The sequence below is a fragment of the Prosthecodimorpha hirschii genome (assembly GCF_001305515.1).
Lineage (GTDB): Bacteria > Pseudomonadota > Alphaproteobacteria > Rhizobiales > Ancalomicrobiaceae > Prosthecodimorpha > Prosthecodimorpha hirschii.
Genome location: NZ_LJYW01000001.1, coordinates 1401663 through 1628922, shown reverse-complemented (window position 1 = coordinate 1628922; position 227260 = coordinate 1401663). Strand labels below are relative to the sequence as shown.

Below are 227260 nucleotides of genomic sequence, written 5' to 3'. Positions count from 1 at the left end.
CCGCCTCAGGAGGTCACTGATGGACCTGTCGCTCAGCGCCGCCGAACTCGCCTGGAAGGAGAAGGCGCGCGCCTTCGCCGAGACCTGGCTGTTCCCGAACGAACTGGAGCTCGAACTGACCGGCAGCCTGCCGCGCGCCACCAAGGACCGGCTGCGCGCGGCCGTGGTCGAAAGCGGCCTCAACGGCATCAACCACACGCGCGCGGTCGGCGGCCAGGGCTGCACCCAGATGGAGCAGACCCTGATCAACGAGGAACTGGGTCGGGCGACCGGCGCGCTCTGGGCGGTCGTCTGGCATCCGGCCCTGCCGCTGCGCGACGGCTCGCCCGACCAGATCCGCGACTTCCTGACGCCGAGCTGCCTCGGCCGCCGGCGCGCCTGCGTCGCCATCACCGAGCCCGATGCCGGCTCCGATACCGGCCGCATCGTCACCCGCGCCGAGCGGCACGGCGACCGCTTCCGGCTTTACGGCGAGAAATGGTTCGTCACCACCGGCGACGAGGCCGATTACGTCATCGTGCATGCCCTGGTCGACGGCGATCCGGACAAGCCGACCCTGTTCCTAGTCGACAAGGACACGCCCGGCCTGACCATCCAGCGCGAGCCGAAATTCACCCACACCTATGTGTTCGGCCATCCGGAATTCCGCTTCGAGGGCGTCGAGGTCGGCGCGGAGCGCATCCTCGGCGGCATCGGGCAGGGGCTCGACCTGACCAAGGAATGGTTCGTCGAGGCCCGCCTGCAGATCGCCGCCAACTGCATCGGCGCGGCGACCCGGGCCTTCGAGGAGGCCAGCCGCTGGGCCAACCGGCGCGTCGCCTTCGGCAAGCCGATCCGCCAGCATCAGGCGATCGACTTCATGCTCGCCGACATGGCGGTGGAGATCATGGCCACCAAGAGCCTCGTCTACCGCGTCGCCTGGGGCATCGACCACGGCATCGACCGCAAGATCACCCACGCCCATGCCAGCGCCATCAAGCTGCAGGCCTCCGAGATGGCCGGCCGCGTCACCGACAAGGCCGTCCAGATCCTCGGCGGCCGCGGCTACATGCGCGAGAACCCGGTCGAACGCCTGAACCGCGACGTCCGCGTCGACCGCATCTGGGAGGGCACCTCCGAAATCCAGCGCCTGATCATCGGCGGCCAGATCGCCAAGCGCGGCCCGGCCATCTTCACCGGCTGGCCGGGCGACAATTCGGGGGCGTGATCGGCAAGCCTGGGACGGAGGGGCGAGCGGCTGGCCGCGGATATCGCCATGGTCAGTTGCAGGACCAATCGCCTTGCTCGTCCTGCCACGTCTGCTTTACAAGAGGTGTGTCGGGATTTTCATCTATTCGATTGGTTGAAGGTATGGAAAAGCAATCGCCGTTGGAAAAGTTCGGTCCTCAGCATCCGGGCGACAATTCGCGCGACGATCCGCTCGCCGCCCACATGGGACTGCACTAATCCTGGTGGCGTGCCTTTCGCCTTGGTGTCGGGTGGAGAAAAACGGAAGCACTCAAACCAGCGGGCCCAGATCCTTTCGAGCATTCGACGATGGGGCACCGGTGTAAAGCGAACCGACGTTCGTTCAGACCAAGTGAGGTCCGCTATGAAACGCCTTGCTGCAATCGCGATTGTCATCGGGCTTGGGACATTGGGGGCGCTTTCAATCATCGTCTACGATGGCTTGATCCCGGATCGATGGTCTCATGTCATGTCCCTGGTGCGCATGAGAGATCGCGAAAATCAACCATGCGTCATGCAGAGAGCAGAGGTTCATAAATTACTTGGAGTTCCGGATGAACCGAATCCGCCTAAAGATTATGATCTTTGGATAGACAAGAGAATTATAAGAAGATCAATGGATGTAGTATACCATATGAATATAGATCGGGAAGAGAATTCATGTGTTACTTATATTTATATGAGCGCATATTTTTGGTTTGCAAAAGGTACTCGTGGTCGAATTACTATATATACGGACATATACGAAGTTAAATAAAGATAATAATTTCAGTATTATCATTGCAATTTCCGTTGACATGCTATTTCATTCATTGAATGCGTGACGTGTAGTGTCTCCGCGCCATTCGTTGCTGGCACAATCAGTGTCACGGACACGGACTATACGGCATCTATTGGGCAAAATCCGGGAGTCTGAGAGCCTGACGCAAAAGCGTGCTGACGGAGGAGCGGGCCTGAACCGGGCGTGGCCAGCGGGATGAGCGGCTCCCGTCGCGCCGACCGAGCATCCATCGCCTGGCTGGGAAAGCGTCGGCCGTCCCACCGATCGGCCGCCTGTTGCCCTGCTGCCCATATCCCCACTTTCTGAGCCTTTTTCTTCGAAGCTGGTAAGACCTTCGAACCCACGGAGCACAACGATTTTCGGGATCGCGCCCAAGGCCCTCAAGGCTGAGCGGCGATCTCCTGGGCGAGGCGGGACAGGTAGGCGTATTCGGTCGAGGCCTCGCCGTCCCACCAGATGGCGCAGAGATGGTGGGCGGGGATCGGCGGGTCGGCCTCCAGCACGCGCAGCGACAGGTCCGGGCCGGAGAGTTCGATCATCTCGCGCGGGAGAAGCGCGGCGCCGGTGCCGGCGCTGGCGAGGCGCGCGATCACGGTCAGCGGGTTGCAGGTGTTCAGCCGCTGCGGCCTGAGGCCATGGGCGGCGAACCACAGGTGGATGGTGGTGAACAGGCCGGAGGGCGGCCCGTTGGTGAAGATCGGCAGGCCGACCAGGCTTTCCGGGGTCGCGGTCTCGCCGTCGAACTTCATGCGCTCGCCGATCACCCAGACGAGGTCGATCGGCCAGAGCGGCGCGATCGTGATGCGCTCGTGCACGCGCGGCTGCGACAGGAAGGCGATGTCGATCGCCCGGTCGAGCAGCAATTGCTCCAGCCGCGTGCTGAAGTCGACGGTCACGTCGACCTGGAGCTCCGGATGGCGTAGCGCCAGCGCGGCGAGGAGGTCGGGCAGGATGCGGGCCGCGAAACTGTCGGCGGCGCCGATCCTGAGGGGCCCCAGATCCGGCAGCGCGCCCTTGGAGCGGCGCTGGACATGCTCGGCGTGGATCAGAAGCCGCTCCACATCGGTATAGATCGCCGCACCGAGCGCGGTCCGGACCGGCCGATAGCCGGACCGGTCGAACAGGTCGCCGCCCAGGGTCCGCTCAAGTTCCTTCACGCGCAGGCTGACGGTCGGTTGCGACAGATTGAGATGCTGGGCCGCGGCGCGGAAGCCGCCGAGCCTGGCGACCCAATAGAAGGCCTCTGCCTGTCCGAACGAGTAGCGCATGGGAGCATGATAGAGATTGGCTATCATGTTTCAATGAGAACTCATTTTCACGGGGGTCCGGCCGGTGTTAGCGTTTTGGTCATGAGGCCGGGCGAGGCATGCCGAACGGATGCCACGACGCGACGGAGGGAGCCGACCATGACGGAATTCACCTTGGATCGCCGCAAGTTCCTCGCCGGCGGGGCCGCCGGCGGTCTCGCCGCCCTGCTGCCGATCGATCTGCTGCACGCCCAGCCGAACAACGGCAAGACGCTGACCGTCGTGCTGCCGAGCAATCCGATCACGGTCGATCCGATCAACCAACTTAATCATGATGCCATGGTGCTCGGACAGACCGTGTTCGAGAACCTGGTCGAGTATGACCTCGATGGCGTCCTCAAGCCGCAACTGGCCAAGGCGCTGCCGACCATCTCGGCCGACAAGAAGACCTACGTCTTCGAACTGCGCGACGACGTCACGTTCCAGAACGGCAAGAAGATGACCGCCGAGGACGTGAAATACAGCTTCGACTACCTGCTCGACGCCAACAACAAGGCGGCGCGGCGGTCGCTGTTCACGCGCATCACCAAGGTCACGGTGCTCGAACCCTACAAGGTCCAGTTCGACCTCTCCGAGCCCTACGGGCCGTGGCTCTACTTCCTGACCAAGTATATGGGCATCTTCCCGGTCGGCTCGCGGCAGGAGCACGGCGACGCCTATTTCAAGTCGAGCCCGAAGGGCGTCGGCACCGGCTTCGGCATCTTCGAGGATTGGAAGCCGAACGATTCCATCACCTTCGTCAAGAATCCCAACTACTGGCGCAAGGGCCTGCCGCATTGGGACCGGCTGGTCGTCAAGATGATCCCGGAGGATGCGACCCGCGTCGCCTATCTGCTGACCGGGCAGGTCGACGTCATTTCGGCGCCGCCGCCGCGCGAGTTCAACAAGCTCAAGACCCTGCCGGGCGTCACCGGCGCCTCGCGGCCGACGCTCGGCGGCGCGCTTCTGATGTACACCAACACCCTGAAGCCGCCGCTCGACGACGTGAACTTCCGCAAGGCGATCGCCTGCGCGATCGACCGCAAGACGATCGGCGACAAGGTCTATTACGGCCTGCTCGACCCGTCCTCGGTGCCGGCGCCGCCGCGCGGCTGGTGGTTCAACGCCGCGGCCGACAAGGAGCTCGGTTACGATCTGGAACGCGCCAAGGCCTATCTGGCCAAGTCGAAATATCCGACCGGCGCGGAGATCGACCTGTCCATCCAGGCCGAGCCCTACCTGCTCGACACCAAGGACGCGGCCATCTTCGTGCAGGCGCAGCTCGCCAAGATCGGCATCAAGGTCAATCTGAAGGTCTACGAATTCTCCGTGCTGATCCAGCAGGCGATCCGCGGCGAGCACCAGATGGCCCTGCAGGTGTTCATGTCGCCCGGCGAGCCGAGCTACATCCTGCAGGTCTGCCTGACCCCCGACCAGGTCCTCAGCAAGAGCACCGGCTACAACAATCCGGAGCTCAACGGGCTGCTCGCCAAGGCCTTCGCCGAGACCGACCAGGACAAGCTCAAGGACATCTACGGCGCCATCCAGACGATCGTCGCCCGCGACGCGCCGATCGGGGTGCTCGGCTATGTTCATGCCGCCAATCTGTGGCGGCCCACGGTCGAGAACTTCAAGGTCAACCAGGGCCTGACCATTTCGGTCGGCGAGGTGAAGGTCTGACGGGCGCGATGGTTCTCGTTCGTGCCGTCGCCGGCCGCGTCCTGGCCTCGCTCGGGACGCTCCTGATCGTCGGCCTCGCCCTCTTCGTGCTGACCCGGTCCGGCCCCAGTTCGCCGGCCCGGATCGTGCTCGGGGTCGATGCGACGGTCGAGCAGATCCGCGATTTCGAGCGGGTCAACGGTCTCGACCGGTCGCTCCTCGCCCAGTACGGCGACTGGCTCGCCCAGGTGGCGCGCGGCGAGTTCGGCCGGTCCTTCGTGACCGGTCGCGACGTCGCCGCCGAGATCGTCAACGCGCTGCCGGTGACGCTGTCGATCGTGCTGACCGCCTTCGCGATCGCGGTCGTGTTCGGGGGCGCGCTCGGCACCGCGGCAGCGTTGCGGCCGGGCGGGGTGGTCGACCGGCTGAGCCGGTTCGGCACCGTGATCGGCTTGTCGATCCCGGCCTTCTGGCTCTCGATCCTGATGATCCGGGTCTTCGCCGTGGATTTGCGCTGGCTGCCGCCGGGCGGCTACGCGCCGCTCTCGGCCGGGCTCGTCACCCATCTGCAGTTCGTCGCCATGCCGGCCCTGTCGCTCGCGGTCTACTACGTCGCGGTGCTCGCCCGCATGACCCAGGCGAGCCTGCAGGAGACGCTGCGCAGCGACCATGTCCGCACCGCCCGGGCCATGGGCCTGCCGCGCCGCAAGGTCGTCGTCTACGCGCTCGTCAACGCGCTGCCGCCGGTCGTCAATCTCGCCGCCCTGTCGTTCGGCTACATGTTCGGCTGGGCGCTGATCATCGAACAGGTCTTCAACGTGCCCGGTCTCTCCCGCGCCCTCCTCAATGCCATCTCGCAGCGCGACTTCCTGCTGCTGCAGGGCATCGTGTTCCTGTTCACCGCCGTCTTCATCCTCGCCAACCTGAGCGCCGACCTCGTCAACCGTCTGCTCGATCCCCGCCAGAGGACCGCCGCATGACGAAGCTCCGTCAGGCCCTCGCGATCGTCGACTGGTCCGGCTGGCTCGGCGCCGCCATCGTCGTCGCCATGGTCGGCGCCGCCGTCCTGGCGCCCTGGATCGCGCCCTTCGACCCGGTCGCGGTCAATATCGAGGATCGCCTGACCGCCCCGGACGCGGTCCACTGGCTCGGCACCGACCAGGCCGGCCGGGATGTCTTCAGCCGCATCCTGTTCGGCGCGCGCGCCTCGCTCGCGGTCGGCATCGGGGCGGTGCTGATCGGCGGCCTGATCGGGGTCTCGGCCGGCATCTTCGCCGCCTACAAGGGCGGCCTCGCCGAACTCGCCGTGATGCGGGTCGTCGATGCCGTGGCGTCGATCCCGCTCCTCGTTTGGGCGATCGCGATCGTCGGCGTGCTCGGCGTCGGGCCGGTCCAGGTCGGCCCGCTCTCGCTGCCCAACGAGGTCAAGATCGTCGTGCTGGTCGGCTGCCTGTTCTCGCCGGTCTTCGCCCGCGTCACCCATGCGGTCGCCAGGCGCGTGGTGTCGGCCGATTTCGTCAAGGCGCGCTGGCTGCAGGGCGCCGGCCACTGGGCGATCGTCACCGGCGACGTGCTGCCGAACTGCCTGTCGCCGATCATCGTGCAGGCGACGCTGCTGGTCGCGATCGGCATCGTCGTCGAAGCCTCGGTCAGCTTCGTCGGGCTCGGCGTGCAGCCGCCGGCGGCGAGCTGGGGCACCATGCTGTCGGATGCGCGCAACGCGATCTATTCGGGCGAATGGTGGCTGCCGGTGTTCCCGGGCCTGGCCATCTCGATCACGGTGGTCGGCTTCAATCTCCTCGGCGATGCGGTGCGCGATCTGTTCGATCCGCGCAGCGAGGCAAGGACCCTGGTGGCATGACCGCGCCCCTCATCGACATCCAGGATCTGCGGGTCGGCTTTCGGGCCGGCGGGCGGCGCATGGTCGAGGCCGTGCGCGGCATCAGCCTCGCGGTTCGGCCCGGCGAGGCGGTCGGCATCGTCGGCGAGAGCGGCTCGGGCAAGAGCCTCGGCATGCTGGCGGTGATGCGCCTCCTGGCCGGCGGCGCCCGCATCACCGGCGGCCGCATCCTGTTCGACGGCGAGGATCTCGCCGCCGCGCCGGAACGCCGGATGGCGGCGCTGCGCGGTCGCGACATCGCCATGGTGTTCCAGGACCCGCAGAGTTCGCTCAATCCGGCGCTCAGCATCGGCCGCCAGATCGTCGACGTGGTCGTCGCCCACCAGGCCGTGTCGCGCGGCCGGGCGGCCGAGATCGCCGTCGATGCGCTCGAACGCGTCGGCATCCGCGACGCCTCCGCCCGGCTCGGCGCCTATCCGCACGAATTCTCCGGCGGCATGCGCCAGCGCGTGCTGATCGCCATGGCGATCGCCTGCCGGCCGCGCCTTTTGATCGCCGACGAGCCGACCACCGCGCTCGACGTGACCGTGCAGGCCCAGATCGTCGACCTGATCGCCGAGCTCCGGCGCGATCTCGGCCTCGCGGTCCTGTTCATCTCGCACAATCTCCAACTGGTCGCCGAGATCGTCGACCGGGTCGTGGTCCTCTATGGCGGCAAGCTGGTCGAGGATGCCGATGTCTTCGCGATCGAAGACAGCCCGCGCCATCCCTACACCCGGCTCCTCAAGGCCTGCGTGCCGAGCCTGACGGCCCCGCCCGGGCCGCTCTTCGCCATCGACGGCGCGCCGCCGCGGCTCGGCGCCATGCCGCCCGGCTGCCCCTTCGCCCCGCGCTGCCCGCGCGCCTTGCCCCGTTGCGCCGCCGAGATGCCACCGCTGACGGTGGAGGACGGGCGCCGTCTCGCCTGCTGGAACCCGCAATGAGCGCGCCGATCCTCAGCCTTTCCGGCGTGACCAAGAGCTATCCGCGCGGCGGCATGCTCGGCTCCGTGTTCGGCGCGCGCGCGCCGGTTCTGGCGCTCGACGACGTGTCGCTGGACGTGATGGCCGGCGACGTGGTCGGCATCGTCGGCGAAAGCGGCTCGGGCAAGTCGACGCTGGCGCAACTCGCCGTCGGGCTGACCCGGCCGACCGCCGGCACGATCCGGCTCGGCGGGGAGGATCTCGGTCTCCTGATGCGCGACCATGCCGGCCCCTGGCGGCGTCGCATCCAGATGGCGTTCCAGGATTCCTCCAGCGCCCTCAATCCGCGCAAGTCGATCGGCCGCTGCCTGGAGGAGACGCTCGTGCTCGCCGGCGTCGACAAGGCGGCGCGGCCGGCCGAGGCGGCGGCGCTGCTCGGCCGCGTCGGTCTCGGTGCCGAGATGCTGCCGCGCCTGCCGCACGAACTTTCCGGCGGCCAGCGCCAGCGCGTCGGCCTCGCCCGCGCCCTGGCCATGAAGCCGGACGTGCTGATCGCCGACGAGCCGGTCTCCGCGCTCGACGTGTCGCTGCAGGCCCAGGTGATCAACCTGCTCGGCCGGCTGACCGGCGAACTCGGCCTGACGCTGCTCTTCATCAGCCACGACCTCGCCCTCGTCCGCGCCCTCTGCCGCCGCGTGATCGTCATGCGCAAGGGCCGGATCGTCGAGGAGGGGCCGTGCCTGCAGGTGCTGGAATCCCCCCGTGACGACTATACGCGGCTGCTCCTGTCCGCGGTGCCGAAGGGCATCGAGGGACGGCGCCGGCCGCCGGCCCGAACCTCGAACCCCGAGTTCCCCCGCCCATGAGCCAGTCTCCTCCCGACGATCACCGCTATCGGATCGGCATCGATATCGGCGGCACCTTCACGGATGTGGTGGTCGCCCGCGACGACGGCCTGATCGAGACCCGCAAGGTCCCGTCCACGCCCGACGACTACAGCCGCGGCATCGCCGAGGCGCTGGCGCGGCTGATCGACGATCTCGCCACCACGCCCGACCGGATCGCCGGCATCGTCCATGCGACCACGGTCGCCACCAACGCCATCCTGGAATTCAAGGGCGCGCGGACGGGGCTTCTGACCACGGCCGGATTCCGCGACGTGCTGGAAATGCGCCGCCTGCGCATTCCGGTGCTCTACGACCTGCAATACGACAAGCCGAAGCCGCTCGTGCCCCGCCATCTGCGGCTCGAAGTGCCGGAACGCATGGCGGCGGACGGCAGCGTCCGCGTGGCCCTCGACCGCGCCGCGGTGGCGGCGGCCGGCGAGCGGTTCCGCGCCGAAGGCGTCGAGGCGGTCGCGGTCAGCTTCCTGCACGCCCACACCAACCCGGCCCACGAGATCGAGGCGGAGGCGATCCTGCGCGAGGTGCTCGGCGCCGGGGTCTATCTCTGCCGCGGCTCCGAGATCCTCCCCGAAATCCGCGAATACGAACGCACCAGCACCGTGGTGGTGAATGCCTATATCGGGCCGGTCGTGCACAACTACGCCGCCGCGCTGACGGCACGGCTGGCCTCGATCGGCATCCATTGCCCGATCGAGATGATGCATTCCGGCGGCGGCATCATGCGGCTGGAATCGGCGGTCCGGCGGGCGGCCTCGCTGGTCGAGTCCGGGCCGGCGGCCGGCGTCGTCGCCTGCGCACGGCTCGGCACGCGCAATGCGGAAAGCCTGATCAGCTTCGACATGGGCGGCACCACCGCCAAGGCGGCCCTGATCGAGGACGGCGAGCCGGCGCGCACGACCGAATACGAGGTCGGTGCCGGCATCAACCTCTCGTCCAAGCTGGTCAAGGGCGGCGGCTATCCGATCAAGATGCCGTTCATCGACGTGTCGGAGATCGGCGCCGGCGGCGGCAGCCTGGTCAGGCTCGACCGGATGAACCAGGTGACCGTCGGCCCGCAGAGCGCGGGCGCCTATCCCGGACCGGTCTGCTACGGGCTCGGCGGCCGCGAGGCGACGCTGACCGATGCCTTCGTCACGCTCGGCTACATCAACGACGTGGCGCTGGCCGGCGGCAGTTTCCCGATCCACGCAGAGGCCGGCCGCGCCGCGCTCGCCGACCAGATCGCCCGGCCGCTCGGCCTCGATCTCGTCCGCACCGCGCGCGGCGTCCTGACCCTGGCGGTGACCACCATGACGCGGGCCGTCAAGGCGGTCTCGACCTATCGCGGCCGCGATCCGCGCCAGGCGACGCTGGTCGCCTTCGGCGGCAACGGGCCGGTGGTCGCCACCGAGGTGGCGCGCGCGCTCGGCATCCGCCGGGTGATCGTGCCGCGCGGGGCCGGCGTGTTCAGCGCGCTTGGCCTGCTGCGCTCCGATGTCGAGCAGGAATTCGTCCGCCCGTCGGGGCGCCGGCCGGGCGAGATGGATGCCGCCGGGCTTGCCGATCTCTTCGCGACGCTCGCCGCCGATGCCGAGCGGCAACTCCGTGCGGAGGGCTACGATCTCGCCGGGGCCGTCATCCGCCGCTTCGCCGATCTGCGCTATGTCGGGCAGGCCTACGAGCTGACCGTGCCGGCCGAGAGCCTCGACCTCGCCGACCTCGCCGAACTGTTCCACCAGGAGCATGAGCGGACCTACGGCCACCGATCGATGAAGGACCAGGTCCATCTGGTCAATGCGCGCCTGATGGTCCGGCTGCCGCTACGCGCCGCTCCCGGCTGGTTCGCCGCCCCCGGCGCGGTCGCGCGGGCCGACCGGCGCATCGCCTTCGCCGACCCCGGCGGCGGGGCAGGGGCGTCGGATCCGGCAACCGTTGCGGTGATCGGCCGCTCCGATCTCGACGAGGCGCCGCGCGCCGGCCCCTTCGTCGTCGAGGACTATGACTGCACCTGCGTCGTGGCGCCCGGCCAGTCCGCCCGGCTCGATGCCGTCGGCAATATCGAGATCGCCCTGGAGGCCGCATGAGTGCCGCATCGATCGACCCGATCACCCTGGAGGTGATCCGCAACGCGCTCGCCTCGACCGCCGACGAAATGGCGCTGATCGTGATGCGCAGCGCCTATTCGCCCGTCGTGCGCGACATCATGGACTACTCGACGGCGCTGTGCGACGCGCAAGGCCGCGTCATCGCGCAAGGGTTGACCCTGCCGATCCAGCTCTGCTCCTTCCCGCGCATCATGCGTTACGTGCAGGAGCGCTTCGGCGCGGACCTCAATCCAGGCGACATCCTGATCGCCAACGATCCCTACGGCTCCGGCGGCCAGCATCTGCCCGACATCTACATCCTGAAGCCGATCTTCGTCGACGCAGCGCTCGCCGGCTTCGCCGCGACCGTCGCCCACCACACCGATATCGGCGGCATCGTGCCGGGCTCGGTGGCGATCTACTCGACCGAGATCCAGCAGGAAGGCCTGCGCCTGCCCCTGGTGAAGCTCTACGAGAAGGGGCAGCCGGTCGATGCGGTGATGCGCATCATCGAGGCGAATACCCGCTCGCCCGTGGAGGTGCTCGGCGACATCCGCGCCCAGATCGCCGCCTGCCACGTCGCCGAGGAGGGGCTGACGGCGCTCGTCCGCCGCTACGGCGCCGGCCTGCTCGCCGGCTATATCGAGGCGCTGCACGACCATGCCGAAGCGCTGATGCGCGAGACCATCCGGGCGCTGCCGGATGGGGTCTATCGCGCGGTCGACTATATCGACGGCTTCGGCGAGACGCCGGTGCCGCTGCCGATCGCCGTCACCGTGACGGTGGCGGGCGACCGTCTCGACATCGACTTCACCGGCACCGCCGACCAGGTCGCCGCGGCGATCAACTGCCCGATCTCGCTGCCGGAATCGGCGAGCTTCTGCGCGGTGCGCTGCCTGTCGCGCCAGGACATTCCGAACTGCGAAGGCTATCTGCGCCCGATCACGGTCAGCGCGCCGGAGGGCTGCCTGGTCAATCCGCGCTATCCGGCCGCCTGCGGGGCGCGCGGCGTGGTCGGCTACCGGGTCTTCGATGCGATCATGCAGGCGCTGGCGCAGGTGGTGCCCGAGCGGGCGATCGGCGGATCGGAAGGCGGTCCCTATCTGCTCGCCGCCGGCGGCGTCCATCACGGCCGGCCCTATGTGCTGAACGAGATGGTGGTCGGCACCTGGGGGGCGCGCGCCGGCAAGGACGGCATCGAGGGCATCTCGAACCCGGCGGCGAACATTTCCAATCAGCCGGTCGAGATGATCGAGACCGACATGCCGGTCGAGGTGCTCGCCTACGGGTTGGTTGCGGATTCCGGCGGACCGGGCGAGTTCCGCGGCGGCCTCGCCTTCGTGCGCGAGTTCCGATTCCTGGCCGATACCCGCTTCACGCTGCGCGGCGACCGGCGCGACCATCCGCCCTACGGTCTGGAAGGCGGCGCGCCCGGGGCACCGTCGGCCCATATCCTGGTCCGGCCCGACGGTGCCGCACGCAGCCTGCCGACCATGCCGATGGAGAGCTTCCCGGCGCGCGCCGGCGATGTCTTCCGCCTGGTCGGGGCCGGCGGCGGCGGCTATGGCGATCCCCTGAACCGGGCGCCCGAGCGCGTCGCCGACGATCTGCGCGAGGGCAAGGTCTCGCGCGCCGGGGCCGAACGGGACTACGGTGTCGTCTTCTGCGCCGACGGCGTGACGGTCGATCCGGCTGCCACGTCGGCCCGGCGCGACCAACTCGCCAGGAGCCGCGCGTGACCCCATCGGCATCCGAAACCATGATCGGCGCGGCCGCGCTCAACCGCGACCTCGTCGATGTCGCCGGCGGCCGGGCCCGGCTGGAGACGCCGGCGGCCGTGCTCGATCTCGACCTGTTCGAGGCCAACATGGCGCGCATGAGCGCGGCCTGCGCGGCGGCGGGCGTGGCGCTCCGGCCGCATGCGAAGTCGCACAAATGCGCCGAAATCGCCCGGCGCCAGATCGCCGCCGGCGCGCTCGGCGTGTGCTGCGCCAAGCCCGGCGAACTGCTCGCCCTGCATGCCGCCGGCATCGACGACCTGTTCCTGTCCGCTCCGGTGGCCAGTGCCCGCAAGATCGACGCGCTCGCCCGCGCGGCGGCGGCGGGCGCCCGGATCGACCTCGTCGTGGAGCGGCCGGACCTCGCCCGCGCCTATGCGGCCGCCGCCCGCCGGCACGGCACCCGCTTCGGCGCGCTGGTCGATCTCGATACCGGTCTGAAACGCAGCGGCGTCGCCGATCCGGCGGCGGCGGTAGCGATCGCGACTGCGATCGCCGCGGAGGACACGCTCGTCTATCGCGGCGTGCAGGCCTATCACGGCCGGATGCAGCATATCGACGGCTTCGCCGAACGGCGCGCGGTCGGCGCGGACGTGAACGGCGTGCTGGCGGGGCTGATCGGGGCGCTGACCGCGGCCGGCTTCGCGCCGAACATCGTCAGCGGCGGCGGAACGGGAAGTTTCGCCATCGACGGCGCGGCCGGCATCCTGACCGAGATCCAGGCCGGGTCCTATGTCTTCATGGACGAGGGCTATGCCTCGGTCGACAGCACCGGCGCGGGCCACGCGGATTTCGGGCCGGCCCTGCGCGTCGCCGTGACGGTGATCGGCCATTCCTCGGCCGGCTTCGCCATCACGGACGGCGGCAGCAAGAGTTTCGCGCTCGACGGCCCGGCGCCGCGCGTCTTCCTCGCTGGCCGCGAGATCGGACGGATCGAATGGTGCGGCGACGAATTCGGCCGCATCCTGCCGGCCGACGGCGGCGCACCGCTTGCCGTGGGCACGGTGGTCGAATGCACCGTTCCGCATTGCGACCCGACCATCAACCTGCACGACTGGCTGCATGTCTGCCGGGGTGATCGCCTGGTCGCGCAATGGCCGGTCGAGGCGCGCGGGCGCGCGGACTGAGCGCGGCGCGCGTCGTCCGCCGAACCCGTCAGGCCAGGACCGGCAGGGCGCGCAGGCGCAGCACGGCGAAATCGACGAAGGCGCGCACCTTGGCGGCGACGAGCCGCGCCTCCGGATAGATCAGGTGGACCGGGAGGGGCGGCGGCTCGAAGCCCTCCAGCAGCAGGGTCAGGCGGCCTTCCCGAAGGGCGTCGGCGATCTGATAGGAAAGCACGGCGGTCACGCCATGGCCGTCGATGGCCGACTCGATGGCGGCTTCCGCACCGTTCACCGTCAGCCGGGGCTGGACCGGAACCGTGATCGGGCCGGCCGGCGTCGCGAAGCTCCAGCCCCGGCCGTCGTGGATCTGGCCGAAATGGATCACTGGGAGCGCGGCCAGATCCTCGGGATGGCGGATCGGCGGATGCGCGGCCAGAAAGGCCGGGCTGGCGCAGAGCACGCGGCGGATATGCCCGATGCGCGTGGCGATCAGGCTCGAATCCGGCAATTGGCCGATCCGGATCGCGGCGTCGATGCCCTCGTCGATCAGGTTGACGACCCGGTCGAGCAGCAGCAACCGACCCTGCACGGTCGGGTGCAGGTCCAGGAAGGCGTCCAGGACCGGCCGCACGTGGCGCCGACCGAACACCAGCGGGCCGGTCACGGTCAGCACGCCGCGCGGAACCGACCGCTCGCCGGCGGCCAGAGCCGTGGCTTCGTCGAAATCGGCCAGGATCCGCCGGCAGCTGTCGAGGAAACGTTCGCCGGCCTCGGTCGGGCCCGAACTGCGCGTGGTCCGCCGCAGCAGACGGGCGCCGACCTCCTCCTCCAGAAAGGCGATGGCGCGGGTCACCGCTGCCGGAGATCGGCCGAGGCGGCGCGCCGCGGCGGCCAATCCGCCGTCGTCGACGGTTCGCACAAAGGCCCGCATGGCGTCGATCCGGTCCATCGGTCTCTCCATTGTTGCGTCATTCGAACCAATCTCTTCCACATTATGCGCATTCTGCGCAATGCTCGGACAACCTATCTCTGGGCCACGGGCGTCCCGCCGGACCCCGATATCCCTGGAGACCTGCCATGAACGCCATCACCGCTCTCGATCCCCAGTCCGCCGACGGCAAGGCCGCCGATCTGCTGGGCGCCGTCGCCAAGAGCCTCGGTTCGGTGCCGAACCTGTTCCGGGTCGCCGCACAGTCGCCCGCATCGCTCGAAGGCCTGCTCGCGCTGTCGTCGGCCCTGCGCACCGGCCGGCTGTCCGGCCGCACCCGCGAGGCGCTTGCCCTGACGGTCGCGGAATTGAACGGCTGCGACTACTGCCTGTCCGCACACACGCTGCTCGGCAAGGGCGCCGGCCTGTCCGATGCGGACATCGAGGCCGCCCGCCAGGGCCGGTCCCCGGATGCCGAACGGCAGGCCGCGCTCGATCTCGCCGCCGCGGTGGTGCGGATGCGCGGCCGCGTCGCCGAAGCCGACCTGGCGCGTGCCCGGCAGGCCGGGCTCGATGACGGCCAGATCGTCGAGATCGTCGCCCAGGTCGCGCTCAATACCTTCACCAACTATCTGAACCTGGTCGCCCGCACCGAGATCGACTTCCCGGTCGTGAAGACGCTGCCCCGGCAGGCGGCCTGATCCCCCGGGTCCGCCGCCGGTACCGGCTGGGCCGGTCCGGCGGCGGCTCGCAACAACGGAGGAAAGTCCATGATCCCGTCGACCTGCGATGTGGCCTTCACCCTCTCGGTCAAGGCCGAACAGGCGCGCCGCGGCTCGCGCCGGCACTATGCGGACTATGAGGCGCGCGGCGGTTTCGAGGCCGATCTGTCGAACTTTCCGCGCGCCTTCCTGGAGCGGATCGACACCGCCTTCCTCGGCACCGTCAATGCCGACGGCCAGCCCTATATCCAGCATCGCGGCGGGCCGCGCGGCTTCATCCGCATTCTCGACGACGCGACGCTCGCCTTCGCCGAACGGCGCGGCAATCGGCAATATGTCTCGACCGGCAATCTCGCCGACAATCCGAAAGCCTTCCTGTTCCTGATCGACTACGAGACGCGCTCGCGCATCAAGATCTGGGGGCGGGCCCGCTTCTCCGCCGACATCGCGGCCCATGCGCCGGCGCTCGGGATCGATCCGGACGACATGGATGTCGAGCGCGTCCTGATCTTCGAGGTGGTCGCGTGGGAGGCGAATTGCCCGAAGCATATTCCCCGCAAGGTGGATGCGGGGGCGGTGATGACCGCCGTCGAGGCGCTGCGGGCGCGGATCGGCACGCTGGAGGCGGAGAACCGGCGCCTGGCCAGCCTGCTGGCGCTGCAATCATGATCCGGGCGCCTGGCGGTCTGCGCGCTCAACTGTCGGCCTTCGCTTGGGCGGTCGGGTCCGCGTCCTCGGACCCGTCGCGGGTCGGGCCGAGATAGCGGCCGAAGATCCAGCCTTGGCGGGTGCTGCCGGCCTCCTGCACAAAAGCCCAGGCACCGCGCCGGCGCAGCACCAGCACCGCCGCCCCGCGGTCGAAGCGCAGCAGAACCTGACCGCGCAGGCTCGGCGCGGCGCGCAGCGCGACCCGGTCGGCGGTCACGGCGTGGGCGCCTTGACGGCCGCCGCCGCCGCCCTCGTCCTCGGCCGCCGCGGAGCCGCGCTCGGACGACGCTGCGACGACCGGCCGGTGGGTCCGGCGCCAGGGACCCGGGACATAGTCCGGGTCCACTTCGACGGCGCTCCAGTCGAAGCCGGACAGATCGGTTTCCGCAACGCGCAGGACCGGCGGCTCGGCCGTCTGCAGGGCGGATGTCAGTCCGGCGACCAGTCCGATCGCGCACAACGCGCGCAACCATCCCCAATCCATGACGACCGCCTCCTCGCAACGCCGGCCCGGACGCCTGAGCCGACCGGCCGTCGAGCCTCCGGTCCGCCCCTCCAGGCGGACGCCGATTCTGTGGTCGGCATGGTGGCATGGCGACCGTCAGGAATCAGTCATGAACTTCCCGACGGGCGGCCGCGGGGCGCATCGCGGCTTCCCGAACGCCCCCCGTGCGAAAGTCGCCGGAAAGCGAAAATACGGGATTTCCCTCGCGTGAGACTGGCGCTAGCATGCCGGCAAGATGCAGCGATACTCAATATATTCACTGGTACGCAACGCGCTGACCCACCATGAAGGGTGGCAGCGCGCCTGGCGCAGCCCGCCGCTGAAACGGCGCTACCAGGTCGTCATCGTCGGCGCCGGCGGCCACGGGCTGTCGACCGCCTATCATCTGGCCAAGGAACACGGGCTGACCGATGTCGCGGTGCTGGAGAAGGGCTGGCTCGGCGGCGGCAATACGGCGCGCAACACCCATACGATCCGCTCGAACTACATCCGCGACGTCAGCATCCGCTTCCACGATGTCTCGGTGAAGCTCTACGAGCAGATGTCGCGCGAGCTGAACTTCAATATTTTATTCAGCCAGCGCAGCATGATCGATCTGATCCAGAGCTTCGGCAAGCTGCGCGACCTGCGCCGCCGCTCGCTCGCCATGGCGCTGCACGGGCCGCAATATCAGCTGATCTCGGTCGACGAGCTGCAGCGGCGGATTCCCGCCATGGGATCGCTCGACCAGGTGCGCCTGCCGCCGCTCGCCGGCATGGTGCATCCGGAAGCCGCCATGGCCCGGCATGACGCGGTCGCCTGGTCCTATGCGCGCGCCGCCGATGCGCGCGGCGTCGAGATCCACCAGCATACCGAGGTGACCGGCTTCGTCCGCGGCCCCGACGGCGCCGTGACCGGCGTCGAGACCAATCGCGGCACGGTCAGCGCCGATATCGTCGCGCTGGCCACCGCCGGCAGCACCAGCGACGTGGCGCGGCGCGCCGGGCTCTCGTTGCCGCTGGTCACCCGCAACCTGCAGGCCTTCGTGTCCGAGCCGGTCAAGCCGCTGATCGACGTGATCGTCAACTGCCCGGATGTCGGGCTCTACCTGATGCAGTCCGACAAGGGCGAGATCGTCATCGGCGGCGGCACCGATCCCTATCCGTCCTATCGGCAGGGCAGCCATTTCGCGACCTTCGAGGACACGGTGGCCTCGCTGGTCGAGCTGTTCCCGCGTTTCAAGGCCTTGAAGATGCTGCGTCAATGGGGCGGGGCGATCGAGTTCGCCTATGACGCCAGCCCGATCATCTCGAAGACCGACCTGCCCGGGCTCCTGGTCAGCACCGGCTGGTATGGCGGCTTCAAGTCGATCCCGGTCGGCGGCCTGACCTTCGCGCATTTGATCGCCACCGGCACCCCCCATCCGCTGGCCGAAGCCTTCGGGCTCGACCGCTTCACCGGCCTGAAGTTCCTGCTCGAGGCGGGAACGGTGGCACAACGCTGATCCGGAGGCCGGCCGATGCTGCTCATCCCCTGTCCCTGGTGCGGCCCGCGGCCCGAGGGCGAATTCGTCAATCTCGGCGAGGCCGTGCCGCCGCGCCCGGCCGATCCCGCGGCGCTCGCCGACGACGTTTGGGTCGAGACGCTGATCATGCGCGCCAATGTCCGCGGACCGCATGTCGAGCGCTGGTGGCACCAGCGCAGCTGCGGGCGCATCTTCGCGATCGAGCGCGACACGCTGACCCACGCCATCCGCCCGCTCGATCCGGAGGCCCGCCCGTGACGGCGACGCGCCTTCCCGCCGGCGGGCTGATCGACCGGTCGCGCCCGATCGCCTTCCGCTTCGACGGCCTGGCGCTCACAGGCTTCGCGGGCGATACGCTGGCCGCCGCGCTTCTTGCCAACGATGTCGCCGTGGTCGGCCGGAGCTTCAAGCTGCACCGGCCGCGCGGCGTCTTCGGCGCCGGCATCGACGATCCCAACACCACCGTCACCCGGCTTGCCCCGCGGCCCGCGACCAATCTGCGCGCGACCACCACGCCGATCGAGGCGGGGGCGGAGTATCGCAGCGTCGGCACCTGGCCGAACGCGCGCCACGATCTCGGCGCGGTTGCCGGCGCCTTCGGCCGCCTGCTGCCGGCCGGCTTCTACTACAAGACCTTCATGGCGCCGAACTGGCACCTGTTCGAGCCCTTCATCCGGGCTGCGGCCGGGCTCGGCCGGGTGCCGGAGGCAGCCTGGCAGCCGGTCTCGGAAAGCCGCTTCGGCGATTGCGACCTGCTCGTGGTCGGCGCCGGTCCGGCCGGCCTCGCGGCGGCGCTCGCCGGTGCCCGCGCCGGGCTCCGCACCATCCTGGCTGATGACGGCGAGCGGCCGGGCGGCCGGCTCCTCGACGAGGGACCGGCGGCGCGCGCCTGGATCGACGCGACCGTCGCCGAACTCGACGGCCTGCACACGCTGCGCCGCATGCCGCGATCGACCGTCTGGGGCCATCACGAGCAGGGCTTCGTCTCGCTCCTGGAGCGCGCGCCGCCCGACGCACCCGATCTCGACTTCCGCCACTGGAAGCTCCGCGCCGGTGCGATCGTGGTCGCCGCCGGGGCCTTCGAACGGTCGATCGCCTTCGCCGACAACGATCGCCCGGGCGTGATGCTGGCCTCGGCCGCCGGCCACTATCTTGACCGATACGGAGTGCGGCCGGGCGCCGACGTGCTGGCCTTCGCCACCAACGATTCCGGCTACGGCCCGGCTTTCGCGCTGGCTGCGGCGGGGGCCGCGGTGCGCATCGCCGATGCGCGCGATACGGTCGATCCGGCGCTCGCCCGCGCGGCCGCCGCGGCCGGGATCGACCTCAGACCCGGCACCGTCGTCGAGCGCGCGCTCGGACGGTCGCGCGTCGCCGGCGCCGTCCTGACAGGGCCGGGCGGTCGGACCGAACGGGTGGCGTGCGACCTGATCGCCGTCGCCGGCGGCTGGAATCCGGCCTTCCATCTCGCCTCGCACTCCCGGCGCGTGCGATCGGTCTGGAACGAGGCGCTGGCGACCTTCACGGCCGGGGACTGTCCGCCCGATCTCGTCGTCGTCGGCGCGGCGCGCGGCAGCTTCGCGACCGAGGACTGCGTGCGCGAAGGCTGGCAGGCGGCGGCCGCCATCGCCGCCGGTCTCGGCCGGACGGGTGGACCCGTCGCCCCGCCGGAGGGTCCGGAGGCACCGGTCACCCGCGCGGTCGCGCCGCTGTTCCTGGTGCCGCCGGCGAAGCCGGGCGCGAAGCTGTTCGTCGATCTCGCCAACGACGTGACCACGGCGGATCTCGGCCTGGCGCTGCGCGAGGGCTACCGGTCGATCGAACTGGTCAAGCGCTACACCACCGCCGGCATGGGCATCGACCAGGGCAAGACCGGCAATGTCTCGGTCATCGCCGTGGTCGGCGCCCTGACCGGGGCGGCGCCCGGCGATGTCGGCACCACCACCTTCCGGCCGCCCTATGCGCCGGTCGAATTCGGCGCCATCGCGGGCGCGCGCGCCGAGGCGCGGCTCTATCCCTGGCGCCAGACGCCGCTTGCCGACTGGCATCTGGCCGCCGGCGGGGTGATCTACGAGGCCGGTCTGCGCTGGCAGCGGCCGGGCTACTATCCGCGCGCCGGGGAGGACTACCGCACCGCCGCCGCGCGCGAGGCGCGGGCCGTGCGCGAGGCGGTCGGCGTCTATGACGGCACGCCGCTCGGACGGTTCCGCCTGAAGGGCCCGGACGTGCCGGCCCTGCTCGATCTCGTCTATGTCAACGATTTCGCCAGCCTCGCGCCCGGCCGCGGCCGCTACGGCATCATGCTCACCGACGACGGGCTGATCCTCGACGACGGCGTCACCTTCCGGCTCGACGAGACGCATTGGCTGCTGCACTCCTCGACCGGCGCGGCCGACCGGGTGCATCTGCATCTCGAACAGATCCTGCAGGTCCACCGGCCGGACTGGCGCGTGTCGCTGATCCCGGTCACCTCGCAATGGGCCAATGCCACGCTGTGCGGCCCCCGCGCCCGCGACGTGCTGGCCGCTCTCAATCCGGATTTCGACATCGCGCCCGCGGCCCTGCCGTTCATGGCGACCGTGGAGGGCCATGTCGGCGGACTGCCGGTCCGGGTCTGCCGGGTCAGTTGGACCGGCGAACTGAGTTTCGAGCTGAACACGCCGGCTCGCCACGCGGTCGAACTGTGGCAGCGGATCATGGCCGCCGGGGCGCCCTTCGGCATCACGCCGGTCGGCTCGGAGGCGAACCACATCCTGCGCGTCGAGGCCGGCTACATCTCGACCGGCCACGAGGTCGACGGCACCGCCGACGTGATCGATCTCGGCCTCGGCGGCATGGTCTCGAGGCGCAAGGCGGACTTCATCGGCAAGCGCTCGATGGAATTGCGGCGCCGGCTCGATCCGGAGCGCTTCGAACTGGTCGGGCTGCTGCCGGCCGATCCGAACCGGCTGGTGCCGGAGGGCGCACCGCTGACGCCCGGCGGGGCGGCGACCGACCAGGAGGGCTTCGTCTCGGCCTGCGTCGCCAGCGTCGCGCTCGGCCGCGTCGTCGGGCTCGGTCTCCTGAAGCGCGGGCGGGCGCGGCTCGGCGAGACGGTCCATGCCCGCGTCCGCGACGAGATCGTGCCGCTGACGGTCGTGCCGCCCGTGTTCCACGATGCCGATCGGACGAGGGTCAAGTCATGAACGGCCTGCGCTATCCGGTCACGATCGAACGCCTGCCGCCGATGACGGTCTTCGAGGCGCGCGGCCCGGAAGCCGAACTGGCCGACGCGGTCGCGGCGGCCGGCCTGCCCTGGCCGGCGGCATTCAACGACTATGCGCTCGGTGCGGACGAGGCCGATCTCGTCCGGCTCGGCCCGACCCGGCTCCTGATCCTCGTCTCGTCGGCTGCGGCGCCGGCCATCGCGGCGCGCGTCGCCGCCGCCTTCGATCGCCAGCCGACCGCGGATGCGGTCGACGTCTCCGACATGCTGACCGGCTTCGTGGTGTCCGGATCGGGCGCCGAGGACGTGTTGCGCCAGGGCGCGCCGCTCGATCTCGACGCGACCCGGTTCCCGGCGGGTCGGATGACCGGCACCGAACTCTGGGGCGTGACCGTCATCCTCGGCCGCATGCCGCTGCCGGCCGGCGGCTTCCGCATCCTGGTCGACATCGCCTACGCGGCCTTTGTCGAGGAATGGCTCGCCGTCGCCTCCGGCGCGCCGTCGGTCCACCGGCCCGGCACGATGGTGCGACCGCCGGCCCGCATCCGGCCCACTCCCTGAGGGTCCATAACCCCTGAGGGTTCTAGCCCCTAAGCGGGTCCAGTCCCCGAACGCCCAAGGAACCCCGCATGCGCGCGATCGACATGCATTCCCACTATTACGGCGGCCTGGTCGACGACCTCCTGAAGCGCGACCGCCGGCCGTTCGTGTCGCGCAACGCGGCCGGCCGGCTGGTGCTCAACGCGATGACGGCCTCGACCGAGATGTCGGACGGCTATACCGACATCCCGGCGCGCCTCGCCTGGATGGATCGGAACCGCATCGCCACGCAGCTGATGACCTTTCCGGGCGCGCTCGGCGTCGATGTCATGCCGGCGGCCGAGATTGCGCCGGCGATCCTGTCCTACAACGACCATCTGGCCGGGCTCTGCGCCGGCTCCGGCGGCCGCTTCGCCGGCCTCGCCGGCCTGCCGCTCGACGACATGTCGCAGGCCGCCGCCGAAATGCGCCGCATCCGGCACGACCTCCGCCTGCCCGGGGTGATCCTGCCAGGGAACTATTTCCTGTCGATCGAGGCCGTCCGCCGGCTCGCGCCGGTCTTCGACGCGGCCGCCGAGACCGGCGCGCTGGTCATGATCCATCCGGGCCTGATGCCCGGCGAGGCACCGCCGGAGCCCTATCCGGATACCAGCGTCTACCGCGCCTCGGTGCTGAACCTGCAGGCGAGCCTCGCCCAGATGGGCATGACGGTGCTGGCCGGCAAGCTCGCCGAGGCCTGGCCGTCGATCACCTTCCACTTGGTCAATCTCGGCGGCACGCTGCCCTTCGTGCTGGAACGGCTGGAGGCCGTCGCCTTGTCGCGCCCGCCGCACGAGCCCTTCCCGCGCGAAAGCCTGCGCGGCATGGTCTACGACTGCGCCTCGCTCGGCCCGCGCGCCCTGGAACTCGCCGTCCGCACTTTCGGCGCCGACCGCATCATGCTCGGCACCGACTACCCGATCTTCACCCCCGATCAGGTCGCCGACACCGTGGAGGTGGCCGAACTGACCGATGCCGAGAAGGACATGATCCTCGCCGGCACGGCGTCCCGCATCCTCGACCGTTTGCGCTGATCGTCGAAGCGCCGGCGTGTCGGCCGCCGTCCGCGATCCGGAGGACCGCGGTCGGCCCGTCAGGCCCCGGAAACGGCCGGGCGAACCCTTCTGTCGGGGCGGATGTCCGGCATCGGCCGGGGACGGGCCTTTCGCGGGATCGCGGGCCTGTGCCTATGGGCGCTTTCGAAATGAACCGGAAACGAAATTCTGGCTTTCGAAAAAAGTTGAGTCAGGTGTCAGATTCCCCTTGCATTGCTGCGGCGCACCATTAAATTAGCGCTTGTCAGGGCCTTGCCCTGGCAGCCCTCCTTGGGCGTTTCCTCCCTAGACTTGGGCCGCTGACAGCCGTCAGCGGCCTTTTTTCTTGTGCAGTGCATGGTTTCGTATTCGGCGCTGCAACCGGTCCGCCGCGAAGGTCGGTCTCGTCCAGAGCCTCAGGTGGCCGGGTCGCCCGATCCTGCCGGTGCCGTCACCGATTGGCGGTGCGCAGCGGCGTCGTCTTGATCAGGATCGTGGTCCGGCTCTCGGGATCGTGGCGGGCGATGGTCACGGACGGCGCCTTGGGGGCCGCGATGCGCTTCAGGCACTCGGCCGGGATATAGGGCCAGGTCGAGCGGCCGCAACGGTCGTCGAGGCGGGCCTGCTTGATGCCGCGGGTCGGCGCCTCGATCGGCATCGGCTCGGCGGCCGGGGCGGGGCTCGCAGCCGGTGCCGGGGCGGCCGATGCCGGATCGGCCGCCGTGCGGGTGATGGCCATGCCGACGGCGGCACCGGCGAGAAGCGAGACGAGGGCAATGGCGGCAAAGCGGGCGGCGGACATCGGCGAGGCTCCTGGACTTCGTCGCGAGGCGGTCCGGCTCTGGACCGCGGGAGCCTGGCTCGTGCCCCCGTCGCGACGTGATCCTTATGCCCGACCGGCATTTCCGGCCGACCACGCGGCACGCGAATCGTGTTTCGTTTCGTTTTCGCCGTGCGCCTGGAACGAAACACAAGGCGGGCTCCATTTCAGAAGGCCGCGTCCTCGAAATCCATCATGGTGCGACCGCCGGCCATGATCTGCGCCGCCAGCGCGCCGGTGCGCGGCAGGATGCGCTCCATGTAGAAGCGCGCGGTCGCCACCTTGGCACGATAGAAGCCGTCCGGATCGGCCGCGCCGAGATGCGGCAGGCTGACCTCGGCCATGCGCGCCCACAGATAGGCGAGGGCGGTCAGCCCGAACAGGTGCAGATATTCGCTCGCCGCCGCGCCGGCCTCCTCCGGCCGGGACAGGCCGCGCCGGGCGATGGTCGCGGTCGCCTGCTGCAGCCGGCCGAAGGCCTTGGCGAGCGGCCCGACGAAGGCGGCGAGCTCCGGATCGGCGGACTTCGCCTCGATATAGCCGGCGACCGGGTGGAAGAAGCGGCGCAGGTAGCGCCCGGCATGGGCCGGCATCTTGCGCCCGACCAGATCGAGCGCCTGGATGCCGTTGGTGCCCTCGTAGATCTGCGCGATCCGGGCATCGCGGACATGCTGCTCCTGGCCGTGCTCGCGGATATAGCCGTGGCCGCCGAAGACCTGGACGCCGAGATTGGTCGTCTCGAAGCCGAGATCGGTCAGCAGCGCCTTGACCACCGGCGTGACCAGCTGGACGAAATCGTCCGCCGCCTGGCGCTCCGCCGGATCGGGATGATGCAGGGCATCATCGAGCACGCGCGCGGCCCAGAGCGCCAGGGCGCGGCAGCCCTCGACATGGGCGCGCGCCGTCAACAGCATGCGCCGCACGTCGGGATGCACCAGGATCGGATCCGCCGGCCGGTCGGGCGCCTTGGTGCCGGCAAGCGAACGGCCCTGCAGCCGGTCGCGCGCATAGGCGACGGCATTCTGATAGGAGACCTCGCCGAGGCCGAGGCCCTGCACGCCGACCGCCAGCCGTTCGGCATTCATCATGGCGAACATGGCGCGCATGCCCTTGTGCGGCTCGCCGACCAGCCAGCCGGTCGCCCCGTCGAAATTCATCAGGCAGGTCGCCGAGGCCCGGATGCCCATCTTGTGTTCGAGCGACCCGCAGGCGACCGCGTTGCGCAGGCCCGGCCGCCCGTCCTCGGCCGGCAGAACTTTCGGCACCACGAACAGGCTGATCCCGGCCGTGCCCTTCGGTGCGCCGGGCAGGCGCGCCAGCACCAGATGGACGATGTTCTCGGTCAGGTCATGCTCGCCGGCCGAAATGAAGATCTTGGTGCCGAAGAGCGCGTAGCTGCCGTCCTCGCGCGGCTCGGCGCTGGTGCGGATCAGGCCGAGATCGGTGCCGCAGTGCGGCTCGGTCAGGCACATCGTGCCCGACCAGGTGCCGTCGACCAGCTTCGGCAGGTAGAGCGCCTTGATGTCGTCGGAGGCATAGCCGTGCAGGGCGACATAGGCGCCGTGGCTCAGGCCCGGATAGGTGCCGAAGGAGAGATTGGCCGAGCACATCATCTCCTGGAACAGGGTCGCGACGGTCGCCGGGGCACCCTGGCCGCCATAGGCCGGATCGCAGGCGAGCGAGGTCCAGCCGCCGTCGCGGAACAGGCGATAGGCCTCGGCGAAGCCGGCGGGGGTCGCGACCGTGCCGTTCTCGAACCGGCAGCCCTCCTCGTCGCCGGACCGGTTGAGCGGGAACAGCACCGTCTCGCAGAGCCGCGCCGCCTCGTCCAGGATGGCGTCGGTCAAGGTTCGGTCGAAGGTCTCCAGACCGGGCAGCGCGGCGAGGCCGTCGCCGTCCATCAACTCGTAGAGCACGAAGCGCATGTCGCGCAGCGGCGCCTTGTAGATCGGCATCGCGGGTCCCTTCCGTCAGTTCCGGAGCGGCTTGCCGGTCTCCAGCATGTGTTCGACGCGCGCCAGCGTGCCCGGCGTCCTGAGGAGGCGCATGAAGACGCGGCGCTCCAGGGCCAGAACGTCGTCCTCGCCGAGCGGCTGCAGCAGGTCGGTGTCGCCGCCGGACAGCACCTCGGCCAGCCCGCCGGCCACCACCGCATCATGCGGCGTCGCCTTGCCGAGCCGGGCATACTGGGCGACCGCCATCTCCATGGCGACGCGACCGCTCGGGCCGGGCAGGATGTAGTCCGGCGGCACCGGCGTGGCGAAATCCTCGGCAAGCCGCAGCGCCATCGCCTTGGCGTCGGCGAGCAGGCGGTAGCGGTTCATGGTGATGCCGTCGCGCGGCCTGAGATAGAGCAGGTCGCCGGCGTCGGCTGCGGATTTCGATACGGTCGCGGTGGAGACGATCTCGAACACCTTCATCGGCCCGGGCATCGGCCCGCGCGGATGTTTCGGCGTCGCCTGCCAGCGCGCCAGCATCTCCTTGCAGCCGCCCCAGCCCGGCACCACGCCGACGCCGGCCTCGACGAGGCCCATATAGGTCTCGGCATGGGCCTGGACGGCGTGGCAATGCAGCAGGATCTCGCAGCCGCCGCCGAGCGCCATGCCGGACGGCGCCCCGACGACCGGGAAGGGCGCGTATTTCAGCGCCTTGAAGGCCTCCTGTCCGGCCGCGACCAGCTTTTCGATCTCGCCCCAGGCGGCGATGTTGGCCGCGAACAGGGCAAGGCCGAGATTGGCGCCGACCGAGAAGTTGCTGCCCTCGTTGTAAATGACCAGGGCGCGGAACCGCTCGGCCACGACCGGCACCGCCCGGACGATCAGGTCCATCACGTCCGGATCGAGGGTGTTCATCTTGCCGGTGAATTCCAGGCAGGCGACGCCGTCGCCGACATCCCAGAGCGCCGCCGAGCCGTTCTTCAGGACCGGTTCGCCGGCCCGCTTCACGTCGGCCAGCATGATCACGCCGGCGGGGCGGACCAGATCGCGATATGTCCCGTCGAGCCCGAGCACCTGGCGGATGCCGCCCTCGACCCGGTAGAAGCTGCGGCCGGCGGCGGTGCGCAGGATCGGGGCGACCGGCAGGCCGTCCTCGACGATCAGGGCCGTGAAACGGTCGACGCCGATGCGGTCGATCAGCTCGAACGGACCTTCCTTCCAGTTGTAGCCGAGGCGCATGGCCTCGTCGATCGCGTCGACCTCGTCGGAGGCGTCGCCGACGAGAAGCGCCGCATAGGCGAGCGTCGCGGCCATCACGGCGCGGGCGTAGCGGCCGTGCTGGCCGGGATGGCGCATCAGCGCCTCCATCGAGCGGCCGGCCTCCTCGATCGCCGGCACGCGCGCCGGCCGTTCGGGCCGGTAGTCGCCGGTGGCGAGATCGACCGCCTCCTTGACCTTGCCGCGCTCGCGGTTGAGCCGGTAGAAGCCGCCCTTGCCCTTGCGGCCGGTATAGCCGGCGCGGATCATCGCTTCGACGGTGGCGACCGGCCGGTTGACCCGGTGGAACAGGTCGTCGGGGGCGAGCGCGCCGGCCATCGAACCGATGACATGCGGCATCAGGTCGAGGCCGACCAGATCGATCAGGGCGAAGATGCCGGTCTTCGGGATGCCGAAGGGTCGCCCGATCAGCGCGTCGGCATCCTCGACCGCCAGCCCACGTTCGGCCGCCTCGGCGACCCCGACGGCCAGCCAGAAGATGCCGAGCCGATTGGCGATGAAGCCCGGACGATCCTTGCAGCGCACCACGCTCTTGCCGAGCGCCAGATCGGCGAAGGCCGTGACCGCATCGAGCGCGTCGGCGCGGGTGTCGGGGCCGCCGACCACTTCGAGCAGGCGCATGTAGCGCGGCGGGTTGAAGAAATGGGTGATGACGAAGTCGCGCCGGAAGGCGGCCGACTGGCTCTCGACCAGGCGCCCCAGCGGGATCGTCGAGGTGTTCGAGGAGACGATGCTGGTCGGCTTGCGCAGAGCGTCGATCCGCTCGTAGAGCGCCTGCTTCACGTCCAGCCGCTCGACCACGGCCTCGACGATCAGGTCGCAATCGGCGATCAGGCCGAGATCGTCGTCGATATTACCGGGCGTCACCAGCCGGGCCGCCGCCTTGGACATGAAGGGCGCCGGCTCGGTCTTCAGCATGCGCTCGATGGCGCCGCGCGCGATGGCGCTGCGGTCGTCCCCGTCCTTGGCGACGATGTCGAGCAGCACCACCGGCAGGCCGGCATTGGCGACATGGGCGGCGATCGACGCGCCCATGACGCCGGCGCCGATCACGGCGACGCGGCGGATGTCCTCGACCATCACAGCGCCTCCAGGACCGTGGCGATGCCCTGGCCGCCGCCGACGCATTGGGTGGCCAGCGCGTAGCGGCCGCCCTCGCGCTTCATGAGCGCGGCCGCCTTGCCGACGATGCGCGCGCCGGTCGCCCCGAGCGGATGGCCGAGCGCGATGGCGCCGCCGTCGATATTGACCTTGTGCGGTTCGAGGCCGAGATCGGCAATGCAGGCGAGCGCCTGGCTGGCGAAGGCCTCGTTGAGTTCGACCACATCCATGTCGCGGACCGTCAGGCCGGCCCGCTGCAGCGCCTTGCGGGTCGCCTCGACCGGCCCCATGCCCATGATCTCGGGCGCGCAACCCGACACCGCGACCGCGCGGATCGCAGCCAGTGGGGTCAGCCCGTGCCGGAGGGCGAAATCCTCCGTGGTGACCAGCACCGCGGCGGCACCGTCGGTCAGCGGCGAGGACGTGCCGGCGGTGACCGAGCCGCTCTGGTCGAAGGCCGGCTTCAGGGCGGCGAGGGAGTCCGGCGTCGTCTCCGGCCGGATGCAGCCATCCTCGGCGACGGGGCCGTCGCGCGTGTCGATCGCCGCGATCTCGTCCTCGAAGCGGCCGGCGGCCTGGGCCTGGCCGGCGCGGCGGTGCGACAGGACCGCGAAGGTCTCCTGCATGGCGCGCGGGATCTGCCAGCGGCGGGCGACATTCTCGGCCGTCTCGCCCATGCTCATGTAGAGGCCGGGCACGTCGCGGGCGAGCGCCGGGTTGGGCATCGGGTTGAAGCCCATGATCGGCACGCGCGACATGCTCTCCACGCCGCCGCAGACGAAGGCCTCGCCGGCGCCGAGCGCGATGGCGCCGGCCGCGGAATGCACCGACTGCATCGAGGAGCCGCAGAAGCGGTTGATGGTCGCGCCGGCCACCGAGACCGGCAGGCCGGCCATGACGGCGACGATGCGGGCGATGTTCAGCCCCTGCTCGGCCTCCGGGAAGGCGCAGCCGACCAGCACGTCCTCGACCGCGTCGGCCGGAATGCCGCTCCGCTCGATCAGCGCGCGGATCACCGCCGCCATCAGGTCGTCGGCGCGCACGGAGGCGAGCGCCCCGCGCCGGGCCGGCGTGAAGGGCGACCGCACATAGCCGGCGATCACTGCTCTCGTCATGTCCTGCTCTCCCCGCGGCCGGACGCGGGCCTTGCGCCGTCCTGGCCGGTTGTCTCGGTCCCGCCGGCCGCCAGGCGGGCATCCGCCTTGGCCTGCTCCTCGGCGACCAGTTCCTTCTTGGACAGCTTGCCGATCATGGTCTTCGGCAGGCTGTCCCGGATTTCGATCTCGCGCGGCAGTTCGATGCGCGAGAGATAGTCGGTCAGGAATTCGGCCAGTTCGGCGGGTGTCGCCGTGCTGCCGTCCTTCAGCTTGACGAAGGCCTTCGGGGCCTGGCCGCGATAGCCGTCCGGAATGCCGATCGCGATCGCCTCGGCGACCGCCGGATGCTGGTAGAGCGCCTCCTCGATGGCGCGCGGATAGACGTTGAACCCGGAACACAGGATCACGTCCTTGATGCGGTCGACGATGAAGGTGTAGCCGTCCTCGTCCATGTAGCCGATGTCGCCGGTCCGGAGCGCCCGGCCGTGGAACACGTCCTTGGTCTCCTCGGGGCGCTGCCAGTAGCCGGCCATGACCTGGGGGCCGATCACGCAGATCTCGCCCTTCTCGCCGACCGGCAGCGGCCGGCCGTCCTCGGGCGCGCGGATCTCGATCCGGGTGCCTTCCAGCGGCAGGCCGATCGAGCCGGGCTTGCCGGGCAGATCGAGCGGGTTGACGGCGACCACCGGCGAGGCCTCGGTCAGGCCGTAGCCTTCGACCAGCCGGCAACCGGACCGGTGTTCGAACTCGCGCATCACCTCGGCGGGCAGCGGCGCGCCGCCGGAGATGCAGTAGCGCAGGCTGCCGAAATCGACATCGCCCTTGGCGGCGGCGGCGTTCAGGGCGGTGTAGATGGTCGGCACGCCGGGAAACAGCGTCGGCTTCTTCTTGCGGATGGTGGCGATCACCTGGGCGAGGTCGAAGCGCGGCAGGAGGATCATCTCGCAGCCGATCCGGACCGCCAGCAGCATGCCGACCGCCATCGCGAAGCAATGGAACAGCGGCAGCGCCATCAGCATCCGCTCCTCGCCCGGCCGGGCGCCCGGCACGACGCGGCGCAGCTGCTCGGACTGCGCGGATAGATTGGCGTGGGTCAACATGGCGCCTTTCGGGACGCCCGTCGTACCGCCGGTATATTGCAGCACCGCGACATCCGCGCCCGGATCGATGGTCACCGGCGCCGCACCGGGCGAGGCGATCAGCCGCTCGAACGGGACGTGGTCGGCATCCTGCGGCGGATGCGCGATCTCCTTGCGCTTGACGATCGGGAACAGCAGGCGCTGCGGAAAGGGCAGGGCGGCGGCCAGCCGGCAGACGACGATCTTCTCCAGCCCTCCCGGGCCGATGAGGGCAGCAACCTTCGGGTAGATCAGGTTGAGGTCGACCGTCACCATGATGGTGGTGCCCGAATCGACGACCTGGTGCTTCAGCTCGCGCTCGACATAGAGCGGGTTGAAATTGACCACCGTGCCGCCGGCCTTGAGCACGGCGAAATAGCAGACGACCGAATAGGGCGTGTTGGGCAGGCACAGGCCGACGCGCACGCCGCGGCGCACGCCGAGCGCCTGGAAGCCGCGCGTGGCCCGGTCGACCAGCGCGCCGATTTCCGCGAAACTCCAGCGCCGACCGAGAAAATCGACTGCCGGCCGCGGCCCGAAACGGGCCACCGCCTCGTCAAGGGCCGCCTGCACCGGACCGGGTTCGATGCCGAGATCCTCGAACCCCCGTCCCGCGCCGGATTGCATGCCGCCTCCCACTTCCATGATCCCAGGTCCGCCGTCTGCCGGGCGGTTCCTCCGACCATGTAACGTTCCCGCCGTCCGGGGCAAGGCCTTTGACCGGCTGACGTTTCGTCAGGCGGCTTGCGGCCGGCGCCGGACCGCGGGTCCAGGCGTCAGCGCCGCCCAAGGCAAGGCCGGCCGAATCCCGCGTCAGTGCTCGGCGGCGGCCAGCACGGCTTCGACGCGGATTTCCTCGGTCAGGCGGGCCTTGAGGGCGGAGAATTCCGGGCTGGTCTTGACCGTGTAGTGGCGCGGATGCGGCAGGTCGACCTTGATGTCGGCCTTGATGCGGCCGGGGCGGGCGCTCATCACGATGACGCGGGAGGCGAGGAAGATCGCCTCCTCGATGTCGTGGGTGACGAACATCACGGTCTTCTGCTCGCGCTCCCAGATGCCGAGCAGCAGTTCCTGCATCAGCCCGCGGGTCTGGTTGTCGAGCGCGCCGAAGGGCTCGTCGAGGAGCAGGATCTCCGGATCGTTGGCGAGCGCGCGGGCGATGGCGGTGCGCTGCTGCATGCCGCCGGACAGTTGCTTCGGATAGTGGTGCTCGAAGCCGCGGAGGCCGACCTTCTCGACATATTCGGCGACGATTCGGGCCTGCTCGGGTCTGGCGACGCGCTTCTCCTCCAGCCCGAAGGCGATGTTCTCGGCGACCGTCAGCCACGGGAACAGCGTGTAGGACTGGAACACCATGCCGCGGTCGGGTCCCGGCCGGGTGACGGCGCGGCCGTCGAGCAGCACGCGGCCGGAGGTCGGATGGTCCAGACCGGCGACGATCCGGAGCAGGGTCGACTTGCCGCAACCGGACGGTCCGAGCACGGTGATGAAGTCGTTCGGCGCCACCGCCAGGGTGGTCGGCTGCAGGGCGGTGACCGGCTTGCCGCCGCGCACGCCGGGGAAGACGCGCCCGACGCCCTCGATGCTGAGCTTGCTCATGCGAATTTCCACGGGAACAGGGTGCGGTTGACCGCCTTGAACAGGAAGTCGGACACCAGCCCGATCAGGCCGATGACGATGATGCCGAAGATGATCTGGCCGGTGGCGAGCAGCGACTGGCTGTCGACGATCATGTGGCCGATGCCCGAGGACGAGCCGATCAGTTCGGCGACGATCACGTAGGTCCAGGCCCAGCCGAGCACGAGGCGCAGGATCTCGGCGATCTCGGGCGCGTTGGCCGGCATCATGACGCGCCGGACGATGCCGGCATCGCGCGCGCCGAGCGTATAGGCGGCCTCGACCAGGTCGCGCCGGGTCGAGCCGACCGCGACGGCGACCATCAGGACGATCTGGAACACCGAGCCGATGAAGATGACCAGCAGCTTCTGCAATTCGCCGATGCCGGCCCAGAGGATCAGGAGCGGGATGAAGGCCGAGGCCGGCAGGTAGCGGGCGAAGGAGACGAAGGGCTCGAAGAAGGCCTCGACCGGCTTGTAGGCGCCCATCAGGATGCCGAGCGGCACGGCGACCAGCGCGGCCAGCACGAAGCCGCCGACGACCCGCCAGATGGTCATGCCGATATCGGTCATGAAGCCGAACTTGGCGATCAGCGTCCAGCCGTCATTCACCATGGTCAAGGGATCGGCCAGGAAGGTCTTCGAGACGAAGCCGCCGAAGGTCGCGAAGGACCAGGCGGCGACGAAGACGACGAAGAAGGCGATGCCGAGCACGATCCGGAGCCAGGGGGAGACGGGTTCGAGCGGTCTCATTCAACACCCTTGGTGAGAAAGGGGAAGCGGGCGGTCGATCCGCCCGGATTGGGGCCGGGCGGCGGCCGGCGCACGGGGGAAGGCGGTCCTCCGGGCGCGCAGCCCTCCGGGCAGTCGGTCAGCCGACGGACGCGAGGATTTCGCGCGCCAGCCGCGCCCAGGGTTCCGGCGACCACGCCGCCCGCGCCGCGCCGGAGGTCGACGGCAGGACGTGGACGACGGCGCCGGCGAAGCGCTCCGGCTGCAGCCCGTAGGCGAGGCGTTCGGACGGGGTGCCGAGCGCGGCCGCGGCCGCGCGCTTGCCGTTGAAGGCCAGCCGGGCCGGTGCGGCCCGTCCGACGGCCTCGGCCAGACCCGCCACGTCGAAGTCGCCGGCCCGGATGCTGGCATCGGGGCCGGCGGAGGTCTTGCAGAGATCGGTCAGGCCGATGCCGTGCCGCCAGACCGTCTCGAAGCCGCGCGGGTCGAAATCCGGCGGCACCAGGCCGAGGCTTGCCAGCATCGGCCAGAAGCGGTTGCCCGGACCGGCATAATAGGCGCCGGCCGCGGCCGATCGCGTGCCCGGGCGGGTGCCGCAGAACACGACCTTCAGGCCGGGCCGCAGCACGTCGGCGAGCACCGCCACCGGGTCGGCCCTGCCCGCATCACTGGATGAAGCGGGTATCGATGATCGTCTTGATGTCCGGCTTGGACTTGATGATGCCGACTTCCAGCAGCAGGTTGGCGGCTTCCTCCGAGAAGGTCAGGATGTCGCCGGAGAAGAACTTCTGGTTGGCGGCCTTGTCCTGCCAGCGCAGATACTTGGCGGACGAGGCGAACTGGTCGCCGGTCTGCTTCACGTCGGCGCCCATGATCTCGTAGGACTTGGCCGGCTCCTTCTCGATCATGGCGACCGCCTCGAAGTAGCTGTCGGCGAGCGCCTTGGCGACCTTCGGATTGTCGTCCAGGAACTTCGGCGTGCAGCCGAAAGTGTCCATGATCATCGGATAGTCGAGCGTGGTGGCGATGATCTTGCCGGCTTCGGGCTTGTCGCGGACGCTGGAGAGATAGGGCTCGTAGGTCATCGCGGCGTCGTTCTGGCCGGCCAGGAAGGCCTGCGCGGCCGGGCCGGGCTCGAGATTGACGACGGTCACGTCCTTCACGCTGAGGCCGCTCTTCTTGAGGAACCAGGCGAGCGTGAAATAGGGCGCGGTGCCGGGCGCAGACGCCGCGACGGTCTTGCCCTTGAGGTCCTTGATCGAGGCGATCGCATTGCGCACGACCATGCCGTCGGCGCCGTAGGACTTGTCGAGCTGGAAGATCTGCTTGGCGGCGACGCCGGCGGCGTTCCAGACGACCCAGGTCTCGACCGTGGTGGCGGCGCACTGGATCGCCCCGGAGGCGAGCGCCAGATGGCGGTCCTTCTGCGGGATCTTGGTCAGCGTGACATCAAGGCCGTTCTTCTTGAAGATGCCGGCCTCCTTGGCCAGCGTCAGCGGCGCGAAGCCGGTCCAGCCGCTGAAGCCGATCGCCACCTTGGTCTCCTGGGCGGAAACGGGCGCGGCGGGACCGAGAAGGGCGGCGCCGAGAGCGGCGACGGCCGAGAAGGCGAGCGCGAATTTCATGGGGGAACCTCCCGAGCGGAATGGCTGACCGGATATCACCACGCCGTGACGCGTCCTGTCAAATGTATAGACATAATCATTCTGCCCGGATTGCAGGCAAGATGCGTCGGGCGGCAGGCTTGTCCCCAAGCACGAGCCCGGAAACCGGCAGGCCGCCCGCTGCAAGGTCAGCCGTTGGCGACGTTGACGATGCCGGCGGAGAGTTCCGGCCGCTTGTTGAGCGTCTGGAACACGACGCAGTAGCGCTCGGTCAGCTTCAGGAGCGTGTCGATCTTCTCCTGCGGCGCGTCGGTGTCGACCTCGAAGGAGAGGCGGATCGCCTCGAAGCCGACCGGGGCGTCCTTGGCGACGCCGAGCGTGCCGCGGAAATCGAGATCGCCTTCCGCGACCACCTGCGCGGAGCGCAGCGGGATCTCCAGCGCGGTGGCGACCGCCTTCAGCGTCACGCCGGCGCAGGCGACCAGCGCCTCCAGGAGCATGTCGCCGGAGCAGAGCTCCTGGCCGGAGCCGCCGGTCGCCGGATGCAGGCCGGCGATGGCCAGCGCGCGGCCGGTCTCGACCTTGCAGGCGAGATGCTGGTCGTCGACCGAGCCGCGGGCCTTCAGGGTGATGCGGGCATCGCCCGGCTCGGACTTGTAGCGGTCCTTGATCGGGGCCTGCATGGCCCTCAGTTCGTTGGCGTCCATGGTTTCCTCCTCGGGGGTCTCAGATCGCCGCGGCGGGCGCGATCTCCTCGCCGCGCGGGCGCGTCGACAGGGTGTCGTCGAGCGAGCGCAGGATGCGCCGCTTGGCCTCTTCGAATTCGGGCGCCAGCCGGTCGCGCGGGCGGGGCAGGGCGACGCGCGTCTCCGCCGCGATGCGGCCGGGCTTCGGCTGCATCACCACGATCCGGTCGGCCAGCACCAGCGCCTCCTCGATGTCGTGCGTGACCAGCACCATGGTCGGCCGGCTCTCCGCCCAGAGGTCCAGCAGGTGGTCCTGCAGGTCGGCGCGGGTGAAGGCGTCGAGCGCCGAGAAGGGCTCGTCGAGCAGCAGCACGCTCGGCCGGGCGACCAGCGCGCGGGCGATCGCGACACGCTGCGCCTGGCCGCCGGACAGTTCGCGCGGCCAGCGCCGGGCGTAGTCGGCGAGGCCGACCTTGGCCAGCACGGCGGCGATCCGGCCCTCGCGCTCGGCGCGCGGCAGATGGGCGATGCCGAAGCCGACATTGTCGGCGACATCGAGCCAGGGCAGCAGGCGCGGTTCCTGGAAGACGATGCCGACGGCCGGATGCGGTTCGGCGATCGCCGCGCCGTCGACCAGGATGCGGCCTTCGCTCGCCCGGTCGAGCCCGGAGACGAGGCGCAGCAGCGTGCTCTTGCCGCAGCCCGAACCGCCGACCACGGCCAGGATCTCGCCGGCCTCCAGCGTCAGTCCGATCCGCTCCAGCGCGCGGGTGCCGTTGGGATAGACCCGGCCGACGCCGTCGATGGTCAGCATGGCTCAGTCCTCCCGGCGGAAATTGTCCTGCCAGCGCAGGAACGGGGCCGAGCCGGCGGCGACCAGCCCGTCGGTGATCTTGCCGAGGACGGCGAAGCACAGGATCGCGGCGACGATCTGGTCCGGCTTGCCGAGCTGCTGGCCGTCGACCAGGAGATAGCCGAGCCCCTCCGAGGCGCCCATGAATTCCGCCGCGACCACGAACATCCAGCCGAGCCCGAGGCCCGAGCGCAGGGCCAGCACATAGGCGGGCAGGATGGCGGGCAGCAGGATGCGCCGGACCAGGGCCGGGCCGGTCAGGCGGAACACGCGCCCGACCTCGACGATCTTGCGGTCGACCGACAGGATCGCGCCCATCACGCCGAGATAGACCGGGAAGAACACGCCGACGGCGATCAGCGCGACCTTGGATTCCTCGAAGATGCCGAGCCAGAGGATGAACAGCGGCACCCAGGCGATCGACGGGATCGAGCGCAGGCCCTGCAGCGTCGGGTCGATCAGCCGGCGCACCAGCGTCGAATAGCCGGCGACGGCGCCGGCGAGCGTGCCCGCCACCACGCCGAGACCGAAGCCGACCGCGACCCGCAGGCTGGTGGCGGCGATATGGCGGGCAAGTTCGCCGGAGGCGGCCAGTTCCCACAGCGTGGCGAAGACGCGCGAGGGCGGCGGCATCAGCCGGCCGGTGGCGAGGCCGAACCGGACCGCGGCCTCCCAGCCGACGGCGAGCAAGATCGGCAGGATCAGGCCGACCACGAAGCGCGGCGCCGGAATGAGGCGCGGCCCGCCGTCGCTGGCCGGCGCTGCCGTGGTCTCCACCGCACTCATTCCGCTCCCCCCTCGCGAGCGCGGGGCGCGCCGCCCGGTGTTCCCGGCCGGCACGCCCCGCGGCATGACCGAATTCCGACGATCTCCGATCCTACTGACCGAACTGGCCGAAGCGCTCGTCGATCAGGTCGGCGACGACCTTCTTCACATCCACATCGGCCTTTATGACGCCCGCCTCCTGAAGGGCAAGCCCCGCGGCGAGGATCGAGTCGCGCTGCGGCGCGCCGATGCGCGAATGGGTCAGCTCCGTGCGCTCCAACTGCTTGGCGATCACCGCATCCGGCAGCTTGGTGGCGGCCACCAGGCTGGCGGTCAGGGTCGCCTTGTCGGCAAGCGCAATGGCGCGCGCCTTCTCATAGGCCGAGAGCACGCGGGCGACGATCTGCGGATGGGCCTTGGCGAAGTCCTCGCGGGTGTTGAGAATGCCCCAGGTATTGGCGTCCGGCTTGCGGAAGAACAGCTTCGCGCCGGCCTCGATCTCGGCGGAGGCCATGATCGGGTCGAGGCCCGCCCAGGCGTCGACATCGCCGCGCAGCAGCGCCATCTTGCCGTCGGCATGCTGCAGGAGGACGAGCTTCACGTCCTTCTCGGTCAGGCCGGCCTCGGCGAGCGCCCGGACCAGGAAGATATGCGGATCGGTGCCGCGGGTGACGGCGACCGACTTGCCCTTGAGATCGGCCGGCTTGGCGAACGAACTGTCGGCGCGGGCGACCAGGGCGGTCCATTCGGGGCGCGAATAGACGTAGATCGATTTCACCGGATTGCCGTTGATCCGGCCGAGCAGGGCTGCGGCACCGGCGGTCGAACCGAAGTCGAGCGAGCCGGCATTGAGGAATTCGAGCGCCTTGTTGGAGCCGGCCGACTGCACCCAGCGGATCGCGATGCCGTCCTTCTCGAACTCCTGCTCCAGGATCTTCTTGTCCTTGAGGATCAGCGAGACCGGGTTGTAGGTCGCCCAGTCGATCCGGATCTCCTTCGGCGCGTCGGCCGCGGAGGCCGGGCTGCCGGCGACGAGGCCGAGGGCCAGGGCGGCGCCGAGGAGGGCGCGGCGGGTGAAGGTCATGGTCGTTCGCTCCCGAAACTGTGAGGGCGCGATCCTCACCGGCGGGAGGCGGTCCGTCGAGGCAAACGGCTACTGGCGTCAGGGCCCGTGTTGGAAAATTCCACCGCGACCGGTGCCTCGGACGAAACGAAGCCGGTGCCGGCGAAAACCGACGCAAATTCCGGGCGCCGCGGGGCGCGCGCCCGGAATGCGTTTGCGTCTCGGCGCGCGGTGGGCCGGCCGCGCTCAGAGCTTTTCGAGCACGGCCTCGAAGGTCATCAGGACCGGGTTGTCGCCGCGGACATAGCGTCCTTCGGCGAGTGCGCCGGTATAGTCGATCAGCGCCACATCGATCGCCGCGACCGGACGTCCGTCCGGGCCCGGCGCGACCTGGCCGTCGACCACGAAGACTTCCGTGGCGAAGTTGTCGACCTGGCCGCCGCCCTCGAAGCGGGCGCCGATCGTCGAGGCGACGCCGCCGCGGATGCGCGCCCGCGCCCAGCCGCGCGCGGCCGCGAGGGTCTCGAAGGTCGTCGCGACATCCTCGTGCGGGCGGATCCGGATCGCGATCGCCGGCGTGCCGGAGGCCGGGGCGGACGGTTCGGCCGGGACCGGGCCGAAGATCTGGAAATTGGTCTCCGGATCGTGCTCGGCGACGAAGGCGGCACCGGCGAGGCAGAGCGCGCGCGCCTGGATCGGCGCGGCGACGACGGTCTCCTGCGGGATGACGTGACCGCCGGTCAGCGTCCCGTCGACCGTCCAGAAGCCGTGGCAGTGGAACCAGGGCTCGCCGTCCTTCGACCCGAAGGTCATCCGTCCGCGCGTCAAAGGCGTCGCGCCGGCCGGCCGGCGGAACTCCGAATAGAAGGCGGCGTGCTTGGGCGTTTCGGACAGGGCCGGGATGACATAGGTGAACGGCCCGAAGGCGCCGCCCTCGAGATCGACGGCGGCGGCCGAAAAGCCGGCCGCTGCCACGGCGCGGCGCACGCCCTCGAGCAGGTTGACGCCGGGCTCCAGCGTGAAGGCGATCTCGGTGCCGACGCAATCGACGGCCAGCACGCGCGGCTCCGGCGCCGGGCCGGGCTGGACGATGCGGCGGGGCAGGGGGGAGGGCGTGGTCACGGCTTCGTCTCCGCGGCTTTCGGCGCCGCCTGGTCATGCGCCGAGGCGGCCTTCGGCATCAGGCCGCGGGCGGCCAGTTCGTCCTTGACCATGCGCTTCGGCACCTTGCCGTAGCCGGATTTCGGCAGCGCGTCCCAGAAGAAGAAGCGCTTCGGCATCTTGTACTTGGAGACCTTGGCGGCGAGGAAGTCGGCGATCTCGGCCTCGCCGACGCTCATGCCCGGGCGGGCGACGCAGACCGCATAGCCGATCTCGCCCCAGAGCGGATCGGGCACGCCGACGATCGCCACCTCGGCGATGGCCGGATGGGTCAGCAGCTTCTCCTCGATCTCGCGCGGGTAGATGTTCGAGCCGCCCGAGATGAACATGTCGGAGGCGCGGCCGGTGATGTAGACGAAGCCTTCGCGATCCATGTGGCCGAGATCGCCGGTGCGGAACCAGCCGTTGCGGAAGGCCTTCGCATTGGCGTCCGGATTGTCGTAGTAGCCCGGGAACACGGCCGGGCCGATGACGCAGATCTCGCCGGTCTCGAAGGGCTCGAGTTCCTTGCCCTCGTCGTCCTGGATCGAGACCTGCATGCCGGTGCGCTCGAAGCCGCAGGTGCCGATGCGCGCGGTCGGGCCGTCTTCCTCCTCGTGCAGGGCCGGCGGCAGCACGGTGATGTTGCCGGTGACCTCGCCGAGGCCGAAATACTGCACGATCACCTTGCCGAGCTTCCGGAGCGCGGTCTTCTGGTCCTCGCGATACATCGGCGCGCCGGCATAGATCACGTAGCGCAGCGAGGAATGGTCGTGCATGTCGGCCGCCGGATGCTCGACCAGCATCTTGAGGATCGTCGGCACGGTGAAGAGGTTGGTCACCCGGTGCTTGGCGATCAGCCGGTAGGCCTCGTCGATGTCGAAGCGCTCGGTCGGCAGCAGGATGGTCGGCACGGCGCGGTTCGCCTGCACCAGCTGGTGCACGCCGGCACCGTGGCTGAGCGGGGCGACGACCAGCGAGGCGTCGGCCTCGGTCGTGCCGGGGATCAGGTCGCAGAGATGGTTGGTGATGACGAAGGCCATCTGGCCGTGGGTCAGCACCGAAGCCTTGGAGCGCCCCGTGGTGCCGGAGGTGAAGAAGAACCAGCAGGGATCGTCATATTCGACCACCGCGTCCTTGACGACCGTGCCGGCATGGGCGGCGATCTCGTCGGATGCCGCGCAGTCGCCGAGCGTGCCGGGGCCGAGCCGCATGGTGAAGGTCAGGCCGCGCGGGCGCATATGGGCCTCGACGGCGGCGGCATGCTCGGGGAAGTCGCCATGGCACAGGAAGGCCTTGGCGCCGGCATAGTCGGCCAGATCGGCGACCTCGGCCGCCATCAGGCGGAAGTTGGTCGGCACCCAGACGGCGCCGAGCCGGAAGGTCGCGAACATCGAGAAGAACATCTCCTCGCAGTTCTTGGAATGCACCAGGATGCGGTCGCCCTTGCCGATGCCGCGCGCGGCCAGCGCCGCCGCGAAGGCCGACACGCTGGCCTCGATCTCGGCCCAGCTCCAGCTGCGGTCGGCCCAGACGAAGCCGGGCCGGTCCGGGAAGCGGCGGGCGTTCTGGACCAGGACATGGGCGAGGTTCATCACCCGGCGGGACGAGGGCGCGACGCCCCCGCGCGGAGCCGTTGCAGTCACGGGATCGGTTCCTCTCCAAGGACGTGCCGGCGGCTCTGATCGGCCGCCGGTCGGTTCAGGTTGTTTCGAAGGTGCGGACTTGTTTCGGCGTGGCGACCGCGCGGCTCACTTCAGCCGTTCGAGGATCGACACGTAGTTGGCGACGGCCGCACCGCCCATGTTGAAGACGCCGGCCAGGGCGGCGCCGTCGAGCTGCATCTCGCCGGCCTCGCCCATCAGCTGCATCGCCGCCATGACGTGCTGCGAGACGCCGGTCGCGCCGATCGGATGGCCGCGCGACTTGAGGCCGCCGGAGAGATTGACCGGCAGCCGGCCGCCGCGGCTCGACTGGCCCTCGCGGGCCACGCGCCAGCCCTCGCCGGGGGCGGCGAGACCCATCGCCTCGTATTCGATCATCTCGGCGACCGTGAAGCAGTCGTGGGTCTCGACCAGATCGAGGTCGTCGATCGCGATGCCGGCATCCTCGCGCGCCTTGGTCCAGGCGCGGCGGGCGCCCTCGAAGGCGATCGGATCGCGCCGCGACAGCGGCAGGAAGTCGTTGACATGCTGGCGCGCGCGGAAGCGGACCGCACGGGCGAGGCTCATCGCGGTCTCCTCGTCGGCGAGCACCAGCGCGGCGGCACCGTCGGAGACCAGCGAACAGTCGGTCCGGCGCAGCGGACCGGCGACGCGCGGGTTCTTGTCCGACACCGTGTTGCAGAAGTCGAAGCCGAAATCCTTGCGCATGTGGGCGAGCGGATTGGCCAGTCCGTGACGATGGTTCTTCGCCGCGATCATGGCGAGTTCCTCGGAACGGTCGCCGTGACGCTGGAAATAGTGCTGCGCGATGCGCCCGAAGATGCCGGCGAAGCCGGCGTCGACCTCGGCCTCCTCCTTGCGGTAGCAGCCGCTCAGCAGGACGTCGCCGACCGCCGCCGTCGGAATGCCGGTCATCTTCTCGGCGCCGACCACCAGCGCGATCCGGCCCCGGCCGCTTTCGATGAAGTCGAGCGCCGAATAGATCGCGGCCGATCCGGTCGCGCAGGCATTCTCCATGTGGGTCGCCGGCGTATAGGCGAGCTCCGGCACGGCGAGCGCCACCATCGAGGCCTCGAAGCCCTGCTTGGAGAAGCCGTTGTTGTAGACGCCGACCGTGATCGCATCGACATCGGCCGGGGCGACGCCGGCATGGACGAGCGCATCGGCGGCGACGCGGCCGATCAGGCTCTCGACATCCGGGTCTTCCAGCTTGCCGAAGGGCGAGTGGGCCCAGCCCACGATGGCGGCACGGCTCATGGTCATCTCCTCTCGCCGACTTTGCGGCGTTGTGCCCCGGCCGATGCCGGAGCCCTGTCGTCATGGGAAAGGCCGGTCTCCGCGATGCGCGCTTCCACGCGGCGCACCTCCTCGCGGAGAAGCTCGGCCAACTGAACCTGCCGGTCGGGCTGCATCCGGCTCTCGATCGCGGCGAGGGACAGGCAGGCATTCGGCCGGCCGCGCTCGTCGCGCACCACCATGCCCATGCCCCAGGAACCGGGGAACAAGAGGCCGCGGTTGAGGCCGTAGCCGAGCCGGCGCGCTTCGGCGACGAGATCGCGCATCAGGGGGCGGTTGAGCATCGGATAGCGGGCCGCGAGCAGCGCGTCGTTGGCCTCGAAGGAGGCTTCGATCTCGGCATCCGGCATCGCCGCGGCGATCGTGATGCCGCCCGCGCCGCAGCCGATCGGATGGCGGTCGCCGGCGGCCAGCACATGCGAGCGGATCGGGAAGTCGCCGTCCTCGCGCTGCAGGCAGACGACCGACCAGTCGCGCCGGACCTGCAGGAAGGCGGCGTCGCCGGTCTCGCGGGCCAGCCGAGTGACGCTGTCGGCGGCGAGCCGGTGCAGGCCGAACCGGTCGGCCGCCACGGTGCCGAGCACATAGGCCTCCGGACCCAGGAAATAGCGCCGCGTGATCGGGTCCTGCTCGGCGAGCCCGGCCTCGATCAGGGCGAGCAGGATGCGCCGGCAGGTCGGCTTGGCGAGGCCCGAGGCCTCGACCAGTTCCGACAGCCCGGCGCCGCGGTTGCGCGTGGCGGCGAGCTGGCGCAACAGGGCGACGGCACGGCCGATGCTCTGCGTGCCGGACGGCTCGCCGGTCTCCGCGCGGGACGGATCGAAACGGTCCGCGTCGCTGCGCGCCGTGACGCGGGGCAGCGTGCCGGAAACGTCCGTCTCGATCAATTCCACCATGTGGACCCAGCCAATCGCCGATTTGTCGTTGACAAGTGGGACATACCCGGCCATTCGTCAACCTGAAAAACGATTTGGCCGTTGAGGTCCACATTGTGGACTTTGCGGCAACCCGGAGGCGGGTCGGGAGCCCGACCTCCGGCGCCAGGGAGGAATTGTCATGTCCGGAATCACCCGCCGTCACTTCACGGTCGGCGCCGCCGCGCTCGGCGTCACGACGTTCAATATCGGCCGTGCCCGCGCGGCCGAGTTCAGCTACAAGTTCGCCAACAACCTCGCGCTGTCGCATCCGCTGAACAAGCGCGCGGCCGAGGCGGCGGCGAAGATCAAGGAAGAGACCGGCGGCCGCTTCGAGCTGCAGATCTTCCCGTCCAGCCAGCTCGGCTCCGACACCGACACGCTCGGCCAGATCCGCTCCGGCGCGGTCGACTTCTTCACCCTGTCGGGCCTGATCCTGTCGACCTTCGTGCCGGCGGCCTCGATCAACGGCGTCGGCTTCGCCTTCAAGGACTACGACACCGTCTGGAAGGCGATGGACGGCAAGCTCGGCGACTTCATCCGCGCCGAGATCGCCAAGTCGCGCACGATCTTCGCCTTCGACAAGCAGTGGGACAACGGCTTCCGCCAGACCACGACCTCGACCAAGCCGATCACCTCGCCGGCCGATCTCGCCAACCTGAAGATCCGCGTGCCCCCGGCGCCGCTGTGGACCTCGATGTTCAAGGCCTTCGGCTCCGCGCCGGCGACCATCAACTTCAACGAAGTCTATAGCGCCCTGCAGTCCAAGGTCGTCGACGCGCAGGAGAACCCGCTCGCCATCATCGAGACCGCCAAGCTCTACGAAGTGCAGGGCTATTGCTCGATGACCAATCACATGTGGGACGGCTTCCACTTCCTCGCCAACCGGGCGAGCTGGGAAGCCCTGCCGAAGGACATCCAGGCCGTGGTGTCGAAGCACATCAACGCCGCGGCGATCGCCGAGCGCGCCGATGTCGCCGATCTCACCAAGGGCCTGCAGGAGACGCTCGCCTCCAAGGGCATGAAGTTCAACACCGTCGACCAGGCCCCGTTCCGCGACAAGCTGAAGGCGGCCGGCTTCTATACCGAATGGAAGGGCAAGTACGGCGATGCGGCCTGGGCGGTGCTGGAAGGCGCCGTCGGCTCGCTCGGCTGATCGATCATGGGTGCCGTCTCCGAATTCGCGCCCCCGCATGCCTCGCGGGTGGTGAGGCCGGATTCCGCTCTGGCGACAGCCGAGCGGATTCTCGGCGCTCTGGTCGAGATCCCGGCGGCGGTACTGGTCGTCGCCGAGATCGTCGTCCTGTTCTCGGGCATCGTGGCCCGCTACGTGCTGCACCAGCCGCTGGTCTGGTCGGACGAGCTGGCCTCGATCCTGTTCCTCTGGCTCGCCATGCTGGGGGCCGCGGTGGCGCTCCGGCGCGGCGAGCACATGCGCATGACCGCGCTCGTCGCCCGCCTGCCGCCGGGCGCGCGCGGTTTCGTCGATGCGCTCGCCGTGACCGCGGGCCTCGCCTTCCTGGTGCTGATCATCACGCCGGCCTATCACTGGGCCTATGAGGAGAGCTTCATCACCACGCCGGCGATGGAGATCGCCAATGCCTGGCGGGCCGCGGCCTTCCCCGTCGGCGTCGTGCTGATGATCGTCTTCTCGCTCTTGCGGCTGGCCCTGCGCGCAAGCCTCGCCTCGGCGCTCGGCGCGGCGCTCCTGACCGCGGCGATCGTGGCGGCCTTCTGGTTCGCCGGCCCGACCCTGAAGCCGCTCGGCAACTGGAACCTGGTCATCTTCTTCGTCGGTGTGGTCGGCATCTGCGTCTTCTCCGGCGTGCCGATCGTGTTCTCCTTCGCGCTCGCCACGCTCGGCTATCTGGCGCTGACCACGCGCGTGCCGCTCGGCACGCTGGTCGGCCGGATGGACGAGGGCATGAGCCATCTGATCCTGCTCGCCGTGCCGCTGTTCGTCTTCCTCGGCCTCCTGATCGAGATGGCCGGCATGGCCAAGGCGATGGTGCGCTTCCTGGCGAGCCTGCTCGGCCATGTCCGCGGCGGCCTCTCCTATGTGCTGATCGGGGCGATGTATCTGGTCTCGGGCATCTCGGGCTCGAAGGCGGCCGACATGGCGGCGGTCGCCCCGGCGCTCTTCCCGGAGATGAAGGCGCGCGGCGCCAAGCCGGGCGACCTCGTCGCGCTGCTCTCCGCCACCGGCGCACAGACCGAGACCATCCCGCCCTCGATCGTTCTGATCACCATCGGGTCGGTCACCGGCGTCTCGATCGCCGCGCTGTTCACCGGCGGCCTCCTGCCCGGCGTCGTCCTGGCGGTCGGGCTGTGCTTCGTGGTCGCGCGGCGCTACCGCACCGACGACCTGTCGCATGTCCGCCGCGCTACCGGCGGCGAGATTCTCAAGGCCTTCCTGATCGCCTTCCCGGCCCTGGCGCTGCCCTTCGTGATCCGCGCCGCGGTGGTCGAGGGCGTCGCCACCGCCACCGAGGTCTCGACCATCGGCATCGTCTATTCGCTCGTCGTCGGGCTGGTCTTCTACCGGCAGATCGACTGGCGGCGCATGGGCACCATCCTGGTCGAGACCGCGGCCCTGTCGGGCGCGATCCTGATCATCATCGGCGCAGCCTCGGCGATGGCCTGGGGGCTGACCCAGTCGGGCTTCTCGCGCACCCTCGCCCAGGCGATGACGCAATTGCCCGGCGGCGCCTTCGGCTTCATGACGGTGTCGGTGGTCGCCTTCATCATCCTCGGCTCGGTGCTCGAGGGCATCCCGGCCATCGTGCTGTTCGGGCCGCTCCTGTTCCCGATCGCCCGCGCAGTCGGCATCCACGAGGTCCACTACGCCATGGTGGTCGTGCTCGCCATGGGGCTCGGCCTGTTCGCCCCGCCCTTCGGCGTCGGCTACTACGCCGCCTGCGCCATCGGCAAGGTCAATCCGGACGAGGGCATCGGGCCGATCTGGGCCTATATGCTGGCGCTGCTGGTCGGCCTGATCGTGGTCGCCGCGGTCCCGTGGATCTCGATCGGCTTCCTGTGAGCCGGGATCCGCGCGGACGCGGGACGGAGTGAAGTCCATGAAGCTCAGGAATCGCGTCGCCATCGTGTTCGGGGCCGGCTCGTCCGGCCCCGGCTGGGGCAACGGCAAGGCGGCCGCGGTCGCCTATGCGCGCGAGGGCGCGCGGGTCGCCTGCATCGACGTGGCCGAGGCGGCGGCGGCCGAGACGGCCGAGATCATCCGCTCGGAGGGCGGCCAGGCCATCGCGCTGGCCGCGGACGTGACCGACCTCGCCTCCGTGGAGGCGACTGCGGCCGCCACGGCCGAGCGCTTCGGTAGCATCGACATCCTGCACAACAATGTCGGCGTGGTCGTCCATGGCGGGCCGACCGAACTCGACGAGGAGACCTTCCGGCGCAATCTCGACGTGAATGTCGGCTCGGTCTACCGCACCGCCAAGGCGGTGCTGCCGCATTTCCTCGCCCGCGGCTCCGGCGTGATCGTCAACATCTCCTCGCTCGCCGCCATCCGCTGGACCGGCTATCCCTATTTCGCCTATTACGCCGCCAAGGGCGCGGTGAACCAGGCCACCGTCGGGCTCGCCATGCAGTATGCCCGGCACGGCATCCGGGCCAATGCGATCATGCCCGGCCTGATCGATACGCCGCTGATCTACAAGCAGATTTCGTCGCAATATGGCAGCGTCGAAGAGATGGTCGAGGCGCGCAACCGGCTGGTTCCGCTCGGCCATATGGGCACCGCCTGGGATGTCGCGGCCGCGGCCGTATTCCTGGCCTCCGACGATGCGCGTTTCATCACCGGCGTCTTGCTGCCGGTCGACGGCGGACAAAGCTGCGGCGTGTCCGCCTGAGGCGGCGTCCTTCGTCGTTGCACGGTGGCGCAAGGCCGGGTCGGCGCGACCCGCCCCGATCGGAAAAAGCCAGCACGGCCAGAACCATGCGGCCGATCAACCGGTCCCGTGAGATCGGATGATCGGGTGGTGATTTCCCCGACCTGACGTGTCAGATCACCGTCAGTGCAGCCGAGTAGTGTGCTCTCCAACGGCAAGTCGATGCCGCCGGTTGGAGATTGCCCCGATGCAGAGATTTCTTCTTTCCGCCGCCGCCTTCGCGTTTGTCGCGACCGTCTCTGGCGCCGCCTTGGCCGGCCCGGCCTGCACCAAGGAACCGCGCGACAAGTGGCTTTCGGAAGAGGCCATGAAGACCAAGGTCGCCGAACTCGGCTTCAAGGTGAAGACCTTCAAGATCTCCGGCCCCTGCTACGAAATCTATGGCTGGAACAAGGACGGCAAGAAGGCCGAGGTCTACTTCAACCCGACCAATGGCGAGATCGTGAAGGCTGAGATCGGCGGCTGACGCCGTCGAGCGGCTGTGTCGACCCGGGTTCCGTCCAACCCGGTCGATGCGGTCGGGCGGGGCCGGCACGTCCGCAAGATCCGCCGGCTCCCCGATTCGGGTGGGTTGCCGAATGAGGCGCAAGACCCATCCGGATGCGAGCGTCCTGCCGGCCGTCCCCGGTGGGACGCTCGGCCCGTGTGGCCGGAGGCCCGCGCGATCCGCGCCGCGCTCCGGCATCGGGCCGATCGTGGCCAGCCTTCGATGCCGAAGGCCTTGCGGCTCCACAATCAAAACAAGGATTTCGGCTGCCATGTCGCTCGCCCGAGAAGGCGTTGCCGCGCCACGGACCCTGATGGTCTGGGATCCGCTCGTCCGCCTGTTTCACTGGACGGTCGTCGCCGGCTGCGTGGTGAACAGCTTCGTGTTCGAAGACGGCAAGACCGTGCACCGCTATGTCGGCTATGTCGTCGCCGGGGCGCTGGCGATCCGCATCCTGTGGGGCTTCGTCGGCACCGCGCATGCGCGCTTCACCGATTTCGTGCCCGGCCCGGCGCGCCTGATCGCCTATCTCCGGGCCATGCTGGCCGGCCGGGAGCCGCGCCATGTCGGCCACAACCCGGCCGCGTCGGTCATGATCCTGACCCTGATGGCGCTGCTCGCGGCGGTCTCGGTGACCGGCTGGATGCTGACGCTCGACGCCTATTTCGGTGAGGAATGGCTCGAGGACCTGCACGAATTGATCGCCAACGCGATCCTGGGCCTTGCCGTGATCCACGTCCTGGCGGCGATCTATGAGAGCATGCGGCACAGAGAGAATCTGATTCTCGCCATGATCACCGGCCGAAAGCGTCTATGAGAGCCCTGCTGATCGAGGACAACGACCGGCTGGCCGCCCATGTGGCGGCCGGTTTGGCATCGGCGGGCTTTGCCGTCGATCGCGCCGGCTCGTCGGCCGAGGCCGACGCGATGCTGGACCCGGCGGCCCACGACATCGTTCTGCTCGATCTCGGCCTGCCCGACGGCGACGGCCTCGCCTGGCTGAAGCGTCGGCGTGCCGGCGGATTGGCCCTGCCGGTCATCGCCGTCACCGCGCGCGGCCAGCTCGGCGACCGCGTGCAGGGCCTCGACAGCGGCGCCGACGACTATCTGGTCAAGCCCTTCGAGATGGCGGAACTGACCGCCCGCTGTCGCGCCCTGCTGCGCCGGCCCGGCGCGACGCTCGGCACGGTGCTGACGGCGGGCGCCGTCAGCCTCGATACCGCGGCCCGCGAGGCGCGCGTCGGTGGACGGGCCATCGACATGCCGCGCCGGGAGATCGACTGTCTGGAAGTGCTGTTGCGGCGGGCCGGCCAAGTGGTGCCGCGCCCGGCGCTGGAGGAACGGCTCTACGCCTTCGACGACGAGGTGACGCCGAACGCCTTGGAGGCGGTCATCTCGCGCCTGCGCCGGCGTCTGGCGGATGCCGGGTCCGGGCTCGACATCCACACCGTCCGCGGCATCGGCTATCTGGCCCGGGAGAAGGCGCCGCGCCGGGAGGGGCGATGACGCTCGCCGGCCTCGTCACCCGTCGCCTGGCCCTGGCGGTCGCGCTCGCCTTCGCGGCGCAGATCGTGCTGGTCGGCTGGGAATACGGCATCGATATCGAGGAACTCGCGAAGGCTTCGGCCGAACGCGAGATCGCCGCGATCACCAAGCGCCTCACGGTCGGCAAGGATCGGCTCTCCTTCGAGATGCCGCCGGATTTCGAGGAGCGCTACGAGCGCTTCCCCCGATCCTACGGTCTGCAGATCATCGACGGCGAAGGCGAGGTCCTCCTGGAGCGCAATGCCGCGCTGTTCGTCGGCGAGCCGTACGATCCGAAGTCGCGGCTCGATCTCGCCTGGAAGGTCGAGCCGGCTGCCGATCACGTCGTGCGCATCATGGCGCGACGGGTGGAAGGCGGTCCGGACCCCTACGTGGTCCGCTTCGTCGCGGTGGACGATCCGGCGGGCTTGTATTGGTCGGTCCTGTTCCACGAGACGATCGACCATGTGATCCTGCCGATGGTGCCGCTCGGCCTCGGGCTGATCCTGGTCGCCGCCGCGGTCGTGCGCCGCAGCCTCGCCCCACTCAGTGCGGCCGCGGAGGCGGCCCGGCGGGTCGATCCCGGCCACACGCGGTTCCGGATCGGCACGCAAGGGCTGCCGGCCGAGGTCGCCAGCCTGGTCGATGCGGTCGACCGGCTGCTCGGCCGCCTCGACGACATGGTCGCCGCCCGCGGCGCCTTCGCCGGCATGGTGGCGCACGAACTGCGCACGCCGCTGACGCTGCTGAAGCTCGATCTCGATCGGCTGGCCGGACCGGATGCCGAGCGGGCCCAGCAGGACGTCCAGTCCATGGCCCGGCTGGTCGACCAGCTGCTCGGCATGGCGCGGCTCGAGGCCATGCCGGCCGACCGGATGCCGACGATCGATCTCGCCGAGATTGCCCGCGACGTGGTCGCCCGGCTCGCGCCGATCGCGATCGAGGCCGGACGCGAACTCGCCTTCTCCGACCAAGGCGGGGCTCTGGCGCTCGGCGAGGGGGAGGCGATCTCGGCGGCCCTGCGCAATCTGGTCGAGAACGCCCTCAGGGTCACGCCCGCCGGCGGGACCGTGCTGGTCGAGGCCGGCCCCGGGCCGGAGCTTCTGGTCGCCGACGAGGGGCCCGGACTGCCGGCCGACGGGGTCGCCACCCTGTTCGAGCGCTGGCGGCAGGGCGACACAACGACGCGCGGCCGGGCCGGCCTCGGGCTCGCCATCGTGGCGCGCACCATGGAGATCCATGGCGGGCGGGTGACCTGCGGCAACGGGCTGGAGGCCGGCGCCTGGTTCCGGCTCGCCTTTCGGGCCGAATGAGCGCGCGATCGCCGCCAGGCACGCGGCCGTTCGCCTTTGTCGCCGATCCGTAGCATCCCTGAGTTCGGTCTTGACAGTTTCGTGAAACGGCGTTGTGATCGTTCGTATACGAATGATTGGGCGGGCGACGGCTCCTGCCGGCATTCCCGGAGGGTACGGATGTTCTGGCAGCCGACCTCGTTGCAGGAAGCGGTCCGCCTTCTGGCGGACGAAGGCGGCATCCTGGTCGCCGGCGGGACCGACGTGTTCCCCGCCCTGGTCGATCGGCCGTCGCCGGCCGGCCTGATCGATCTCACCCGTTGTGCCGAGCTGAAGGGCATCGCGATCGGGGCGGACGCGATCCGGATCGGCGCCGGAAGCCGCTGGAGCGAGATCGCCCGGGCGTCCCTGCCGCGCGGTCTGGCGGCATTGCAGGCGGCCGCACGCGAGGTCGGCTCGGTCCAGATTCAGAATTCCGGCACCATCGGCGGCAATCTCTGCAATGCCTCCCCGGCCGCCGACGGCGTCCCGCCGCTGCTCGCGCTCGACGCGGCGATCGAACTGGTCGGTCCGCACGGGCTCCGCCGCCTGAGGGTCGGCGATTTCGTGCTCGGCAATCGCCGCACCGCGCGGGCGGCCGACGAGATCCTGTCGGCCGTCCTGATCCCGCGCAGGCTGGAGGCCGGCGGATCGGCCTTCCTGAAGCTCGGCGCGCGGCGCTACATGGTCATTTCCATCGTCATGGTCGCGGTCACGCTCGTGCCCGGCCCGGACGGCCGGATCGCCGACGCCCGGGTCGCCGTCGGGGCCGCCTCGGCGGCTGCGCAGCGGCTCGGCGGGCTCGAGGCGCGGCTGATCGGCACGGATCCGGTCGGAAGCGCGCCGGCCGATCTGGTCTCGGCCGCCGACGTGGCCGGGCTGTCGCCGATCGACGACGTGCGCGCCAGCGCCGCCTACCGCCTCGATGCCGCCCGCGAATTGGTCGGCCGCGCCATCCTGCAGGCCTGGGAGGCCGCCCGTGCTTGATCAGCCCGCCGCCTTCGCCCTGACGCTCAACGGCGAGCCTTGCCGCATCGCCGCCGATCCGGGCGCCCGGCTCTCCGCGGTGCTGCGCGACCAGATCGGCTGCGAGGGCACCAAGATCGGCTGCAATGCCGGCGATTGCGGCGCCTGCACGGTCCTCGTCGACGGCGAGCCGGTCTGCGCCTGTCTGACCGCCTTCGGCCAGGTGGCCGGACGCGCCGTGGTGACGGTCGAGGGCATCGAGGCCGGCACGCGCTCGGGCGCGGCGCTGAAGGCTGCGATGCTCGCCAGGGGCGCCGCCCAATGCGGCATCTGTACGCCCGGCATGCTGGTCTCCGCGGCCGCCTATCTGGACCGGACTCCGGTCCCTGATGAGGCGGGCGTGCGCGACGCGCTCGGCGGCGTCCTCTGTCGCTGTACCGGCTACGGCAAGATCGTCGAGGCGGTGCTCGACGCCGCCGCGCCGAAAGGAGCGGAAGCCGCTGCATTCGACGGCGGGATCGTCGGCCGGCGGGTGCCGCGCCTCGACGGGGTGCCCAAGGTCGACGGCACCGAGCGTTACGGCGCCGACGGCTGGCCGGCCGAGACCCTGCTGCTGCGCGCCGTCCGCTCGCCGCATCATCGGGCGCGCTTCACGCTCGGCGATCTGGAGGGCTGGCGTGCGGCCCATCCGGGCGTCGTCGCCGTGCTGACCACCGCCGACGTGCCCGGCCGCAATCTCTACGGCGTGATCCCGGCCTTTGCCGACCAGCCAGTCTTCGCGACCGGCGAGGTCCGCTTCCGCGGCGAGGCGGTCGCGGCCGTGGTCGGCGACCGGGCCGCGGTCGAGGCGCTCGATCTCGCCGGCTTCCCGGTCGCCTGGGAACCGCTCGACGCGCTGATCGGCCTCGATGCCGCCCTGGCCGACGGCGCCGCCCTGGTCCAGGCCAACCGGCCCGGCAACGTGCTGGTGCGCGGGCGCGTCGCCAAGGGCGATGTCGCGGCCGGGCTGGCGGCGGCGGACCGGACCGTCTCCGGGCAGTTCGCGACCGGTTTCGTCGAGCATGCCTATATCGAGCCGGAGGCCGGCTTCGCCCGCCGGGTCGGCGATCGCATCGAGATCGCCGCCTGCACCCAGGCGCCCTACATGGACCGCGACGATGTCGCGCTCGTCCTCGGCATCGCGCCCGAGCAGGTGCGCATCATTCCGACCGCGGTCGGCGGCGGCTTCGGCTCCAAGCTCGACCTGTCCGTGCAGCCCTTCATCGCAGTCGCGGCCTGGCGGCTCGGCCGGCCGGTCGGGATGGTCTATTCCCGCCCGGAATCGATCATGACCACCACCAAGCGCCATCCGGGCCGGCTCGCCATGACGGTCGGCGCGACCCGCGACGGGCGGCTGACCGCGATCGACTTCTCGGGCGATTTCGATACCGGCGCCTACGCCTCCTGGGGTCCGACGGTCGCCAACCGCGTGCCGGTGCATGCCTCCGGCCCCTATTTCGTGCCCGACTACCGGGCCGAGGCGCGGGCGATCCTGACCCATTCCGTGCCGGCCGGCGCGTTCCGCGGCTTCGGCGTGCCGCAGATGGCGGTGGCGCAGGAGCAGCTCTTCGACGAACTCGCGCTCGGCCTCGGCCTCGATCCGCTCGAATTCCGCATCCTCAACGCGCTGACCGCCGAGACGCCGACCGCGACCGGCCAGGTGCTCGGAGCCGGCGCCGGCATGCGCGCCTGCCTGGAGGCGCTGCGACCGCACTGGGCGCGCGCCCGCGCGGCGGCGGAGACTTTCAACGCGACGGCATCGGGGAGCCTGCGGCGCGGCGCCGGCGTCGCCGGCATGTGGTACGGCTGCGGCAACACCTCGATGTCGAACCCGTCGACCATCCGCATCGGACTGAAGCCGGACGGCCGCATCGCGCTGCATCAGGGCGCGGTCGATATCGGCCAGGGGTCGAATACCGTGATCGCCCAGATCGCCGCCGAGGCGCTCGGCGTCGATCTGGCGGCGCTCGATCTCGTCTCGGCCGATACCGACCTGACGCCCGATTGCGGCAAGACCTCCGCCTCGCGCCAGACCTTCGTCACCGGCCGGGCCGCGGAACTGGCCGGCCGGGCGCTGCGCGCCGCCATCCTGCGCCTCGCCAATGCCGGACCGGACGCCGCCATCGTCTGCGGCCCCGGCCGGGTCATCGTGGCCGAGGGCGAGGCCCGGCGCGAGATCGACCTCGCCGGTCTGGCCGTCGACCGCCACGGCTACGTGCTGGCGGCGGAGGAGACCTTCGACCCGCCGACCAGTCCGCTCGATGCGAACGGGCAGGGCGATCCCTATGCGGTCTACGGCTTCGGCGCCCATCTCGCCGAGATCGAGATCGACACGGCGCTCGGCACCGTCCGGGTGCTGCATGTCACCGCCGCCCACGATGTCGGCCGCGCGGTCAACCCGCTTCTGATCGAGGGGCAGGTCGAGGGCGGCGTCGCGCAGGGCATCGGCCTGGCGCTGATGGAGGAATTCATCCCCGGGCGCGGCGAGAACTTGCACGACTACCTGATCCCGACCGTCGGCGACGTGCCGCCGGTGACCACCATCCTGATCGAGGACGGCGCCCCGGCCGGTCCCTTCGGGGCCAAGGGCGTCGGCGAGCAGGCTCTGATCCCGACCGCGCCGGCCATCCTCAACGCCATCCATCACGCCACCGGCCTGCGCGTCACCCGCGTGCCGGCGACGCCCGACCGGATCCGGGCCGGTCTCGTCGGTCTGGGAGGCCAAGCATGAGCGTCGTGGCGACGGAGACGGCCGGCGGGGCGGGGACCGGGACAGGCGCGCCGGAGGCGGGCAAGATCCGCTGCGATGCCTGTCCGGTGATGTGCATCATCAAGGACGGCATGACCGGCGCCTGCGATCGCTACGCCAATGCGGCCGGCGAACTGATCCGCGTCGATCCCCATGTCCTGATCGACCGCACGCTGTCGACCGGCGGCGAGGTCGTGCCCTTCCTGGAGCGGGAGGCGGACTGGGACGGCCGCATTCTCGGCGAGGCGACGACCTTCGTCACCGCCATCGGCGCCGGCACCACCTATCCGGACTACAAGCCCGCCCCGTTCATCGTCGCCTCCGAGATCGACGGCGTCGACATGGTCACGGTCGTGACCGAGGGCATCTTCAGCTATTGCGGCGTCAAGGTGAAGATCGACACCGACCGCTGGCTCGGCCCGGAACAGGCGGTGGTCCGCGCCGACGGCGAGGCGATCGGCCATGTCACGACCGGCGAATACGGCTCGCAGATGCTGTCGCTCGGCGGCGTCCACCACCTGACCGGCGGCTCCAAGCGCGAGGGCAAGGTCACCTGCGACGCGCTCCTGGCGCTCAGCAACGGCTTCGCGGTGGAACTCGCCATCGACGGCGGCTCGACCGTGATCGTGGAGGCCGGCAAGGCACCGATCGTCAACGGCGTGCCCGAGACGCGCATGCGCGTCGGCTGCGGCTCGGCCACGATCGGCATGTTCGCCAAGCAGTGGCTCGGCCTCGCCGATGAGGTGGTGGTGGTCGACGACCACATCACCGGCGTCCTGTCCGAGCATCAGGCCGGCAAGCTGCTCGGCATCCCCGATACCGGCATCCGCATGAAGGGCCGGCGCTCGACGCCCGGGCGCTATTTCCAGGTCGCCGAGCCCGGCACCGGCTGGGGCGGCACCAATCTCGCCGATCCGCTCGCCATCCTCGGCGCCTTCGACCCAAAGAAGGGCGCGCGGCCCGGCCTGACCCTGTTCATGGTCTCGACCACCGGCGAGCATGCCGCCTATTTCGTGCTCGACGAGGCGTTGCGCCCGGTCGAGCAGGCGATCCCGGCCCCGCTCGCCGCGGTCGCCGAGCGCATCGCGGAGAATTGCGAGCCGGCGCTGTCGACGGTGCTGTTCATGGGCGGCGCCGGCGGCTCGCTGCGCTCCGGCGTCACCGAGAACCCGGTCCGCCTGACCCATTCGGTCAAGCAGGCGCTGACCCGCGTCACCTGCGGCGGCGCGCCGGCCTATGTCTGGCCCGGCGGCGGCATCACCTTCATGGTCGACGTGACGCGGATGCCGTCGAACGCCTTCGGCTACGTGCCGACGCCGGCCCTGGTCGCGCCGATCGAATTCACCATGACGCTCGCCGACTACGAAGCGCTCGGCGGCCACATGGACCATGTCCGCCGCCTGTCGCAAGCCGGCACGCCGCAGGGGCGCCGGCTGGTCGCGCCGATCGCCGACAATCCCTGGCCGTTCGGACAGCCGGGCAGCGGGGGCACCCCATGACCGCCGCGGCCGCCCTCCGACAGCCCGCCTCCGATCCGTCCGCAACGGCATCCCGGCCGCGGATGGTCGCGCGGCTGCTGCCGGACGGGCGCCGCCTGCATCTCCAGGACGGACCGATCGATCTCATCATCGGCGCCGACGGGGTGCAGGACGCGGTCGCGGCGGCCTACCGGGCTGCGGCCGGGCGCTTCGCCGGTCTCCTCGACGAACTCTGCGCCGACCTCGCCCTCCTGCGCGCCCCGGCCGTGCCGGACCGGCCGCCGGCCGGCATCGTGGCGCGGCGCATGTGGGCAGCGGTGCTGCCGCATGCCGCACGGGCCTTCATCACCCCGATGGCGGCGGTGGCCGGCGCGGTGGCCGAGGAGATCCTCGCCGCCATGTGTGCGGCGGCCCCGCTCGATCGCGCCTATGTCAACAATGGCGGCGACATCGCCCTGCATCTCGCGCCCGGAATGAGCCTCGCCGCGGGTCTGGTCGACCGGCCCGACCGGCCGAGCCTGGTCGGCTCGGCGACCATCCGGGCGGCGGATCCGGTGCGCGGCATCGCGACCTCCGGCTGGCGCGGGCGTTCCTTCTCGCTCGGCATCGCCGATGCGGTCACCGTCCTGGTCGGCACGGCGGCCGAGGCGGATGCGGCCGCGACCGTCGTCGCCAACGCGGTCGACCTGCCGGGCCACGGCGCGATCGCCCGCCGCCGGGCGCGCGACCTGCAGCCCGACAGCGATCTCGGCGACCGGCTGGTCACGGTCGCGGTCGGTCCTCTCGACGCCGCCGAGATCGAGCGGGCGCTGGCTGGCGGACTGCGCGAGGCGGATCGGCTGATCGGCGAGGGACGCATCGTCGGCGCGGCCCTGCAGCTCGCTACCCGAGTGCGTGTGGCGGGCGATTTTCGCGACCTGACGGTGCCGGGTGACCGCCATGCGACGGTGACGGCCATTCCGGGGATTGACAAAATGCTGTCGGGACATGCCGTCTGGGCCGGACGGCGCCCGAGTGGTCAAAATCCGACATTTGCGTCCCGCAAATGTCAGATTGAATTGACCACGTCGTCAAAGAGTTAGTGGTTTGGATTCACGAGGCGGATGGGTACCATCCGTCTCGATCAAACCACTCGGCCGGTGGAGGAAGGACCCCGATGACCGGGATCGAATTGCGCAAGCGTGTGCTGACCGTGGAGGAGATCTTCCACGAGGGCGGGCCGGTGGCGGCGGAACCGCCGAAGCGTGCCGCTGCCCTGTCGGTGATCCGCAATCCCTTCGCCGGGCGCTACCACGAGGACATCGCCTTCTTCATGGAGGTGCTGAACCCGCTCGGCATCGACATGGCGGAGCGGCTGGTCGCGGCTTTGGGCGGCGATCCGAAGGCGATCCAGGGCTACGGCAAGGGCGCCATCGTCGGTCAGGCCGGCGAGCTGGAGCATGGCGCGCTGTGGCATGTGCCGGGCGGCTACGCCATGCGGGCGGTGCTCGGCGACGCCAAGGCGATCGTGCCCTCGACCAAGAAGGTCGGCGGCCCGGGCACGCGGCTGGACATCCCCGTCACGCATATCAACGCCTCCTATGTGCGCAGCCATTTCGACGCCATGGAGGTCGGCCTCGCCGACGGTCCGCGCGCCGACGAACTGGTGCTCGCGCTGGTCATGACCACGGGCGCGCGGGTGCATGCCCGCGTCGGCGGCCTCAAGGCCGCCGACATCAAGGGCGAGGACGGCCTCCGATGAGCGCGAAGATCCGCAAGCTGGTGGTCCAGCTCGACGAGACGCTGACCGAGATGGGCCGCACGGTGTCGCCGCCGGTGCGTCGCGCGGTGGCGGCGGCGGTGATCGAGAATCCCTTCGCGGGCGTCTATCAGGAGGATCTGTCCGAGCTGATCGCCATCGGCGAGGAACTCGGCGGTCTTCTGGCGGCGCGCTGCGTCGCCGCGCTCGGCATCCCGGGCGATCAGGCGGAGGGCTACGGCAAGGCCGCCTGTGTCGGCGAGGACGGCGAACTGGAACATGCCGCCGCGCTGCTGCATCCGAAGATGGGCACGCCGGTGCGCAAGGTGCTCGGCAAGGGCGCCGCGCTGATCCCCTCGTCGAAGAAGCGCGGCGGGCCGGGCACGGTGCTGGACGTGCCGCTCGGCCACAAGGATGCCGCCTATGTGCGCAGCCATTTCGACGGCGTCGAGATCCGCATCGCCGACGCGCCGCGCGCCCGCGAGATCGTCGTCGCCGTGGCGGTGACCGACGGCGGCCGGCCGCTGCCGCGGGTCGGCGGCCTGACCAAACACGAGATCAAGGGCGAGGACGGCCTGCGCTGACGCGCCTGCCGGCGCCTGGACGGACCGGGATCAGTCAACAGGGAGTGCTCGATCATGCAGACGGGAATCGGACGCAGAATGGTCCTCGCGGGCGCCCTCGGCGGCGCCTTCATGGCCGCCACCGCCTCCTTCGCGGCGGCGCAGACGATCAAGATCGGCGAGATCAACAGCTATTCGGGCCTGCCGGCCTTCACCGAGCCCTACCGCAAGGGCTGGCAGCTCGCCGTCGACGAGATCAACGCCGCCGGCGGCGTGCTCGGCAAGAAGCTGGAGGTGGTCTCCAAGGACGACGGCGGCAAGCCCGCCGATGCCGTGACGGCCGCCAACGAACTGGTCTCCTCCGACCAGGTCGTCATGCTGACCGGCACCTTCTTCTCCCATATCGGTCTCGCGGTCTCCGACTTCGCCAAGCAGAAGAAGGTGCTGTTCCTGGCCGCCGAGCCGCTGACCGACGCGGTGACGCTCGCCAAGGGCCACAAATACGTCCTGCGCCTGCGTCCGCAGAACTACGCCCAGGCGGCGATGCTGGCCGAGGAGGCCGCCAAGCTGCCGGCCAAGAAATGGGCGACCATCGCGCCCAACTACGAATACGGCCAGTCGGCGGTCGCCGTGTTCAAGGAGCTGCTGTCCAAGAAGCGTCCGGACATCCAGTGGGTCGCCGAGCAGTGGCCGACCCAGGGCAAGATCGAGGCCGGCGCCGTCGTGCAGGCGATCGCCGCCGCCGAGCCGGAGGCGATCCTCAACGTCACCTTCGGCCCGGATCTGGTCAAGCTGGTGCGCGAGGGCAATACCCGCGGCCTGTTCGAGAAGCGCGCCGTGGCCAGCTTCCTGACCGGCGAGCCGGAATATCTCGACCCGCTCAAGGACGAGACCCCGGCCGGCTGGATCGTCACCGGCTATCCCTGGTACGACGTGAAGATCGCCGAGCACGCGGCCTTCCTGAAGGCCTATCAGGCCAAGTACAACGACTATCCGCGCCTCGGCTCGGTGGTCGGCTACATGACCATGAAGTCCGCCGCCGCGATCATCGCCAAGGCCGGCTCGACCGATACCGACAAGATGATCGCTGCCGCCAAGGGCCTCGAGGTCCCGAGCCCCTTCGGCAAGATCGTCTTCCGCGCCTCCGACGGCCAGTCGACCCTCGGTGCCTTCGTCGGCAAGACGGCGGTCAAGGACGGCAAGGGCGTGATGGTCGACAGCGTCTATCGCGACGGCGCCGCCTATATGCCGAGCGAGGACATGGTCAAGGCGCTGCGTCCGGCCGACTGAGCCCGGTCTGAACCCGATCGGGGCCGGCCATCGCGCCGGTCCCGGTTCCCTCTCCGATCCGAACCCTTCAAGACGCCCGACGCGGGCGCCATCGGGAGACGCGTGCGTTGGCCTTCCTGATCGTCCAGGCCCTGACCGGGCTCGCCAGCGCCGCCTCGCTGTTCCTGATCGCCAGCGGGCTGTCGATCATCTTCGGCGTCACCCGCATCGTGAACTTCGCCCATGGCGCCTTCACGATGATCGGCGCCTATCTGGCCTATAGCCTGACCGAACGGCTCGGCGGTGCCTTCGGCTTCTGGTTCGGCCTGTTCGCCGCGGCCGTCGCGGTGGCGGCGATCGGGGCTGCGACCGAGATCCTGCTCTTGCGCCGCATCTACAAGGCCCCGGAACTGTTCCAGCTGCTCGCCACCTTCGGCGTCACGCTGATGGTGCAGGACCTGGTCATCCTGGCCTGGGGCCCGGAAGACCTGCTCGGCCGCCGGGCGCCCGGCTTCACCGGCGCGGTCATGATCCTCGGCCAGCGCGTGCCGGCCTACGACCTGTTCCTGGTCGCCGCCGGCCCGGTCGTGCTCGGCGCGCTCTGGCTCCTGTTCAACCGCACCCGCTGGGGCATTCTGGTGCGCGCCGCGACCCAGGACCGCGACATGGTCGCCGCGCTCGGCGTCGACCAGAAATGGCTGTTCACCTCGGTCTTCGCCCTCGGCGTCTTCCTGGCCGGCCTCGGCGGGGCGCTGCAGATCCCGCGCGAGGCGGTCAGCCATTCGATGGATCTCCGCGTCATCGTCGAGGTCTTCGTGGTCGTCGTGATCGGCGGGCTCGGCAGCGTGCCGGGCGCCTTCCTGGCGGCGGTGATCGTCTCGGAAATCAACGCCTTCGGCATCCTGATCTTCCCGAAGATCTCGATCGTGGTGGTGTTCCTGGTCATGGCCGTCGTGCTGGTGGTCCGGCCCTTCGGCCTGTTCGGCCGGCCCGAGGCGGCGCGGCGGACGACGCCCGGCGCGACCATCCGGCCGTGGCAGCCGCTCGGGCGCGCGGGCCGGATCGCGGTCGCGGTTCTGGTCTCGGCGCTGGCCGCGGCGCCGGCCTTCGCCGGCCCCTACCTGCTCTCGGTCGGCGCCGAGATCCTGCTCTTCGTCGTGTTCGCGGCCAGCCTGCAGTTCCTGATGTCGGTCGGCGGGCTCGCCTCCTTCGGTCATGCCGCCTATTTCGGGCTCGGCTCCTACGGCGCCGCGCTAGCGGTGAAATGGCTCGGCGCGCCGATGGAGGCCGCCATCCTGGCCGGTCCGGTGCTGGCCGGGCTCGGCGGCATCCTGTTCGGCTGGTTCTGCGTGCGCCTGTCCGGCGTCTATTTCGCCATGCTGACGCTCGCCTTCGCGCAGATCGCCTGGTCGATCGCCTTCCAGTGGGTGGCCGTGACGGGCGGCGACAACGGCATTCTCGGCGTCTGGCCGACGGCCTGGGCGTCCAAGCCGGCCGCCTTCTACTGGCTCTCGCTCATGGTGGCGACCGTCTCGGTCGCGGCCCTGCGCATCCTCGCCTTCTCGCCCTTCGGCTACCGGCTGCGCGCGGTGCGCGATTCCACGCTGCGCGCCGAGGCGATCGGCATCGACCGCCTGTCGACGCAATGGATCGCCTTCGCGGTCGCCGGCGCGGTGGCGGGCCTCGCCGGCGCGCTCTACGCCTTCCTGAAGGGCAACGTCTTCCCCGACGCGCTGGCGATCCCGACCTCGGTCGACGGCCTCGTCATGGTGCTGCTCGGCGGGCTGGAGACGGTTTCGGGCGCAGCGATCGGCGCGGTCGCCTTCAAGGCGCTCTCGATCTGGCTGATGAGCCAGACCGACTATTCCAAGCTCGTGCTCGGCGCGATCATCGTGGTGCTGGTCGTCTTCCTGCCCAAGGGCCTCGGCGGCCTCGCCGACCTGGTCCGGCCATCGGGCACAGGGCGGAACGACGCGTCCGGTTCCTCACCCTCGGAGGCCGCGCGATGACGGTGGTGGTCGATGTCGACGGCATCCACAAATCCTATGGCGGCGTGCATGCCGTGCGCGGCGTCAGCTTCCGGCTCGCGGCCGGCGAGATGCTGGCGCTGATCGGCCCGAACGGCGCCGGCAAGAGCACCTGCTTCAACATGCTGCACGGCCAGATCAAGCCCGATCGCGGCCGGATCACCATCCTGGGCCGCGACACGACGCGGCTCGATCCGCGCCGCATCTGGGCGCTCGGCGTCGGGCGCACCTTCCAGATCACCGCCACCTTCGGCTCGATGACGGTGATCGAGAATGTCCAGGTGGCGCTGGTCTCCGCCGATGCGGCGCTGGCCTGGCGGCTCGGCGCGCTCGGCACCCTGAAGCGGGCCGAGGCGGAACGGCTCCTGGCGCTGGTCGGCCTGGCCGATCAGGCCGGGCGGCCCTGCGGCGAGCTCGCCTATGGCGACCTGAAGCGGCTGGAACTCGCCGTCGCGCTCTCCAACGACCCCAAGGTGCTGCTGATGGACGAGCCGACCGCCGGCATGGCGCCGGCCGAGCGCATCGACCTGATGCGGCTGACCGCCGAGATCGCGCGCGAGCGCGGGCTGGGCGTCCTCTTCACCGAGCACGACATGGACGTGGTCTTCGAACATGCCGACCGGATCATGGTGCTCGACCGCGGCAACCTGATCGCCGAGGGCTCGCCGACCGCCGTGCGCCACGATCCCAAGGTGCGCGAGGTCTATCTCGGCGGCGGCTCGACCTTCGCGGCCGAAACCGAGGTCGCCGCCCCGGCCCCGGGAGGCGCCCAATGAGCGTGCTCTCCGTCGCCGATCTGGATGCCTGGTACGGCCCGGCGCAGATCCTCGATCATGTCGCGCTGGACCTCGGCCGCGGCGAGGTGGTCGCGCTGCTCGGCCGCAACGGCGCCGGCAAGTCGACCACCTTCCGCGCCCTGGTCGGGCTGGTGCCGCGCCGCTCCGGCCGCATCGGCTTCGAGGGGCAGGAGATCGGCCGCATGGCGACCCACGAGATCGCCCGCCTCGGCCTCGGCTTTGTGCCCGAGGACCGGCGCATCTTCACCGACCTGACGGTGGAGGAAAATCTCGAGGTCGGCCGCCGGCCGGCGCGCGCGGGCCTGACGCCCTGGACGCCGGAGCGGCTCTACGCCCTGTTCCCCAATCTCGGCGAGATGCGCCGCCGGCCGGGCGGGCGGATGAGTGGCGGCGAGCAGCAGATGCTGACCATCGCCCGCACCCTGATGGGCAATCCCAGCGCCGTCCTGCTCGACGAACCGTCCGAGGGCCTCGCCCCGCGCATCGTCGAGGACATGGCCGCCGCCATCGTGCGCCTGAAGCAGGAGGGGCTGTCGATCCTGGTCTCCGAACAGAATCTCCATTTCGCCCGGCTCATCTCCGACCGCGCCTATATCATCGAGCGCGGCCGCATCCGCTTCGGCGGCACCATGGCGGAGCTGGAGGCGCGCCCGGACATCCGCGACGCCTATCTGGCGGTGTAGGCGCCGCTCCGGCGGCGCGTCCGCTCCGGCGGCAAGCCCGCTCCGGCTTCGGAGCCGCTTCGGCGCAGGGGCGCTGCGGTTGCCGGCGCCTCGGCTTCGAAGGTGGCTCCGCGACGGTGGCCCCGCGACCCCGCCCCCCGCGACGACGGCGCTGTGGCGGCCGGCGCGCCGAGCGGCTAACCTTCGGGCGACAGACAAGAAGACTCGCGGAGGAATGCCCCATGAGCGATCCGACGGAGGCTGCTCCAGACGCAGCCACCGAGGCCGCGCCGCCGGCCTATCGGCTCGACGACCAGGTCGGTTTCGTGCTCCGGCAGGTCAACCAGCGCCATACCACCATCTTCGCCGAGCGCATGATCGAAGGCCTGACGCCGACCCAATGGGCGGCGATGGCCAAGCTCGCCGAGAAGGGGCCGCTGTCGCAGAACCTGCTCGGCCGGCACACGGCGATGGATGCGGCGACCATCAAGGGCGTCGTCGATCGGCTCGCCGCCCGCGGCCTGGTCAGCGGCGAGCCGGACCCGGGCGATGCCCGCCGGCTGGTCATCGGCCTGACCGAGGACGGCCGCCGCCTCGCCGAAAGCGCCGCCCCGGTCGCCACCGCCATCACCGAGGAGACGCTGGCGCACCTGACCGCGCAGGAGCGCAAGACGCTGCTGCGCCTGCTTGTGAAGATGTTGTAGAAGCTTGCCACATCGAACCCCGCGGCCGCGCGCCGGGGGATCCATCCCTGGTGCAAGCCGTTTTCCATGACCGAAGTCGACCCCGCCGCCCGCCCCGTCCTGGTCATCCTGCGCGCCGGGGACCGGTCCCTGCATCCCGGCTGGCTCGCGGGCGCTCCGCCCGAGACGCGGACCTGGGACCTGCATCTGAGCTATTTCGGCAACGACCCGGATCCGTTTCCCGACCGGCCCGCCGACGTGACGGTCTCGTTCGAGAAGGGCAGCAAGGCGACCGGCACGGTCGCGTGCCTCGCCGGCCTCGGCGCCCGCCTCGACCGCTACCGCTTCATCTGGCTGCCCGACGACGATCTCGCCGCCGACCTGCCGACCCTCAACCGCTTCTTCGCGATCGTCGCCGAATACGATCTCGACATCGCCCAGCCGGCCCTCGGCCCGGGCTCCTTCGTCAACCACCGCATCACCAGCCAGCGCCCGGAATACCGCCTGCGCTTCACCGACTTCGCCGAGATCATGGCGCTCGGCCTGTCGCAGCGCGCCTTCCGCATCTGCCGGCCCTATTTCGACCGCAGCGTCTCGTCCTGGGGCCTCGATTTTCTGTTTCCGAAGCTGATCGGCTATCCGGACCGCAAGATCGCCATCGTCGACGAGACCCCGGTCGTCCACACCCGCCCCGGCGGCAAGGGCCCGAACATCGCCCTGGTCCGCGGCGAGGGCGTCACGCCGGGCCAGGAACTGCGCCGGATCGAGAAGGACTTCGGCATCGTCCGCAGCCGCAAGAACCTCGCCGCCATCCCGCTCGGCGGCGGCGCGCCGATCGTTTTCCCGCCGGCCAAGGAATGATCGGACGCCTTGATGGCTTTCAGGCCGGCGGCGAGTCGTCGCCTTGGGCCCCGGCTTGGTCGCCTTGTAGCGGGGCTGGGGCCGCTTGCGGGAGCAGGAGCTGTCCGATCAGGTCGACCAGCGCGACGCCGGCACCGTGCGGTTCGGTCGCATGCCTTGAGACGACCGGAAGCTTCCGCTCCTGGTGATCGAGGTGAAGATTGCCGACCGGGACGCCATGCCGCGCGACGTCGCCGAGAACCGCCTTGAAGTGATCCCAAAGCAGGCTTTGGTTCGCATTGGCCGCCAGCGTGGAATCGTCGACCGGCGCACCATCGCCAACCATGCAGACGATCCGTTTGGTCCATTTTTCCGGAGGCAGACGAGATACGGCCCAGAGGAGGGCTTCGCCGTCGATATTCTCGTAAAGCGCGTCCGGATGCAGGGCGGCGATCAGGCCCGAGGTGTGCGGCGCCGAGGCCTCCCTGTAGACGATGTGGCGCAGATCGCACAGTCGGCCCGGATGGGGCGGCTGGCCGTCGGCGATCCACTGCTGCCGTGATCGTCCGCCGCGCCAGCTCGTCGTCGTGAAGCCCAGGATTTCGCAGGACATGCCGGCCAAGGCGATCATGTCTGCCGCGCACTCGATCGCCGTCAGGGCCGACAGCATCTTCAGGCCGCGCATCGAGCCTGAGTGATCGAGCAACAGACTGACGACCGTCCGCTTCCTCTCGTCGAGAGGAATGCCGGCCTCGATCTTCCGGAGCAGCCGGCCCGCATGGGCCAGGATCGCCACTCGCTCCGCCTGGAAGTCATGCACGAAGGCCCGCCTGACCTCCGCGAAGTCGCCGCCCCGATGGCCGTACTCCTCCTTCAGCCACGTCAGGAACGCCTCCCCGGTCAGTTCCTCGTCGTGGGCGTGCGTGTAGACGCGGTAACCTTCCGGTTCGAGCGCGGGATCGCCCGGGTGGGAGCCAACCGTCGGCGCCGTGACGCCGTGCCTGGCTGTCGGGTCCCCGATGCCCCGCCGCCAGCGCTGGACCGTCGGGTGGGCAAGGATGCGGTCCAGGACCTTCATAAGCCTTCTCTTCGACGAACAGCGTGGCCGACACCTTCGGGAGCAAGGTATAGAACGAGATCCGACTTGCATCCAGGGGTAGCGAATGGCGACGGAAAGGAGCATCCGCACCGATTTCCCGAAGCCAGCGGTGCCCGCTATTTCCGCTTCGATTTCGATCTTGGCTGGGCGTCCCGCCAGGCGGTTTCGAGCGCAAGGGCGAGGTCGGCTTCGGTCAGGCGGGCGAGGGTCGCGGTGGTCCAGCCCATGGGCCCCCAGCCGCCCGGGACCGGTGCGAAGGCGTCGGGGGCGACCAGGCATTTGAGGGCCTGGTCTTCGGGCGTGAACTTGAAATTGGCCGTCAGGCCGTCGGGGTGGAGCGTCACGTAGATGCGCGCGACGCGGAAGGCGCGCCGGTCGACATGCTGCGCCTCGATCGTCCCGGCCAGCGCCAGCGCGAGGCGCCGCAGGTCTTCGCCGGTCGCCACTGGGACCTCCTCCGCCCGCTTCCCGGCGATATCACCAGGACACGGCATGGATGTCCATCGCGTCCACCGCCAGCCCGGGCGGATCGACCGCATGGGCCGGGCCGTCGACGGACCGGCTCAGAGCATTTCCCGATTGGATGGACGTGTCCAATCGCAAAAGAAATGTTCCGGATTCAATGGCTTGAGCCTGTTCTTTCCGATCGGATCGTGTCGATCTGACCGGGACCGGTTCTAGCGGCCGCCCGCGCAGCGGCCGAGCTTGACCTCGTCGATCGTCAACAGCCGGGCCATCGGCTGCGACTTGGCATCGCGGATCTCGTAGATGGCGATGCCCCTGCTCTGCTTCAGCATGGACTCAAAGCCGACACTGATCTCTCGAATATGATGCACCGTGTCCCATTTGACGGCCGGGGCGAGCTTCCGGGAAAGCTCGCGAACGTGCCGGCCGACCGGATCGTTCGGGAAGACCGCCCCGACGCCGACATCCTTCTCGCGCCGCGTCGACCCGCCTTCCGATATCTCGGCCGCCCATCCGTAGGCCGTGTCCCGGGCAGGGCGGACGACCACGCTCAAACCGGCGCTGCGGAACCGGCCGCCGGCTTCGAGAAGTTCGGCATCGCACGTGATGGCCGCGGCCGTCTCGGGCAGCGCGGCTTCGTTGCCGGCGGTCCAGATCGAGCCGGGGAATGCGCATTTTTCCTTGAAGATCTCGACCGACTGCAAGGTGAACGTGACGGCCTTGAACGGCGGCGCCGTGTCGGACCGGCTTCGGATATCGGACGGGATCAACTGGCAGTTCCAGCCGCCCGGCCCAATCCCAAGAGCGACCTGACGCTCGTAGGTCGTCGTCATTTTCGCGCATTCGGCCGGCGGCGGCTTCAGCAGGCATTTGAGCGAGGACGGCTGACGCGTGCGAAGCGATGCCGACCCGCGGATCGTCTCCCCCTTGTCCGTCGTGAGCTGGAGATCCTCGCCGGTCTGACGGATCGTGATGCTCGTCCCGACGGCCGCACCGCAGTTGCCCGAGCATCGCCAGGGACCCGACAGGTCGAAGTCGGGCCGCTCCTGCGGTCGGACCGGCATGGTCATCGACAACCCGAGGACCAGCGACAGCCCGACCGCCGGCCGAATCCGCATCCTGGACGGCACGATCGCTTCCATAGCCGATGCCTCCCGAAATCCCGAGGGTGCGACGGACGCCGTCCGCCGCCGGCGTCTATTTCTTCGCCTTCTTGCAGACGGGACCGTTGAGTTCGGAAGCCGGATCGTTGGTGACCCGAACCGTGTAGTCCTTGCCTTCGGTGAAACCCTTCTTGCCCATTTCCTCGATCACGCAGTCCTTGAACATCTTTGCGCGGGTCGCCGCCGGGCCTGAGGTGAAAAGGGCCTGGCCGCAAAGGTCGACATCGTCCGACTGCGCGGCCGCATTGCAGGTCGTCGCCGCCGCGGACGGTGTCGCCGGTACCAGGGCGCAGAGTCCGGCGCCGACCAGGCCGATTATCCAGCTTCGCATGCATCCTCTCCCGTGTTCTGAAGCGTCGCGCCGTCGGTCCGGCGGCCCTTGAGGCCAGGACTGCCGCCCAAGGGGAATGGCCGCGGCGGTTCGGCACCCGACTGTCCGCTGCCGAAGCAACCGCGTCATGGAATACTGAATCTTCCGTTGCGTCATTACCCAAATGGGTAATGTCCCTGCGTGCCGGGACGAAGTTGCGTGACCCTGTCCGGCCGGATCGCAGCGTTTTCGGCAGCGGCTTTGCGGGGAGGCGTCAGGGTCGTTCCGACAACAAGCGCGCGAGATCGATCTGTCGATGCACGCCAGTCTTGGCGTAGACCGATTTCAAGTGGGCCCGGATCGTTTCCGGCGTGACGCTGAGCTTCAGCGCAGCCGCGGCGACGCTGGTGCCGGCCGCGACCATGGAGGCCACCCGCGCCTCGGCGGCCGTGAGGTCGAACAGGACCTCGATCAGGGCCGCCGGCAGCGCCCCTTTCGGCGCCAGGACCGTCGCATAGACCAGGCATGCCGCCCCCGTGAAGACATCCAGGGCCGACCCTTTCAGCGGTACGAGGTGAGCCACGGCGGCAGCGGCGCCGTCCCTCGCCGGAAGGGCCAGCGATGCTGCGGCCCCGCGGCCCCCATGCCGAAGGGCGTTCCTGAAGGCGGTGTTCGAGGTCTCGTCCCCGAAGAGAAGCCGGTCATGCGCGCCGATCCGCATCGATGGGCTGCATCCGGCGAAGAGGCCGTTCGCGGCGAGGACCCGGCCCGTGGCGTCGACGATGGCGGCGGGCAGGCCGACGGTCTCGAGGGCGATCACCCCGGCCTGCATCCGCTCGATGCCGACCCGGGCGGACAGGACGGCGGCGCGGGCGAGATGCGGCCGCAGGTGATCGAGCCTGCGGACGGCCTCCGGCTCGACCGGGCCGTTTCTCTCCAGCCGTTCGATCGAGAAGATGATCGTGTCGGCCGTCGGTGAATGGATCGCGGTTCCGACACACCACCAGAATCCGAGCGGTCTCAGATACTCGGTATAGAAGGGCGAACGGTCCATCTCCTCGGGGCTGAAGCCGTCGAAATCGGTCAGGAACCGTGGTTCCCGGATCGGAATCAGGCGGTTGCCGCGATCGTTCCGCGCGCCCGCCCAGCCGTCCTTGACCCAGGCTTCGATGAGCCGATCGATGCGCGGGGAGTTGATGTGGCGCGTCGCCCCCGGCCGGGCGGCAAACAGCAGCGTCCCCTCGGCGCCGGCAATCTCGGCGAGCCGGTCGAGCAGGCGATGCCAGAGATCGGGAACGATCGCGGCTTCGTAGATCTCCTCGACCAGTCCGGCGATATCCATCCCGCCACCTCCGGATCGACTTCGGCCCATCCCGACGGGAACGCCTCGATCGGAACGGGCCGGCCTCTGCCTCAGCCGTGCACCACCTCCGGGACCAGCGTGGCCGGCGGGGTGTTGCGGCTGCGGCCGGCGCGGACGAGGCCGTCGATCACCACCATGCCGATGCCGGGCAGGTCGCCGAGCTGGACGGCGTGCAGCAGGTTCTTGCCGGCGGAATGCTGCGGGCGGTCCAGGAACACGAAATCGGCGGTGCGGCCGACCTCGATGATGCCGCAGTCGAGCTTGCGCATGCGCGCGGTGTTGCCGGTCGCAAAGCAGAAGGCGAGTTCGGCCGGCACGTCGCCGAGCGCGGACAGCATCGAGACCATGCGCAGGATGCCGAGCGGCTGCACGCCCGAGCCGGCCGGCCCGTCCGTGCCCAGGATGACGCGCTCCAGCTGGCCCATGTCGCGGGCGGTGCGCAGCGTGTAGAGCGCCGAGCGCTCGTTGCCGTTATGGACCAGTTCGAGGCCGCGCCGGCAGCCTTCGCAGATGCAGCGGATCTGGTCGTCGGGCAGCGCGGTATGGCCGCCGTTGATGTGGCCGACGATGTCGGCATCGCATTCCAGCACCACGTCCTTGTCGATCAGGCCGGAGCCCGGGATCGACGGGCCGCCGGTGTGGATGGTGCTCTGGATGCCGTATTTGCGCGCCCATTCGACCATCTTGCGGCCGGTCGGGCCGTCCTTGACGCCGCCGAGGCCGATCTCGCCGAGGAGCGAGACGCCGGCATCGGCCAGATCCTTGAAATCCGCCTCGGTCATGCCGTGCTCGATCACCGGCGCGCCGGCATGCAGCTTCACGCCGCCCGGCCGGAACGACGAATAGATGCGCTGCGCGGTGATCGCCATCGCCTTCAGGCCGACGATGTCGCGCGGCCGGCCGGGCATGTGCACCTCGCCGGCCGAGATCATGGTGGTGACGCCGCCATGCATCGAACTGTCGATCCAGTTGAGCTGGCTCTGGCGCGGCGTCCAGTCGCCGGCGACCGGATGGACATGGCTGTCGATCAGGCCGGGCGCGACCGGCGAGCCATGCGCGTCGATCAGCGTGGTCGCCCCGTCGGTGTCGCAGTCCTTGGCGCGGCCGATCGCCGTGATGCGACCGTTTGTCGCAACGATCGTGTCGGCATCGAGGATCGGTTCTTCCAAACGGCCCGACAGGAGCATGCCGATATTGCGGATGACAAGCTTGGTAGGACCGGATGGTCCCCCGGGTGCGTCATGTGCCAAAGCGTCCTCCCGACGAAAGTCTGTCCAGGCTCTTCCGAACTTGCCCTTCGGCAGTGCAGCACGTATCTGCACGCATCGACAGGGCACCAAACCCGCGCTATATCGTTAGTATACGAACGAATTCGCGACCCGCAAGCAGCCCCTTGCCGGCCGCGTGTACGGAGCCGAAAAATGAGCGCCTTCAACGAAGAACAGGTCCTTTCCGTCCATCATTGGACCGACACTCTGTTCTCGTTCACCACCACGCGCAACCCGTCTTTCCGGTTCCGCAACGGCGAGTTCACGATGATCGGCATTCCGGTCAACGGCAAGCCGCTGATGCGGGCCTATTCGGTCGTCAGCCCGAACTATTCCGACACGCTGGAATTCTTTTCCATCAAGGTGCCGAACGGCCCGCTGACCTCGCGCCTGCGCGATCTTTCGGTCGGCGACCAGATCCTGGTCAGTCGCAAGGCGACCGGCACGCTGGTGATCGACAATCTGCTGCCCGGCAAGAACCTGTATCTGCTCGGCACCGGCACCGGACTGGCGCCGTTCATGAGCATCATCCGCGATCCCGACACCTACGATCGCTTCGAGAAGGTCGTGCTGGTGCATGGCTGCCGGCAGGTCGCCGAGCTCGCCTATGGCGAGACGATCACGCAGGACCTGCCGAACGACGAGCTGATCGGCGAATTCGTCAGCCAGCAGCTGGTCTACTATCCGACCGTCACGCGCGAACCGTTCCGCAACCGCGGCCGGATCACCGATCTCCTGTCCTCCGGCAAGCTCGGCGAGGATATCGGCCTGCCGCCCCTGTCGCTCGAGAACGACCGCGTCATGCTGTGCGGCAGCCCGGAAATGATCGCCGACGCCCGCACCATGCTGACCGGCCTCAATTTCGTCGAGGGCAACCAGGGCGAGGCCGGCCACTATGTGATCGAGAAGGCCTTCGTCGAGAAGTGACGGGGCGGTCCCGACACGGGAAGTGAAGCGAGGCCAAGACGCCGCCGACGGGAGCCCAAAGCCCGGACCGGCGGCGTTTCCGCGTCCGGGCGGCAGATCGGTCAGGAGACCCCGCCTATCCGCCGCGCTCCGGCTCGCCCTCGTCATCCGGCGCATGGCTCGCCCAGGGGCCGCCCTCGCGCGGCGGGGGCAGGGTGGCGGGGTCGATCTCCATCAGATGCACCTTGGCGATCATCTGCGCGGAGACCGGGGCGGTCAGGAACAGGAACAGCACGATCGCCAGTTCGTGCCAGGACGGATCGGCGCGCACGATGCCGGCCTCCAGCATCGAGGCGATCAGGATCGCGCCGAGGCCGACCGTGACGGCGAGCGTCGGGGCGTGCAGCCGGCGCAGCGGGTCGCGGAGCTTGGCGAGGGCGGCGGATCCGAGCAGCAGGAACGCCCCTCCGACGAGGATCAGGGCGGCGGCGAGCGCTTCGGCGGCGAAGGTCATCGGCATCCTCCGGTCACTCGATGATGTTGCCGCGCAGCAGGTAGCGGCAGAAGGCGACCGTGGTCAGGAAGCCGACCATGGCGAACAGGATCGCGGCCTCGAAATAGAGCCCCGTCCCATAGGCAAGCCCGAGCAGCAGCACCAGCGCGATGGCGTTCACCGTCATGGTGTCGAGCGCCAGGATGCGGTCGGCTGCGCCGGGGCCGCGGATCAGGCGCCAGAGATTGAGCAGGAGCCCGAGCCCGGCGGCGGCGGCGGCGATCACGGCGGCGGTCGCGATCATGGGAAGATCTCCAAAAGCCGGCGCTCGTAGCGCGCCTTGATGGCGGCCACCGTCGCGTCCGGATCGTCGGTGTGGAAGACATGGACGAGCAGCGAGCGGCCGTCGGCGGAAAGATCGGCGCTGAGCGTGCCGGGTGTCATGGTGATGGTCGAGGCGAGCAGCGCGATCGCCTCCGGGGCGGTCACGGCGAGCGGAACGGTGACGAAGCGGGACTTCAGCTCCGCTTCCGGCCGCGTCAGCACGAGCCACGCCACCTCGGCCGCCGAGACGAGGATGTCCCACAGCACGATCAGCGCATAGGCGGCGAGACCGGGCAGGCCGGCGAGGCGCGGCCGGTCCGGCCACCAGGCGCGGGTGGCGAGCGGCAGGGCGATGCCGAGCACGGCGCCGAGCAGGACCGTGCCGGCCGAAAGCCGGTTTTCCAGGACGATCCAGAAGGCCGCCACGGCGAGCGACAGGAGCGGGTGGGGGAGGAGCCGCGCGATCATCGGGCCGCCTCCCGGCCGCGGCCGCCCGGCTCGCCGAGCACGGCCTCGACATAGCCGGCCCGATCGGCCATCTGGCGGGCGGTGGCGGTCAACTGGTGGGCGACCGGTCCGGCCAGCACGGTCAGGCCGGCGAGGGCGATCACCAGGATGGCGACGCCGGCGAGCCCGCTTCGGCCGGGCGGCACCAGCGCTGCGGGGCCGGTTCCGGCAGGCTCCACGCCCTCGGCGCCGGCAGTCTTCCAGAACAGCGTGCTGCCGGCGCGGGCGAAGCCGACGATCACCGGCAGGCTGGAGCCGATCAGCAGCGCCCACAGCACGGCCCCGTGCGGATCGCCGGCGATCGCCTGCAGGATCAGGATCTTGCCGATGAAGCCGGAGAGCGGCGGCAGGCCGGTGAAGCCGATCGTGGCCAGGAGGAACAGGATCGCCGGGCCGGCGCCGAGCGGCGGGCCGCCGGGCACCAGCCGGTCGCCGAGGCTGCCGCGCGCGGCCGCGGCGAGGCCGGCGAGCAGGAACAGCGCGGCCCCGGCCAGCGTGGAATGGGCCGCATAGTAGAGCAGGGCGGTCCCGGCGGCGGCCCCGGACGCGGCCAGCGCGACCAAGAGGCTGCCCATCGACCAGACCACCCCGTAGGCGACGAGTTCGGCGAGCCGCCGGGCGGCCAGCGCGCCGACGGCGCCGACCACCAGGCCGAGGGCGCCGGCGCCTGCGAGCCAGGGCGCGGCGAGATCCGGGAAGGCGAGGCCGTGGATGCGGATCAGCGCATAGATGCCGACCTTGGTCATGATCATGAACAGGGCCGCGGCCGGCGCACTGGCGGCCGGATAGGCGGCCGGCAGCCACCAGTGCAGCGGCACGGCGGCGGCCTTCAGCGCGAACACCATGGCGAGCAGCGCCGCGCCGACCGTCAGCAGGGCACGGTCGCCGGCCGCCACCTGGGTCGCCTTGACGGCGAGATCGGCGATGTTGAGCGTGCCGGTGACCGCATAGAGGAGCCCGACGGCGAACAGGAACAGGGTCGAGGCGACCAGGTTCAGCGCGACATACTGGAAGCCGGCCTTCATCCGCTCCGCGCCGCCGCCATGCAGCATCAGCCCGTAGGAGGCGATCAGCATCACCTCGAAGAAGACGAACAGGTTGAACGCGTCGCCGGTCAGGAAGGCGCCGGCGAGGCCCATCAGCTGGAATTGGAACAGCGGGTGGAAATGGCGTCCGCGCGCGTCCCAGCCGGCCGCGGCATGGACCACCACCACGCTCGCCAGCACCCCGGTCAGCACCAGCATGGTGGCGGCCAGCCGGTCGAGCACCAGCACGATGCCGAACGGCGCCGGCCAGTCGCCGAGCCGGTAGGTGCGCGGCGGCCCGTCGCCGGCGAGCGCGTAGAGCGTCACGGCCAGTGCCAGGAACAGGACGGTCGCGCCGATCGAGGCGACCCGCTGGGCGCGCAGATCGTAGCCGAGGGCCAGGATCAGGAACGGCGCCGTCAGGGCCGGCAGCAGGATGGGCAGTACGATCAGGCCGGTCATGGGCGGCCCTCCGACGGCACCGGGCGGGCAGGGGCGGGGCCGCGGCCAGGATCGGCTTCGGGTTCGTCGGGGCCGGCGCCGTCGCGGAAGAAGCGGATCGCGCGCTCGCTCGCCGTCGTCGCGTCCGGCGCGGGGTCGGGCGCCGCGTCGTCGAGGTCGTCGTCCTCGTCATCGGCATCGCCGCGATCGAGATCGACCGCATCCGAGCCGGTCTCCAGGAAGCCGCGCAGGGCGAGCACGACGATCAGCGCCGTCATGCCGAAGGAGATCACGATCGCGGTCAGCACCAGGGCCTGCGGCAGAGGATCGACCGGGTCCGGCACCGTGCCGACGATCGGCGCGCGGTTGGCCGCGAGCCGCCCCATGGCGAACAGGAAGACGTTGACCGCATAGGACAGGAAGGTCAGCCCGACGATGACCGGGAAGGTCGAGCCGCGCAGCATCATGTAGAGGCCGGTGGCGGTGGTCAGGCCGATCGCGGCGGCGACGAGAAGCTCCATGTCAGCGCCCGCCATCTTCGGTGGCGGGTTCGGCGATCGCCCCCCGGTTCGGACGCCGATCCTCCGCGCGCGCCTCGATCCGGGCGATCCGCGACAGCGCGAGCAGCACCACGCCGACGACCGTCAGGAACACGCCGAGATCGAAGCCCATGGCCGAGGCGAGTTCGATGTCGCCGACCAGCGGCAGGTGGAAGTGCCCGAAGGAGGAGGTCAGGAACGGGGCGCCGAAGGCGAGCGCGGCGAGGCCGGTGGCGCCGGCGATCAGCACGCCGGCGCCGATCAGCGCATGCGCGTCGAGCGTCATCCGCCCGGCCGTCCAGGCATAGCCGTTGGCCATCGACTGCATCAGGATCGCGATCGCCACGACGAGGCCGGCGACGAAGCCGCCGCCGGGCAGGTTGTGGCCGCGCAGGAAGATGAACAGGCCGGTCGCCAGCGCGAGCGGCAGCAGGACGCGCGTCGCCATGGCGAGGAGCAGCGGATGCCGGTCGCCGCCGGCGGGCGTTCGGCGCATCCGGTCGAGCCGGCGCGCCGCGCGGCCACGCAGGGCGGTATCGAGCAGGGCGACGACGACCAGGGCGGCGATGCCGAGCACGATGATCTCGCCGAAGGTGTCGAAGCCGCGGAAGTCGACCAGGATCACGTTGACGACATTGGTGCCGCCACCGAGCGGTTTGGATTCGGCCAGATGGAAGGCCGCGATGCTCGAGCCGTCGCGCGTCATGACCGCATAGGCGAGGCCGGCGACCGCGATGCCGCCGAGACCGGCGAGCGCGGCGTCGCGCATCAGGCGCAGCCGGCTCGGCTCGGCCGGTGAGGTCTTGGGCAGGAGATTGAGCACCAGGAGGAGCAGGAGGCCGGCGACCACCTCGACGGCGATCTGCGTCAAAGCCAGATCGGGCGCGGAGAAGCGCAGGAACAGGAGCGAGACGGCGAGGCCGGCGACGGCGGTCAGCATCAAGGCGAGCAGCCGGTCGCGGTGCATCAGCGGAACCGCGAGCGTCGCCCCGGCCAGCGCGAGCACGCCGGCGATCGTCGCCGGATCGGGGGGCAGCGGCGGGCGGGTCCCGGCGGCATGGCCGGACCCGGCGAAGGCTGCGGCGCCGACAGCCAGAATGGCGAGAACGGTCGCCGACAGCGCGCGCTGCAGCGTTCCGGTGTGGATCCGGTCGGTCACGAAGCGCGCCGCGCCGACGAGGCCGGCGAGTGCGGCGTCGAACAGGGCTTTGGCGTCCGGGATCGGGTCGCGCGGCCAGAACCGGTCGACCCAGCCGGACAGCGCATAACGCGCCGCACCGCCCGCGAAGGCGACGAGGCTTAAGCTCAGTGCTGCCGTGACGCCGTGCCAGAGCGCGAGATGGACCTCCGGCGCCGGACCCTGGGGGCCGGTCACCGCGGCGGCGGTCGCGGCGACGAGGTCCCCGGCGATCACCTGCGGCAGCACGCCGACGGCGACCGACAGGGTGACCAAAAGGGCGGCCGGCAGCCACATCCCGGCGGGCGGATCGTGCGGATGGCCGCCGGGCATCAGCCGCGAGCGGCCGAAGAAGGTCGCATGCACGAAGCGCAGCGCGTAGGCGACCGAGTAGAGCGCGGCCAGCGTCGCCACGGCGGCGACGATCCAGGGATTGCCGAGATAGCTCGTGCCGGCCGCGGCCTCCAGCATCATCTCCTTGGAGAGGAAGCCGTTCAGGAGCGGCACGCCGGCCATGGCGGCGGCCGCCACGGTGCCGATGACCGCCGTCACCGGCATCAGCCGGGCGAGGCCGCCGAGGCGGCGGATGTCGCGCGTGCCGGTCTCGTGGTCGACGATGCCGGCGGTCATGAACAGGGCGGCCTTGAAGGCGGCATGGTTGAAGATGTGGAACACCGCCGCCACCACGGCCGCGCGCGTGCCGAGGCCGATCAGGAAGGTGATCAGGCCGAGATGGCTGACGGTCGAATAGGCGAGGATCGCCTTCAGGTCGTCCTTGGCGAGCGCGATCCGCGCCGCGATCACCATGGTGGCGAGGCCGGTGCCGGAAACGACCAGGAACCAGGCTTCGGTGCCAGCGAAGAGCGGCCACAGCCGCAGCATCAGGAACAGGCCGGCCTTCACCATGGTGGCCGAATGCAGATAGGCCGAGACCGGGGTCGGCGCCGCCATGGCGTGCGGCAGCCAGAAATGGACCGGGAACTGGGCCGACTTGGTGAAGGCGCCGGCCAGCACCAGGGCGAGGATCGGGCCGAATAGCGGCGAGGCGCGCACCTGGTCGACGCGGGTGAGGATCTCCGACAGTTCGTAGCTGCCGGCGGCCTGGCCGAGCAGCAGCATGCCGGCGAGCAGCGCCAATCCGCCGCTGCCGGTGACGATCAGCGCCATGCGGGCGCCCTGCCGCCCCTCCGGCCGGTGATGCCAGAAGCCGATCAGCAGGAAGGAGGTCAGGCTGGTCAGTTCCCAGAAGATGGCGAGCAGCAGGATGTTGTCCGACAGGACCACTCCGAGCATCGCGCCCTGGAACAGGAGCAGGAAGCAGAAGAAGCGGCCCGGATCGTCGTCGCGGCCGAGATAGAAGCCGGCATAGACGACGATCAGCAGGCCGATCGTCAGGATGATGCCGGCGAAGAACAGTCCGAGCCCATCGATCAGGAAGGTAAAGCCGAGGCCGATGTCGGGCAGCCAGGCGCTGCCGCCGGCAACCGTCGCTCCGCCCAGCACCGCGGGCGCCTGGGCAAGCAGCAGGAACAGACTGGCGGCGGTCACCGCAAAGGTCACGGCCGTCGCGCGCGACCGCCCCGAGGGGGCGGCGAGCAGCGGCAGGACGGCACCGAAAATCGGCAGCAGGGCGATCAGCACAACCGTCATCCGCACCCTGCCATGTCCACCCCGCATCGCTGATCTGTCTGAGGCGAATATGGGGCAGGCGGCGCGCCGTTTGAAGAGCCGTATTCGCTTGACGTAGCGGCAGAATCCTAGGCGCGCCGGCGCCGGGTCTCCGCCCACCAGTCGGCGAGGATGTCCATGCGGCCGTCGAGCAGCGTGCCGAGGCCGCCCGTGAAGGCGAGCCAGCCGCCGATCTGGCTGCGCTTCACGGAGGTCAGCACCGGCAATCCGGCCTCGACGGCGGCGGCGAATTCGGCCCGGAAGCCGCCGCCGGCGATCTCCTGCTTGGAGAATTTGGAGATCACCACCAGGTCGACGCGGGCGGCGACCGCCCGGCGGATGCCGGTCGAGGCGGCCGCCAGCGCGCCGCCGTCCAGCGTGCAGGAGGCCGCGCCCGGGCCGAGCCGCTGCTTGAGCGGGCGGATCTCGCCGGACATGAGGTCGATCAGGTCGACCTGACCGGGCTCGGTCGCCGGTCCGGGCGGCAGTTGCGCGATGCCGCCGACCCGGCGTCCGGCCTGCGTCAGGGTGTGGGCGAAATCGACCATCAGCCGGTCGATGGCGATGCCGTCGTCGTAGACCAGGGCGGCGAGGTCGAAGGCGTTGATCCGGGCGGCAAGGTCGGGATCGGCGGCAGGATGAGCGACGGGCATGGGCAAGACTCCTGGCGGGTCCGGCGGGACTGTGTCGGAAACCCGACAGGACGCCGCCGGACCGCGGCGCCCGGGGTAGGGCTTGGCAAGTTCCGGGCCGCAACGCCCTGGAATGCCATCGGGATTTGGTCGGATGGTCAGGCCGATCCGTTCCCGCTAGGATATAGCATGGTGCGGGCCGTCCGGTCGCGCCCGTCGCTCAGGAGATTGCCAGGATGAAGCTGTCCGCCCGCAATGTGCTCAAAGGCAAGGTCGTCGCCGTCACCACCGGCGCGACCACCACGGTGGTCAAGATCGAGATCGCCGCGGGCATGATCATCTCCTCCTCGATCACCAACGAGGCCGCCAAGGATCTCGGCCTGGAGATCGGCAGCGAGGCCCATGCGGTGATCAAGTCCTCCGACGTGATCATCGCGGTGCCATGATCGGCCTGGCGGCGATCGAGCGCCTGCTCGCCGAGGACGTCCCCTCGGGCGATCTGACCACGACCGCGCTCGGCATCGGCGATCGGCCGGCCCGGATGGCGTTCCGTGCGCGGGACGGCATGGTGCCGGCCGGTCTCGACATCGCCGCACGCCTCGTCGCCGCGGCCGGCGGTACGGCTGAGCTGCACGGCCGCGACGGCGCGCCGGCCGCATCCGGGGACCTGCTCCTCACCGCCACCGGCTCGGCCGGCGCCCTGCACCGGACCTGGAAATCCGCCCAGACCCTGGTCGAGATCGCCTCCGGCATCGCCAGCGCCACCGCCGCCGTGGCGCGGGCCGCCGCGGCGGTCGACCCGAAGGTGCGCGTCGCCTGCACGCGCAAGACCGTGCCGGGGGCGCGGGTCCTGTCGCAGCTGGCGGTGCGCGCCGGCGGCGGCATCCTGCACCGGCACGGGCTGTCGGAGACCATCCTGGTCTTCGCCGAGCACCGCGCCTTCCTGCCCGATCTCGATCTCGCCGGTCTCGCGGCCCGGCTCCGGGCGGCCGAACCGGAGAAGACAATCGCCGTCGAGGTGCACGATGTCGACGCCGCCATCGCCGCCGCCGCGGCGGGTTTCGACACGGTGCAGCTCGAGAAATTCGCCCCCGAGGCCGTCGCCGCGGTCGCCGCCGCCTATGCGGGCCTGCCGCGGGCGCCGCTGATCGCCGCCACCGGCGGCATCTCGCCCGACAATGCCGCCGCCTATGTGGCCGCCGGCGCGGGGCTGCTGGTCACCTCCTGGCCCTACACGGCGCGCCCGCGGGACGTGGCGGTGACGCTCGGCCCGGCCTGATCGGACGGCTCCGCAGCCCGCTCGGACGCCCGGCGCCTCCGCACGACTACGCAGGCCGGCCCGGCCGGCATGGCACTTGCGACATCCGCCCCGGAGGCGGCCGGGCGGTCCGGTCGCGTCGGATTTCCGACACGCCGGTGTCGGAACGGGGGCCTGCCATGTTCGCCCACCACTATGCCTGCCTGCGCGCCGCCCAATGGCCGCCCCGCGACGAGGCGACCGCCTTCGACACCCATGTGCTGGCCTGCATCCTGGCGACCGGCCTCGCCGAGGCCGAGGCCGAGGGCGTCGCGGTGACCACGGCGACCGGGCTCGACGCGGGCGCGCTGGTCGACATCCTGACCGCCTGGTTCCCGCTGATGCCGCGCACGCCCTTCGCGCTCGACGCCGCGCCGAACCCGGCCGCCGACATGGAGGAGGGCATGGTGCGCGACCTGCTGCTCGCCCACCGCGCCCGGCCGTCGGCCCTTCGCGGCGGCAGCGCCGGTCAGGGCGGCACCGCCGCTCTAGGCGGCACCGCCGCTCTCGGCGGCACCGCAGCTCTCGGCGACACCGCCGCTTTCGGCGGCACGGCCCCCTTCGACGGCGCGGGATCGCCGCCCGATGGCCGATTGTCGGCCTGGCTGGCGGCAGCGATCGCCCGGCGGGCGATGAAGGACGACCATCTCTGGCAGGATCTCGGCCTGTTCGAGCGGCCGGAACTCGGCCGTCTGATCGCGCGCCACTTCCCCGCCCTGCATGCCGGCAACACCCAAAACATGCGCTGGAAGAAGTATTTCTATCGCCGCCTGTGCGAGGCCGAGGGTTTCGTGCTGTGCACCGCGCCGAGCTGCGCGGTCTGCACCGATTTCGCCGACTGCTTCGGCGCCGAGGACGGCATGAGCCGCATCGCCCAGGTCCGCCGCGAGACCGCACGGGCGGCCTGAGCTGTTGTCGTGATGATGCCCATATCTTCTTGTAAAGGATTGTGGGCTGGAAAATAAGATTAGACGCGACGAATAACTTCTTTAATATTCTTGCAAATCGAGCAGGTTCCATATTCCTTGGTGAATTCACTGGTAGTTGCCAATGCGCCAGTTACTTGGGCTGGGTGGGCAGTTTCGTTTTTTAGGCCAATCCCTCTCGCTATACATTTATTGCAGACGGGATTCGGGCGCATCTGTGTGATGAAGTCATTTATTCGTTGTGGCACTGACATCCGGAATCCCTCACAATTTCCGCCATGGATAGTACAAGAATGCTCGAATCGACCGAACTTGAAAGCCCCTAAGATCAAACCGGAACACTTCTGGACTTCCGTCAGTATGGATAAAGTGGCTGCGACTCCAGGCGCCTAGCCAAACACGGGCGTGGTACCGGTTGGAGGAAACCGGTGGAGGACGGGGCCATGAACGACACTGCCACGGTGCATACCGCCTTCGGGCGCGAGGATTTCGCGGCCTTCGCGGCGGCCGACCGGCCCGGCCCGATCCACATGCTGAACCTGGTCCGCCTGAAGGCGCGCGCCGAATATCCGGACGGCCGCACCGCCACCGGGCGGGAGGCCTATGCGGCCTATGGGCGCGAGAGCCGGCCGGTCTTCGAGCGGCTCGGCGGGCGCATCGTCTGGCGCGGCCGGCCTGAGTTCATGCTGATCGGCCCGAAATCCGAAGCCTGGGACCTCGCCTTCATCGCCGAATATCCGAGCGTCGCCGCCTTCGTGGCGATGATCCGCGATCCCGTCTATCGCGCCGCGATGGTGCATCGCCAGGCCGGCGTCGCCGACAGCCGGCTCCTGCGCCACAGCCCGCTCGATCCGGGCGCGGACTTCGCCGATCCGTGAAGATGGCGGGGCCGTGAGGCCCAAAGCCGTGTCGGAATGTCGACCTTGTCGGATTCGAAACATCCCGACAATCAGAAAAAATCAATTTCATCAGATAATTAGCGTCTGGCATGGCTCGTGCTAATTCCCCCTCAGTCATTCCTGCGAGGGGACATGCCATGATCCAACTGACCGACAGCGCCATTGCCGCCGTGAAGACCGCGATCTCCCGTTCCGCCCAGCCGGCGGAGGGCTTGCGCATCATGGTCCAGGCCGGCGGATGCGCCGGGTTCAAATACATGATGGGGCTCGAGACCACGACGCGCGACGGCGACGCCGTGATCGACCAGGGCGGCGTCAAGCTGTTCGTCGACACCGGGTCGCAGCCGCATGTGTCCGGCATGACGGTCGATTTCGTCACCGGCCTGGAGAGTTCCGGCTTCGTCTTCAACAACCCGAATGCCGCCTCGAAGTGCTCCTGCGGGAAGTCCTTCGGCTGACGCCGCCCGGCCCGGCCGATCGCGGCCGGGCTCCACCCCAACGACGCGCCGCGCGGAGCCGCCCATGTGGGACTATACCGACAAGGTCAAGGACTACTTCTTCAACCCCAAGAATGCCGGCGTGCTGGCCGGCGCCAACGCGGTCGGCGAGGTCGGCGCGATCTCCTGCGGCGATGCGCTCAAGCTGATGCTGAAGGTGAACCCGGCGACCGAAGTCATCGAGGAGGCCCGCTTCCAGACCTTCGGCTGCGGCTCGGCCATCGCCTCCTCCTCGGCGCTGACCGAGATCGTCACCGGCAAGACCATCGGCGAGGCGCTGGCGCTGACCAACCAGGATATCGCCGACTTCCTCGGCGGCCTGCCGCCGGAGAAGATGCACTGCTCGGTGATGGGCTACGAGGCGCTGCAGGCCGCCGTCGCGAACTATCGCGGCGAGGAGTGGCATGACGACCACGAGGAGGGCGCGCTCGTCTGCAAGTGCTTCGGCGTCGACGAGGGCGTGATCGAGCGGGCGATCCGCGTCAACAAGCTGACCACGCCCGAGCAGGTCACCTTCTACACCAAGGCCGGCGGCGGCTGCCTGACCTGTTTCGAAGGCATCGAGCAGGTGCTCGCCCGGGTCAACGACAGCATGGTCGAGGACGGGCTGATCACCGCGGAGGCCGCCTATCGGATCGGCTCGGTCGATCCGCGCGCCATGAAGGCCAAGGCCCAGCCGAAGCAGCTGCGCCAGCCGAAGGTCGATATCGACCGGGTCATGGCGGCCCGGCCCTCCGCCGATGTGACGGCGGCGCCCGCGCCGGGGGCGGCGGCTCCCGCGCCGACCCGCATGGCGGCGCCCGCGCCGCGCGGCCCGGCGGTCTCGCCGTTGGCGCCGTCGCGGCCCGCCGCGCCGAAGCTGACCACGCTGCAGAAGATCAAGGCGATCGAGGCCGCGATCGAGCGGCTGCGGCCGTACCTGAAGGCCGACGGCGGCGATTGCGAGTTGGTCGATGTCGACGGCGACACCGTGCAGGTCAAGCTGTCGGGGGCCTGCGTCGGCTGCCAGATGGCCTCGGTGACCATCTCGGGCGTGCGCGAGAAGCTGATCGAGACGCTCGGCATCCCGCTCAAGGTGGTGCCGGTCTGAGCCGCCAAGGCCCCGGCCGCCCGCCCATCCTCTCGTTCCGTTCGGGGCCGTGGCCGGTCCCGCCCCGTCCTCCGTCCTCGTGGGGAAGCGTCGTCATGAAACCCGTCTATCTCGACAACAACGCCACGACCCGGGTCGACCCGCAGGTGGTCGCCGCCATGCTGCCCTACTTCACGGAGCAGTTCGGCAATCCGTCCTCCATGCACGCCTTCGGGGCGGAGGTCGGCGGCGCGGTGAAGCGGGCGCGCAAGCAGCTGCAGAGCCTGATCGGCGCCGAGTTCGACCATGAGATCGTGTTCACCTCCGGCGGCACCGAGAGCGACAATGCCGCCATCCTGTCGGCGCTCGAAGCCATGCCGGAGCGCACCGAGATGATCACCTCGGCGGTCGAGCACCCGGCCGTCCTGGCGCTCGCCGCCCATCTGGAGAAGACGCGCGGCATCAAGGTCCACATCATCCCGGTCGACGCCAAGGGCCGGCTCGACCGCGACGCCTACCGGGCGGCGCTCTCGACCCGGGTCGCCGTGGTCTCGATCATGTGGGCCAACAACGAGACCGGCACGCTGTTTCCGGTCGTCGACCTCGCCGAGGAGGCGAAGGCGGTCGGGGCGCTGTTCCATACCGACGCCGTGCAGGCGGTCGGCAAGATCCCGATCGATCTGAAGTCGACCGCCATCGACATGCTGTCGCTGTCCGGCCACAAGCTGCACGGCCCGAAGGGCATCGGCGCGCTCTATGTCCGGCGCGGCGTGCGTTTCCGCTCGCTCATCAAGGGCGGCCAGCAGGAACGCGGACGGCGCGGCGGCACCGAGAACACGCCCGGCATCGTCGGCCTCGGCAAGGCGGCCGAACTGGCCGAACTCAATATGCACGACGAGGTCACCCGGGTGCGGTCCCTGCGCGACCGGCTGGAGAAGGGCCTGCTGCAGCGCATCCCCAACACCTTCGTCACCGGCGACGCCGACAACCGGCTGCCCAACACCTGCAACATCGCCTGCGAGTTCATCGAGGGCGAGGCGATCCTGCTGCTCCTGAACCGCGCCGGCATCGCGGCCTCGTCCGGCTCGGCCTGCACCTCCGGCTCGCTCGAACCGAGCCATGTGCTGCGCGCCATGAGCGTGCCCTACACCGCCGCCCATGGCGCGACCCGCTTCTCCTTCTCGCGCGAGAATACCGACGAGGATGTCGACCGGGTGATCGAGGCCATGCCGCCGATCATCGAGAAGCTGCGCGACCTGTCGCCCTTCTGGCAGGGCGCCGGCGAGGCCCCGGCCGCCTTCAAGCCGGTCTACGCGTGACGGCGGCGGGACGCGGGGGCGAGCCGATGACCGCGGCGCGGCGCATCCATCTCAACGACACGACCCTGCGCGACGGCGAGCAGTCGCCCGGCGTCGCCTTCTCGACCGCCGAGAAGGTCGCCATCGCGGCAGCGCTCGCGGAAGCCGGCGTCGACGAGATCGAGGTCGGCACGCCGGCCATGGGGGCGGCCGAGATCGAGGCGATCCGGGCGGTCGCCGGGCTGGCGCTGCCGGTCCGGCTGATGGCCTGGTGCCGGATGACGGAGGCCGACCTTCGCGCGGCCCGCACCTGCGGCGTGCCTTCCGTCAATCTGTCCATCCCGATGTCGGACCTGCAGCTCTCCGCCAAGCTCGGCATCGGCCGGGAGGAGGCGCTGGCCCGCATCCGCCGCATGGTGCCGATGGCGCTCGACGCCGGTTTCGCGGTGGCGGTCGGCGGCGAGGACGCCTCGCGCGCCGATCCCGACCACCTGCAGCGCGTCGCCGAGACGGCCGCCAGCGTGGGCGCGTTCCGGCTGCGCCTCGCCGACACGGTCGGCATCCTCGACCCCTTCGCGACCGCGCGGCTGGTCGGCGATGTGGTCGCGGCGGCCGGTCTGGCGGTGGAATTCCCCGGCCATGACGATCTGGGGCTCGCCACCGCCAACAGCCTGGCGGCGGTCCGGGCCGGCGCCGGCCATGTCTCCGTGACCGTCTGCGGGCTCGGCGAGCGGGCCGGCAATGCGGCGCTGGAGGAGGTCGCGGTCGGCATCGCCCGGCTCGGGCTCGGCGTCTCGGGCGTGGCGCTGCCGGCCCTGACGGGTCTCGCCGAACGGGTCGCGCGCGCCGCCCGCCGGCCGATCGCGGCCGGCAAGGCGATCGTCGGACGGGATGTCTTCACCCACGAATCCGGCATCCATGTCGCCGCCCTGCTCGGCGCGCGCGAGACCTATCAGGGGCTCGACCCGGCCCTGATCGGCCGCGACCACCGCTTCGTGGTCGGCAAGCATTCCGGCCAGGCGGCGCTCGCCCATGTGCTGGCCGAACGCGGCCTGGCGCTCGATCCGGCGATCGCGCCGGTGCTGCTCGCGCTGGTCCGTCACCATGCCGAAGCGGTCAAGGGGACCGTCCCGCCGGCCGACCTGGAGCGGCTGCTGGTCGAGGCGGCCGATTTTCTGGATCGGGGCCCCGGTCCTCATGCCCGCCTCGCCCACTGACGGAAGCGCCTCGGAGGAGGAGGACGCCATGGCCGAACTCGTCGTCGCCGGTCCGCCGACCGATCTGCCGGTACAGCCGGCACGCCCGTCGCTCTTCGCCTCGATCCGCGAGGATGTCGCCTGCGTCCGGGCGCGCGACCCGGCCGCGCGCGGGACGCTGGAGATCGTGCTGACCTATCCGGGCGTCCACGCCATCGTGTGGCACCGCCTGGCGCATCGGCTCTGGCGGGGCGGGTTCCGCTTCTCCGGCCGGTTCCTGTCCTGGCTCGGCCGCTTCCTGACCAATGTCGACATCCATCCCGGCGCCACCATCGGCCGGCGCTTCTTCATCGATCACGGCGCCGGCGTGGTGATCGGCGAGACGGCCGAGATCGGCGACGACGTGACCATCTATCACGGCGTCACGCTCGGCGGCGTCTCCTGGTCGGGCGGCAAGCGCCATCCGACGCTTCAGGACGGCGTGCTGGTCGGAGCGGGCGCGAAGATCCTCGGCCCGATCACGGTCGGCGCGGGCGCCCGCGTCGGCGCCAACTCGGTCGTCATCGAGGACGTGCCGCCGTCGATGACGGTGGTCGGCATTCCGGGCCGGGTGGTCAGGCCGGCCGCCACGCGGCGCCGGCTCGGCGACGGCCGGATCGATCTCGAACATCACCTGATGCCCGACCCGGTCGGCGAGGCGGTCGCCGCCCTGGTCGACCGGATCGATTTCCTGGAGGTGCGCCTCGCCCATCTGCAGCGGCGCCCGGACCCGGGTAGTGGCGAGCCGGGCGTCGGCGAGCCCCGCCCCGACATCCAACTGGAGTGACCCCGATGAGCTGTTCCCTGGACGATCGCCCGATCGACGTGACCGACATCCTCGCCCGCCTGAAGCGGCTCTCCGCCGCGGAGGAGTTCTTCCTGGCGCTGGGCGTCACCTTCGACCCGAAGGTGCTGCAGGTCGCGCGGCTGCATATCTTGAAGCGGATGGGCGAGTATCTGGCCGGCGAGGATTTCGACGGCCTGCCGGATTCGGTCGTCGCCGCCCGCGCCAAGGCCGTGCTGCAGCGGGCCTATGCGGATTTCGAGAGCTCTTCGCCGCTGCGCCAGCGCGTCTTCCAGGTCCTCAAGGACCACGACCCCGACCGTCCGGTCCCGCCCAAGACCGCCTTCGTCGCCCTCGACGACATCATGGCGCCATTGCCGAAAGGCTGACGCACCGCGTACCGCCCGAGCGCCCGGTCGGTCCCGTGGCATCTTCCGGGTGGTCTCAATGCGTCAGGATGCGGCTCAGGAACAGGCTGGCGCGGTCGGATTTGGGCGCGGCGAAGAAGTCCGCCGGGGAGGCGGCCTCGACGATGCGGCCTTGGTCCATGAACACCATGCGGTCGGCGACCTGACGGGCGAAGCCCATTTCGTGGGTGACCACGATCATCGTCATGCCGGTGCCGGCGAGATCGATCATGACGTCGAGGACTTCCTTGATCATCTCCGGATCGAGCGCCGAGGTCGGCTCGTCGAACAGCATCACCTTGGGCTCCATGCACAGCGAGCGGGCGATCGCCACGCGCTGCTGCTGGCCGCCGGACAGGCGGGCCGGATACTTGCCGGCCTGTTCGGGGATGCGCACGCGCTCCAGATAGTGCATCGCCCGCGCCTCGGCCTCCTTGCGCGGCGTGCCGCGCGCGCGGCGCTGGGCGAGCACGCAATTCTCCAGGACCGTCAGGTGCGGGAACAGGTTGAACTGCTGGAACACCATGCCGACTTCGCGCCGGATCGCGGCAATGTTGCGGGTATCCTCGTCGAGTTCGATGCCGTCGATGACGATGCGGCCTTCGTCATGCTCCTCGAGCCGGTTGATGCACCGGATCAGCGTCGACTTGCCCGAGCCGGACGGCCCGCAGATCACGATCCGCTCCCCGGCCGCGACCGCGAGGTCAATGTCCTTCAGGACATGGAACCGGCCGAACCATTTGTTCACGCCGGTCATGGTGATCATCGGCGCGGCAGTCATCGGCCCACTCCCAGAAAGTCGTCGTCGCTCATCGGTACGCCGGTATGGCAGAGCGTATCGCCCCGCTTGACCATCGGCATGGTCCGGACCGCCATCACCATGCCGGCTTCGGCGAAGCGGACCTCGACCGGCGGCCGGGCGAGGTCGTCCGTCGGCCAGACCCGCGCCACCAGCTGACCGGCCTCCACCGTCTCGCCCGGCGCCACGACCGTTTCGGCCAGCCCGTCGATCGGCGCCATCACATGGGCGCGGCGCGAGGGCGTGTGGCGGAAGGTCGTGCGGGTCGGGACGGGCGCACCGTGCAGCACGCCGGCATGGCGCAAGAGGTTGAGGGTGCCGGCCTCGCCGATCGCCTGAGCGGCGCGGTCGAGGCGCGCGCCACCGCCGAGTTCGGTCGCCACCATCGGCACGCCGTGGCGCTCGCAGGCTCCCGACAGCGAACCCGACGAGGCGGTGGCGGCGACGACGGCGGTCACCGGCGCCCCGAAGGCATGGGCGGCGGCGAGCTTGCGGGCGCGAAACTCGGCCGACCCCATGGCGTAGACATAGCCGCACGGCGTGTAGCTCGATTGCGTGCCGCCGGAATGCAGGTCGATGGCGATATCGATCTCGGGCAACAGGCCTTCGACGAAGGCGGCGATCAGCGCGGTCGGCCCGTCGCTGCCGCCCGGAAAGGCGCGGTTGAGATTCTGCCGGTCGATCGGCGAGGTGCGCGCGCGGGCCTCGACGGCCGGCCAGTTGAGGGCCGGCATCACGATCAGCCGGCCGGCGAGGTCGCCGGGCTCGAGGCGCGCCGCCAGGCTTCGGGCGATGACCAGGCCCTCGTACTCGTCGCCGTGGACGCCGGCGGTGACCAGGGCGGTCGGGCCGCTGCCGCCGACGATGGCGACGATCGGCACCGGAATGACCCCGTAGGCATGGGCGTCGTCCGACCAGACCAGTTCGATATGGCCGATCCGTTTGCCGGGGGCCTTGAGGTCGATGGAGGCGGCAGGGGCCATCGGGGCGGTCATCCGGCGGCCCGGGCGCGGGCCTCGAGGCGGGCGAACAGCCGCGACAGGCTCCAGCAGACGGCGAAGTAGAGGAAGCCGACGAAGAGGAACACTTCGAACACCCGTTGCGTCGCGATCTGGACATCCTGCGCCACGAAGGTCAACTCCTGGACGGAGACCAGCGAGACGAGCGAGGAATCCTTGATCATCTGGATGAACTGGTTGGCGAGCGGCGGCAGCACGTTGCGCAGCGCCTGCGGCAGGATCACGTCCCGGAGGATCTGGAACCGCGTCAGGCCCAGGCTTTCGCCGGCCTCGATCTGGCTGCGCGGCACCGATTCGATGCCGGCGCGCACGATCTCGGCGACATAGGCGCCGGTGAAGATGGCCAGGCACAGAAGGCCGACGATGATGTTCTCGATGATCTTCGGCGGCCCGAACAGGACGGCGCAGGTCGTCTGCAGCCAGTCCGGCGCGCGGGCGAGCGCGGCCCGGATGCCGAGCCCGGGCAGGATCTGGTTGGCGACGAAGAAGGCCACGACGAAGACCAGCACCAGCGGCGGAATGTTGCGGATCACCATCACGTAGAGGCCGGAGACCAGCCGCGGGAACAGCCGCCGGCTGTTGCGCGCCACGCCCATCGGCACGCCGATCAAGGTGGCCAGCACCAGGCCCCAGACGGCGAGCCGCAGCGTGGCGAACAGGCCGTCCAGGAGGGCGTTGGGCTGCCAGTGGCCGGTCGCGGGATCGACCTTGATCAGGTAGTTGGCGACCACGCTCCAGTTCCAGCGGTAGAACATCACCGCTTCGGTCCGATAGGCGAACCAGCCGAGCGCGGCCAGGACCGCCGCCAGGAGGGCGGTGTCGATCCAGGTCCAGCGGCGGCGGCGCGCGGGCGGCGGCGGCCGGGACGGGGCGGCTGAAGTGTCGTTCACCGGCAGGTCACCTGAGGGGGAGGCATCGGAGACGATCGCCCCGGATCCGCCGTCCCGGATCCGCGCCCTCGCGGCGCGGACGCGCGTGCGGGCAGAGGCGCGTGCGGGAGGATTGGAACCGGCTGTCCGACCGCTTGCGGGCTGAGCGGCCGGACAGCCGGTTCTTGCCGGTGGTTGTGCCACCGGCAATCCGGGGTCTGCGGGTCCCGTCGGGGCGACGGGACGGCAGGATCACTGGGCGAGCTGGCCGGCCCAGTCGCGCGTCTTGAACCAGTAGTCGTGGCGGCTCTGCAGCCAGCCGGATTCGCGGTTGAAGGTCACCCACGAATTCAGGAACGCGAGCGTATCGACATCGCCCCGGCGGATCGCGAAGCCTTCCGTCGAGGCGGTGAAGTAGTCGTTCAGCGGCTTGACCAGCCGATCCGGGTTCTGGATCACCGCGAAGGTCGGCGCCGGCTCCGAGGAGCCCATCGCATGGGCATTGCCGTTGACGACCTCCTGGATGGCGACCGCGGTATCGTCGAACTGGCGCACCGTCGCCTTCGGGAAGGCGCGCTCCATTTCGCTGCAGATCACCGTGCCTCGACGGCAGGCGAAGGTTACGTCGGCCCGATTGTAGTCAGCCGGCCACTTCATGCCTTCGGTGAGCTTCTTGTTCGCCGCGATCCCGGTGCCGGAGCGCGAGTAGGGAACCGTGAAGTTGACCTGCAGGGCGCGCTTCGGCGTCATGCTCAGGCCACCGATGATCACGTCGAAGCGGCTGGAGAGCAAGGCCGGGATGATCCCATCCCAGGCGGTCGGCACCAATTCGAGTTCCACTTCCAGATCCTTGGCCAGCTTGGTGGCCACGTCGATCTCGAAGCCGATCCAGTTGCCCTGCTTGTCGCGCATCGCCCAGGGCACGAAGCTGGCCATGCCGACCTGCAGCTTGCCGCGTTGCTTGATCTGGTCAATCAGCGGCGTCGAGGCCTGCTGGGCGGAGGCGCCGGAGGGCGCGAGTGTGGCTGCCGCGAAGGCGAGGCCGAGCGTGACGGCGATGGTCTTCAGAATACGCATGCGACAGTCTCCCCGTTGATCGTGCGAATGCGAGTTTCCCCGGATCATCCCGTCGCCACCCGGCGCTCCAGCCAGGCGACGAAGCCTGAGAGCGTCAGCGTCACGACGAGATAGAGTGCGGCCACTGTGAGCCAGATTTCGAAGGCAAGGAAGGTATCCGACACGATCGTCCGGCCCTGCGTGGTCAGATCGAAAATGGCGATCACGCTGACGATCGAGGAATGCTTGACGAGATTGACCAGCACGCCGGCAAGGGGCGGCAGCATCAGCGGCACCGCCTGCGGCAGGACGACGTCGCGATAGGTGTCGAGCCTGCCGAGACCGAGGCTGCGGGCGGCTTCCCACTGGCCCTTGCGCACCGACAGGATGCCGGCGCGCACGATCTCGGAGGCGAAGGCACCCTGGTAGAGCGCCAGGCAGAGCACGCCCGACCAGAAGCGGTTGATGCCGAGAATCTGGGCGATGATGAAGTAGAAGATCAGCATCTGCACCAGGATCGGCGTATTGCGCACCACCTCGACATAGGCGGTCGAGACGATCCCGGCCATGATGCCGCCGGACAGCCGCATCAAGCCGACCACGAGGCCGAGCGCCAGCGCGATCGCCATGGCGATGGCGGAGATCTGCAGGGTGACGACGAGGCCCTGGATCAGCGGCCCCCAGATGATCTCGCCGTCGACGATGCGCCAGAGATAGCGCTGCACGCGGAACCACTGCCACCGGTAGCCCATCGACTGGGCACCGTGCACGGCGATCCAGACGAGGCCGGCGCCGAGCAGGGCGAAGACCAGAAGGTCGAAGCTCTGCCGCCGATACCAGACCGGCCGCCGCGGGCGCGGCGGCAGGCGGACCTGACTGTCTTCGATCGTCGCCCCGTCTGCCATCTCAGAGCCTCACCGTGACCGGCCCCGCCGGAGCCGAGCAGCATAGCAGCGCGAAGCCCGGTTCGGGCGTCTCGAGCGGATCGTCGAGATAGGTGACCGGCCCTTCGACGGCGGCCTTGCAGGTGCCGCAGATGCCGTTCCGGCAGGAAAAGGCCGGTGCGAGCCCGTTGGCTTCGGCGAAATCGAGCAGCGTCCTTGAGGCCGGGTCCCAGGCGATGGAGCGCCCGGCGGGTTCGAAGGTCACCGTCGGCACACCGCCGGCGGGCGGAGCGGCTGCTGCCGGGGCGCTGGCAGGGCCCGCTTCGGTTGGGCCCGCTTCGGTCGGGCCCGCTTCGACCGGGAGCGCCGGAGCGGGGCTCGGACGGGGCGGTGCGGCCGGGCCGAAGGTTTCGGTCCGGATCCGCTCCGGTCGCAGGCCGAGACTGTCGAGCAGCTGCGCGGTCGCGTCGAGGAAGCGTTGCGGCCCGCACAGATAGGCCTCGTAGTCGCCGATCGGCAGCCAGGCGGTGAGATGGGCGGCCGTCAGGGGGGCGGCACCGTCCGAAAGGCGCCGCACCTGCAGGTTCGGCGCCCGTGCCGCGAGACCCGCCAGTTCGTCGGCGAAGATCGCCTCGGCCGGCGCAGTTGCGACAGCAACCAGCAGGGCCGGCCGGCCGGGATCGGCGGCAAGCGCGTGCGCCATGGCGAGGAGCGGCGTCAGGCCGATATCCTCGGCGATCAGGATGACCGGCCGGCGCGACGCCCGGTCGAGCACGAAGCGGCCTTTCGGGCCGCTCGCCTGCAGCCGCGCACCGACGACGGCCTGTTCGTGCATATGGCCCGACCCGAGGGCGGCGGGACCCTCGCGGCGGACGCTGATGCGGTAGTGCGACCGGTCGGCCGGATCGCCCGACAGGCTGTAGTTGCGCGGCACCGGCCGCCCGTCCGGCCCGGCCAGGCGAAAGGTCAGGAACTGGCCCGGCTCGAAAGCCGGCAGCGGCGAACCGTCGGCGGCGGCGAGGCTGAGCGAGACGACGCGTTCGCCTTCGCGGCGGCGCGCCGTCACCGTCAGGTCGCGGAAACCGGTCGCCTCGCCCGCCATGCCTCAGGCTCCGACCGGTTCCGCCGCGCGCGTCGGCGCGGCGGTCTCGGCGGCGATGCGGGCTGCGACCAGCTTGCGGAAGCGCAGGGCGCCCGCGTCGAGGGCGAGATCCAGATGCGGCGTCTTCTTGTTGGCCATGCCGATCTGCACGGCCTCCAGGACGTCCTTGTCTTCCGTGAACGCGCCGTAGGCACCGCGGTTCATGGATTCGGAGATCTCTTGGTTTTCAGGGTCTGTATTGCGATGCTGGAACCAATAGTAGTGGCTGTGGCTCTCGTCGACAGGGGTCATGAAGTTGTACGAGATGTTGATATAGGTCTTCTCGTGCAACGGGGCGTCCGGACCGCCATGGCCGGCCGGGGCGAAGATCGACTTGTTGATGGCAATCGACGGCACGACGCATTCGTAGTGCTGCTTGCGGTCGGCATTGCCTTCGAATTTCACGAGCGGCTTGTAGTAGGCCGGCGGCTCGGTATCCATCATCCAGCGCCAGACGACGACGCCGGTCTCGGTCACGTCGGTCCTGAGCGGGGTCGAATCGGTCTTGGCGCCGGCGAACGAGCTCAGATGCACCCAGGCGACATGCGAGGGATCGAGCAGGTTGTCGGTGATGTAGAGATAGTTGCAGGCGATCGGCATGTCGCCGCCCGCGGTCCGGCCCCAGGTCGGGTCGTCATAGTGCGGGATGTCGATCAGCCGGGCCGGATCGGCCCGTTCCGCCGCGCCGGTCCAGATCCAGACGAAGCCGTAGCGTTCCAGCGTCGGATAGGAGCGGACGCGCGCGCCGCTCGGGATGCGCTCCTGGGTCGGCGTGGCCACGCAGCCGCCGCCGGCGTCGAAGGTCATGCCGTGATAGCCGCAAACGACCCGGTCGCCCTCGCGGCGGCCCATCGACAGGGGCAGCTTGCGGTGCGGACAGGCATCCTCCAGCGCCGCGACCGTGCCGTCGGCCTTGCGGAACATGACGATGGCGTCGCCGAGGATGCGCACCGGCGTCAAGGCCGCGCCGATGTCGCGCGACCAGCCCGCCACATACCAGCAGTCCCTCAGGAACATTGCGATCTCCGGCTCTGCGCCCCGTTTTCGGGGGCGGGATGATACCAACTTGCGTCGGCGTTCGTGTGTTGATTGACGGTATAGTTTTTGATCGACAGGCAATCTGGCATGTGGTTTGATTTCTTGTCAAATTCCAATGACGAGGTGAACCGATGCCGGTTTCCGACAACGAGGTCGACCGGGCGGCCAGCAACCTGCTTTTCGCCTGTGCGGCGGCGCGGGTCGGTGAAACCCTTCTGATTCTTCACGAAAGTGCGCAGTACGGCTATTTCGGCGCCGGTCTCGCGCCGACCCTTGCGGCGGCCGCGGAGCGGCTCGGCCTGGCCGTGACGACGGTCGAGGTCGGGTTCGATCCCGACGCGACCCGGCTTCCCGATGCCGTGCATGAGGCGGTCGCGCGCGCCGACCATGCGCTGTTCCTGGCCCGTCTCGGCGACCAGCTTCGCTTCAAGGCCATGCCGGCCGGCAGCCGGCCGATCGTCTCCTATGTGCTCGACGAGACCGCGCTCGCCTCGCCCTTCGGCACGGCGGACCATCGGGCGATGGTGGCGCTGTCGGCCGCGATCGACCGGCATCTGGCCGGGGCCCGCGAGATTCGCGTCACCTGTCCGCTCGGCACCGACCTCACCGGCGCCATCGCGCCAGAGCGCGCTGCGGCGCCTTACGACACCTCGATCAAGCGCTTCCCGCAATCGGTCCACCGACCGGTCGACGCGACCGGCTTTTCGGGCCGGGTGGCGGTTGCCCACATGCTGTGCGGCACCGGCTCGCGCTACTATCAGCCCTACGGCATTCCGCTCGCCTCCCCGGTCATCGCCGAGATCGGCGGCGGACGGATCCGCGGCTGGTCCGGACGGCCGGACGTGGTCGCGCGGGTCGAGGACCATGTCGCGACCGTCGCCGACCGCTTCGGCATCGACGGCGCCCTCGTGCATTCCTGGCACACCGGCATCCATCCCGGCTGCGCCTATCCGGGCTCGGCCCACGACCATTACGAGCGTTGGAGCGGCTCGGCCTTCGGCAATCCGCGCATCCTGCATTTCCACACCTGCGGCCACTATGCGCCCGGCGAGATTTGCTGGAACATCATCGACCCGACCGTCGCGGTCGACGGCGTCCCGGTCTGGCGAGACGGCCGCCTCGACATCGCTGCCGTTCCGGGAGCGGCGGCGATCCTGGCCGAGCATCCGGACGTGGCGGCGCTGTTCGCGGCGCCCGAACGGCGCATCGGGCTGGACGCGGCGGCATGAACACGGCCGAGGTGACGATGACGGATGCGGAAGCCGGCGATGAGGGGCCGCCCGGATGGGAGGGGCCGGCGACCAGCGTCAATGCCGCGGTCGGGCGCACCTTGCGCGAACTGCGCGAACTGAAGGGCATCACCGCGCGCGATCTGGCGCAGCGGGCCGGCATCTCGGCCGCGATGGTCTCGCGCATCGAAACCGGCCAGGTGTCGCCGTCGCTGAGCGTACTGGAGATGATCGCCGGCGCCCTGGAGGTGCCGATCGCCGGCCTGTTCCGCGACACCGGCTCGGCGGTCGCCGATTTCACGCTGGTCCGCGGCGGGGAGGGGCTGCGCTCGCGGCGCATCCTCGGCGATCACGAACATGAATTCGTGATGCTCGGCTTCCACCGGCGGCGCGACCTGCAGTTCGAAAGCGTGATCGTCACTATCGAGCGCAACGAGGCCGCCGCACCGCCGACCTATACCGGCCATGGCTGCGTTTTCATCTATATTCTCGAGGGCGAGGCGATCTATCGTTACGGCAATCAGGAAATGCGGCTCGGCGCCGGCGATTCCGTTTGCCTGGACGCGGAGATCCGCTACGGCATCCAGAAGGTGCTGAGCCCCACATTGCGCTTCCTCTCCGTTCAGGCGGAGCGGCGATGACCGGATCCCGATCGATCGAGCGGGCCGGCGATCTCCCAGCAGTCCTGCCGCAACGAGACCCGGCTTTCCGTCGGGCGGCCGGCAGGCGATCCTTCCCAGCCACTTCCGAACGGGCGGAGTGAACCATGAAGCGACGCGACCTTGCGAAATCCCTTGTTCTGGCCGGAGCCGCCGCAGCGCTGGCGCCCGCCGCAGTCCAGGCCCAGGCGGCCCCGCCGCCGCCCATGCCGACCGGCAACAACCGGCTCGCCGAGGTTCTGAAGCGCGGCTCGCTGCGCGTCGGCACCACCGGCGACTTCAATCCGATGTCGTTCCGCGATCCGGGCTCGAACACCTATACGGGCTTCGACATCGAGGCGATGACGCTGTTCGCCAAGGATCTCGGCGTCACCGTCGAATGGGTGCAGACCGACTGGGCGACCCTGGTCGCCGGCATCGCGGCCAATCGCTACGACATCTTCTCCGGCGCCTCGGTGGCCATGGGCCGCGCGCGCGTCGCCGCCTTCTCGCTGCCCTATCTCGAGGCCGGCACGGTACCGCTCGCCAAGAAGGCCAATGCCGGCCGCTTCGCGACCTGGGAATCGATCAACACGGAAGGCGTGCGGGTGGCGGTCAGCCTCGGCACCGTCTTCCATGATCAGGCCAAGGCGCATTTCCCCAAGGCCACCATCGCGGCGGTGCAGACCCCGGCGACCGGCTACCAGGAGGTCCTGGCCGACCGCGCCGACGTGACCATCACCAGCAATGTCGAGGCCTCGACGCTGATCAAGCGCTTCGACCAGCTGGCGATCCTGGTCAAGGGCGCGGAGATGCGCAACCGCCGGCCCTTCGCCTATGTGGTGCCGCAGGACGACGTGACCTGGCTCAACACCGTCAACACCTGGGTCTCGCTGAAGCGCATCGAGGGCTATTTCGCCGCGCTCGAGTCCAAGTGGCTGCCGGCCGGTTGAGCAGGATGGCCAGTCTTCGTCGTATCGCCGCCGGGCTCGCGCTCGGCGGCATCGTTCTGGCCCTCGGCGGTTGCGCCGGGGGCAGCTACAGTTGGGGCTGGCATTCGGTCTCGCCCTTCGACCCGCGCGGTCTGGCCAATCTGGGCTTCCTGACCGCCGGCGTCTGGGCGACGCTGGCGATCTCCGCCGTCTCGATCGCCATCGCGGTGGTGATCGGGCTGCTGGTCGGCCTGTGCGCGCTGTCGCCGACCAAGGCGCTGCGGCAGTTCAACCGGGTCTATGTCGAGACCTTCCGGGCGATCCCGCTCCTGGTCCTGCTGCTCTGGGTCTATTACGGCCTGCCCGTGGTCGCCGGCATCCAGTTCGGCGTCTTCACCGCCGGCGTGATCACGCTGGCGCTGTCGGACAGCGCCTTCGAGGCCGAGATCTTCCGGGCCGGCATCCAGGGCGTGCCGCAGGGCCAATGGGAGGCCGGCCGCAGCATCGGCCTGACGCCCTGGCAGGTGATGCGCCTCGTCGTCCTGCCGCAGGCCATCCGACGCATCCTGCCGGCGCTCGGCAACCAGTTCATCTATGTGCTGAAGATGTCGTCGCTGATCTCGGTGGTCGGCTACCAGGAACTGACCCGGCGGGCCAACGAACTGACCCTGATCGAGTACCGGCCGCTGGAGATCTACACCATCCTGGTGATCGAATACCTGATCCTGATCGCGGTCGTCTCCTGGGCCGTGCGTCGCCTGGAGCGGAAGCTGGCCGGCGGCGACGCGCGCTGACCGGCTTGCCCCGGTGGTTCGATCGGGACGGGCGGTTCCCATCCGTCCCGGTCGAACCATTCGATCTTTGATCACCCGTCACACCGAGCGGCAGAAGGCGAAGAAGTCCTTCGCCAGATCGTCGACGGCGAGGGCCAACAGGTCCTCGCCGTGCTGGCGCGTGGCGAGCGAGGCGTCGGAGACCACGCGGCCGTCGGGGAAGCGGCGGCGGAAATCGGCCGCGTCGTAATAGTTGTCGCCGCCATGCAGGATCATGTCGGCGAGCGGGGGCGGGGCCGGGCGATCGGTCGCGGCGATGTGGTCGGGATGGCTCGCCAGCGTCAGGGCGACCTCGGACGGGGTGACGTGATAGCCCTCGGCGGCGCCGTAGAGCGCCTTGCGGAGGGCATCGACGCCGTCGAGTTCCCACCAGCTGCGCACGCGGCAATGCACCGGGCAGGGTTCGGTTACGCCCGCGAAGGAGCGCGCGGCGTAAAATTCCTGGATGGCGGCGCGCAGCGGCGCCAGATTGCCGCCATGGCCGTTGAGGAAATAGATCCGCGTGAAGCCGGTCGCGGCCAGCGAGGCGACCAGATCCTGGATCAGGGCGGCGAGAGTCGAGGGCCGGAGCGAGATCGAGCCGGCGAAGCCCAGATGGAACTGCGACATGCCATAGGCAAGCGTCGGCGCGACGATGACGCCGTCGCGCGCGCCGAAGCGCCTGGCGATCGCCTCGGGGCAGAGATGGTCGGTGCCGATCAGCCCGTCCGGCCCGTGCTGCTCGGTCGCCCCGATCGGGATCACGATGCCCGGCCGCTCGGCCAGATAGGCCGCGACGGCCGGCGAGGTCATCAGTTCCAGGCGCATCGCGGATCCTTCCGGCCGGGGCGGACCGTGCAGCCGATCCGCTCGTGAAACCAACATGTTCCATGAAAAGCCCGGACTGCCAAGCCGGCCCGGGTCGACGCATGCCGGGCATGCTCTCGACCGGGCCGCCGATTTCGTTCAAGCCGCGCGCGGCGGTCGGTGGCAGAGTGCCGGTCGGCCAGAAGAGGATCGTCGATGCGGCTCTATCATCTCCCGGTTTCGCTCTACAGCTTCAAGGTCCGGCTCGGGCTGGCGCTAATGGGCGTCGGCCTCGAACTCGTCGAACCGCCCGGCGGCAGCTACCGGTCGGCCGAATATCGCGCCATCAATCCGGCCGGCACCATCCCGGCCCTGGTCGACGGCGACTTCTGGCTGGCCGAATCCGACGCCATCCTCGGCCATGTCGAAGCGCTCGGTCTGGGCCACCGGATCACACCGGCCGACCCGCGTCGGGCGGCGCGCGCCGTGATGCTGTCGCGCTGGCACGACCTGCGGCTCGAACCTGCGCTGCGCCGGCTGTTCCCCCATGTCGCGCCCGCGACCCGCGACGCGACGGTCGTCGCCGAGGCCGATCGGCTGATGGCCGAGGCCTTCGCGCTGATCGACGCCGCCGTGTCGCCCGACGGGCCCTTCGTGACCGGTCCGACGCCGAGCGTGGCCGATTGCGGCTATGCCGCGACGCTCATCTGGCTCGATGCCCTCGCGGCGCCGCTCGGGCTGTCGGCCGCGCCCGGACCGCGTCTCGCCCGGGCGGCGGCGGCCTTGCGGATCGAGCCGTGGCTCGATGCCGAATTCGCGCGCTATCCGGCCCTGGTCGCGGCCTGGGTGGACGGCAAGCTCGCCGGCTGATCCCGCGGCGCGCCGGGGTCGGGCGGTCGAGCCGGCGGCCGGTCAGGCGGCGGTGGCCGCGCGCAGGCGCGCGGTCGCGGCCGGATCGACCCGGCCCTCGGCGGTCAGCGCGACCCGATAGACGGCTTCCGCGCGGCCCGCGGCGATCCAGCCTTCGCGCACGTCATGGGCGACGCGCTCGGGCTCCCGCTCCTCGGGCCGGCCATAGCCGCCGCCGCCGCCGCTGATTGACACCATGGCCTCGTCGGGACCGATCACCACCTCGGCGCAGGCCGGTACCGGTTCGAGCGTGCCGTCGGCGCGGCGGCGGTACTGCGCCGAGGGCGCCCCGGCATGGCCGCCGCGCGCGCCGGTGGCGGCATTGAGGTTGCCGTCGCTGACATAGGCGACCGTCATGGCGCAGCCGACCGGCGAGAATTCCGAATAGGCGCCGAGCGCGCCGCGGAACCGGCCGGCGCCCTCCGAATCCGGGATCAGCCGGCGCGTGCGCACGAAGAGCGGGTGGCGCAACTCGTCGACCTCGATGGAATCCTGGTAGCACATGCCGGCATTGCCGACATGCAGGATGGTCAGCCAGCCGTCCGTCCAAGGCGTGCCGGCGCCGCCGGTGCAGCCGAGATAGACCTCGTTGACGAAGGGCTTGCCGTCATGGACGCCCGAGACGACGCCGCAGGAGGGCGGAATCAGTGCGCCGGTCTCCGCCTGGCCGAGCCCGTCGGCGAGATCGGCGATCGCCGCCTGGACCGCATTGGCGACCCGGTCGGCGATGTTGGTGGTGGCGACCGAACAGGAGGTCGGGTGGCGCGGGCGGCCGACCACGCAGCCGTCGCGCAGGTGGATGCGGATGCGCCGGAAGCTGCCCTCGTTCTTCGGCACGGTATGGTCGATCGAATTGAAGATGCCGATCATCGGCGTCGACAGCGCGCAGGCCTCCGACAGGTTGAGCCCGTTCGGCAGGCAGTCCGGATTGTCGCGCATGTCGACCTCGATCAGCGCCTCCTCCGGCTTGACCTCGACGGTCGCCGTGATGGTCACGCCCTCCGCGGGCGTGCCCGGGAAAGCGTCGTGCGTGGAGCTGCGCGTGACGCGGCCGGCCGGCAGGGCGCGGATCACGTCGACCATGCGGCTTTCCGAATAGTCGAACCATTGCCGCGCATAGGCGTCGAGCCGGTCCCAGCCGATCTCGCGGCCGAGCGCCATGATCTCGCGTTCGCCGACGCGCGCCGCGCCGAGCGTCGCCAGATAGTCGCCCCACCATTGTTCGGGCACGCGGATGCGCATCCGGCACATCCGGATCACGTCCATGACATGCTGGTAGTCGGTCTGCACCTTGACGGCCGGGAAGATCAGCGCCCCCTCCGCATAGACGTCCGTGGCGGCGCCCATATAGGTGGTCGGCAGCGAATTGCCGCAATCGGCCTGGTGCGCCTTGGCCAGCACGGTGAAGCGGTGCCGGCCGTTATCGTCGATTACCGGCACCAGGATCGAATGATCCGCCGGATGGGTGCAGCCGTGATAGGGCGAATTGTGCAGGAAGGCGTCGCCGCGCTTCAGAACCGGGTGGTTGTCGGTCATCGCGCGGGTCATGATCTCCGGCCCGCGCAGGACGTGGTTGGGCAGGCTCTCGGCGGTGGCGAGCAGTTCGTGCTGCGCGGTCAGCACTACGCAGGAGAAATCGCGTGCGATGGTCAGGATGCCGGACCGGCCGGTCCGGTGCAGCGTGTTGGCCATCTTGCGCGCGATGCCCTCGAAGCGAGCGGTCAGCACGGCGAGCTTGGAGCCGTCGAGCGGCGCACCGGACCTCAATGCTGCATCCGTCACGGCGGAACCTCCCTGGCGTCTCGGGTCATGGGCGCGCGGCCGGGGCCGCTCGGTTTGGGGCCAGCGCGGCGCGACCGCTGAAACCGCGCCGCGTCGCTTCACTTGCAGATCAGGGCGACCGGCGTGCCGTAACCGGCCTCGCCCGGCGCGCTGGCCTGGAAGGGGCCGCGCCGGCCGCACTGGTACCTGACCTGGAAGTCCTTCTTGCAGCCATAGGCGGGGTCGCCGAGCACCTTGTAGGAGACCTTGTAGTTGCAGAAGGGCAGGCCATTGCAGCGGGCCGCGACATCGTAGGTGGCGTTGCCGGGGGCGACCCGGCAGGAGGCGCCGTAGGTGGCGCTGGTCACGCGGATCACGTTCTGATCCGGATCGTTGCCCATCGCAGAGGCGGTCCCGACGAGGCCGTGCGTGCCCAGGATGACGGCCGCGGCCGTCGCGAGAGATCGAAGCAACATATTCTATTTCCTATACAAATGAGTGCGGACTGCGCGCCATCTGAACGCGCCGCGCCGCGAATGTCCATCGATGCCGAGACCCGGACCCACCCGCCCGGGCCTCAAAGCGCGATGACGAGATTGCCGGACCCGTCGCGATGGGCGCGGGCGCCGGGATCCAGCACGATCGAGGTGAAGTCGGATTCGATGATCGCCGGGCCGGCGATGACGACGCCCTCACGGATCGATTCCAGCCGCCAGACCTCGACCTCGGCGCGGGCCTCGGTGCCGAGGAAGCGGACCGCGCGCGCGGGCAGGCGGGCCGGGCGGTCGGTCGCGGCGAGCCGGCCGGGCTGGCCGGTTCCGATCCGGCAGCGCACTTCGGCGTTCCAGCCGACCGCCTCGATCTCGGCACCCGGATCGCTGACCGCGAAGATGTCCTGATGCATGCGATGGAAGTCGTCGATGAGGGCGGCGAGATCGGCCTCGGTCTCGAAGCGCGCCCGGGCGAGCGGCACCTCGATCTCCCACGCCTGGTCGGCATAGCGGGCCTCGGACGACCAGTGGATCTCGACCGCGCTGGCGCCCGCGCCGGGACCGGCCGCGAAGGCGTCGCAGGCGGCCTCGAGGTCGGCCAGCGTGCGGTTGACGCCGTCGCGGTCGAAGCGTCCACTGAGCGTGTGGAACATCGCCTGATGGTGGGCGGTCAGGTCCGAGATCAGCGCGCCGGAGGCCGACAGCGCCGCGCCGGCCTCGGTCACCACCACGCGCCGGCAGCCGAGCCGGCGGGCGATGGCGACGCAGTTCAGGCCGGCCGCGCCGCCGCCGGCGACGAAGGTCGCCTCGGCCGGGTCGATGCCCTGGTTGACGGTGATGTCCATGATCGCCTGGACCATGTGCTCGGTCGCCAAGGCCACGATCGCCTCGGCGGCCGCATCGACCGAGAGCCCGAGCGGATCGGCCACGTCGCGCCGGATCGCCTCGACGGCGGCCGGTTCGTCGAGCGTCATCTTGCCGCCGAGGAAGAAGCCGGCATCGATGAAGCCGAGCGTCACGGCCGCGTCGGTCAGCGTCGGGCGCGTGCCGCCGCGGCCGTAGCAGGCCGGGCCGGGTCGGGCGCCGGCGCTGATCGGGCCGACATGCAGCAGGCCGCCGGCATCGACCCAGGCGATCGAGCCGCCGCCGGCGCCGATGCTCTTCACGTCGACCGAGGGCATGCCGGTCATGGCGCTGCGGAACGGCTGGCCGAGCCAGATCTCCCGGCTGCGCGGAATGCGGCCGCGGCGCACCAGCGACACGTCGAAGGTGGTGCCGCCGCTGTCGCCGACGATCAGCGTCTCCTCGGCCGTCCCGCCCGCATAGGCCTTGGCGGCGACCGGCGCCATGCTGGGCCCGGAATTGATCAGGTGCACCGGCGCCTCGGCGACGCTCGCCGCATCCATCACGCCGCCCTGCGAGGTGACGACCAGCACGCGGCCTTTGAAGCCGGCCTCGCGCAGCCGGCTTTCCAGCCCGCGCATATAGGCGCCCATGACCGGCTTCAGCGAGGCGTCGATGGCCGTCGAGGAGGCCCGGCGATACTCGCGGATCGACGGGTTGATGCGGTGCGACAGCGTATAGGGGATGCCGGGCAGGTGCCGCTCGATCAGGGCGCCGACCGCCGTCTCGTGGGCCGGATTGACCACCGACCAGAGCAGGCAGACCGCGATCGCCTCGGCGCCGGCCGCCCGCACCCGCTCCAGGATGGCGACGACGGCGGCCTCGTCGAGCGGCGTGCGGACGCGGCCGTCGGCCATGATCCGCTCGGGCACCTCGAAGGTCAGCGCGCGCGGCACATAGGGTTCCGGATAGGGGACGGTAAAGTTGAACGGCTCGATGCGGCCGCCCTCGCGGAAGACCAGCGTGTCGGGATGGCCCTCGGTGGTCAGGAAGGCGGTGCGCGCCGTGTTGCCGGTGACGATGGCGTTGATGGCGTGGGTGGTGCCGTGGACCAGCACGTCGCCGCGCGCCAGATAGCTGGCGAGCGGCTCGCCGGCCGCCGCCGCCGCCAGGGCGAGGCTGTCGATCAGGCCGGCGACCGGGTCGGCCGGCGTGGTCGAGGCCTTGAACATGGCGAGGCGTCCGTCCTCGCTCGCCACCATCAGGTCGGTGAAGGTGCCGCCGGTATCGACGGCGAAGCGCAGGCCCATGGTGCTGTCCGGACGTCTCGGCGGGCCTTGCGGCCGACAGGGGAGGGGAGCCGCGCCGGAGGTCGGGCGCGGCCGGAGAGGGGCTAGCTGGTGACGCGCTGGTTGCGGCCGTAGACGAGCAGCATGGAGATGATCACCACGCCATAGATGATCTGCCGGCCGGCCTCGGGCATCTGCATGATCGACAGCACGCTGTTCAGGAGCACGATCAGGATCACGCCCACCACGGTGCCGAGATATTTCCCGCGGCCGCCGAGGATGTTGGTGCCGCCGATCACCACCGCGGCGATCGCCGGCAGCACATAGGCGTCGCCCATGCCCTGGTAAGCCTTGGTCGAGTAGCCGGCGAGCAGCACCCCGGCCAGCCCGGCGAGCATGCCGCAGGCCGCAAAGGCGGTGATGATCACCCCGCGGGTGTGCATGCCGGCCAGATAGGCGGCCGCCTCGCGGTTGCCGATGGCGTAGATGGTGCGGCCGAACACCGTGCGCTTCAGCACGATCGCGATCACCACCGAGACGCCGAGCCAGACGAAGATCGCCATCGGGATGCCGGCGATGCGCTCGGCGGCGAGGAACCGCATCAGGTCGGTGGCCGCCGTCTGCGGCGCGAAGCCGCCGGTATGGGCGACCATCAGGCCGCGCATCACGGCGTTGACGCCGAGAGTGAAGATCATCGACGGCACGCGCAGATAGGCGACGCCGAGGCCGTTGATCACGCCGACCGTCAGGCCGACGGCGAGGCCGGTCGGGATCGCCCAGGCGCCGCCGACGGTCGTCGCCATCATGGCGGCGGCGGCCAGCGTCCAGGCGACAGAGAGGTCGATATGGCCGATCAGGATGACCAGCATCATGCCGGCCGCGACCACGCCCAGAAAGGCGCCGATCTGCAGCTGCTGCAGGAGATAGTTCGGCGACAGGAGCGTCATCGTGCCCTGCGTCGCCAGCGTGTAGCCGGTGCCGATCATCAGGAGCACGACGATGAAGGCCGAGGCGATGACGATCGGCTTGTCGTCGGCGGCCAGCGCGAAGCGCCGGGGCTTCAGGGTGGCGGCGGTCATCGGAACAGCTCCAGCCGGTTCTTGATCCGCAGCACGCGCAGGCCGCCGAGGCTGACCGCCGCCAGGAGGATCAGGCCCTCGACCAGCGACTGCATCAGCGGGGGGATGTCGAAAATGCGGAAATTGAAGGAGATGACGCGCAGGATCAGCGCACCGAACAGCGAGCCGATGGCCGAGCCCGACCCGCCGAGCAGCGAGGTGCCGCCGAGCACGACGGCGGCGATCGAGTTCAGCGTGTAGGAATTGGCCTGCGGAATGTCGGCATTGCCCGAAGAGGTCTGGATCGCCAGGAACAGGCCGCCGATCGCGGCGAAGACGCCGGCCAGCGTGAAGGCGGCGAGCTTGGCCTGGTTGACCGGCAGGCCGGACATGAAGGCCGCGCCCTCCGCCGAGCCGACCGCGTAGACAGTGCGCCCGATCACGGTGCGCCGGAACGGCACCCAGATGATCAGCACCACCAGGATCAGGAGCACGAAGGCCACCGGGATGCCGGCGATCGGCTGGAACCAGGCCGCCTTGCCGTCGTCGAACAGGTGGTAGGTCTCGGCGAAATCGCCGAGCCCGTTGGTCAGCGCCCAGGACAGGTCCTCGTCGACCTTGCCGCCCGGCTTCGGCCGCAGGAACAGCGCGATGCCGATCGCGATGGCGCCGGTGGCGAGCGTGGTGATGATCGGCTGGATGCGGCCATAGACCACGATGCAGCCGTTCATGAAGCCGAAGGCGGCGCCGGCGGCGATGCAGGCGGTCATGCCGAAGAAGATCTGGAGCGGCGAACCGACGACCAGATGGCTGGCGAGGCAGTTGACCATGGTCATCACCGCGCCGACCGACAGGTCGAGGCCGCCGAGCAGCACCGGCAGGGTCTGCGCCATGGCGACCATCACCAGCGCGAAGGCCTCGTCGGCGTTCTGGACAAAGACCTGCGGCGAGAAGCCCTTCGGGTGGGCCATGTTGTAGACGAGGTAGAAGGCGGCGAAGAGAGCGATGGCGCTGGCCAGCCCGGCATTCTGCCTGAGGCGGATCAGCCAGTCGGGGGTCGACCCGGTCATCCGTGAACTCCGTGTCCGGACCGCGCGGCGGCGCCCGCATCGATGTTGAGGGCGCTGGCGATCAGGGCCTGCTCGGTGATCCCGTCACCTTCCAGCTCGACCTTGATGGCGCCGTCATACATGACGGCGACGCGGTCGCAGCAGCCGATCAGCTCGTCATAGTCGGTCGAGTAGAACAGGATCGCCGCGCCCTTGTCGGCGAGCTGGCGCAGGAGCGCGTAGATCTCCTGCTTGGTGCCCACGTCGATGCCGCGGGTCGGATCGTTGAGCAGGATGACGCGCGGGTTGGTCATCAGCCACTTGGCGATGACGACCTTCTGCTGGTTGCCGCCCGACAGCGTGGCGACGGCATCGCCCGGGCTGCCGATCTTGATCTGCAGCCGCTTGATCGCATCCGTGATGGCGACCTCTTCCTTGGTCCGGTCGATGAACGGACCGGTCGAGAGCGCGTCGAGCGAGGCCGAGCACAGATTCTCGGCGATCGACATGGGCAGCATCAGGCCCTCGGTCTTGCGGTCTTCCGGGATCAGCGCGATGCGCCGCGACGGCGCCTTGGCCTCGGCCGGCGAGCCCGGCAGGGCCGGCTTGCCGTCGAGCGTGACCTCGCCGGTGACGCCCTTGAGCACCCCGAACAGGGCGAGCAGCAATTCCTTCTGGCCCTGGCCGTCCAGCCCGCCGAGGCCGACGATCTCGCCCTTGCCGATCGACAGGTCGACGGCGCGCAGCCGGTTCTCCCAGGTCAGCTTCTTGACCTCGAACAGCGGCGCGGGCCGCTCGCGCTTCACCTTGGGCGGATATTGCGCGCTGATCTCGCGGCCGATCATCAGCTCGACGATCTCGCCATGGCCGTAGCGGCCCATCGGGAAGGTTTCGATATGGCGCCCGTTGCGGAACACGGAGGCGCGGTCGGCCAGTTCCTCGATCTCGTGCATGCGGTGCGAGATGTAGAGGATCGACAGGCCCTCGCGCCGCAGACGCTTCAAGACCTCGTAGATGGTCGCCACGTCGGAATTGGTCAGCGCCGAGGTGGCCTCGTCGAGGATCAGCAGCTGCGGCTTCTTGCCGAGCGCCTTGGCGATCTCGACCATCTGGCGGCGCGACAGCGGCAGGTCGCGCACGTTGAGCAGCGGGTTCACGTCCTCGCAACCGATCGAGGCGAGCAGTTCCTCGGCGCGCCGGCGCTGCGCCTTGGCGTCGATCAGGCCGAGCCGGGTCGGCGGACCGACGATCGAGATGTTGTCCGCGACCGAGAGGTCGGGCATCAGCGACAGTTCCTGGAACACGCAGACCACGCCGGCCGCATTGGCCTCGGCGGGGCTGAGGAAGCGCCGCGGCGTGCCGGTCAGCGTCATGCTGCCGGTATCGGGCTGCACGACGCCCGACATGATCTTGATCAGGGTGGACTTGCCCGCGCCGTTCTCGCCCAGGATGGCGTGGATCGACCCGGCGGAGCAGGAAAAATCAACGTCCTCGAGAGCCCGCACGCCGCCATAGCGCTTGGAAATCTTGGACAAGGACAGGAGCGGCTGGGCGTCCCGGTCGGTCATGGGCCTGATGGGTCCGTCGGCAGGGAGACAAACGGCGACCGCGGCGGACGCTGTCGACGCCCGGCTGCACGGAACGGAAAGCAGAAGTCACGATATCGGAAGACGGTGGCCCGGGCGGGCCGGGCCACCGCCGTCAGATCAGTTGGTGTTCTTCTCGTCCTTGGCCATGATCTCGGTGGCCGTGATGTTCGTGTCGCAGGGCTTGAACTCGTTCACCGTGAAGAAGTTGTCGGTGAGGTTCGACCAGTAGTTCACGCCGTCCTTCAGCTCGGCGTAGGTCGACGCCGGGATCGGAACGGAGATCAGCTGCGGCATCGGGTTGCCTTCGAGGGCCGACAGCGCCGCCTTCATGGCGATGGCGACGAGACCCGGCGACTGGCCGATGGAAATGCCCTTCAGGCCGTCCTTGCCATGCTGTGCAAGAAGCTTGCGGAAGCCGTTCTCGGACTCGCCGGCGATCGGCACCCAGGGATGCTTGCCGTCGATCATGGCGCGCACGACGCCCGTCGAACCGCCCTGGACGATGATGCCTTCGAACTTGCCATGGGCCGCGATGGCGTCGGCGGTAACCTTCTGGGCCGTGCCGTCGTCCCAGTTGCCGACCACTTCGATGATCTCGAAGTTGGCGTCCTTCTTCATGACTTCCTGGAAGCCGACATGGCGGTCGCGATCGACCGAGTTGCCGGGCAGGCCGCGCACTTCGAGGATCTTGCCGGTCTTCTTGGCGCCGAGCTGCTCGCGCAGCCAGCGGCCGTACATCTTGCCCATCTCGAGCTGGTCTTCGTTGACCATCATCACCTTGTCGGTGTCGAGCACGTTGTCGAACGGCACGACGACGACGTTGTTCTTGTCGGCGAGGCGGATGACGCGGTCGAAACCTTCGGGCGACACCGCGATCGTGACGATCGCGTCATAGCCCTGGTTGATGAAGTCCTCCATCGCGCCGAGCTGGGCGGCGACGTCGGTGCCGGTCGAGATGACCTTGAATTCCTTGATCTTCTCTTTGACGCCGGCCTGTTCGGCATAGGCCTTGGCGGTCTTGATCATCTGGATGCGCCAGGTGTTGCCGACGAAGCCGTTGACGATCGCGACGCGGTACGGGCCGGCCTTCTTGTCCCACTGGAGATACTTGGTCTTGTCGTTCCAGGGCTTGAAGCAGGCCGGATTGGCGCCCGGACCCGAAACCACCTTGGGGCCGGCCCAGGCAGCAGAGGACGCGAATGCAAGGCCGGCGATCACCATCGCCGACACGCTGAGCGTGCGAAACATGGAACTCCTCCCTATGATTCAACCCCTTAACGAGGCTGTCTCGCGATGCCCGATGGCCGGACCGATCGCGTTGGCAGCGATTTCATCGGACTTTTCGGGACCGCGCAACACAAAAATTCGACCTTCGTCGCAAGAGGGCGCTTCTCGTCATCGAGGAAGGAAAGCGCTGCCATCCAGCGGTTTTGTCTGAGAATAGGTGACGCGCATAAATTGTTCGATGCGACCACCCACCCGGCAGAGCGGCAGCCGTCAGGGCCCCGACCGCGCCGCGCGGCCGGCCGGCCGGTCGTTCGGCGAAGGGCGGTGGGCCCTTCGGCCGAGCCGAAAATCAGGACGGCCGCGGAAAATGCCGATAAACTCTTGGGGCTATCTTCCGGATGACTTGATGCGATTCCCGGCCTTGCTGGTCCGCCGTGTCGCAGGCGTGCGGCGCTCTCGGATGCCGCAGGGACATCTTGCACTTCATATTATGGCATGCCATCAACCGGCTGACTGCCTGCCATTCGAACGCCGAAGCCGCCATCCGCCTCACCTGCCATCGGGCCCGCCATGCCATCAAGCGACGTTCGCACTGCCGCCAGGACCGCCGGACCGGATTCGCTCCGCGTCGACCGGCCGGCCAAGACGTTGCGCGAACTCACTCTGGTGAAGATGCGCGAGGCCATCCTGACGCAGCATTTCCGGCCGGGCGACCGGCTGGTCGAGCGCGAATTGTGCGAACAGCTCGGCGTCAGCCGGACGATCGTGCGCGAGGTTCTGCGCCACCTGGAGACCGAGGGGCTGGTCACGACCCTGCAGGCGCGCGGGCCGATCGTCTCGCGCACCTCGGCCGCGGAGGCGCTGCAGATCTACGAGATCCGCGGCGCACTCGAAGGCATCGCGGCGCGCGCCTGCGCCGAACTCGGCGATGCGGCGGTCGCGGCCGACCTGGACGCCGCCATCGGCCGCATTCGCACGGCCTATCGCGGAAAGGACATGGCCGGCGTGCTGGAGGCGACGTCCGAATTCTACGGCACGCTCTTCTCCGCCTCCGGCAAGGATATCGCCTGGAGCATCGTCAGCTCGCTGACCGTGCGCATCAATCACCTGCGCTCGATGACCATCAAGACCCCCGGCCGCGACCAGCAGGGGCCCGAGCAGATGCAGCGCATCGTCGACGCGATCCGGGCCGGCGACGGCGCAGCGGCCGAGACCGCCGCCCTGCAGCATGTCCGCGCGGCGTCCGACATTGCCCGCCGGCTGCTGGCGGCCGACGACGCCGTCTGATCGCGATCGTGCCGTCGATCGGCGCGTTTCCTGCCAATTGAGGAAAGTTTCCTGCGAATGCTAGGGTGCAACCCGGCACGGCGTCATCCGTGTCGAGGAGGCGACCTTGATCCAGAACCCGCATGCCGTTCGCGAGCCCAAGGAAAACAACCTGGAAATGGCCATCGGCCATGAGGTTCGTGCGGCCCGCCGGCAGCTCGGCATCACGGTCGCCGACCTGGCGGCGGCGACGGGTCTGTCCATCGGCATGCTGTCGAAGATCGAGAACGGCAACATCTCGCCGTCGCTGACCACCCTGCAGTCGCTGTCCCGTGCGCTCGGCGTGCCGATCACGGCCTTCTTCCGCCGTTATGAGGAGCCGCGCAACGCGGTCTTCGTGAAGTCCGGCGAGGGCGTCGAGCTGGAACGGCGCGGCACCCGGGCCGGCCACCAGTACCGCCTGCTCGGCCATATCGACAACAATTCGAGCGGCGTGATGGTCGAACCCTATCTGATCACGCTGTCGCAGGATTCCGATACCTTCCCGACCTTCCAGCATGCCGGCCTCGAATTCCTGCACATGCTCGAAGGCGAGGTGGTCTACCGCCACGGCGACCAGCTGTTCCACATGCAGCCCGGCGACAGCCTGTTCTTCGACGCCGACGCCCCGCACGGACCCGAGCAATTGGTCAGGCTGCCGGCCCAGTATCTCTCGATCATCTCCTATCCGAAGAGCGGCACCGAACCGGGTTGACGGCACGGCGGGTGCGGCCGGGGTCCGGGGTCCGGTACCGGCGGCCGGTGCCGGATCGCGGAGCGGCGGCCGGGTCGGGGAGGGCCGGCCCCTGCGCTTCGACTGCACAAACAACAGGCATTGTGAACACGTATTGAGAAGAAACTTTTATTCTTTGCAGTTGCGCGCCCGTCGACGCTGTCCTATCGTCCGGTCAGTCGATATTGCGAGGGATCACCATGTGCGGGATCGTCGGGCTCTTCCTGAAGGACAAGTCGCTGGAGCCGGAGCTCGGGCGGCTCCTGTCGGACATGCTGATCACCATGACCGATCGCGGGCCGGACTCGGCCGGCATCGCCATCTACGGCGCCGAGGCTCCCGGCTTCGCCAAGATCACGGTCCAGTCGCCCGATCCGGCGCGTGACTTCCCCGGCCTCGACGGACGCCTCGCCGCGGCGACCGGCGTGACGGTCGAGCTCGCCGTCAAGGACACGCACGCGGTCCTGACCGTGCCGGAGGCGAGCCTGGAGGCGGTGCGCGCCGCGCTGGCGACCGTCGCCCCGACCGTTCGGGTGATGGGCGCCGGCGCCAGCGTCGAAATCTTCAAGGAGGTCGGTCTGCCCCGGCAGGTGGTCGAGCGCTTCGGCATTGCCGCCATGGCCGGCAGCCACGGCATCGGCCATACCCGGATGGCGACCGAATCCGCCGTCACCACGCTCGGCGCGCATCCCTTCTCGACCGGTCCGGACCAGTGCCTGGTCCATAACGGCTCGCTTTCCAACCACAACAACCTGCGTCGCGAACTGAAGCGCGGCGGCGTCACCTTCGAGACCGAGAACGATTCCGAGGTCGCCGCCGCCTATCTCACCGCGGCCATGCGCGGCGGCAAGGATCTCGGCAAGGCGCTCGAAGGCGCGCTCGCCGATCTCGACGGCTTCTTCACCTTCGTGGTCGGCACCCGCTCCGGCTTCGGCGTGCTGCGCGACCCGATCGCCTGCAAGCCGGCCGTGATGGCCGAAACCGACCGCTACGTCGCCTTCGGCTCGGAATACCGCGCCCTCGTCAACCTGCCCGGAATCGAGGAGGCCCGCATCTGGGAGCCCGAGCCGGCCACCGTCTATTTCTGGGATCACGCCAAGGCCGCCTGACCGGCACCGGCTCGCGCGCCGAGCCGCCGGTCGATCCGCCGCCGTTCCCCGCCTCAGGACGCCCATCATGCCCGTCTTCGATCTCGCGGTCGCCCCGTTGCGCGACCTCAACGCCGCCCTGCACGCCGTCGGTGCGGGCGCCAACGATACCCATTTCGAAGTGATCAACCCGCGCGGCCATCACGCCGTCGCGGTCGGTGCGGATGCCCCGGTGACGATCGCGGTGCGCGGATCGGTCGGCTACTACTGCGCCGGCATGAATTCGGAAGCCGCGGTGACCATCCACGGCTCGGCCGGTCCGGGGGTCGCCGAGAACATGATGTCCGGCACCGTGGTGGTCGAAGGCGACGCCTCGCAATATGCCGGCGCCACCGGCCGCGGCGGCCTCCTGGTCATCAAGGGCAATGCCGCCTCGCGCTGCGGCATCTCGATGAAGGGCATCGACATCGTCGTCCACGGCAATATCGGCCACATGTCGGCCTTCATGGCGCAGTCGGGCAATCTGGTCGTGCTTGGCGATGCCGGCGAGGCGCTCGGCGACAGCCTCTATGAGGCCCGCCTGTTCGTGCGCGGCAGCGTCAAGAGCCTCGGCGCCGACTGCATCGAGAAGGAGATGCGGCCCGAGCATCTCGCCATCCTGGCCGATCTCCTGGCCCGGGCCGGGGTCGAGGGCGTCGCGCCGAGCGAGTTCAAGCGCTACGGCTCCGCCCGCAAGCTCTACAATTTCAACATCGACAATGTCGACGCGTACTGAGCGAGGCGCGCCATGAGCTACCAGAACCCGCCGACCCCGCCGCGCAAGTCCGCCACCTTCGACGACTATACGCTGGCCGAAATCCGCCGCGCCGCCGCCACCGGCATCTACGACATCCGCGGCGGCGGCACCAAGCGCAAGGTGCCGCATTTCGACGATCTCCTGTTCCTCGGCGCCTCGATCTCGCGCTATCCGCTCGAGGGCTACCGGGAACGCTGCGACACCTCCGTCACCCTCGGCACCCGCTTCGCCCGCAAGCCGATCCAGCTCAAGATCCCGATCACCATCGCGGGCATGAGCTTCGGCTCGCTCTCGGCCAACGCCAAGGAGGCACTCGGGCGCGGCGCCACGCTGTCCGGCACCTCGACCACCACCGGCGACGGCGGCATGACCGAGGAGGAGCGCGGCCATTCGAGCATCCTGGTCTACCAGTACCTGCCCTCGCGCTACGGCATGAACCCGCGCGACCTGCGCCGTGCCGACGCGATCGAGGTCGTGGTCGGTCAGGGCGCCAAGCCGGGCGGCGGCGGCATGCTGCTCGGCCAGAAGATCTCCGACCGCGTCGCCGAGATGCGCACCCTGCCCAAGGGCATCGACCAGCGCTCGGCCTGCCGGCATCCGGACTGGACCGGTCCGGACGACCTGGAGATCAAGATCCTCGAACTGCGCGAGATCACCGACTGGGAGAAGCCGATCTACGTGAAGGTCGGCGGCGCCCGTCCCTATTACGACACCGCGCTTGCCGTGAAGGCCGGTGCCGACGTGGTCGTGCTCGACGGCATGCAGGGCGGCACGGCCGCGACCCAGGACGTGTTCATCGAGCATGTCGGCCAGCCGACGCTCGCCTGCATCCGCCCGGCGGTGCGCGCCCTGCAGGATCTCGGCATGCACCGCAAGGTGCAGCTGATCGTCTCCGGCGGCATCCGCTCCGGCGCGGACGTGGCCAAGGCGCTGGCGCTCGGCGCCGATGCGGTCTCGATCGGCACCGCCGCCCTGGTGGCGATCGGCGACAACGATCCGAAGTGGGAGGACGAGTACCGCAAGCTCGGCACCACCGCGGGCGCCTATGACGACTGGCACGAGGGCAAGGACCCGGCCGGCATCACGACCCAGGACCCGGCGCTGATGGCCCGGCTCGATCCGGTCGCGGCCGGCCGCCGGCTCGCCAACTACCTGAAGGTCATGACGCTGGAGGCGCAGACCATCGCGCGCGCCTGCGGCCACAACCACGTGCACAATCTCGAACCCGAGGATCTGTGTGCCCTGACCATCGAGGCGGCGGCCATGGCCGGCGTGCCGCTGGCCGGGACGGACTGGATCCCCGGAAAGTCCGGCTTCTGAACGATGCCGGCCGCCACACGGCGGCCGTCACGGAAATTGCATCCGGCTCCGCCGTCGGGCGTGGCGCCGACGCATCGAGACGAGGCTGCCGCCCGGGGGTGAGCGGGCCGACAAGAGGGATGTCATGGCACAGGATCTGGCCGCCTTCGCCGCCGAACGCGGCATCAAGTATTTCATGATCTCCTATACGGACCTGTTCGGCGCCCAGCGCGCCAAACTGGTGCCGCGCCAGGCGATCGCCGACATGCAGGCCGAGGGCGCCGGCTTCGCCGGTTTCGCGACCTGGCTCGACCTGACGCCGGCCCATCCGGACCTGTTCGCGATCCCCGATCCGGCCTCGGTCATCCAACTGCCCTGGAAGCCGGATGTCGCCTGGGTGGCGGCCGATCTCTACATGGAGGGAGAGCCGGTCGCGCAGGCGCCGCGGATCGTGCTGAAGCGGCAGGTCGAGGCGGCCCGGGCCGCCGGCTACCGCGTCAAGACCGGCGTCGAGGCCGAGTTCTTCCTGATCACGCCGGACGGATCGGCCATCTCGGACGCCGCCGACATGGCCGAGAAGCCCTGCTACGACCAGCAGGCCCTGCTGCGCCGCTACGACGTGATCGCCGAGATCTGCGACGCCATGCTGGCGCTCGGCTGGAAGCCCTACCAGAACGACCACGAGGACGCGAACGGCCAGTTCGAGATGAACTGGGAATATGACGACGCGCTCGCCACCGCCGACAAGCATTCCTTCTTCAAGTTCATGGTCCGCTCGATCGCCGAGAAGCACGGCCTGCGCGCGACCTTCATGCCCAAGCCCTTCCGGGGGCTGACCGGCAACGGCTGCCACTGCCACATCTCGGTCTGGGACGTGGCCGGCCAGGTCAACGCCTTCGCCGACAAGGCGATGCCGTTCGGGCTGTCGGCCGCCGGCAAGGCCTTCCTGGGCGGCATCATGAAGCATGCCTCCGCGCTTGCGGCGATCACCAACCCGACGGTCAATTCCTACAAGCGCATCAATGCGCCGCGCACCATCTCGGGTGCGACCTGGTCGCCCAACACCGTCACCTGGACCGGCAACAACCGCACCCACATGGTGCGCGTGCCCGGCCCCGGCCGCTTCGAACTGCGGCTGCCCGACGGCGCCGTGAACCCCTATCTCCTGCAGGCGATCATCATCGCGGCGGGCCTCGAAGGCCTCGCCACGTCGGCCGATCCGGGGCCGCACCACGACATCGACATGTATGCCGAAGGCCACAAGGTGACCGGGGCGCCGAAGCTGCCGCTGAATCTGCTCGATGCGCTGCGCGAATTCGAGAAGGACGCATCGCTGCAGGCGGCCCTCGGCACCGAATTCTCGGCCGCCTATCTGAAGCTCAAGCATGGCGAATGGCAGTCCTACTGCAGCCACTTCACCGCCTGGGAGCGTGAGACGACGCTCGACATCTGATCCGAGACCGGGGCCGGACCTGATCCGTCTCCGCCGCCCGCAAGGATGGTCGGATGCGGGTTTGTGCCCGGTCCGATCAAGACCGGCTTCGGTCCGGAATGCAGCCGGCTGATCCGCGTTCAAGATAATGGATATCGTTTGGCCCGCCTTCGGCAGAACCGGAGGCGGGTTGTTGCCGTTGTCGTTTCGCCCCGTCTGGCGAATGATTTTGGAAATACGGTTCTCGATCTGTCGCGCCGCGCGACCGCGCCGACATCGATTGTCCGAGACCTGAGCCGGTCAGCGACGCCGGGGTCGATCGATCGCCGGATGCGATCGGGACGCCGCCCGCCGCAAATCTCGTCCGAGGCTGTGCGGTAGCCTCTTGACGTTCTGAATTTTGGCATACCATAATCCGTATGACGATATGATGGTAGGTCGGCAGAATGGCTCTCGTGATCAGGAAGACCCTTCTTCAGGTTGAGACGACGCTGGTCGAAGGCGGCCGGACGGCGCCCCGGCCGCTGGTGCTCTATGCCGCCCTGGCGGTGGTCAAGAATCCCTGGGCCGGTCAGGGCTTCGTCGAGGATCTGAAGCCCGCGATCCACGAGGCCGCCCCCATCCTCGGCAAGCTGCTGACCGACATGATCCTCGGTGCGGTCGGCTCCGGTGCGGCGGTCGAAGGCTACGGCAAGGCCGCCCTGGTCGGCCTGGACGGCGAGATCGAGCATGCCTCGGCGCTGATCCACACGCTCCGCTTCGGCAATCACTATCGGCAGGCGGTCGGTGCCAAGTCCTATCTGGCCTTCACCAACACGCGCGGTCCCGCCAATGCGCCGCTGATGATCCCGCTGATGGACAAGGCCGACGAAGGGCGCCGGTCCCACTACCTGACCATCCAGACCGCAATCCCGGATGCCCCGGCCGCCGACGAGATCGTCGTGGCGCTCGGCGCTTCGGTCGGCGGCCGCCCGCATCACCGCATCGGCGATCGCTATCAGGATCTGAAGGATCTCGGGAATGACCTCGATAACCCCGCAGCGGTCTAGGACGCCGTCCGGCGCCGCCTATTGGGAGGCCGGGCGGGGCGAACCGCTGGTCCTCATCCACGGCGTCGGGTTGCGGCTCGAGGCCTGGCTACCCCAGATCGCGGCCTTGCGGCAGAGCCATCGCGTCATCGCGCTCGACATGCCGGGACACGGCGAGAGCGCGCCGATCGCGCCGGGCGCGGCGCTGCCGGCCTTCGTCGCCTGGCTCGGTCGGGTCCTGGACGAGATCGGTCTCGATCGGATCAATCTCGCCGGCCACTCGATGGGCGCGCTGATCTCCGGCGGGGCGGCGGCCACCTTCGGCGACCGGATCGCCCGGGTGGCGCTGGTCAACGGCGTCTACCGGCGCGACGCGGATGCGCGTGCGGCCGTGCTGGCGCGGGCCCGGCTGATCGCGGCCGAAGGCGTCGATGTCGACGGCCCGCTGCAGCGCTGGTTCGGCGACGATCCGGCCGCCGCGGAGGCCCGGCGGCAGACGCGGGGATGGCTCGCCGGGGTCGATCCGGCCGCCTATGCCACCGCCTATGGGGCCTTCGCGGCCGGCGATGCGGTCTATGCGGATGCCTGGCCGCGGGTCGTCTGTCCGGCCCTGTTTCTGACGGGGCGTGAGGATCCGAACTCCACGCCCGCCATGGCCGAGGCGATGGCGGCCGCGGCGCCGCGCGGCGCGGCGGTGATCATCCCCGGGCACCGGCACATGGTCACGCTGACCGCGCCGGACATCGTCAATGCCGTGCTGGCCGACTGGCTGAAACGCTGAGGCACCCGATGAGCGGACCCGGTCTCGATCCCCGCCAGTTGCGCAATGCCTTCGGCGCCTTCATGACCGGTGTGACGGTCGTCACGGCCCACGATGCGGACGGGCGTCCGATCGGCTTCACGGCCAATTCCTTCGCCTCGGTGTCGCTCGATCCGCCGCTGCTGCTCGTCTGCATCGCGCGCTCGTCGCGCAACTATGCCGTCTTCACGACCGCGTCCGGCTTCGCCGTCAACGTGCTGGCCGAGACCCAGAAGGAAGTCTCCAACACCTTCGCGCGCCCGGTCGAGGACCGCTTCGCGTCGGTCGACTGGATGACCGGGCCGAACGGCGCGCCGGTCTTCCCCGGCGCCGCCGCATGGTTCGACTGCACGGCCGAGCGGGTGATCGAGGCGGGCGACCATGCCATCCTGATCGGCCGGGTCGAGGCCTTCGAGAATGCCGGGCTGAACGGGCTCGGCTATGCGCGCGGCGGCTATTTCACCGCCGCGATGGAGGCCAAGGCGGCCGGCCCGGTCGGCGACGGACCGGTCGAGGCAGCGGCGGTCGCCGAGCGGGGTGGCGCGGTGCTCCTCGTCGAGGATGCCGCGGGCCGGCTCGGATTGCCGCGCTGCACGGTCGCCGAAGGCAGCGCGCCGCGCCGGATCGCCGATCTGATCCAGGGCGAAATCGGGCTTGCCGCCACGGTCGGCTTCTTGTTCTCGGTCTACCAGGACCGCGCCGCCGGGCGGCAGCACGTCGTCTACCGCGTCGCGCTCGGCGAGGGGATGCCGGCGCGCGGCCGCCTCGTCGGCCTCGACCGCGTGCCCTTCGACCGGCTCGACAGCGCGCAGACGGCCGACATCCTGCGTCGCTACGCGGCCGAGAGCGCACTCGGCAATTTCGGACTTTATGTCGGCAATGAAACCGCCGGGCGGGTCCACCCGCTGCCTCGGGAGGCGTGATGCGATGAAATTCTCGCTCTTCGTCCACATGGAACGGCTCGACGCGTCCGAGAGCCATGGTCAGCTCTACGAGGACTTCTGCCGGCTGTGCGAGATCGCCGACCGCGGCGGCATGACCGCTATCTGGACCGGCGAACACCACGGCATGGAATTCACCATCGCCCCGAACCCGTTCATCAATCTCGCCGACCTGGCGCGGCGGACGAAGAATGTACGGCTCGGCACGTCGACCGTGATCGCGCCTTTCTGGCACCCGATCAAGCTCGCCGGCGAAGCCGCGATGACCGACATCATCACCGGCGGCCGGCTCGATGTCGGCATCGCGCGCGGCGCCTACACGTTCGAATACGAGCGCCTGATGCCCGGTCTCGATGCCTGGCAGGCCGGCCAGCGGATGCGCGAATTGGTCCCAGCGATCAAGGGCATCTGGGCCGGCGACTATGCCCATGACGGCGAATTCTGGCAGTTCCCGTCGACCACCTCGGCGCCGAAGCCGGTCCAGCAGCCGCATCCGCCGCTCTGGATCGCCGCGCGCGACCCGAACAGCCACGAATTCGCGGTCGCCAACGGCTGCAACGTCAAGGTCACGCCGCTCTGGAACGGCGACGACGAGGTTGCCAGCCTGATGGGCAAGTTCAACGCCGCCTGCGCCAAATATCCGGACGTGCCGCGGCCGAAGATCATGCTCCTGGCGCACGGCTATGTCGGCACCGATGCGGACGACATCGCGCAGGCGGCCCGCGAGATGAGCGTCTACTACAACTACTTCTTCGCCTGGTTCAAGAACGAGCGGCCGATCCGGCAGGGGCTGATCGAAGCCCTGTCGGAGGCCGATCTGGCGGCCAACCCGCAGGTCTCGCCCGAGGTCATGCGCCGCAACCTGCCGGTCGGCACCGCCGACGAGGTGATCGAGCGGCTGAAGCGCTACGAGGCGCTCGGCTACGACGAATTCTCGCTGTGGATCGACACCGGCATGAGCTTCGAGCGCAAGCGCGCCTCGCTGGAGCGCTTCATCGCCGATGTCATGCCGGCCTTCGCGGAGTGACCCCCATGCAAGCCTTCGACGCCTATCTGGACGGTCGCTTCGAGCCCGGCGAGGCCCGGTTCGAGAGCCTCGATCCGGCCACCGGCCTCGCCTGGGCGACCATGCCCGAGGCCCGGGCCGGCGATGTCGACCGCGCGGTTGTCGCCGCCGAGCGGGCGCTCCTGGAGGGGCCGTGGGCGACCATGACCGCGTCCCAGCGCGGCCGGCTCCTCTATCGTCTCGCCGATCTGGTCGCCGCCCATGCCGGCGAACTGGCCGAACTGGAGACCCGCGACACCGGCAAGATCATCCGCGAGACCTCCGCGCAGATCGCCTATGTGGCGGAATATTACCGCTACTATGCCGGTCTCGCCGACAAGATCGAAGGCAGCGTGCTGCCGATCGACAAGCCCGACATGGAGGTCTGGCTCCGGCGCGAGCCGATCGGCGTGGTCGCCGCCATCGTGCCATGGAACAGCCAGCTGTTCCTGGCCGCGGTCAAGATCGGCCCGGCGCTCGCCGCCGGCTGCACCCTGGTGGTCAAGGCCTCCGAGGACGGACCGGCGCCGCTCCTGGCCTTCGCCCGGCTGGTCCACGAGGCCGGCTTTCCGGCGGGCGTGGTCAATGTCATCACCGGCTTCGGCCATACCTGTGGGGCGGCGCTCGCCAGCCATCCCAAGGTCGCCCATGTCGCCTTCACGGGCGGGCCGTCGACCGCGCGCCACATCGTGCGCCACTCGGCCGAGAACCTCGCCTCGACCTCGCTGGAACTCGGCGGCAAGTCGCCCTTCATCGTCTTCGCCGATGCCGATCTCGACAGCGCGGCCAACGCCCAGGTGGCCGGCATCTTCGCCGCCACCGGCCAGAGCTGCGTCGCCGGCTCCCGGCTCGTGGTCGAGCGTTCGGTCAAGGACCGCTTCCTCGCCCTCCTGAAAGAGCGTGCGGAAGCCGTCCGGATCGGCGGCCCGCTCGACATGGCGACCGAGGTCGGCCCGCTGTGCACGGCGCGCCAGCGCCAGCATATCGAGGCCCTGGTGGCGCGTTCGGTCGCGGCCGGCGCGCGGCTCGTCGCAGGCGGCGCCACGCCGGCCGGCGCCGGCTACTACTATCCCCCGACCATCCTCGATTGCGACGGCACGGATGCGCCGGCGCTCGCCGAGGAATTCTTCGGGCCGGTCCTGTCGGTGGTCTCGTTCGAGACCGAGGCCGAGGCGCTGAGGATCGCCAACGACACGCTCTACGGCCTCGCCGCCGGCCTGTTCACCCAGAACCTGACCCGGGCGCACCGCATGATGCGTGGCCTCCGGACCGGGATCGTCTGGGTCAACACCTACCGCGCGGTCTCGCCGATCGCCCCGTTCGGCGGCACCAAGCTCTCCGGTCACGGCCGCGAGGGCGGGCTCGCCGCCGCGCTCGACTACACGCGCACCAAGTCGATCTGGCTCAGGACCTCGGACGCGCCGATCCCCGACCCCTTCGTGATGCGGTGAGGCGGCCGCGCGCCGCCCGACGCGTCATCCCGGCAGGACAGCCTGCCCAAAGACAAGAAGATTTGCCGCGGAATTGGTGAGGCAGACCGCCCCGATCGCGCCATGGCGGATGCGAGGCGGCCCGGAAAGCACGCAGCAAAGGATTGAGGGACATGAAAAACGTGATCGCTTGGGCGGCCTTCGCCGCCACCGTCGGGCTGGCCGCGCCCGCATGCGCCGCCGACATGGTATTCGTCAGCTGGGGCGGCACCACCCAGGACGCCCAGAAGGCGGCCTGGGCCGAGAAGGCCGGCCTGTCGGTGCTGCAGGACGGGCCGACCGACTACGGCAAGATCAAGGCCATGGTCGAGGCCGGCAAGGTCACCTGGGACGTGGTCGACGTGGAGGGCGACTATGCCGTCCAGGCCGGCGACGCCGGGCTCCTCGAGAAGCTCGACTTCTCGGTGATCGACAAGTCGAAGCTCGATCCGCGCTTCGTCACCGACTATTCGGTCGGCAGTTTCTATTATTCGTTCGTGATCGGCTGCAATCAGGATGCCGTCAAGGCCTGTCCGAAGACATGGGCGGATCTGTTCGACACCGCCAAGTTCCCCGGCAAGCGTGCCTTCTACAAGTGGTCGGCGCCGGGCGTGATCGAGGCCGCCCTGCTCGCCGACGGCGTCGCCGCCGACAAGCTCTACCCGCTCGATCTCGACCGGGCCTTCAAGAAGCTCGACACGATCAAGAAGGACATCGTCTGGTGGACCGGCGGCGCCCAGTCGCAGCAGCTGCTGGCCTCGGCCGAGGCGCCGTTCGGCTCCTTCTGGAACGGCCGGCTGACCGCGCTGGAGAAGACCGGCGTGAAGGTTTCGACCTCGTGGGACGGCAACATCACGGCGGCGGATTCGCTGGTCGTGCCGAAGGGCTCCAAGAACAAGGCGGCCGCGATGAAGTTCATCGCCTATGCGTCCTCCGCCAAGGCGCAGGCCGAGTTCGCGGCGGCGTCGGGCTATGCACCGACCAATCTCGGCTCGCCGGCCCTGATGGATCCGGCGCTCGCCAAGACCCTGCCGGACCAGCAGACCGCCAAGCAGATCAATGCCGACATGACCTACTGGGCCAAGAACCGCGATGCCATCGGCACGCGCTGGTACGCGTGGCAGGCGAAGTAAGCAGGCAGGCGAAGCGGGCGGGCTGATCCCGCGAGCGGATTGAGCGACGGGACCGACGGGGCAGGGGAGCGACCGGGACATGGCGGGCGTGACACGGCAGGCGGCAGCGATCGGGGGCGGGACGGGCCTGGCGCCCGGCCGGCCCCGGCGGTTGCCGGCGGGCCCCTTCGCCCTCGTCGTCCCGGGGCTCCTGCTGCTCGTCGTCTTCTTCGCCCTGCCGGTGCTGGCGCTCCTGCTGCGCAGCGTCACGGAGCCGGAACCGGGCTTCGCCAACTATGCGGCGCTGATCGGCTCCGGCACCTACCTGAAGATCTTCTTCAACACCTTCCTGGTCTCCGCCGTGGTGACGCTGGTCAGCCTGGCGATCGGCTTCCCGGTCGCCTGGACGCTGGCGATCCTGCCGCAGGGCGTCGCGGCGCCGATCTTCGGCGTGCTGATCCTGTCGATGTGGACCAATCTCCTGACCCGCACCTATGCGTGGATGGTCCTGCTGCAGCGCACCGGCGTCATCAACAAGAGCCTGATCGGGCTCGGGCTGATCGATGCGCCGCTGCCGATGGTCAACAACCTGACCGGCGTCACCATCGGCATGACCTACATCATGCTGCCCTTCGTGGTGCTGCCGCTTTACGGCGTCATCCGCCGGATCGACCCGGCCATCCTGCAGGCGGCGGCCCTGTGCGGCGCCTCGCGCTTCCAGGCGTTGCGCCTCGTGCTCCTGCCGCTGGTCGCCCCCGGCATGGCGGCCGGCGCCCTGATGGTCTTCGTCATGTCGCTCGGCTACTTCGTCACGCCGGCGCTGCTCGGCGGCACCGCCAACATGATGCTCGCCGAACTGATCGCACAATTCGTCCAGTCGCTGGTCAACTGGGGCATGGGCGGTGCGGCCGCGCTGGTGCTGCTCGTGGTCACGCTCGCCCTCTATGCGCTGCAGCTGCGCCTGTTCGGCACGGCCGGTCTGGGAGGGCGCTGAGATGCTCCTGCAATTCGACCGGCTCGGCTGGTGGCGTTGGGTGCTGGTCGGCATCACCGGGCTGACCGTCGTCTATCTCCTGATGCCGATCCTGTTCATCGCCGCGCTGTCCTTCGGCGCCTCGCAATGGCTGATCTTCCCGCCGCCGGCCTGGACGACGCGCTGGTACGGGGAACTCTTCGCCGATCCGCGCTGGCTCGAATCCGCCTGGGTCAGCTTCGTGATCGCCTGCGTGGTCGCGGTCCTGTCGGTGGTGATCGGTCTTGCCGCCGCCTACGGGCTGGTGCGCGGGACCTTTCGGGGCCGGGAGGCGCTGAAGGCCTTCTTCCTGACGCCGATGATCCTGCCGGTGGTCATCCTGGCCGTCGCCCTCTACGCGCTGTTCCTGCGCGTCGGCCTCAACGGCACCACGACCGGCTTCGTCATCGCCCATCTGGTCGTGGCGTTGCCCTTCGCGGTCCTGACCATCACGTCGGCCCTCGAAGGCTTCGACAAAGCGATCGAGGACGCGGCGATCCTGTGCGGCGCCTCGCCGCTCGAGGCGGTCGTCCGGGTGACGCTGCCGGGCATCGCGCATGGGCTGTTCTCGGCGGCGGTGTTTTCGTTCCTCGCTTCCTGGGACGAGGTCGTTCTGGCCATCTTCATGGCGAGCCCGACGCTGCAGACCCTGCCGGTCAAGATCTGGGCGACGCTCCGTCAGGACCTGACCCCGGTCATCGCCGCCGCCTCCACGCTGCTGATCGGGCTGACCATCCTGCTCATGCTTCTCGTCGCCGTCATCCGCAGGGGGACCCGGTCTTGATCCCAACCATGATCCGCAAGGAAATCCGGCCGTGACCGAGCCCTATCTGGAGATCGACGGCATCCGCCGCGAATTCGGCCCGGTCGTCGCCGTCGAGGCGGTCCGGCTGACGATCCAGCGCGGCGAGTTCATGACCTTCCTGGGGCCGTCCGGTTCGGGCAAGAGCACCACGCTCTACATCCTCGCCGGGCTCGACGTGCCGACCGCCGGCGACATCCGCCTCGAAGGCCGCTCGCTGCTGTCGACCCCGCCGCAGCATCGTCAGATCGGCATGGTGTTCCAGCGCTACACGCTGTTCCCGCACCTGACCGTGGCCGAGAACGTCGCCTTTCCGCTGGTCGTGCGCCGCCGGCCGCGCGCCGAGATCGACGCCAAGGTCAAGGCCATGCTCCGCCTCGTGCGGCTCGAAGGTTTCGAGGACCGCAAGCCGGCGCAGATGTCGGGCGGGCAGCAGCAGCGCGTCGCGCTCGCCCGGGCGCTGGTCTACGACCCGCCGGTGCTGCTGATGGACGAGCCGCTGTCGGCGCTCGACAAGAAGCTGCGCGAGGAGATCCAGTTCGAGATCCGCCGCATCCACCAGGAAACCGGCGTCACCATCCTCTACGTGACGCACGACCAGGAGGAAGCCTTGCGCCTGTCCGACCGCATCGCGGTCTTCTCCAAGGGCGTGATCGACCAGGTCGGCACCGGCGAGGAGCTCTACGCCCATCCGACGACCCGCTTCGTCGCCGGCTTCATCGGCGACAGCGACTTCCTGACCGCGACCGTGACGGCCGCCGAGAAGGGGCGCGCCGACCTGAAGCTCGGCGACGACGTGATCGTGCGCGGCGTGCCGATCCATGGCGACCCCGGACGGCCGGGCGCCAAAGCCAGCCTGATGCTGCGGCCGGAACGCATCGATGTGGCGACGGCCCCGTCATCCGCCGTGGACGGAGACCGCGCCGCGTTGCCGGCCACCGTCGAGGACATCACCTTCCTGGGCGCCTCGATCCATCTGGCCGCCCGCACGGCCTGGGGCGAGGCGGTTGCCGTCCGTCTGCCCTACGGCCATCCCGCCGCTGCCGGCCTCGCCCGCGGCCAGTCGATCGGCCTCGGCTTCGAGCCGGCCGCGGCGCACTGCTTCCTCTGAGCCGCCTCTGAACGAAGATCGGCGTCGCGGCGGATCGCCCGGTGCGGTCGCAAGCGGATCGGTACCGCGGCGCTCCCCTCAATGGGGCGGTTTCAGGCGGCGGGACCCTCGCCGTCATAGGCCTGCCGGTAGAGGTCGGCGAATTCCTCTGCGGTCGGGATGCGCGGGTTGTTGCCCGGGGTGCCGGAGGCGAGGCCCTGGCGGACCATCTCGGGGATGAGGGCGAGATAGCGTTCGCGCGAGATGCCGTATTCGGCCAGCGTCGGCACCTTCAGGCGCCGGTTGAGCGCCGCGAAGGCGTCCGGCAGCAGGGCCGCGGCGGTCGCGTCGTCGGCGGTCGGATCGGCGAAGCCGAGGGCGCGCGCGGCGGCGGCATAGCGGTCGGACGCAGCCTCGAGCGAGAAGCGGGTCACCAGCGGCAGCACCATGGCGTTGGAGAGGCCGTGCGGTACGTGGAAGAAGGCGCCGATCGGCCGGCTCATGCCGTGGATCAGAGCCGTCGAGGTGTTCGAGACGGCGAGGCCGGCATGGGTGGCGCCGAGCATCATGGCCTCGCGCGCGTCGCGGTCGTCGCCCTGCTCGGCCGCCCGCACCAGATGGCCGCCGATCAGCCTCAGGGCCGACAGCGCCAGGGCATCGGCATGCGGGCTGCGGTTGCGGTTGATCAGGGCTTCCAGCGCATGGGTCAGCGCGTCGATGCCGGTATCGGCCGTGACCCGGAACGGGCAGGTGAGCGTCAGTTCGTAGTCGACGATGGCGGCGGCCGGCAGGGCGGCGGTGCCAAGGATCAGCATCTTCTCTTCGGCCGCCGTGTCGGTGACGACGGCCGCACGTGTCACCTCCGCGCCGGTCCCGGCCGTGGTCGGAAGGGCGACGACTGGCATGACCGGTTCGTCGACGATGCGCGGCACCTTGAGGGCGCGCGGCATCTCGCCGGTCGTGGCCACGATCGCGGCCGCCTTCGCTGTGTCGATCGCGCTGCCGCCGCCAAGCGCGACGACGACATCGTGGCCGCCCTCCGCGATCCGGGCCGCGACTGCTAGGACCGAGACGTCGGTCGGATCCTCGACCACGTCGGCGAAGACAGCCCCGACCATGCCGGCTTCCGCCAGGATGCGCAGGATCTCGTCGGCCATGCCGAGCCGCGCCATGACCGGATCGGCGACGACCAGGGGCCGGCCGACGCCGAGGCTCTTCAGGACGTCCGGCAGGCGCGCGCGGCTGCCGCCGCCGACCAGGATTTCGCGCGGCGTGAGGATGCGGTTGATCATGGCTGTGGGTCCGGATGGGCCGCGGCCGGGCGCGCAGGGGCCCCGCGCGGCCGGGTCAATGCGGCAGGATCTTCGACAGGAAGGCGCGCGCGCGGTCGGTCTGCGGCGCCGCGAAGAAGGTCTCGGACGGCGCGACCTCGACGATCTCGCCGGCATCCATGAACACGATCCGGTCCGCCACCTTGCGGGCGAAGCCCATCTCGTGCGTCACCACCACCATGGTCATGCCCTCCTGGGCGAGCGAGACCATGACGTCGAGCACCTCGTTGATCATCTCCGGGTCGAGCGCGGAGGTCGGCTCGTCGAACAGCATGGCGACCGGGTCCATGGCGAGCGCCCGCGCGATGGCGACGCGCTGCTGCTGGCCGCCGGACAGCTGGCCCGGATACTTGCCGGCCTGGCCGGCGATGCCGACCCGTTCGAGCAGGAGGTTGGCCTTGGCGATCGCGGCCTCGCGGCTGCGGCCGAGCACCTTCTCCTGGCCGATGCACAGGTTTTCCAGGATGGTCATGTGCGAAAAGAGCTCGAAGCTCTGGAACACCATGCCGACGCGGGCGCGCAGGGCCGGCAGGTCGGCCTTCGGGGTGGTCACTTCCGCACCGGCGACCAGGATGCGGCCGTCGGTGACCGCCTCCAGCGCATTCATGCATTTGATCAGCGTCGACTTGCCGGAGCCGGACGGCCCGCAGACGACCACGACCTCGCCCTTGCCGACCGTCAGGCAGCAATTCTTGAGGACCTGGAAGCTCGGGCTGTACCACTTGTTGACGGACTGGAGTTCGAACATCGGCATCGCGTCGCTCATCCTGCCGCCTCCCTCAGAGCCCGGTCATGGCGGACTGGCCATAGGCCTTGCCGAGGCGCGCCTCGATGCGCCTTTGCACGAATTCCCAGGCGGTGGTCATGATCAGATAGTAGATCGCCGCCACGACGAAGAGTTCGAGCACCAGGAACTTCTCCTGGATCAGAACCTGGGTGCGCCGGAGCAGTTCCTCCATCGAGATGATCGAGGCGATCGACGTGGTCTTGAGGACGCTGTTCACCGAATTGCCGAGCGGCGGGATGATCAGCCGGAGCGCCTGCGGCATGATCACGTAGCGCATGATCTGGGCTTCGCGCATGCCGATGGCGCGGGCGGCGTTGACCTGTCCGCGCGGCACCGAGGTGATGCCGGCGCGGACGATCTCGGACAGATAGGCGGCCTCGCAGAGCGCGAGGCCGAGCAGGGTCGACTGGATCACCGACAGCTTGATGCCGACCTGCGGCAGGCCGGTATAGATGATGATCAGCTGCACCAGCAGCGGCGTGCCGCGGAACAGCCAGATATAGAGGGACGCGATCGTCGACAGGATCCGGAAGCGCGACATGCGCAGGACCGCGATGAAGAAGCCGAGGATCAGCCCGGCCGTCATCGAGAAGGCCGTCAGGCCGAGCGTGACCAGCGCGCCTTCGAACAGGTACGTGTTCGTCAGGTATTCGAAGAATCCCTGCCAGTTCCAGCCCTTCACGCGCGGCTCCCGTCGTGTTGAGAAGTCGATGCCGCTGCCCGGCCGGGCAGCGGAGGGATCAGCCCTGCGGCAGGACGCTGAGATCGCCCGGCGCCGGCGTGACGCCGTAGCGCTTCATCAGCGCGTCGAACCAGCCGTCGGCCTTCATCTCCTTGAGGGCGCCGGAGACCGCTTCGGCGATCTCCTTCTTCTCCATCGAGAGCGAGCCGGGCGTCGCATACATGCCGGCCAGCGCATGGGCGAACTCGCCGCGATCCTGATACTGCTTGGCGACCGGGTCGATCGAGACGGCGGCGTCGACCTGGCCGGCGCGCAGCGCCTGGTAGACGGTCGCGTAGCCGTCGAACAGCTTGATGTTCATCTCGGCGAGACCGCGCGCCTTGAACTCCTTGTTGAGCTCCTTGATCTTCGCTTCCGCATAGCCGCCGATGTCGGAGGAGACCGTGAGGCCGGCCAGATCGTCGACCTTGGTGATCGGCTTCGCCGGCTTCATCGCCGTCGAGATGCTGATCGCCAGGCTCTCATAGGGGATCATCAGCAGGATCTTGCGGCGTTCGGCGGTGACGAACAGGCCGGCATTGATCAGGTCCCAGCGACCGCCTTTCAGGCCCGGCACCATCGTGGCGTATTCGGTGCGGATATATTCCGACTTCAGGCACAGGCGCTTGGCGATCTCGGCGCCGAGCTCGATGCGCAGGCCCTTCAGGGTGCCGTCCTGATCCGCATAGGCCATCGGCGGCAGCGTCGGGCTGGTCGCCATGGTCAGCGTGCCGGGCGTGACCAGGAGCGCGTCCGCGATCTTCGGCTTGCAATCCTGCGCCTCGGCCGCTCCGGCGGCCATCGCCATGGCGCCCGCGGCGAACAGCACCGCGAGGCTGCGGGCCATCGCCTTCGGGACCTGTCGTTCTGCCTTCGTGCCGTCCAGACGCATCATGCTCTCCGCTCGGTAATCCCTAATATGGCATACCGTAACATGGGACCCCGAAGCGTCAAGGATGCTTCTCCCGGCAACATGCGGGAAAAACCCGATCAATCGCCCATTCGGCGGGCATCCGGAACGACGGGAGGCATGGCGGTCGGCGGCCGGACGGGCGCCCCGCGCGGAATTTCCTAAGATTTTCCAGTGGCGGCGCCCGCAGGCCGTCGGCATCGGGGCGGGATGGCCCGGCGCGCGGCGCTGCCATGGCATGGCTGCATGACGGCTGGGGCGGCCGTGCATGGCCGGTTCAGGCCCGGGCATGCGCCAGGTCAGGGTCCTGTCCGGACGGGAACCGACCGAAGCCCCGTGCCGGGGAGGCTCAGCGGCGATAGCCGGGAATGCGGGCGAGCAGCGCGCGCAGCGGCTCGTCGGTCCAGGCGCGGGTCATGAAGTCGTTGTGGACGATGCCGTCCGGGCCGGCCAGGAAGGCGAGCGTGCCGGGCTTGAAACTCGCCGGCAGGGACGCGGCCGGCTTCAGACCGCGCCGGGCGAGGCTCGCGGCGAGGTCCCTGTTGCCCTCGGCCGACGATTTGGCGTGGGTCGAGACGAAGAAGACCGCGGGGCCGCGCCGGGCGACGAAGCCCTCGAACTTGTCGAGGTCGCCATAGAGCGCGTCGAACAGCAGCACGCCGCGGATGCGCTCCTCGGCGCCGCCATGATGCAGCACGAAGGCGGCCGGATGGTAGCCGCCCGAATAGGCGGCCACGACCACCGGACGGCCGGCGAGCCCCGCGGCGCATCGCGGGCTGCACAGGTCGATCGCCGCGCGTTCGGCCTCCTTCAGGAAAGCGGCGAAGAAGCCCGGCCGCCAGAAATTGCCGGCGCTCGAATCCGGGGCGTCACGGGCGAATTGCGGCACCACCAGGACGGCGTTGAGGCCGGAGCGCTCGACCTGGTCGATGATCCGCTGGCGCTCGACCACGTCGCGCTCCAGGAGCGAGCGGTTGCCGTGGAAATAGACGACCATCACCGAGGGCTTCCGCGGATCGAAGCCCTTGGGCATTGCGATCAGCACCCGGCGGTCCGCATAGGTCTCGCGCTCCCAGCGGATCGTCCCGGCCGGCGCGGTATGGCCGAGCCGGTCGCCGTCGGCCACGTCCATGAACGGCTTGTCCTTGCCGGGGATGTCGCCGCGATAGGGAAAGGGAGAGGTCTCGAACGGCCGGATGACCAGCCGGGTGGCGGGGAGGGGCAGCTTGCCGAAGTTGGGTGACGTGGCGGGTAGTGCGGGCGGCTTGCGATGCGGTAGCGGCGCCCCCTGGGCATCGGCCGACGAGACCGGCACGGCGGCGAGGAGCGCCGCAAGGCCGATCCGCAGGACTCTGGCCCGCAAGGCTCCGGCGGCACCGGCATCGACCGCACCGCGCCCGGGATCGCGCCGTCCGACCGTGGCTCCCCGCTCCGCCGCCGGCCGTGGCGTGACCGATCCGCGCTCGGGACCCTCGATGACGATATCCGGACTGGCGGGCGGACGGGTCTGGTTCAGCATGTGTGGGCCTCGAAGCGGTCGGGCCGTCCGGCGGGGCGGCCGCAGCGGAGGAACGGAACCGGCCTCCGGGTCACAACGCCCGGGCCGGCCGATCCGATCCGGACGAGGCCAACGGTAGCAGCACCGCGAAGAAGGCGGGTATCGCGAGGAGATACGCCCCGCCGGCGACTTCGAGCACGGTCGAGAGCCCGAAGGCCGTCGCGATCACCGGCACGGCCGCGGCGCCGAGCACCGAGAAGCAGCCGTTGATGCCCCAGGCCCACAGGAACATGTGATCCTTGCCGAGCCGGCCGAGCGAGGTCATCGCCACCGGCATCGGCATGCCCATCAGGAAGGCCGGCGGCATGATCAGCCCGAAACAGGCGATCAGACGCAGCCCGTAGGGCCAGGCGCCGATGGCGTCGAGCACCTTGTCGAGATGCAGACCGTAGAGGATCAGGATCGCGCCGATCGCCAGGAACACGACCGGCATGATCGCCTTGGCGCGGCCGAGCACATGCTCGGAGACGTAGCTGCCCAGGCCTGAGAAGACCAGCATGCCGGTGATCAGGATCGAGGCCGAGACGGTGGCGTTGGACAGCGCCAATACGAAATGGGCGATCAGCCCGACCTCGACCATGATGTAGCCGGCGCCCAGGCAGGCGAAATAGAGGATGGTCAGGCTCTTGCCCGGATAGCGCGAGAAGATGGTGCGCCAGCCGAACACGAGCGGGATCAGCACCAGCGTCGAGGCGGCGATCGCCGCCATGCCGAGCGTCGCCCAGAGCAGCAGGTAGCCCCATTCGTCCTGGACCAGTTCCAGCCGGTCGAGCACGCCGGGCAGATCGGCGAACTTCACATAAGCCGCGAAATAGGGCGTGTCGTTGGTCAGCGGCCGGGTGTCGAAGACATAGTCGGCGGCGAGCGCCGAGAAGCCGCCGTGGATCAGCCGATGCCAGGCGAGCCGGCCCATGCTGGTCGCCGGCAGCACGTCGGGGGCGGCATCGCCGTCGAGCGGCTCGGCCTCCGGCGCCGGCGCGGACCCGTCCGCCGACGGGGCGGGCGCCTTCGGGTCCTTCGCCTTGGCCTCCTCGCCGAACAGCTGCGCGCGATACTGCGTCAGGAGGTTCGGCACCGAGGCGGGATCGAACACGAAGCCGGGCGAATAGACCTCGTCGAACGACATCGCCTTGGTGTGGGCGCGGAGCTTCGCGACCTCGGCCTCGGTGAAGCCGCCGCGCTTGTAGAGCACGGTCGCGGTCGACAGATAGGTCGAGACGGCGAAGAAGCGGTCCTCGAAGGCGCCGCCGTCGATCTCGCCTGCCGCCGCCACCATGGTGGCATAGAGCTTCAGGACCGACTTCGGCGGCTCCTCCTTGTTCCACAGCGTCACCGACAGGATGCCGTCCTTGTCGAGCGCGCGCATGTAGTTGGCCATGGCCTCGCGCGTGTAGGCGTATTTCTCGGTGATGGCGAAGCCGCCCGGGCTCGACAGGCCGGCGGAGTCGGCGAGGCTCAGGTCGATGATGTCGTAGCGCTCGCGGGTGGAGGCGAGATGGATGCGGCCGTCATGGTCGATCACCCGGAGATTGGGCTTGGCCAGGATGTCGCCGGTGAAGTCCTTCAATTCCTGCACGGTCCGGAAGGCCTCCAGCACCGTCGGATTGCCCTCCGCCACCGTCACCCGCTTCGAGCCGGACTTCAGCGCCACCGAGGTCGAGATGCCGCCGCCGAATTGGACCACGAAGGTCTCCGGCTTGTCCTTCAGGAGATAGGGATAGAACATCGGCAGGTAGCGGTAGTAGGCGGTCTCCTGGGCGGGCAGGTCGCGGATGATGCCGTTCGGACCCTCGCCGTCGATATAGAGGCCGAGATAGGCGTTGGCCGGCATCTTCGGCAGGTTGAAGGCGGCGTTGTCGGACAGGCCGGGCGCGAAATGCAGGTAGGAGGAGGCGTAGACCTGCAGGTCGCCGAAGGGCGATACGATCCGGGTCACCTGCCGGTTGTCGGGAAACTTGCGCGCATAGGCGACGCCCTTGTAGTCGGAAACGGCGAGCTTCGGCACGCCGGTCGTCGCCGGCAGCCCGATGTGGACGGCTGCGGCGGCGAGGCCGGCGACGACCGCGACCAGCATCGGGGCGGTCTGGCGCACGGCGCGGAACCACAGCACGGCGCCGATGAACCAGAGCGCCAGCGGCACCAGGATCAGGTCTTCCGGCGTCACGACATAGAGGGCGCCGAGGAACAGGAGGCCGCACAGGCCCGAGCCGGTCAGGTCGGCGAAATAGACCCGGTTGAAGAAGGTCGAGGCGCGCAGGAAGACGGTGCCGAGGAAGACCGCGCCGCACAGAAAGGGCAGCAGGTAGAGCCCCAGATTGCCGGCGAGCTTCCATTTCTGCGCCGGGTCGGAGACCAGGAAGATGGCGTTGAAGGGGATCTGCTGGGCGCCGAGATTGGCGGCGACCATGACCGGGCCTAACAGGATCACCGACCCGGCCGCGACGCCCTTCCAGTGACGCTCGAACCAGTCCTTGGCGACGCACATCACCGCGCTGGTCAGGCCGAAGCCGAGCATGGCGAGGCTGACCACCAGCGAGCCGAAATGCGCCCAGCTGCCGACCGAGAAGACGCGCATGATGCCGATCTGCAGCGCGATGACCGCGCCGGCGATCAGGCCGACCGCGAGATAGAGATCGAGCCGCGCCCGGGTGTCGGCGTGGAAGGCATCGTTCGGCGAAGGCATGCGGTGTCCCGGCTTTCATGAAAAGGCCGGGCGGAACCCGCAGGGTCCGTCCGGCGCAAGAGGCGGAAAAAGATGTGGTCCGAGGCGCCGGCCGCCGCCGCGCCCCGCGGGGCGGCGATCGATCGGTCGATGTCCTCAGTTGTTGTGGGTGCCGACGATCTTGTCGCCCTCGAGCTTGGTGAAGGGCACGAAGGGCACGATCTTGCCGTTGTAGATGTCCGAGCGGGCGACCTGGATCGCGCCGTCGGCGGCCTGCTCCTTGGTCACCTTGAGGATGCGCTGTGCGCCGGGCGGGCCGACCGGGATGACCATGACGCCGCCCGGCTTCAGCTGCTGCAGGAGCGGCGGCGGGATATGGTCGATGCCGCAGGTGACGATGATCTTGTCGAACGGCCCGGCCTCCTCCCAGCCGTAATAGCCGTCGGCATTCTTGGAGGTGATGCCCTTGAACTCGCCGTAGCCGCGTTCGATCAGGGCGTCATAGATGCCGCGGGTGCGCTCGGCGAGCGGCTTGATGATCTCGATCGTCCAGACCTTGTCGGTCAGATAGGCGAGATAGGCCGACTGGTAGCCCGAGCCGGTGCCGATCTCGAGCACCTTCTCGCCCCACTTCACGTCGATCGAAGTGGTCATCTTGCCGACGACATGGGGACCCGAGATGGTCACGCCGAAGCCGATGTCCAGGAAGGCATGTTCGTAGGCGCGGCCGAGATTCTGCTTCAGGACGAACTCTTCGCGCGGCGTCATCAGGAAGGCGCGCTTGTTGCGGGCGTCGAGCACGTCCTTGTTGGCGACCATGACCTGGAACCGGTCCCAGCGCTGGCCGAGATATTTGGCGTCCTCGGCCCGGTTCTCGGCCATCCATTTGACGAACTTCTCGCGCCCGTCCATCGGCGGCATCACGTCCTGGCCGAACGGCGTCGGCAGGGCCGCGGCGAAGGCCGGTGCGAATCCGAAGCCGGCCGCCGTGGCCGCCGTCGCGCCGAGCAGGAAATCACGTCGTTTCAAAGTCTCTCCCCCATGCCATGGCCCGCCGGTTCTTGCCGCCGGCCGTCGGGACGTTAACGAAGTGTGATCGAGACACGCCCCGACAACAAGTGAGGCACGCAACCTGCCGCGGCGTTCCGTACTCCCTGGCGCAAGCGCGCCACAGTGGGCGAAGGTCTTCCTAAGAGGCTGCCCAATGCCCCGATGGGTCATGGTACCCATTCCTGGCCGACAGCAATAAATAGTTGCAGAATGCGCATATTGTTTCTTTTGCATCGCAACGCGACGTCGTCGCTTTGGCGCCCGGTGAATCATGTGAAAGTGCGAGTGTAGACCGGAGAAAAATCACTTTAGAATTTCAAACCTCGCGCTTTGGTTGGCCAACTCTGGTAAACGGAGCCAGATCACGTTCGGGAATTGCGGGCGTCCCGCGAAATTACGATAGTTTTCTGAATCGTAATAGAAAGTATCCTAATATCGAACAGCCACTAAACTTCAGTGTATACAATTTTTGGCGAGATATGAACATGAATCTTGGCACAAGGCATTAACAGTAACGGCGTGCACCGTGCCTAGCGGCGGTCGATATCCTGCAATGCGTATTGACAGTCGGGGTTGGATCATTAACAAATTGGCAATCAGATGGTATTTTTGCGATAAGGTCTTGGTGATGAGTTTCCGCGACCCAATTCCGTCGCAACCTATTTCGGGTAGCGAGGCGATACGTGTCGTCAATTCAAGAGCAGGCACTCGGAATGCCTCAACGGAAGGGTACCGTGATGCTGCGGTGCGATATCGGTGGTCCCCGGAATGGCTGGTAGCCATTACGCTGATTGCGGATTTTTCCTTCATCGTGGTGTCCATCGAACTCTCCACATTGCTGTCGGACCTGTTCGCACGTGGCGCTGTCGGCGATCTCATTGGCAATCTGGCGTTGGGGGCGACCTTCGCGGCCGTCTTCATCGGCATTTTGGCGCTGCGTGGCGGGTACAAGCTGGACACGCTCCGGCATAGCCGCCACCAGGTCCGGCTTGTGGCGGGCGCAGTCTGCATTGCCTTCTTCTTGATGGGTTGGTTCGCCTTCCTTTCGAAGACGACGGCCACTTTCTCCCGGCTCGATCTCACCGTGTTCTTCGTGGTCAACCTGATCGGCCTCACAGCCTTGCATTGGTCGGTTTCCGGGCTCCTCAATTCGAAACTGGCGAAAGGCGAGCTTTCGCTGCGGCGTGCTGTCGTGATTGCTGACGGACGGCAGCGCAATGGCGACGATTTTCAAGATCTCCTCCGCCGCAACGGCATTGAGGTGGTCGAATTGATCGAGGTTTCGCCTAGCCAGTTTCGCCGCGACGATTACTCTTTGGTCTGCCGTCATGCCTTGGAGCGGGCACAGGGGGCGCTGTCGCACGCCCAGGTCGACGGCGTCTTTCTGTTCCTCGGCTGGAACGATCGGCGCGCGATTGACGAGATGCGGGTCGCGCTCTCGGGGCTGCCGGTCCCAGTCCATCTCTTCGCCGATGTCGAGACCGAACGGGTTCTCCGGCGCCGCCATCTGTCCGTCGGCGGCATGCACGGCTACGAGTTGCAGCGCGCTCCGCTCGATTTGGTCGATCGGACCCTGAAGCGCGTCTTCGATGTCGCCGTGTCAGTCGCCGCGCTGCTTCTTTTGGGGCCGCTGATGGTCCTGATCGCCTGTGCTATCCGGGTCGAAGGCGGCGGCACGGTGATCTTCCGTCAGAAGCGGAAGGGTTTTGGTGGGCGACCGTTCTACATCTACAAGTTTCGCACGATGACCTGCACCGAGGATGGGGCGGTCGTCACCCAGGCGACGCGAAACGACCCGCGCGTGACCCGTATCGGGGCCGTTCTCCGCAAGACCAGTGCCGACGAATTGCCGCAATTCGTCAACGTGCTGATGGGGCACATGTCGGTCTGCGGGCCGCGGCCGCACGCTATCGCGCATGACAATCTCTACGATCGGATCATCGCCCGCTACGCCTTCCGGCATCATGTCAAGCCCGGCATCACCGGATGGGCGCAGGTGAACGGCTATCGTGGCGAGACTCGCGATACCGCCAAGATGGAAGCGCGGGTCGAACACGACATCTGGTACGTCAATAATTGGTCGATCTGGCTCGACGTGCGGATTCTGCTGCGCACCTTCCTGTCCGGCTGGGTCAGCCCGGACGCCTATTGAAGCCCGATCGCAAGGATCGTCATCCGCCCACGATTTCCAATTTCAACCGTTCCGATCCGAGGAGGCCGAGGCACGTGTTGGCAGCAGCGCTGAAGAAGCTGATCCATCGGCCGGTGGTCTATCCGCCAGCTCCGGCCGGTCAAATCATCTACGTGGTCGGTGACATTCACGGCCGCGCCGACCTGCTTCGAATGAGCCTCGAACGTATCGACCGGGACTACGCGCTGCGTTCGCATGAGGGCGAGAAGATCGAGGTTTTTCTTGGCGACTATGTCGATCGCGGGCCGGCCACCGCGCAGGTGATCGCGACGCTGATCGAGCGGGCCTCCTGTGCCCAAACCGTTTTCCTGAGAGGCAATCACGAGCAGATCATGCTGTCCTTCCTGGCGGAGCAGGTCTCCCTTGAGGAATGGGCAACGCTCGGCGGATTGCCGACCCTGCTGTCCTATGGGGTCTCCGTTCGTCCGAAGGACATGGCCAAGGTCCAGACGGCGGCTTGGCGCGCGATTCCAGACGACCACAAGCTGTTCCTTTCCCGTACGCACTCCTATTGCCGGTTTGGCGCCTATCTTTTCGTGCATGCGGGCATACGGCCGGGGGTGGCGATCGAAGCCCAGCGCGAATCGGATCTCTTCTGGATTCGCGAGGAGTTCCTCAACTTCCCGAACGATTTTGGCTTCGTCGTCGTGCACGGTCATACGCCGGTGCCGCAGCCCGACTTCCTGACCAATCGCGTCAATATCGATACCGGCGCCTTTATCACAAACAAATTGACCACCATTCGAATTTGCTCCCATGGCGTCTCGATCATAAATTGAAATATTTGATGAAAAAACTAGTATTCTTTACTAAATAATACAACCACTTGATGTGGATCGTGTTGAAATTTGACGCATTTTTGTCGACCTAGACTGAAAAAGAATTATTTTTGGACGATAGCCTGAATCTTACTTGGCATCCCTGCTCACAAAATGTGCGACATTTTGAAATCCTGGGCGGACTGTTCTGTGCCTTGAGGGCAACAGCTCCGTCGGAATGGTGCCGACACTGGAGAATCCATTTTGCGGATCCTGCGCCGTTCGGTACGGTTCGTCGCCGAGGTAATTGAGAGTTTTGCGGATGGCAATTGCAACAAATCTGATTCTGCGAGGCGCCTCGATTGCCGTCCTGGTCGGGGGGCTCATGGGGTGCAGCATGTTGCCTGCTGCGGGGCCGGGTGATGGGGCCATCGAAGGTGGCGCATCGGCGAGCGTGAAGAGCGCCGATGCGGTGGCGCTAAAATATGCCTTGGTCGATATCGGTTCGGGTATTCTCGATTTCCTGACCGATCCCGGGCCTGGTTCGCTCTATGGCAGCTTCGGCGGCGGGCGAGGTCCGTCTCCCGAGCTCCAGATCGGCGTCGGCGACATCATTCAGGTGTCGATCTTCGAATCGGCTGCCGGCGGCCTGTTCATTCCGAACGAGGCGGGCAGTCGACCTGGCAATTTCGTCACCTTGCCGCAACAGACGGTCGACAAGGCCGGCTTCATCTCCGTGCCCTATGCTGGCCTGATCAGGGCGGGCGGTCGGACCTTGGCTCAGGTGCAGCGGGAGATCGAACAGAAGTTGGTCAATCGCGCGATCGAGCCGCAAGCGATTGTGGCGCTCGTCGACCAGCGCTCGAACGAAGTCACCGTGGTCGGCGATGTCGGCGCGCCCAAGAAGCTGACATTGAACGCCGGTGGCGACCGCATGCTGGATGTGATCGCCAAGGCTGGCGGCATCGTGCATCCGGGCTACGAGACCTATGTCACTCTGCAGCGCCGCGGCAAGCGCGCAACTGTTTTCTTCAATTCCCTGATCGAGAGGCCGGTCGAGAATATCTTCGCGGTACCCGGTGACACGATCTACGTCTATCGCGAGCAGCGTGCCTTCCTCGCCTTTGGCGCGACTGGGCTGAGTGGTCAGTTCAAGTTCGAGCAGGAACGGCTCAATCTGTCCGATGCCGTTGGCAAGGCCGGCGGTTTGATGGACGATCGCGCGGATCCCGGCCAGGTCTTCGTCTACCGCGTGGAGAACCGTGCGGCGCTCGAGAAGATGGGTGTCGATCTGGCGCCTTTCGATCCGGATCAGAAGAAAATTCCGACCATCTTCCGCACGAATTTCCGCGATCCCTCGTCCTTCTTTGCATCGCAGAAGTTCCCGATGCGGGATGCGGATATCGTGTACGTTTCCAATGCGGATCAAGTCGAGTTGTTCAAGTTCCTCTCGCTGGTGACTGGTGTGACCGGGGCAACGGCGCAGGTTGGCAGTGATGCCGCATCTGTTAAGAGTTCGATCAGGACGCTTCGGAGGTGAACGACCGTGCCTGCCGCTCGGGCTTGAGAGCCCCTACGCGCCATGCTATTCTTGCTGAGCTTTGGAGGGTTCTATGTTCAAGCGTACCGCATTGTCGACAATGCTGGCAGGTTTCGTGGCGCTGCCTTTCGTGAGTTTTGATGTGGCGGCTCAGGCGGTCAAGCCTGAGGCCAGCAATGGCTGCATCAAAGGTGCAGTTCGTGCGTCCGAGGCGGCCATCAAGGAATTTCTGGCGAAGCCGGAGTCGCTCTTGGCTCGGCATCCGGTCGGAGGTCTGCCGATGACCACTGAGGTGCGCAATCTGGTTGCCACCGATGTCGGGACGGCCGAACTGATGGCGGGTTTGGTCAAGAAGGGCAATTCCGGACAGAAGGCGTCGATCGGCGCCGGGTCGTCGCAAGCGGTTCAGGTTTGCGTCCGCGAGCGCCCTGATTTGGCGACCCAATTGCAAGCTTTGTTCGGTCAGATCTCGGACCGTGAGTTCTCGGTGGCCTTCCTGTCGGGCTCGAACGCCTTCGATTCGGCGTCGCTCGGCGCTGCGGGCGTCGGAGGTGCCATCGGCGGCAGCATTAACGGTGGTGGCAGTTCAGGTGGTGGTGGTAGTGGTGGCGGCTCTGGCGGTGGGTCGAATACTACAGCAAGCGGTGTTGGAAGCTATTCGCTTGGTGGTGGCGGGTCGAGCTTCACCGATTCCCGCTCGGTCAGTCGTACGCGCTGACCTTCGCTTTTCGGCAAGACATCTCATCGTTGTGACGGGCTGACGGAGTGGTCGCTCGATGTTGAAGCCTGCCGGTTCAAATGATGTCCATGCGGGGGTGGTTGAAGATCTCCGGGAGCCTGCCAGCGTTATCCAGTTCGATCAGTTGATTGCCGCGGCGCGTCGGCAGTATCGGTTTGTGCTGTTTTTCGCCTTGCTCGGCGCCGTCGTCGGGATAGGTTATGCCTTGACGGCGGTTCCCTGGTATTCGGCGTCGACGCAGCTTCTAATCGACAGCCGCAAGGGTAAGGATCCCGATCCGACGGGGTCGATCGCAGAGCTGCAATTCGACACCGGTGCGATCGATAGCCAAGTCGAGGTTCTGAAATCCGAGCGCATCGTCACCGCCGTCATCGCTAAGGCGGGGCTCGCTGATGATCCTGGTTTCCAACGCGCCACGGGCTCCTTGTTCAGCAATCTGATGGGCGCGATCCGGCAATCGCTCGATATCAAGAGCTGGTTTGGCTCGGATATCGAGAGCGACACCGAGGTGCGCTTCGCCAAGGAACGCCTGCTGATATCGACGCTGACCAACAATCTGGCCGTCAAGCGCGTTGCGCGAACCTATGTGCTGTCGATCGAGTTCTCCTGGCCGGATGCAAACCGTGCCGCGGAAATCTCGCGCGCTTTCGCCGATGCCTATCTGGATGACCAGCTCGAATCCAAGTTCGACGCAACCCGGCGCGCCACGGAGTGGCTGTTTGCGCGCATTCAGGAGTTGAAGGCCAAGGCTCTGGAGACCGACATGGCGGTCCAGCGCTTCAAGTCGGACAAGGGGCTGGTCAAGTCTGGCTCCTCCGGACAGCTGGTCGGCGAGCAGCAACTCAGCGAATTGAATAGCCAGTTGATTGTTGCCCGTGGCGAGACGGCGCGGGCCGAAGCGAAGTATGAGCGGATCAAGTCGATCATCGATTCCGGTCAGGCCGATGCCGCGGTCTCCGAGGCGCTCGGTAGTCCTGTGATCATCGATCTGCGCAACAAGTATCTGAAGGCCTCGAAGACCGAGGCTGAACTGTCCGCCCGGCTGGGACGCAACCACATACAGGTCGTCTCGCTGCGTACCGAGATGCGCGAATACGAACGGCTGATCTTCGACGAACTTGGCCGGATTGCGGAGAGCTATAAAAGCGAACAGGAAATTTCCCGGTCCCGCGAAAAGGCGCTCGAGGAAGGCCTGTCCGGCCTGGTCGGCGCCAATGCCGGGACCAACGAGACCCTGGTTGCGTTGCGCGAACTGGAGCGCGAAGCGGACACATACAAGAATCTCTACCAGGCCTTCCTCCAGCGCTATCAAGAAGCCGTCCAGAAGCAATCCTTCCCTATCACGGAAGCGCGTGTGATCACCGCGGCATCGCGGCCGCTTGTGCCGTCCCATCCGAAGAAGAGCCTTGTGGTCGCTCTCGCCACGATCCTCGGATTGGGATTGGGCCTCGGGATCGCGGCGCTGCGCGAGATCCGAGACCGCGTGTTCCGCACGGGTCAGCAAGTGCGCGACGAGCTCGGCCTCGAATTCCTCGGCTTCCTGCCGGCCGTGACAGCGTCGCAGTTGCGTAGCATGCACCCGACGTCGACCGATCTCGCCTCAACCGGCCTGCCTCCCGTGCTCGCGAACGGCGTGATGCGTTATTCGGTTGGCTCGCCGCTTTCCGGTTATGCCGAGGTTCTGCGCTCCGCCAAGGTCGCCGCCGACATCACACTCGGCGGACATAAGCCTAAGATCATCGGGCTGGCTTCCGTGTTGCCCAACGAGGGTAAGTCGACGACATCGAAGAATCTCGCTTCCCTGGTCGCGCATCTCGGTGCCCGGACCTTGTTGATCGATGCCGACTTGCGCAACCCGGGCCTGTCCCGGTCGGTTGCTCCAGAGGCCCGTCAGGGACTGGTCGAAGTGCTGATGGACCGCATCCCCTTTCGAGAACTTCTGTTGCACGAAGCCGAAACCGGTCTGGACCTGTTGCCGACGGTGTCACGTCGCGACATCTCGCATACCAGCGAGTTGATTTCGTCCGTCGCCATGCAGGCCCTATTGCAGGATGCCGGGCAGGACTACGACTACATCTTTGTCGATCTACCGCCTGTCGGGCCGATCGTCGACGTGAGGGCAGCGGCCCGCCTGTTCGATGCCTTCGTCTTCGTGGTCGAGTGGGGCCGGACGGCGCGCCATGTGGTCCGCGCGACCTTGGAGCACGAACCTGTGATCTATGAGAAGACAATTGGCGTGGTGCTCAACAAGGCCAATCTCGCCGGTGTCCGTCTCTATGAGGATTATGGCTCGCGCGACTACTACTATGGCAAGTATAAAAAATACTATCGTGATCGGTGATGACCGTCCCCGTCCTTTTTGGTAAATGCATAGCCCTCACGATCGCCGGAGCTGTTGCTTGGCAGGCCGCAGACATGATGGCTGCTACGGTTCTCGCGACGCCTGATGTTGATCTCGCTGCCCGGATAGAGGACGGCGCCCTGATGGATCAGGATGCGCTGGACCGGTTCGACGCGGCGTATCCGGAAGCGCGGCTCGATGGCCTGTGCGATGCGCGGATCCGGCGGGCGCGCGTGACGATCGCACTGGCGCGGCTCGATCTCGCTGTCGCGCAGGGCAATCTGGAACGGCAGGATGGCGCCCGCGTCACTGCGCTCGATACGACCCGCCGCCTGATTGCCTGTGTTCCGACCGACGGCAATGCTTGGCTGCGCCATGCCATGGTGGCGACTTCAGCGCTGGGGCTGACGGCAGACGTGATGGAAAGTTTTGCGCAGGCAGACCGCTTGGCCCCCTTCGAAGGCTGGGTCCTGCGCGGCCGGCTGCCCTTCTACGCCGATCTCGCTTCGCGCGGGCTCGAGGCATTCCGCGAGCCCGCGCGTCGCGATTTTCGGCTCCTGGTCGAATTCGGAATGGATCGCGCCGGCGTTGTCAAAGCCGTCCAGCGCTGGCCGGACTTGTTCAAGGAGACCTATCTGGCCCTGCTCGCCCGGATGAAAGAGCGTGAGCGGCGGCGGCATTATGCGGCGGCCGATCAGGTGGAACTGGATGTCGGGCAGCCGAAGCGGCCGGGCGAGATCGTCCCGTTCCTCGATCCGCCCGGGACCGGGGGCGTGCGTCCATGAGCATGCCGGAGCCCAGTTCGGCGGCAGCGCAAGGAGTTACCCAGCCGCGCCTCTCGGCGGGGAGGGGGCATACCGCGGCAGTCCCGATCGGCCAGCGGTGGGGCGAGTATCTTTATTTCACGTCGATCGTGTTGGCCGTGGTGCCTTTCGGTGCCGTCCACGCCATCCCGCTTGGCTTGTCGGCTGTCGTCACGTGCCTAGTTCTGGTGCTTTCGCTGGGTCGTGCCGTGACCAATCCGGCCATTGGCCGGCTGATCGTGCAGGCGGCCGGCGTCGCTGCTCTTCTGACCGGATGGCTCCTTGTGCAGAGCCTATCGGCTCCGGATATCCTGCCGAGCCATCCGGCCTGGCGGAGCGTTGAACGCGACTTCGGGGCGATCGAGCCTTCGATCTCGATAAACCCCAACGCGACCGCCTGGAGTCTGATCGACCTTGCGACGCCGTTCCTGTCCTTCGTGTCAGCTCTGATTCTATTCGGCAACGATACGGCTGCGGCGCGTTTGTGGCGCTTCCTTCGGCTGTTCGGTCTCTGCGTAACGATCTTCGGTCTGGCGCAGTTCCTGATCCTGCCAAATACGATCCTGATATTCGAAAAATGGACCTATCAAGGCTCGCTGACGGCAACCTTCGTCAACCGCAACAGCGCGGCGACCTTCCTGGGCCTCGTCGCTCTGCTTTGGTTTGCGGAGTTCCTCGGCGCCATGCGCAGGCTTTCCTGGCGAGATCTGGCCGAGCGTCTGGGTGCTTTCCGGTGGGGCGGGGAGGACGGTCTTGCAACGGCACTGCGGGCAGCTCTTGCCACTTTCTTGAGCCTGGGGGCCTTGTTTTTGAGCACCTCGCGTGGCGGTTTCATCGCCACAGCAATCGGCTTCTTGGTCGTGTTCATTCAGATGAGTCGTGGCGCGCCAACCGATCGAGCCTCTTCGCGCTGGCATGGGCTGGCGGGGCTGGGGCTTATTCTTGCGGTTTTCGCGTTGTTCGGTGGATTGGCCCTGCAGAGGTTGCAGGTGCAAGGCGCCGACGACAGCCGACTCTGCGCCTATCTTTCGACCCTGTCTGCGATCCGCGACAACTGGCTGTTCGGAACCGGCTTCGGGACCTTCGCGGACATCTTCCCGCTCTATCGGGATCCCGCCTGCGCCAGTATCGAAGGCGTATGGGACCGAGCCCACAACAGCTATCTGGAGGCGACGCTGGGCCTCGGCTTGGGCTTTGTCGTCCTTCTGGTCTTCGTGGTCGGGCGACTGGTGTCGATCCTGCGCCAAGGTATCGCATCGCGTCGGCGCAATCGGCATATCGTCGCCGGCGGATTCGGCGCCCTGGCACTGGTCGCAAGCCACGCCCTGGTCGATTTCTCCATCCAGATCCACGGCGTGGCGATGTATTGGGTTGCCACGATGGCTGTGTCGACGGCTATTGCTCTCGGTCGGTCTCGTGTCGTATAAGAGAAGTTCGAGATAATGGAGCACGGATGGGTAGAATGAACGCCAATCGATGAATATGGGACTATGTTTGTGAGGGCTGGATTTGTCGGAGAATGGTGCGGGTCAACGGTGGTATGCGGTTTACACCTTGCCGAACAAGGAGCCGTTAGCGCGTTTCCACATCGAGCGACAGGGTTGGCGCGCGTTTCTTCCTCTCATCGAAAAATCCCGCCGCCACGCCCGTCGCATCGAAACCGTGCGCGCTGCGCTGTTCCCGCGCTATCTCTTCGTCAGTCTCGATGTGACCCGCGACCGCTGGCGTTCGGTTAACGGCACCACCGGCGTTGCCTCGCTGGTGATGTTCGGAGACCGCCCCCTGGCCGTTCCTGAAAGCTTGGTGAAGGCACTCGCCGCCTCCGTCCGTCCTGATGGTGTCATAGAACCCGACTACGGCTTCCAGCCGGGCGATCGCGTCCGCCTGACTGCCGGTCCCCTGGCCGGCGGCATCGGCGAACTCCTCAGCCTCGACGCCAAAGGCCGCGTCGAATTGCTGTTGACGCTCTTGAACGGCAACACACTTCGCGCCCGCGTGGCACGAACCATGCTGCAACCGGTTGCCTGACGGCATTTGCCGGGTGACTTATCGCCGGTTTTTGGGTGGGTGAAAGGCGTTTCACCCTGATGGCGGTAGCATGGGAATTTGTGGCACGGGCATGAGGGGTTTTTTATGTGTTTGATATGCGGCGTTATCGAGCGTGAGGCGGTTGTGTTTTGCAACTGAAGCGGCCCTCGATTCCGAGGGTTTGAGCCAAGATTCAGGGCATAAAGCGTGTATTGGCTTTTTCAACTATAGATTGAATTGCGCGTATAGTCGGGTTTCGGAAATATAGCTCCAAATAAGTCTTAAAATTCGGGTGCTTAACGCTCGTTTGGAATAATTCACCGACCGTGATGAAGTAGTTCCTCCAGGTGCGTGGGGGACTCTCCGTCGTTTCTGAATTGGCTTTAGGTGAGAGCTGAGGCTCTTTCACGAGCGATAACCGGATCGAATGTGGTTCCGGTTTCGAGCATGGCTCAGGCGACGGCGATGAGACGGTCTCCGACGGAACGCAGGGCGCGGGCGTGACCGTGACCGCGCTTGCGGAGTGCGGCGTACTTGGCGCGGCTTCTGGGGTCGTGCTGTACGGCGCGCGGGACCAATGGTAGACGGCGTTGGCGAGGCGCTGATGGGCGGCCTGTCGACGTTGGACGATCTTGGACTTGCCCGATCGTTTGGTGACCGGTGCGACCCCGCACAGGCAGCGCAACGCGTGATAATCTCGGCGCTGCAGGGCCTCCCAGGCTTCTGCCAGCAGCGTGGCGAGGACGACCCTTCCGACGCCCGGCAAGGATCTGAGGATCGTCACGTCACGCTGCGCCCCGCCCTGTTGCACCTCGTCCTGCCCCGGTTCGCCGGGCTCGGCATCCGCTCGCGCCTGCGCCATGCGTTCGGTCAGGCGGTCGAGCCTGGTCTCGGCTTCGGCATTCTGGCGGTTGACCAGATCGAGCCGCTTGGCGAGGGCTTGGACATGGGCGACGGCGGCCTCGGTTGTGCCCGGTGCGACCAGAACGGCGGTACGGCGCAGCCGCTCGAGCACGTCCGCAGCTGTGAAGCGGCGGATGCGGTGGCGCTTGAGCAGTCGGGCGACGGTCTCCTCGCGCACCCTCCGCGCCTTCTCGGGCGTGGGAAGGAGCGCCCACAGGTCGAGAAACCAGCCGGCCGCGACATCGTCGGCGAGGTCAAGGACCTGCGGATAGTAGCGCCAGAGCTGTTCGCGGACGCGGTTGCCCAGTCGGTTGCGCTCGGCCCGCAATTCCTCAGCCATGCGCGACCACTCCCGCAGCTCGACCAGCACCGGGTCGAGCGGCGCGAGCCGGCGGAAACACCGGCGGTCGGTCCTGAGCGCGTCGGCCAGGACCTCCGCATCCCGGCTGTCGTCCTTGGCACCGGCGGGCGAGAAGCGATCCCGGAAGCGATCGAGTTGCTTGGGATTGATGGCGTGGACACGGAAGCCGCGTTCCAGGAGGCTTTCCACCACGGGACCGTGGGGGACCTCGATCGCCACGTCGATCCCGTCCGGCTCGACGCCGGTCACGGCAACGAGCCATCCGGCCATGTCGGCCAGGCCCTCGCCGCCATGGGCAAAGATGCGCTCGCCGGCCTTGCGGCCCCGTAGGTCCGAAATTCTCACCGCATGCTGCCCCCCAGGTGCTCGAATCACAGGGGGCAATCGGTCGCTTACGGCAGATCGATCCGATCCAATCAGATTAGTCGAAACGGATCGAACTGAGAGGTGCATGTAATAATGCGTAAGACATAGAGTATTCAGACGCTTTTCATGCGACCGAGATCTACGTTTCGGGTGACGGCATTTGCCGTTTAATTTTTTCAATGTTGTGTGGGCTATGTATTTAAAGCCGCACAACGGCTTCGCTATTTATCGATTGACTATTTAAGTCAGATATATTTATGCTGCCAAAGACTACGAATCAAATCAACTCCGCTGAAATCCGTCTCTAATACAGCTGAGTCCAAAATCCGCTATAGAGTAGCCTCTCCAATTCCGGGCTTTGCGGTAGACCTCGCCGACCGCCGCACATTTTTCTGCCTTTAGTAGGATGGAGGTCTCCTACGCTGCCGTGAACTTCGCGCCAAAAGCCAGCGAAGTTAAACATTCATTGTCGGGTGCTGTCTTTCGCTCCGATTCGAAAAAGAAATTTCAACCTTCGAACGGCGCACAAAGTGCGCTGTTGGTGTGTCTCTTTGTGTATTGTGCGAGGAGTTGCGATGAAAAAGAACTCTGATTCCCAAAGCCGAAAGACATCTAACTCATCTAATGCCTGCGTATCTCTATTGAATAAGATGAAATATAACTTCTAATTGCTGCGAATGCGCTCCAGAATGATCGGAGGCTATGAGACAGCAAGAGCATGCACTGTCGAATTGAAAGAAATTATAGATCTATACGAAAAATGCACTGGTAAATATGTAAAGGAATCGAATGTTGTCGAAGTGGGATTTGGTGCGCGACCGCATCGTGCATTTGCATTTACTGCGTTCTTTGCTGCTGTCGAGGCAATCGACATTGATGTTCCGGTTCTTAATTTTAGAGATATACTGCGGGTTTTTGTAAAAACGACATGGAACGTGGTCTGAAGAGCTCTGTCCGTCATTTGCTATTTGATAGCTGGCAATGGAGCGATTTTCATCGTGGCATGAAGGAGTATTGTGTTGAGTATAATCTAGAAGAGGTCAATTTCACTATTGGCAATTCTGGTGAAATATTTACTTGGCAGCGGATTGCGTCAGCCGATCGTGTTTTTCGACTGACGTATTCGAACATACTCCTCTTGAAAACCTGCACTGTCTTTTGCGGAATATTCGTCAGAAATTGACGCCGGGCGGAGTTGTAATCACGCGACCGTTCATCTTTACTGGAATTTCAGGTGGCCATGATTTGAAATGGTATCCACATAAAGTAGATGGCAATTGCGCCGCGACTGCTTGGGAGCATTTGACTAATCCAAATTTCACCTTGAATACGTATTTGAATCGTTTACGGCGTGGTGAGTATCGTAAATTATTCGAGCAAGCCGGATTTACAATAGAAACTGACGAGCAAATGTTTGGAATGCGTGGTGTGCAGCATCTTACGATCGATAAGCGTAGAATGCTCGAAGGATATGATGAATATGAGCTCTTTTCAAATCGAGTAAAATTTATTTTGAGAAAGATATAAATTGTATTAGTCTGTATATGCATTTTTGAATTATTATATACAGCGTTCATACAAAGAAAATTGCAGATAGGTACATTTCGAGAGTCGAATGTTATAAGAGTCCGTCCGGGAACATCATGATGGATTACAGAGCCTTCGCAGCATGAGTCGAATGGAGGCGAGGCGCAGGAATGCGAGGGATTTCCGGTCGAGGCACTCCCAGTCCTTGGCCAGTCGCCGGCATCGGCCGAGCCGGGCGAAGGAACGCTCGACCACCCAACGTCTCGGTAACACGACGAAGCCCTTGGCCTTGTCGGTGCGCTTGACGATCTCGACGTTCACCCGGGCGACGACCCTCTTCAAGACCCGACGAAATGCCGGTCCCTGGAAGCCGCCGTCGGCGTAGAGCTTCATGAGGAACGGGAACAGACCGAACAGGCTCGCCATGAGCAGGACGCCGCCGTCGCGGTCCTGGACGTCAGCAGCGTGCACGATCGCATGCATCAGGAAGCCCTGCCTGTCGACGAGGATGTGGCGCTTCTTGCCCTTGATCTTCTTGCCCGCGTCGTAGCCCGAAGGATCGATCGCGGCCCCCCTTTTTCTGCGCCTCTCACGCTCTGGCTGTCGATGATCGCCGCGGTCGGGCTGGCCTCGCGCCCGGCCTGCTCGCGACATTTCACGTAGAGCGCATGGTGGATCGCACCGAACGTGCCGTCGTGGCTCCAGCGCTCGAAATAGTCGTGCACGGTCGAGCGCGGCGGCAGGTCCTTCGGGATCGCCCGCCACTGACAGCCGGTGGAGAGCATATACATCAGCCCGTTGACCACTTCGCGCTCGTTCACCCGGCGCTTGTTCCCGCCCGGCTTGGCCCGCGGGATCAGCGGTTCGACCAGAGCCCACTCCGCGTCGGTCAGGTCGCTGGGATAGCGCAGCTTGCTGCGGTCGTAGCGACTGCGGTTTTCGTCCGTCCACATCGGCGACCTCCCCGAGAATCAGGCCACCTCCCTTGAATCACAAACGATTCCTATCACTCAATATGATTGCGGACGGGCTCTGATAAGACCCCAATAAAGCCCTAGTAAAAAAGAGATATCCTTATGAATTCCAGCGCCTGGCGAGATCTGATAGGCACGATCACAAGTCCTTTCGTGGGGGTGCTCAAGTCGGTCTCTTGCGCCCGACCCGTCGTTCGGAATCTTGGGTCCAATGTTTTCGGCTTTTTGGTCGCGATCTTTTTTCAAGTCATAACAGTTCCAGTGCTGTTGATGTGCTGGGGTAGCGAGATCTACGGAATCTGGATTTTGGCGTCGACAATTCCTGCCTTCATCGCAATGAGTGACGTCGGCCTTACGACTTCCGCCACCAGCTCGATGATAGAGAAGATCACCGCTAAGGATCGCGCCGGCGCAAATACTATTTTTCTGACCACATTCTTCAGCCTCGCCGCAATCGCTATCGTGCTTTCGGTAATCGCCATCTTTCTGATCCAGGGCGTCATCTTACCCGACCTGCATTTTAGCGACGGTTATTTGGGGGTGCGGTCAGTTGTCACGCTTCTCATCTTCTTTGGCGCGGCCGCACTGATAAGCGCCGCGATCCACGCGGGCTTCTGCGCATTTGACCGCTACGCCACCGGCACGATGCTGCTAAGTGGGATCCGGCTTGTCGAAAGCTCTTCGACAATTTGCGTGGCGCTGGCGGGAGGCTCGCTGATCGATGCTGCGGTCGCTCTTGTTACCATCCGCGCGCTGTCGGCAATCGGGCAGGGCCTGCTGCTATTTCGCTTAGTGCCATGGCTGCAGTTTAATATTCGCGGATTCTCGAGGCAGGTGCTGGAGGCGCTATTGCGGCCGTCGATCGCCACGATGGCGATGCCCGCTGCGCTAGCGGTCTATCTCCAAGGCGTGCCCTTGGTCATCGGGTTGGCGATATCGCCCGCTATGGTTACGCAGTTTACAGTGATTCGGACGATGTCGCGCTTCCCTATGCAAATCCTCAGTATGTTCAACCACGCTATCCTTCCCGTAACGGCGCGCGCACATTTCGCAGGTGACCTCCATTCGATCGAGAAGTATGTTGGCCTTACGATCCTGAGCAGCGCCGTTGTCGGGGTGGGATCCGCTCTCTTTCTTAGTGTCTTCGGGTCGGGCGTTATCTATTTATGGACCAATGGGCGGATCGTCCCCGAACCGGTGCTGCTTTTTTCCCTGGTGGCTGTGATGGCCGTGAACGTGGTTTGGCACCCGCTTTCGAATCTTCTGATGATCGTCAATCACGCAGCAGCGTACGCGCCGCTGTTCCTGGCGTTGACGGCGTTCGCAGTGCTCGCGGTACTCGCGGTTCTGACGGTGTTCGGCGTTTGGGCGATCGCAATGCCGCTGATTGCGCTCGAACTTATCATGCTGGCCATTGTGCTGCGTGGCATCGGATTAGTTCTGTTCAAGCAGCGTAACGCTAGAGAGATTTTTCTGGCGATTTGGCGAGCCACGTTGGAGGCGTTTTAAAAATACAGTCCTGCAGGAATTTGAAGAATTAAAATCGTTTGTAATTGTGTAGTGGGCGCCAATTCGTTGGAAGCGACGATGTGGAAACCGGAGTTACATATCTCCTATACTTAGAAGGTCCCGCGCTATCTAGTTTGACGTTGCCCCACTGGGACAATCCAGCTTGAAATTCGTTCTGGCCCATCGAGAGGACCAGAACATGGGGCGCAGCCGGTTCACTGAAGAGCAGATCATCGGTTGTCAACGGGCCGCGGAATCTCCCCACTTGTGGGCTCTTAAAATTCCCCGGTTGAGAGTGGTTTCGGTCAGTGGTGGTTCTGGTCTGCAGCTCCTGATTTGGGCGGATGACCGCGCCGGCGCGGGATTGCGATCGGCGGCGACTGGATGATGGCCTTCGACCGGATGTGTTCCGGGACCAGATCGGCATGATGACGCAGGCGGTAGCTCGCGCCGTCGATCTGGACGAAGCTTGCATGGTGCAGCAGGCGGTCGAGGAGCGCGGTGTCGACGACGGGGTCGCCGAAGACCTCGCCCCATTCGGCGACCCCGCGGTTGGAGGTCAGGATCATGGCGCCGCGTTCGTAGCGGGCATTGACGAGTTGGAAGAAGAGGTTGCCGCCGCCGGGGATGACGGGCAGGTAGCCGATCTCGTCGACGATCAGGAGAGCGAAGCGGCAGAAGAAGCGGATCTTCTCGCGCAGGGTTCCTTCGTGCTCTGCCTTGGCCAGGGCGCCGACCAGATCGGCCAGGGTGGCGAAGTAGACGCTCTTGGCCGCCCTGACCGCCTCGACGCCGAGAGCGATCGACAGATGGCTCTTGCCGGTGCCGGGCGGCCCGAGGAAGTGGAGGGTCTCGCAGCGGTCGACGAACTTCAGCTCGGCGAGGGCCATGACGCGGTTCCGGTCGAGCGAAGGCTGGAACGAGAAGTCGAACTCCGCCAGGGTCTTGATGGCCGGCAGCCGGGCCATGACGAGGGCCGTCTTGACGCGTCGGCTCTCGCGCTGCGTCAGTTCCTCGGCGAGCAGCGTGTCGATCGCCTCCAGGGCTGTGGTCTCGCCGCGCTCGATGCGCCGCACGGTGGCATCGAGGATCTCGATGGCGCGTGGCATCCTCAGGCCGACCAGGCTGCGCTTGATGCGGTCGAGGACGGGCAGGTGCTCTCCGGCGCTCATCTTGCGCCTCCCTGGACGGTGGCGAGGCGGCGGGCGACGGCGTCGTAGAAGTCGAGCGATCGGCGCGCGACCCGGTCGCCGGCGCCGTGGATGACGACAGGTTGGTCGGTGCCGCCACTATGGTTCGGAGACGGTCTCGGCTTGCGATGCGCCGGATCGACCCGGCTGCGGTCGCGGCCTTCGAGGGGTGCATGGGCGGCGATGAGGGCGCCGTCCTAGAAGATGCGGATCTCGTCGGGGGCGACATGGGCATCCAGAATGCGGCTCCTCGTAGTGTCGGGCACGCTGTTGAGATTGCCGCCGACGTTGACCATGCCCTCGTGCGAGACGCGCCGATCGAGCTTCAGAAGCGACCGGTAGGGCACCAGCGGCAGCGGCTTCAGCGCCGGCATCTCCTCGGCGACGACCCGGCCGGTGGTGGCGTGGATGCGGGGATTGGCGACGGTATCGAGCCAATGCCGGAGTTGGGCGTTGAGGTCTTCCAGATCGCGGAATGTCCGGGCCAGGAAGAAGTCTTCGCGGATGTAGCGGAACGGCCGTTCCACCTTGCCCTTGGTCTTGGCCCGATACGGCCGGCAGGCGCGCGGCTGGAAGCCATAGTGCCGGGCGAGATCGAGAAGGCCGCGGTTGTTGACGACCAACCCGTCCGGATCCTCCCCGACCACTGCCGTCTTCATGCGGTCGTAGAGGATCTCGCGCGGCGCGCCGCCGATCGCCTCCAGGGCGGCGATGTGGTAGCGCAGGATCGTCTGCAGGTCATGGTGAACGACGAAACGCGCCCAGATCAGGCGGGAATGGCCGAGCACCAAGGAGAACAGCCAGACGATGCGCGTGACGCCCGGCTCATTCGTGAACGCGACCTCGAATCGCGCCATGTCGACTTGCGCCTGCTCGCCCGGTGGCGTCTCGAAGCGCACCTCGAAGGGCTTGACCGGATCCGGCCGCAGGGCGTGGACGGCCCGCTTCACGGCGGTGTAGCCGCCCGGGAAGCCCCGCTCGCAAAGTTCCCGCCATAGCCGGACCGCAGTCAGGCCCGGTTAGGCCGCCAGCCGCTCGCGAAGATAAGGAAGGAACGGATCGACGCCCTTCGGCCGACGCACCCGTGGACCATAGGCGGCCGGCTCCAGTCCCTTCGCGATGTAGCGCCTGACCGTCTTGCGATCGAGACCGAGCCGGCGGGCGATCTCCGTCACCGTTAGTCCCTGCCGGCGCAGTTCCAGGATCATCATGAGTTCCCCAAGTGTGACCACCGATCCGCCCCTCCCGCAGAAGGATTCCAGCATCGGCGACGACGCGCCGTTCCGCCCTCTGGCATGCCAGAGGGCGGAACGGCGCAAGGTGGGGAATTTTCGAGGCACACAATTGGGGAGAATTCAACGCCCGCTCATATCGGGATCCTGAAGGAGCACGAGGCGGGGATCCCGGTGTCGGATCTTTCCCGCAAGCACGGGGTCAGCGAAGCCAGCATCTACAAGTGGAAGGCTCGCTTCGGCGGGATGGATGTATCTGAGGCCAAGCGGCTGCGGGCGCTCGAGGACGAGAATTCCAAGCTGAAGCGGATGCTGGCCGATGCGATGCTCGACAACGTCGCGCTGAAGGATCTCTTGGGAAAGAAGTGGTGACGCCCGCTGCCGAGCGGAAAGCTGTCGCCACCTCATGGACACCCATGGGATGAGCGAACGGCGGGCGTGTAAAGCCACCGGCTTCTGCCGTATGACCGTTAGATACAAAACCACGCTTGGGGATGACGCCTCGCTGCACGGGCGCATGAAGGCTATCGCCCGGGAACGGCGACGGTTCGGATATAGGCGTTTGCATGTGCTGCTCCGGCGCGAAGGCTTCGAGGTAAACTACAAACGGCCGGTCAGGCTCAACCGCGAGGAGCGCCTGACCGGCCGTCGGCGCGGCGGCCGCAAGCGGGCGATCGGGACACGTGCACCGTTGATGATCCCGTTGCGACCGAATGAGCGCTGGTCTCTGGACTTCGTCGCCGACCAGATGACAGACGGACGGCGCTTCCGGATGCTGGGGGTCGTCGACGATTGCACCCGCGAGTGCCTGGCTCTGGTGGCGGACACGTCGCTGTCGAGTGTGAGAGTCGCTCGCGAGCTCGACAGACTCCTGGCCGCCCGCGGCAAGCCCAGGATGATCGTGAGTGACGATGGCAGCGAGCTGACCTCCAACGCCATCCTGGCCTGGACCGATGCGACCGAGGTAGAGTGGCACTACATCGCGCCCGGCAAGCCGATGCAAAATGGCTTCATCGAGAACTTCAATGGTCGACTGCGAGATGAGTTGTTGAACGAGACGTTGTTTTCCAGCCTGACCCAGGCCAGAGCCTCCCTCCTGCGATGGCAGATCGACTACAACACAACAAGGCCGCATTCGAAGCTCGGGTGGCAGATGCCGATGGACTTCGCGGCCACCTTCCATTCGCGGCGGGATCGGACGCTCCGCAGCGTGAGTAGCGCGGCGTCTGCCCACGCCGCTCAACCCGCCCGAGAGGGCAAATCCAACCGCCGGAACAAACGCAAGGCTGGATAAGACGTGTGGACAAATTTACGTTGAAATGGCGAATACGGAGTGGACGCTTGTTCGCCCCTACGTCGACATTGTACAGTGTGGGTGGGGTCAAAGTCGGTGGCGGATCTGCGCGGGTCGATAAATGCGGACCTCCAAGATTTTGAGACCGGCTGCCAATGGCGGGTGCTGCCCCGAGACTTGCCACCGCGATCGGTAGCTCATGGCAACTTCATCCGCTCGCAATGCGGTGGCACGCTACGCCTTTACCAATGTGAGCTGTACGAACAAAACCGAGAGGGGGCCGGCAAGAAGGCCCGCCCCGCCCTCGCCATCGTCGACAGCCAGTGCATGTAGGGCGCCGGACTGGGACGCCGGGTCCCATAGGTTACATTGCCGGTAAGGAGGTCAGAGGCCGCAAGTGGTGTGCGGTCATCGGTACCCTCGGCTGATGCTTGGGATCTATGTCTGGCCCGCCGAAATCCAGGATCGAGAGGGCTGCCTCACCGTCTCAAGCAAGGTCCGCCGCCTTTCGTTCTTGGTGAGTGTCGCCGCGGACGGCGGCTGTCAGGGCGGGAACAGCGCCGCCGCGGTCAAGCGGGCCGCTGGCGATTGTAAGGCGGAACGACGAGCCCAGGGTGTCGTCGTCCTGCCGAAGTTGTGGGGCGTCCTGTGGACGCTCGCCTAGCCGAACCACTGCCGCCGCCGCACCACGGACTTGGGGAACTGCACCCGCACGCACGTCGTTTTCGCCCATCTCGCCACGATCTGTGTCGTCCTGCGCAAAATCGCAAGAGCCCCGTGACACAGGGAGTTTTCCAAAGAGGGCTCTGACAGCAATCGTTCATAACCTTGGAGGCGGAAGTGAAGGGGGTGCCTAGTGCTGTTTTCATCACAAGCGGTTTTAAGAATTTCCATATGACATCTGCAGCTGCGGAAGCCTATCGTCGCGGTCGGCTCGCTGGGTTGTTGTGTGGTTTCTATCCTTATGATACAATAATTTCTCTTTTTGGTCCTCGATTGATAAAAAATTCGGTTAAGATTCGCAAATTTGTTGGGCGAAAGGTGGATGTTGATGACAAGTATGTATATTCAGCTGTCTTTGCCGATGTGTTTGCTGAGATGCATATTTTGTTGAAAAGTATTTCTGTAAATTTTCCCGTAGATAAGATTTTTAATCATTTGTCATTGATTTTATTTGTTCGTAAAGCCAAGAAAATTCTGCGGCGGAATTCAAGCCGGATCGGGATATACCATTTTAGAGCAGCTTACGGGCTGTCATCGGTGCGTTACGCGGAGGCGATGGGAATCCGCACATTGTGTGATCACTCGATTGTTCATCCTCAGATGCTTGATGGCCTCATCACCGCAAATGGCTGTCTTGCAGACGCTCCGATAACCGAACCGAAACAACTCTGGGCACAGTATGCGCTACGAGATATCAACTCTGCGCAGTACGTTCTCGTAAACTCTGAATTTGTAAAGCATACATTCGAGCGCATCGGTTGGGATCCCGATCGAATATTTGTCGTATCCCAAGGTGTTGATGAGGCGTTTCTTGCGAAGATTCCGGTCTCGCGTAAATGTCGCCCATCTTCTAATTTGCGTTTTCTATTTGCTGGATACTTCACGGAGCGGAAGGGGGCTTCCATTCTTTTGGACGCGCTCTGGAAACTTCCGTCCACCGGTTGGTCCCTGGTGATCGCCGGCACGATTGACCCGGCACTTGCGAAGCCCCTCCAAGCAGCGGAACAGTCTTTACCGATTCGCTATGTTGGTAATTTAGACCGCGCAACCCTTGCCCAGGAGATGTCTGAGGCCGACGTTTTCGTCTTTCCAACGTGGATAGAGGGATCGGCGCGTGTAGTTTTCGAGGCCATGGCATGCGGTTGCTACGTCATTACGACGGATAACGCAGGTTCCGTTGTCAAGGATGGCGTCCACGGCACCCTTATCCCGGCGGGCAATGTCGATGCTTTGAAGCACGCCATGGAAGCGGCGTTGTCAAGTGATCAAATCGACGTTGTGGGTGCGGAGAACGCGCAAATTGTTAAGCAGTTCTATACCCAGGATACCTACGGTCGGCAACTCGAGGCAGTTTACGATCGAATTTTGAGCGACCGTCCGTGAGAATGTTTGTGGCGCGCACCGCGCGCAGGCGATTTAGTCGCAGGGACGAGAACTGCCGCCTGACACGCATTTCCAATTTCAGAGCAATGATTGGGAAACCGACATGAAGCTGTTTCTCGCATTCGCCGCCCTCGCCATGGTTGCCGAACTCAACATCATTGGACGATTGACGGGAACAGAGATCATTCTCGGTGGATGTGCGGTCGTCGCGCTGACCCGCTGCCTGCGGCCATCAGGCGATGTTTTACATTTTTATTTTTTCGCAGTCTTGTGGTTTTTAGCGGCGATCGCGTCGGACCTCTATAATGGGTCCGCATTCGACGATCTCTCGCGCGGTTGGGCGAAGATCGGCATTATGGCAATGAATTTCACCGCGTTGCGCTGGCTCATCGGCAACGACCTCGGACGGGCGATATTTCTCATCTACTTTCTAATGATCGCAAAAGCAGCGCGCCTCGCGTACGGGTGGGATGGTGATGAACTTGGTCAAGACGTGTTTGGCGGTGCATGGAAGATGGGCTACGGGCAGCTAGTTTCTGCCACGGCGCTTCTGGCCTCGGCGTGGCTGCTCCGTTCAGCGTGGTCGCGGCCGCTGGCGGTCGCGCTGCCGTTCGGCGCGGCGGCTATGGCGCTGTTGATGAATGCCCGCAACCTTATCGGCATCACGGCCCTGGCAGGGCTGATGTCCGTGCTTACTGCCGGGCGGCGCCGGCCGCTGGCCGTGCCGCATCTAGTGGCCATCGGCGTCACTTCGGTACTGGCGGGAATGTTGGTTATCAATATCTATCACTACACCGCCAGGGAGGGTCTGCTCGGCCGCGAAGCGCAGGACAAGTATTTCAGTCAGGCCGAAACTGACGTCGGCCTTGTGCTGGGCGGCCGCTCGGAGTCGCTGGCGTCGATCCCGGCGATCATGGACTCGCCGGTTCTCGGTCACGGCTCATGGGCACGCGATATCGACTATGTCTTGCTGTATATGGCAGAAAGAGAACGACTGGGATTAAAGAGTTCCCCGATCATTAGCGACCTCATCCCATCCCATTCTCACCTTCTCGGGGCATGGGTAGAACACGGCATGTTCGGTGCGGCGTTCTGGGTATGGGCGCTGTTCGTCACCGGCAAGGGGCTACTCGCCGCAGTCCGAAAACCCAGCCCGCTAACCGGCTTCGTCGCTTTCATCGGGATCAGCCTACTGTGGGACATTCCGTTCTCGCCGTTCGGGCTGACGGGTCGGGTCATGGAGGCGGCGGCACTCTATCTGATGATCCTGATGGCACGGCGGCAACTGCCGGTGGTCATAGTCCCTGCCGCGGTCCGGCGCCAGCGGCCACTTCTTCGGCCGCTACACTTGAGGGTGGAATGATGAAGTTCTCCATCGTCACCATATCGTTCAATCAAGCCCCCTTCCTCGAACGCGCCTTGCGCTCCGTGCTCAGTCAGACGGGCGTTAATGTCGAGTATATTGTCGTTGACCCAGGCTCGACCGACGGCAGCCGCGAGATCATTGAGCGATACCGCCCGCAGCTTGACCACGTGGTTTTTGAGAAGGACAATGGCCCCGCCGACGGACTAAACAAAGGTTTTGCACTTGCGACGGGAGATTGGTTCGGATATATTAATTCCGATGATTTTTTTCTTCCCGGTGCACTTAATCAAGCAGCCAAAGCCATTTCAAGTGCGCCGTCTGCGGACTGCGTCTATGCCAATGGTTATATTGCCGATGTCGACGGCAAGCCGCTGCGCAGAGTGTACTCCACTCCCTTCAGTGCGCGGTCCTTCGTGTGGGGGCGCTCCTTAGTTCTACAGCAATCAACTTTCATAAAGGCCAACAGTTTCCGCGAGGTTGGCGGTTTCGAGACCGAGAACCACACAAGTTGGGACGCCGAGTTGCTGGTCGATTTGTCCCTCGCCGGAATGACTCTGCGGCCGGTACCGGGCTTCTGGTCGGCATTTGTCGTTCATCCAACCAGTATCACCGGCAGCCAGAGTCATGCGGCGTTGAGTGTGGTCAATCACGAGCGGATGTTCCGTAAAGTAGTCGGCCGCGAACGTACTCTCCTCGACCTGCGACTGCGCCGACTGAATGCCTACGCCACACATCTGATGCGGCCGACCCGTCTGCTGACGCGGATCGCGGATCGCTTGATCCCAGGTCGTTTGCCTCACTCGCTTATCGCGCCTTGAAATCACCTGTACCGGGTAGGATTGGTCTAGTGCGAGATAGAATTGTAGCCGGTGCGCCTAGGGATGCCTCCTATTTCTTCGGCTTCCATGATGTCACGCCCTGGAGTCCCGACGATCGCCGCGTGCTGCTGCACCGAGTCGATCCAAAATTGCGCTGCATGCCTCGGCCTGATGATTTGGCTGAGGTGGTGGTTTGGGACCCTATGACCAACGACGTCCAGACAATGGGCGCGACGAATTGCTGGAACTTCCAGCAAGGTGCACGCGCCATGTGGGTGCCGCAGGCAGAGGCAACGCTCGTCTACAACAAGTCTGTTGAGGGAAGGCCGGGCTGTGCCTTCGTCGACCTGACGACGGGAAAGCAGCGTGAACTGCCGCATGCGCTCGGGGCGATCGCTCCGGACGGCTGCTTCGCCATGGCCCCCAGTTTTACGCGACTTGGAGCGCTTTGGCCTGCCTACGGCTATGCCGGTTTCGGTAGCTCCCGCGACGCACTGGCTCAGCCCAAGGACGACGGCCTGTGGCGGATTGACTTGATGACCGGTGCGCGGTCGCTCGTCTTCTCCATTCCCGAACTAGTCGCCGCCACGGGCGGTGCCATCGGTTCCGATGTCCCAGTCTTCGTCACGCACGTGTCTTTCAACCGAGAGGGAACCCGCATCGTCTTCATGCTGCGGTTTTTCTCGAAAGATCATGCACTTTACTCGATTTTGTTTTCCGCCCGCCCCGATGGTACGAGCCTGAAGCTCCTCGAACAGGAGAAAATCAGCCATTTCGACTGGCTGGACGAGAATACGATCGTTGTCTGGATGCGCCGTGGAATGAAGGGGCTTGCCGCCGCCCGACGCTCGGGCGTGCTGGCATTGCCGTTGTTTAGGCCGCTCATTGCCCTGGCACGAAAATCACGCGCGCGTCTGAAGGGCGTGCTCCTCAGCGAAAGCTATTTCACCCTCTCCGCGGAGACCGGGGCTCGAGCCCCATTCCTGTCCGGGGTCCTGCCGCAAGACGGACACCCGATGACATCGCCGGACCGAGCGTGGATTGTAACTGACGAGTACCCGAATCCCACTAACGGCGAGACCCCCCTTTTGCTGGTGGACATCGCAGCGCGGCGTCGGATCGATCTCGCCACGTTTGTGCATGATGTCGGGTCGAAGGACACCGATCTGAAATGTGATCTGCATCCGCGCTGGAACCGGGCTGGTTCGCGCATCGGCGTCGACGCCACCGAGAATGGCCGGCGTCGCTTCATCATTGTCGATGTGGCCGATATTGTCACGAGCACGTCAAAGTGACCCGGCCGCTCGCCCTCCTCTGGGACAATTTCGGCCCGTTGCACGAGGACCGCGCCCGCGCCGTCGCAGCGGCGTTCGGGCGCGACCGTCGAGTGGTGGGCATCGAACTGTGCTCGAAGAGCGACGTCTACGGCTGGCGGAGCTTCGACGACTCCGGCTTCGAGAGGATCACTCTGTTCCCCGGACAGGACCTCACCACGGTGTCCACGCCGCGTCTTCTCGCCCGCCTGATCGCGACCGCCCATAGCCTCGGCCGCGGCGACTACGTCCTGTGCCATTGGAACCTTCCGGCTATCTTCCTCTTCGCGGTCTCGCTGCGCCTCGGCGGCTCACGTGTCTTCACGATGGGGTGCTCGAAATTCGACGACAAGCCGCGCCGCGCCTGGAAGGAAATGCTCAAGGCGACGATGTTTCTGCCCTATCAGGGCGCGATCGGTTCGGGCCTGCGGTCGACCGACTATTTCCGTTTTCTCGGTGTTCCCGCAGCGCGTGTCTTCGGCGAATACAACACTGTGTCGATCGCGAGGATTCGGCGGCTATCGGGGCAGCCGATCGCGCCGGGTGGCACACCTTACGCCGAACGCCGCTTCGTCAGCGTCGCGCGACTGGTACCGAAAAAGAACCTAGCCATACTACTCGACGCCTACCGGATCTACCGGAACACCACGACGGCAGCACCGCGCTCGCTTGTCTTGTGCGGTTCTGGGCCCCTGGAGCCCACGCTGAAGCAGCAGGCCGAACGCCTCGGCATCGCGGCGGACGTCTGTTTCACGGGTTTCGTGCAGACCGAAGAGGTGGTGCACCACCTCGCCGACGCTGTCGCGCTGCTGCTGCCGAGTATCGAGGAACAGTTCGGCAATGTCGTTCCCGAGGCCCAAGCCATGGGGCTTCCGGTGATCCTGTCGGACAATTGCGGGGCTCGCGATCTTCTCATTCGCTCCGCCGTCAACGGCTTCGTCGTCGAGCCTGACAATCCCGAAGGTCTGGCGTTCTTCATGCGGCTGCTCGCCGAAGATGAGGCGCTTTGGCGGCAGTTCTGCGAGGCCGCGACGGCCGTGGCGCCCGGCGGTGATGTGCAGGAGCTCTGTCGCGCCGTTTCCGCGCTAGCCGGGTTGCCGTTCGACAATGGGACCACGCGGTAGACGGCGGCGTAATGGAGCCCGCTCGCAGTCTACCGCGTGTCACGGAACGCGAAGCGACGACGGGAGGAGATAGGCTCACGTGTGTGAACCAAGCTTCCTTAAATGCGTGTATCAATGCTTCGCGTGGAGCCGGGCGCAGCGTGGTGGTCATCGCGCTTTTGGCGGCCGGCCTTGCAATTGAGGTTGGGGCGGCGTTTGCACTGCTGGTGCCGGCCATCGACATCGACCCGGAATGCCCCTTGGCCTACTAGCTAGCGGCAGATCCCGGGACGATGCGACCACTGGAGCCCACGCACGGCCTCCTTGATTTTCCGCCGCTTCAATCGGGCTGATTCGAGTTCGCCTTTGACTTTCTCACGGCAGGCTGGCGAAGGCTGGCACTAATAGGCAAGCCCAATTTCGGCCGCGTCGAAATGTCGCTCGACGCGCCGCTGCCACCTGTCGAGCGTATGGCGACCTCGGGCGCGCTACGTCCCGACGATTGGGTGTTCTTAGCGGCAGGCCTGCAGCGATCGCGTGTAGTCCACAATTTCTAGACCGGCATGCCTCAAATCAGTTCAATCCGACTCGTCGCGATGGTAGCAGTACAAACCGGCGCGTTCCGTATCACGAACCAAGAGGAGCATCCGGTCGCCGCCATTGGGCGCTGTGCCCCGATCCGCGTCCTCGCTGCCGCGACCGACCGGCCGACGACGCTCGTCGTTCGATTCCGCCTCAACGGTGTGTTCGTAGATGATCGTGAGGTGGCGGTACCGGTAAGCGCGGAGCCGGTTCCCCTGGACCTGGACATCCCGGTGCCCGGCGACCAGCCCGGCCACCTGACCGCAACCGTCGTGATGCCCGGCGGCCGCGCCGACGCCCGGCTCGCGCAAACCTATCGCTACAGCGTTTTTGATACGCGGCCGGTCGAACCCGAATTCCGACGGGGCCCGTTGGCCGTTGAGATCGATGCCGCCGTGCGCGCGCCCGACTTCGCCTCCGGCCCGACCGCTGTGACGCAAGGCGCAGCCGGCGCGTATCGCGAGAGCAGTGACCGCGGCGTCCGGCAATTCCTGATGCGAGCGGATAAGTCCGTCCCGCCGGGATGGTTCGCCTATCGGCTGAGCGGGCTCGTGCCGCACCGCGCCTACGAATTGGACGTCACCTTTCCGGACAACGCGCCGCGCGTGTTTCTGACCTCTGTCCGGGATCTCGGTGAGACGTCCTATTCCACGGCGGCGGGAAGCGAGACCGGCGTGCTCTGGCCGCTGTCCGGGCAGATGCAGCAGAGGACGGCCATTTTCTGGCCGCAAACGTCCGACGCGCGCGTGCTAGTCTTCAAAGTACGACGGCATGAAAGCAGCGGTGGCCCGTATCCGCCTCTAAGCCATCGACCCCATCGATGCTGCGCCGGTGGCACGACCGCCGAACGGCCGCGAGATGGTAGCCTGGTACGAGGAGGGGGCCACCTTCCGCCAATTCGCCGGGGTCGCTCGGGATCGTCCCGACCTCGTCCACCTCGCAACCGACCGCTATCTCCGCCTGGCGCGCCAGATGGGGGCGACCACGATCTGGCCGACGGTGCTGGTCTATGGCGAGCCGCTCTATCCCTCGACCTACAACTTGGCCTTCGGCGAACAGCGCTCCGATGTGCTCGCCGGGTTCTTGCTCGGCGCCAAACGCTACGGCCTCAAGGTCTCGCCCGAATTCCATCCGCGGGCCGACGAACTGTTGTGGGCGCCACGCGACCCGGTGGCGTTCGCGCGGCGGCTACTGACGTCCGGGACGCGGCAACCCAACCTTCTCGCGCGCGATGGATCGGTCCGGCGCCCGCCCTACTACAACGCACTCGATCCGGATGTCCGTCGCTGGTACCGTCAGGTCATCGGCGATCTGGCGATGCGGTACCGCGAGTCTTCGACCTTCGTCGGCATTACCCTGCGCGTGTCGGAATGGGCGAACCCGGCGTTCAACAATCTCGTGTCACTCGATTGGGGCTATGACGCCGCGACGGTGCGGCGCTTCCTGGGGGACACGGCCGTCGTGCCGCCGACGGCGTTCGACCTCCAGTCGGACACGCCCGACGCCGCCGTGGCCCGACACACCTTCCTGACCGGCGTGCCGCGCGAGGCGTGGGTCGACTGGCGCTGCCGCCAGTTGCGCGACGTGCTGGCCGACATCGTCGCAACCGTTCGTGCGGCGCGGCCAGACCTCGTCGTCTCGCTGCACTTTTCGGCGATGACCCGCGACCGCGACCCGGCGCTCGACCGCCAGCGCCTGCGCGAACTGGGGCTCGATCCCTGGCTGCTGCGCGATCTTCCTGGCCTGGAATTGGTGGAGGGACGCTTGGCCTACGGCTCGAAGCAACTGGATCCGGTCGAGCGCCTGGCCATGCGGACGGCAGCGGGCGCGTCCGGCGCGTTTGCTGCCTTCGTTCCGGCCGGCCAACGCCCGCGAACCCTCATTACAATGCAGTATATGGGAGTTCCCTTTCCACTATTCATGCACAATGAACAGATTGGCTGGCCTTCCACGAAACGGGAGCCGTGGATCACGTCGGCGTCCGAGCCGCCCGGCCGACTCAAGCTCGCCCGATACGCCGAGATGGTAGGGCTTCATGACGTCCATAGCGTCGGTGACGGTGGCAATGGATATGTTTTCGTGGACGATGGACTCAGAACTTTTACGAAGGAGTTCGCGACGCTGCCACGGGTGCCCTTCGAGCGGGTCGACATCAGGGCCGACTCTGTCGTGCTTTGGCGGCACGATCGGTACTTCTACGTCGTGAATGTCTCGGCGAAGACGGCCAGCCGAGTGGTCCGCGCCGCCAATGTAGACTCCGTCGAGGCTCTCGGCTCGGGCGTGACGATCCCGCTATCAGACGGGGGATTTCCGCTCACCTTTCAGGCCTATGAACTCCGATCGTTCCGTGCCGATCGCGCCCCTTCTGCCTTGAACCTCGAAGTTCCGAACGCCCCACGCTAGGCTGGCGGCGTTCGTGGGACGCCGTAGCGGCGCCCCCGTCCTCCGCAATCAGCATCGGTAGGTCATGAAGCGCCTCCAGATCATCGCAAGCGTTCACCCGGCCGGTGGCGGCCCAATCGAGGGCATCCGCCAGCAGGCCACCGTACACGCTACGGCGGGGATCGTAGAGCACATCGTGTCGCTCGATCCTCCTGATGCGCCTTGGGTGGCCGACTTTCCCTTTCCTCTCTTCGCCTGTGGAGAGCCCATGGCGGCCACGCGGCGGTGGAAGCGCTGGCTGCCCTGGCGACGCTATGGCTATCAACCTGGCTTCGCGCGCTGGCTGATGAACCACGTAGCGGAGTACGATGTCGTCGTGGTCAACGGCCTATGGAACTATGCCACCATGGGCGCTCGCCTGATATTGCCGCGCTCGGGTGTTCCTTACGCCGTCTTCACGCATGGCATGCTTGATCCTTGGTTCAAGCGCACCTATCCGCTCAAGGGAGCATTGAAACAACTGTTCTGGCTGTTCAACGAAGGCGTCCTGCTGCGCCACGCAGCTCGGGTCTTATTCACCACCGAGGAGGAGAGGATCCGCGCGCGCGGCGCGTTCTTGCCCTATAGGGTACGCGACGCGGTTGTCGGCTATGGCACGTCCGACCCGCTGGCGACGTCCGACGCAACAGATCTGGACTCGGCCTCGGCGGCGTTTCGGGCCCGGGTGCCGGGCGTGACGCGCCCATATCTGCTCTACCTCAGTCGCATCCACCCGAAGAAGGGCTGCGACCTTTTATTGGACGCCTTCGCGGCCATCTGCGCCGAGCAAGACCTCGATCTGGTGATGGCGGGACCGGCGGCCGAGGGTTACCAGACGGCGTTACGACGCCAGACTCAGGCGCTGGGGATCGCCGACCGCGTACATTGGCCCGGGATGGTGCAGGGCGCGGCAAAGTGGGGCGCGTATCATGGTGCCGTAGCGTTCGTCCTGCCGTCGCACCAGGAGAACTTCGGTGTTGTGGTGGCCGAGGCGATGGCGTGCCGACGGCCTGTCCTGATCTCCGACAAGGTCAATATCTGGCGCGAAGTCGACGCTTGCGGCGGCGGGCTCATTGAGCCGGACACCGTGGACGGGGTTACACGACTGCTCCGCCGATTCCTCGTTCTGACGCCGGCGGCGCGGGTAGAGATGGGCGAGCGGGGGCGTGCGGGATTTTTGGAGCATTTTGAGATTCGGAACGCCGCGCAAGCCCTGAATCTTGTCCTGCAGGAGGTTGCGCGGAGAGAACTTTGATGAATGCCCGGGTCGCAAGTGAAGTGGCCCTGCTGGATTGGACTGCGCCCCGCGGAATTTGAGCGGATCTCCAGCCGGGGTGCAGGGTGCGGGGCCTGGCGGTTTTTGTCGCGGTGTCGTGTGAGGGTAGCGCGACCAGAGCGGCGGCAAAATCGCGGGCGTCTATCACGCTGCCCGGGTCGTCTGCCGATCGCCAAAATAGACCTCGTCGGGTGTGCGCCCGTCAAGGCGCAAATGCTGGCGTCCGGAATTGTACAAGTTGATGTACTTCGAGATCGACGATCTTGCTTTCGTGACAATGTCGTAGGCCTTCAGATAGACCTCCTCATATTTGAGGGACCGCCAGAACCGTTCGATAAAAATATTGTTCCGCCCGGCACCCTTGCCGTCCATACTGATCGAGATACCGACCGCCGTCAGCGCACTCGTGAACGCAAAGCTGGTGTTTAGTCCCAGGATTTGATGGTAAGCGTCATCCCGGCCCCATCTACCATTTTGTTCGAGGATCGTCGGAAGTTCGGAGCCTGGAGGGCTTCGACACATGTCGATTTAAGAGCGTAAGCACGTGTCCAAGGACGACCGTGGTCCCGTCCGCCGCTTCGAGATCTTCACCGGCGCGGGTCGACGGCGGACGTGGACGGTGGAGGAGAAGGCCGCGATTGTGGCGGAGAGCTACTCCGGGGCCGACACGGTCTGCGGCGTTGCCCGTCGGTATGGATTGACGCCTCAGCAGCTGTTTACCTGGCGGCGGACGTTGCGGGCTGGGCTCGTAAGGGACGTCGAACCGGCAACCGCTCCCTCCTTCGTGCCGGCGAGTGCCGATCCAGCTCCTGTCCGACGGCCGCGAGCCAGGCGCGACGCGAGCGGCGCCGGGACAATCGAGGTGGAGATCGCCGGCGTCACGGTGCGGGTCGGGCGCGGCGCGGATGCGCGGACAGTGACGGCGGTGCTGCGCGCCCTGAAGGCCTCGTCGTGATCGGGCCGATCGGGTCGGTCCGGGTGATGGTGGCGACGCGGCCGGTGGACTTCCGCAAGGGCGCGGAAGGTCTGGCCGCGTTGGTGCGGGAGGCCATGGGCGCCGATCCGTTCTCGGGGACGGTCTATGTCTTCCGTGCGAAGCGGGCCGACCGCGTGAAGCTGATCTGGTGGGACGGCACCGGCATGGTGCTCTACGCCAAGAGCCTGGAGACGGGCCGGTTCCACTGGCCGTCGATCCGCGACGGCGTCATGCGGCTGAGCGCCGGCGAACTGGCCGCCCTCTTGGAGGGGCTCGACTGGAAGCGGGTTCATCAGGCTCGTTCCGAGCGGCAGCCGACGGCGCCAGCTTGAGCGCCGAGATGGGCTCCGGTGCAGCCAGATCTCTGGCAAGTTACTGGGGAGTGTCAGGAATTTCGTGTGCGGGCGTGGGGTTGAACATTTCTTACGCCCTCGCGGCCTGGAAGCGATCCGCGAAGAGAATGGCGAATTGGCTCTTGGCCATGGCCCATTCCCTTGGCGGCATCTTCCACTCCTTCTCTGAGCGGTTCAAGACCAGGAACAAGAGCTTCATGGCAGCTTCATCGGTTGGGAAGTGGCCCCTGGCGCGGACCGCCCGGCGCAGCTTGGAATTCAACGCCTCGATGGCATTCGTCTTATAGATGATCCGCCGTACGTCTTTCGGGAAGGCGAAGAACGGGATGACTTCGGACCAGGCGCGCCGCCAGATCTGGCCGATGGCCGGGTATTTCCGGCCCCAGGGGCCGGCCTCGAAGGCCGTCAGCGCCGCCTCGGCCGCCGTGTCGTCGAGGGCGGCGTAGATCGCCTTCAACCCGCCCGCCAGCTCCTTGCGGTCCTTCCAGGAGGCAAAATCCAGCGAATTGCGCATCAGATGGACGATGCAGGTCTACACCGTCGTTTCCGGGAAGACGGCGTTGATCGCGTCGGGAAAACCTTTCAGGCCGTCGACGACGGCGATCAGGATGTCCTCGACGCCGCGGTTCTTCAGGTCGTTCATGACGCGCAGCCAGAATTTCGCCCCTTCGTTGGTCTCGATCCACAGCCCAAGGATTTCCTTGGACCTGTCGCCGCGAACCCCGAGCGCAACGTGCACCGCTTTGTTCCGAACATGACCTTCGTCGCGGATCTTCACGCGAAGAGCATCAAAAAAGACAATGACATAGACCGGCTCCAGCGGTCGGCTCTGCCAGGCCGCGATCTCCTCGATGACGGCGTCCGTCACCGCCGAGATCAGGTCCGGCGACACGTCGATGCCGTAGAGCTCCTGCACATGCCTGACGATCTCGCGCGTGCTCATGCCGCGCGCATACATCGAGATGATCTTCTCGTCGAAACCCGAGAGACGCTCGCCCGCGCCATGACGATCATCGAGACCGCCAAGATGAACGGCATAGACCTCCAGGCCTACCTGGCCGACGTACTCGACCGCATTCACGACCACAAGATCAACCGTCTCGACGAACTCCTGCCCTGGAACTGGGCTCCCGCGGTTCGCGACCGCGCCGCGGCAGCCTGATGGCGACGATCACCCAGGTCTTCACAGTCAGCTATGTCGCCGGACTACTCGGCGAAGACCCCGAACTCGTCGAAGCCATTATCGCCAACGACGACAACCTGACCTACGGCGCGATCATCACCGTCCACACCGATACCGACGAGGCGATCCTCGCCCTGACGACCGACGGCATCGACGAGATCAAGGACATGCTCGAAAGCGCCAGGCGGTCGGACCGAACATGGACGGAGTTCCTAAACGACTTCGTATCCGATCCGGAGATCGCCGCCAGGGTCAAGACCAAGCAGCTGCGGTGACAGTCGGGCGGTTACCCCCTGGCGACGAGTGTCTTCAGTTCACGGGCGACCCGCTTGCCCGAGATCGACGTGTCAGGAATCGCCGCGAGGCACTGCTTGGTCACGTCGTCGATGACGTTGAGCACGTGAAACCGCTGTCCGAATGCCATCTGGTCGTGAACGAAGTCGAGCGACCAACGGGAGTTGGGCGCGCTTCGACGACCATCGGCGCACGGGCTCCGATGGCCCGCTTGCGGCAGTGGCGCCGGCGAACTGACAGCCCTTCCCCAGGGTAGAGCCGTTGGGTCCGCTTGTGTTTCACGACGTGACTCTCCTGCCGTAGCGGAATATAGAGGCGCCGATAGCCGAACCGTCGCCGTTTCGACGACAGTTCCCACGACCACGCAGAAGAGCATCGTCGGTCCGCCGAGAGAGACAACGGATGGTCGATCGGTCGGCGCTGACGATGGAAAACGCCCGCCGCTCGCTCACGTAGTGCTCGCACAGCACATGGGTGACGGCTTCCCGAACGGCGGCGGGCGTCACCATTTTTTTTCCGACAGGTCTTTCAGGACGGAGTTGTCGAGTATCGCGTCGGCGAGAATTCGTTCAACTTCGCATTCTCGTCCTCGATCGACTTCGGTTTCTTCACCTCCGAGACGTACACGCCGACGAACTTGGCCGTCCAAGCGTAGAACGTCGCTGAACTGATGCCATGCCGACGGTAGACGTCAGACGTCTTCGCGCCACCTTCTGCTCGCGCAACACGCCGATGATCTGCCCTTCCGTGAACCTCGATCGCTTCACGGTCCGGTCCTCTCAATGAGACGGACTAGGTGTTTGATCCCGGGCTTTGATGGTGCAGTCTTTTCGCAGAGCTGGAAGGATGCGCTATGGGCCAGGTTCACCACGGGAGCGCCGCGACAACAGCGGCGGTCCGTCGAGCGATACAGCATAGTCAAGAGAGCCTGAGGACGCTGGCAAAGCGTTACGGTATCAACCAGAAGACTGTCGCCAAGTGGAAGAAGCGGACCTCGGTCACGGACCTGCCAACTGGCCCGAGGGCGCCAACATCGACGGTTCTTTCGATCGATGAGGAAGCAGTGATTGTCGCCTTCCGCCGGCATACCCTCCTGCCGCTCGACGATTGCCTCTACGCTCTTCAGGCGACGATCCCGCACCTGACGCGCTCGTCCCTGCACCGCTGCCTGCAGCGCCATGGCATCAGCCGGCTGCCGGAGGTGGGGGGAGACAAGGAGCCGAAGAGGCGGTTCAAATCCTACCCGATCGGCTTTTTCCATATCGATATCGCCGAGGTGCAGACCGCTGAGGGCAAGCTGTACCTTTACGTGGCCATTGATCGCACGAGCAAATTTGCCTTCGTGCAAGTCGTCAGAAAGACCGGGCGAACCTCGGCGTCCGCCTTCCTCATGGCCCTGATTCAGGCGATGCCCTATCGGATCCATACCGTTCTGACCGACAACGGCATCCAGTTCACGTTCCCACCGCGCTACGCCGACGGACCAACAGCGCGCTACATGACCCACATATTCAACATGCGTTGTCGCGAGAATGGCATCGAACACCGCCTGACCAAAGTGAAGCATCCCTGGACCAATGGGCAGGTCGAACGGATGAACCGCACCATCAAGGAGGCAACTGTCAAGCGCTTCCACTACGACGATCATCGCCAGTTCGAAGCGCATCTCACTGACTTCGTCGCCGCCTACAACTTCGGTCGCAGACTAAAGACCCTCAGAGGCCTCACGCCATACGAGTTCATATGCAAACGCTGGACTGACGAGTCAGAACGATTCATCCTCGATCCGATCCATCAAATGCCGGGACTAAACACCTAGCCTCAATTGGATCGAATTTCGGGGATCACAGCAAACCGGCAGCAGGCCAATCGAGCCTCCAATAAACCCAGGGCAGCTCACGTCAATTTCAAAGAGAATTTAGATGGATATCCTCGACGCGAATGAAACAGACACCTGGTCGGGTGGGGCCAGCTTCACACTCCGCAACCGGCTATATCGGCTGGCGTGGCTGGTCACCTGGACGCTTTTGGCCTCATGGACGCCGGCGCCGATGCATCGCTGGCGGATGTTCCTCGTTCGCATGTTTGGGGGCAAAACTGGGCGCTACGGGGCTATCTATCCCAGTGCCGACATCTGGTCCCCAGCCAATATTGAGATGGGTGAGCACGCCTGCATCGGACCAGGGGTGAAAGTTTACTCGATGGCAAAGATCACCTTTGCGCCCTATGCGTTGGCCTCGCAGGGCGCCCACCTCTGCGCCGGAACTCATGACATCGAGGACCCGCACTTCCAGCTTATCGCGCGGCCGATTACCATCGGAACGCGCGCTTGGGTGGCGGCGGAAGCCTTTGTAGGGCCGGGTGTGACGATCGGGGAAGGGGCGGTACTTGGCGCGCGCGGGGTTACTTTTCGCGATCTCGATCCCTGGTCCGTGAACGTCGGCAATCCGGCCCGTAAGGTTCGTGGTCGCCGCCGCCAATCGTAACGGATGATCAAAACCACAGAATTCCAACTCTTTGCGGAGCACCTATTCATGAACGAACTCGCGTCGATCTCCGGCTACCGATACGCCGATTCGAAACTCAACGATTCTCATGTATATTTGTTACCACAAGTCGAGAGAGTACTAGACGATTTCGAGAAAGCGAGCAAAGGTCGAACTTTGATCGACGTTGGCTGTGGCAATGGCTCGGTGACGAAGTTGATGTCGCTGCGTGGCTATACCTGCATCGGGCTCGATGCTTCGGTCGAGGGGGTCCGTTTGGCGAATGAGATGTATCCGGATATAGAGATCCTTCAAGGATCGGCCTATGATGACTTGTCATCCCTTCACGGAACTTTCGACGTCGTCATGAGTTTGGAGGTCGTCGAGCATCTCTACGATCCGCGTAAGTATGCTGCCAACCTTTATTCACTAGTGAAGGAAGAGGGAATCGTGATCATCAGTACGCCGTACCATGGGTACTTCAAGAATTTAGCCATGGCCGTGACTGGTAAGTTGGATAAACATTTCACTGCGTTGTGGGATCACGGTCACATCAAATTTTGGTCTATCGCGACGTTGACAAAGTTACTGCGCGAGGCTGGATTCTCCGAGATTCAATTCCACAGGGTTGGGCGGATTCCGCCGTTGGCGAAGTCGATGATCGCCGTCGCGAAGAGGTAAAGACAAGCAATGCTCGATCTCTCCGTCGTCATTCTCACACATAACGAGGAGCGGCATATTCTGCGCTGCCTTGAAGCGATCCGCCCGATCGCCCGGGAAGTCTTTGTGATTGACAGCTTCTCCACCGATCGCACCGTGGAACTCGCGAACAGCGCAGGCGCGGTAGTCTTGAAGAACAAGTTCGTCAACTACGCCAAGCAGTTCGAGTGGGGGCTGGCGAATGCGCCGATCACTGCGTCGTGGGTGATGCGGCTCGACGCCGACGAGGTGATCGAACCTGATCTCATCGCTGAGATCGAGACGAAGCTGCCGACTCTGGGCGCCGATGTTGCCGGCGTCAATCTGGCGCGAAAACACATCTTTATGGGCCGATGGGTTCGTCACGGCGGGCGATATCCACTGATCCTGTTGCGAATCTGGCGACGGGGCCAGGGACGGATCGAGCAGCGGTGGATGGACGAGCACATGATCGTCTGGGGAGGACGCATCGTCACATTCCAAGGCGGTTTCGCCGATCACAATCTCAACGATCTGACCTTCTTCACCGACAAGCATAACAAGTATGCGACCCGTGAGGCGATCGACATCCTCAACCAGAAATATGGGCTCTTCGCCCGGGACGAGGATCTGTCGATGGAATCTGCCTCGTTCCAGGCGTCGATGAAACGCTTCGTGAAGGAGCGAATCTACAATCGATTGCCGTTCTGGGTCGGACCACTGGGCTATTTCGTCTACAGATATATTTTCCAACTGGGATTTCTGGATGGCCGCTCAGGGCTAATCTACCATTTCCTGCAGGGTTACTGGTATCGTTTCTTGGTCAATGCCAAGGTTGTTGAGTATGAGTTTGCCTTGAGAGAGTGCCAGACAACAAGGGAGCGCGCTGAAGCACTGGAGCGAGCCACCGGTCACAAGATTGCATTGGCATCTACCTAGAATATACTTAACGGGTTCCCCTGCGCAAAGAAGCCGGCGCTTCCTCATCGTCTCGCGGTCGAAATCCGCATGATGTCCACCTCCTGTACATACCGCGCCACAACGTTTGCCGACTTCCACCCGCCGCACTTCATGATCGGCAACAGGCCCATGACGGCGGCCATCATATCCTGGGCGGCGCCGGCGCGCATGGAGTGGCCGGAGAGGGCTTCGGCCTCGGCGGGGGACAGTCCGGCGGCGAGGGCGCGATGCTTGAGGATGCGGCCGACGGAGTGGGGGGCAGGGCGCTCGGGCCGGCGCCGTTCCAGAGGATGCGGCGGAAGATGCAGCCGTCGCGGATATCCGCGGCTGCCAGCCAGGCATCGAGGAGTGCGGCGCTGCGCTTTGAGACGTAGCCCTCGCGGCCGTCGCCGAAGGGATCGTTCTTGGCGCGGCGGACGATGGCGAGCATGGCGCCATCGGGGAGCCGCTTCAGGTCTTCGATGCGCAGGGCGACCAATTCGGATCGGCGGCACAGCGTGTCGTAGCCGATGGCGATCAGTGTACGGTCGCGGCGCTCGGGGGTCGGGCCGCGTGCCTACGCGGGCTGGCTGTGGCGACGGCGATCGACTCTGCGGAGTGCGATACGAACATCCTCGTCCTCGGCGGGGTTGCCTTCGATCTCCAACGCCGTCTCCATCGTGATCGACGCCGCCTGCGTCGGCTGGCGCGGGCTCTTCGACGATCCCGAGGTCATCTACTCAATTGGAATATACAATTGGGCAAATATCGGTCGGAGATGAGGGCAGATAACATAGTTTGTGCTCGGCTGCGCAATCCGATCTAATGTTGCTCACTCGGCGCAGCCGCGCCGCACCGTTAAAAATGACAACCCGGAGTTTCAGATGCTTAATATATATAGATTGATGAAATTTATATTAAAGCATCCACTTAACAAAGAAAATAAAATTGAGGCTGTCAAGAGATTCTTGATTTGGCAAATGTCATCACGACTGATGAATTGTCCAATCGCGCTCCCCTATATAAATGGCACTAGCTTGGTTGCTGAGCGCGGGATGTCTGGCGCTACGGGAAATTGGTATTGTGGCCTCCACGAAGAAGAATACATGGGATTTGCACTTCACATTCTTAGAAGGGAAGAGTTATTTGTAGATATTGGTGCGAATATTGGCAGTTATACAATACTTGCGGCTGGCGCCATAGGGGCATATTGCTTTTCTGTTGAACCTATCCCGGAGACTGTGGAAAAGCTAAAAAGAAACATTCGCTTCAATGATTTAAGTAGTCTCGTAGAGGTTTGGGCTGGGGGCGTTTCAGATCAAGAATCATTGCTAAAATTCTCAAAAGATCTTGGCCCAATGAACCATGTCCTGGCCGACGAAGAAGTGCACGGTTCCTTTATAGAAATACCGGTTGCACCACTTGATTGTCTTTTGAAAGAACGTAGCCCAACGTTGATGAAGATCGATGTCGAAGGACATGAGTTGCGCGTTCTAAATGGTGCAAGTGGGACACTGAGCAACGATAAATTAATTGCCATAATCATAGAGACTAATGGATCTGGCGCAAGATACGGGGTGGCCGATAAACAAATATACGACGCAGTATCACCTCATGGATTTTATCCAATTTCTTATGATCCCGTAAAGAGAGAGATATGTTCATATGATAAATCGAATTCAAATACGATATTTATACGCGATATTCGGCTTGTTGAAGATAGAGTGAGGAATGCCGACATGTTTTCACTTGTAAATAGAACCATTTGAGAGAGTTGCTCCATCACTGTGCGTGTAGCTATCAATCCACGGTCGGTTCGGAGCGCACCCGGGCTTGGCAAGTGCGCTCCATGCGTATTCGAAATCAGCGCCTCATCGCTGCCAGACGCACGATATCCACCTCCTGCACATACCTCGCCACCACGTTCGCCGACTTCCACCCGCCGCACTTCATGATCGGCAAGAGCCCCATGCCGGCGGCCATCATGTCTTGGGCGGCGCCGACGCGCATGGAGTGGCCGGAGAGGGCTTCGGCCTCGGCTGGGGACAGTCCGGCGGCGAGGGCGCGCTGCTTCAGGATGCGGCCGACGGAGTGGGGGTGCAGGGCGCTCGGGCCGGCGCCGTTCCAGAGGATGCGGCGGAAGATCCAGCCTTCGTGGACGGCTGCAGCGTCCAGCCAGGCGTCGAGTCTTCGATGCGCAGGGCGATCAGTTCGGATCGACGGCACAGCGTGTCGTAGCCGATGGCGATCAGCGCGCGGTCACGGAACCCGGCGAGGTCGTCGGGACAGGCTGCAATGAGCCGGTCCCGCAACTCGGCGGTCAGGCCGAAGGCTTGCGCTGGTCGACGGTGGCGACAGCGCTCGGCCCTGCGCAGTGCGATGCGAACATCCTCGTCCTCGGTCGGAGTGGGTAACTTGAACAAACGGTGAATCTTGGCAATCGAGACGAGGCGGCGTCGCAGCGTGCTGGGCGCAGCTGTCGGGGACGCACTGTCGAGGAAGGCGGCAATGGTCGCGGGCGCTGCCGGCAGGGCAACGAAGTCGTTCGAGCGGCACCACGCTTCGAAAATGCAGAAGTCCGCCTTGTAGCTGCGCAGTGTGTTTTCGGAGTAGGCTCCGTCGAGGCGGCAGAGTGACGCCGACCAGTCCTTAGTGGTCTAACCGCCGGGACTCAACCAAGTCGAATGCATTTGGCTAGGCGTGTAGGAGCGCCTCCTCTCCAACCGAGTCTTCCACGAGTAGCAAGCTTTAATCGACGTCCGAGAAAAGCATGGAACGAATTCGTCGCTTAAAGAGAACGTATCCCCGGCCACTTCGTATACTTGTGCGTCAAAAAAGTGCAGGCCTCATGACTTCGGTACTCCGTCGTCTCATTTAAATAGCGAGTGATTCGAATGTTTTCGTATGGCTCCGGATGAATTCGTATCTTCCGAAATTGATAGGGATGTTTTGGTATCTCTGCAATGCGCTATGAGGAATCAATGATTCTGAAAACTGTACAGGCTGGTCGTGCTATTGCGGCTATATCCGTTGTCATTTTTCATACGGAGGTGGTCCTTCGCCTTGAAAAATATCTAGGAATCGCGGTCTTTCCGTTCGCCGAAGCTATGCATTTCGGAGTGAACTTTTTCTTTGTACTAAGCGGCTTCATTATAGCCACGACGCACTGGGGTGACCTGGGCAAGCCGAGGGCTATAGGAAAATTTTTACTGAGGCGCTTTTCGCGGATCTTTCCGCCACTCTGGATAGCACTTGCCCTGTCTGCATCGCTCTCCGTGGCGCTGGGGAAAAGTCATCCCACTTTTGTGGAATGGATATTGGCAATTACGGCCTTTCCGATACATGTTGAGGAGCCTTTGCTCGCTGTTGAGTGGACGTTGCGCCACGAAGTTCTATTCTATATACTCTATGCCGTGGCGATTTGGAGGCCGCTGTTCGGCGCTATCGGCATGTTGATCTGGGTTATCGTGCCTTTTGTCTTCATCTTTCCCGATCAGAAGAATACTATTTCAGTTGTTATATCGCCCTATAATGCACTTTTTCTGTTCGGTGTATTGGCCGCGTTCCGCTGTCGATACAAGGCTATGGGTAGGATCGGCGCAATCATGACGTTCGTGGCTGGCGTTGCGCTTTTCGTCTTCGCTTGGTTCGGAGAACTCTTCCTTTTTGGAGGGACATATGCGCTCGGGACGCTGCTCTATGGCATTGCCAGCACGCTCATTCTTGTTGGGATGGTTCAGGCGGAGCGACTAGCGATCATGAATGCGCACCACGTGCTAACTTGGCTTGGAGACGCTTCGTACTCTATATATCTGGTCCATTTCCTGGCTGTTTCAGCTGCTGCAAAGATATTTTCGCCACTAGCGATAAATAAAGTGGTATCAGTTGAGATAGTTTTTGCATTAGTGGTGATTGTGTCTGTTGCATTCGGTATAGTTTTTTATATTATATTTGAAAAATATCTTATACGTTGGATGAAGAATCAAATTTATCCATGAGAAAAACTACAAGAAATCGACATCATCCGAAAATTTGGGCATTAATAACTGTCGGGGGGCGTTGGAGGTCGATCTCGTGCGCAGCAGATGGGAGCTGGCTTTTACACACTGGAGAGGTCCATTGGCAAAGGGTCGGTCCCGCCTCGTGCCATTCACGGGATTTGGATTCCGGCGTGCAGACCATCTCGCTGTTTGAACCATACAGGCACCTCGAAAAGACCTACCCACTCTCGCCGCCGCCCTCCAGACGGCTGTCGGCGTCTGATATGAGACGACGGAACCGCGATCGGTTCGGAGCGTACGCGGCAGTTCTCGTGTCCGCTTTGCACTTTCTCGAGCTTAGCGCCTCATCGCTGCCAGACGCATAATATCCACCTCCTGCACATACCTCGCCACCACGTTCGCCGACTTCCACCCGCCGCACTTCATGATCGGCAAGAGCCCCATGCCGGCGGCCATCATGTCTTGGGCGGCGCCGACGCGCATGGAGTGGCCGGAGAGGGCTTCGGCCTCGGCTGGGGACAGTCCGGCGGCGAGAGCGCGTTGCTTCAGGATGCGGCCAACGGAGTGGGGGTGCAGGGCGCTCGGGCCGGCGCCGTTCCAGAGGATGCGGCGGAAGATCCAGCCTTCGTGGATGGCTGCAGCCTCCAGCCAAGCGTCGAGGAGTGCGGCGCTGCGTTTGGAGATGTAGCCCTCGCGGCCGTTGCCGAAGGGATCGTTCTTGGCGCGGCGGACGATGGCGAGCATGGCTCCGTCGGGCAGCCGCTTCAGGTCTTCGATGCGCAGGGCGACCAGTTCGGATCGGCGGCACAGCGTGTCGTAGCCGATGGCGACCAGCGCCCGGTCACGGAACCCGGCGAGGTCGTCGGCGCAGGCGGCGATGAGTTGGTCGCGGCGCTCGGCGGTCAGGCCGAGAGCCTGCGCGGGCCGACGGTGGCGACAGCGCTCGGCTCTGCGCAGCGCGATGCGAACCTCCTCGTCCTCGGTCGGGGTGGGCAACTTGAACAAACGGTGAATCTTGGCAATCGAGACGAGGCGTCGTCGCAGCGTGCTGGGTGCTGCGGTCGGGGACGCACTGTCGAGGAAGGCCGCGATGGTCGCCGGCGCTGCCGGCAGGGCGGCAAGGTCGTTCGAGCGGCACCACGCTTCGAAAATGCGGAAGTCCGCCCTGTAGCTGCGCAGGGTGTTTTCGGAGTAGGCTCCGTCGAGACGATGAAGCGTTGCCATCCAGTCCTTGGTGGTCTCGCTGGAAGGTGCAGAATGGTGCAGCATATACAGAATGGCCCATATGGTGTTTATAATTGCACCATATGGGCAATATGAGTGGAGGTCAATGATCACCGCTGCGCAAATTCGGGCTTCTCGGGCCGCCCTGCGATTGTCGGCTCAAGGCTTGGCCGACATGTCCGACGTCGCTTTGAGGACCATCAAACGCCTCGAGACATTCGACGGTATCCCGCCGAGCCATACCTCGACGCTCGCGGCGATCAAGTCGGCGCTTGAGCGCGCGGGCATCGAGTTCATCGGCAGTCCCGACGATCGCCCGGGCATTCGCCTGAAGACGATCAAGCCCTCCGAAGACAAGCTGTGACCATCGGTTCGATCTGAACCGAGGACTTCCGGTAGCCCTTTGGTTTCCGAGATCCGGCGATAACGGTTCTCCGTAGCGGACCGCAGCTTTCCCTGTTTGCCCTGCAGGACGGAGTCGGAAGGTTTCACCAATATTTCAACGCGTTGGCAGCGAGCTGCACGCATTTTTCGAAACCGCTTCGGCCAGAAGGCCTCTGCTATCTCCCTGCCATCAGGGTCCTCGATCGGCCGGGCCGTATGTCGTGGTGCCACGAGTGAAGCCATCAGGCTGCGGCCGATCGCGCCGCGAGACGATCGCCCGCGCAACTCGCACAGGCGCCTGCCGTCTCAACCAATCCCGCGAAATCCCGGCAATTCCCGCCTGATCCCGGCTACGTCCGCCGCTATCGCACGCACGATTGTCTGCATTATCGCGCTTCGCTTTCAGAGTTTAACCATGAGGCTGTTGAAGTATCGGTTTCGCGGACGGCTTTGAGCGGCGCCCATCGCCGTTTGGGGCGGTGAACGCGAAATCAAGGCTGCCGTTGTCCGGGAGGTCCGCAGCAGCGGCGGCGTGCTGGCCGGATCAGGCGATGTCCGCGTCTTCGAGCGAAGGTGACGGCGGGCGTCGCGGACCGAACGGCGGGTTCCTGCGCGGGAGGGCGCAACTGGTCGACGGCATCGCCCCGCCCTCCACCCATGCACGGCGTACCTGACAGGCCCTCGGCATGCCGGCGGGTCATGGACTGGACGCGGCGGCCCGATGCCTTATGGTCGTTGGCTTCCTGTCGGTCTGGATCCCGTTGGCATGATGGCGTATCTCTGGATTCTATTCACGATCGTCGCCTCGGGCGGCCAGACGTTGCGCAATGCCTTGCAGCGCGACCTGATCGCCGAAGTCGGCACGGTCGGGGCGACCCATGTCCGCTTCCTCTATGGGCTACCGTTCGGCTGCCTGTTCCTGCTGATCGTCTCGACCGCGAGCGGCACCGCGGTGCCGGTGCCGACCGGTGGATTCTGGCTCTGGACGCTCGGCGGGGCGCTGGCCCAGATCCTGGCGACCGGGCTGATGCTTCAGGCGATGAAGTCGAAATCCTTCCTGGTCACGATCGCCTATACCAAGACGGAACCGGTCCAGGTCGCCATTTTCGGGATCCTGTTCCTGTCGGAAGTGCCGAGCCCGATGCTCGCCGGCGCCATCGTGGTGGCGACCGCCGGGGTCATGATCATGAGCTGGCCCAAGGCGACGGCCGACGGGACGGCGCGCGACTGGACGCCCGCGATCCTCGGCACGGTGTCGGGCGGGCTGTTCGGGCTGGCCGCGGTCTGTTTCAAAGGTGGGATCCAATCGCTCGGCCTGCCGAATTTCCTGGTCGCCGCCTCGGCCACCCTCGCCGCCGGGCTCGGCCTGCAGACCCTGATCCTGACCGGCTATCTGATCGCCACGGATCGCGCCGCGCTGATCAAGCTGTTCCGCGCCTGGCGGCCTTCGGTCATGGCCGGCTTTCTCGGGGCCTTCGCGTCGCAATGCTGGTTCGCGGCCTTCGCGCTGGAACCTGTCGCCCATGTGCGCACGCTCGGCCTCGTCGAGATCCTGTTCTCGCTCGCCGTCTCGCACCGGCTGATGAGCCAGATCACCAGCCCGCGCGAAGGCTTCGGCATCGCCCTCCTGGTCGTCGGCGTCCTGGTGGTCTTGAACGCCTGAGCCTGCGCCTGTCCCTCAACCGACCCAGAGCCGGCGCCCGGCGAACCGCAGGCATCCCCCGAAACGGCAACGGCCGGATCTTTCGATCCGGCCGTTGAGCGTTGAGAACCTCTTGGTGGGCGGCAGCCCGGTCACGGTGCCAGGCGGATGCCCTCGGCTTCGGCCTGACCGACCAGCGCCCGGGCGTCCTCCGGCAGCAGGACCCGCTCGGCGACCATGGCCGAGGTGGCGGCGCGCATCGCGGCCACATAGGCGTCCTTGCTGGGGAAGCGTTCCTCGATCGAGAGGCGCGGATCGTGGGCGTCGTTCCGCTCCTGACGGGTGCGGGCAAAGGGGATGAAGCTGCCGTTGAAATTGCAGAAGCCATCCTCGAAGCGGCCGGCGCGGAACAGGTTCCAGGCCGTGTAGGTGCCGATCGGCACGCGCTGGAAGATCGAGCGCAGGCCGCCGATATCGCTGCCGTCCGCATCGGCCTGCGGCACCAGCACGCCGTAGCTGCGCGGCGAGGCGGTCGGCGGCTCGCGGGTGATCACCCCGGACTGCTCGCCGGCGCGGAAGTCCGGGCCGAAATCGAGCGCGTGCAGCGGGTTGCCCTGGCCGATGAAGCGCACGGCGGGGCGCTTGACGTTGCCGTAGGCGTTGGCCGGGATGGCCGGGAAGCGGACCTGATCGATCGCCACCAGGGTGCCGTCCGCGATGCGCGGCTTGATCGAATCCGGCGGCTCCACGCCGTCGCGGACCCAGCCGGTCAGCGCGGTCAAAAGCGCGCGCATGGAATAGGTGTGCGGGTTCGGGTTCGGCTGCTGCTGGCACAGTCCGAACGGCTCGGCGGTCGGCAGCGGCAGTCCGGCGGCGCCGTGTTGGGTCGAGGCGAAGATGAAGGTCCGCACCGAGGCCGGATCCGCCACGTCGCGGGTGCCCATCGGGTCGGTCAGGCCGAGCGACTGGCGGCCCTCCCAGACCTCGAGCGAGGTCGCGGTGTGGAACAGCTTCGGGCAGGTGCCGGTTTCCTGGCAGCGGTCGAGCAGGCCTTGCCGGCGGCCGGTGATCGGGTCGTGCATCCGGGCATACGAGAAGGGGAACTCGTAGGCCGGATAGAGATGGTCGACCTGCTGGCCCCAGGCGCGGCCGGGCTGCGAGAAGCGCACGTTGAGCGGCATCAGGCCGCCGCCGATATGCGGCATGGCGCCGTCGAAGACCTGGGATCCAGCTTCGTCGCGGTTGAAGCCGAGATAGAGGAACGAGCGGATGAGGCGGCCGGACTGCGAGGCGCCGATGACGATGGCGCGGTTGTCGGCCCGGTAGACCGGGTTTGCCGTCCCGGCATCGTCCTTGGCGGCGCGCTTGGCGAAGCTGCCGAAATCGCGGATCGCCGCATAGCCGAGACCCATCACGAGCGGGTCCTTGGCGCGATAGATCAGCTCGTAGAGGCGACCGGGCTGGAAGCCGGCCGGCAGGCAGATCTGCGTGTCGGACGGCTTCGCCTCGCCGCCATTGGGGCAGGCGCCGAAGGACCATTCCGTGTTGGGGATCGCGACGCGCGGTTCCTGCTCCTTGGCCCGGACGGTCAGGCTGGGCAGGAAGCCGTCGGCGAGCGGTTTGCGGTTGTCGGTCTCCACCGTCGGATAGCTGCGGTGGGTCATGGTCGTGAACCAGCCGCTCGACAGGTTCTGCACGAAGGTCGGCGCGGTCGGGGCGAATTCGGAGCGCACGACACCGGTCACGGGCGAGCCGTCCGGATGGCGCGCGACCGGCACGTCGAGCATCAGCCGGCCGGCGCCGGGCAGCATGTCGGCCTGCCAGCCCAGCCAGACCATCGAATAGCCCTGCTGCATCAGAAGCAGATCGCCGGGCTTCGCGAGCGCGTTGAGTTCGGCCTCGTTGCCGCCGGCGCCGACATGGAAGTAGTTGAAGGCGAGCTTGCGGCCGCGGTTCAGGACTTCGAGCAGCAGGATGCCGTTGCCCTTGCTGCGATCGGCCGGACGCAGGATGTCGATGTCGGTGACATATTCGACCAGGCCGCGGGCGTTGCGCGGCGCCAGGCCGATATCCTGGATGACCGCGTTGCCCGGTTCGAGCGGGTCGACCTCGCCATAGGCCTTGCCGGTCACCCGCTCATAGGCGCCGACCGAGCCGAAGCTCTTGCCGCCGAAGGCCGGTTCGACCTTGGCGATCTCGATGCGGGTGATTTTTGCCTCCGCCGCGCCCGGCGCGACGGCCGCAGCGCAAAGCGCGATTGCCGGAGCGGCCAATGCCGCCCGGGTCCATTCCGCCATGGATGCCTCCTCCTGACATCGGTGCGGCACCGCTTGTTGTGGTGCTCGCAGAGGTCGACAGCAGGCCATGGTGAGAATGCAAAGTCAATCGCCGTGTATACGTGGTGGCCCGTTCTGTGTTCGATGCAGACCTGCCCGGCGCGATCACGCCGGGCCGGCCGCCGGTTCGCGCTTCAGAAGACGGGCTACCTTCCGGGTCCAGCGACGGCCGTGCCGCTTCTCGACCGGTCTGGATGCCTTGCCGAATAGGCGCGTGCCGCCGTCGCGCCGGGCGATGTGCAGCGTGCGGGTATGGAATTCCTCGACACCCGGCCGATGGGCGATCGACAGCAGCGTGGTGCCCTCCAGCTCCTCCAGGAACAGCGACAGCATCGCGGTCTGGCTGTCGTCGTCGAGGGCGGAGGTCGCCTCGTCCATGAAGATCCATTTGGGCCGGTGCATCAGCACCCGCGCGAAGGCGACGCGCTGCTGCTGACCGAGCGACAGGGACTTGTCCCAGCGATCCTCCTGGTCGAGCCGGTCGATGAAGTCGCCGAGCTGGCAGCGCTCCATGGCGGCCGCGATCTCCTCGTCGGTGAAGCGATCCGGGCCGCTCGGGTAGCACAGCGCCTGACGCAGGGTGCCGAGCGGCATGTAGGGACGCTGCGGCATGAACATCTGGTCCTCGGCGGGCGGCACCTGGACGGTGCCGGACCCCCACGGCCAAAGCCCGGCGACGGCGCGGAACAGCGTGCTCTTGCCGGAGCCGGACTCGCCGGTGATCAGCACGCGCTCGCCCGGCGCGATCTCGGCGGTCATCTCGTCGATCACCGTCCGCCCATCGATCAGCGACAGCGCGACATCGTTGAAGACCAGCTTGCCGTCCGGATGCGTCTCGACCGTCAGGGTCTCCTGGCTGCCGATATCCTCCTCGAGGTCCTTCAGCGTGTCGCGGAAGATCGTGACGCGGGAGACGGCCGAACGCCAATCGGCGATGCGCGGGAACTGGTCGACGAAGTAGCGCAGCGCGGTCTGCACCTGCGTGAAGGCGCCGACCACCATCATCAGGCTGCCGAAGCTGAGGTCCCCGGCGAAGTAGCCGGGCGCAGCCGCGACCACCGGCACCACCATGGCGAGCCAGCCGTAGCCCGACGTGATCCAGGTCAGCCGCGACAGCGCGCCCGAGAGCCGCCGCATCGACGACAGCACCAGCCCGAGCGAACCGTCCAGGTTGCGCCGCTCGTCGGCCTCGCCGCCATGCAGCGCGACGCCTTCGGCATTCTCGCTGACCCGGACCAGCGCGAAGCGGAAATCGGCCTCGCGGGCGTAGCGCTCGGTGTTGAGGGCGATCAGCGGCCGGCCGACCAGCCAGGTCAGGCCGGAGCCGAGGCCGGCATAGAGGATGGCGACCCAGACCATATAGCCGGGGATCTGCCAGGTCTCGCCGCCGATCGAGAAGGTGACGTTGGTCGAGAGCCCCCAGAGAACGCCCGTGAAGGTGATCAGGAGCAGGGTCGACTGCAGCAGGCCGACGCCGAGTTCGGTCGTGAAATCGGCGAACAGGCGGGTGTCCTCCTGCAGACGCTGATCGGCCGCCGCGCCGCGCTCGCCGGCGAAACCGAGCCAATAGGCGTGGCGGGGCTTCAGCCAGCGATCCAGCAGCAGGGCGCTCAGGCGGGCGCGGATGCGCATCTTGAGCATCTCCTGCAGCCAGGTCTGGGCGACGACGAGGCACAAGAGGAGGCCGGCGATCCACAGGAAGGCGGTCAGTTGGGTCCAGAAGCCGGCCAGGTCCTTCTTCTGGATCGCGTCGAAGAACTGGCCGTTCCAGGTGTTCAGCCGTACCTGACCGACCATGTTGCCGATCAGGATCGCCACCAGGGCGGCCATCAGCACCAGGATGGCGGCGCCCTTGCCGTTGCCGACCATGTCCCGGATCAGAACGCCGAGTTGGACGAGCATCGGTCGCTCGACGCGCGGCGGCAGGGCCGCCTTGTCGTCTGCGGTCTCGACGGCAGGGGCGGATACGCCGGTATCGGTGCTGGTCATGTGGCCTCGCTTTCGCTTGCCATCAACGACCCGGAGCCGTTCGGAGTTCCTTGGTTTGCCGACTTTCCGCCGTCGGCGTGGGGCCGCCCGATCGCGCTGGCGCTTGGCGGCGATCGTCAGGGGTTGGTCGGGGCGGGCGGCCCCGTCGGCGCGGTCGTCAAGCCGCCTTCGGCTTGGCCGTCAGAAGCCGCCGCCGGTGCGGAAGCCGTCATTGCCGCCGGACGGGCCGTCAGTGCCGCCGCGCGGACCGTCGCTCCTGCCGCCGGGCATCGGGAAGCGCGGCCCGCCGCCGCCAGAGCCCCCGCCAGAGTCGGTGTGGCGCGGACGCGATGTGTAGCCCTCGGTCAGGACGCGCCAGAGGTCCGGGCTCGTCAGCACGCCGCCGATCAGGCCGCCGATCATCTCGCCGATGATGCGTTCGTTGCCGAAGGCGACCTGCGGCTGGTCCCAGCCGCGCCGGCGGAAATCCTCGCGCACGGTCTCCAGCTCGCCGCGGCGTCCGGCCATCTCCCGGGCGCGGGCCCGCGTCTCGGCGATCTCGGCATCGCATTTGCGGATCGCGGCGGCCAGCTCGGCGATGCGGCGGACGAGCCGGTCGTCCTGGGCGTCCGGGGTGCGGGCGGCGGCGGCCAACAGGTCGCGGATGTCGTCCTGGGCGAGTTCGCCGGCGATCAGGTCGAGCGCCTCGGCATAGCCGCCCTTGTCTGAGCCGCTGCGGGCCAGCGCGAGCTCCTGGTCGAGCGCGGCCAGATGATCGCGGGCGAGCTTGGCGGCGGCGGCGATGCGGTCGCGCACCGCGACGGCGGCCGCGCGGCGCTCGTCGAGCGGGCCGACGCCGGCGGCCTCCAGCTTGCTCCGTTCGACGGCGGCCAGCGCCGCACGCGCGGCCTCGACCTCGGCCTTGCGTCGTTCCGCATGCTCGCTCAGCCGGGCCGGAATCTCGATCAGCATGGCATAGTTCGGCCGGGCATCCTGGTAGCCGACCAAGGCCGCGACCTTGCGGTCGAAGAAGCGGGCGACATTGCCGGCCCGATAGGCCGACGTGCCGAAGCTGTTCCGCCAGAGATACATGAACAGCGGGTCGCCCTCGTAGGGCGCGCCCTTGGTGACGCGGTCCGCGGTCGCCGTTTCGGCCTTCTTGGCCGCCTCGTCGGCGATGCGCTCGGCCTCTGCGAGGCGGTCCCGCGCGCCCCTCCAGTCGGCGTCGCGCCCGCTGGCATCGGCCGTGCGCCGGGCGAGCGCGGCGATTTCGTCCTCGACCGCCTCGAGATCGGTCTCCGCGGCGCGCTGGTCGGCATCCAGGCGGGCGACCTCCGCGGTCGCCGCATCGCGCCGTGCGGCGAGATCGGCGAGCGCCTTGCGGGCGGTCTCCATCAGCTGAAGGGCGCGCCGTTCCGCCGAATCGAGCCGCGCATCCACCGCCTGGGCGGCGATCGCGTCGAGCCGCAGCCGGGCCAGCGCCCGGTAGGCGTCGGTCTGCTCGGAGCGCAGGCGCTGCGCCTCGGCGGTGGCGGAAGCCAGCACCGCATCCAGGCGGCCTTCGCCCGCGCGGGCCTCCGAGATGGCGCTGTCGAAGGCGGCGAGCGTATCGCGTCCGGAAATCATGGGGTCACCAGCCGGATGTGATGGTGCCGCCGAGGACCGTCACGGTCCAGGTCGGCTCCAGGGTGCCGCGGGTCTTCTGCCCGATCACCGCGTGTTGGATGATGCCGTCGTCGGCCTTGTCGCGGCGCACATCCTCGAACACCTGCGGGCTGACGCGGATGCCGAACCGGTCGACCACGGTGGTCTTCTGGTCCTCCTCGCTGGTGATCGGCAGCTTGAGCACCGACCCGTCCGGCGCCAGCGCCTCGACGATCAGATAGTAGTTGCGCCCGCCGGTCGCGCGCGGCACGCGCCAGATGCCGGATTGTTCGCCGGGGCGCGAGACGATGCGCAGGCTGTATTCGCGGCGCAAGTCGGCGAGCAGGGTCGTCATCGCGGCGACTGCCTGACGGGCCGCGGCGGCGTCCTTGCGCTCCAGCGCGCTGCGGCCGTCGGTCCGGATCGCGCCGGCGCGGCTGCGCGCCTCGGCGACCCGCGCCTCGGCCTGGACGGCCTGATAGGCCCGGTCGAGCTCGCCCGGCAGGGTCTGGGTGATCTCAATGCGGGCCTGTTCGGCGGCCCGTTCCGAGGCGCCGACCCAGAAATAGCTGTAGGCGCCCCAGCCGAGCGCCACCACCAGCGCGACGGTCCCGGCCTGGCGCAGGATGCGGCCGCGGTCGATCCAGATGAGCGCGAGCGAGCGCGCCAGCCCGGGCGGCGGCGGGGTATAGACGAAGCGCGCCGCGGCGAGCGAGCGCACGCCGTCGATCAGCACCCGGTCGGTGACCTCGATGCCCTGGCCGCGATAGATCTCGCGCAGGCGCTCGACCAGTTGGCTTTCGCGCGCCTCCTGGTCGAGCTCGCGCGCCACCAGGGCATCCTGATGGCGCAGCGTGTCGACGACATCCATCGCCATCATGATGTCGTCGAGCTTGGCCTCCTGCGCCGGGGCAGGCGCAGGACCGGTTCCGGCCGGGAGGGAGGGCGGTGCCGCCGCGGCCGCCGGGCTTGCGTCAGACATTGAAGCTCTGCTGGCCTTCCGCGATCAGCTGGGCGATGCGGCGCTTGCCGTCCTCCACGGCATCGCGGATTTCGGCGGAGTTCTGGGTCGACAGCTTGCGCATCTCGTCGATGATCACGGTCGACTTCTCCTGGAAGTTGACGATCGAGTCGACCAGTTTCTTGACCGCGTCGGCGCGCACCGTCGGGCCGTAGCCGGCCTTGACCGCTTCCTCCTGGATCTTGCCGCCTATCTCGGCCAGCACCTCGATCGACTTGGAGACGCCCTCCTTCATGGCATTCAGGCTCTCGGTCGATTCGTGCAGGCCGAACATGCCCGTGAACGAGGCCTTCAGCGCGGTGAGGACCGAATCGTTGGTCGAGAAGAAGCTGACCGCCTGCTGGTAGACGCGCTCCTTGGCGTTGGTCGTCTGCATCAGACGCGCCATGATGACCTCGGAGGTGTTGTAGCCGATGGTCAGATTGTCGGAGAGGTCCTTGGCGATCTGATAGCGCTTGTCCTCGTCCTGGGTGCGGCGCAGCTCCTCGTCGCGGATCAGTTCGAGCTTGGCCTTCTCGGAGATGTCGCCGGCGAATTCGGCCACCACCTTCGAGGCGGCATCGAGCTTCGCCTTGGCGGCGGCAAGGCGCTCCTCGGCCTTCTTCAGGATTTCGAGCGCCATCACGTCGGACTGCTTCAGCGCGCCGCGGAAGTCCCGATAGGCTTCCAGGATGATCGCCTCGCGCTCGATTTGGTTGCGGGTCTCCTTGGTGACCTCGAGATAGATGGCGCGGATCTTGTCGAAGCGGTCGGCGATGTCGCCGCGCGACAGCTTCATCCAGACATTGGTGGCCCGCTCGAAGACGTTGATCTTGCCGTCCGAGATCTGGTCGACCATCGATTTCGCGTCGTCGCGGATCGAGTTGAAGCCCTCGGTGATCTGCTTGTAGCGCTCGCCGACGGTCATGCCGGCGACCTGCTCGCGCACGACCTCGTTGAAGACCGAGTTCTGGCCGAGCGTGCGCGCGATGACGACGATCTTGTCCTTGTCGAGGTCGGCGATCTTCTCCAGGAGCGCGACCACCGGGGCATCCTCGGTGCGGCTCGGCGCGACGCCCATCTTCTTCAGTCCGCTGACGGCGCGGTCGAGATACTGCATCGGGGTCTTCACGACGACATCGGACACGAGTTCAACTCCCTTTCGCGAGGGCGCCAACCGGCGCGCGCGGTGTCATGTAGTGCTGAACGATGGATACTCCAGGGCCATGGCGGCGGGAAGACGCGTCGAATGCGCATGGGAAAAGGGGTGGCCCGGCGGACCGCCCCTCGCATCGGATGTCGTCAGGACCGGTCGCGCCGGTCAGCGCTTCAGGGCCGCTCGACCCTTCAGGGCTGCTCAGCCCCTCAGGGCCAGTCAGCCCTTCAAGGCTGCGGCGTGCTCGGCGATCCAGGCCTCCAGCGTGCGCGGCTTGTGAGCGGTGATGAGCGCCACATAGTTGGTCGTCGCCGCCGTCCAGCCCTCACGCACGGGATAGAAGATCGAGGCCAGGAAGGCCGCGTAGCCGGGCGTGACGCCGGCGCCGGTCAGCATGGCGATGAAGGCCTCGTCGGTCGACGCCTTATAAGCGACGGGCCGGCCGATCGCGGTCGAGATCAGCGCCGCGGCCTCCGCGTAGCCGATCGCGCGCGGACCCGACAGCGGATAGGCGGCGCCGTCATGGGCGGAGGTGGTCAGCACGGCGGCGGCCACATCGGCGATGTCGCGGGTGTCGATGAAGGCGCTCTGGCCGTCGCCCGCCGGTACGGCGATCGCGCCGGCCTGGACGCCATGGCCCCAGAAGGTCAGGAAATTGTCCTGGAACCAGTTCGGCCGCAGGATGACATAGGGCGTGCCGGACTTGATCAGGAACAGCTCGACCTGCCGGTAGGGGATCTCGTCGACGGCATCGACGCCCCAGGCGGTCATCAGCACGACCTTGACCTTGCGCTCCGCCGCGGCCGCAATGATCGGCTTCAGCGCGGCGATCACGTCCTCGGTGCCGGTCGGGGCCAGCACGAAGGCGCGGTCGACGCCGTCGAGGGCGGCCGCGAAGGTGGCCGGATTGCCGTAGTCGAAGGCGACGCCTTCCGCGCCGCCAACGGCCTGACCGCCGCGCGAGGCGGCCTTGACGCTCTCGCCCTTGGCGACCAGCACCGCGACCAGAGACTTGCCGATGGTGCCGGTGGCGCCGAGGACCAGGATTTTCCCGCTCATTGCATTCCCCTTGATATGGTTTCGATTGGAAACCAAGTGTCGATGGACTATGCAGATAGCGAGATCGCATCTTGCTGTGAAGAACGCACTTTTCGGTTACGTGGTCACCTTGCGGTAACCGCCCGACCGCCGGAGGTCCCGCGATGGACTATGCCTACGATGTCTACAAGAAGAACTGCCCGACCCGGCTGGTGCTGGACCGCCTCGCCGACAAATGGGCGCTGCTGATCTTGATCCGGCTCGGCGAGAAGCCGATCCGCTTCAATCAATTGCGCCGGGAGATCGAGGGCGTCTCGCAGAAGGTCCTGTCGGAGACGCTGCGCAGCCTGGAGCGCGACGGCCTGATCGGTCGCGCCGTCTTCCCGACCGTGCCGGTGACGGTCGAATATTCGATTCTCCCCCTTGGCCGGACTCTGGTCGATACCGCGCAGGCGCTGACCCGCTGGGCGGAAGCCAATGTCGAATCGATCCTCGCCGCACAGGCCGCCTACGACGCCCGCACCGGCGCGGCGGCGTGAAGGGGCGCGCGACGCCGGTCCCGGGGCACGGAACCGGCTCCAGGGCGCTGGTCGGGTGATGGACCGGGAGTTCGACCGGTGTGCGATCGTCTGCGGGGCCGACCTGGAGCCCGATCGTCCGGAGCCCGTGATTTACTCGGCGGCGGCGCGGGGGGCCTGGCGCAGCCAGGGGCGGCCGGCGAGCGGCTTCGCGGCGGCGTCGGCGGCCGGCTGGTAGAAGAACGGCACCAGCGGCAGGCGGCCCTCGGCGAGCGCCTGTCGGGTCGGTTCGTTGACCACCTCGAAGGCGGTGAAGCCGGAGCGCTGCATGAACGGCACGAGGTCGATCAGCACGTCGCCGGTCGCCCGCAATTCGCCGGCGTAACCGTGCCGCTCGCGCAGGATGCGGGCATGCGAGAAGCCGCGGCCGTCGTTGAATTTCGGGAAGCGGACGACGATCACGGGGAAGCGGTCGAGATCGGCGGCGATGTCGTCGAACGTGTCGGCAGGCTCGACGAGCAGGCCGACGACCGCGTTGGAGGCGGCGAGCGCGTCGCGTTCGGCAAGATAGCGCGCCTTGCCGATGACGACGCCGCCGGCGGCCGGCAGCGGGGCGTCGGCGGCGAGGACCGGCCAGTCCTGGGCCTGGAAGCGGCCGTCCCGGAATACATCGCTCATGCCCGTCCCCTCAGATACCGCTGCCATCGGCCTCGAGGCCGAAATGGATACCGCATTCGATCTTCTCTGTCCCGCGCCAGCGCCCGGCGCGGTCGTCCTCGCCCTCGGCCACGCGGCTCGTGCACGGCATGCAGCCGACCGAGCGGTAGCCCTGCTCGACCAGCGGATGCGGCGGCAGGTCGTGGGCCGCCGCATAGGCGGCGAGATCGGCCGGCATCCAGGCGGCGAGCGGATTGACCTTGACCCGGGCGGCTTCGGTCTCGAAGACCGGGATCGTCGCGCGGGTCGCGGCCTGGAAGCGCTTGCGGCCCGAGATCCAGGCGTCGAACCCGTCGATGCCGACGGCCAGCGGCTCGACCTTGCGGATCTTGCAGCAGAGATCGGGATTGCCGGCCCACAGGATGCCGTCCGGATCGGCGGCGACGAGCCGTGCCGGATCGGGCGTCAGGGTGCGCACGTCGGTCAGGCCGAGCCGCGCGACCAGGCGGTCGCGGTAGCGCAGCGTCTCGCCGAACAGCTTGTCGGTGTCGACGAACAGGATCGGCGTGTGGCGGTCGACCTGGGCGACCAGGTGCAGCATCACCGCCGCCTCGGTGCCGAAGGAGGAGACCAGCGCGATCCGCCCGGGAAAGAGGGTGTGGATCGCGATGTCGAGGAGCGCCGCGGTCGGCAGGCCGCCATAGAGCGCGTCGAGCGCGGCGGCGTCGGGCAGCAGCGTCGCACCCGCGACGCCGGCATCCGCCAGATTGAGGTCAGGCCGCCCCATAGAGCGCCTCCTTGAAGGGCTGCAGGCCGAGCCGGCGATAGGCCTCCAGGAAGGTCTCGTCGGCCGACTGGCGCCGGGCGATATAGGTGTCGACGACGGTCTCGATGGCGTCGACGACCTCGGCGGTCGAGAAGCCGCGGCCGGTGATGTCGCCGATCGACGCGGTCTCGTCGGCGGAGCCGCCGAGCGTCAGCTGGTAGAATTCCTCGCCCTTGCGGTCGACGCCGAGGATGCCGATGTGGCCGACATGGTGGTGCCCGCAGGCATTGATGCAGCCGGAGATCTTGATCTGCAGCGGGCCGATCTCGGCCTGCCGGTCGGGCGCGCCGAGCCGCTCGGAGATGCGCTGCGCCACCGGGATGGAGCGCGCATTGGCGAGGCTGCAATAGTCGAGGCCCGGGCAGGCGATGATGTCGGAGGCCAGCCCGACATTGGCGGTGGCGAGATCGGCGGCGACGAGGCCGTCATAGACCGCCTTCAGCGCGTCGCGCCGGACATGGGCCAGGATCAGGTTCTGCACATGGCTGACCCGGATCTCGCCGAAGGCGTGCCGATCGGCGAGATCGGCGACCGCCTCCATCTGCTCGGAGGTGGCGTCGCCCGGAATGCCGCCGACCGGCTTCAGCGAGACGGTCACCGAGGCATAGCCGGGCTGCTTGTGCGGGTGCACGTTGGCGCGGACCCAGGCGCGGAAGGCCGGATCGGCCGCCTCGGCGGCGGCCTGCGCGGCGCTCTCCGCCGGCAGGGTCTCGAACACCGGCGGGGCGAAATAGGCGGCGATCCGCTCGATGTCGCCATGCGGCAGCTTGAGCGCGCCGTCGCGGATGCGCTCGAACTCCTCCTCGACCTGCTCGCGCACGGTCTCCAGGCCCGCCTCGTGCATCAGGATCTTGATGCGCGCCTTGTACTTGTTGTCGCGCCGGCCATAGAGGTTGTAGACGCGCAGGATCGCCTCGCAATAGGCGAGCAGGTCCTCCTCGGGCAGAAAATCGCGCAGGTGCCAGGCCGTGAACGGCGTGCGGCCGAGGCCGCCGCCGATGAACACCTCGAAGCCGATCCGACCGGCTTCGTCGCGGACGATCTGCAGGCCGATATCGTGCACCCGGATCGCCGCCCGGTCATGCGCGGCGCCCGAGATGGCGACCTTGAACTTGCGCGGCAGGAACGAGAATTCCGGATGCAGGCTCGACCACTGGCGCAGGATCTCGGCATAGGGGCGCGGGTCGGCGATCTCGTCGGCGGCGGCGCCGGCGAACTGGTCCGCAGTCACGTTGCGGATGCAGTTGCCTGAGGTCTGGATCGCGTGCATCTCGACCGCGGCGAGCTCGGTCAGGATATCCGGGATGTCCTTCAGCGCCGGCCAGTTGAACTGCAGGTTCTGGCGCGTGGTGAAATGGCCGAAGCCGCGATCGTATTTGCGGCCGATCGCCGCCAGCGTGCGCAGCTGGTGCGAATTGAGCGTGCCGTACGGGATCGCGATGCGCAGCATGTAGGCGTGCAGCTGCAGATAGACGCCGTTCATCAGGCGCAGCGGACGGAACTGCTCCTCGGTCAGCTCGCCGGCCATGCGGCGCTGGACCTGGTCGCGGAACTGGTCGACGCGGGCCTGGACGAACTGCTGGTCGAATTCATCGTAACGGTACATGGCGGCGATCCTGTCGTCAGGCGATCTGGGGCCGGATGTCGGCATTGCGGGCGGCGGCGGGACGTTCGCCCGCATAGGCGCCGGCAATCGTCGGCCCCTCGGCGCGGATGCGCTCGCGCAGCGATTTCGGCACGATCCGGCCGCCGGTCACCTCGACCTCGACCGCATAGGGCTCGACGACGTTCAGTTCGCTGACGGCGGGGTTGGACTTGGCCAGCGCGGCCTCGACGGACGCCTTGTCGTCGGCGACGGCGGCGCGGTTCACGTCCTCGTCCCAGACCGAATCCGCGGTCAGCCAGACGACGCGGCCGTCGGTGAGGCGGTTGGCGGTGATGACCTGACTGGGCACGGGCGGGGACCTTTCGAGCGGTGCGGATCGCGCTGGATCCTGGTCCCGTTGATATACGCGCCGCAGCAAATCCCGGCGCCGTCAGGAATTCCTTTTTCTTTTCCAAGTCTAGAAAATCATTTCGGTCGATCGCCCGGATGCGCCAAGCCATTCGGGCGCCGTCGGCCGCGGACAAACGCAAACCGGCGCGAGATCAGGTCGATCGTCGCGCCGGGCGGGCCTTTCGTGGAATGAATTTGCGCCGTCCGCCCGCAGCGGGGCCGGCCCGATCGCGCCCGCAGGATCGAAATGCTACCGCGGGCGCGAAACGGGAAAGGCCTATTTCAGCGCCTGCAGGACGGAGACATAGTTGGCGACGGCGGCGCCGCCCATGTTGAAGATGCCGGCGAGTTCGGCTCCGGGGATCTGCATGCCGCCGGCCTGGCCGGTCAGCTGCATCGACGTCATGACATGCATCGAGACGCCGGTGGCGCCGATCGGATGGCCCTTCGACTTCAGGCCGCCCGACGGGTTGACCGGCAGCTTGCCCTCCTTGGTGGTCCAGCCTTCGAGGATGGCGCGCGCGCCTTGGCCTTCGGGCACGAGGCCCATCGCCTCGTACTCGATCAGCTCGGCGACCGTGAAGCAGTCATGCGTCTCGACGAAATCGAGATCCGACAGCGAGACGCCGGCGGCGGCCAGCGCCTTGCCCCAGGCGACCGAGCAGCCCTCGAATTTCAGGATGTCGCGCTTCGACATCGGCAGGAAGTCCTGCGCATGGGCGAGGCCGCGGAAGGCGACCGCCTTCTTCATGCCGAGCGCGGTGGTCATGTCGGTCAGAACCAGCGCGGCGGCGCCGTCGGAGACGAGCGAGCAGTCGGTCCGCTTCAGCGGCCCGGCGACGAAGGGATTCTTATCGCTCTCGGCGCGGCAGAAGTCGAAGCCCAGATCCTTGCGCATCTGCGCATAGGGGTTGGCGACACCGTTCTGGTGGTTCTTGGCCGCGATCGCGGCGAGCGCATCGGACTGGTCGCCCCAGCGCTGGAAATAACCCTCGGCGATCTGGCCGAACACGCCGGCAAAGCCGCCCTGCGTGGCGCCGTCCTCGGGCAGGTAGGAGGCCTTGAGCAGGATGTTGCCGATCTCCGGTCCGGGCAGCCGGGTCATCTGCTCGACGCCGACGACGAGCACGAAGCGCGCCGCGCCGGCCCGGATCGCCTTGACGCCCTGGTGGACGGCGGCGGAGCCGGTCGCGCAGGCATTCTCGACCCGGGTCGCCGGCTTGAAGCGGAAGGCGTCGTCGGCCTGCAGCACGAGCGAGGCGGTGAAGTCCTGCGCCGAGAAGCCGGCGTTGAAATGGCCGAGCACGATCTCGTCGATGTCGCCGGGCTCCAGGCCCGCATCGGCGATCGCCTGGGTGGCGACGCGGCCGATCAGGCCCTCGACGGTCTCGGCATCCTGCTTCCCGAACGGCGTATGGGCCCAGCCCACGATGGCGGCGGTCATGGTCGTCTCCTCAGCGATTTTCTTCGTCGCGATGCAGCATAGCGGTCGCCAATGCGACACGGAACAGGCCCGAACGGCGGACCGGCTCTGCGCCGGCGGGGGAGCCCTCGACCGGCCGCAGGCCCATGCCGGTCAGAAGGCCAACCGGAGGGTGCCGCCGTCGACCGGGATGGTGACGCCGTTGACGTAGGATGCCGGGCCCGAGGCCAGGAAGGCGATCACGGCGGCGGCCTCGTCGGGTTCGCCGAAGCGGCCGGCCGGGATGTTCTGCGCGATGAAGGCCGCGCGCGCCTCTTCGGTCGGGTGCAGCCGGTCCATGATCTGCGGGCTCTTGATCCGGCCGGGGGCGACGCAGTTGACCGTCACGCCCTGGGCGGCGAAGCGCGCGGCCATCGACTTCGACCAGCTCTCCAGCGCCGCCTTGGCGGGCGAGGCGGCATTGACCGCCTTGATGATCAGCGCACCGGAGACGTTGACGACGCGGCCCCAGTTGCGGGCGGCCATCAGGGGCGCGAGGCGATGGGTCAGGCGGCGGGCGGCGTCGAAGTTGAGCGCGAAGGCCTCCTCCCAGGCCGCCTCGTCGTCGAGAGCGGCGAGCGGACGCGAGCCGCCGGCATTGTTGACCAGGATGTCGACCTTGCCGAAGGTGCCGATGGCCTTGTCGGCGAGAAGGCCGGCGGTTTCGGCCTGCGCGAGATCGCCGGTGAGGATCAGCGGCCGCCGGGCGCCGTCCCGGCCGAGCGTCTCGGACAGGTCCTCGAGCGCGGCGACGTTGCGTCCGGCAACCGCCAGCCGGGCACCCGCCCGGCCGAGCATCAGGGCCGTCGCCCGGCCGATGCCGGTGGTCGCGCCGGTGACCAGGGCGACCCGGCCGTCGATCTGCAAGTCCATGGTTTCGGTCTCCTCAGCGCCGCCGCGGCAGCGGTTCAGTCCCGCGCCGGCCGCGCGTCGCGTGCGAACAGATAGACGGCGAGCGCCGCCGTCAGGGCGACCGCGAAGCCGCCGAACAGGATGGCGAAGGTCGCGGCAGGCGCGGCGCCGGCGGCCGCGAAATGTCCGACCAGCGCCCCCGATACCGGCTGCAGCAGGCCCGCGCCGCCGATCATGCAGGCATTCATCAGGCTGAGGCCGCGGCCGAGCACATGTTCGGGCAGGAAGGCGCGGGCATGGGCCATGACCACCCCGTAGGTCATGCCGAAGCCGCCGATGACCGCAAAGGCGATCGTGGCGCCGACGACGCCGACCTGCGGGTTGAGCGCCAGCAGCGCGAGCGCCGCGACGGTCACCGCCGAGCCGGCCGCCACCACCCATTTGCGCGTGCCGAACAGGCGGTCGAGCGGCCCGTAGACGAAGCTGCCGAGGATCATGGCGAAGCCCATGACCATCACGGCATTGCCGCGATCGAGCGGGCCGAGACCATGCACCTCCGCGAAATAGGGGCCGATCCAGAGGCCGCGCACCGCCGCCAGGATCGGATAGGAGGTCAGCGCGAGCGGGATCATCGGCCAGAGCTCGCGGATGCGCAGCACCTCGCCCATGGCGAAGGGGTTTCCGGTCGCCTTGGCGGCCCCGGCCGGGGGCGGGGGATCGCGCAGCAGAAGGGCGACCGCGGCGGCGCCAACGAAGGTCAGCACTGCGACCGACAGCATCGCATGGCGCCAGCCGATCGCCGCGACCGTGGCGGCGAAGGGCGTCGCCGCGAAGATGTTGCCGAGCGAGCCGACGCCGACGATGGCCGACGACAGGGTCGCGAAGCGCGCCGCGCCGGCCGTCCGGCCGATCACGAACAGCGCGCCCATGAACACCGGCGCGCAGCCGATGCCGATCAGCGCCATGCCGACGACCGGATGCCAGGGCCGGGCGGCGAAGCCGAACAGGGCGCTGCCGGCGACGGCGGCCAGCATCAAGACCGACACGGTCACGCGCGGGCCGATCCGATCGAAGGCCATGCCGATCGGCACCTGCGCCAGCGCGAAGGCGGCGAAGAAGGCGCCGGAGACGAGGCCGAGATCGGCCGGATCGAGGCCGATGTCGCGCGCCAGTTCGGGCGCGATCACGGCCAGGAAGGCACGAAAGAACTGGCTGAGCAGATAGGCGGCGACCAGAACCGCGTAGGTGACGACCAAGGCGAACTCCCGGGGCGCGCGGGTCGCCGCGCCAGGTCCGGACGGACCCTTCGCGGCGGCGCTGCCCTGTCATGGCTGGCTTCAAGCGGGGTCCGGCCCGCACGGCCCGTCCGGATCATCGCGACCGCGGCAGGGTTGCCCAAGATACGGGCAAATGGCCGCCTGACCAGTCGCCGCCGCGCCGGGCCGCCCCGCCTGCCCGGCAGGGCTCCGGGCCGGATCGGTCGGGTTCGGGGTCCGACGGGCGGGGCTCGGCGCGGGATCGGGCGTCGTTTGCGGCATTTTCGATACGCTGCCGCGTCGCCGCGCCGGTCGCGACGCTTGCGGTTTTGCCCGCGGACCCGCTTGCGATAGGAAGGGGGTTCGAACTGGCCGGAGTCCCCCCATGTCCCAGCGCTTCCGAATCCTCGGCCGATCCACGGTCTATAGCGGCTTCACCACGCTCGAGGTGGCCGATCTGGAAGTGACGTTCCAGTCGGGCGAGGTGCGCCGGATTCGCCGGGAAATCGAGACCCATGGCTCCGGAGCGGCGATCCTGCCCTTCGACCCGGTCCGCCGCGTCGCCGTGATGGTGCGCCAGCTGCGCGTGCCGATCGCCGTGGCGGGCGAGGACGACGCCTATCCGCTGGAGGCGATCGCCGGCCTGCTCGATGTCGAGGGGGAGGGACCGGAAGCGACCGCCCGGCGCGAGGCCGAGGAGGAAGCGGGCCTGTCGGTGTTCGACATGATCCCGGTCGCGGCGACCTACTCGACCCCGGGCATCTCGACCGAGAAGCTGCATCTGTTCCTGGCCGAGATCGATATCCACCAAGCCCGCACCAGCGCCGGCGGCGGCGCGGCGGAGGAACACGAGGACATCGAGGTCGTCGTCATCCCGCTGGGCGAACTCGCCGGCCTCGCCGACCGGGGCGAGCTTCAGGATCTGAAGACCTTCGCGCTGGTCCAGTCGCTGCGCATCGCCCGCCCGGCCCTGTTCGCCGACATCGAGTGACTGTCATTGCGCCTGAAACGGAACGGCCTGCCCGATGGGGGCAGGCCGAAGTCGTGCGCGTCGTCTGACCACACACACCGGGATCCGGGTCCGACCGTCAGCGGACGTAGCGGATGCTCGGATGGTAGGGGTTGGCGTGCCAGTGGCACCGGATCTCGCGGTGAAACGGCCCTTCGCCCGGATAGGCGTGGAAATGGCAGTTGTCGCCGTTGTTCGGCTGCGCCGGCCGGGCATAGACCCGCGGCGGCGGCCGGTAGGGCGGGATCGCCCCGGGCGGCGCATAACCGGGCGGGCCATAATAATAGGGGCTGCCGAACCCGTAAGGATAGTAGGACCGCCGGTAACGGTAGGTGGTGACGGTATCCTCGTCGTCGTCGTCATAGACCGGCGATCCGGGCGCGGGCCGGCGTTCGGCCGTGCGCGGTGCCGAGCCGTAGGGCGAGCCGCCATAGGGGGCGGCGCCGGCGCGCGGATCGATCGGGTAGCCGTCCGGGCCGACGCGGCGGGTGCCGGCATCGCCCGGCAGGCCGTCGGCGCGCCCGGCAGCCGTGGTTCGGCGATCGTGGGCGGTCGGATCGCGGCGGCTGGCTTCGGTCGTCTTGCGGGTCGCCGGCTTGCCGGCCGTCTTGCGCTCGACCGGCTTGGCATCCTCCGGCCGTCGGATCGGCTCGGGCGTCGTGGTGGTCGCCGCCGTGTCGGCCTCCGGTCGCGCCGGCCCGGCCGGGACGATCTGGTTGGCCTTGGCATCATCGGTCCGGGCGGGGCCGGGCACGCGTTCGGGGGCCGGGCGGGCCGTCGCGGGACCCGCGGTGTCGGGACGGGGCGGGGTGCCGGCCGTCTCGGTCTCCGGTTTCGGCTTCGGTTCGCCGGCCGGAACGGCCGCCTTGCCGGAAGTCGGGCTCTGGTCGCCGCCCTTGGACAGGTCGATCACGCGCACGCCGGATGCATCGCCGGAGGGTGTCGCGGTCCCCGCCGCCCCCCCAGACGCCGCGCCTGCCGGCGGCGTCCCGACCTGCTGGCCGCCGCTGGTCTCCTGGCGTTTCGGGTCCGGACGCGGGCCTTCGCCGCGCGGCGTGCCCTTGCCGGAAATATAGGGCAGGCTGCCGCCGGACGTGCTCGGCCCGGACGCCTCCTGCGCCATGGCGGTCGCCGCGGCGAGGGAGCCGGCGAGAAGAGTGGAGGCAAGCAGCAGGCTTTGTGCGCGACGCATGACGGATCCCGGACGCTGGTTTAGGCGCCTCCGTGCCGAGGCGCCAACCAGGAAGGTGGAAGCGGATGTGGGCGACACGGTGACTGCGCGATGACGCGCTCCGGACCCCAACGCGGCACTGTCCGGGCGGTTCCGCCCCGGACGGCCCGGTCACCATCGCCGATGCGCCGTCAATTTTCCGTTGCCGCAAGGGGTGCCTGCTCCCGTCGGCCGCAGGCCGCGGCGACGGTGCCCCTCCCGGTGGCCGGTGGACATGCTAGAGGAGGGGCGGCCGGGGCCGGGCGGCCGGCACCGCGACGCAGGCGCTCCGCGAGGGCGCGGATCAAGGGGGAAGGAACCATGCGGCTCAAGGACAAGATCGCGATCGTGACCGGCGCGGCCTCCGGCTTCGGCCGCGGCATCGCCGAGCGCTTCGCTGCGGAGGGCGCCCGGGTGGTGGTCGCCGACATCAACGAGGATGGCGCGAAGGCGGTCGCGGCGGCGATCGGCGGCGGCGCCGTAGCGGTCGCCTGCGACGTGGCCCGCCGCGCCGACGTGGAGGCCATGGTGGCCGCCGCCGAGCGGCTCGGTGGCCTCGACATCGTCGTCAACAATGCCGGCGCGACCCATCGCAACGGCCCGATGCTCGACGTGACCGAGGAGATGTTCGACCGCATCTTCGCCGTCAACGTGAAGTCGGTCTTCCTGGCCGCGCGGGCTTCGATCCCGGTCATGCAGACGCGCGGCGGCGGCGTGATCATCAACACCGCCTCGACCGCCGGCCTGCGGCCGCGGCCCGGCCTGACCTGGTACAATGCCTCCAAGGGCGCCGTGATCACCGCGACCAAGTCGATGGCGGTCGAACTGGCGCCGATGAAGATCCGCGTCAACTGCCTCTGCCCGGTCGCCGGCGAGACCGCCATGCTGGCCGACTTCATGGGCACCGACACGCCCGAGATGCGCGCGAAATTCGTCGCCTCGATCCCGCTCGGCCGCCTGTCGACCCCGCGCGACATCGCCAATGCGGCCCTGTTCCTGGCCAGCGACGAGGCCGATTTCCTGACCGGCGTCGCGCTCGAGGTCGATGGCGGCCGCTGCATCTGAGCGCCGGCCGGGACGCCCCCATCCCTTCGGCCGAAAGCGGCGCGGAGCCGAGGCCCCGCGCCGCCGGTTCGCGGTTTCAGGTCGTCCCGATCACCAGCGGTCGACGATCCGGACCACCCGCCGGGTGTGCGGTTCGACCAGCAGGCGACGGCCGTGCGGATCGGCGACCCAGCTGTAGCCGGCGAAGCCGTAGCGCGGCGGCACCGGGGTCAGCATGATGCTGTGCGGCAGCACGGTGCCGATCACGACCGGCCGGTCGATGACCATCGGCGGCGGCTCGTAGCCGACGGGCGCGGCGGTCCAGGTCGGACGGCGGCGCTGCAGGCCGTCGTCCTCGTCGTCGCGCCAGTCCGCTCGCTCGCGCCAGTCCGCCCGCTCGCGCCAGCCGTCCGGACGGGCCGGCACGATGGTGCGTTCGGTCACGGTGCGTTCGTGGACCACGACCCCGCCGCGGCCGGGATCGTAGAGGCGCGGCGGCGGCGGGGGCCGCCGCACCACGACCTGGGTCTCGAAGTCCGGTCCGATGCCGCGCGGCGGCACGGGGGGACGCCAGGTCTGCTCGGCATAGTCGCCGCCGTCGGGTTCGCCGTAGTAGGTATCGGCCGCAGAGGCGGCGCTGGTCAGCGCAAGCCCGGCGGTCAAGGCCAGTACACTCCTCAACATGACATACTCCCTCGATTGTTGAAGCCGGCGCGCTCGGTATCGAGACCCTGCGCGCCTTGCCCCCATCGGCGCCGCCCCGCGGCGGTTCCCCCGCCGCCGGATGGGCCGCCGCCAGCCCGCATCGAGGAGGTTCGGCGCGGATTCTGTCCCGTTCGCGGCCGAACCACGGCGCCGCCACGGAGAGCTCCGCGCATTCCGGCGACAGTTAATGCTTTGGGTGAGGAGAAGGCACACGACGGCGGCTTCGGTCGGCGCGCCGGGACACCGGCCTGCGGACGCCATGCCGCGTCTCGCCGCCCACCTCAGCGAGACGTTCGCCCGAACGCAAAAACCGGCCAGGTCGGCCGGTTGCGTCAGGCACGGGCGGGTCGGTGGCCGAGCGTCGCGGTTATTTGAAATCCTGCATCTGCATCTGCATGAGCTCGGTGCCGCCCGATGCCGCCTGAGCCTTCACGACGCCGACCTCGAACTGGCGTACCGGCACCATGACGGACCGTCCGGCCACCGTCGTCTCCAACTGGGCCGGTATGGCGTCTCTGTCCACGTTGCGCGCAACATAGACCGCCAACACCTGTCCGGCGCCGCCGGTTGCGTCTTGGATGCCGACGCCGCGGACACCCGACACTGCCATCAACCGGGCCTCGTGCTGCCGGAGCGCAGCTTTCGCTTCTCTGATTCCAGCCATGGCTTGCCTCTTGCCGCAGTGCGGCAACATTGTTGATCGTTCGGAATGGGGACGCAACAGCAAACCGTCAGCGCAGGATATCGATATCCAACGCCGACAACACATCGCTAATGCGGTTGGCGACAGTAATCGCCTTGGATCCGGCGAAAAGCAGGCCGACGGGTCGACCTGTCAGAGTTGTGATCAGCGATCCGCTATCGCCAGCATCCGAGCATTTGGTGCAGACGATCTGGTTCGTGAACAACGCCTTCTTGGTTCCGTGCGGCGTTTCGTAGTCCGTCTCCAGGATGGCATTCACGTCGAGAATTTCGGCGACGCTGTAGTCTGACGTTCGCCCAAACTTCTGCACCATGGTGCCGCGTCGCGGAGTACGGACGATGCTGCCGGCCGCGACCGGGCCGCCGCGGGCGGTGAGGGTCGTCACCACCGTCGGATCTATGACCTCGGCGATCGCTGCATCGACCAGATTGGGCATTGTGAAGTCGATCGGACAGAGTTCCGCCAGACTGGCAATTATGTCGTGTGGCCGTCGACCGCCGTCAAGCGGTCCCGGCTGGACGATCGGGTCGCCGGGCATGCCGAATCCAGAGCCGTTGATGGCCAGGACATGGGCGTTGCTGAGGATATAGGTGCGGGTCGGGTCTCCGCGCTTGCGGACATAGCAACCGAGCGTCCCGGCCGTCGATTCCCAATGCCCGATGCTGCAACCGGGAAGGGCGGGGCGGTACCGCCGGGTGTCGAGCTGGGCAACCACGCGGCCGATCTCGACCACGTCCGTCGGTATGGTTCCGAAATCCGGCAGTTCCAGTGTCGACGGCACTGGATGGGCCAGGGCACTGATCGGCTGCTTCTGCTCGACATAGATCCGGATGGCAAGGTCGTTGGTGCGCTGGGCGCCGGCAATCTTCTCACCGATGCCGAACCCGCGGACCCCGCCTGACTGTCGCCAGGTCTTGGTCATGGAATGAAGGCGATGCCGCTCTTTGGGAGCGATCTCCCGGCGACCAGGCGACGGTTCCGGCCATGCGGCATCGACAGCCTGGGCGTGGGTCTGCCTTTCGCTTTGCTGGAATGGTTCGACGATGATCTGTTCCAGAAGGCTGGCGAGCGCGCGTTCGTCGAACATGGAGGATCCTGCAAAGGAGTATGCAAGCAGGAATAATATATACGATATTGACAATCAATAATAGTAATTACAACCGGTCCCGCAGGGCGTACCAGGTCATGGCCAGGACCAGGGACGGGTGGCGCAGGTGGCGGCCGCCGGGGAAGCGGCGGGCGGGGAGGGCGGCCATCAGGTCGAAGCGGGCGGTGTCGCCGGCGATCGCCTCGGCGACCAGGCGGCCGGCGAAGGTGGCGAGGCTGACGCCCTGGCCGGAATAGCCCGCGGCGGTATAGAGGCCGGGCTTCAGGCGGCGGATGTAGGGCAGCCGCGACATGGTCACGGCGAGCGTCCCGCCCCAGGCGAAATCGATCGCCGCATCAGCCAGTTGGGGATAGACCCTCAACATATGCGAACGCACGAAGGTCTTCAGATCCCGGGGGAAGTCGCGCCGGTAGGTCTCGCCGCCGCCGAACACCATCCGTCCGGCCGCGTCGAGCCGCCAGTAATGCACCACGAAGCGGCTGTCGGAGACCGCCTCGCGCCCCGGGATCAGGCGATCGGCGCGCGCCCCGAGCGGTTCGGTCGCCAGCACATAGTTGTGGATCGGCATGACATGGGCGTCGGTCTCCGCCTCCAGCCCGGCGAGATAGCCGTTGCAGGCGACCAGCACGGCGTCCGCCGTCACGGTGCCGGTCGGCGTGACCACGCGGGTCCTGGCGCCCGGTTCGATCCGGAGTGCCGGCGTCGCCTCGTGCAGGGTGGCGCCGGCGGTCTCGGCGGCGCGGGCGAGGCCGAGGGCGAAGTCGAGCGGCTGCAGATGGCCGGCGGTGGCGTCGCGGGTGCCGCCGAAATAGACCCCGGTCCCGATCGCCGCCGCCAGGGCGGCCGCATCGAGCGGGGTGACGCCGTCGAGGCCGTAGTCGCGGCGGAGCTTGTCGGCCTGGCGCCACATCGGCTCGACATAGCGGCGCTTGTGGGCGGCATGGATCAGGCCGTCGCGCCAGTCGCAGGCGATCACATGGCGCGCGATCAGGTCCTTGACGGTCGCCTTGGCGGCCTCGCCGAGGTCGAACAGGGCGCGGGCGCGGTCGCGGCCGAACCAGGCTTCGAGCGTGTCGACATCCTGCCGCTGGCCGGAATGGAGCTGGCCGCCATTGCGCCCCGAGGCGCCCCAGCCGATCCGGTTGGCCTCCAGGAGGACGACCCGGCGGCCGGCCTCGGCGAGATGCAGCGCGGCCGAGAGCCCGGTATAGCCGCCGCCGATGATGCAGACATCGGCATCGCGGTCGCCGTCGAGCGCCGGCCTTTCGCGCCGGTCGCGCGCGGTGGCGGCATAGAGCGACGGGGCATGCGGCGCCGCGCGCACGGGTTGGGGGTGCGCGGGCTGGGGGTGCGCGGTCATCCGAGGCTCCCGGTCCGCGCCGGCGTCATCCGAACACGCCGCGCCGCTTCAGCTCCTCGTAGGTGAGATCGAGGGTCTGGCGGGCGAGGCGGACCAGTTCGTCGGCTTCTGCATGGGTCAGCGTCAGCGGCGGCGCGATGATCAGGCTGTCGCGCACTGCGCGCATGACGAGCCCGGTCTGGAAGGCGTAGTCGCGCGCGATCGAGCCGACCGCGCCGGTCGGGGTGAAGCGGTTCGAGATGTTCTTCGGATCGGGCACCAGCTCCAGCGCGCCGATCAGCCCGACCATGCGCGTCTCGCCGACGATCGGATGGTCGGCGAGCGTCTTCCAGCGGCCCTGCAGATAGGGGCCGATATCGTTGGCGACGCGCTCGACCAGACCCTCGCGCTGGATGATGTCGAGATTGGCGAGCGCCGCGGCCGCGCAGGTCGGGTGACCCGAATAGGTATAGCCGTGGTAGAATTCCTCGCCGAGATTGACCAACACGTCGGCGACCTTGTCGGAGACCATGACGCCGCCGAGCGGCAGGTAGCCGGAGGTGACGCCCTTGGCGATGGTCATCAGGTCCGGCTCGATGCCGAAATAGTCGGAGCCGAACCAGCGGCCGGTGCGGCCGAAGCCGCAGATGACCTCGTCGGCGGCGAGCAGGATGTCGTATTTCCGGCAGATGCGCTGGATTTCCGGCCAGTAGGTCGCCGGCGGGATGATCACGCCGCCGGCGCCCTGGATCGGCTCGCCGATGAAGGCGGCGACATTCTCGGGGCCGAGCGTCCGGATCATCCGTTCGAGATCGGCCGCCGCCTGCAGCCCGAAGGCGTCGTGCGCCATGCCGTGGCCCTCGCCGAACCAATAGGGCTGGCGGATATGGACGATGCCGGGGATCGGCAGGCCGCCCTGGGCATGCATCGGCTTCATGCCGCCGAGCGAGGCCCCTGCCATGGTCGAGCCGTGATAGGCATTGTGCCGGGCGATCACGATCTGCCGGTTCGGCTGGCCTTTCAGGGCCCAATAGTGGCGCACCATGCGCAGCACGGTGTCGTTGGCCTCGGAGCCCGACGAGGTGAAGAAGACCTTGTTGATATGGGCCGGCGCGATCGCGGCGAGGCGCTCGGCGAGGCGGACCGCCGGCGCGTTGGTGGTCTTGAAGAAGGAATTGTAGAAGGCGAGCTCGCCCATCTGGGCATGGACCGCGTCGGCGATCTCCGGGCGGCCGTGGCCGACATTGGTGCACCACAGCCCGGACATGCCGTCGAGCAGCTTGTTGCCTTCGGAATCCCACAGCCACACGCCGTCACCCTTGACGATGACGCGCGCGCCTTCCTCGGCCAGCGCCTTGTGGTCGGTGAACGGATGCAGATAGTGGCGGGCGTCGGCGGCGCGCAGGTCCGCGGTCGGATAGAGGTTCGACTGGAGCATGGCATCCTCGGGCCGGTGTCGGCGGAAGGGCGGCGGGGCGGATCGTGGCAGGCGGGGAGAGGGCGCGCCGGTGGCGGTCGGACGCTGGAAGGCCCGGCCGGTACGGCGGCGACCGTCCGGCCTCACACGTTCAGGAGCAGGTATTCGCGCTCCCAGGGGCTGATCACGCGCATGAAGGTCTCGAACTCGGCCTGCTTGATCGCCCGGTAGGTGGCGACGAAGGCCTTGCCGAAGATGTCGGTCAGCTCCTCGCATTCCTCGAACAGCGCGACCGCCTCTAGCAGGCCGCGCGGCAGGCCGAAATCGAGCGCATAGGCCGAGCCCTCGATCGGTTCCTCCGGCGACATCCCGTCGATCAGGCCGAGATAGCCGCAGGCGAGCGAGGCCGCGATCGCCAGATAGGGATTGGCGTCCGACGACGGCACCCGGTTCTCGACCCGGCGGGCGACCGGGGAGGAGTTCGGCACGCGCAGCCCGACGGTGCGGTTGTCGTAGCCCCAGTGGACGTTGACCGGCGCGGACGACTTGCGCATCAGCCGCCGGTAGGAATTCACGTAGGGGGCCAGCATGCACATGACATGCGGCAGGTAGCGCTGCTGGCCGGCGATGAAGGAGAAGAACTCGCGCGTCGGCTGGCCGTCCGGATTGGAGAAGATGTTGCTGCCATCCTCGATGTCGACCACCGACTGGTGGATGTGCATGGCCGAGCCGGGCTCGTTGGCGATCGGCTTGGCCATGAAGGTGGCATACATGTTGTGGCGCAGCGCCGCCTCGCGGATCGTGCGCTTGAACAGGAAGACCTGGTCGGCGAGCGCGATCGGGTCGCCGTGCAGGAGGTTGATCTCCATCTGGGCGGCCCCCTCCTCGTGGATGAGGGTGTCGATCTCCAGGCCCTGCGCTTCCGAATAGTCGTAGATGTCGTCGAACAGGTCGTCGAATTCGTTGACGGCAGCGATCGAATAGGATTGCCGGCCGGTCTCCGAGCGGCCCGAACGGCCGGTCGGCGGCTTCAGCGGATAGTCCGGATCCTGGTTGCGCTCGACCAGATAGAACTCGATCTCGGGCGCCACGATCGGCTTCCAGCCCTTGTGCTCGTAGAGCTCGACGACCCGGCGCAACAGCTGGCGCGGCGCGATCTCGACCGGGCGGCCGTCGCGATGGAAGGCGTCGTGGATCACCTGCGCGGTCGGGTCGGAGGCCCAGGGCACCACGCAGAGCGTCGAATAGTCCGGCGTCAGGATGATGTCGCTGTCGGCCGGATCGACCGTGAAGCTCTCGTCGTCGTCCGGATAGTCGCCCGTGATGGTCTGCAGGAAGATCGAGCCCGGGATGGCCATGGTCGGCCCGTCGACGAACTTCTGCACCGGCATCATCTTGCCGCGCGCCACGCCGGACATGTCCGGCACGACGCATTCGATGTCGTCGAGGCCGCGCGCCTCGAGCCAGGCGGCGGCCTCCGAGGCGGAGCCGACGCCGCGCACCGTCTCGTGCGCCTTGACCGATTTCTTCTTCTTCGCCATGGGTCCGTCCGAAAATGTGATCACATTTTTGCAGGCACCGTCCCGTCCGTCAACCACGACGGCGATCGGACCCGAACCGTCCTCAATCGACCAGGCTCGCGGCGCCGATCTCGTTCATGCCGTCGAGAATGTCGGCGCGGATCGCCGCCCTCAGTCCGGCCTCGTCGCGCGCCGCGATCGCCTCGATGGCGCGTTCGTGCTGGTCGATCAGGATGGCGGTGCCGAAGCGACCATAGACGAGCCGCATGAAGGGACCGAAACGCAGCCAGACGCTTTCGATCAGCGGCACCAGCACCTCGGAGCGGGCGGCGCCGTAGATCTCGAAATGGAAGCGGTGGTTGGAGGCCATGTAGTCCTCCACGTCGCCGGTCTCCAGCGCGCGCTCGATGTCGTCGTCGGCCGCGCGGATGCGCGCCAGCCGGGCGGCGTCGATATGCGGCAAGGCGCGCGCGGCGGCCTCGGGCTCAAGCAGGGAGCGGGCCGCGACCACCTCGTCGAAGCGGGCCCGCGTCATGTCGGGCACCGAGACGCGGCGGTTGGGATGGATGACCAGGCCGCCCTCGGCCGAAATGCGCCGGATCGCCTCGCGCACCGGCATCGGCGAGACCCCGAGCGTCGCCGCCAGGCCGCGCAAGGTCACGGCGCGGCCCGGCACGATCTGGCCGGTCACGATCGCGGTCTTCAGGGTATCGTAGACCTGATCGTGGATCGGCGCGGCGGCCGGCGCCTCGGTGGCGCTGCCGGGCGCTCCGGCGGTCCGCGCCGTGCGGCGGCGGCCGGGACGCTCGATCTCAAGGGGGGCGGCAAGTCGGCTTCGCGACGGCATCTTCGACCGGGATCGCGCGTTGACAGGGTCGGTCCACTGTGATCACATTTTCGCCCGGATGCAACGCCGCCGCTGCCGCCCGATCGGAGTGCCTTCGGGCCGATCCTTTCCGTCGGGCCTGCAGCGGGACGGGCCGTGGGGTGACGGGGGAGTAATGGGGCGTATCGAGATCGGGCCGGCGGCGGGCGATGCCCTCGACGCCATCGAAACCGGCGAGGTCGAGCGCTTCCTCGAAGCCCATCCGGAGACGGAGGCGGTCGAGTTCCTGGTCACGGAATCGAACGGGGTGCTGCGCGGCAAGTGGGCGCCGGCGGCGACCATCGCCAAGGCCTTCGCGGACGGCATCAATTTCCCCTTCTCCATGTACGGCCTCGACGTCTGGGGCCGCGAGGTCATGGAGACCGGGCTGCATGTCACCACCGGCGACCGGGACGGCTACTGCCGGGCGGTTCCGGGCAGCCTGCGGCCGGTGCCCTGGGCGGCGCGGCCGACCGCGCAGGTGCTCCTGACCATGCATGCGGATACCGGCGAGGCGTTTCTCGGCGATCCGCGCCATGCGCTGGTGCGCGTCGTCGAGCGCATGAAGGCGGCCGGCTATACGCCCTGCTGCGCCGTCGAGCTGGAATTCTACCTGCTCGACCCGAAGGCGCCGCCGATGGCCGACGGCATGCCGGCGCCGGTCTACCGGGCGACCGCGGGCCCGACGCCGCAGAACATGTATGCCATGTCGGACCTGTCCGACTTCTCGTCCTTCTTTTCGGACATCTGGGCCTACGGCAAGGCGCAGGGTCTGCCGATCGACACCATGGTGTCGGAGGCCGCCCCCGGCCAGTTCGAGGTCAACCTGAAGCACCGGGCCGATGCGGTCGCGGCGGCCGACGATGCGGTGATGCTGAAGCGGCTGGTCTGCGAGGTCGCGCGCCGGCACGGCCTCAAGGCGACCTTCATGCCCAAGCCGTTCATGGATGTCGCCGGCAGCGGCCTGCATCTGCATGTCAGCCTGCTCGACCGCTTCGGCCACAATGTCTTCGCCGATCCGATGATCGGCGAGCGGCGGCTCGGCCAGGCGATCGCCGGCCTGCTCGAAACCATGCAGGCGTCGACGCTGCTGTTCGTCTCGTCCTGGAACGGCTTCCGCCGCCTGCAGCCCGGCTCCTACGCGCCGACGACGGCCTCCTGGGGCCACAACAACCGCTCGGTCGGCGTCCGCGTGCCGGCGAGTTCCGATGCCGCGCGGCGGCTGGAACACCGCATCGCCGGGGCGGATGCCAATCCGTATCTGGTCACGGCCGCGGTCCTGGCCGGCATGCTGGAAGGCCTGGAGCGCGAGCTGACGCCGCCGCCGCCGGTCGTCCGCAACGCCTATGAGGAGCCGGTGCCGGCCCTGCCGGCCAGCATGGCCGAGGCCATCACGCTGTTCGAACGCTCCGATTTCGTGCGCCGGATGCTCGGCGTCGAGTATCGCAGCCTGATCGCCCATCTGAAGCGCGCCGAGGCCGAGGCCTTCGCGCGCGAGATCACCCCGCTCGAACGTCTGACCTATCTCTGATCGTGCCGCAGCGGCACTCTTGTACCGCTGTTCGGACGCGATAGGCTGGCCGTCGGAAGTCCCGGAATGATGGTCAAATCGCGAGGTTGGAACATGAAATACCATCCTAGGCTGCTCGGCCTGGTCGGCTTTACCATCGCCGCCGTGCTGTCCGGCGGCGCCGAGGCGCAGACCAAGCAGGTCAACATCTACAATTGGTCCGACTATATCGACCCGAGCATCCTGGAGGACTTCACCAAGGAGACCGGGATCAAGGTCAAGTACGACGTCTTCGACTCCAACGACATCCTGGAGACCAAGCTGCTCGCCGGCAAGACCGGCTACGACGTGGTGGTGCCTTCGGCGCACTTCCTCGGCCGGCAGATCCAGGCCGGCGTGTTCCAGAAGCTCGACAAGTCGAAGCTGCCCAACCTGACCAACATGTGGCCGGCCGTCACCGAGCGCCTCGCCAAGTATGATCCCGGCAACGACTATGCCGTGAACTACATGTGGGGCACCACCGGCATCGGCTACAACGTCAAGAAGATCAAGGAGCGGATGCCCGATGCACCGCTCGACAGCTGGTCCCTGGTGCTCGATCCGGCCAATGCCGCCAAGTTCAAGGACTGCGGCATCATGATGCTCGACGCCTCGGACGAGATCGTCCCGGCCGTGCTCAACTATCTCGGCCTCGATCCGAACACGCGCAACCCGGACGACTTCAAGAAGGCTGCCGAGCACTTCAAGAAGATCCGGCCCTTCGTGCGCAAGTTCCATTCTTCCGAATATATCAACGCGCTCGCCAACGGCGATGTCTGCCTGGTGGTCGGCTGGTCCGGCGACATCAAGCAGGCCGGCGACCGCGCCGAGGAGAAGAACGCGAAGACCAAGGACGAGAAGAAGAAGGTCGAGATCGGCTACTCCATCCCCAAGGGAGGCGCCGCCATGTGGTTCGACAACTTCTCGCTGCCGAAGGATGCCAAGAATATCGATGAGGCCCATGCCTTCATCAACTACATGATGAAGCCCGAGGTGATCGCCAAGGCGTCGAACTTCATCAAGTATCCGAACGGCAATCTGGCGTCGCAGAAGCTGATCGATCCGGCGGTGCTGAACGACAAGAACATCTATCCGGCGGACGACGTGATGGCGAAGCTCTACCAGATCCAGTCCTACGATCCGAAGACGCAGCGCGTCTTGACCGATACCTGGCGCGACATGAAGCGCAAGTGATCCCCGAAGGCCCGGCAGTCGACCTGCCGGGCCTTTTCGTTTCAGGCCCTTCCCTCCATTCGGGTGTCCCTCATGTCGACCAAGACGCTCGGTCCCGTCCGACGCAAGTTCCAGCCCTGGACCGACCCTGCGGCCAAGCCGCTGATCGAGTTCCGCAATGTGATCAAGCGGTTCGGTGACTTCACGGCCGTCAACGACGTGAGCCTGGGCATCTACGAGCGCGAGTTCTTCGCCCTGCTCGGGCCGTCCGGCTGCGGCAAGACCACCCTGATGCGCATGGTCGCCGGCTTCGACGATCCGACCACCGGCGACGTGCTGCTGGCCGGCCAGTCGGTCAAGGGCCTGCCGCCCTACAGCCGGCCGGTCAACATGATGTTCCAGAGCTACGCGCTCTTCCCGCACATGTCGGTCGAGAAGAACATCGCCTTCGGCCTGGAGATGGACCGGCTGCCGAAGGGCGAGATCGCCGCGCGCGTCGAGGAGATGCTGAAGCTGGTCAAGCTGGAATCCTTCGCCAAGCGCAAGCCGCACCAGCTCTCCGGCGGTCAGCGCCAGCGCGTCGCGCTCGCCCGCTCGCTCGCCAAGAAGCCGAAGGTGCTGCTGCTCGACGAACCGCTCGGCGCGCTTGATCGCAAGCTGCGCGAGGAGACCCAGTTCGAGCTGATGGACCTCCAGATGACGCTCGGCATGACCTTTCTGATCGTGACCCACGACCAGGAGGAGGCCATGACGGTCGCCGACCGCATCGCCGTGATGGACCACGGCAAGCTGATCCAGGTCGCGACCCCTTCGGAGATCTACGAGCAGCCGATCTCGCGCTATGTGGCCGACTTCATCGGCGACGTGAACATCATCGAGGGCCGCGTGGAAAGCGCCGCGCCGGTCGTCACGATCGTTTCCGAGGCCGCCGGCACCCGCGTCGAGGTCAATTCGGACACCGCGGTCAATGCCGGCGACACGGTCTACTTCGCGATCCGCCCGGAGAAGATCGCCATCTCGCCCGATGCGCCGGCCGAGACCGGCGTCAACGCCCTTTCCGGGACGGTCTTCGACATCGGCTATCTCGGCGACGTGTCGGTGTTCCATGTCCGCCTCGACGGCGGCCGGACCATCCGGGCGACCGTCGCCAACCGCCATCGCCTGATCGACCGGCCGATCTCCTGGGACGACCGGGTCTGGCTGACCTGGGGCCGGGATTCCGGCGTCGTGCTGACGCGCTGAGGGAGGCTCGCCCGATGTCCCGTTCCCGCCCGTCGCTCGGTCGCATCGCCGTGGTCGCCGTGCCCTATGTCTGGCTGGCGATCTTCTTCCTGGCGCCCTTCGCGATCGTCTTCAAGATCTCGCTGTCGCAGACCGCGATCGCCATGCCGCCCTATGTGCCGACCTTCGATCCGATCGCCGAGGGTCTCGCCGCCACCTGGCAGCGGCTGTCCGAATTCTCGCTCGCCAACTACCAGCGTCTGATCGGCGACCTGAAGGGGACGCCGCTGCTGCTGGTCGCGCTCTACGGCATCGCCGTCGCGGCGGTCGCCGCGGCGTTGGCCCGGGTGGTCGAGGCGCTGGTCGATGCGGTGCCGCGCAGCTTCGGGTCTCTCGTCGTGCTGGTCGCCGCGCTGCCGGCGATCGCGGTGGCGGCGGGACGGGTGCTGCCCTCCGTCGGCCTGATCGCCGGCGAGCCCGGCCTCGGCGCGCTGCTGGCGGCCGCCGGAATGGCCGAACCGCCGGCCTGGCTTGCGTCGGATTTCGGCATCTTCGGCCTCGCCGCGGCAGTCTCGCTGCCCTTCGCCTATCTCGGTGCCCGGCTGGAGGCGCGGGTGCTCGCCTTCGTGCTGCTCGCCGGCATCGCCCTATCGGAGCGCATCTCGGCGCTCGGGCTCCTCGACGACGCCGGCATCTATCTCGAAGCCTATCTGACCAGCCTGTGGATCGCCGGCAGCGCCACCTTGATGACGCTGCTGGTCGGCTATCCGATCGCCTACGGCATGGCGCGGGCGCCGAAATCGCTGCGGCCGACGCTGCTGATGCTGGTCATCCTGCCCTTCTGGACCTCGTTCCTGATCCGCGTCTATGCCTGGATCGGCATCCTCTCCAACGAGGGCCTGCTCAACTCGCTCCTGATGTGGACCGGCGTCATCGACGAGCCGCTGACCATCCTGTCGACCTCCAAGGCGGTCTATCTGGGCATCGTCTATTCCTATCTGCCCTTCATGGTGCTGCCGCTCTATTCGGCCCTGGAGAAGCTCGACGATTCGCTCCTCGAGGCGGCGCAGGATCTCGGCTGCACGCCGTTCCAGGCCTTCTGGCGGGTGACCTTCCCGCTGTCGCTGCCCGGCGTCGTCGCCGGATCGGCGCTGGTCTTCATCCCGGCGGTCGGCGAATTCGTCATCCCGGATCTGCTCGGCGGGTCCGACGTGCAGATGATCGGCAAGACCCTCTGGGAAGAGTTCTTCGCCAACCGCGACTGGCCGGTCGCCTCGGCGGTGGCGATCGCGCTCCTGATCATCCTGGTGGTGCCGATCGTCTTCTTCCAGAACGCGCAGGCGCGCTCGCAGGAGGCCGGCCGATGAAGAAATTCTCGCTCTTCAACGCGGCCTCGCTGACGCTCGGCTTCGCGTTCCTGTATCTGCCGATCCTGATCCTGGTGATCTACTCCTTCAACGAGGGGCGCAGCGTCGGCATCTGGGTCGGCTGGTCGACCAAGTGGTACGCGGCGGCCTTCGAGAACGAACAGCTGATGGAAGCCGCCTGGGTGACCATCCGCATCGCGCTGATCTCGGCGAGCGCGGCGACCGTGCTCGGCACGCTGGCCGCCATCGTGCTCGCCCGCTACGGCCGCTTCCCCGGCCGCATGCTGTTCTCCGGCATGGTCTTCGCGCCGCTGGTCATGCCGGAGATCATCCTCGGCCTGTCCTTCCTGCTGCTGTTCGTCGCCGTCGATTTCGACCGCGGCTTCTGGACGATCATGCTCGCGCACGTCACCTTCACGATGTGCTTCGTCGCCGTGGTGGTGCAGTCGCGGCTGGTCACCTTCGACCACAGCCTGGAGGAGGCGGCCATGGATCTCGGCTGCCGGCCGGTCGGGGTGTTCTTCCGGATCACCCTGCCGATCATCCTGCCGGCGGTGGTGTCGGGCTGGATGCTGGCCTTCACGCTGTCGCTCGACGACCTCGTCATCGCCAGCTTCAACACCGGGCCGGGCGCGACGACCCTGCCGATGAAGATCTATTCCGATGTCCGGCTCGGCGTGAAGCCGGAGATCAACGCCGTCTGCACCATCATGATCGGCGTGGTCACCGTGGCGGTGATCATCGCCTCGATCCTGACCCGGCGCAGCGAGGCGGAACGCGAACGGGCCGAACGGCTGGCGGCGGCAGGGTGAGGGCATGACAGGAATCGTCCGTATCGACACATCCCCGCTCGACCGGGTCGCCGACCCGATCGACCCCGCCAAGGTGCTGGCCGGCGCGCCGGTCACCGGCACGCGACCGGCGACCGAGGACGACGCGCGCGGCTTCTATACCGGCGTCTGGGAATCCGCGCCCGGCACGTGGTCGGTCGACTATGCCGAGGACGAGCTCTGCGTGATCCTGGTCGGCCGCCTGCGCCTGACCTCCGAGGCCGGTCACGCCGAGGAATTCTCCGCCGGCCAGAGCTTCGTCATCCCGCGCGGCTTCCGCGGCACCTGGGAGACGATCGAACCGGTGCGCAAGATCTACGCGATCCTGACCGCGTAGGTCTTCCGATCACGCCGGTCTCCCCACCCTGGCGACCCGAAGGCGAGGGCGAACCCGCCCGGCGAACGCAGCGCGATCGAGGCAGCGCCCGGATCAGCCCTTGGTCAGGACCGCGACCGCCTCGACATGGTGCGACCAGAGGAACTGGTCGACCGGCTGGACCGGTCCGAGCCGCCAGCCGGCATCGATCAGGTAGCGCGCATCGCGGGCGAGCGTGGCCGGATTGCACGAGACCGCGACGATGATCGGGACGGCGGATTTCGCCAGTTCCTTGGCCTGCGGGGCAGCGCCGTCGCGCGGCGGGTCGAAAACGACCGCATCGTATTTGGCCAGTTCCTTGGCCATCAGGGGGCGGCGATAGAGGTCGCGGGTCTCGATCGAGATCGGCTTCAGGCCCTGGGCGTGGCGCGCGGCGCGCGACAGGGCGTCGAGCGCGCGGGCTTCCGATTCGACGGCATGGACATGGGCGCCGCGGGCCAGCCGCAGCGTGAAGGTGCCCGAGCCCGCGAAGAGATCGGCGACCCGCTTGGCCTTGCCGACCGCCTCGACGACCCGGTTGGACAGCGCCTCCTCGGCGCTCGCCACCGCCTGCACGAAGGCGCCGGCCGGGATCGCCACCGCGACGCCGCCGAAGCGCATCTGCGGCGGGCGGGCCTCGACCAGCGTCTCCCCGTCGATCGAGAAGCGCGCGAAGCCGAGCGACAGCACGGCGGTGATCACGTCCTGGCGGCGGGCCGCCGGCAGGCGCGCCTCGGCGACCGCCACGTCGAGGCCGGTCTCGGTGTCGATCACCGTGAAGATCGCCCCCTTGGCCGGGACGGACAGCATGTCGGCGATCCGGATCAGCTTCGGCATGGCGTCGACGATGGCCTGCGTCACGACCAGACAGCCGGCCGCGGGCGCCACTTTATGCGACAGGCGCTCGCGGAAGCCGACGGCGAAGCGCCCGTCCGCACCGCGCTGGACGGCGATGACCGCGCGGCGGCGGCTGCGCGGTGCAACCGCCACGGTCGGCAGCACGGTCGCGTCGATGCCGCGATCGGCGAAGGCGGCGGCGACCGTCTGGCGCTTGAATTCGAGATAGGCGGGTTCGGCCCAGTGCTGCAGGCTGCAGCCGCCGCACAGACCGAAATGCGGGCAGGGCGGCGCCACCCGGTCCGGGCTCGGCGTGACGATCTCGATCACGCGCGCCCGCTCGCCGGCCTGCTCGATCCGGACGGCCTCGCCCGGCAGCGACATCGGCACGAAGATGCGTCCGGCCGTGCTGTCGGCGACGCCGTCGCCCTTGTGGCCGATCTCCGCGACCGTGACCGTTTCGATGCCGTCCTGTGCGTGCAAAACCCTGTCCTCGCTGATGGCCGGACCGCCATGGCGGCCGCCCGGGCCCGGCCGTCCCGGCCGGACCTCGCGGTCGACCGGCAGGCCGGACCTCCAAGTGGACCGGCGCGCAATTTTGTTCAAGACGCCGTCGCCCGAAGCGTTACCTTTCCGGCCATGGATGCGATCAGCCAGAGCCGGGCCCTCGGCGACCTCGACGGTGCGGAAAGCGCCCGCTTCTTCGTCGCGGGGCGGTTCGACGCGCTCGAATGCATGACCGCGACCTTCACGACCCACGCCTATGTGCCGCATCGGCACGAGACCTACGCCATCGGGGCGATCGAGGCCGGCTGCGAGACCTGGACCGCCCGCGGCATTCGCCACTATGCCGGACCCGGCGAATTCGCCTTCAACGATCCCGAAGTCGTCCATGACGGCGCCCCGCTCGCCGAGGGCTACAGCTACCGCATGATCTATCCGTCGACCGCGACCCTGCGCCGTCTCGCCGCCGATCTCGCCGGCGGGCGCGATCGCGGCACGCCGGGCTTCCCGCAGGCCGCCGTGCGCGATCCCGAAGGGGCGGCGCTCTATGCCGAGGCGCATCGCCGGCTGCAGGCCGGCACCGACCCCTTCGGCGCCGAGGAACTGATGACGCGCGCGCTCGCCCGCTGCCTGGCGCGCCATGCCGACATCCCCGTCGCCGCGCTCGGCCGCGAGCCCGGCCCGGTCGCCCGGGTGCGGGCGCGACTGGAGGCGGATCCGTCCGTCGAGCATAGCCTCGCCGATCTCGCGGCGATCGCCGGCCTGACGCCGCACCGGCTGATCCGTGCCTTCCGGCGCGAGACCGGCCTGACCCCGCATGCCTACCTGGTCGATCGCCGCGTCGCGGCGGCGCGCGACAGGCTGCGCGGGGGCGAGAGGCCGGCCGAGGTCGCCGCCGCCACCGGCTTCGCCGATCAGGCCCATCTGACCCGTGCCTTCAAGGCGCGGATGGGCGTCACCCCGGGGGCCTACCGCACCGCCTTTCAGGCCTGAGACCGCTTTTCAGGCCTGAGACCGGCCTTTCGAACGAGTCCCGCCATGACCGCCGACACCCTTGCCGAGGCCCGCGCGGGCCTCCGCGACATTCTTCCGCCGCTCCTCGCCGCGGTCCCGATCGGGCTTCTGTTCGGGGCGCTGGCGGTCGGCCGGGGCCTGCATCCGGCCGAGGTGGCGCTGATGTCGGCCCTGGTCTTTGCCGGCGGCGCGCAATTCGCCGTGCTCGATCTCTGGGCCGCCCCGGTCCCGATCGGCGCCGTCGCCTTCTCGACCGGGCTGATCAACGCCCGCCATCTCCTGATGGGGGCCTCGCTGGCGCCGAAGATCGCCGGCTTCCCGCGGCTCGTTCGGTTCGTCGGCGTCGGCGTGATGGCCGACGAGAACTGGGCGCTGGCCGAACGGCGGGCACGCGAACGGCCGCTGACACCGGCCTATTGGATCGGCATGGCGGTGCCCTTCTGGGTGAACTGGGTCCTGTTCACGACCCTGGGCGCCCTGGCGGGGTCGCTTCTCGGCGACCCGAAGCGGATCGGCGCCGATTTCGCCTTCACGGCCCTGTTCATCGGCCTCGTCGCCGGCTTCCGCGCCGCGCCGCGGGCCGGTGCGGTGATCGCCGCCAGCGCGGCGGCGGCGGCCCTGGCGCATCTCGCCGTCGGCAGTCCCTGGCATGTCGTCTCCGGCGCCACCGCCGGGATCGCCGCCGCCGTCCTGCTGGCGCCCGCAGCCGGCAATCCGGCGATAGCCGGCAACCCGGCGCAGGCCGGCGATCCGGTGCAAGCCGGCAATCCGGTGCAAGCCGGCAACCCGGCGATAGCCGGCAAGACGGAGGCGCGGCCGTGATGGTCGACGGACAGACGCTTGCCGCCATCCTGGCCATGGCGGCCGTCACCTATGCGACGCGCATCGGCGGTGTCCTGATCGCCGACCGCCTGGTGCTCGGGCCGCGCCTCAAGGCGGCCTTCGACGCCATCCCGCTCGCCGTCCTGACCGCCGTGATCGCCCCCATGGCCCTGGCGACCGGGCCGGCCGAAACCCTGGCGGCGGCGGTGACGGCCCTGGCGGCCCTGCGGCTGCCGCTGATCGGCACGGTCGCGGTCGGCGCGGCCGCGGTCGTGCTGTTCCGCGCGGTCCTGGGATGAAGCCGGGTGCAATCCGGATGAAATCAAAGGTTGTCGGGACGTGGCTACCCTGAGTATCGTTCCGCCGCCGTCGACCATTTCGGGTCGACGGGGGATGGCTCGCCATGGGCTTCTGTCGCGTCTCGGCCGCCGCCGTACTGGTCGCCCTTTTCGCCACCGGCACGACCCGCGCCGGCGACGGCAAGGCGACGCCGCTCGACTGTGCCGCCCTGGGCCCCGCCTTCGTCGCCCTGCCGTCGACCGAAAGCTGTCTCGCCGTGGTCGGCACCGCCCGGCTCGACGCGCAAGGCCATCGGGGCGGCCGCGTCCTGACCGCGCGCTCCGGTCCCGAAGAGCGGCTCTGGCGCATCGAGGGCACCGGTCCGCCGCCCGGACGCTTCGCGCTGACCGCGCGGGCCGGTCTCGACATCGATCTGCGCACGGCGAGCGAAATCGGCACCATCCGGACGGTGACCGCGCTGGCCATCGAGCGTTCCGCCGGCGGCGCGGGTGGCGACGCGCCGGCGGTCTATCTCGACGCGGCCTATATCGAACTCGGCATGGTCACGGTCGGGCGGCGGCAGTCCTTCTTCGACTATATCGGCACCAACGACCGCTGGTATGCGCTCAACCCGACCACGAACCGGCCCTGGCCGGACGCGAAGGTCGATCTCCTGGCCGTCACGCGCAAGATCGAGGGCGCGCTCGCCGTCACCGCCAGCCTGGAATGGGCCGCCTCCGGCTACCGGGGGCGCAACGGCATCGGCATCTTCGACGAACTGATCCTCGCCGACATGCCGAACGCGCTGCGCACCCGGGCGCGCGACGGCCTTGTCGGCACCGATCCCGACTGGCCGGATCTGGTCTTCTCCGCCGTCCTCACCGAGACCTGGGGCTCGGTGCAGGTCATGTCCGCCCTGCACCGTCTGGAGAACGACCGTCACCGCAGCTATCTCGGCTACTCACCCGCGGGCACGACGGTCGGCTGGGGCAGCGCGACCGGCGCGGGGGCGACCCTCCACCTGCCGATGCTCGGGGAGGGCGATCGCGCGAGCCTCCAGGTGGTGCGCGCGAGCGGTGCGACGGCCTATGCGGCGGCGAGCCTCGATGCCTTGGGCAATTTCGGCGCCGATGCGCTGTTCGGCTGGTCCGGGCGGTTGAACGACCTGCCGGACGGTGCCCTGAAGCCGACCAAGGCGCAGTCGATCGCCGCGGGCTACCGGCACTTCTTCTCGCCGCGCTGGGAACTGGCCGTGACCGGCGGCTATGTCGCGGTCAACGGCTATCGCGCACGCGACTTCGCGCTGACCGATCTCGGTGGCGACCTCCTGTGGCGGCCGGTGCCCGGCTTCATGCTCGGCGCGGCGCTCGAATGGCGGCGGCTCGACTTCACGCCGGCGACCCGCTCCGCCTTCAGCGGCAAGCCGGGGCCGGGCGAATACAATCCCTGGCGCCGGCGGCTGCGGGACGCGCATTCGGTCACCGCAACCGTCAGAGCGGAGCGGACCTTCTGACCGCTTCGGGCTTTTCGGCGGCCACCAGATATTCGCGATTGCCGTCGCCGCCCTCGATCGGGGAGGCGATGCGACCGATCAGGCGCCAGCCCTGCGCCTCCAGGAAGGTCTCGATGCCACAGGCGGCCGCCTCGGCCGCCTCCGCGTCGCGCACGATGCCGCCCTTGCCGATGCCGTCCCGGCCGACCTCGAATTGCGGCTTGATCAGCGCCACCACGACCGCACCCGGACGGGCGAGGGCGAGCGCCGGCGGCAGGGCGAGCGTCAGCGAGATGAAGCTCACGTCGGCGGTGACGAATTCCGGCGGCTCGGGCACGTCGACCAGCGTCAGGTCGCGGGCATTGAGGCCTTCCACGGCGCCGACCCGGGGATCGGCGGCAAGCGTCCGGTCGAGCTGGCCGTGCCCGACATCGATCGCGGTCACGGAGCGGGCGCCGCGTTCGAGCAGCACCTGGGTGAAGCCGCCGGTCGAGGCACCGATGTCGAGGCAGGCCCGGCCGGCGGGAGAGAGCCCGAAGGTGTCGAGCGCGGCGATCAGCTTCAGGGCGCCGCGCGAGACGTAGCGGGCGGCGGGATCGGCGGCGACGATCGGCGCATTGCCGGGCACCAGGGCTCCGGGTTTGGTCTCGACCGTCCCGGCGACCGCGACCACGCCGCGCTGGATGGCGTCACGCGCGCGCGCCCGGGTCGCGTAGAAGCCGCGCGCGACCAGGAGCTGATCGAGGCGGATGCGATCGGGGCCGCCCGGTCCGGTGCCGGCGATTTCGGAGCTCGTGTCCCGCACTCAGAAGCAACCCGCCAGCGCGCCCATGGCGGCATCGAAATAGACGCCCAGGCCCCAGCGCGTCCACAGCCAGAGGCTCGCGCCGAGGGCTGCCAGGAGCAGCGGCGTCGCGATCAGGGCAGCCTTGAGGTCGCTCGATGACATGGCCGGATGATAGCGCCGAAAGGACCCGGCGAAAAGCAGATCGGTCCGCATGGGCGATGCGGTCAACTACGCGCCAGCAGCTGACGCAGCTTGGAGAGCGCCTTGTCGGTCGGCTCCTGATAGTTGATCGCGCCGACGAAGCGCTGCTGCGCATTCATCAGATAGACGGTCGCGGTATGGTCCATCAGATAGGTCTGCCCGGAGGCGACCTTGCGGGCATAGACCCGGTAGGCCTTGACGATCTCGGCGACCTGCTCGGGCGTGCCGGTCAGCCCGCGGATGCGCGGATCGAAGGCCTCCAGATATTCCTTCAGCTTCTCGGACGTGTCGCGCTCGGGATCGACGCTGACGAAGACCACCTGCAGACTGTCGGCATCCGGACCGAGCGTCTTCAGCCACTGCGTCGCTTCCGTCAGGGTCGTCGGGCAGACATCGGGACAGAAGGTGTAGCCGAAGAACATTGCCGCCGGCTTGCCCTTCAGGTCGTCGCGCGTCACCACGCGGCCGTTCTGGTCCTTGAGCGTGAACGGGCCGCCGACCGTGTCGGTCGGGGCGATCAGGTCGCCCAGCTCGTTGACGCGCGGCTTGAGGCTCTGCCAGGCGAAGAGGCCGCCCAGCCCGAGGGCGGCGACCACGACGGCGCCCCAGAGCGCCAGCCGGATGGTTCTGATGGACATGACGATTCCCGATCCGATCCTGCGGGTCGCGACGGACGATACTAGGCCCGGCGCATGGCTTCCACGCCGGCCGTATCCCGGCCGAGTGCCTCGAAGACGCGCGTGACGATGCCGGGCGCGTCGAGCCCGGCGGCGGCATACATGCGCTCCGGGCTGTCATGGTCAAGGAAGCTGTCGGGCAGCATCATCGGACGCACCTTGAGCCCGCCGTCGAGCAGCCCCTCCTCGGCCAGCGCCTGCAGCACATGGCTGCCGAAGCCGCCGATCGAGCCCTCCTCGACGGTGACCAGCACGGCGTGCTCGCGGGCCAGCCGGCGCAACAGGTCGCGGTCGAGCGGCTTCATGAAGCGGGCGTCGGCCACGGTCGTCGACAGGCCGAAGCCGTCGAGCGTCTCGGCGGCCTCCAGGGCGGCCTTCAGCCGGGTCCCGAGCGACAGGATGGCGACCGTCGAGCCCTCGCGCAGGATGCGCCCGCGCCCGATCTCGAGCGGCACGCCCTCGGTCGGCATCTCGACGCCGACGCCCTCGCCGCGCGGGTAGCGGAAGGCCGACGGGGCATCGTCGATCGCGGCGGCGGTCGCCACCATGTGGACCAGTTCCGCCTCGTCGGCCGCGGCCATGATCACGAAATGCGGCAGGCAGCCCAGGAAGGCGAGGTCGTAGGCGCCCGCATGGGTCGGCCCGTCGGCCCCGACCAGACCCGCGCGATCGATGGGGAAGCGCACCGGCAGACGCTGGATCGCCACGTCATGGACGACCTGATCGTAGCCGCGCTGCAGGAACGTCGAATAGATCGCGCAGAAGGGCTTGTAGCCCTCGGCGGCGAGGCCGGCCGCGAAGGTGACGGCATGCTGCTCGGCGATGCCGACATCGAACACGCGTTTCGGGAAGGCCTCGGCGAAGAGATCGAGCCCGGTACCGTTCGGCATGGCGGCGGTGATGCCGACCACGCGCTCGTCCTTGCGGCCCTCCGCGATCAGGCTCTCGCCGAAGACGCGCGTGTAGCTCGGCGCATTGGCCTTGGGCTTGGCCTGCTTGCCGGTGACCACGTCGAACTTGTTGACGCCGTGATATTTGTCCGCCGCCTCTTCGGCCGGGGCATAGCCCTTGCCCTTCTGGGTGACGACATGGACCAGGATCGGACCCTTCTGCGCGTCCCGGACATTCTTCAGGACCGGCAGCAGGTGGTCGAGATTGTGGCCGTCGATCGGGCCGACATAGTAGAAGCCGAGTTCCTCGAACAGCGTGCCGCCCATCACCATGCCGCGGGCGAATTCCTCCGCCCGCTTGGCTCCGACCTCGACGAATTTCGGCAGGTGGCGGACGATGCCCTTGCCGATGTCGCGCAGCGTCAGGAAGGTGCGGGTCGAGACCAGCCGCGCCAGATAGGCGCTCATCGCGCCGGTCGGCGGGGCGATCGACATGTCGTTGTCGTTGAGCACGACGATCATGCGCGAGCCGAGCGCGCCGGCATTGTTCATCGCCTCGTAGGCCATGCCGGCCGACATCGAGCCGTCGCCGATCACCGCCACCACGTTGTTGTCGGCGCCCTTCAGGTCGCGGCCGACGGCGAAGCCGAGCGCGGCCGAGATCGAGGTCGAGGAATGCGCCGCGCCGAACGGGTCGTAGGGGCTCTCCTCGCGCTTGGTGAAGCCGGACAGGCCGCCGGGCTGGCGCAGCGTGCGGATGCGGTCGCGCCGGCCGGTCAGGATCTTGTGCGGGTAGCACTGGTGGCCGACATCCCAGATCAGGACGTCGCGCGGGGTCTCGAAAACGTGATGCAGCGCGACGGTCAATTCGACCACGCCCAGCCCCGCGCCGAGATGGCCGCCGGTCACCGAGACGGCGTCGATGGTTTCCTGGCGCAGTTCCGCGGCGACCTGTTGCAACTGGCTCTCGGGAAGCCGGCGCAGGTCAGCGGGCGTGCGGATGGTGTCGAGCAGAGGCGTATTCGAGGCCGCGGTCAATGTCTTGCGCCTGCCTGGTTCTGAGGCCGTCCGGGCGGAGGGACGGGGGACGGCACTCCTGGGGTCACGACCCCATATAGGGCGCCGCCGACCCGGGAACGAGCGCTTCTCCATACAGGAGCGACCCCGGCCGCGCAAATCAGACCAGTGTCGCAAGCCGCGGCCGGATCATTCCACGTCGAGAGGGTCCAGGCCTGCCGGCTTGCCGTCGGTGCCGAGCCGGATCTTCTCGACGCGGGCTTCCGCCGCCGACAGGAGCCGGCTGCAATGGGCCTTCAGCGCCTCGCCGCGCTCGTAGGCGGCGATCGATTCCTCGAGCGGCACGTCACCGCGTTCGAGCTTGGTGACGAGCCCCTCCAGTTCGGCCAGCGCCTGTTCGAAGGACAGGCTCTGCACGGCGGCGGCGCCCTTGGCGGCGTCCTTGGCGGCGGCGGTCTCGGCAGCGGCTTTGGTCACGAAGGTCTCTCCGGCTCGCGCAGTCCAGCCGCGGCTGGGACCCTGCGCCAGGCTCCTCGTCAGAGCGCGAGAGGGAACCCGCCCGCGCGGGCGGTGTCAATGGCGGGATGCGGCGGGCTGCAATTCTGCTAGGATCGGACGAACCGAGAACAGTCCGCCATGTCCGCCCAGGCGAAGCCTTCCGCAAACCCGATGCTCATCCACGACTTCGTCGCCTGGATGAACGATTGGTCGCCGGCCGAGAAATTCGAACTGCTCGACGGTCAGCCGGTCGCCATGGCCGGAGGGGCCATCGACAACGACGTGATCGCGCAGAATATCGTGATCGCGACGGCGCAGCGGCTGCGCGAACGCGGCTGCCGGGCCTTGCGGGATGTCCTCGTCCGCAGTTCCGAGTCGGACCGCTTCGGGGCCTTTCCCGACGTGCATATCCGGTGCGGACCGATGCCGGATGGCCGTCAGACCTGGATCGACGATCCGGTCGCCGTCTTCGAGGTTCTGTCGCCGTCGACCATCGCGATCGACCGGGGCTACAAGCAGCAGCAATATCTCGCCATGCCGACCTTGCAGCACTACGTGCTGATCCACCCGCGCGAGTTCCGGGTGGAAGTCTGGTCGCGCGACGAGACCGGCAGCTGGTCGGATTTCCCCGCGGCTGCCGGTACCGCCGAGGCCGTCGTGACGCTTTCCGCGCTCGGCCTCTCCCTGGCGATGGCGGACATCTATGCCGATACGGACTTGATCCGCACCGCCGCCTCGTGACCCCTCACGCCCGCATCAGCGTCATGACATGGGCGGCGACCGAGCGGGCGAGGCCTTCCAGGTCGTAGCCGCCTTCGAGGATCGAGACGACGCGGTCCTGGCAGCAGTCGTTGGCGATGTCCATCAGCTTGGCGGTGACCCAGGCATAGTCGGCTTCGACCAGGTTGATCGAGCCGAGCGGGTCGCGGTGATGGGCGTCGAAGCCGGCCGAGATCAGGATCAGATCGGGGCGGAAGTCGGCGATTCGCGGCAGAATCGCCACTTCCATCGCCTCGCGGAACTCGGCACCGCCGTCGCCGGCGCTGAGCGGGGCATTGACGATGTTGCCGACGCCGGTCTCGTTCGGCGCGCCGGTGCCCGGATAGAGCGGCATCTGGTGGGTTGAGGTGTACATGACCGACTTGTCGGACCAGAAGATGTCCTGCGTGCCGTTGCCGTGGTGCACGTCGAAATCCATGATCGCGACGCGTTCGACGCCGTGCTTCTTCTGCGCCCAGCGCGCCGCCACCGCGATATTGTTGAACAGGCAGAAGCCCATGGCGCGGTCCTTCTCGGCATGGTGGCCGGGCGGACGGATGGCGCAGAAGGCGTTCTTGACCTTGCCGGCGAAGACCTCGTCGACCGCCGCCGTCACGCCGCCCAGGCCGCGCATGGACGCCTGCCATGAGCCCGGCGACATGACCGTGTCGGCGTCGATCCGGGTCAGGCCCTCGGTCGGCGCGCCGGCCTCGATGTCGGCGACGAAGGCCTCGGGATGGGCCAGTGCGGCCATTTCGGGCGAGCCGAGCGGCGCCAGTTCCCGCTCCAGCGCCTGGAAGCGCTCATGCTCCAGAATGCGGTCGATCGCGCGGATGCGGTCCGGCCGCTCCGGATGACCGAGCGGAGTGACGTGATCGAGGAAGCTCGGATGATGGATCAGCAGCGTCGACATCGCTCGTTCGGTCCTCCCCTTCGGTGCGTCGCCGCACCCGGCCGGCCCGGACCCAGGGTCCCCCAGCGCTTGATTGTGCCGTCTGTCGACGCCCGGCCGGGACCTGCGGCGCCATTCTCGGCGCATAGGACGCCGCCCGGTCCCGCCCTGTCAATGCAGGTTCGGTCCCTGGCATGCCAGATCGTCGTACTGGTCAGTCTGTGCCTTTGCGGCCGATCCCGACGTGATCAAAATCAAACGCCGACTAGGCTCTTGGTCGTAGTCCGGGCCGATCGCGGCGACCGGCGCGGCGGTCGCAGCGGCTACCCGCGCGGCGCCGCGGCCCGCCCGAGCCGGTCGCGGATCGCCTCGCCGAGCCCGTCCGCGGGGATCGGGGCGACCGCGATCGTCGGTGCGCCGCTGGCGTCGAGCTGGCGCAGCGCCCGGAACAGCCCGGCTGCCGCCTCGGCCAGGTCGCCGGTGGGGCTCAGATTGATCCGCGCGACCGCGCGTTCCTGGCCGGGCAGGGCATCCGGGCCGAAGGCGAGCAGGGCCTCGCCGGGGCGGACCTCGGCGGCGTCGAGCCGGACGCGGGCATTCGGCGCGTAGTGGGAGACGAGCAGCCCCGGCGCCAGCGGTCGCGCAGGATCGGAACCCTCCGCATCGTCCGGGTCGAGCGCCCGGCCGATGGCCGCCTCGATCGCCGCCCGCGGGACGCCGCCGGGGCGGAGCAGGCGGACATGTCCGTCGAGACAGGCGACGATGGTCGATTCCACGCCGACCGGCGTCCGTCCCCCGTCGATCACCACGGCGACGCGGTCGCCGAGCTCGGCCACCACGTCCTCGGCCGCGGTCGGGCTGATGCGGCCGGATCGGTTGGCGCTGGGCGCGGCGACGGGGCGGCCGAAGCGGCGGATCAGGTCGCGGGCCACCGCGGTCGCCGGGACCCGCAGGGCGACCGTCTCAAGCCCGGCGGTGCACAGATCCGCAATCGCGCTGTCGGGTCGCTTGGGCACCACCAGGGTCAGCGGCCCCGGCCAGAAGGCCTCGGCGAGGCGGCGTGCGTCGGCCCCGAATCGGCCGTGCCGTTCGGCCTCGGCGAGATCGGCGACATGGGCGATCAGCGGGTTGAAGCTCGGCCGGCCCTTGGCGGCATAGATGCCGGCGACCGCCCGCCCGTCGGTCGCGTCGGCGGCGAGGCCGTAGACGGTCTCGGTCGGCAATCCGACGAGGCGTCCTTCGGCGAGCGCGGCGAGCGCGGCCTCAAGGCCGGCGGGATCGGCGGCAACGACCTGCATGGCGGATCCGAATTCGTCCGAAGTCACGATTGACCTCGTCCGCCGGCTCCCTATCGTGCGGGCGGCCGACGGGTCGAGCCGATAGACGGCGGGCCGCCGGCCGTCAAGCGCCGTCGCCCGGCACCCGCCCGACGGAACCGGCCGACGAAAGCCGACAAGAACGAAGCCCGAGGAGACTTTCATGCCGTACCGCGCCCCGGTCGAGGACATTCTGTTCACGCTCGAACATGTGGTCGGCCTCGGCCAGGCCCTGGAGGCCGGCAAGCTCGGCGATCTCTCGGCCGATCTGGTGCGCGCCATCGTCGAGGAGGCCGGCCGCTTCGCCGGCGAACGCGTCGCCCCGCTGCTGCGCAGCGGCGATGTCCATCCCGCCCGGCTGAAGGACGGCGTCGTGACCACCCCGCCGGGCTGGCGCGAACTCTATCGCGACTGGTGCGAGGGCGGCTGGAACGCGCTCAGCGGGCCGGTCGAATATGGCGGCCAGGGCCTGCCGGCGATGCTCTCCGTCGTCGCCCAGGAGATGTGGAATTCGGGTAGCATGGCCTTCGCGGTCGGGCCGACGCTGACCATCGGGGCGGTCGAGGCGCTTGCCGCGCATGGCTCGGAGGCCCTCAAGGCGACCTACCTGCCGAAGATGGTCTCCGGCGAGTGGACCGGCACCATGAACCTGACCGAGCCGCAGGCGGGTTCCGATCTCGGCGCCCTCAAGGCCCGCGCGGAGCGCCAGGCCGACGGCACCTACCGCATCTTCGGCCAGAAGATCTTCATCACCTATGGCGAGCACGATCTGACCGACAACATCATCCATCTCGTGCTGGCGCGGCTGCCGGATGCGCCGGCCGGGACCCGCGGCATCTCGCTGTTCCTGGTGCCGAAGGTTCTGGTCGAGGCGGACGGGTCGCTCGGCGCGCATAACGACCTGCGCTGCGCCGGGCTGGAGCACAAGCTCGGCCTGCATGGCTCGCCGACCTGCGTGATGAGCTACGGCGACGGGGAGGGGGCGGTCGGCTATCTGGTCGGCCAGGAGAATCGCGGCCTCGCCTGCATGTTCACGATGATGAACAATGCCCGCCTGATGATCGGCATCCAGGGCGTGGCGGTCGCCGAGGCGGCGCATCAGCATGCGCTCGCCTATGCGCAGGAGCGCCGGCAGGGCCGCGCGCCCGGCTGGACCGGCGAGGGCATGAGCCCGATCGCGCTGCATCCGGACGTGAAGCGCATGCTGGCGACCCAGAAGGCGCTGACCGCCGCCGCCCGCGCGCTCTGCTACGCCTGCGCCCATGCGCTCGACATGGCCCATGCGGCGGAGGGCGACGACAAGGTCTTCTGGACCGAGCGGGCGAGCCTGATCACGCCGCTGGCCAAGGCCTTTTCGACCGATATCGGCGTCGAGGCGGCCTCGCTCGGCATCCAGATCCATGGCGGCATGGGCTTCATCGAGGAGACCGGCGCGGCCCAGTTCCTGCGCGATGCGCGCATCGCGCCGATCTACGAGGGAACCAACGGCATCCAGGCGATCGACCTCGTCACCCGCAAGCTGCCGATGTCGGCCGGGCGCACCTGGCGGGTCTATCTCGGCGAGTTGTCGGCCGATGCCCATGAGGCGCGTGCGATCAACCGGCCGGATTTCGGCCGGATCGGCGAGGCCGTGGCGGATGCCCTGCGCCATGCCGAGACGGCCGCGCTGTGGATGGAGGAGACCGCGCCGCGCGATCCCGCCGCCGTGCTCGCCGTGGCGACGCCCTTCCTGCGCCTGATGAGCCTTGCGGCCGGCGGCGGCTATCTGGCGCGCGGCGCGGTCGCCGCCGCCAAGGCCGGACGCGACGATGCCCCGGCACGGACCGCGCTCGCCCGCTTCTATGCCGAGCATCTCCTGTGCGAGACCGCCGCCCTGGCCCATCAGGTGATGACGTCGTCGGATTCGGTCGGCACGGTCGATCTGGCGCTCGCCGTGTGACGCGCCGTTGATCCGCGTCAAGGCCGCGGACCGCGCGGAGTGCTTTCTATCGGCGATCCGAACGACATTGCCGGAGCCTCCGATGGTCAACGTGCTCGAAACCCTCGTCACCCGCTGGCGCGACTATCAGGCCAGTCGCGCCGCCGTCGCCGAACTGATGGAGCTCGACCCGAGCGAGGCCTCCCGGATGGCCGCCGACTACGGCCTGTCGGTCGACGACCTGGCCGATCTCGTGCAGCACGCCGACTCCGCCAAGCTGATGGAGCGGATGATGCTGGCGCGCGGTCTCGATCCTGACGAGGTCCGTGCAGACCTGCCGGCCGTGCTCGCCGACATGGCGGTGCTGTGCAGCCGCTGCCTGTCCAAGGGCCGCTGCGAGCACGAACTCGCGGCCGGGACGGCGGTCCAGCACGCCGACGAGTTCTGCCCGAATTCGATGACCATGCGGGCCCTCGCCCGATAGGGCCTCGTTCGATCCGAAGGGATCGGATTCGGGCGGTGCCCTGACCGCATCCCTTGGAGCGCGCGGTGCCCACTTCCGGGCGGGTCGCCCCGATCGGATGGGGTCCCGGTCTCCGATCGCTGCGGGTCGGTCCCTCCGGCCCGGCATCGCCCGGCGGGCCGCCTGATATGCCACCGCAGGGCGACGGCTCCGTTTTCGCCACGATCGGCCGATAACGATAGCCACGGTGTCATCGGCCGATCTGTGAACATGCTGACGAGACGGACATTTCTGAAGACGGCGGCGGCCGGCGGCATGGCCTTCGTCGGTCTCGGCGGCTACGCGTTCGGGCTGGAACCGCAGGTTCTGCTCAACGTGACGCGCTACGATCTCGCCCTGCCGCGCTGGCGCGGGTCGAAGCCGCTGACGGTCGCGCTGGTCGCCGACATCCATGCCGTCGACCCGTGGATGTCGACCCGCCGCATCGCGCAGATCGTCGAGGCGACCAACCGGCTGAAGCCGGACCTGGTGCTGCTGCTCGGCGACTATGTCGGCACCATGCGGTTCAGCCACGGGCCCCTGCTGCCGTCGGTCTGGGCGCCGATCCTCGGCGATCTCGCCGCCCCGCTCGGCACCTATGCGATCCTCGGCAATCACGACTGGTGGTGGTCGGGCGGCCCGGCGCCGATCCGGACGGCGCTGGAGCGCAGCCGGATTCCCGTGCTCGTCAACGATGCGGTGCGGATCGAGCGCGACGGCCATCGCTTCTGGCTGTCCGGCACCGACAGCATGGTGGCGCTGCATGGGCCGCGCGGCTTCATCGGCAAGGACGATCTCCGCCGGGCGCTCGCCCGCGTCACCGACGATGCGCCGGTGATCCACATGGCGCACGAGCCCGATCTGTTCGTCTCGGTGCCGGAGCGCGTCGCCCTGACGGTGTCGGGCCACACCCATGGCGGGCAGGTGCGCGTGCCGTTCGTCGGAGCGGTCGTGGTCCCGTCGGCCTATGGCCGGCGTTTCGCCTATGGCCACATCGTCGAGGGCGGCCGGCATCTGGTCGTTTCCGGCGGCCTCGGCTGTTCCGGGCTGCCGGTCCGCTTCATGGCGCCGCCCGAGATCGTGTTGCTGACGATCCACAGTGACGGCATAACGCCGCAGACCCCCGTCCTCGGTTCATAAGTTGGCTAGATTCAAGGCGGGATGCTCTTTTCATGAGCACGTTTTTCATGAACACTCCATGACAGTGACGTCGAGTTGCCGCATTTCCCGGGCCAAACTGACTTGCCCGTAAGAATTCGCACGCGGCGTTGCTATCCGGCGTCAATGGAGCGCGCCGGATCGCGGCTTTCCAAACCGGCACGGGACAGTGCTGCAAGTCGAAAATCCGAGGATGAAAATGTCTGCCAAGGACAATCAGGGCAAGGAAGCGCAGTTCAGCCAGGGAATCCCGCCCAAGCGCGAATCCGTGACGCTCGACAAGCAGTACAAGTCGATCGGCATTTCGGCGGTCAGCGCGGCGGCCAGCGTCAAGCCGGTCAAGGGCAAGAAGCTCAACAGCAACCAGATGGGATGATGCGGCGCGTGCGCCGCAGACCGGATCCCGTCCGCTCACGGGCTTCCGGCGACGACCGTTTCGACGGCTGGCGCTGGACCGTGCGGTGCGGCCGGTTTAGACCGGCGCGATGCTGACCGTCTATTCCTGCCGGGGTGCCGGCCTCGTTCGCCATGCCGATCCGCAGTCCGGCGAAATGCCCGACGATGCCGTCTGGTTCGATCTGGTCGAGCCGACCGTCGAGGAAGATCGTCTGGTCGAGCGGATCATGGGCGTCGCCATTCCGACTCGCGAGGACATGCGCGAGATCGAAGCGTCCAGCCGCCTCTACCAGGAAGACGGCGCCTGCTACATGACCGCCACCATCCTGTGCCAGGTCGATTCCGGCCAGCCGCGCACGACGGAGGTCACCTTCATTCTGGCCGGTTCCCGCATCGCGACGGTGCGCTACGAGGAATCGCGGCCCTTCTCCCAGTTCCAGGTCCGCGCCGGCAAGCCCGGCGCCGGTGTCGACGACGCCCATTCGATCCTGCTCGGCCTGCTCGATGCGATCATCGATCGGATCGCCGACGTTCTGG

At 67.7% G+C, this 227260-nt stretch carries 206 protein-coding genes and 6 pseudogenes (2 of these 212 only partly in view); 117 read left to right on the top strand and 95 right to left on the bottom strand.

The features are described 5' to 3' along the window. The 3 genes from ABB55_RS07030 to ABB55_RS29595 all read left to right on the top strand — a co-directional run. Positions 1-20, top strand: partial view of an acetate--CoA ligase family protein gene (locus tag ABB55_RS07030; RefSeq protein ID WP_054358175.1) — the 3' end only. The gene continues 2068 nt to the left of window position 1, outside the view; only the last 20 of its 2088 coding nucleotides appear in the window; the start codon falls outside the window, past its left edge; its stop codon occupies positions 18-20. Further along, positions 20-1207, top strand: coding sequence for an acyl-CoA dehydrogenase family protein (locus ABB55_RS07025; RefSeq protein ID WP_054358174.1), 1188 nt, complete (start codon positions 20-22; stop codon positions 1205-1207). The genes ABB55_RS07030 and ABB55_RS07025 overlap by 1 nt, the downstream gene beginning before the upstream one ends. A gap of 384 nt (positions 1208-1591) precedes the next feature. After that, positions 1592-1984: a hypothetical protein gene (locus ABB55_RS29595; protein WP_152981953.1), complete on the top strand. Its 393-nt coding sequence runs from the start codon at positions 1592-1594 to the stop codon at positions 1982-1984. A gap of 404 nt (positions 1985-2388) precedes the next feature. Here the strand turns inward: ABB55_RS29595 and ABB55_RS07020 are convergent, their stop codons facing one another. Further along, positions 2389-3303, bottom strand: a complete 915-nt coding sequence (locus ABB55_RS07020) for a LysR family transcriptional regulator (RefSeq protein WP_083463423.1) — start codon at positions 3301-3303, stop codon at positions 2389-2391. 111 nt (positions 3304-3414) lie between these two features. Here ABB55_RS07020 and ABB55_RS07015 point away from each other — a divergent pair, with 111 nt between their 5' ends. The 8 genes from ABB55_RS07015 to ABB55_RS06980 are packed head-to-tail and all read left to right on the top strand — an operon-like array spanning position 3415 to position 13628. Further along, the gene (locus ABB55_RS07015) at positions 3415-4974 is read left to right on the top strand and encodes an ABC transporter substrate-binding protein (RefSeq protein WP_054358172.1); all 1560 of its coding nucleotides are present in this window, start codon (positions 3415-3417) and stop codon (positions 4972-4974) included. 8 nt (positions 4975-4982) lie between these two features. Continuing rightward, on the top strand, positions 4983-5933 hold the full coding sequence (locus ABB55_RS07010; protein WP_054358171.1) for an ABC transporter permease: 951 nt from the start codon (positions 4983-4985) through the stop codon (positions 5931-5933). After that, entirely contained in the window at positions 5930-6814 is an 885-nt protein-coding gene (locus tag ABB55_RS07005) for an ABC transporter permease (RefSeq protein WP_054358170.1), read from the top strand. The genes ABB55_RS07010 and ABB55_RS07005 overlap by 4 nt, the downstream gene beginning before the upstream one ends. Continuing rightward, positions 6811-7776 (top strand): ABC transporter ATP-binding protein, encoded by a 966-nt coding sequence (locus tag ABB55_RS07000; protein ID WP_054358169.1) that lies wholly within the window; start codon positions 6811-6813, stop codon positions 7774-7776. Before ABB55_RS07005 ends, ABB55_RS07000 begins: the two co-directional genes overlap by 4 nt. Continuing rightward, positions 7773-8621: an ABC transporter ATP-binding protein gene (locus ABB55_RS06995; protein ID WP_083463421.1), complete on the top strand. Its 849-nt coding sequence runs from the start codon at positions 7773-7775 to the stop codon at positions 8619-8621. Before ABB55_RS07000 ends, ABB55_RS06995 begins: the two co-directional genes overlap by 4 nt. Next, the gene (locus ABB55_RS06990; protein ID WP_054358168.1) at positions 8618-10723 is read left to right on the top strand and encodes a hydantoinase/oxoprolinase family protein; all 2106 of its coding nucleotides are present in this window, start codon (positions 8618-8620) and stop codon (positions 10721-10723) included. Before ABB55_RS06995 ends, ABB55_RS06990 begins: the two co-directional genes overlap by 4 nt. After that, complete coding sequence (locus tag ABB55_RS06985; protein WP_054358167.1) at positions 10720-12462, top strand: hydantoinase B/oxoprolinase family protein; 1743 nt, start codon at positions 10720-10722, stop codon at positions 12460-12462. Before ABB55_RS06990 ends, ABB55_RS06985 begins: the two co-directional genes overlap by 4 nt. After that, positions 12459-13628 carry an alanine racemase gene (locus tag ABB55_RS06980; protein WP_152981952.1) on the top strand — a complete coding sequence of 390 codons (1170 nt, stop codon included), beginning with the start codon at positions 12459-12461 and terminating at the stop codon, positions 13626-13628. The genes ABB55_RS06985 and ABB55_RS06980 overlap by 4 nt, the downstream gene beginning before the upstream one ends. Before the next feature lie 28 nt (positions 13629-13656). Here the strand turns inward: ABB55_RS06980 and ABB55_RS06975 are convergent, their stop codons facing one another. After that, positions 13657-14556 (bottom strand): LysR family transcriptional regulator, encoded by a 900-nt coding sequence (locus ABB55_RS06975; RefSeq protein WP_054358165.1) that lies wholly within the window; start codon positions 14554-14556, stop codon positions 13657-13659. A gap of 128 nt (positions 14557-14684) precedes the next feature. Here ABB55_RS06975 and ABB55_RS06970 point away from each other — a divergent pair, with 128 nt between their 5' ends. Next, positions 14685-15236, top strand: a complete 552-nt coding sequence (locus ABB55_RS06970; protein WP_054358164.1) for a carboxymuconolactone decarboxylase family protein — start codon at positions 14685-14687, stop codon at positions 15234-15236. 69 nt (positions 15237-15305) lie between these two features. Next, positions 15306-15926: a pyridoxamine 5'-phosphate oxidase family protein gene (locus ABB55_RS06965; protein WP_054358163.1), complete on the top strand. Its 621-nt coding sequence runs from the start codon at positions 15306-15308 to the stop codon at positions 15924-15926. 25 nt (positions 15927-15951) lie between these two features. On the opposite strand, the gene ABB55_RS06960 is transcribed toward ABB55_RS06965, so the two are convergent. Next, the gene (locus ABB55_RS06960; RefSeq protein ID WP_152981951.1) at positions 15952-16449 is read right to left on the bottom strand and encodes an SH3 domain-containing protein; all 498 of its coding nucleotides are present in this window, start codon (positions 16447-16449) and stop codon (positions 15952-15954) included. A 256-nt stretch (positions 16450-16705) separates the two neighbouring features. Between ABB55_RS06960 and ABB55_RS06955 the strand changes: the two genes are divergently transcribed. From ABB55_RS06955 to ABB55_RS06935, 5 genes are all read left to right on the top strand, one after another. Beyond that, positions 16706-17953 (top strand): FAD-dependent oxidoreductase, encoded by a 1248-nt coding sequence (locus ABB55_RS06955; RefSeq protein WP_054358161.1) that lies wholly within the window; start codon positions 16706-16708, stop codon positions 17951-17953. Between the two features lie 15 nt (positions 17954-17968). Further along, positions 17969-18232 (top strand): sarcosine oxidase subunit delta, encoded by a 264-nt coding sequence (locus tag ABB55_RS06950; RefSeq protein ID WP_054358160.1) that lies wholly within the window; start codon positions 17969-17971, stop codon positions 18230-18232. Beyond that, positions 18229-21159 (top strand): 2Fe-2S iron-sulfur cluster-binding protein, encoded by a 2931-nt coding sequence (locus ABB55_RS06945; RefSeq protein WP_054358159.1) that lies wholly within the window; start codon positions 18229-18231, stop codon positions 21157-21159. Before ABB55_RS06950 ends, ABB55_RS06945 begins: the two co-directional genes overlap by 4 nt. Continuing rightward, positions 21156-21740, top strand: a complete 585-nt coding sequence (locus ABB55_RS06940) for a sarcosine oxidase subunit gamma family protein (RefSeq protein ID WP_054358158.1) — start codon at positions 21156-21158, stop codon at positions 21738-21740. Before ABB55_RS06945 ends, ABB55_RS06940 begins: the two co-directional genes overlap by 4 nt. Positions 21741-21808: 68 nt before the next feature. Beyond that, positions 21809-22792 carry an amidohydrolase family protein gene (locus ABB55_RS06935; RefSeq protein WP_054358157.1) on the top strand — a complete coding sequence of 328 codons (984 nt, stop codon included), beginning with the start codon at positions 21809-21811 and terminating at the stop codon, positions 22790-22792. Between the two features lie 451 nt (positions 22793-23243). On the opposite strand, the gene ABB55_RS06930 is transcribed toward ABB55_RS06935, so the two are convergent. The 17 genes from ABB55_RS06930 to ABB55_RS06850 form a co-directional block, all read right to left on the bottom strand. Continuing rightward, positions 23244-23594 carry a hypothetical protein gene (locus ABB55_RS06930; RefSeq protein ID WP_054358156.1) on the bottom strand — a complete coding sequence of 117 codons (351 nt, stop codon included), beginning with the start codon at positions 23592-23594 and terminating at the stop codon, positions 23244-23246. Positions 23595-23779: 185 nt separating this feature from the next. Next, the gene (locus tag ABB55_RS06925; RefSeq protein ID WP_054358155.1) at positions 23780-25567 is read right to left on the bottom strand and encodes an acyl-CoA dehydrogenase C-terminal domain-containing protein; all 1788 of its coding nucleotides are present in this window, start codon (positions 25565-25567) and stop codon (positions 23780-23782) included. 15 nt (positions 25568-25582) lie between these two features. Continuing rightward, complete coding sequence (locus ABB55_RS06920; RefSeq protein WP_054358154.1) at positions 25583-27907, bottom strand: 3-hydroxyacyl-CoA dehydrogenase/enoyl-CoA hydratase family protein; 2325 nt, start codon at positions 27905-27907, stop codon at positions 25583-25585. Then, the gene (locus tag ABB55_RS06915) at positions 27907-29043 is read right to left on the bottom strand and encodes a thiolase family protein (protein ID WP_054358153.1); all 1137 of its coding nucleotides are present in this window, start codon (positions 29041-29043) and stop codon (positions 27907-27909) included. The genes ABB55_RS06920 and ABB55_RS06915 overlap by 1 nt, the downstream gene beginning before the upstream one ends. After that, positions 29040-30770: a long-chain-fatty-acid--CoA ligase gene (locus ABB55_RS06910; RefSeq protein ID WP_083463420.1), complete on the bottom strand. Its 1731-nt coding sequence runs from the start codon at positions 30768-30770 to the stop codon at positions 29040-29042. The genes ABB55_RS06915 and ABB55_RS06910 overlap by 4 nt, the downstream gene beginning before the upstream one ends. Before the next feature lie 186 nt (positions 30771-30956). Beyond that, complete coding sequence (locus ABB55_RS06905; protein ID WP_054358152.1) at positions 30957-31742, bottom strand: ABC transporter ATP-binding protein; 786 nt, start codon at positions 31740-31742, stop codon at positions 30957-30959. Continuing rightward, the gene (locus tag ABB55_RS06900; protein ID WP_054358151.1) at positions 31739-32512 is read right to left on the bottom strand and encodes an ABC transporter permease; all 774 of its coding nucleotides are present in this window, start codon (positions 32510-32512) and stop codon (positions 31739-31741) included. Before ABB55_RS06900 ends, ABB55_RS06905 begins: the two co-directional genes overlap by 4 nt. 118 nt (positions 32513-32630) lie before the next feature. Continuing rightward, positions 32631-33137 carry a mismatch-specific DNA-glycosylase gene (locus tag ABB55_RS06895; RefSeq protein ID WP_054358150.1) on the bottom strand — a complete coding sequence of 169 codons (507 nt, stop codon included), beginning with the start codon at positions 33135-33137 and terminating at the stop codon, positions 32631-32633. Between the two features lie 19 nt (positions 33138-33156). Further along, the gene (locus ABB55_RS06890) at positions 33157-34116 is read right to left on the bottom strand and encodes an ABC transporter substrate-binding protein (RefSeq protein ID WP_054358149.1); all 960 of its coding nucleotides are present in this window, start codon (positions 34114-34116) and stop codon (positions 33157-33159) included. Between the two features lie 167 nt (positions 34117-34283). Continuing rightward, a complete protein-coding gene (locus ABB55_RS06885; protein WP_054358148.1) occupies positions 34284-34802 on the bottom strand; it encodes an OsmC family protein in 519 nt (172 codons plus the stop codon). Between the two features lie 19 nt (positions 34803-34821). Beyond that, positions 34822-35595 carry an ABC transporter ATP-binding protein gene (locus ABB55_RS06880; protein WP_054358147.1) on the bottom strand — a complete coding sequence of 258 codons (774 nt, stop codon included), beginning with the start codon at positions 35593-35595 and terminating at the stop codon, positions 34822-34824. A gap of 3 nt (positions 35596-35598) precedes the next feature. After that, entirely contained in the window at positions 35599-36420 is an 822-nt protein-coding gene (locus ABB55_RS06875; RefSeq protein WP_054358146.1) for an ABC transporter permease, read from the bottom strand. 91 nt (positions 36421-36511) lie between these two features. Next, positions 36512-37483 (bottom strand): aliphatic sulfonate ABC transporter substrate-binding protein, encoded by a 972-nt coding sequence (locus ABB55_RS06870; RefSeq protein WP_054358145.1) that lies wholly within the window; start codon positions 37481-37483, stop codon positions 36512-36514. A gap of 225 nt (positions 37484-37708) precedes the next feature. Further along, entirely contained in the window at positions 37709-38584 is an 876-nt protein-coding gene (locus ABB55_RS06865; RefSeq protein ID WP_152981949.1) for a PPC domain-containing DNA-binding protein, read from the bottom strand. Then, complete coding sequence (locus ABB55_RS06860) at positions 38581-40197, bottom strand: acyl-CoA synthetase (RefSeq protein ID WP_054358144.1); 1617 nt, start codon at positions 40195-40197, stop codon at positions 38581-38583. Before ABB55_RS06860 ends, ABB55_RS06865 begins: the two co-directional genes overlap by 4 nt. Before the next feature lie 156 nt (positions 40198-40353). Then, positions 40354-41523 (bottom strand): acetyl-CoA acetyltransferase, encoded by a 1170-nt coding sequence (locus ABB55_RS06855; protein ID WP_054358143.1) that lies wholly within the window; start codon positions 41521-41523, stop codon positions 40354-40356. Between the two features lie 2 nt (positions 41524-41525). Then, positions 41526-42458, bottom strand: coding sequence for an IclR family transcriptional regulator (locus ABB55_RS06850; protein WP_083463418.1), 933 nt, complete (start codon positions 42456-42458; stop codon positions 41526-41528). A 160-nt stretch (positions 42459-42618) separates the two neighbouring features. Between ABB55_RS06850 and ABB55_RS06845 the strand changes: the two genes are divergently transcribed. The 19 genes from ABB55_RS06845 (at position 42619) to ABB55_RS06755 (ending at position 63558) form a co-directional block, all read left to right on the top strand. Next, positions 42619-43632: a TRAP transporter substrate-binding protein gene (locus tag ABB55_RS06845; RefSeq protein ID WP_054358142.1), complete on the top strand. Its 1014-nt coding sequence runs from the start codon at positions 42619-42621 to the stop codon at positions 43630-43632. Positions 43633-43638: 6 nt separating this feature from the next. Next, positions 43639-45516, top strand: coding sequence for a TRAP transporter large permease (locus tag ABB55_RS06840; protein ID WP_083463417.1), 1878 nt, complete (start codon positions 43639-43641; stop codon positions 45514-45516). Positions 45517-45553: 37 nt separating this feature from the next. Then, positions 45554-46345: an SDR family NAD(P)-dependent oxidoreductase gene (locus ABB55_RS06835; RefSeq protein WP_054358141.1), complete on the top strand. Its 792-nt coding sequence runs from the start codon at positions 45554-45556 to the stop codon at positions 46343-46345. A 226-nt stretch (positions 46346-46571) separates the two neighbouring features. Continuing rightward, positions 46572-46850 carry a PepSY domain-containing protein gene (locus tag ABB55_RS06830; protein ID WP_054358140.1) on the top strand — a complete coding sequence of 93 codons (279 nt, stop codon included), beginning with the start codon at positions 46572-46574 and terminating at the stop codon, positions 46848-46850. A gap of 292 nt (positions 46851-47142) precedes the next feature. Next, positions 47143-47688, top strand: coding sequence for a cytochrome b/b6 domain-containing protein (locus ABB55_RS06825; protein ID WP_054358139.1), 546 nt, complete (start codon positions 47143-47145; stop codon positions 47686-47688). Then, positions 47685-48377 (top strand): response regulator, encoded by a 693-nt coding sequence (locus ABB55_RS06820; protein ID WP_054358138.1) that lies wholly within the window; start codon positions 47685-47687, stop codon positions 48375-48377. Before ABB55_RS06825 ends, ABB55_RS06820 begins: the two co-directional genes overlap by 4 nt. Then, positions 48374-49708, top strand: coding sequence for a sensor histidine kinase (locus ABB55_RS06815; protein ID WP_054358137.1), 1335 nt, complete (start codon positions 48374-48376; stop codon positions 49706-49708). Before ABB55_RS06820 ends, ABB55_RS06815 begins: the two co-directional genes overlap by 4 nt. 159 nt (positions 49709-49867) lie before the next feature. Further along, on the top strand, positions 49868-50713 hold the full coding sequence (locus ABB55_RS06810; protein WP_054358136.1) for an FAD binding domain-containing protein: 846 nt from the start codon (positions 49868-49870) through the stop codon (positions 50711-50713). Continuing rightward, entirely contained in the window at positions 50652-53462 is a 2811-nt protein-coding gene (locus ABB55_RS06805) for a molybdopterin-dependent oxidoreductase (RefSeq protein WP_083463416.1), read from the top strand. The genes ABB55_RS06810 and ABB55_RS06805 overlap by 62 nt, the downstream gene beginning before the upstream one ends. Next, positions 53459-54979 carry a hypothetical protein gene (locus ABB55_RS06800; RefSeq protein WP_054358134.1) on the top strand — a complete coding sequence of 507 codons (1521 nt, stop codon included), beginning with the start codon at positions 53459-53461 and terminating at the stop codon, positions 54977-54979. Before ABB55_RS06805 ends, ABB55_RS06800 begins: the two co-directional genes overlap by 4 nt. A 62-nt stretch (positions 54980-55041) precedes the next feature. Beyond that, positions 55042-56040: a UPF0280 family protein gene (locus ABB55_RS06795; protein ID WP_083463415.1), complete on the top strand. Its 999-nt coding sequence runs from the start codon at positions 55042-55044 to the stop codon at positions 56038-56040. A gap of 74 nt (positions 56041-56114) precedes the next feature. Beyond that, a complete protein-coding gene (locus ABB55_RS06790; RefSeq protein WP_054358133.1) occupies positions 56115-56699 on the top strand; it encodes an amino acid synthesis family protein in 585 nt (194 codons plus the stop codon). Next, the gene (locus ABB55_RS06785) at positions 56696-57280 is read left to right on the top strand and encodes an amino acid synthesis family protein (protein WP_054358132.1); all 585 of its coding nucleotides are present in this window, start codon (positions 56696-56698) and stop codon (positions 57278-57280) included. Before ABB55_RS06790 ends, ABB55_RS06785 begins: the two co-directional genes overlap by 4 nt. Positions 57281-57358: 78 nt before the next feature. Further along, positions 57359-58549, top strand: a complete 1191-nt coding sequence (locus ABB55_RS06780; protein ID WP_054358131.1) for an ABC transporter substrate-binding protein — start codon at positions 57359-57361, stop codon at positions 58547-58549. A 107-nt stretch (positions 58550-58656) separates the two neighbouring features. Next, positions 58657-60537: an ABC transporter permease gene (locus ABB55_RS06775; RefSeq protein ID WP_054358130.1), complete on the top strand. Its 1881-nt coding sequence runs from the start codon at positions 58657-58659 to the stop codon at positions 60535-60537. Beyond that, entirely contained in the window at positions 60534-61331 is a 798-nt protein-coding gene (locus ABB55_RS06770) for an ABC transporter ATP-binding protein (RefSeq protein ID WP_054358129.1), read from the top strand. Before ABB55_RS06775 ends, ABB55_RS06770 begins: the two co-directional genes overlap by 4 nt. Beyond that, positions 61328-62035, top strand: coding sequence for an ABC transporter ATP-binding protein (locus tag ABB55_RS06765; RefSeq protein ID WP_054358128.1), 708 nt, complete (start codon positions 61328-61330; stop codon positions 62033-62035). Before ABB55_RS06770 ends, ABB55_RS06765 begins: the two co-directional genes overlap by 4 nt. A gap of 221 nt (positions 62036-62256) precedes the next feature. Continuing rightward, positions 62257-62718, top strand: coding sequence for a MarR family winged helix-turn-helix transcriptional regulator (locus ABB55_RS06760; RefSeq protein WP_054358127.1), 462 nt, complete (start codon positions 62257-62259; stop codon positions 62716-62718). A gap of 66 nt (positions 62719-62784) precedes the next feature. Then, positions 62785-63558: a DUF707 domain-containing protein gene (locus tag ABB55_RS06755; protein ID WP_054358126.1), complete on the top strand. Its 774-nt coding sequence runs from the start codon at positions 62785-62787 to the stop codon at positions 63556-63558. 19 nt (positions 63559-63577) lie between these two features. Here the strand turns inward: ABB55_RS06755 and ABB55_RS06750 are convergent, their stop codons facing one another. The 6 genes from ABB55_RS06750 to ABB55_RS06725 form a co-directional block, all read right to left on the bottom strand. After that, positions 63578-64615 carry a cobaltochelatase CobT-related protein gene (locus ABB55_RS06750; protein WP_054358125.1) on the bottom strand — a complete coding sequence of 346 codons (1038 nt, stop codon included), beginning with the start codon at positions 64613-64615 and terminating at the stop codon, positions 63578-63580. A 137-nt stretch (positions 64616-64752) separates the two neighbouring features. Beyond that, positions 64753-65082 (bottom strand): MmcQ/YjbR family DNA-binding protein, encoded by a 330-nt coding sequence (locus tag ABB55_RS06745; RefSeq protein ID WP_054358124.1) that lies wholly within the window; start codon positions 65080-65082, stop codon positions 64753-64755. Between the two features lie 231 nt (positions 65083-65313). Continuing rightward, entirely contained in the window at positions 65314-65934 is a 621-nt protein-coding gene (locus tag ABB55_RS06740) for a hypothetical protein (protein WP_210168251.1), read from the bottom strand. 364 nt (positions 65935-66298) lie between these two features. Then, a complete protein-coding gene (locus ABB55_RS06735; protein WP_054358122.1) occupies positions 66299-66595 on the bottom strand; it encodes a hypothetical protein in 297 nt (98 codons plus the stop codon). Positions 66596-66848: 253 nt separating this feature from the next. Then, on the bottom strand, positions 66849-67916 hold the full coding sequence (locus tag ABB55_RS06730) for a helix-turn-helix transcriptional regulator (RefSeq protein ID WP_054358121.1): 1068 nt from the start codon (positions 67914-67916) through the stop codon (positions 66849-66851). 71 nt (positions 67917-67987) lie between these two features. Then, complete coding sequence (locus tag ABB55_RS06725; protein WP_054358120.1) at positions 67988-69187, bottom strand: amidohydrolase family protein; 1200 nt, start codon at positions 69185-69187, stop codon at positions 67988-67990. Positions 69188-69358: 171 nt separating this feature from the next. Here ABB55_RS06725 and ABB55_RS06720 point away from each other — a divergent pair, with 171 nt between their 5' ends. Then, positions 69359-70132, top strand: a complete 774-nt coding sequence (locus tag ABB55_RS06720) for a ferredoxin--NADP reductase (RefSeq protein WP_054358119.1) — start codon at positions 69359-69361, stop codon at positions 70130-70132. Positions 70133-70247: 115 nt separating this feature from the next. Here ABB55_RS06720 and ABB55_RS06715 read toward each other — a convergent pair whose 3' ends face one another. The 7 genes and pseudogenes from ABB55_RS06715 to ABB55_RS06685 all read right to left on the bottom strand — a co-directional run bounded on the left by ABB55_RS06715 (position 70248) and on the right by ABB55_RS06685 (position 76938). After that, positions 70248-70625, bottom strand: coding sequence for a monovalent cation/H(+) antiporter subunit G (locus ABB55_RS06715; RefSeq protein ID WP_054358118.1), 378 nt, complete (start codon positions 70623-70625; stop codon positions 70248-70250). 13 nt (positions 70626-70638) lie between these two features. Beyond that, positions 70639-70908 carry a K+/H+ antiporter subunit F gene (locus tag ABB55_RS06710; protein WP_054358117.1) on the bottom strand — a complete coding sequence of 90 codons (270 nt, stop codon included), beginning with the start codon at positions 70906-70908 and terminating at the stop codon, positions 70639-70641. After that, positions 70905-71396, bottom strand: a complete 492-nt coding sequence (locus tag ABB55_RS06705; protein ID WP_054358116.1) for a Na+/H+ antiporter subunit E — start codon at positions 71394-71396, stop codon at positions 70905-70907. Before ABB55_RS06705 ends, ABB55_RS06710 begins: the two co-directional genes overlap by 4 nt. Continuing rightward, positions 71393-72922, bottom strand: a complete 1530-nt coding sequence (locus ABB55_RS06700; RefSeq protein WP_054358115.1) for a monovalent cation/H+ antiporter subunit D — start codon at positions 72920-72922, stop codon at positions 71393-71395. Before ABB55_RS06700 ends, ABB55_RS06705 begins: the two co-directional genes overlap by 4 nt. 176 nt (positions 72923-73098) lie before the next feature. Beyond that, positions 73099-73422 (bottom strand): annotated as a pseudogene (locus ABB55_RS30840) (Na+/H+ antiporter subunit C); the annotation flags it as partial. Position 73423: 1 nt separating this feature from the next. Then, entirely contained in the window at positions 73424-76267 is a 2844-nt protein-coding gene (locus tag ABB55_RS06690) for a monovalent cation/H+ antiporter subunit A (RefSeq protein WP_054358114.1), read from the bottom strand. Between the two features lie 107 nt (positions 76268-76374). Then, positions 76375-76938: a DUF2478 domain-containing protein gene (locus tag ABB55_RS06685; protein WP_054358113.1), complete on the bottom strand. Its 564-nt coding sequence runs from the start codon at positions 76936-76938 to the stop codon at positions 76375-76377. A gap of 215 nt (positions 76939-77153) precedes the next feature. On the opposite strand from ABB55_RS06685, the gene ABB55_RS06680 reads away from it, so the two are divergent. The 10 genes from ABB55_RS06680 to nifW all read left to right on the top strand — a co-directional run bounded on the left by ABB55_RS06680 (position 77154) and on the right by nifW (position 85311). Continuing rightward, complete coding sequence (locus ABB55_RS06680; protein ID WP_054358112.1) at positions 77154-77363, top strand: TOBE domain-containing protein; 210 nt, start codon at positions 77154-77156, stop codon at positions 77361-77363. Then, positions 77360-78196: a ModD protein gene (gene modD, locus ABB55_RS06675; RefSeq protein WP_054358111.1), complete on the top strand. Its 837-nt coding sequence runs from the start codon at positions 77360-77362 to the stop codon at positions 78194-78196. The genes ABB55_RS06680 and modD overlap by 4 nt, the downstream gene beginning before the upstream one ends. Positions 78197-78354: 158 nt before the next feature. After that, on the top strand, positions 78355-79122 hold the full coding sequence (locus ABB55_RS30260) for a nitrogen fixation protein NifQ (protein ID WP_160321181.1): 768 nt from the start codon (positions 78355-78357) through the stop codon (positions 79120-79122). A gap of 461 nt (positions 79123-79583) precedes the next feature. Continuing rightward, a complete protein-coding gene (locus ABB55_RS06665) occupies positions 79584-80018 on the top strand; it encodes a DUF1330 domain-containing protein (protein ID WP_054358110.1) in 435 nt (144 codons plus the stop codon). A gap of 158 nt (positions 80019-80176) precedes the next feature. Next, positions 80177-80497, top strand: coding sequence for a HesB/IscA family protein (locus tag ABB55_RS06660; RefSeq protein ID WP_054358109.1), 321 nt, complete (start codon positions 80177-80179; stop codon positions 80495-80497). A 64-nt stretch (positions 80498-80561) separates the two neighbouring features. Then, on the top strand, positions 80562-81626 hold the full coding sequence (gene nifU, locus ABB55_RS06655; protein WP_054358108.1) for a Fe-S cluster assembly protein NifU: 1065 nt from the start codon (positions 80562-80564) through the stop codon (positions 81624-81626). 95 nt (positions 81627-81721) lie between these two features. After that, a complete protein-coding gene (gene nifS, locus ABB55_RS06650; protein WP_054358107.1) occupies positions 81722-82924 on the top strand; it encodes a cysteine desulfurase NifS in 1203 nt (400 codons plus the stop codon). 26 nt (positions 82925-82950) lie between these two features. Further along, positions 82951-84120 (top strand): homocitrate synthase, encoded by a 1170-nt coding sequence (gene nifV / locus ABB55_RS06645; protein ID WP_083463411.1) that lies wholly within the window; start codon positions 82951-82953, stop codon positions 84118-84120. A gap of 28 nt (positions 84121-84148) precedes the next feature. Next, positions 84149-84925, top strand: a complete 777-nt coding sequence (cysE, locus tag ABB55_RS06640) for a serine O-acetyltransferase (RefSeq protein WP_054358106.1) — start codon at positions 84149-84151, stop codon at positions 84923-84925. 5 nt (positions 84926-84930) lie between these two features. Next, positions 84931-85311 (top strand): nitrogenase stabilizing/protective protein NifW, encoded by a 381-nt coding sequence (gene nifW, locus ABB55_RS06635; RefSeq protein ID WP_054358105.1) that lies wholly within the window; start codon positions 84931-84933, stop codon positions 85309-85311. 55 nt (positions 85312-85366) lie between these two features. Here the strand turns inward: nifW and ABB55_RS06630 are convergent, their stop codons facing one another. From ABB55_RS06630 to ABB55_RS06600, 7 genes are all read right to left on the bottom strand, one after another. Continuing rightward, on the bottom strand, positions 85367-86110 hold the full coding sequence (locus tag ABB55_RS06630) for an amino acid ABC transporter ATP-binding protein (RefSeq protein WP_276326399.1): 744 nt from the start codon (positions 86108-86110) through the stop codon (positions 85367-85369). Further along, positions 86107-87111, bottom strand: a complete 1005-nt coding sequence (locus ABB55_RS06625; RefSeq protein ID WP_054358104.1) for a succinylglutamate desuccinylase/aspartoacylase family protein — start codon at positions 87109-87111, stop codon at positions 86107-86109. The genes ABB55_RS06630 and ABB55_RS06625 overlap by 4 nt, the downstream gene beginning before the upstream one ends. An 8-nt stretch (positions 87112-87119) precedes the next feature. Next, positions 87120-88037, bottom strand: coding sequence for an amino acid ABC transporter permease (locus ABB55_RS06620; RefSeq protein WP_054358103.1), 918 nt, complete (start codon positions 88035-88037; stop codon positions 87120-87122). A 231-nt stretch (positions 88038-88268) separates the two neighbouring features. Beyond that, positions 88269-89093 (bottom strand): transporter substrate-binding domain-containing protein, encoded by an 825-nt coding sequence (locus tag ABB55_RS06615; RefSeq protein WP_054358102.1) that lies wholly within the window; start codon positions 89091-89093, stop codon positions 88269-88271. Positions 89094-89137: 44 nt separating this feature from the next. Next, complete coding sequence (locus tag ABB55_RS06610) at positions 89138-89977, bottom strand: amino acid ABC transporter permease (RefSeq protein ID WP_054358101.1); 840 nt, start codon at positions 89975-89977, stop codon at positions 89138-89140. 1 nt (position 89978) lies between these two features. Then, positions 89979-91058: an iron-sulfur cluster-binding domain-containing protein gene (locus ABB55_RS06605; protein WP_054358100.1), complete on the bottom strand. Its 1080-nt coding sequence runs from the start codon at positions 91056-91058 to the stop codon at positions 89979-89981. A gap of 3 nt (positions 91059-91061) precedes the next feature. After that, complete coding sequence (locus tag ABB55_RS06600; RefSeq protein ID WP_054358099.1) at positions 91062-92114, bottom strand: aromatic ring-hydroxylating dioxygenase subunit alpha; 1053 nt, start codon at positions 92112-92114, stop codon at positions 91062-91064. Positions 92115-92266: 152 nt separating this feature from the next. On the opposite strand from ABB55_RS06600, the gene ABB55_RS06595 reads away from it, so the two are divergent. From ABB55_RS06595 to ABB55_RS06580, 4 genes are all read left to right on the top strand, one after another. Continuing rightward, on the top strand, positions 92267-93364 hold the full coding sequence (locus ABB55_RS06595) for a hypothetical protein (protein WP_054358098.1): 1098 nt from the start codon (positions 92267-92269) through the stop codon (positions 93362-93364). After that, a complete protein-coding gene (locus ABB55_RS06590) occupies positions 93361-94005 on the top strand; it encodes a helix-turn-helix domain-containing protein (RefSeq protein ID WP_200912007.1) in 645 nt (214 codons plus the stop codon). The genes ABB55_RS06595 and ABB55_RS06590 overlap by 4 nt, the downstream gene beginning before the upstream one ends. 125 nt (positions 94006-94130) lie before the next feature. Beyond that, entirely contained in the window at positions 94131-94955 is an 825-nt protein-coding gene (locus ABB55_RS06585) for a transporter substrate-binding domain-containing protein (protein WP_054358097.1), read from the top strand. Positions 94956-94960: 5 nt separating this feature from the next. Further along, positions 94961-95728 carry an amino acid ABC transporter permease gene (locus ABB55_RS06580; protein WP_054358096.1) on the top strand — a complete coding sequence of 256 codons (768 nt, stop codon included), beginning with the start codon at positions 94961-94963 and terminating at the stop codon, positions 95726-95728. A 78-nt stretch (positions 95729-95806) separates the two neighbouring features. On the opposite strand, the gene ABB55_RS06575 is transcribed toward ABB55_RS06580, so the two are convergent. Continuing rightward, a complete protein-coding gene (locus tag ABB55_RS06575; protein ID WP_083463409.1) occupies positions 95807-96574 on the bottom strand; it encodes a creatininase family protein in 768 nt (255 codons plus the stop codon). Between the two features lie 195 nt (positions 96575-96769). On the opposite strand from ABB55_RS06575, the gene ABB55_RS06570 reads away from it, so the two are divergent. Beyond that, the gene (locus tag ABB55_RS06570) at positions 96770-97423 is read left to right on the top strand and encodes a glutathione S-transferase family protein (RefSeq protein WP_054358095.1); all 654 of its coding nucleotides are present in this window, start codon (positions 96770-96772) and stop codon (positions 97421-97423) included. Positions 97424-97465: 42 nt separating this feature from the next. On the opposite strand, the gene ABB55_RS06565 is transcribed toward ABB55_RS06570, so the two are convergent. From ABB55_RS06565 to ABB55_RS06535, 7 genes are all read right to left on the bottom strand, one after another. Further along, complete coding sequence (locus ABB55_RS06565; protein ID WP_244471985.1) at positions 97466-99244, bottom strand: hydantoinase B/oxoprolinase family protein; 1779 nt, start codon at positions 99242-99244, stop codon at positions 97466-97468. Between the two features lie 98 nt (positions 99245-99342). Then, positions 99343-99699, bottom strand: coding sequence for a hypothetical protein (locus ABB55_RS06560; RefSeq protein WP_054358093.1), 357 nt, complete (start codon positions 99697-99699; stop codon positions 99343-99345). Positions 99700-99800: 101 nt separating this feature from the next. Next, a complete protein-coding gene (locus ABB55_RS06555) occupies positions 99801-101867 on the bottom strand; it encodes a hydantoinase/oxoprolinase family protein (protein WP_244471984.1) in 2067 nt (688 codons plus the stop codon). Between the two features lie 83 nt (positions 101868-101950). After that, positions 101951-102925: an ABC transporter permease gene (locus ABB55_RS06550; RefSeq protein WP_054358092.1), complete on the bottom strand. Its 975-nt coding sequence runs from the start codon at positions 102923-102925 to the stop codon at positions 101951-101953. Next, a complete protein-coding gene (locus tag ABB55_RS06545) occupies positions 102922-103974 on the bottom strand; it encodes an ABC transporter permease (RefSeq protein ID WP_054358091.1) in 1053 nt (350 codons plus the stop codon). The genes ABB55_RS06550 and ABB55_RS06545 overlap by 4 nt, the downstream gene beginning before the upstream one ends. Then, the gene (locus ABB55_RS06540) at positions 103971-105521 is read right to left on the bottom strand and encodes a sugar ABC transporter ATP-binding protein (protein WP_054358090.1); all 1551 of its coding nucleotides are present in this window, start codon (positions 105519-105521) and stop codon (positions 103971-103973) included. Before ABB55_RS06540 ends, ABB55_RS06545 begins: the two co-directional genes overlap by 4 nt. A gap of 138 nt (positions 105522-105659) precedes the next feature. After that, positions 105660-106790 (bottom strand): sugar ABC transporter substrate-binding protein, encoded by a 1131-nt coding sequence (locus ABB55_RS06535; RefSeq protein WP_054358089.1) that lies wholly within the window; start codon positions 106788-106790, stop codon positions 105660-105662. A gap of 549 nt (positions 106791-107339) precedes the next feature. Here ABB55_RS06535 and ABB55_RS06530 point away from each other — a divergent pair. The 15 genes from ABB55_RS06530 to ABB55_RS06460 all read left to right on the top strand — a co-directional run bounded on the left by ABB55_RS06530 (position 107340) and on the right by ABB55_RS06460 (position 122741). Then, positions 107340-108056, top strand: a complete 717-nt coding sequence (locus tag ABB55_RS06530; protein WP_054358088.1) for a GntR family transcriptional regulator — start codon at positions 107340-107342, stop codon at positions 108054-108056. A 106-nt stretch (positions 108057-108162) separates the two neighbouring features. Continuing rightward, positions 108163-108789: a helix-turn-helix domain-containing protein gene (locus ABB55_RS06525; RefSeq protein WP_317131819.1), complete on the top strand. Its 627-nt coding sequence runs from the start codon at positions 108163-108165 to the stop codon at positions 108787-108789. 218 nt (positions 108790-109007) lie between these two features. Then, positions 109008-109916 carry a class II glutamine amidotransferase gene (locus tag ABB55_RS06520; protein ID WP_054358086.1) on the top strand — a complete coding sequence of 303 codons (909 nt, stop codon included), beginning with the start codon at positions 109008-109010 and terminating at the stop codon, positions 109914-109916. A gap of 67 nt (positions 109917-109983) precedes the next feature. After that, positions 109984-110670 carry a GltB/FmdC/FwdC-like GXGXG domain-containing protein gene (locus ABB55_RS06515; protein WP_054358085.1) on the top strand — a complete coding sequence of 229 codons (687 nt, stop codon included), beginning with the start codon at positions 109984-109986 and terminating at the stop codon, positions 110668-110670. Positions 110671-110682: 12 nt separating this feature from the next. Beyond that, positions 110683-112011: an FMN-binding glutamate synthase family protein gene (locus tag ABB55_RS06510; protein WP_054358084.1), complete on the top strand. Its 1329-nt coding sequence runs from the start codon at positions 110683-110685 to the stop codon at positions 112009-112011. A 124-nt stretch (positions 112012-112135) separates the two neighbouring features. Next, positions 112136-113443 (top strand): type III glutamate--ammonia ligase, encoded by a 1308-nt coding sequence (gene glnT / locus ABB55_RS06505; RefSeq protein ID WP_054358083.1) that lies wholly within the window; start codon positions 112136-112138, stop codon positions 113441-113443. 425 nt (positions 113444-113868) lie between these two features. Continuing rightward, on the top strand, positions 113869-114471 hold the full coding sequence (locus ABB55_RS06500; RefSeq protein WP_054358082.1) for an amino acid synthesis family protein: 603 nt from the start codon (positions 113869-113871) through the stop codon (positions 114469-114471). Further along, positions 114443-115231 carry an alpha/beta fold hydrolase gene (locus tag ABB55_RS06495; protein ID WP_054358081.1) on the top strand — a complete coding sequence of 263 codons (789 nt, stop codon included), beginning with the start codon at positions 114443-114445 and terminating at the stop codon, positions 115229-115231. Before ABB55_RS06500 ends, ABB55_RS06495 begins: the two co-directional genes overlap by 29 nt. A gap of 8 nt (positions 115232-115239) precedes the next feature. Then, positions 115240-116172 carry a flavin reductase gene (locus ABB55_RS06490; RefSeq protein ID WP_054358080.1) on the top strand — a complete coding sequence of 311 codons (933 nt, stop codon included), beginning with the start codon at positions 115240-115242 and terminating at the stop codon, positions 116170-116172. A gap of 4 nt (positions 116173-116176) precedes the next feature. Then, the gene (locus ABB55_RS06485) at positions 116177-117217 is read left to right on the top strand and encodes an LLM class flavin-dependent oxidoreductase (protein WP_054358079.1); all 1041 of its coding nucleotides are present in this window, start codon (positions 116177-116179) and stop codon (positions 117215-117217) included. A gap of 5 nt (positions 117218-117222) precedes the next feature. Then, a complete protein-coding gene (locus tag ABB55_RS06480) occupies positions 117223-118686 on the top strand; it encodes an aldehyde dehydrogenase (RefSeq protein ID WP_054358078.1) in 1464 nt (487 codons plus the stop codon). A 152-nt stretch (positions 118687-118838) separates the two neighbouring features. Continuing rightward, positions 118839-119837, top strand: a complete 999-nt coding sequence (locus ABB55_RS06475; protein ID WP_054358077.1) for an ABC transporter substrate-binding protein — start codon at positions 118839-118841, stop codon at positions 119835-119837. Positions 119838-119916: 79 nt separating this feature from the next. Next, on the top strand, positions 119917-120810 hold the full coding sequence (locus ABB55_RS06470; protein ID WP_083463408.1) for an ABC transporter permease: 894 nt from the start codon (positions 119917-119919) through the stop codon (positions 120808-120810). 1 nt (position 120811) lies between these two features. Continuing rightward, complete coding sequence (locus tag ABB55_RS06465) at positions 120812-121612, top strand: ABC transporter permease (RefSeq protein WP_054358076.1); 801 nt, start codon at positions 120812-120814, stop codon at positions 121610-121612. Positions 121613-121643: 31 nt separating this feature from the next. After that, on the top strand, positions 121644-122741 hold the full coding sequence (locus ABB55_RS06460) for an ABC transporter ATP-binding protein (protein WP_054358075.1): 1098 nt from the start codon (positions 121644-121646) through the stop codon (positions 122739-122741). Between the two features lie 92 nt (positions 122742-122833). Here the strand turns inward: ABB55_RS06460 and ABB55_RS06455 are convergent, their stop codons facing one another. The 7 genes from ABB55_RS06455 to ABB55_RS06425 form a co-directional block, all read right to left on the bottom strand. Further along, a complete protein-coding gene (locus ABB55_RS06455; RefSeq protein ID WP_054358074.1) occupies positions 122834-124012 on the bottom strand; it encodes an iron-containing alcohol dehydrogenase in 1179 nt (392 codons plus the stop codon). A 55-nt stretch (positions 124013-124067) separates the two neighbouring features. After that, on the bottom strand, positions 124068-124799 hold the full coding sequence (locus ABB55_RS06450) for an amino acid ABC transporter ATP-binding protein (protein ID WP_054361879.1): 732 nt from the start codon (positions 124797-124799) through the stop codon (positions 124068-124070). Between the two features lie 31 nt (positions 124800-124830). Beyond that, entirely contained in the window at positions 124831-125520 is a 690-nt protein-coding gene (locus ABB55_RS06445; protein ID WP_054358073.1) for an amino acid ABC transporter permease, read from the bottom strand. 58 nt (positions 125521-125578) lie between these two features. Next, positions 125579-126406, bottom strand: coding sequence for a transporter substrate-binding domain-containing protein (locus ABB55_RS06440; RefSeq protein WP_054361878.1), 828 nt, complete (start codon positions 126404-126406; stop codon positions 125579-125581). Between the two features lie 412 nt (positions 126407-126818). Further along, complete coding sequence (locus ABB55_RS06435; RefSeq protein WP_054358072.1) at positions 126819-127988, bottom strand: hypothetical protein; 1170 nt, start codon at positions 127986-127988, stop codon at positions 126819-126821. Positions 127989-128058: 70 nt separating this feature from the next. Next, positions 128059-130710, bottom strand: a complete 2652-nt coding sequence (locus tag ABB55_RS06430; protein WP_054358071.1) for a polyamine aminopropyltransferase — start codon at positions 130708-130710, stop codon at positions 128059-128061. 135 nt (positions 130711-130845) lie between these two features. Then, positions 130846-131718, bottom strand: a complete 873-nt coding sequence (locus ABB55_RS06425) for a protein-L-isoaspartate O-methyltransferase family protein (protein WP_054358070.1) — start codon at positions 131716-131718, stop codon at positions 130846-130848. Between the two features lie 649 nt (positions 131719-132367). Between ABB55_RS06425 and ABB55_RS06420 the strand changes: the two genes are divergently transcribed. The 8 genes from ABB55_RS06420 to nusG all read left to right on the top strand — a co-directional run bounded on the left by ABB55_RS06420 (position 132368) and on the right by nusG (position 142139). Continuing rightward, the gene (locus ABB55_RS06420; RefSeq protein ID WP_244472153.1) at positions 132368-133891 is read left to right on the top strand and encodes an undecaprenyl-phosphate glucose phosphotransferase; all 1524 of its coding nucleotides are present in this window, start codon (positions 132368-132370) and stop codon (positions 133889-133891) included. 74 nt (positions 133892-133965) lie between these two features. Continuing rightward, a complete protein-coding gene (locus ABB55_RS06415; RefSeq protein WP_244471982.1) occupies positions 133966-134709 on the top strand; it encodes a metallophosphoesterase family protein in 744 nt (247 codons plus the stop codon). Between the two features lie 301 nt (positions 134710-135010). Further along, the gene (locus ABB55_RS06410; protein WP_054358067.1) at positions 135011-136228 is read left to right on the top strand and encodes a polysaccharide biosynthesis/export family protein; all 1218 of its coding nucleotides are present in this window, start codon (positions 135011-135013) and stop codon (positions 136226-136228) included. Between the two features lie 73 nt (positions 136229-136301). Beyond that, positions 136302-136946: a hypothetical protein gene (locus ABB55_RS29585; protein ID WP_152981948.1), complete on the top strand. Its 645-nt coding sequence runs from the start codon at positions 136302-136304 to the stop codon at positions 136944-136946. A gap of 58 nt (positions 136947-137004) precedes the next feature. Next, positions 137005-139308: a GNVR domain-containing protein gene (locus tag ABB55_RS06405; protein ID WP_083463406.1), complete on the top strand. Its 2304-nt coding sequence runs from the start codon at positions 137005-137007 to the stop codon at positions 139306-139308. Beyond that, the gene (locus ABB55_RS06400; protein ID WP_152981947.1) at positions 139308-140093 is read left to right on the top strand and encodes a tetratricopeptide repeat protein; all 786 of its coding nucleotides are present in this window, start codon (positions 139308-139310) and stop codon (positions 140091-140093) included. The genes ABB55_RS06405 and ABB55_RS06400 overlap by 1 nt, the downstream gene beginning before the upstream one ends. Continuing rightward, positions 140090-141538 carry an O-antigen ligase family protein gene (locus tag ABB55_RS06395; RefSeq protein ID WP_054358064.1) on the top strand — a complete coding sequence of 483 codons (1449 nt, stop codon included), beginning with the start codon at positions 140090-140092 and terminating at the stop codon, positions 141536-141538. The genes ABB55_RS06400 and ABB55_RS06395 overlap by 4 nt, the downstream gene beginning before the upstream one ends. Positions 141539-141620: 82 nt before the next feature. Next, complete coding sequence (nusG, locus tag ABB55_RS06390) at positions 141621-142139, top strand: transcription termination/antitermination protein NusG (RefSeq protein WP_276326398.1); 519 nt, start codon at positions 141621-141623, stop codon at positions 142137-142139. A gap of 193 nt (positions 142140-142332) precedes the next feature. Here nusG and ABB55_RS28775 read toward each other — a convergent pair whose 3' ends face one another. Continuing rightward, entirely contained in the window at positions 142333-143748 is a 1416-nt protein-coding gene (locus ABB55_RS28775; RefSeq protein ID WP_244471981.1) for an IS110 family transposase, read from the bottom strand. A 710-nt stretch (positions 143749-144458) separates the two neighbouring features. Here ABB55_RS28775 and ABB55_RS29580 point away from each other — a divergent pair. Further along, positions 144459-144713 carry a hypothetical protein gene (locus tag ABB55_RS29580; protein ID WP_152981946.1) on the top strand — a complete coding sequence of 85 codons (255 nt, stop codon included), beginning with the start codon at positions 144459-144461 and terminating at the stop codon, positions 144711-144713. Positions 144714-145410: 697 nt separating this feature from the next. On the opposite strand, the gene ABB55_RS28770 is transcribed toward ABB55_RS29580, so the two are convergent. Then, positions 145411-146249 (bottom strand): IS5 family transposase gene (locus tag ABB55_RS28770; RefSeq protein ID WP_152981944.1). Its coding sequence is split into 2 segments (ribosomal slippage): positions 145411-145865 and positions 145865-146249, totalling 840 coding nucleotides; the frame shifts between segments, so codons are not numbered across the junction. Positions 146250-146372: 123 nt separating this feature from the next. On the opposite strand from ABB55_RS28770, the gene ABB55_RS06370 reads away from it, so the two are divergent. Further along, positions 146373-147779: a lipopolysaccharide biosynthesis protein gene (locus ABB55_RS06370; RefSeq protein WP_152981943.1), complete on the top strand. Its 1407-nt coding sequence runs from the start codon at positions 146373-146375 to the stop codon at positions 147777-147779. 305 nt (positions 147780-148084) lie between these two features. Here the strand turns inward: ABB55_RS06370 and istB are convergent, their stop codons facing one another. Further along, positions 148085-148951 carry an IS21-like element helper ATPase IstB gene (gene istB, locus ABB55_RS06365; RefSeq protein ID WP_054358059.1) on the bottom strand — a complete coding sequence of 289 codons (867 nt, stop codon included), beginning with the start codon at positions 148949-148951 and terminating at the stop codon, positions 148085-148087. Then, positions 148948-150201, bottom strand: a pseudogene (gene istA, locus ABB55_RS06360) (IS21 family transposase). Before istA ends, istB begins: the two are co-directional and overlap by 4 nt. A 111-nt stretch (positions 150202-150312) precedes the next feature. Between istA and ABB55_RS06350 the strand changes: the two are divergent. From ABB55_RS06350 to ABB55_RS06325, 6 genes and pseudogenes are all read left to right on the top strand, one after another. Next, positions 150313-151495 (top strand): annotated as a pseudogene (locus ABB55_RS06350) (IS3 family transposase). Between the two features lie 840 nt (positions 151496-152335). Then, entirely contained in the window at positions 152336-153601 is a 1266-nt protein-coding gene (locus tag ABB55_RS28760) for a glycosyltransferase family 4 protein (RefSeq protein WP_152981942.1), read from the top strand. A gap of 103 nt (positions 153602-153704) precedes the next feature. Next, complete coding sequence (locus tag ABB55_RS30255) at positions 153705-154964, top strand: hypothetical protein (protein ID WP_054358056.1); 1260 nt, start codon at positions 153705-153707, stop codon at positions 154962-154964. Then, a complete protein-coding gene (locus tag ABB55_RS28755) occupies positions 154961-155785 on the top strand; it encodes a glycosyltransferase family 2 protein (RefSeq protein WP_160321178.1) in 825 nt (274 codons plus the stop codon). Before ABB55_RS30255 ends, ABB55_RS28755 begins: the two co-directional genes overlap by 4 nt. A gap of 203 nt (positions 155786-155988) precedes the next feature. Then, a complete protein-coding gene (locus tag ABB55_RS06330; RefSeq protein ID WP_152981941.1) occupies positions 155989-157080 on the top strand; it encodes a hypothetical protein in 1092 nt (363 codons plus the stop codon). Further along, a complete protein-coding gene (locus ABB55_RS06325; protein ID WP_054358054.1) occupies positions 157077-158222 on the top strand; it encodes a glycosyltransferase in 1146 nt (381 codons plus the stop codon). Before ABB55_RS06330 ends, ABB55_RS06325 begins: the two co-directional genes overlap by 4 nt. A 557-nt stretch (positions 158223-158779) precedes the next feature. Here ABB55_RS06325 and ABB55_RS29570 read toward each other — a convergent pair. Continuing rightward, the gene (locus ABB55_RS29570; protein ID WP_152981940.1) at positions 158780-159271 is read right to left on the bottom strand and encodes a hypothetical protein; all 492 of its coding nucleotides are present in this window, start codon (positions 159269-159271) and stop codon (positions 158780-158782) included. Between the two features lie 370 nt (positions 159272-159641). Here ABB55_RS29570 and ABB55_RS06315 point away from each other — a divergent pair, with 370 nt between their 5' ends. Further along, on the top strand, positions 159642-161186 hold the full coding sequence (locus tag ABB55_RS06315; protein WP_054358052.1) for a glycoside hydrolase family protein: 1545 nt from the start codon (positions 159642-159644) through the stop codon (positions 161184-161186). A gap of 64 nt (positions 161187-161250) precedes the next feature. Beyond that, a complete protein-coding gene (locus tag ABB55_RS06310) occupies positions 161251-162459 on the top strand; it encodes a glycosyltransferase (RefSeq protein WP_054358051.1) in 1209 nt (402 codons plus the stop codon). A 165-nt stretch (positions 162460-162624) separates the two neighbouring features. Here the strand turns inward: ABB55_RS06310 and ABB55_RS31260 are convergent, their stop codons facing one another. Further along, positions 162625-163002 (bottom strand): integrase core domain-containing protein, encoded by a 378-nt coding sequence (locus ABB55_RS31260; RefSeq protein ID WP_083463401.1) that lies wholly within the window; start codon positions 163000-163002, stop codon positions 162625-162627. Positions 163003-163024: 22 nt separating this feature from the next. On the opposite strand from ABB55_RS31260, the gene tnpA reads away from it, so the two are divergent. Beyond that, positions 163025-163435: an IS66-like element accessory protein TnpA gene (tnpA, locus tag ABB55_RS06300; RefSeq protein ID WP_054358049.1), complete on the top strand. Its 411-nt coding sequence runs from the start codon at positions 163025-163027 to the stop codon at positions 163433-163435. Between the two features lie 26 nt (positions 163436-163461). Then, on the top strand, positions 163462-163788 hold the full coding sequence (gene tnpB, locus ABB55_RS06295) for an IS66 family insertion sequence element accessory protein TnpB (RefSeq protein ID WP_083464065.1): 327 nt from the start codon (positions 163462-163464) through the stop codon (positions 163786-163788). A gap of 91 nt (positions 163789-163879) precedes the next feature. Here tnpB and ABB55_RS06290 read toward each other — a convergent pair. Further along, positions 163880-164800, bottom strand: a pseudogene (locus tag ABB55_RS06290) (IS256 family transposase); the annotation flags it as partial. On the opposite strand from ABB55_RS06290, the pseudogene ABB55_RS06285 reads away from it, so the two are divergent. Both ABB55_RS06285 and ABB55_RS06280 read left to right on the top strand, forming a co-directional pair. Beyond that, positions 164795-164971, top strand: a pseudogene (locus tag ABB55_RS06285) (transposase domain-containing protein); the annotation flags it as partial. The pseudogenes ABB55_RS06290 and ABB55_RS06285 overlap by 6 nt on opposite strands. Next, entirely contained in the window at positions 164971-165267 is a 297-nt protein-coding gene (locus tag ABB55_RS06280; RefSeq protein WP_054358046.1) for a hypothetical protein, read from the top strand. The pseudogene ABB55_RS06285 and the gene ABB55_RS06280, both read left to right, overlap by 1 nt. A gap of 17 nt (positions 165268-165284) precedes the next feature. Here the strand turns inward: ABB55_RS06280 and ABB55_RS30835 are convergent. Further along, positions 165285-166053, bottom strand: a pseudogene (locus ABB55_RS30835) (transposase); the annotation flags it as partial. An 86-nt stretch (positions 166054-166139) separates the two neighbouring features. Here ABB55_RS30835 and ABB55_RS06275 point away from each other — a divergent pair. From ABB55_RS06275 to ABB55_RS06260, 4 genes are all read left to right on the top strand, one after another. Next, positions 166140-167105, top strand: coding sequence for an IS481 family transposase (locus ABB55_RS06275; protein WP_054358045.1), 966 nt, complete (start codon positions 166140-166142; stop codon positions 167103-167105). A 103-nt stretch (positions 167106-167208) separates the two neighbouring features. Further along, complete coding sequence (locus ABB55_RS06270) at positions 167209-167772, top strand: LbetaH domain-containing protein (RefSeq protein WP_054358044.1); 564 nt, start codon at positions 167209-167211, stop codon at positions 167770-167772. 48 nt (positions 167773-167820) lie between these two features. After that, on the top strand, positions 167821-168453 hold the full coding sequence (locus ABB55_RS06265; RefSeq protein WP_054361874.1) for a class I SAM-dependent methyltransferase: 633 nt from the start codon (positions 167821-167823) through the stop codon (positions 168451-168453). A 9-nt stretch (positions 168454-168462) separates the two neighbouring features. Beyond that, entirely contained in the window at positions 168463-169389 is a 927-nt protein-coding gene (locus tag ABB55_RS06260; protein WP_054358043.1) for a glycosyltransferase family 2 protein, read from the top strand. Between the two features lie 163 nt (positions 169390-169552). Here ABB55_RS06260 and ABB55_RS30245 read toward each other — a convergent pair whose 3' ends face one another. After that, positions 169553-169888: a hypothetical protein gene (locus ABB55_RS30245; protein ID WP_054358042.1), complete on the bottom strand. Its 336-nt coding sequence runs from the start codon at positions 169886-169888 to the stop codon at positions 169553-169555. 385 nt (positions 169889-170273) lie between these two features. Here ABB55_RS30245 and ABB55_RS28740 point away from each other — a divergent pair, with 385 nt between their 5' ends. Further along, on the top strand, positions 170274-171158 hold the full coding sequence (locus tag ABB55_RS28740; RefSeq protein ID WP_083463399.1) for an FkbM family methyltransferase: 885 nt from the start codon (positions 170274-170276) through the stop codon (positions 171156-171158). A 94-nt stretch (positions 171159-171252) separates the two neighbouring features. Here the strand turns inward: ABB55_RS28740 and ABB55_RS06250 are convergent, their stop codons facing one another. After that, the gene (locus ABB55_RS06250) at positions 171253-171615 is read right to left on the bottom strand and encodes a tyrosine-type recombinase/integrase (protein WP_054358041.1); all 363 of its coding nucleotides are present in this window, start codon (positions 171613-171615) and stop codon (positions 171253-171255) included. A 755-nt stretch (positions 171616-172370) separates the two neighbouring features. Here ABB55_RS06250 and ABB55_RS28735 point away from each other — a divergent pair. After that, positions 172371-173387 (top strand): acyltransferase family protein, encoded by a 1017-nt coding sequence (locus tag ABB55_RS28735; protein ID WP_160321177.1) that lies wholly within the window; start codon positions 172371-172373, stop codon positions 173385-173387. Positions 173388-173726: 339 nt separating this feature from the next. Here ABB55_RS28735 and ABB55_RS06245 read toward each other — a convergent pair whose 3' ends face one another. Continuing rightward, a complete protein-coding gene (locus ABB55_RS06245; RefSeq protein WP_083463397.1) occupies positions 173727-174659 on the bottom strand; it encodes a site-specific integrase in 933 nt (310 codons plus the stop codon). Positions 174660-174720: 61 nt separating this feature from the next. Between ABB55_RS06245 and ABB55_RS06240 the strand changes: the two genes are divergently transcribed. After that, positions 174721-174978, top strand: coding sequence for a hypothetical protein (locus tag ABB55_RS06240; RefSeq protein ID WP_054358039.1), 258 nt, complete (start codon positions 174721-174723; stop codon positions 174976-174978). Positions 174979-175764: 786 nt separating this feature from the next. Beyond that, positions 175765-176661, top strand: a complete 897-nt coding sequence (locus tag ABB55_RS06235; RefSeq protein ID WP_054358038.1) for an EamA family transporter — start codon at positions 175765-175767, stop codon at positions 176659-176661. Between the two features lie 131 nt (positions 176662-176792). Here the strand turns inward: ABB55_RS06235 and ABB55_RS06230 are convergent, their stop codons facing one another. The 6 genes from ABB55_RS06230 to ABB55_RS06205 all read right to left on the bottom strand — a co-directional run bounded on the left by ABB55_RS06230 (position 176793) and on the right by ABB55_RS06205 (position 185803). Next, positions 176793-178937 (bottom strand): alpha/beta hydrolase domain-containing protein, encoded by a 2145-nt coding sequence (locus ABB55_RS06230; RefSeq protein ID WP_054358037.1) that lies wholly within the window; start codon positions 178935-178937, stop codon positions 176793-176795. Between the two features lie 144 nt (positions 178938-179081). Further along, the gene (locus ABB55_RS06225) at positions 179082-180965 is read right to left on the bottom strand and encodes an ABC transporter ATP-binding protein/permease (protein ID WP_054358036.1); all 1884 of its coding nucleotides are present in this window, start codon (positions 180963-180965) and stop codon (positions 179082-179084) included. Between the two features lie 180 nt (positions 180966-181145). Beyond that, positions 181146-182570 (bottom strand): coiled-coil domain-containing protein, encoded by a 1425-nt coding sequence (locus ABB55_RS06220; protein WP_054358035.1) that lies wholly within the window; start codon positions 182568-182570, stop codon positions 181146-181148. Between the two features lie 4 nt (positions 182571-182574). Beyond that, entirely contained in the window at positions 182575-183570 is a 996-nt protein-coding gene (locus ABB55_RS06215; protein WP_244471980.1) for a DUF6384 family protein, read from the bottom strand. Continuing rightward, positions 183563-184735 (bottom strand): cell surface protein, encoded by a 1173-nt coding sequence (locus ABB55_RS06210; RefSeq protein ID WP_200912006.1) that lies wholly within the window; start codon positions 184733-184735, stop codon positions 183563-183565. Before ABB55_RS06210 ends, ABB55_RS06215 begins: the two co-directional genes overlap by 8 nt. Positions 184736-184963: 228 nt before the next feature. Further along, entirely contained in the window at positions 184964-185803 is an 840-nt protein-coding gene (locus ABB55_RS06205) for an SDR family oxidoreductase (protein ID WP_054358034.1), read from the bottom strand. 143 nt (positions 185804-185946) lie between these two features. Between ABB55_RS06205 and ABB55_RS06200 the strand changes: the two genes are divergently transcribed. Next, positions 185947-186321 (top strand): winged helix-turn-helix transcriptional regulator, encoded by a 375-nt coding sequence (locus ABB55_RS06200; RefSeq protein WP_054358033.1) that lies wholly within the window; start codon positions 185947-185949, stop codon positions 186319-186321. Positions 186322-186453: 132 nt separating this feature from the next. On the opposite strand, the gene ABB55_RS06195 is transcribed toward ABB55_RS06200, so the two are convergent. The 7 genes from ABB55_RS06195 to ABB55_RS06165 all read right to left on the bottom strand — a co-directional run bounded on the left by ABB55_RS06195 (position 186454) and on the right by ABB55_RS06165 (position 193349). Beyond that, positions 186454-186978: a DUF934 domain-containing protein gene (locus tag ABB55_RS06195; protein ID WP_054358032.1), complete on the bottom strand. Its 525-nt coding sequence runs from the start codon at positions 186976-186978 to the stop codon at positions 186454-186456. A gap of 10 nt (positions 186979-186988) precedes the next feature. Further along, positions 186989-187744 carry a phosphoadenylyl-sulfate reductase gene (locus ABB55_RS06190; protein ID WP_054358031.1) on the bottom strand — a complete coding sequence of 252 codons (756 nt, stop codon included), beginning with the start codon at positions 187742-187744 and terminating at the stop codon, positions 186989-186991. Beyond that, positions 187731-189389 (bottom strand): nitrite/sulfite reductase, encoded by a 1659-nt coding sequence (locus ABB55_RS06185; RefSeq protein WP_054358030.1) that lies wholly within the window; start codon positions 189387-189389, stop codon positions 187731-187733. The genes ABB55_RS06190 and ABB55_RS06185 overlap by 14 nt, the downstream gene beginning before the upstream one ends. Before the next feature lie 16 nt (positions 189390-189405). Then, positions 189406-189738, bottom strand: coding sequence for a DUF2849 domain-containing protein (locus ABB55_RS06180; protein WP_083463396.1), 333 nt, complete (start codon positions 189736-189738; stop codon positions 189406-189408). Between the two features lie 318 nt (positions 189739-190056). Continuing rightward, positions 190057-191223: an acetyl-CoA acetyltransferase gene (locus ABB55_RS06175; protein WP_054358029.1), complete on the bottom strand. Its 1167-nt coding sequence runs from the start codon at positions 191221-191223 to the stop codon at positions 190057-190059. Positions 191224-191355: 132 nt separating this feature from the next. Next, on the bottom strand, positions 191356-192114 hold the full coding sequence (locus ABB55_RS06170) for an SDR family NAD(P)-dependent oxidoreductase (protein WP_054358028.1): 759 nt from the start codon (positions 192112-192114) through the stop codon (positions 191356-191358). Between the two features lie 35 nt (positions 192115-192149). Further along, a complete protein-coding gene (locus tag ABB55_RS06165; protein ID WP_054358027.1) occupies positions 192150-193349 on the bottom strand; it encodes an MFS transporter in 1200 nt (399 codons plus the stop codon). A 385-nt stretch (positions 193350-193734) separates the two neighbouring features. Here ABB55_RS06165 and ABB55_RS06160 point away from each other — a divergent pair, with 385 nt between their 5' ends. After that, complete coding sequence (locus ABB55_RS06160; RefSeq protein ID WP_054358026.1) at positions 193735-194340, top strand: NUDIX domain-containing protein; 606 nt, start codon at positions 193735-193737, stop codon at positions 194338-194340. A 97-nt stretch (positions 194341-194437) separates the two neighbouring features. Here ABB55_RS06160 and ABB55_RS31115 read toward each other — a convergent pair whose 3' ends face one another. Beyond that, positions 194438-195550, bottom strand: coding sequence for a hypothetical protein (locus ABB55_RS31115; RefSeq protein WP_054358025.1), 1113 nt, complete (start codon positions 195548-195550; stop codon positions 194438-194440). Between the two features lie 339 nt (positions 195551-195889). Between ABB55_RS31115 and ABB55_RS06150 the strand changes: the two genes are divergently transcribed. Beyond that, positions 195890-196633 carry a glucose 1-dehydrogenase gene (locus ABB55_RS06150; protein ID WP_054358024.1) on the top strand — a complete coding sequence of 248 codons (744 nt, stop codon included), beginning with the start codon at positions 195890-195892 and terminating at the stop codon, positions 196631-196633. 90 nt (positions 196634-196723) lie between these two features. Here ABB55_RS06150 and ABB55_RS28730 read toward each other — a convergent pair whose 3' ends face one another. The 7 genes from ABB55_RS28730 to ABB55_RS06115 form a co-directional block, all read right to left on the bottom strand. Continuing rightward, the gene (locus ABB55_RS28730) at positions 196724-197296 is read right to left on the bottom strand and encodes a DUF1236 domain-containing protein (protein WP_160321176.1); all 573 of its coding nucleotides are present in this window, start codon (positions 197294-197296) and stop codon (positions 196724-196726) included. A gap of 388 nt (positions 197297-197684) precedes the next feature. Continuing rightward, the gene (locus ABB55_RS06140) at positions 197685-197981 is read right to left on the bottom strand and encodes a hypothetical protein (RefSeq protein WP_152981939.1); all 297 of its coding nucleotides are present in this window, start codon (positions 197979-197981) and stop codon (positions 197685-197687) included. 67 nt (positions 197982-198048) lie between these two features. Further along, positions 198049-199107 (bottom strand): chymotrypsin family serine protease, encoded by a 1059-nt coding sequence (locus ABB55_RS06135; RefSeq protein ID WP_054358021.1) that lies wholly within the window; start codon positions 199105-199107, stop codon positions 198049-198051. Positions 199108-199174: 67 nt separating this feature from the next. After that, positions 199175-200488 carry an NAD(P)/FAD-dependent oxidoreductase gene (locus ABB55_RS06130; protein ID WP_054358020.1) on the bottom strand — a complete coding sequence of 438 codons (1314 nt, stop codon included), beginning with the start codon at positions 200486-200488 and terminating at the stop codon, positions 199175-199177. Positions 200489-200513: 25 nt separating this feature from the next. Next, the gene (locus ABB55_RS06125; protein WP_054358019.1) at positions 200514-201905 is read right to left on the bottom strand and encodes an aspartate aminotransferase family protein; all 1392 of its coding nucleotides are present in this window, start codon (positions 201903-201905) and stop codon (positions 200514-200516) included. 122 nt (positions 201906-202027) lie between these two features. Beyond that, positions 202028-203425 (bottom strand): glutamine synthetase family protein, encoded by a 1398-nt coding sequence (locus ABB55_RS06120; protein WP_054358018.1) that lies wholly within the window; start codon positions 203423-203425, stop codon positions 202028-202030. A gap of 82 nt (positions 203426-203507) precedes the next feature. Next, complete coding sequence (locus ABB55_RS06115) at positions 203508-204251, bottom strand: GntR family transcriptional regulator (RefSeq protein ID WP_083463394.1); 744 nt, start codon at positions 204249-204251, stop codon at positions 203508-203510. Positions 204252-204405: 154 nt separating this feature from the next. On the opposite strand from ABB55_RS06115, the gene ABB55_RS06110 reads away from it, so the two are divergent. The 6 genes from ABB55_RS06110 to ABB55_RS06085 all read left to right on the top strand — a co-directional run bounded on the left by ABB55_RS06110 (position 204406) and on the right by ABB55_RS06085 (position 210746). Further along, positions 204406-205800 (top strand): glutamine synthetase family protein, encoded by a 1395-nt coding sequence (locus ABB55_RS06110; RefSeq protein ID WP_054358017.1) that lies wholly within the window; start codon positions 204406-204408, stop codon positions 205798-205800. Between the two features lie 93 nt (positions 205801-205893). Beyond that, a complete protein-coding gene (locus ABB55_RS06105; RefSeq protein ID WP_054361871.1) occupies positions 205894-207012 on the top strand; it encodes a polyamine ABC transporter substrate-binding protein in 1119 nt (372 codons plus the stop codon). Between the two features lie 72 nt (positions 207013-207084). Then, positions 207085-208233, top strand: coding sequence for an ABC transporter ATP-binding protein (locus ABB55_RS06100; protein ID WP_054358016.1), 1149 nt, complete (start codon positions 207085-207087; stop codon positions 208231-208233). A 488-nt stretch (positions 208234-208721) separates the two neighbouring features. Next, on the top strand, positions 208722-209579 hold the full coding sequence (locus tag ABB55_RS06095; RefSeq protein WP_083464063.1) for an ABC transporter permease subunit: 858 nt from the start codon (positions 208722-208724) through the stop codon (positions 209577-209579). Next, entirely contained in the window at positions 209576-210391 is an 816-nt protein-coding gene (locus ABB55_RS06090) for an ABC transporter permease (protein ID WP_054358015.1), read from the top strand. The genes ABB55_RS06095 and ABB55_RS06090 overlap by 4 nt, the downstream gene beginning before the upstream one ends. 4 nt (positions 210392-210395) lie before the next feature. Continuing rightward, positions 210396-210746 (top strand): cupin domain-containing protein, encoded by a 351-nt coding sequence (locus ABB55_RS06085; RefSeq protein WP_054358014.1) that lies wholly within the window; start codon positions 210396-210398, stop codon positions 210744-210746. A gap of 93 nt (positions 210747-210839) precedes the next feature. On the opposite strand, the gene ABB55_RS06080 is transcribed toward ABB55_RS06085, so the two are convergent. Beyond that, a complete protein-coding gene (locus ABB55_RS06080; RefSeq protein WP_244471979.1) occupies positions 210840-212084 on the bottom strand; it encodes a class I SAM-dependent RNA methyltransferase in 1245 nt (414 codons plus the stop codon). A gap of 156 nt (positions 212085-212240) precedes the next feature. Between ABB55_RS06080 and ABB55_RS06075 the strand changes: the two genes are divergently transcribed. The 4 genes from ABB55_RS06075 (at position 212241) to ABB55_RS06060 (ending at position 215733) form a co-directional block, all read left to right on the top strand. Then, positions 212241-213098, top strand: coding sequence for an AraC family transcriptional regulator (locus ABB55_RS06075; RefSeq protein ID WP_054358013.1), 858 nt, complete (start codon positions 212241-212243; stop codon positions 213096-213098). Positions 213099-213143: 45 nt separating this feature from the next. Continuing rightward, on the top strand, positions 213144-213941 hold the full coding sequence (locus ABB55_RS06070; protein WP_083463392.1) for an AzlC family ABC transporter permease: 798 nt from the start codon (positions 213144-213146) through the stop codon (positions 213939-213941). After that, positions 213941-214240: an AzlD family protein gene (locus ABB55_RS06065; protein ID WP_276557208.1), complete on the top strand. Its 300-nt coding sequence runs from the start codon at positions 213941-213943 to the stop codon at positions 214238-214240. The genes ABB55_RS06070 and ABB55_RS06065 overlap by 1 nt, the downstream gene beginning before the upstream one ends. A gap of 104 nt (positions 214241-214344) precedes the next feature. Next, positions 214345-215733: a porin gene (locus ABB55_RS06060; protein ID WP_054358011.1), complete on the top strand. Its 1389-nt coding sequence runs from the start codon at positions 214345-214347 to the stop codon at positions 215731-215733. Here the strand turns inward: ABB55_RS06060 and ABB55_RS06055 are convergent. The 5 genes from ABB55_RS06055 to ABB55_RS06035 form a co-directional block, all read right to left on the bottom strand. Further along, entirely contained in the window at positions 215711-216517 is an 807-nt protein-coding gene (locus tag ABB55_RS06055; RefSeq protein ID WP_200912005.1) for a TlyA family RNA methyltransferase, read from the bottom strand. The genes ABB55_RS06060 and ABB55_RS06055 overlap by 23 nt on opposite strands. Continuing rightward, positions 216518-216661, bottom strand: coding sequence for a hypothetical protein (locus ABB55_RS30240; RefSeq protein WP_160321175.1), 144 nt, complete (start codon positions 216659-216661; stop codon positions 216518-216520). It abuts the gene before it with no gap. A 62-nt stretch (positions 216662-216723) separates the two neighbouring features. Then, on the bottom strand, positions 216724-217338 hold the full coding sequence (locus ABB55_RS06045) for an SCO family protein (RefSeq protein WP_054358009.1): 615 nt from the start codon (positions 217336-217338) through the stop codon (positions 216724-216726). Positions 217339-217379: 41 nt separating this feature from the next. Continuing rightward, positions 217380-219305, bottom strand: a complete 1926-nt coding sequence (gene dxs / locus ABB55_RS06040; protein WP_054358008.1) for a 1-deoxy-D-xylulose-5-phosphate synthase — start codon at positions 219303-219305, stop codon at positions 217380-217382. Positions 219306-219473: 168 nt separating this feature from the next. Continuing rightward, positions 219474-219761, bottom strand: coding sequence for an exodeoxyribonuclease VII small subunit (locus ABB55_RS06035; RefSeq protein ID WP_054358007.1), 288 nt, complete (start codon positions 219759-219761; stop codon positions 219474-219476). Between the two features lie 159 nt (positions 219762-219920). Between ABB55_RS06035 and ABB55_RS06030 the strand changes: the two genes are divergently transcribed. Beyond that, positions 219921-220523, top strand: a complete 603-nt coding sequence (locus ABB55_RS06030; RefSeq protein ID WP_054358006.1) for a Uma2 family endonuclease — start codon at positions 219921-219923, stop codon at positions 220521-220523. 4 nt (positions 220524-220527) lie between these two features. On the opposite strand, the gene ABB55_RS06025 is transcribed toward ABB55_RS06030, so the two are convergent. Together ABB55_RS06025 and ABB55_RS06020 are read right to left on the bottom strand one after the other, a co-directional pair. Beyond that, positions 220528-221454 carry a histone deacetylase family protein gene (locus ABB55_RS06025; RefSeq protein ID WP_181183944.1) on the bottom strand — a complete coding sequence of 309 codons (927 nt, stop codon included), beginning with the start codon at positions 221452-221454 and terminating at the stop codon, positions 220528-220530. 302 nt (positions 221455-221756) lie between these two features. Beyond that, complete coding sequence (locus tag ABB55_RS06020) at positions 221757-222731, bottom strand: L-threonylcarbamoyladenylate synthase (RefSeq protein ID WP_054358005.1); 975 nt, start codon at positions 222729-222731, stop codon at positions 221757-221759. Between the two features lie 181 nt (positions 222732-222912). Here ABB55_RS06020 and ABB55_RS06015 point away from each other — a divergent pair, with 181 nt between their 5' ends. The 5 genes from ABB55_RS06015 to ABB55_RS05995 form a co-directional block, all read left to right on the top strand. Continuing rightward, positions 222913-224688: an acyl-CoA dehydrogenase family protein gene (locus tag ABB55_RS06015; RefSeq protein WP_054358004.1), complete on the top strand. Its 1776-nt coding sequence runs from the start codon at positions 222913-222915 to the stop codon at positions 224686-224688. An 82-nt stretch (positions 224689-224770) separates the two neighbouring features. Continuing rightward, positions 224771-225151 (top strand): DUF6455 family protein, encoded by a 381-nt coding sequence (locus tag ABB55_RS06010; RefSeq protein WP_054358003.1) that lies wholly within the window; start codon positions 224771-224773, stop codon positions 225149-225151. Positions 225152-225400: 249 nt separating this feature from the next. Next, positions 225401-226309: a metallophosphoesterase gene (locus tag ABB55_RS06005; RefSeq protein WP_054358002.1), complete on the top strand. Its 909-nt coding sequence runs from the start codon at positions 225401-225403 to the stop codon at positions 226307-226309. Between the two features lie 217 nt (positions 226310-226526). Continuing rightward, positions 226527-226703 carry a hypothetical protein gene (locus tag ABB55_RS30235; protein ID WP_160321174.1) on the top strand — a complete coding sequence of 59 codons (177 nt, stop codon included), beginning with the start codon at positions 226527-226529 and terminating at the stop codon, positions 226701-226703. 109 nt (positions 226704-226812) lie between these two features. Then, positions 226813-227260: the start of a magnesium transporter CorA family protein gene (locus ABB55_RS05995; protein WP_083463390.1), read on the top strand. Its footprint extends 533 nt past the window's final position; only the first 448 of its 981 coding nucleotides appear in the window; its start codon is at positions 226813-226815; its stop codon lies off the right edge, out of view.

What these genes read in the sequence shown, in the direction of transcription:
- ABB55_RS07025 (WP_054358174.1), top strand. Translation starts at nt 20, where the DNA reads ATGGACCTGTCGCTCAGCGCCGCCGAACTCGCCTGGAAGGAGAAGGCG.
- ABB55_RS29595 (WP_152981953.1), top strand. Translation starts at nt 1,592, where the DNA reads ATGAAACGCCTTGCTGCAATCGCGATTGTCATCGGGCTTGGGACATTG.
- ABB55_RS07020 (WP_083463423.1), bottom strand. Translation starts at nt 3,303, where the DNA reads ATGATAGCCAATCTCTATCATGCTCCCATGCGCTACTCGTTCGGACAG.
- ABB55_RS07015 (WP_054358172.1), top strand. Translation starts at nt 3,415, where the DNA reads ATGACGGAATTCACCTTGGATCGCCGCAAGTTCCTCGCCGGCGGGGCC.
- ABB55_RS07010 (WP_054358171.1), top strand. Translation starts at nt 4,983, where the DNA reads ATGGTTCTCGTTCGTGCCGTCGCCGGCCGCGTCCTGGCCTCGCTCGGG.
- ABB55_RS07005 (WP_054358170.1), top strand. Translation starts at nt 5,930, where the DNA reads ATGACGAAGCTCCGTCAGGCCCTCGCGATCGTCGACTGGTCCGGCTGG.
- ABB55_RS07000 (WP_054358169.1), top strand. Translation starts at nt 6,811, where the DNA reads ATGACCGCGCCCCTCATCGACATCCAGGATCTGCGGGTCGGCTTTCGG.
- ABB55_RS06995 (WP_083463421.1), top strand. Translation starts at nt 7,773, where the DNA reads ATGAGCGCGCCGATCCTCAGCCTTTCCGGCGTGACCAAGAGCTATCCG.
- ABB55_RS06990 (WP_054358168.1), top strand. Translation starts at nt 8,618, where the DNA reads ATGAGCCAGTCTCCTCCCGACGATCACCGCTATCGGATCGGCATCGAT.
- ABB55_RS06985 (WP_054358167.1), top strand. Translation starts at nt 10,720, where the DNA reads ATGAGTGCCGCATCGATCGACCCGATCACCCTGGAGGTGATCCGCAAC.
- ABB55_RS06975 (WP_054358165.1), bottom strand. Translation starts at nt 14,556, where the DNA reads ATGGACCGGATCGACGCCATGCGGGCCTTTGTGCGAACCGTCGACGAC.
- ABB55_RS06970 (WP_054358164.1), top strand. Translation starts at nt 14,685, where the DNA reads ATGAACGCCATCACCGCTCTCGATCCCCAGTCCGCCGACGGCAAGGCC.
- ABB55_RS06965 (WP_054358163.1), top strand. Translation starts at nt 15,306, where the DNA reads ATGATCCCGTCGACCTGCGATGTGGCCTTCACCCTCTCGGTCAAGGCC.
- ABB55_RS06960 (WP_152981951.1), bottom strand. Translation starts at nt 16,449, where the DNA reads ATGGATTGGGGATGGTTGCGCGCGTTGTGCGCGATCGGACTGGTCGCC.
- ABB55_RS06955 (WP_054358161.1), top strand. Translation starts at nt 16,706, where the DNA reads ATGCAGCGATACTCAATATATTCACTGGTACGCAACGCGCTGACCCAC.
- ABB55_RS06950 (WP_054358160.1), top strand. Translation starts at nt 17,969, where the DNA reads ATGCTGCTCATCCCCTGTCCCTGGTGCGGCCCGCGGCCCGAGGGCGAA.
- ABB55_RS06940 (WP_054358158.1), top strand. Translation starts at nt 21,156, where the DNA reads ATGAACGGCCTGCGCTATCCGGTCACGATCGAACGCCTGCCGCCGATG.
- ABB55_RS06935 (WP_054358157.1), top strand. Translation starts at nt 21,809, where the DNA reads ATGCGCGCGATCGACATGCATTCCCACTATTACGGCGGCCTGGTCGAC.
- ABB55_RS06930 (WP_054358156.1), bottom strand. Translation starts at nt 23,594, where the DNA reads ATGTCCGCCGCCCGCTTTGCCGCCATTGCCCTCGTCTCGCTTCTCGCC.
- ABB55_RS06925 (WP_054358155.1), bottom strand. Translation starts at nt 25,567, where the DNA reads ATGCCGATCTACAAGGCGCCGCTGCGCGACATGCGCTTCGTGCTCTAC.
- ABB55_RS06920 (WP_054358154.1), bottom strand. Translation starts at nt 27,907, where the DNA reads ATGGTCGAGGACATCCGCCGCGTCGCCGTGATCGGCGCCGGCGTCATG.
- ABB55_RS06915 (WP_054358153.1), bottom strand. Translation starts at nt 29,043, where the DNA reads ATGACGAGAGCAGTGATCGCCGGCTATGTGCGGTCGCCCTTCACGCCG.
- ABB55_RS06910 (WP_083463420.1), bottom strand. Translation starts at nt 30,770, where the DNA reads ATGCAATCCGGCGCGGGACGGGGGTTCGAGGATCTCGGCATCGAACCC.
- ABB55_RS06905 (WP_054358152.1), bottom strand. Translation starts at nt 31,742, where the DNA reads ATGAGCAAGCTCAGCATCGAGGGCGTCGGGCGCGTCTTCCCCGGCGTG.
- ABB55_RS06900 (WP_054358151.1), bottom strand. Translation starts at nt 32,512, where the DNA reads ATGAGACCGCTCGAACCCGTCTCCCCCTGGCTCCGGATCGTGCTCGGC.
- ABB55_RS06890 (WP_054358149.1), bottom strand. Translation starts at nt 34,116, where the DNA reads ATGAAATTCGCGCTCGCCTTCTCGGCCGTCGCCGCTCTCGGCGCCGCC.
- ABB55_RS06885 (WP_054358148.1), bottom strand. Translation starts at nt 34,802, where the DNA reads ATGGACGCCAACGAACTGAGGGCCATGCAGGCCCCGATCAAGGACCGC.
- ABB55_RS06880 (WP_054358147.1), bottom strand. Translation starts at nt 35,595, where the DNA reads ATGCTGACCATCGACGGCGTCGGCCGGGTCTATCCCAACGGCACCCGC.
- ABB55_RS06875 (WP_054358146.1), bottom strand. Translation starts at nt 36,420, where the DNA reads ATGAGTGCGGTGGAGACCACGGCAGCGCCGGCCAGCGACGGCGGGCCG.
- ABB55_RS06870 (WP_054358145.1), bottom strand. Translation starts at nt 37,483, where the DNA reads ATGACCTTCACCCGCCGCGCCCTCCTCGGCGCCGCCCTGGCCCTCGGC.
- ABB55_RS06860 (WP_054358144.1), bottom strand. Translation starts at nt 40,197, where the DNA reads ATGAACCTCGCCCATGTCCTGGTCCAGAACGCCCGCCGCTTCCCGGAC.
- ABB55_RS06855 (WP_054358143.1), bottom strand. Translation starts at nt 41,523, where the DNA reads ATGAGCCGTGCCGCCATCGTGGGCTGGGCCCACTCGCCCTTCGGCAAG.
- ABB55_RS06850 (WP_083463418.1), bottom strand. Translation starts at nt 42,458, where the DNA reads ATGGTGGAATTGATCGAGACGGACGTTTCCGGCACGCTGCCCCGCGTC.
- ABB55_RS06845 (WP_054358142.1), top strand. Translation starts at nt 42,619, where the DNA reads ATGTCCGGAATCACCCGCCGTCACTTCACGGTCGGCGCCGCCGCGCTC.
- ABB55_RS06840 (WP_083463417.1), top strand. Translation starts at nt 43,639, where the DNA reads ATGGGTGCCGTCTCCGAATTCGCGCCCCCGCATGCCTCGCGGGTGGTG.
- ABB55_RS06835 (WP_054358141.1), top strand. Translation starts at nt 45,554, where the DNA reads ATGAAGCTCAGGAATCGCGTCGCCATCGTGTTCGGGGCCGGCTCGTCC.
- ABB55_RS06830 (WP_054358140.1), top strand. Translation starts at nt 46,572, where the DNA reads ATGCAGAGATTTCTTCTTTCCGCCGCCGCCTTCGCGTTTGTCGCGACC.
- ABB55_RS06825 (WP_054358139.1), top strand. Translation starts at nt 47,143, where the DNA reads ATGTCGCTCGCCCGAGAAGGCGTTGCCGCGCCACGGACCCTGATGGTC.
- ABB55_RS06820 (WP_054358138.1), top strand. Translation starts at nt 47,685, where the DNA reads ATGAGAGCCCTGCTGATCGAGGACAACGACCGGCTGGCCGCCCATGTG.
- ABB55_RS06815 (WP_054358137.1), top strand. Translation starts at nt 48,374, where the DNA reads ATGACGCTCGCCGGCCTCGTCACCCGTCGCCTGGCCCTGGCGGTCGCG.
- ABB55_RS06810 (WP_054358136.1), top strand. Translation starts at nt 49,868, where the DNA reads ATGTTCTGGCAGCCGACCTCGTTGCAGGAAGCGGTCCGCCTTCTGGCG.
- ABB55_RS06805 (WP_083463416.1), top strand. Translation starts at nt 50,652, where the DNA reads ATGCCGCCCGCGAATTGGTCGGCCGCGCCATCCTGCAGGCCTGGGAGG.
- ABB55_RS06800 (WP_054358134.1), top strand. Translation starts at nt 53,459, where the DNA reads ATGAGCGTCGTGGCGACGGAGACGGCCGGCGGGGCGGGGACCGGGACA.
- ABB55_RS06795 (WP_083463415.1), top strand. Translation starts at nt 55,042, where the DNA reads ATGGTCGCGCGGCTGCTGCCGGACGGGCGCCGCCTGCATCTCCAGGAC.
- ABB55_RS06790 (WP_054358133.1), top strand. Translation starts at nt 56,115, where the DNA reads ATGACCGGGATCGAATTGCGCAAGCGTGTGCTGACCGTGGAGGAGATC.
- ABB55_RS06785 (WP_054358132.1), top strand. Translation starts at nt 56,696, where the DNA reads ATGAGCGCGAAGATCCGCAAGCTGGTGGTCCAGCTCGACGAGACGCTG.
- ABB55_RS06780 (WP_054358131.1), top strand. Translation starts at nt 57,359, where the DNA reads ATGGTCCTCGCGGGCGCCCTCGGCGGCGCCTTCATGGCCGCCACCGCC.
- ABB55_RS06770 (WP_054358129.1), top strand. Translation starts at nt 60,534, where the DNA reads ATGACGGTGGTGGTCGATGTCGACGGCATCCACAAATCCTATGGCGGC.
- ABB55_RS06765 (WP_054358128.1), top strand. Translation starts at nt 61,328, where the DNA reads ATGAGCGTGCTCTCCGTCGCCGATCTGGATGCCTGGTACGGCCCGGCG.
- ABB55_RS06760 (WP_054358127.1), top strand. Translation starts at nt 62,257, where the DNA reads ATGAGCGATCCGACGGAGGCTGCTCCAGACGCAGCCACCGAGGCCGCG.
- ABB55_RS06755 (WP_054358126.1), top strand. Translation starts at nt 62,785, where the DNA reads ATGACCGAAGTCGACCCCGCCGCCCGCCCCGTCCTGGTCATCCTGCGC.
- ABB55_RS06750 (WP_054358125.1), bottom strand. Translation starts at nt 64,615, where the DNA reads ATGAAGGTCCTGGACCGCATCCTTGCCCACCCGACGGTCCAGCGCTGG.
- ABB55_RS06740 (WP_210168251.1), bottom strand. Translation starts at nt 65,934, where the DNA reads ATGACGACGACCTACGAGCGTCAGGTCGCTCTTGGGATTGGGCCGGGC.
- ABB55_RS06735 (WP_054358122.1), bottom strand. Translation starts at nt 66,595, where the DNA reads ATGCGAAGCTGGATAATCGGCCTGGTCGGCGCCGGACTCTGCGCCCTG.
- ABB55_RS06730 (WP_054358121.1), bottom strand. Translation starts at nt 67,916, where the DNA reads ATGGATATCGCCGGACTGGTCGAGGAGATCTACGAAGCCGCGATCGTT.
- ABB55_RS06720 (WP_054358119.1), top strand. Translation starts at nt 69,359, where the DNA reads ATGAGCGCCTTCAACGAAGAACAGGTCCTTTCCGTCCATCATTGGACC.
- ABB55_RS06715 (WP_054358118.1), bottom strand. Translation starts at nt 70,625, where the DNA reads ATGACCTTCGCCGCCGAAGCGCTCGCCGCCGCCCTGATCCTCGTCGGA.
- ABB55_RS06710 (WP_054358117.1), bottom strand. Translation starts at nt 70,908, where the DNA reads ATGATCGCGACCGCCGCCGTGATCGCCGCCGCCGCCGCCGGGCTCGGG.
- ABB55_RS06705 (WP_054358116.1), bottom strand. Translation starts at nt 71,396, where the DNA reads ATGATCGCGCGGCTCCTCCCCCACCCGCTCCTGTCGCTCGCCGTGGCG.
- ABB55_RS06700 (WP_054358115.1), bottom strand. Translation starts at nt 72,922, where the DNA reads ATGACCGGCCTGATCGTACTGCCCATCCTGCTGCCGGCCCTGACGGCG.
- ABB55_RS06690 (WP_054358114.1), bottom strand. Translation starts at nt 76,267, where the DNA reads ATGACGGTTGTGCTGATCGCCCTGCTGCCGATTTTCGGTGCCGTCCTG.
- ABB55_RS06685 (WP_054358113.1), bottom strand. Translation starts at nt 76,938, where the DNA reads ATGCCCGTCGCTCATCCTGCCGCCGATCCCGACCTTGCCGCCCGGATC.
- ABB55_RS06680 (WP_054358112.1), top strand. Translation starts at nt 77,154, where the DNA reads ATGAAGCTGTCCGCCCGCAATGTGCTCAAAGGCAAGGTCGTCGCCGTC.
- modD (WP_054358111.1), top strand. Translation starts at nt 77,360, where the DNA reads ATGATCGGCCTGGCGGCGATCGAGCGCCTGCTCGCCGAGGACGTCCCC.
- ABB55_RS30260 (WP_160321181.1), top strand. Translation starts at nt 78,355, where the DNA reads ATGTTCGCCCACCACTATGCCTGCCTGCGCGCCGCCCAATGGCCGCCC.
- ABB55_RS06665 (WP_054358110.1), top strand. Translation starts at nt 79,584, where the DNA reads ATGAACGACACTGCCACGGTGCATACCGCCTTCGGGCGCGAGGATTTC.
- ABB55_RS06660 (WP_054358109.1), top strand. Translation starts at nt 80,177, where the DNA reads ATGATCCAACTGACCGACAGCGCCATTGCCGCCGTGAAGACCGCGATC.
- nifU (WP_054358108.1), top strand. Translation starts at nt 80,562, where the DNA reads ATGTGGGACTATACCGACAAGGTCAAGGACTACTTCTTCAACCCCAAG.
- nifS (WP_054358107.1), top strand. Translation starts at nt 81,722, where the DNA reads ATGAAACCCGTCTATCTCGACAACAACGCCACGACCCGGGTCGACCCG.
- nifV (WP_083463411.1), top strand. Translation starts at nt 82,951, where the DNA reads ATGACCGCGGCGCGGCGCATCCATCTCAACGACACGACCCTGCGCGAC.
- cysE (WP_054358106.1), top strand. Translation starts at nt 84,149, where the DNA reads ATGGCCGAACTCGTCGTCGCCGGTCCGCCGACCGATCTGCCGGTACAG.
- nifW (WP_054358105.1), top strand. Translation starts at nt 84,931, where the DNA reads ATGAGCTGTTCCCTGGACGATCGCCCGATCGACGTGACCGACATCCTC.
- ABB55_RS06630 (WP_276326399.1), bottom strand. Translation starts at nt 86,110, where the DNA reads ATGACTGCCGCGCCGATGATCACCATGACCGGCGTGAACAAATGGTTC.
- ABB55_RS06625 (WP_054358104.1), bottom strand. Translation starts at nt 87,111, where the DNA reads ATGGCCCCTGCCGCCTCCATCGACCTCAAGGCCCCCGGCAAACGGATC.
- ABB55_RS06615 (WP_054358102.1), bottom strand. Translation starts at nt 89,093, where the DNA reads ATGCGTATTCTGAAGACCATCGCCGTCACGCTCGGCCTCGCCTTCGCG.
- ABB55_RS06610 (WP_054358101.1), bottom strand. Translation starts at nt 89,977, where the DNA reads ATGGCAGACGGGGCGACGATCGAAGACAGTCAGGTCCGCCTGCCGCCG.
- ABB55_RS06605 (WP_054358100.1), bottom strand. Translation starts at nt 91,058, where the DNA reads ATGGCGGGCGAGGCGACCGGTTTCCGCGACCTGACGGTGACGGCGCGC.
- ABB55_RS06600 (WP_054358099.1), bottom strand. Translation starts at nt 92,114, where the DNA reads ATGTTCCTGAGGGACTGCTGGTATGTGGCGGGCTGGTCGCGCGACATC.
- ABB55_RS06595 (WP_054358098.1), top strand. Translation starts at nt 92,267, where the DNA reads ATGCCGGTTTCCGACAACGAGGTCGACCGGGCGGCCAGCAACCTGCTT.
- ABB55_RS06590 (WP_200912007.1), top strand. Translation starts at nt 93,361, where the DNA reads ATGAACACGGCCGAGGTGACGATGACGGATGCGGAAGCCGGCGATGAG.
- ABB55_RS06585 (WP_054358097.1), top strand. Translation starts at nt 94,131, where the DNA reads ATGAAGCGACGCGACCTTGCGAAATCCCTTGTTCTGGCCGGAGCCGCC.
- ABB55_RS06580 (WP_054358096.1), top strand. Translation starts at nt 94,961, where the DNA reads ATGGCCAGTCTTCGTCGTATCGCCGCCGGGCTCGCGCTCGGCGGCATC.
- ABB55_RS06575 (WP_083463409.1), bottom strand. Translation starts at nt 96,574, where the DNA reads ATGCGCCTGGAACTGATGACCTCGCCGGCCGTCGCGGCCTATCTGGCC.
- ABB55_RS06570 (WP_054358095.1), top strand. Translation starts at nt 96,770, where the DNA reads ATGCGGCTCTATCATCTCCCGGTTTCGCTCTACAGCTTCAAGGTCCGG.
- ABB55_RS06560 (WP_054358093.1), bottom strand. Translation starts at nt 99,699, where the DNA reads ATGTTGCTTCGATCTCTCGCGACGGCCGCGGCCGTCATCCTGGGCACG.
- ABB55_RS06555 (WP_244471984.1), bottom strand. Translation starts at nt 101,867, where the DNA reads ATGGGCCTGCGCTTCGCCGTCGATACCGGCGGCACCTTCACCGACCTG.
- ABB55_RS06550 (WP_054358092.1), bottom strand. Translation starts at nt 102,925, where the DNA reads ATGACCGCCGCCACCCTGAAGCCCCGGCGCTTCGCGCTGGCCGCCGAC.
- ABB55_RS06545 (WP_054358091.1), bottom strand. Translation starts at nt 103,974, where the DNA reads ATGACCGGGTCGACCCCCGACTGGCTGATCCGCCTCAGGCAGAATGCC.
- ABB55_RS06540 (WP_054358090.1), bottom strand. Translation starts at nt 105,521, where the DNA reads ATGACCGACCGGGACGCCCAGCCGCTCCTGTCCTTGTCCAAGATTTCC.
- ABB55_RS06535 (WP_054358089.1), bottom strand. Translation starts at nt 106,790, where the DNA reads ATGTTTCGCACGCTCAGCGTGTCGGCGATGGTGATCGCCGGCCTTGCA.
- ABB55_RS06530 (WP_054358088.1), top strand. Translation starts at nt 107,340, where the DNA reads ATGCCATCAAGCGACGTTCGCACTGCCGCCAGGACCGCCGGACCGGAT.
- ABB55_RS06520 (WP_054358086.1), top strand. Translation starts at nt 109,008, where the DNA reads ATGTGCGGGATCGTCGGGCTCTTCCTGAAGGACAAGTCGCTGGAGCCG.
- ABB55_RS06515 (WP_054358085.1), top strand. Translation starts at nt 109,984, where the DNA reads ATGCCCGTCTTCGATCTCGCGGTCGCCCCGTTGCGCGACCTCAACGCC.
- ABB55_RS06510 (WP_054358084.1), top strand. Translation starts at nt 110,683, where the DNA reads ATGAGCTACCAGAACCCGCCGACCCCGCCGCGCAAGTCCGCCACCTTC.
- glnT (WP_054358083.1), top strand. Translation starts at nt 112,136, where the DNA reads ATGGCACAGGATCTGGCCGCCTTCGCCGCCGAACGCGGCATCAAGTAT.
- ABB55_RS06500 (WP_054358082.1), top strand. Translation starts at nt 113,869, where the DNA reads ATGGCTCTCGTGATCAGGAAGACCCTTCTTCAGGTTGAGACGACGCTG.
- ABB55_RS06495 (WP_054358081.1), top strand. Translation starts at nt 114,443, where the DNA reads ATGACCTCGATAACCCCGCAGCGGTCTAGGACGCCGTCCGGCGCCGCC.
- ABB55_RS06490 (WP_054358080.1), top strand. Translation starts at nt 115,240, where the DNA reads ATGAGCGGACCCGGTCTCGATCCCCGCCAGTTGCGCAATGCCTTCGGC.
- ABB55_RS06485 (WP_054358079.1), top strand. Translation starts at nt 116,177, where the DNA reads ATGAAATTCTCGCTCTTCGTCCACATGGAACGGCTCGACGCGTCCGAG.
- ABB55_RS06480 (WP_054358078.1), top strand. Translation starts at nt 117,223, where the DNA reads ATGCAAGCCTTCGACGCCTATCTGGACGGTCGCTTCGAGCCCGGCGAG.
- ABB55_RS06475 (WP_054358077.1), top strand. Translation starts at nt 118,839, where the DNA reads ATGAAAAACGTGATCGCTTGGGCGGCCTTCGCCGCCACCGTCGGGCTG.
- ABB55_RS06470 (WP_083463408.1), top strand. Translation starts at nt 119,917, where the DNA reads ATGGCGGGCGTGACACGGCAGGCGGCAGCGATCGGGGGCGGGACGGGC.
- ABB55_RS06465 (WP_054358076.1), top strand. Translation starts at nt 120,812, where the DNA reads ATGCTCCTGCAATTCGACCGGCTCGGCTGGTGGCGTTGGGTGCTGGTC.
- ABB55_RS06455 (WP_054358074.1), bottom strand. Translation starts at nt 124,012, where the DNA reads ATGATCAACCGCATCCTCACGCCGCGCGAAATCCTGGTCGGCGGCGGC.
- ABB55_RS06450 (WP_054361879.1), bottom strand. Translation starts at nt 124,799, where the DNA reads ATGTTCGAACTCCAGTCCGTCAACAAGTGGTACAGCCCGAGCTTCCAG.
- ABB55_RS06440 (WP_054361878.1), bottom strand. Translation starts at nt 126,406, where the DNA reads ATGGCCCGCAGCCTCGCGGTGCTGTTCGCCGCGGGCGCCATGGCGATG.
- ABB55_RS06435 (WP_054358072.1), bottom strand. Translation starts at nt 127,988, where the DNA reads ATGCTGAACCAGACCCGTCCGCCCGCCAGTCCGGATATCGTCATCGAG.
- ABB55_RS06430 (WP_054358071.1), bottom strand. Translation starts at nt 130,710, where the DNA reads ATGCCTTCGCCGAACGATGCCTTCCACGCCGACACCCGGGCGCGGCTC.
- ABB55_RS06420 (WP_244472153.1), top strand. Translation starts at nt 132,368, where the DNA reads ATGAGTTTCCGCGACCCAATTCCGTCGCAACCTATTTCGGGTAGCGAG.
- ABB55_RS06410 (WP_054358067.1), top strand. Translation starts at nt 135,011, where the DNA reads ATGGCAATTGCAACAAATCTGATTCTGCGAGGCGCCTCGATTGCCGTC.
- ABB55_RS29585 (WP_152981948.1), top strand. Translation starts at nt 136,302, where the DNA reads ATGTTCAAGCGTACCGCATTGTCGACAATGCTGGCAGGTTTCGTGGCG.
- ABB55_RS06405 (WP_083463406.1), top strand. Translation starts at nt 137,005, where the DNA reads ATGTTGAAGCCTGCCGGTTCAAATGATGTCCATGCGGGGGTGGTTGAA.
- ABB55_RS06400 (WP_152981947.1), top strand. Translation starts at nt 139,308, where the DNA reads ATGACCGTCCCCGTCCTTTTTGGTAAATGCATAGCCCTCACGATCGCC.
- ABB55_RS06395 (WP_054358064.1), top strand. Translation starts at nt 140,090, where the DNA reads ATGAGCATGCCGGAGCCCAGTTCGGCGGCAGCGCAAGGAGTTACCCAG.
- ABB55_RS29580 (WP_152981946.1), top strand. Translation starts at nt 144,459, where the DNA reads ATGATCGGAGGCTATGAGACAGCAAGAGCATGCACTGTCGAATTGAAA.
- ABB55_RS06370 (WP_152981943.1), top strand. Translation starts at nt 146,373, where the DNA reads ATGAATTCCAGCGCCTGGCGAGATCTGATAGGCACGATCACAAGTCCT.
- istB (WP_054358059.1), bottom strand. Translation starts at nt 148,951, where the DNA reads ATGAGCGCCGGAGAGCACCTGCCCGTCCTCGACCGCATCAAGCGCAGC.
- ABB55_RS30255 (WP_054358056.1), top strand. Translation starts at nt 153,705, where the DNA reads ATGAAGCTGTTTCTCGCATTCGCCGCCCTCGCCATGGTTGCCGAACTC.
- ABB55_RS28755 (WP_160321178.1), top strand. Translation starts at nt 154,961, where the DNA reads ATGATGAAGTTCTCCATCGTCACCATATCGTTCAATCAAGCCCCCTTC.
- ABB55_RS06330 (WP_152981941.1), top strand. Translation starts at nt 155,989, where the DNA reads ATGACCAACGACGTCCAGACAATGGGCGCGACGAATTGCTGGAACTTC.
- ABB55_RS06315 (WP_054358052.1), top strand. Translation starts at nt 159,642, where the DNA reads ATGGTAGCCTGGTACGAGGAGGGGGCCACCTTCCGCCAATTCGCCGGG.
- ABB55_RS06310 (WP_054358051.1), top strand. Translation starts at nt 161,251, where the DNA reads ATGAAGCGCCTCCAGATCATCGCAAGCGTTCACCCGGCCGGTGGCGGC.
- ABB55_RS31260 (WP_083463401.1), bottom strand. Translation starts at nt 163,002, where the DNA reads ATGTGTCGAAGCCCTCCAGGCTCCGAACTTCCGACGATCCTCGAACAA.
- tnpB (WP_083464065.1), top strand. Translation starts at nt 163,462, where the DNA reads ATGGTGGCGACGCGGCCGGTGGACTTCCGCAAGGGCGCGGAAGGTCTG.
- ABB55_RS06280 (WP_054358046.1), top strand. Translation starts at nt 164,971, where the DNA reads ATGGCGACGATCACCCAGGTCTTCACAGTCAGCTATGTCGCCGGACTA.
- ABB55_RS06275 (WP_054358045.1), top strand. Translation starts at nt 166,140, where the DNA reads ATGGGCCAGGTTCACCACGGGAGCGCCGCGACAACAGCGGCGGTCCGT.
- ABB55_RS06270 (WP_054358044.1), top strand. Translation starts at nt 167,209, where the DNA reads ATGGATATCCTCGACGCGAATGAAACAGACACCTGGTCGGGTGGGGCC.
- ABB55_RS06265 (WP_054361874.1), top strand. Translation starts at nt 167,821, where the DNA reads ATGAACGAACTCGCGTCGATCTCCGGCTACCGATACGCCGATTCGAAA.
- ABB55_RS06260 (WP_054358043.1), top strand. Translation starts at nt 168,463, where the DNA reads ATGCTCGATCTCTCCGTCGTCATTCTCACACATAACGAGGAGCGGCAT.
- ABB55_RS28740 (WP_083463399.1), top strand. Translation starts at nt 170,274, where the DNA reads ATGCTTAATATATATAGATTGATGAAATTTATATTAAAGCATCCACTT.
- ABB55_RS28735 (WP_160321177.1), top strand. Translation starts at nt 172,371, where the DNA reads ATGATTCTGAAAACTGTACAGGCTGGTCGTGCTATTGCGGCTATATCC.
- ABB55_RS06245 (WP_083463397.1), bottom strand. Translation starts at nt 174,659, where the DNA reads ATGCTGCACCATTCTGCACCTTCCAGCGAGACCACCAAGGACTGGATG.
- ABB55_RS06240 (WP_054358039.1), top strand. Translation starts at nt 174,721, where the DNA reads ATGATCACCGCTGCGCAAATTCGGGCTTCTCGGGCCGCCCTGCGATTG.
- ABB55_RS06235 (WP_054358038.1), top strand. Translation starts at nt 175,765, where the DNA reads ATGATGGCGTATCTCTGGATTCTATTCACGATCGTCGCCTCGGGCGGC.
- ABB55_RS06230 (WP_054358037.1), bottom strand. Translation starts at nt 178,937, where the DNA reads ATGGCGGAATGGACCCGGGCGGCATTGGCCGCTCCGGCAATCGCGCTT.
- ABB55_RS06225 (WP_054358036.1), bottom strand. Translation starts at nt 180,965, where the DNA reads ATGACCAGCACCGATACCGGCGTATCCGCCCCTGCCGTCGAGACCGCA.
- ABB55_RS06220 (WP_054358035.1), bottom strand. Translation starts at nt 182,570, where the DNA reads ATGATTTCCGGACGCGATACGCTCGCCGCCTTCGACAGCGCCATCTCG.
- ABB55_RS06215 (WP_244471980.1), bottom strand. Translation starts at nt 183,570, where the DNA reads ATGTCTGACGCAAGCCCGGCGGCCGCGGCGGCACCGCCCTCCCTCCCG.
- ABB55_RS06205 (WP_054358034.1), bottom strand. Translation starts at nt 185,803, where the DNA reads ATGAGCGGGAAAATCCTGGTCCTCGGCGCCACCGGCACCATCGGCAAG.
- ABB55_RS06200 (WP_054358033.1), top strand. Translation starts at nt 185,947, where the DNA reads ATGGACTATGCCTACGATGTCTACAAGAAGAACTGCCCGACCCGGCTG.
- ABB55_RS06195 (WP_054358032.1), bottom strand. Translation starts at nt 186,978, where the DNA reads ATGAGCGATGTATTCCGGGACGGCCGCTTCCAGGCCCAGGACTGGCCG.
- ABB55_RS06190 (WP_054358031.1), bottom strand. Translation starts at nt 187,744, where the DNA reads ATGGGGCGGCCTGACCTCAATCTGGCGGATGCCGGCGTCGCGGGTGCG.
- ABB55_RS06185 (WP_054358030.1), bottom strand. Translation starts at nt 189,389, where the DNA reads ATGTACCGTTACGATGAATTCGACCAGCAGTTCGTCCAGGCCCGCGTC.
- ABB55_RS06175 (WP_054358029.1), bottom strand. Translation starts at nt 191,223, where the DNA reads ATGACCGCCGCCATCGTGGGCTGGGCCCATACGCCGTTCGGGAAGCAG.
- ABB55_RS06170 (WP_054358028.1), bottom strand. Translation starts at nt 192,114, where the DNA reads ATGGACTTGCAGATCGACGGCCGGGTCGCCCTGGTCACCGGCGCGACC.
- ABB55_RS06160 (WP_054358026.1), top strand. Translation starts at nt 193,735, where the DNA reads ATGTCCCAGCGCTTCCGAATCCTCGGCCGATCCACGGTCTATAGCGGC.
- ABB55_RS31115 (WP_054358025.1), bottom strand. Translation starts at nt 195,550, where the DNA reads ATGCGTCGCGCACAAAGCCTGCTGCTTGCCTCCACTCTTCTCGCCGGC.
- ABB55_RS06150 (WP_054358024.1), top strand. Translation starts at nt 195,890, where the DNA reads ATGCGGCTCAAGGACAAGATCGCGATCGTGACCGGCGCGGCCTCCGGC.
- ABB55_RS28730 (WP_160321176.1), bottom strand. Translation starts at nt 197,296, where the DNA reads ATGTTGAGGAGTGTACTGGCCTTGACCGCCGGGCTTGCGCTGACCAGC.
- ABB55_RS06140 (WP_152981939.1), bottom strand. Translation starts at nt 197,981, where the DNA reads ATGGCTGGAATCAGAGAAGCGAAAGCTGCGCTCCGGCAGCACGAGGCC.
- ABB55_RS06135 (WP_054358021.1), bottom strand. Translation starts at nt 199,107, where the DNA reads ATGTTCGACGAACGCGCGCTCGCCAGCCTTCTGGAACAGATCATCGTC.
- ABB55_RS06130 (WP_054358020.1), bottom strand. Translation starts at nt 200,488, where the DNA reads ATGACCGCGCACCCCCAGCCCGCGCACCCCCAACCCGTGCGCGCGGCG.
- ABB55_RS06125 (WP_054358019.1), bottom strand. Translation starts at nt 201,905, where the DNA reads ATGCTCCAGTCGAACCTCTATCCGACCGCGGACCTGCGCGCCGCCGAC.
- ABB55_RS06120 (WP_054358018.1), bottom strand. Translation starts at nt 203,425, where the DNA reads ATGGCGAAGAAGAAGAAATCGGTCAAGGCGCACGAGACGGTGCGCGGC.
- ABB55_RS06115 (WP_083463394.1), bottom strand. Translation starts at nt 204,251, where the DNA reads ATGCCGTCGCGAAGCCGACTTGCCGCCCCCCTTGAGATCGAGCGTCCC.
- ABB55_RS06110 (WP_054358017.1), top strand. Translation starts at nt 204,406, where the DNA reads ATGGGGCGTATCGAGATCGGGCCGGCGGCGGGCGATGCCCTCGACGCC.
- ABB55_RS06105 (WP_054361871.1), top strand. Translation starts at nt 205,894, where the DNA reads ATGAAATACCATCCTAGGCTGCTCGGCCTGGTCGGCTTTACCATCGCC.
- ABB55_RS06100 (WP_054358016.1), top strand. Translation starts at nt 207,085, where the DNA reads ATGTCGACCAAGACGCTCGGTCCCGTCCGACGCAAGTTCCAGCCCTGG.
- ABB55_RS06095 (WP_083464063.1), top strand. Translation starts at nt 208,722, where the DNA reads ATGGCCGAACCGCCGGCCTGGCTTGCGTCGGATTTCGGCATCTTCGGC.
- ABB55_RS06090 (WP_054358015.1), top strand. Translation starts at nt 209,576, where the DNA reads ATGAAGAAATTCTCGCTCTTCAACGCGGCCTCGCTGACGCTCGGCTTC.
- ABB55_RS06085 (WP_054358014.1), top strand. Translation starts at nt 210,396, where the DNA reads ATGACAGGAATCGTCCGTATCGACACATCCCCGCTCGACCGGGTCGCC.
- ABB55_RS06075 (WP_054358013.1), top strand. Translation starts at nt 212,241, where the DNA reads ATGGATGCGATCAGCCAGAGCCGGGCCCTCGGCGACCTCGACGGTGCG.
- ABB55_RS06070 (WP_083463392.1), top strand. Translation starts at nt 213,144, where the DNA reads ATGACCGCCGACACCCTTGCCGAGGCCCGCGCGGGCCTCCGCGACATT.
- ABB55_RS06065 (WP_276557208.1), top strand. Translation starts at nt 213,941, where the DNA reads ATGGTCGACGGACAGACGCTTGCCGCCATCCTGGCCATGGCGGCCGTC.
- ABB55_RS06060 (WP_054358011.1), top strand. Translation starts at nt 214,345, where the DNA reads ATGGGCTTCTGTCGCGTCTCGGCCGCCGCCGTACTGGTCGCCCTTTTC.
- ABB55_RS30240 (WP_160321175.1), bottom strand. Translation starts at nt 216,661, where the DNA reads ATGTCATCGAGCGACCTCAAGGCTGCCCTGATCGCGACGCCGCTGCTC.
- ABB55_RS06045 (WP_054358009.1), bottom strand. Translation starts at nt 217,338, where the DNA reads ATGTCCATCAGAACCATCCGGCTGGCGCTCTGGGGCGCCGTCGTGGTC.
- ABB55_RS06030 (WP_054358006.1), top strand. Translation starts at nt 219,921, where the DNA reads ATGTCCGCCCAGGCGAAGCCTTCCGCAAACCCGATGCTCATCCACGAC.
- ABB55_RS06025 (WP_181183944.1), bottom strand. Translation starts at nt 221,454, where the DNA reads ATGTCGACGCTGCTGATCCATCATCCGAGCTTCCTCGATCACGTCACT.
- ABB55_RS06020 (WP_054358005.1), bottom strand. Translation starts at nt 222,731, where the DNA reads ATGCAGGTCGTTGCCGCCGATCCCGCCGGCCTTGAGGCCGCGCTCGCC.
- ABB55_RS06015 (WP_054358004.1), top strand. Translation starts at nt 222,913, where the DNA reads ATGCCGTACCGCGCCCCGGTCGAGGACATTCTGTTCACGCTCGAACAT.
- ABB55_RS06010 (WP_054358003.1), top strand. Translation starts at nt 224,771, where the DNA reads ATGGTCAACGTGCTCGAAACCCTCGTCACCCGCTGGCGCGACTATCAG.
- ABB55_RS06005 (WP_054358002.1), top strand. Translation starts at nt 225,401, where the DNA reads ATGCTGACGAGACGGACATTTCTGAAGACGGCGGCGGCCGGCGGCATG.
- ABB55_RS30235 (WP_160321174.1), top strand. Translation starts at nt 226,527, where the DNA reads ATGTCTGCCAAGGACAATCAGGGCAAGGAAGCGCAGTTCAGCCAGGGA.